A 215,462-nucleotide genomic window follows, 5' to 3' on the forward strand; every position below is an offset into this window, starting at 1 on the left:
CGCCCCCCTCTCCCGCCGGCGGGAGAACGGTTGGAGGAGAGGGCAAGCACATCACGCCGGCACATCCCTTCCGGCCTCACGCTCAAGCCCCCTTCTGCTGTCCCTTGACGATCTGCAGCGCGGAAGCAATCATGCCGCTCATCTCGCCAAGGTTGCCCGGCACGATCAGCGTGTTGCCCTGCTTGGCCAGGTTGCCGAAGGCACCCACGTATTCCTCCGCCACCTTGAGGTTGACCGCCTCCATGCCGCCTTCGGCGCGGATAGCCCGCCCGATTTTCTCAATGGCTTGCGCGTTGGCCTCGGCCACCGCCAGGATCGCCGCGGCTTCGCCCTGCGCCTTGTTGATGGCCGCCTGCCGCTCGCCTTCGGATTTCTGGATGGCGGCCTCGCGCGCGCCGGAGGCCAGGTTGATCTGCTCCTGGCGCTTGCCCTCGGAAGCCGCGATCAGCGCGCGCTTCTCGCGCTCGGCGGTAATCTGCGCCTGCATCGCATGCAGGATCTCCTTGGGCGGCGTGAGATCCTTGATCTCGTAGCGCAGCACCTTCACCCCCCAGCTGGCGGCAGCCTCGTCCAGCGCATTGACCACGCTGTGGTTGATGTAGTCGCGCTCCTCGAAGGTCTTGTCCAGTTCCAGCTTGCCGATCACCGAGCGCAGCGTGGTCTGCGAGAGCTGGGTGATCGCCACCACGAAATTGCTGGAGCCATAGGACGCCTTCATCGGATCGGTGACCTGGAAGTACAGCACGCCGTCCACCTGCAACTGCGTATTGTCCCTGGTGATGCAGACCTGGCTGGGCACATCGAGCGGGATTTCCTTCAAGACATGCTTGTAGGCCACCCGATCGACGAAGGGCAGCACCACGGTCAGCCCCGGCGTCAGCGTGGCGTGGTACTTGCCGAGGCGCTCCAGCACCCAGGCATGCTGCTGCGGCACGATCTTGAAACTCTTCGCCACCAGGACGATGACCGCGATGAGAATCAACAGGGGCAGCAGGCTGCCGAAGAATTCGAACATGGGACCTCCGTGACGGGTTGGAAAAAAGCGTGCTGCGGGAAAGCCTGAAACCTGGAAACCGGAAACCGGACCGCCCCGATGGCGGTGTTGCGGCAGCCCTGGCAGCGCCAGGGCGAACCGCGCGAAGCAGGCCTAGCGTGGGCAGACGAAGAGCGTGTTGCCGCGTACCTCGACGATGCGGAAGCGCCCGGGCGCAGCTGGGCCCTGGGCCTGGAGTTCGACGTCCCAATCCGCGCCCCGATAGCGCACCCGGGCCCTTCCGCCGGTGCCCCAGGCCGGCACCTCGAGTTCCTGCCCGATATCGGGGTTGACGTTGGGGTCGCGCTCGGCCTGGTCGCGCCGGGTGCGGCCATAGCGGGAGCGCCGCAGCGCGACGAAGCCGGCCAGCGCCACCAGCGCAGCCAGTATGGTCTGGCTGGCGGCGCCAAGGCCGGCCAGCGCACCCATGCCGCCCATGGCGGCACCCAGCGCCACCATCAGCAGATACAAGGTGCCGAAACCCAGTTCCACGATCACCAGCACCGCGGCCAGCGCAAACCAGATGTAATACGGCGCCATTGCCTCCCCCCTTGCCTGCCGTTGTCGTGGCCTGGCGTCGCCCGCACAAGCCCAGACCACGGTCAAAACAAAAAACCCCCGCAACGCCAGGGCGCCTGCGGGGGTTCGGAACACCTGGCGCAGGGCCGGTGTAACGCTATTGTGACTTCAAATGCCTCAGGAAGCCAGTTGCTTCCAGGTGTCGACCACCGAATCGGGATTCAGCGAGATCGACTTGATGCCTTCCTTGGCCAGCCACGCGGCGAAATCCGGGTGGTCCGAAGGGCCCTGGCCGCAGATGCCGACGTACTTGTTCAGGCGCAGCGCGGTGGAAATGGCGCGCGACAGCATGAACTTGACCGCCGGGTCGCGTTCGTCGAAGTCCTTGGCCAGCAGCTCCATGCCGGAGTCGCGGTCCAGGCCCAGCGTGAGCTGGGTCAGGTCGTTCGAGCCGATCGAAAAGCCGTCGAAATACTGCAGGAACTCCTCGGCCAGGATGGCGTTGGACGGCACTTCGCACATCATGATGACGCGCAGGCCGTTCTCGCCGCGCTTCAGGCCGTGCTTGGCCAGCAGTTCGATGACCTTCTCGGCCTGCCCCAGGGTCCGCACGAACGGCACCATGATTTCGACGTTGGTCAGCCCCATGTCGTCACGCACGCGCTTCATGGCCTTGCACTCCATCTCGAAGGCTTCGGCGAAGTCTTCGGAGATGTAGCGCGAGGCGCCGCGGAAGCCCAGCATCGGGTTTTCCTCGTCCGGCTCATAGCGCGAGCCGCCGATCAGCTTCTTGTACTCGTTGGACTTGAAGTCCGACAGGCGCACGATAACGGGCTTCGGGTAGAACGCCGCGCCGATGGTGGCGATGCCCTCGGCCAGCTTGTCCACGTAGAAGGCGCGCGGGCTGGCGTGGCCGCGGGCCACGCTTTCCACAGCCTTCTTCAGGTCGGCGTCGACTTGCGGGTAGTCGAGGATGGCCTTGGGGTGGACACCGATATTGTTGTTGATGATGAACTCGAGGCGCGCCAGGCCGACACCCTGGTTCGGGATCTGGCAGAAATCGAAGGCCAGCTGCGGGTTGCCGACGTTCATCATGATCTTGACGTCGATTTCCGGCATTTCGCCGCGCTGCACCTCGGTGACCTCGGTCTCGAGCAGGCCGTCGTAGATGCGGCCTTCGTCGCCCTCGGCGCACGACACCGTCACCAGCGTGCCGTCCTTGAGCAGGTCGGTGGCGTCGCCGCAGCCGACCACGGCGGGAACGCCCAGCTCGCGCGCGATGATGGCCGCGTGGCAGGTACGGCCACCGCGGTTGGTCACGATGGCGGCGGCGCGCTTCATCACCGGCTCCCAGTTGGGATCGGTCATGTCGGCAACCAGCACGTCGCCCGGCTGCACGCGCTCCATCTCGGACGGGTCATTGATGACGCGCACGCGGCCGGTGCCGATCTTCTGGCCAATGGCGCGGCCGCTGGTCAGCACAGGGGCGGTGCCCTTGAGCTTGAAGCGCTGCTCGGCCTTGCCGGCGGACTGGCTCTTCACGGTTTCGGGGCGGGCCTGCAGGATGTAGATCTTGCCGTCGCGGCCGTCCTTGCCCCACTCGATGTCCATCGGACGAGCGTAGTGCTTCTCGATGATGACCGCGTACTTGGCCAGCTCCGCCACGTCGGCGTCGGTGATCGAGTAGCGGTTGCGCAGTTCGATGGGGACGTCGACGGTCTTGACGCGGCCGGCTTCGCCAGGCGCGGTGAATTCCATCTTGATCAGCTTGGAGCCGATCGAGCGGCGGATGATGGGGTACTTGCCCGCTTGCAGCGTGGGCTTGAAGACGTAGAACTCGTCCGGGTTGACCGCACCCTGCACCACCGTCTCGCCCAGGCCGTAGCTGGAGGTGATGAAGACCACTTCCTGGAAGCCCGACTCGGTGTCGATGGTGAACATCACGCCCGAGGCGCCCACGTCCGAGCGCACCATGCGCTGCACGCCGGCGGACAGCGCCACCACGTCGTGGGCGAAGCCCTTGTGCACGCGGTAGGAAATGGCGCGGTCGTTGTACAGCGAGGCAAACACGTGGCGGATCTTGTCCAGCACGTCGTCGATCCCGCTGACGTTGAGGTAGGACTCCTGCTGGCCGGCGAACGATGCGTCGGGCAGGTCTTCGGCGGTGGCCGACGAACGCACGGCGAACGAGGCCTCGGCGCCTTCGCGCGCTTCGGCACGGGCGTAGAACTCGCGGATTTCCTGCTCCAGGCGGGGCTGGAACGGCGCCTGGACGACCCAGTCGCGGATCTCGGCGCCAGCTTCGGCCAGGGCCTTCACGTCGTCGACGTCGAGGGCCTTGAGGCGGTCGGAAATACGCTGGGTCAGGTTGTTGTGGACGAGGAAGTCGCGGAAAGCCAGCGCGGTGGTGGCAAAGCCGCCGGGCACCCGTACGCCGGCCTCGGCCAGCTGGGAGATCATCTCGCCTAGCGACGAGTTCTTGCCCCCCACGGTTTCCACATCTTCCTTGCGCAACTGTTCGAACGGCAGCACATACGCGCTGTCGATTGCCGGGTTGTTCATAAAAGCCTCAAAAACAAAGTAAGAAACCTGTTGCTGACGCCCGGAATATTGTTGGAGTTCTGCTACCGGACGGATCGCTTGGCTAAACAGTCCCTGGGCGGTCCCAATGCGGCCCCGACCGGATTCGATCGGGTGCGATCGTGATTGCTGCAGCGCACATTGTTGACAATTCGTGGCCGAATCGTTGTGCCAACAGCGCTGGCGGAATTGCTTAGCGAAAAGATCGCCGCTATTCTACCGTGCCGCACCGCACTTTCGCGGCGCGCGGTTTCAAAAATAATTGTACAGACATGTCCCAGCCCGCCGCTCCCGCCGCGCCCATCGAGCCGCAGCACCCCCAGGAACCGCGTCATGAGGAGCGCCCGGCCATCCGCACGGTCTTCATCGTCTCCGACGGCACCGGCATTACCGCCGAGACCTTCAGCCACTCCATCCTGGCCCAGTTCGAGATGCGTTTCCGCAAGGTACGCATGCCGTTCGTCGATACGCCCGAAAAGGCGCATATCGCGGTAGCCAAGATCAACGAAGCCTTCTATGCGGAAGGCGTGCAGCCCATCGTCTTCACCACCCTGGTCAACCAGGAGTCGAACAAGGCGATCCGGCGCGCCAAGGCCATGATCCTGGACATGTTCCAGACCTTCATCGAGCCGCTCGAAAAGGAGCTGGGCCTCAAGTCCACCCATGCGATCGGCCGTTTCCACCAGAATGCGGATACCGAGGCCTACCAGAACCGCATCGAGGCGATCAATTTTTCGCTCGCTCACGACGATGGCCAGTCGCACAAGAACCTGGCCGAGGCGGACATCATCCTGGTCGGCGTGTCGCGCAGCGGCAAGACCCCGACCAGCCTTTACCTGGCCATGCAATACGGCCTGAAGGCGGCCAACTACCCGCTGATCCCCGACGACTTCGAGCGCGGCAAGCTGCCGAGTGCGCTCTACGCCTTCAAGCCTAAGATCTTCGGCCTCTCCATCAACCCGCAACGCCTGGCCGAGATCCGCAACGAGCGGCGCCCGGGCAGCAAGTACGCGGCGCCGGAGAACTGCCGCTACGAGGTCAACGAGGCCGAGGCCATGATGCGCCGCGAAGGCATCAAATGGCTGTCGTCCACCCACAAGTCGATCGAAGAGATCGCCACCACGATCCTGCAGGAGATCAAGGTGGACCGGGACAACAATTACTGAAGAAACCCGAAGCCCCAAACGAAGCCGAACCGTGCGCCAAAGCCGTTTGAAATGACGCTGGCTGTGACTCCCTCTCCCCTCAGGGGGAAGAGGGGTGGCCTGGCTAGGGGCCACTGGAAGCGGAGCCAATGGTTTGCTCCAGTGCAGCGGCATCGCGAGCGCCCGCCCTCTCCCCCGGCCCCTACCCGGGAACCTCTTCTAAGCCGTTGAATTTATTGGAGGCAATGTCAAGGCCTTGCCGCAGAGATAGTGCCCCGAAGGCACCTTGCTTTTCTGGGGTGCAAGTCGGCGCGGCCTGCGCTCTTGAGACTCTCCCGCAAGCGGGAGAGCTGGAAGCAAACCGCTTGCACGAGCTCAGCCTCAGCCCGGCCGCCGCTGCCGCACCGCCTCGAACAGGCAGATCGCAGTCGCCGCCGCCACATTCAGCGACTCCAGCCCGCCCGGCTGGGGAATGCCCACCGTGCGGCTGACCTTGGCCATCCACTCCGGGCTCACGCCCGCGCCTTCGTTGCCCACCACCCAGCCCACCGGGCCGCGCAGGTCAGTGTCGAACACCGCCGCCTGCGCATGGGAGGACGTGGCCAGCAGCGGCACCGCGAGCCGCGGCGCCAGCATGTCGAAGCTGCAGTGCTCGACGATATTCAGATGGAAATTGGCGCCCATGGCGGCGCGCAGGGTCTTGGTGGACCAGGCGAAGGCACTGCCGGTGACCAGGAACGCATGCGGAATGCCGGCCGCGGCGGCGCTGCGCAGGATCGAGCCGACGTTGCCGGCATCCTGCACACCGTCGAGGATGATGCAATCGGTATCGATATGCGACGGCAAGTGGCCGGAAGGCGTATCGATCACCAGCATCAGGTCGACGCCGTTGACCACGCCGGCAATCAGGTCGAACAAGGCATCCGCCAGCACCACCACGCGCTCTGGCGCGATCTGCTTCAGCAGTTGCATCACCTCGGCGTGATCGTAATGCCGCTCCGAGACCACGCACTGCACCGGCTGGCCCAGCGCATCCAGGTAAGCCTGGGCAAGATGCACGCCATCCAGCACCGACTGCCCCGCCTTGCGGCGCGCGTGCGTGGAGCCGGTCAGCGCCTTGAGGTGCTTGAACAGCGCGTTGTCGCGCGAAGTGACGTGCTTCACGATAGCAGCTCCGGGGATGCCGGGCGGGACGCGCCGGCGGCGGGTGCAATGCGACCCAGCGCGATGGCGTTGCGCACCGGCGCGAACGAACGCCGGTGGTGCGGCGTGGCGCCGAACTCGGTCAGCGCGGCCAGGTGCTGGGGCGTGCCATAGCCCGCGTGGGCATCGAAGCCGTATTGCGGGTACGCGGCATGCAACTCCAGCAGTTCGCGGTCGCGCGCCACCTTGGCCAGGATCGATGCCGCCGAGATGGCCTGCACCTTGGCGTCTCCCTTGACGATGGCCTCGACGGGAAAGCGGACCTGCGGACAACGGTTGCCGTCCACCTGCACCAGGTCGGGCGCGAGGCCGGCATCGGCCAGGCCATGCACCGCACGCTGCATGGCCAGCATGGTAGCGTGCAGGATGTTGATGGTATCGATTTCTTCCACCGAAGCCTGGGCGATATGCCAGCCCAGTGCCCGCTCGCGGATCTGGTCGAACAGCACCTCGCGCCGGCGTGCGGTCAGGATCTTCGAATCCGCCAGGCCTTCGATCGGCCGGGCCGGATCGAGCACCACCGCCGCGGCATAGACAGGCCCCGCCAGCGGGCCCCTGCCCGCCTCGTCCACGCCGCACAGGTAGCGAACCTGCGCGGTCGCGGCCGCCAGCTCGAAGCCGAGCTGGGGAGATTCGGCGTTCACGGTCGGACGGCGCGCCATTACACCCCCCTCCGTTCGCGAATCAGGCTGGCGACCACCTCGGAAGCCAGCTCGGCGGTATTGCGTTTGAGCGTCTCGTGCATCTGGGTGAAATGTTCGCGCAGGAAGGCGGTATTACCCTCGTCGTTCAATTGCAGCAGGGTCTCGCGCGCCAGCGCTTCGGGCGTGGCGTCGTCCTGCAGCAACTCAGGCACCACGAAGCGTTTGGAGAGAACGTTGGGCAGACCCACATAAGGCAGGTACCCCTGGCGCTTCATGATCTGCGCGGTCAGCCAGGGCACCTTGTAGGAAATCACCATCGGCTTCTTGTATAGCGCTGCCTCGAGCGTCGCGGTACCGCTGGCGAGCAGAATGACGTCCGCGGCTTCCATCGCCTGGTGCGACTGCCCGTCGATAACGGTCAGCGGCAATTGCGGATACTGCAGGTGCAGGTTCTCGACCACGGCACGCAGCGATGCACTGGCCGCAGGCAGCACGAAGACGAGATTGTTGTCCATCTCATGCATGCGCGCCATCGCACCGAAGAAAGTCGGCCCCAGGTTGCGCACTTCTGACTGGCGGCTGCCGGGCAGCACCGCGACCACGCGATGGCCTGCGGCCAGGCCGAGGCGCTCGCGGGCGCCTTGCGTATCCGGCACCATCGGGATGACATCGGCCAGCGGGTGCCCCACGTAAGTGGCGGCTATGCCGGCGCGGGCGTAGATCTCCGGCTCGAACGGGAACAGGCAGAGAATGTGATCGACCGCGCGCGCGATGGTACGAATGCGCCCGCCGCGCCAGGCCCAGATCGAAGGACTGACGAAGTGCACGACCGGTATCCCGGCGCGCCGCAGCGGCGTTTCGAGTCCGAAGTTGAAATCAGGCGCGTCCACGCCGATAAAGCAGAGCGGCGGCTCGGCCAGCAGCTTTTCCTTGATGGCGCGGCGTGTCGCCAGGATCTCGCGCAGCGAGCCCAGCACCTCCACATAGCCATTGACCGACAGGGTTTCCATCGGCCACTGCGACTCGAAACCCTGCGCAATCATGCGCGCCCCGCCGATGCCCGAATAGCGCACGGTGTCGCGCATGCGGGCCTTGAGCCCGCTCAGCAACAGCGAAGCGAGCAGATCGCCGGAATTCTCGCCGGCGACCATCGCGATGGTCCCGAGCTTGCCCCCGGCCGCTACGGCTGCATCGACCATGGCGTTGACCGGCTTCAGCGCACAATGCCGCGCTGCGTGGCGGCAATGAAGTCGAGAAAGCCCTGCAGCGGCACCTTGGCGCTGCCTTCGGCCTGCGCGATCAGCTGTGCGATCTCGTTGCGGGCGGTTTCGAAGCTCAGGTCGGACTTGTACAGCACCTTGTAGGCCTGGCGCAGCGCGGCAATCTGCGCGGCGTCGAAGCCGCGGCGGCGCATGCCTTCCACATTGATGCCGTGCGGCGTGGCCTTGTTGCCGCCCTTGTCGCCGGCGGCGATCACGAACGGCGGCACATCCTGCACCAGCGCCGAGGCGCCGCCAAGCATGGCATGGTCGCCGATGCGCACGAACTGGTGCACCCCGCTCATGCCGCCGAGGATGGCCCAGTCGCCTACCTGGACGTGCCCGGCGATCTGCGCGTTGCTGGAAAACACCGTGTGGTTCCCCACCCGGCAATCGTGGGCGATATGCACATAGGCCATGATCCAGTTATCGTTGCCGATGCTGGTCACGCCCTGATCCTGCACCGTGCCGGTGTGGATGGTGGTGAACTCGCGAATGGTGTTGCGGTCGCCGATCACCAGCCGGGTCGGCTCGTTGCGGTACTTCATGTCCTGCGGCGTGCCACCCACCGAAGCATAGGGCCCGATGCGGTTATCCGCGCCGATGGTGGTATGCCCCTCGATGGTGGTATGCGCGCCAACCTGGGTGCCGCTCCCAAGCCGCACATTCGGACCCACGATGGAAAACGGCCCGACGGTCACGTCGGCTGCAAGCTCGGCCTTCGGGTCGACGAGTGCGCTGGGATGGATCTGCGTCATGCGTCCTGTCCTATGGTCTGAGATGGAAAGATCGAACGGTCGAAACAACGACCGGCCACACTAAACTAGGCTTTGAAGCGTAGCGAGCGGCCACCAGGTGGCGCCGCCCGCAGCGCAGGAACCGGAACGTACATTGGTACGTGAGGATTCCGGGCAGCGGACGGTGCCGCCTGGCGGCCGCGCAGTAGCTTCAACGTCAAGTTTCAGGCGTCGGCTTGTTTGACGGTGCACATCAGCTCAGCTTCGCAAGCCACCTTGCCCTCGACGGTGGCAAATGCCTTGAACTTCCAGATGCCGCGGATATAGCGTTCCACCGATACGTTCATATGCAACTGGTCGCCCGGATACACCACCTGCTTGAAGCGGGCGCCATCAATGCCGACGAAGTAGTACAGCGCGTCTTCCTTGCGCTCCATCTCCGCGCCGAAGGTCAGCAGGCCGGCTGACTGCGCCAGCGCTTCCAGGATCATCACGCCGGGCATCACCGGGTGGCCCGGGAAATGCCCCTGGAAGAACGGTTCGTTCATGGTGACGTTCTTCAGCGTTTTGATGCGTTTTTGCGGCTCCAGTTCAAGCACGCGGTCTACCAGCAGCATTGGATAGCGATGCGGCAGCAGCTTGAGGATCTTGCGGATGTCGATATCGGCTGCGGTCATGATGATTTCTCTTCGGTATGCTGGATAGAGTTGCCGGCGCCCTGCCCTTGCAGGCGCTTCTCTAGCTGGATCACGCGTTCGCGCAGCTTGCTGAGCCCGCGCAGGGTGGCCGCGGTACGTTCCCACTCACCATGCGGCTGGACGGGGAACACGCTGGTGAAATGGCCGCCGGGCTTGGTAATGGATTTGGTAATCGAAGTGCCGCCGGACACCGTGGTCCGATCGGCGATATTCAGGTGGCCGGCGAAGTTGGCCGAACCGCCGATCACGCAGAAACGGCCAATCTTGGTACTGCCGGCAACCGCTGCGCAGCCCGCGATCACAGTATGCGCGCCGACACGTACGTTATGCGCAATCTGCACCTGGTTGTCGAGCTTGCAGCCGTCCTCGACGACGGTATCGGCCATGGCGCCGCGATCGATGGCCGTATTGGCCCCGACTTCGACGTCATTGCCAAGCACGGCGCGGCCAGTCTGCGGAATCTTGACGTATTCCACGCCAGCCGGGCCGATGTCGGGGGCAAAGCCAAAGCCGTCGGCCCCAAGCACCACGCCGCTGTGCAGTATGCATCGCATACCCACCACGCACTGGTGGTAGACCGAGACATTGGCATAGATCAGCGTATCGTCGCCGATCTGCGCCCCGGTGCCGACAAAACCGTTGGCGAGGATGCGCACCCGCTCACCGAGCCGCGCCCCGCTCTCGATCACCACATTGGGGCCGATAAAGCAGGATGCCGGCACCACCGCGTCGGGCGCCACGCTGGCACGCGGGTCGATGCCGGTACGGTGATCGGTATTGGCACGGCGCTCGAAGCCCTGTGCGATACGTGCAAAGCACACGTAGGGATTGCGCGCAACCAGCCAGTTGCGGCCATCGGCATGCCCCTCGGCGCGGATGCGTTCGAGGTCGGCCGCCGACACGATCACGGCGCCGGCGCCGGACGCCAGCGCCTGCGGCAGGTACAGCGGGTTGGAAAGAAACGAGAGCTGGTCGGGGCCGGCCTGGTCGAGCGGCGCGAGGCCGCGCACGGCAAGGTCGGGATCACCCACAACCTGCGCGCCGGTATCGGTGGCGAGCTGACCCAGTGTGGGTGTCTGCATGGCGGTACTTCCTTGGACTGCGAAAACTGGCAGCTTACTTGCTGCCGGCGTTCAGCGACTTCATCACGTCGTCGGTGATGTCGATGCGCGGGTTCACATAGACAGCTTCCTGCACGATCAGGTCGTACTTGCGCTGCTCGGCCAGCTGGCGGATCACGCGGTTGGCACGCTCGAGCACCTGGGCCAGTTCCTCGTTGCGGCGCTGGTTCAGGTCTTCCCGGAACTCGCGCTGCTTGCGCTGGAACTCGCGATCCAGATCGGCCACTTCGCGCTGACGGCGCTGACGGTCGGCGTCGGCCAGCACGGCGGTGTCCTTGTCGAGCTTGTCGGCCATGCCCTTGATCTTCTGGGCCATGTCCTGCAGTTCGCGGTCGCGCTTGGAGAACTCCTGCTCCAGCTTGACCTGCGCCGCCTTGGCCGGCTGCGAGTCACGCAGGATGCGCTCGGAGTTGACCGCGGCAATGCGGGCTTCCTGCGCCATGGCCGGCGCGGCGGCCAACAGTGCGCCCGCGCTCAGCGCGGCGACCGTCAGGCCTTTAATCAGTGGAAACGTTGTTTTCATGAATCCCTTCCTCAATCTTCTCTTCTCTATGCTCTATATCAGAACGCAGTACCGATCTGGAACTGGAAGCGCTGCGTCTTGTCGTCGGTCGCCTTCTTCAGCGGGAAGCCCACGCTGATCTTCAGCGGACCGATCGGCGAGAGCCAGGACATGCCCAGGCCGGTCGAATACTTGAGCTGGCTGAACAGGATCGGCGCGCCTTCCTCATACACATTACCAAAGTCGAAGAAGGTGAACAGGCGCAGGGTCCGGTCCACGCCCGAGCCCGGCAGCGGGAAGATGAATTCCACGTTGCCGATCAGCTTCGAGGCGCCGCCGACCGGGTTGCCGTTCTGGTCCTTCTTGCCCAGCGTGCTGGTCTGGTAGCCGCGAACCGAGCCGATACCACCTGCGTAGAAGTTCTTGAACACCGGGAACGGGGTGTTGCCATAGCCGTGACCGTAGGCCACTTCACCGTTGAAGGCCAGCGTAAAGGCCTTCGACACCGGGTAGAAGTATTGCTGCTGAACACTGGCGCGATAGTACTGCGTATCGCCGCCGGGCACGCCCACTTCCAGGTTGGCCTGCGTGTAGGGCCCCTTGGTCGGGACCAGCGCGCTGTCGCGGCGGTCGCGGGCCCAGCCGATCGTGAACGGGATGTTATTGATCGGGTCGCCACTCGCCTTGCCGATCTTGCTCAGCCACTGGCCGTACTGCTGCGGCGTGTTCACCGAGGTATAGACCTGGGTGCGCTCGTAGCCGATGCCGAAGAAGACGGTATCGGTTTCGGTGAACGGCACGCCAAACTTGACGTTACCGCCCTCGGAAACGATCTTGTAGTTCTGGTCGCCGGTGTAATACAGCGGCCGCGACGTACGATAGTAAATATCGGTCGAGCGGCTGATGCCGTCCACCGTGAAGTACGGATCGTATTGCGTCAGCGAGATGGTGCGGAAGGACTTCGCGGTGTTGACGTCCAGGCCCAGGCTGGTGCCCGAACCAAACACGTTGTCCTGGCGCAGGCCAGCCTGCAGCACCAGCTTGTCGGTGGACGAGAAGCCCAGGCCCAGGCTGATCTGCCCGGTCGGCTTTTCGGTCACGTTGACATTCACATCGACCTGGTCGGGTGCGCCGGGCACATCCTCGGTGGTGATGTTGGTGTCGGTGAAGTAACCGGTACGGTTGATACGCGCTTGCGATTGCGTCAGCTTTTCACTGTCGAACCACGAGCTTTCCATCTGGCGCATTTCGCGCCGCACGACTTCGTCGCGGGTCTTGCTGTTGCCCACCACGTTGACGCGGCGGACATACACGCGGCGGCCCGGGTCGACCATCAGGGTCAGCGCGACTTCGCGCTTTTCCTTGTCGATCTGCGGCTGCGGATTGATCGCCGTGAACGCGTAGCCATAGGTGCCCAGCAGGTCGGTGATGGCCTTGGTGCTCTGGGTCAGCTTCTCGGACGAGAAGACCTCGCCCTTCTGCAGCTTGAGCAGCTTTTCCATCTCGGCCTGCTTGCCGAGCAGCTCGCCGGCCAGGCGGATATCGGAGACCTTGTACTGATCGCCTTCCTTGATGTTCAGCGTCAGGTAGATATCCTTCTTGTCCGGCGTGATCGACACCTGGGTCGATTCGATGGCGAACTCGAGGTATCCGCGATTCAGGTAGAACGAGCGCAGCGCTTCCAGGTCGGCGGTGAGCTTCTGCTTGGAATACAGGTCGTTCTTGGTGTACCAGGACAGCCAGTTCGGCGTCGACAGCTGCATTTCATCGCGCAGCGTGCTTTCCTTGAACGTCTTGTTGCCGACGATATTGATCTGGCGGATCTTGGCCACCGGGCCTTCGTCGACATTGAACACCACCGACACGCGGTTGCGGTCGACCGGCGTGATCGTGGTCTGGACGTCGGCGGCATAGTAGCCACGCGCCACGTACTGGCGCTTGAGTTCCTGCTCTGCCTTGTCGATCAGCGCCTTGTCGTAGTACCGGGCTTCGGCCACGCCTACCGCGCGCAGCGAACGGCGCAGGGTGTCCTTGTCGAATTCCTTGATACCGACGAATTCGAGCTGGGAAATGGCAGGCCGCTCTTCGACCTGGACCACCAGCACGCCATCCTCGGAACGGATCTGGACATCCTTGAAGAAGCCGGTGTTATACAGGGCACGAATGGCGTCGGCCCCCTTGTCGTCGCTGAAGGTCTCGCCGACCTTGACCGGCAGGTAGCCGAACACCGTACCCGGTTCGACACGCTGCAGGCCTTCGACACGAATGTCCTTGACGACGAATGGCTCCGCGGCCCAACTCACTGGGGTCCAGGCCGCGATGATGGCACTCGCCAGCACGCCCAGCGAGATGCGCTTATGTCTGATCAATCTTGATCCCCTCTTTGATTCCATGCAGGATTGGGCTCCGATGCTTCACGGGGCTGCGCCTTGGCCCGGCATCCGGCGCGAGGTGTCGGTGACACCATCCCGCCGCAGCCGACAACATTTCTCTAGCGTCTAGCCGCGCGGAAGGAACAGCCGGCTGACGTCGTTGAACAAGGCGAGCGAAGTCAGGAGCAAGACGCAGGCGATGCCGACCTTCTGCAGCACAGCCTGCCAGTGGTCTGGTACGGGCCTGCCAGTCAAAAATTCAACGCAATAATACAGCAAATGCCCCCCATCCAATACCGGAATAGGTAACAAATTCAACACACCAAGGCTGACACTGACCAGCGCCAGGAAGCCGATGAAGGGCTGCCAGCCCAGGTGCGCGGCGCGCCCCGCGTAGTCCGCCACCGTCAGCGGACCGCTCAGGTTCTGCAGCGACGCCTGCCCCACCAGCATCTTGCCGAGCAGCTTGAGGGAGAGCGCGCTGGTGCTCCAGACCTGCCCGAGCGAGCGCGTCAGCGCCTCGACCGGCTGGTAGCGCACCGTCTCCATCTCGACCGCCTGGCTTAGCGCGGCACCCAGCTTGCCGGTGCCGGCTGCCGGCGCGCTGGCGCCCTCCGCGGCGGGCACGGCATCGAGCTTGACCGGCACATCCAGGCGCCGGCCGTCACGTTCGATGCCAAGCATGACCTCGGCGCCGGGCTGCGCCCTGACCGCCCGGATCAGCTCCCCGGCCTGCGTCAGCGGGCGCCCCTGCCAGCTCACCACGCGGTCCCCCGGGCGCAGGCCGGCATGCTGTGCCGCCGACTCCGGCAACACTTCGGTAATGGTGACCGGACCGCCCTTGAGGGCCAGCCCCAGCAGCGCAAGCGGATCCTGCTCGGGATTGCCGCCCGTGTTGGGCAGGTGCGGCAGCCGCACGTCGCGTTCGGCGCCATCGGTGCCGCGCACGCGCAATACCGCGCTGGCGTCGCCGAAACCCTGGGCAAAAATGGCCATGCGCAGATCGCTCCATGAGCGCACCGGCTCGGTTTCGCCATTGGCCTGGAGTTCGAGAACGCGATCGCCTTCGCGCAAGCCGGCCTGGGCCGCCACGGTGTCCGCGGCTGGCGCCGCCACGATCGGTGCCGCCTCGCGCATGCCACCGGCAAACAACACGAAATACAGCACCACCGCCAGCACGAAGTTGGCCACCGGGCCTGCGGCCACGATCACGAAACGCTTGCCCACCGGCTGCCGGTTGAAGGCGCGCGGCAAGTCCGCGGGATCGATCGGCGCGTCATGCGCCGGGTCGCTTTCGCGCTCGTCCAGCATCTTGACGTAGCCGCCGAGCGGAATCGCGGCAATGGTCCACTCGGTGCGGTCGCGCCCCTTGGATACCCAGCGCAGCAGCGGCCGGCCGAAGCCGATCGAAAAACGCAACACCTTGACCCCGCACAGGCGCGCGGCCAGATAGTGACCCATCTCATGGAAATAGATCAGGATGCACAGGGCAGCGACGAAAGCGATTACGGTTTGCATGGCTGGAGCTTGTCGTCAGGGGCTTGTCGCCCGATGGCACAAAGGACACGCCGGGTATCGGATCCCGGCAACCGGCGGCCCGGCAGATGCCGGCACGCCGCTATTGTCGCCGATCCCGGCCGCGCCCCCGCCGGCTTCAGCACGAAGCCGCGCTATCCAGCAAGGCGCCGGCACGGCGGCGCGCGTCCCGGTCGGCGGCCAGCACGCCGTCCAGCGTATCGGCGCTGCCTTCCGAGGCCTGCTCCAGCACGCCCGCCACGATGCGCGCGATGTCGGTAAAACGGACCCGGCCTTGCAGGAACGCGTCGACCGCGACCTCGTTGGCGGCGTTCAGGATAGCCGGAGCCACCCCGCCCGCCCGCAAGGCATCGAAGGCAAGGCCCAGGCAGGGAAAGCGTTCCAGGTCCGGCGTCTCGAAGGTAAGCGCGCCGGCGCGCGCCAGGTCCAGCGGCGAGACACCGGCATGGGTACGCTCGGGATACGCCAGCCCGTAGGCAATCGGCGTGCGCATATCGGGATTGCCGAGTTGGGCCAGCACAGAACCGTCGGCATACGCCACCATCGAATGCACGATGCTCTGCGGATGGATCAGCACCTCGATGCGGTCTGCCGGCGCGGCGAACAGCCAGTGCGCCTCGATCACCTCCAGCCCCTTGTTCATCATGGTGGCGGAGTCGACCGAAATCTTCCGGCCCATCACCCAGTTGGGGTGGGCGCAGGCCTCATCGGGCGAAATATCGTGCAGGGTGGCCGGGTCGCGGGTCCTGAACGGGCCGCCGGAGGCCGTCAGCACGATCTTGGCCACGCCGGCGCGGTAACGCGGATCCTCGGGCGGCAGGCACTGGAAGATGGCATTGTGCTCGCTGTCGATCGGCAGCAGCGTGGCGCCGTGCTCGCGCACGGCATCCATGAAGATGCGGCCCGACATCACCAGCGCTTCCTTGTTGGCCAGCAGCACGCGCTTGCCCGCGCGCGCCGCGGCGAGCGTGGGCCGCAGCCCGGCGGCGCCGACGATCGCGGCCATCACCGAATCGGCAGCGGGATCGACCGCCACCGCTTCCAGTGCGGCCTCCCCGTAGCCGATCTCGGTCTTGACGCCAGCGGCCTTCAGCAAGGCTTCCAGCTCGCCCGCCGCCTCGGCGGTGCCTACCACGGCATGGGCCGGCCGGAACTCGCGGCACAGCGCCGCCAGCTTGTCGACCTGCCGGTGCGCCGTCAGCGCATGGACGGCGTAGCGCCCGGGGTGGCGCTTGACCACATCGAGCGTACTTTCCCCAATCGAGCCGGTGGCACCCAGGACGGTAATACGACGCATATCAGATCAACTCAAAGATAGATGGCCAGCAAGGCAGCCAGCGGAAATACCGGCAGCAACGCATCGATACGATCGAGTACGCCGCCATGGCCGGGCAACAGCCGGCTGCTGTCCTTCATGCCGACCTGCCGCTTGAGCAGCGACTCGAACAGGTCGCCCACCACGCTGGCGATCACCAGCGCGGTGGCCAGCACCGCCACGACCGCCAGGCCATTGTGGTCGCCCATGCGGGAGAACCAGGTCGGGGAAAAGGCACGGCTGGCGGCCAGCCCGAGGGCGATCAGCAGGACCAGCAGCCAGCCGCCGATGGCACCTTCCCAGGACTTGCCCGGGCTGATGGCGGGGGCAAGCTTGCGCCGCCCGATGGCCTTGCCGACGAAGTAGGCGCCGATATCGGCCGCCCAGACCAGCACCGCCACCGACAACAGTACACCAATGCCCAGTTCGCGCAGGATCAGGGTGGCGTGACCGAAGGCCGGCAGCATGAACAAGCCGAGAATGGCGCCCAGCAGCGTGAACGCCGGCGTGGCGCGGCGCACGCCCCGCGCCAGCAGCACCAGCGCGACGCCCCAGCAGGCCGCGCCGACCTGCATCAGCAACGTCAGCGCGTGCTGCTGCGGTACCGCATGCCAGGCGATCAGGGCGGCCAGGCAGGCCAGCGCATAGACATATGGCCAGGGCCCGCGCAGCCCGATCAACCGGCCGAACTCCCAGCCGGCCAGGACGACGATGACCGCTACCAGTCCCGCCAGCGCCGACGGCGGCGCCAGGAACAGGATCGGCAGGATCAGCAGCAACAGGCATACGGCGGTAATGACACGGGTAAGAAGCATGCGCTGCGGGGATCCCGGTGAGAAGTGGAAGACGGCTTCAGGCAGTGCCGGAGAGCCCGGACGGCGCCACCACCTGCGCGCTGGTACGGCCAAAACGGCGCTCGCGCTGCCGATAGGAAGCAAACGCCTTGTCGAGTTCGGCGGCGTTGAAATCCGGCCAGAACACCTCGGTGAAATAAAGCTCGGAGTACGCGAGCTGCCACAGCAGGAAATTGCTGATGCGCTGCTCGCCGCCGGTACGGATGAACAGGTCCGGCTCGGGCGCATAGGCCATGGCCAGGTGCGGGGCGAGCACGGATTCGTCGACCGCTTCGGGGTCGAGCATGGGCGAGCGCGCCAGCATCTTGCGCATGGCCTGCAGCAGGTCCCAGCGGCCGCCGTAGTTGGCTGCGATGGTCACGGTCAGGCCAGTATTGCCGGCGGTGCGGGCCTCGGCATCGGTGATCAGCTGCTGGATGCGCGGACTGAAGCGCGCCAGGTCGCCAACCACCCTGACCCGGATGTTGTTGGCATGCATCTTGACCACCTCGCGGCGCAAGGCGGTCATGAACAGCCGCATCAGGAAGGAAACCTCATCGGCCGGGCGGCGCCAGTTCTCGGAACTGAAGGCGAACAGGGTCAGGTACTGGACACCCCGCGCCGCGCAGGCCTCCACCACCGCCCGGACTGCGTCCAGGCCACGGCTGTGGCCGGCAACGCGCGGCAGGTGCCGCTGGGTCGCCCAGCGGCCGTTGCCATCCATGATGATGGCAACGTGACGGGGCACGTAGGTGGATTCGGGTACGCCGAGCGTGGAACTGATGTGATGCATGATGGGAAACGGTACCGGACACTGCGGCGACTGGCAAGCCGCCGCTCTTTGCGTCACACCGTCATGATCTCCTTGTCCTTCTCAGCAACCATCCTGTCGATCTCGGCAACGAACTTGTCGGTCAGCTTCTGGACGTCGTCCTGGCCGCGGCGCTCGTCATCCTCGGAAATCGCCTTGTCCTTGACCAGCTTCTTGAACTGTTCGTTGGCATCGCGGCGCAGGTTGCGCACGGCGATCTTGGCGCCTTCGGCCTCGCCCTTGACAACCTTTGCCAGCTCCTTGCGGCGCTCCTCGGTCAGCATCGGCATCGGCACGCGGATGATTTCGCCCATGGTCGACGGATTCAGGCCCAGATCCGCATCGCGGATGGCCTTTTCGACCGCGCTGACCATCTTCTTTTCCCACGGCTGCACAGTAATGGTGCGCGCATCGGCCAGGCCGATGTTGGCCACCTGGCTGACCGGTACCGGCGAGCCGTAGTAATCTACCTGGACATGATCGAGCAGACCCGTATGGGCGCGACCAGTGCGAATCTTGGCCAGATCGGCCTTGAACGCTTCAATGGTCTTTTGCATCTTCTGCTCGACGCTCTTCTTGGTGTCGGCGACGCTCATCTTTACCTCCGGAAAACGGGTAATCATGATCCCGGACGCCGGGATCGAAAATGAATCATTCTACTCTTTGCCGGCCCGCCTGCCACCCTTGCGGGCCGCGTCCCGGCTCCTGGCTCCCGCCCTGGCGAGCCTCGGACCCGCCAGGGCGAACCGGCGCGCGCGCCGGCCTGGCCAGTTACACGTGCACCAGCGTACCTTCGTCCTCGCCCAGGATCACGCGCTTCAGCGCGCTCGGCTTGACGATCGAGAACACCTTGATCGGCAGCTTCTGGTCGCGGCACAGGGCAAACGCGGTGGCATCCATCACCTGCAGGTTGCGCGAGATGGCCTCATCGAAGGAGATGGTGGTGTAACGCGTCGCGCTCGGATCCTTCTTGGGATCGGCGGTATAGACGCCGTCGACCTTGGTCGCCTTGAGCACGATCTCCGCGCCGATTTCCGCGCCGCGCAGGGCGGCTGCGGTGTCGGTGGTGAAGAAAGGATTGCCGGTGCCGGCGGCGAAGATCACCACCTTGCCCTCCTCCAGCTGGCGAATGGCGCGCGGGCGGATGTACGGCTCGACCACCTGGTCCATGCGCAGGGCGGACTGCACCCGGCCTTCGATATTGGCGTGGCGCATCGCATCCTGCAGCGCCAGCGCGTTCATCATGGTGGCCAGCATGCCCATGTAGTCAGCCGTGGCGCGGTCCATGCCCGCTGCCCCGCCGGCCACGCCGCGGAAAATGTTGCCGCCACCGATCACCACCGCGACCTGGACGCCGAGCTTCACGATCTCGGCAATGTCGTTGACCATGCCCTCGATGGTGGAGCGGTTGATGCCGAAGGCATCATCGCCCATCAGGGCTTCACCGGACAATTTCAGTAGGACGCGCTTATAAGCTGGCATATTGATCCCCGGGGCTGATTCGAGTTGCTCGTTGGAGCCGGTATTTGGATGCAAGCGGCACGGATCGGCGTGCCGCCGCTGGAAAAGCCGGTTTTCGCTGTGGCCTGTCCCGCACGATGAGGCGCACGGCAGGTCGGACGACTGCGGAAACGGGCTATGATGACCGTGCGGCGCGGGTAAGCGCGGCGCGGTCATTCATTTGTGCCGAGGGGCACCTCCCGGTGCCCCTCGGCATTATACGGCGGCCGGTGTGGCACCCTGCCGGGTGCCCCCTGGTCCGCCCGGACTTCAGGCCTTCTGGGCGGCTGCCACCTGGGCGGCCACTTCGGCGGCGAAGTCGTCCTGCTTCTTCTCGATGCCTTCGCCGACCACGTACAGGGTGAAACCCTTGACCGTGGTGTTGACGGCCTTGAGCATCTGCTCGACGGTCTGCTTGTCGTTCTTCACGAAGCTCTGGTTGAACAGCGATACTTCCTTCAGGTACTTCTGCACCGAACCGTCCACCATCTTGGCGACGATTTCGGCCGGCTTGCCCGATTCGGCAGCCTTTTGCTCGGCGATGCTGCGCTCCTTGGCGATCAGCTCGGCGGGCACGTCGGCAGCCGACAGCGACACCGGCTTCATCGCGGCAACGTGCATGGCCACGTCCTTGGCGGCGGTTTCGTCGCCGTCGAACTCGACCATCACGCCGATGCGGGTGCCGTGCAGGTAGGCAGCCAGCTTGCCGCCGTTCGCGTAGCGCACGAAGCGGCGGATCGCCAGGTTCTCGCCGATCTTGCCGATCAGGGCGGTACGGGTGGCTTCGACGGACACGCCGTCGATTTCCAGCGCCGACAGAGCGGCCACGTCGGCCGGGTTCTGCTTGGCGACCAGTTCGGCGACCTTGGCCGAGAACGCCAGGAAGTCGTCGTTCTTCGACACGAAGTCGGTTTCACAGTTCAGTTCCACCAGCGCGCCGGTGGTGCCGTCGATGTAGGACACCACCACGCCTTCAGCCGTCACGCGCGAAGCGGCCTTGCTGGCCTTGTTGCCCAGCTTGACGCGCAGCAGCTCTTCAGCCTTTTCCAGGTCGCCATCGGCCTCGGTCAGGGCTTTCTTGCACTCCATCATCGGCGCGTCGGTCTTCGCGCGCAGTTCTGCCACCATGCTTGCGGTAATTGCCGCCATTTGTCACTCCTTGAATGGTTCGCACCGGCCTGCCCGCGTGGGTGTGGCGGGCCTGGGGCCGGAGGTATGCTCAACTTCACCCGCGACAGATCATGCCTGCGGCGGATGACAACAATTCAAAAAAAGGGGGCGTAAGATTCGCCCCCTTGTTTGCCGGAACGCCCCGGCTGCGCGCAGTGCCCCGGCCCTGGGGGCCGGTTGGCTAGCGGAAATTTGTCAGCTTGCGATGCGCGCGGTGCGGGGTCCTTTCGGCAACAAGCCTTTAGGCTTCTTCGACTTCGACGAAATCGTCGCCGCCGCGAGCGGCTTCAACCACGTCCTGCACGGCGTTTGCACGGCCTTCCAGGATCGCGTCGGCCACGCCGCGCACGTACAGGGCAACCGCCTTGCTCGAGTCGTCGTTGCCGGGGATCACGTAATCGATGCCTTCCGGCGAGTGGTTGGTATCGACCACGCCGATCACGGGCACGCCCAGCTTGTTGGCTTCGGTCACGGCAATCTTGTGGTAGCCGACGTCGACCACGAAGATGGCGTCAGGCACGCCGCCCATGTCCTTGATGCCGCCGATGGACTTTTGCAGCTTGTCCATTTCGCGCTCGAACATCAGGGCTTCCTTCTTGCTCATGGTTTCCAGCGCGCCGGCTTCCTTGGCGGCTTCCATGTCCTTCAGGCGCTTGATCGAGATCTTCACGGTCTTGAAGTTGGTCAGCATGCCGCCGAGCCAGCGGGCGTCGACGTAAGGCATGCCGGCACGGCCTGCTTCTTCAGCCAGGATCTCGCGCGATTGGCGCTTGGTGCCCACGAACAGCACGGTGCCGCGGTTTGCTGCCAGTTGACGCACGTACTTCAGCGCGTCCTGGAACATCGGCAACGTCTTTTCGAGGTTGATAATATGGATCTTGTTGCGATGGCCGAAGATGAACGGAGCCATCTTGGGGTTCCAGAAGCGGGTTTGGTGACCGAAGTGGCAACCGGCTTCCAGCATTTCGCGCATGGTAACGGACATGGAATTCTCCAAAAGGGTTAGGTCTGAAGTCCGCCCCGACATTCCTTAAAAGGAACACCCCGGATGGACGGACTCGCGATTTCAAGAATGCGGCCAAACGCACAAGCGCTTGTCCGGTAAAAACCTGACCCGCCCGGCGCCGACAAGGCAGCCAAGAGAAGGCCAGCCCACGATTGTAGCAACAAAACACGCATCCGCTCAAGAGGCTGACTATCATGGGAAGGACAGGCGCCATCATGCCCGTGCCGGCGGAGGCGGCGCACACCGCACCACATGACCTTGACACCCGCATGGACGCGACGCAACCCGGTTTTGACTGCGGCTGAGGCCCGATGGTGCGATAATCCCGCTTTCAGATTCGAATAGAGGCGCAGCCAGTGGCTTCGCCGCCACTTTTTGCGAGCAGCATGAGCATCCATATCAAGAACGCCGACGACATCGCCCAAATGCGGGTAGCTTGCCGGCTGGCCTCCCAGGTTCTCGACTACATCACGCCCTTCGTCAAGCCGGGCATCACTACCGGCGAGCTCGACCGCCTGTGCCACGCCTATATGCGTGACGTGCAAGGCACGGTGCCGGCACCGCTGAATTACGCGCCCCCGGGCTACCCGCCCTTCCCCGGCGCGATCTGCACCTCGGTCAACGATGTGATCTGCCACGGCATCCCGGGCGAGCGCGTGCTCAAGTCCGGCGACGCAGTCAATCTCGACATCACCGTGATCACCAAGGAAGGTTATTACGGCGACACCAGCCGCATGTTCATCGTCGGCGAGGGTTCGATCCTGGCCAAGCGCCTGGCGCAGATCACCTTCGAATGCATGTGGAAGGGCATCGCCCAGGTGCGCCCAGGTGCCCGCCTCGGCGATATCGGCCACGTGATCCAGGTGCACGCGGAAGCCGCCGGCTACAGCGTGGTGCGCGAGTACTGCGGCCATGGCATCGGCAAGAACTTCCACGAAGATCCGCAGATCCTGCATTACGGCCGCCCCGGCACCGGCACGGAGATCCAGGCCGGCATGATCTTCACGATCGAGCCGATGATCAACGCCGGCAAGCGCGACATCCGCACCATGCCCGACCACTGGACGGTCAAGACGCGCGACCGCAGCCTGTCGGCGCAATGGGAGCACACCATCCTGGTCACCGAGACCGGCTACGACGTCCTCACCGTCTCGGAGGGCACGCAGGCGCCCCCGTCCTTCATCACCGATTCTGTCGCAGCCTGACGCTACGGGCGCCATAGTTGGCGCCCTTCTTATTTCAGCCGTCCCATCGATGTCCCACGCCCAAGCCATGGACGCCACGCCGGAAATCATCCTCGCCACCCGAGTACGTGACCAGCTGAAAGCGGACAAGCAATCCCTGTTCGCAGAGTTCAGCGCCCACGGCCATGTCGGCCACCTGCTTACGCGCCTGCGGCGCGCGGTGGATGCCGCGCTGGTCGACGCATGGCGCGGCCTGGGCCTGCCGGCGGCGTGCGCACTGGTGGCCGTGGGCGGCTACGGACGCGGGGAACTGTTCCCGTTTTCCGATGTGGACGTGCTGCTCCTGCTGCCGACGGAGCCCGACCAGGACACCACCGGGCGGCTGGAGAAGTTCATCGGCCTGTGCTGGGACCTTGGGCTTGAAATCGGCTCCGCAGTGCGCACGGTCGACGACTGCATCCGCGAATCGCGCCAGGACGTCACCATCCAGACCTCCCTGCTCGAAGCGCGCCTGCTGACCGGCAACCGCAAGCTGTTTGCCGAACTGCAGACCCGCTACCAGGCCGACCTGGACCCGCGCGCCTTCTTCCAGGCCAAGCTTCTGGAGATGCGCCAGCGCCACGCCAAGTACCAGGACACGCCCTACTCGCTCGAACCGAACAGCAAGGAAAGCCCTGGCGGCCTGCGCGACCTGCAGGTGATCCTGTGGATGACCAAGGCGGCAGGCCTGGGGGACAGCTGGAAGGAACTGTTCGAACGCGGCCTGCTGAGCGAGCGTGAAGCGCAGGAGCTGGCGCGCAACGAGCGCCTGCTCAAGACCATCCGCGCACGCCTGCATCTGGTGGCCGGACGCCGCCAGGACGTGCTGGTGTTCGACCTGCAAACCGCGCTGGCCGAAGCCTTCGGCTATCGCCAGAACAACAACAAGCGCGCCAGCGAGCAGCTGATGCGCCGCTACTACTGGGCGGCCAAGGCGGTCACGCAGCTCAATATCGTGCTGCTGCTCAATATCGAGGCCATGCTGTTCCCCAGCGAATCCAAGGTGACGCGCGTCATCAACGAGCGCTTCGTGGAACGCCAGGGCATGCTCGAGATCACCAGCGACGATCTCTACGAACGCGAGCCGCACGCCATCCTGGAAACCTTCCTGGTGTACGAGCGCACCCCCGGCGTCAAGGGCCTGTCGCCACGCACGCTGCGCGGCCTGTACAACGCCCGCACGATGATGGACGCCCGCTGGCGCAGCGACCCGGAGAACCGCCGCCTGTTCCTCGCCATCGTGCAGGAGCCGCAAGGCATCACGCACGCGCTGCGGCTGATGAACCAGACCAGCGTGCTGGGCCGCTACCTGATCAATTTCCGCCGCATCGTCGGGCAGATGCAGCACGACCTGTTCCACGTCTACACGGTGGACCAGCATATCCTGATGGTGGTGCGCAATATGCGCCGCTTCGCCATCGTCGAGCACACCCACGAGTTCCCCTTCTGCAGCCAGCTGATGGCCACCTTCGACCGCCCCTGGGTGCTGTGGGTGGCGGCGCTGTTCCATGACATCGCCAAGGGCCGCGGCGGCGACCACTCCAAGCTCGGCACCGCCGATGCGCGCCGCTTCTGCAAGCAGCACGGCATTGCCCGCGAGGATACCGACCTGATCGCCTGGCTGGTCGAGCACCACCTGACCATGAGCCATGTGGCGCAGAAGCAGGACCTGACCGATGCGGATGTGGTCCATGCCTTTGCCCGCGTGGTCGGCAGCGAGCGCTACCTGACCGCGCTCTACCTGCTGACCGTGGCCGACATCCGCGGCACCAGCCCCAAGGTCTGGAACGCCTGGAAGGGCAAGCTGCTGGAGGACCTCTACCGCATCACGCTGCGCGTGCTGGGCGGCGCCCGCGTTGATCCGCATTCGCTGTGGGCGCAGCGCAAGGACGACACCATCGCCCAGCTGCGGCTCAAGGCATTCGACCCGGAACTGGGCAAGCCGCTGTGGGCCCAGCTCGACGTCGCCTTCTTCCTGCGCCACGATGCGCGCGATATCGCCTGGCTGACGCGCCATCTGTACAACAGGGTGGACAGTCCCACGCCGGTGGTCAAGGCGCGCCTGTCGCCCGCCGGCGAAGGCCTGCAGGTGGCGGTCTACGTCAAGGACCAGTCCGACGTGTTCGCCCGCATCTGCGGCTATTTCGAACGCAAGAGCTTCTCCATCCAGGAAGCCAAGATCCACACCACCCGGCACGGTTACGCGCTCGATACCTTCCAGGTCACCGACCCGAGGATCGGCAGCGATGCCAGCGGCAACTACCGCGACATCATTGCGCTGGTCGAGCACGAACTGGCGGAGCGCCTGCAGCAGCAGGCCGCGCTGCCGGAACCCGCCCAGGGCCGGCTGTCGCGCCAGTCGCGCAGCTTCCCCATCAAACCGCGGGTCGACCTGCGCGCCGACGAGCGCGGGCAGTACTACCTGCTGTCGCTCTCGGCCAACGACCGCACCGGCCTGCTGTACGCGATTTCCCGCGTACTGGCCAAACATCGCATCTCGGTGCATACCGCCCGCATCAATACGCTCGGCGAACGGGTGGAAGACGTTTTCCTGGTCGATGGCAGCCGCCTCGCCTCGGATAACAAACTGCAGTTACAGCTTGAACAGGACCTGCTGGCGGCGCTGGCCATCTGAGCCGGACGCCCCACATAGAAGATATGACCGATAGCAATTCGCCCAAGCGCAAGACGCTGGGCATCAAGGCCACGCCCGAGGGCAATGCCCGCAAACCCGCCGCCACCCGGCCGGTGCGGGTATCCGACCTGAACCGCGGCCGCGTGCGCGCCGTGGTCGACGGCATCAAGCAGGCACAGGAACGCGCCGGTGGCGGCGAACGCTCGCGCAAGAAGGCAGATGACGGCGGCCAGCGCCCGCCACGCGGCCCGCGCACCGAAGGCCAGGATCGCCCGCGCCGTTTCGGCCCGGGCGAAGGTCAGGACCGTCCACGCCGCTTTGCCGGCGAAGGCGATGACCGCCCTCGCCGTTTCAACCCTGGCGAAGGCCAGGATCGTCCGCGCCGCTTCAACCCGGGCGAAGGTCAGGACCGCCCACGCCGCTTTGCCGGCGAAGGCGACGAGCGCCCTCGCCGTTTCAACCCTGGCGAAGGCCAGGATCGTCCGCGCCGCTTTGCCGGCGAGGGCAACGACCGCCCGCGCCGCTTCAACCCGGGCGAAGGTCAGGACCGCCCACGCCGCTTTGCCGGCGACGGCGATGACCGCCCGCGCAGTTTCAACCCGGGCGAAGGTCAGGACCGCCCCCGCCGTTTTGCCAGCGACGGCGATAACCGCCCTCGCCGCTTCGCCCCCGGTGAGGGTCAGGACCGCCCCCGCCGCTTTGCCGGCGAAGGCGACGACCGCCCTCGCCGCTTTGCCCCCGGCGAAGGCCAGGATCGTCCGCGCCGCTTTGCCGGCGAGGGCGACGACCGCCCGCGCCGTTTCAACCCGGGCGAAGGTCAGGATCGTCCGCGCCGCTTCGCCCCCGGCGAAGGTCAGGATCGTCCGCGCCGCTTTGCCCCCGGCGAAGGTCAGGATCGTCCGCGCCGCTTTGCCGGCGAAGGCAACGACCGCCCGCGCCGTTTCAACCCTGGCGAAGGCCAGGATCGTCCGCGCCGCTTTGCCGGCGAAGGCAACGACCGCCCGCGCCGCGCCGGCCCCGGCGAAGGCCAGGACCGTCCCCGCCGATCGGGCGAGGGAGGCCAGCGCGATTTCCAGGGCGCACGCCTCGAGCGCGCCGCTCCCGCCCGGCAGCAGGCGCCCCAACCCAGCTCCGACGGCCTGGTACGCTTGTCCAAGCGCATGTCGGAACTGGGACTGTGCTCGCGCCGCGAAGCCGATGAATGGATTCCGCGCGGCTGGGTGCTGGTGGATGGCCAGCCCGTGACCGAGCTCGGCTCCCGCATCAGCCCGGAGGCGAACATCGAGATTCACCAGGCCGCCCGCTCCGAGCAGGGCGAACGCGTGACCGTGCTGCTGCACAAGCCGGTTGGCTATGTATCGGGCCAGGCCGAGGACGGCTACGAGCCGGCCGCGGTCCTGTTCGCACCGGAGAACCAGTGGGAGCAGGACCCCACCCACAAGCGTTTTGCGCCGTGGCAGCGCAAGAGCCTGGCCCCCGCCGGCCGGCTCGATATCGATTCCACCGGCCTGCTGGTGCTGACCCAGGACGGCCGTGTCGCACGCCACCTGATCGGCGAAGACTCCACCGTGGAGAAGGAATACCTGGTGCGGGTGAGCTGGGAATCGCCGGAAGGCCTGGTCGAGCGTGACATCTCGAACGTATTCCCGGTGGAACTGATCGAGAAGCTGCGTCATGGCCTGTCGCTGGACGGCGAGGCGCTCAAGCCCGCCAAGGTCAGCTGGCAGAACGAGGAGCAGCTGCGCTTCGTCCTGCGCGAGGGCAAGAAGCGCCAGATCCGCCGGATGTGCGAACAGGTCGGACTCAAGGTCGTGGGCCTGAAACGCGTGCGCATGGGCCGTATCGTGCTGGGCGACCTGCCGGTAGGCCAGTGGCGCTTCCTCGGGCCGTTCGAGAAGTTCTGAGCATCATGTCCTGACGCTGGCGGCCCCCTTGGCCGCCAGCGCGCACACCCTTCGATACGCCCCGGCCTCGGCGTTCAACCACTACCGCTGGTTCAATGGCCGGAGCCAGCGTCCCGCATGACTGGCTCCAGAAAAGCCATCGCCCGCAATCCGCTCTACCGCTCTACCGTTCTACCCTACCTGCCTTTTACAGTTGCGGCGCGCGACAGGCAGCTCCATCCGCATTGGCCGTCTCCGGCAGGCCGAATACCGCCCTGGCGCCGCATTGCGAGCCAAACATCCGTTCCTGGCTATGCCCGACCCCGGCCACCTCAAACGCGCGGTGATGGATCGGCGGGCGCTGCCTGCCAAGCCGGCCGGCAAGATGGCGTTCGTAGCGCAGGTAGCCGCGCGCGCGCTCCAGCCGGGTCGGCCCCTCGGCTTCGGCACCGCAGGACTTGTCGAGCACGCGATGATTGGGATCGTTGTCGTCCGAGCCCACCAGGTAAGTCACCTGGCGCTGGAGGTAGCGGCGGAACAGGACATCCCCCGTCATGCCTCGCGCATAGGGAACCATGTCGCCCATGCCGTAGCGGTATTTGTCGTAATCGGCACAAAGCGCCGTGTCATAGGGTGCGAAGCCCTTGCCGCGCGGACGCTCCGGCGTGAAGTACAGATAGGACGAAGGATTCGCCACCGCATAGCGCAGGTCGATGCCGCGCGCACGGATGCGCTCGTCGGCATTGTTCAGTACCGCGTAGCGATGCACGAGCTGTGCGCCGCCCGAATGGCCCGCCAGCGTCACCCGGGTTACGGCGGGAAAGCGGGCCTTGTCGGTCACCATACCGACCAGATCGTCGAGCACCTGGAGCGAGCTCACCGAGTACGGCGCATTAACCGCATTCTCCCCACCCATCCAGCCTTGCACGGTCCACATCGGCATATTGCCGAAGCCCTTGCCCTGGTCCGGCGTACCGGGAAAATTCGGCGCCAGCAGCAGTACCTCGTCGGGATTGCGCCTGGATTGCCTGAGCAAGGCGGCGCCGGCCGCATAGTAATCGTCGCCGTTGCGCCGCAGCCCGTGCTGGACGAAGATCACCTCGCGAATGCCGCGCAGGTCGCCATCCAGCGGGTGGTTGGCATAGACCGGGAAATCGTAGGCCTGCGCACCGCTGCCAAGATGCACGCGCTGCCAGTGCACGGCCGCGGCGGCGACGGGCTGGCCCGCTGCCCCGCCACTCCCCGCGCTGCCATCCGCGCCGGGCGCCGCGCAGCCGAACTGGGCGGCCATGGCCAGCGCGACTCCCGCGCAAAGCGCGAGGCGAAATATCTGCATGTTCTGTCTCCCTTCACGCTGCGCGTGGGCGCAAGGCGCCAGCCGTCGTCAATCGTCGCTGTTGGGCGGCAGCTCGGGAAACAGTACCTCGGTGAAGCCGAAGCGCGTAAAGTCGCGTACCCGCATGGGGTAGAGAATCCCCTGCAGGTGATCGCACTCATGCTGCACCACGCGCGCATGAAAATCCTCGGCCACGCGTTCGATGCGCGATCCCATCATGTCGAAGCCGGTGTACTTCAGGCGCGTGTAGCGCGGCACCACGCCGCGCAGCCCCGGCACCGACAGGCAGCCTTCCCAGCCTTCTTCCTGGTCTTCGGACAGCGGCGTCAGTTCCGGGTTGATCAGCACGGTCTTGGGTACGGTGGGCGCGTCCGGATAGCGCGGGTTGCGATCGAAGCCGAAGATCACCACCTGCAGGTCCACGCCGATCTGCGGCGCGGCCAGGCCGGCGCCGTTGGCATGATCCATGGTGTCGAACATATCGTCGATCAGGATGCGCAGCTCGGGCGTGTTGAAACGCGTGACGGGACGCGCCACCTGCAGCAGGCGCGGGTCGCCCATCTTGAGAATATCGCGGATCATGATTGATCTCCGGTTTGAGCCTCGGCCAGCAAAGCCAGCATGGCGGCCTCGTCGATGACGGGCACGCCGAGCGCCTCCGCCTTGTCCAGTTTGCTGCCGGCTTCCGCGCCAGCCACCACATAATCGGTCTTCTTCGATACCGAGCCGGCCACCTTTGCCCCCGCTGCTTCCAGCCGCTCCTTGGCGTCCTCGCGCGAGAGCGTGGGCAGCGTGCCGGTCAGCACGAAGGTCTTGCCGGCCAGCGGCGCCGGCGCGGCGCGCGCCGCTGGCTCGCTCTCCTGCCAGTGCACACCGGCGGCCCGCAACTGCTCGATGACTTCCACATTGTGCGGCTCTGCGAGGAAGTTGGCGATCGATTGCGCCACCACCGGCCCGACATCGTTGACTTCGAGCAAGGCGGCCTCGTCGGCAGCCATCAGCCCATCGAGCTTGCCGAAATGCCGGGCAAGGTCCTTCGCGGTCGCCTCGCCAACATGGCGGATGCCGAGCGCGAAGACAAAGCGGTTGAGCGTGGTCGCGCGCGAGGCTTCGATGGCCGCCACCAGGTTGGTGGCCGACTTGTCGGCCATCCGCTCCAGCGCCGCCAGCTTGGCGATGCCGAGCTTGTAGAGATCGGCCGGCGTGTGCACGATGCCCTGGTCGACCAGTTGCTCGACCACCTTGTCGCCCAGGCCTTCGATATCCATGGCGCGGCGCTGCGCGAAATGCAGCAGCGCCTGTTTGCGCTGGGCCGCGCAGATCAGGCCGCCGGTGCAGCGCGCGATCACCTCGCCCTCGAGCTTCTCGATATGCGAACCGCACACCGGGCACGCCGTGGGCATGACAAAGGCGCGCGCATCGGCCGGCCGGCGCTCCAGCACCACCGCCACCACTTCCGGGATCACATCGCCGGCGCGCCGCACGATCACGGTATCGCCGATATGCACGTCCTTGCGGCGGACCTCGTCCTCGTTGTGCAGCGTGGCGTTGGTCACGGTGACGCCGCCCACGAACACCGGCGCCAGCCGCGCCACCGGCGTGATGGCGCCGGTACGGCCGACCTGCACCTCGATATCCTCCACCACGGTGGTCATTTCCTGGGCCGGGAACTTGTGCGCCAGGGCGAAGCGCGGCGCGCGCGAGACAAAGCCAAGCCGCTCCTGCTCGGCCAGCGCGTTGACCTTGTACACCACGCCATCGATGTCGTACGGCAATGCGGCGCGACGCTCGCCGACCGCACGGTAGAAATCCAGCAGGCCCTGGGCGCCGCGCACCACTTCGCGCTCGGCGCAGACCGGCATGCCCAGCCCGGCAAACCAGTCGAGCATGGCGCTGTGCGTCCCGGGGCGCGCCGCGCCCTGGAGTTCGCCCAGCCCGTAGGCGAAGAACGACAGGGGACGCTTCGCGGTGATGCGCGGATCCAGCTGGCGCAGGCTGCCGGCGGCCGCGTTGCGCGGATTGACGAAGGTCTTCTCCTCGGCCTCGGCCTGCCGGGCGTTGAGCTTGTCGAAATCGCGGCGGTACATGAAGACTTCGCCGCGCACTTCCAGCACCGCGGGCAAGGCTGCCGCATCGCCGCGCAGGCGCAGCGGAATGGCCTTGATGGTGCGCACGTTGGCGGTCACGTCCTCGCCGGTTTCGCCGTCGCCGCGGGTCGCTGCCTGCACCAGCCGTCCACCCTCGTAGCGCAAGGACATGGCAAGGCCGTCGAACTTCAGTTCGCAGGCATATTCCACCGCCTCGGCGGCGCTGAACAGGTCGGCCGTGCCCTCCGCCGCCGGCGCGGCGCGGCCCAGGCCCTGGGCACAGCGGCGGTCAAAGGACAGCACGTCGTCGTCTTCGAAGCCATTGTTGAGCGACAGCATCGGCATGGCGTGGCGCACCGTGTCGAAGGCCGACAGCGGCTGCCCGCCCACGCGCTGGGTGGGCGACTCCGGGGTCAGCAAGTCGGGATGGGCCGCCTCGATATCCTGCAACTCGCGGAACAGCGCGTCGTATTCCGCATCGGGAACCGAAGGCGCGTCGAGCACGTAATACTGATAATTATGGCGTTCCAGCTCGGCACGCAGCCAGTCGGCGCGCGCGGCGGGAGAATCGCCGGCAGGTGCGGGGGCTTGCGCCGCCGCACCGTCTTGTTTGAGACTCATGCTGAATTTCCGAATCGAATCCGAATACCGATTGCCGATTGCCGATCAGAGACTGAACAAGCGTAGCGCCACCGTCGAGCCGGCAGGCATGCCGCGCGCCTCGAGCTTGTCGTAGAGTGTTTGCAGCTGGCCGAAGATAGCGACAAAGGACGCCTCGCTCAGCGGCCGCATATTGTCGTCGACCAGTTGAGCGCCCATGCGCTGCGCGAGGCTGTAGCCATACTCGCACACGGTCTTGAACGGTTTGGTCACCTGCGCCGCCGACGGCACATCGAGCAACAGCGTGATCTGGCGGCCTGCCTTGGCGGTGAGGTCGTCGCGCAGGAAGTTGGTATCGCCGAACTGCAGCGTGAACAAGGCCCGCTGCACGCCCTCGGCACTGGCCTGGTAACGGGTGAAGCGGGTGCCGTCGCGCGACAGGACCAGCCCGTCCTGGGTCGCGACCGTCTGCACGTAGGCCGCCGACCACGGGGCGCCGTCGGAGATCACATTGACGCCGAGCTGGACGTCGCAACCGGCGGCAAACGCATCCAGCTCGCGGCCGTTGGCGACCGTCTCGCTCATGTCCGGCAACTCGGCCGACGCATCCAGCGCCTCGGCCAGCGCTTCCACCGCGTTGACGAACTCGGAGAATTCCAGCGCATTGAGCGCGCCGCCCCGGTTGGCGAGTTGCACTGCCACCTGCAGGTCTTCGTACTGGTGCCCGGCGGTGACCGCTTCCCAGGCGTTGGCCTCGATGCGCAAGCCTTCGATATGCACCTGCTTGGTACCCGCGCGGCGCAGGCGGCCGGTGAGTGGCAGGATGCGGTCGCCCGAGGTCTTGCGCTCCAGGTGCAGCGGCACGATGCTGTCGATCAGCGGATCGATCAGCGCCGGCGTGGGCTGGCCATCGGGTACCGGCGGCTCGACGTAGGCTTCCTTGCGCGGCGCGGCCTCCCGGGGCGACGTTGCGCCGGCTTCGCTCCCATCGTGCGCATTGGGCTGCGCACCTTCCGCGTGCTCGTCCTGCTCAGCGTGTTCCGATGCCGCCGCGTGGCTGGCCGGGGCATCGGCACCCTGGGCGTCTTCATGCTTGCGCACGGCGGCATGGCCAGACGCGGGCGCCGCGGCGATCGCCATCTCGTCGGCAACGGCTTCGTCGGCATCCGCCGAGCTGGCAGCCATGCCCGCCGCCACGGCAGCGGCGTCGAGCGGCGAGGCCGACAGCGTGGGCTCGCGCCGCTCGGGATGATGCTCCGGCGCGGGCTCATGCAGCTTGGCGCTGACCTCCGGCGCCACCACCGGGCTTACCACCGGCTCGCGCATCGGCGGCAGATCGTCCTCCGGCTGCAGCGCGCGCGGGCGGCGGGACTTGCGGATCTGCCATTGGTTATAGGCCACGATCATCAGCAGCAGGACGATGCCTGCAACAATCAGGGCAGTCTGGAGCGTCATGCTGCCTCCGCCATCGAGATCGCCGCGTCCATATCCACCGCGACGATGCGCGATACCCCTTGTTCCTGCATCGTCACGCCAATCAACTGGTGTGCCATTTCCATTGCGATTTTATTGTGGGAAATGAAGACGAACTGAGTCTTGTCCGACATGCGCGCCACCATATTGGCGTAGCGCTCCGTGTTGGCATCGTCCAGCGGCGCGTCCACCTCGTCCAGCAGGCAGAACGGTGCCGGGTTGAGCTGGAACATGGCGAACACCAGCGCGATCGCGGTCAGGGCCTTCTCGCCGCCCGACAGCAGGTGGATGGTCGAGTTCTTCTTGCCCGGCGGCTGCGCCATCACCTGTACGCCGGCGTCGAGGATTTCGTCGCCGGTCATGATGAGCTTGGCCTGCCCGCCACCGAACAGCGACGGGAACAGCTCGCCGAAATGATGGTTGACCTGGTCGAAGGTCCCCTGCAGCATCGCCCGGGTTTCCTGGTCGATCTTGTGGATGGCGTCTTCCAGCGTGGTGATGGCGTCCAGCAGGTCGGCCGACTGCGCGTCGAGGAAGGTCTTGCGTTCGCGCGCCGCCGCCAGTTCGTCCAGCGCCGCCATGTTCACCGGCCCGAGGGCGTTGATGGCGTTGTTAAGGCGGGTGACTTCGCCCTGCAGGTAGGACGGCTTCAGGTCCGGCGTCAGCTTTTCGGCCAGCGCGGCCTCGTCCACCTCGGCGGTGGTCAGTTGCTCGCTGAACTGCTCCTGGTTCAAGCGTGCGGCCTGTTCCTTGAGCTGGAGCTCGGTGATGCGGTCGCGCAGCGGCTGCAGGCTGCGTTCGGCGGCCAGGCGCTGGTCGTCGTACTGGCGCAGCTGCGCCGACAGCGCGTCGAGTTCGGTGCGGGCGAGCTGGAGCTTTTCTTCCTTCTCGGCGCGCCGTTCCAGCGCGTCCTGCAGGCCGGTGTGGGCGGTCTGCTCGTTGATGGTTTCCAGCTCGGCGCGGGCGTCTTCCAGCGACTGGGCAAGACGCTCGGCCTGGTCGCCGGCGGTCTGGATATTGCGGCGCAGTTCTTCGATGCGGTTGGCCAGGTTGCGCTCGGCAAACAAGGCTTCCTGCGCCGCGCGCTCGAAATCGCGCAACTGGTGCCGCGCCGACGACAGCTTGCTGTCCAGCGCCTCGAAGGCCATCTGGTGGTCTTCGTGCGTGGCCTGCATCTCGGCAAGCGCCGCGTCGTGCTGCTCGAAGCTGGCTTCGGATTCGGCGCGGATGGCGCGCTGCTCTTCGATCTGCGCGCCGATTTCCGCCAGCTCCTCGCGGATCTGGCCGCTGCGTGCGGCGTAGCGCTCCATCGCCTGCGACAGCTTGAGCACGTCCATCTGCAGCGCATGCACGCGGCGGGTGGCCTGTTCGCTGCGCCCGCGGGCTTCGGCAAGCGCGGCGCTGGCCTGGGTGTAGGCGCTTTCCGCGCGCACCGCCTGGGTCTTGGCCTCGTCGGACAGCAGCAACTGCGCGCGCGCCTGCTTGTGCAGGTTCTCGATCTCCTGTTCGCGGGCCAGCATGCCGGCCTGCTCGGAATCGGCGGCGTAGAGCTGGACCGAGCTGCGTCCCACCATGTGGCCCTCGGCCACGACGAACGACGCGCCTTCCGGCAGGGTGGCGCGCGCGGCGAGCGCCGAGGCCATGTCGGTGGCGGTATAGATATCGGCCAGCCAGTCCTGCATCACGGCCCGGATGCCGGGCTCGGTGATCTGCACCAGCGCCATCAGCGGGCGCAGGCCGGCAGGCGCTTCCAGCGGGCGCGCGGCCGGCGGCGGCGAATAGAAGGCCAGCTTGGCGGGCGGCGCATCGGACAGGAAGGACTTGATCCAGTCCAGGTTGGAGACTTCGAGCGCGGCGAGCTTTTCGCGCAGCACGGATTCCAGCGCGCTTTCCCAGCCCGGCTCGATGTGCAGCTTCTTCCACAGGCGCGGCAGTTCGGCCAGGCCGTGCCTGGCCAGCCAGGGCTGAACCTTGCCTTCGGTCTGCACGTTTTCCTGCAGCTGCTTCAGCGCGGACAGGCGGGCCTCCAGCGAGGCGATCGCGGCGGCTTCGCTCTGCACGCGCTCCTGCGCGCTGCGGCGCTCGCCGTCCAGGCGCGGCACGTTGTCGGTGGAATCGGCCAGGATGGCCTGTGCTTCCTCCAGCACGGCTTCCTGCTCGGCCAGTTCGGCGCGCAATTCTTCCAGGCGGACTTCGTCGGGACGGTCGAGCCCTTTTTCCTCGCCCGACAGGCGCTCGCGGCGCTGCTCGAGCTGCTGCAGCATCTGGTCGGCGCTGCGCTGCTGCGCGGCTTCCAGCTTGAGCGCCTGCTCAGCCTGCATGATGCTGGCGCGCTGCTCATTGGAAAGCGCCTGGGCATCGCGCCACTGGGCTTCCAGCGTGGGGAGCTCATCGGTCTTCTGGGCGACCGCTTCCTGCGCCTCGATGGTGCGCCCTTCGGCCACGGCCAGCTCTTCCTCGGCCTGGGCGAGGCCGTCGGTGGCCTGTTCGGCCTTGCCCTGCCACTGCTCGCGCTGCGCGGTCAGCGCGGCGATCTGGGCCTGCACGCGGTTTCGCGATTCCACCACATAGCGGATCTCGGCTTCGAGCTTGCTGACCTCGCCATTGGCTTCGTACAGCGCGCCCTGCGCCGTATGCATATTGTCGGAGGCTGCATAATGCGCGGCCCGCATGGTCTCCAGCTCGGCCTCGACGTGGCGCAGTTGCGCGGTCTGGGCTTCCAGCTCGATCTGCGCCTGTTCGATGGCGCGCTGGTGGCGTTCCTGCTCGGCCTGCGCCTCGCGCTTCCTGAGCAGCCACAGCAGGTGCTGCTTTTCCTCGCCGTCGGACTGCAAGGTCTTGAAACGCTGGGCCACCTCGGCCTGGCCCTCCAGCTTTTCGAGGTTGCTGCCGAGCTCGCGCAGGATGTCCTCGACGCGGGTCAGGTTCTCGCGCGTGTCGGAGAGCCGGTTTTCGGTCTCGCGGCGGCGTTCCTTGTACTTGGACACGCCGGCGGCTTCCTCCAGGAAGATCCGCATGTCGTCGGGCTTGGCCTCGATGATGCGCGAGATCATGCCCTGCCCGATGATGGCGTAGGCGCGCGGCCCCAGGCCGGTGCCCAGGAAGATGTCCTGGATGTCGCGGCGGCGCACCGCCTGGTTATTGATGTAGTACGAGGAAGTGCCGTCGCGCGTCAGCACGCGCTTGACAGCGATCTCGGCATACTGGCTCCACTGCCCGGCCGCGCGCCCTTCGGGGTTGTCGAACACCAGTTCGACGCTGGCCCGGCCGGCCTGCTTGCGGGCGGTCGAGCCGTTGAAGATGACGTCCTGCATGGACTCGCCGCGCAGCTCCGAGGCGCGTGACTCGCCCAGCACCCAGCGCACCGCATCGATGATGTTCGATTTGCCGCAGCCGTTGGGACCTACGATGCCGACCAGCTGGCCGGGCACTTGAAAATTGGTGGGATCGACGAAGGACTTGAAGCCCGCCAGCTTGATCGAGGACAGTCGCACGGTTGGTCGTGGGGTATCTTGCGTAATACAGCGTTCAGGAAAGCCGGGCGCCAGCGCAAGGGGCCAGGGGGAACGGCGCGTGCCGATTGCGCCCCCTGCCGGCCGTTAGTGCCCGATAGTTGGCGCTAATCATACCATCGCGCCTTCCGCGCCCGGGCGCTTTCCGGGGTCATCCAAGGGCATTTCCGCAGGCGCATTGCGCCGTTTCCCAGGCATCTTGCCCGGTCTCCACCCTACACTCGGGACACCGTGGTGCCCGTCACAGCGCACCCCGCGGCGGCAGGGAGAAGCGCACCGGGAGCCCCTCGCTGAAGTTGGCGGGAAACTTCCAAGGGTTAGTGCTAGTCTCTAAATTGTCGGCGTGATCCCTGATGCCCATTGCCCAGGCCGTTCCAACGGACAGCGCATGTGGCGTCTCCGGCCCAAAACGTGAACCCTGCGGTTCGCGCCACCTCTGGGAGTGCTTAGCATGACCGCCTTGATTCCGGCGAGATTGGGCGAAAGCCTGAGCGGCGATACCGCCGAAAATGCGCACCAAACACCACCCTGGTCCATCGACGAGATCGATTTCCAGGCGATCGACGTCTCCCAGGTGCGTCCTGACCGGGAGTTGTTCTATCTGCTCGTTTCGGCGTCCTTCGTCGAAAGCGGCTCCGACACCTATGCCGGCAACCTTGCCGGCTACTATGCGGCCTATGCCGATGCCTCCAGCTGGCTGTCCGAGCACTGGGAAGCCGAGGAACTGCAGCACGGCCTGGCGCTGCGGCGCTATGTGGAACATGTCTGGCCGGAATTCGACTGGGAGCGGGGCTATGCACGCTTTTTCGACGAATACCGGCACACCTGCTCGGTAGACAACTTCGAGCCGTCCGAGGCTCTCGAAATGGCCGCGCGCTGCGTGGTGGAAACCGGCACCGCGGCGCTCTACCGCTCGCTGGAACAGGCCAGCACCGAGCCGGTGCTGCGCGGACTGACCCGCCGCATCGCCAACGACGAAGTCCGCCACTACAAGCACTTCTACCGTTACTTCAAGACGTTCAACGATGCAGAGCGGCTTGGTCGCCTGCGCGTGCTCGGCGCCCTGGTGCGGCGCCTGCTGGAAATCAAGAACGAGGATGCCGAGATTGCACTGCGCAATGTACTGCGCATCGAGCGCGGCACCGAGCATATTCCGCAGAAGGACGTGCGCAGGCTGAATTCCAGGGTCAGCGCGGTCATTCGCCGCAACCTGCCGATCGAGATGACGGTCAAGATGCTGCTGCGCCCACTGCACCTGCACGCCGGCGTGGAAAAGGCCATCCGCAAGCCCCTGGTGGCGGTGGTTTCGCGGGCCATGCTCTACTGAGCCGGCCGCGGCCCGCGCCGGCTATTGCGGCTGCAGCGCGGGGTCTGCGCCCCCGCCGTCCTCGCCGGCACGTCCTGCCCGGGCGCGGTGCACCAGCCCGGACAAGGCGCCGGCCGCCACGATGCACAACCCGCCGGCGGCCTCCTTCCAGCTCAGCGTCTCGGTCGCCAGCCACCACGACGACACCGCCGCGATCACGATCTCGAACAGCATCAACAGGGAAACCCGGTTGGCCGGCAGGCGCTGCAGCCCGTACTGGACCACCGAATTGCTGAGCACCAGCGTCGCGGCCAGGCCCAGCATCAGCGCCAGCCCGCCCCAGCCGATCGCGGGCGCCAGCGCCACCCCGCCCGGCTCCAGCCATAGCGCGCAAGGCAGGCCGACGGCGGTGCAGCCCACGTAGACCATCACGGTGCGCAGGCGCGCGTCCATCTCCGGGTAAAGCTGCCCGGCCCGGCGCGACAGCACATTGTTGACCGCAAAGCCCATGCCGCCGATCAGGCCTGACCACTCGGCGGCGTGCGTCGGCAGCGGCAGCCCCACTTCCGGCGTCCACAGCATCAGGCCGGCGCCGAACAACGCCAGCGCCACCAGCAGCAGGCCCGCGGCCGACAGCTTCTCGCCCAGGAAGACGCGGGCGAACAGCGCGGTCCACACCGGCGTCAGGTAGAACAGCAGCAGGACGCGCATCACGTGCCCGTTGACGCTGCCCCACACAAAGCCGGCATTGGTCACGCCAGCCGCCAGCCCGATGGCCACGAACAGCCATGACCAGCGCAGGCCGCCCAGGTGGCGGGCAAAGGCAGCCAGCGCGATCAGCGCGGCCATGGCGCTCACCAGCGCCGCCGCCGTCATGCCGCCCAGGCCCCAGCCGGCCAGCACACGATAGGGAAACCAGGCGATGCCCCAGACCGAGGCGCCCAGCAGGATGGACAGGGTGGATTTGACGGCATGCGCATCATGCGCATGGGCGGCGGAAGATCTGGCGGAAGCAGGCAATGTGCTCATGAAAAGCGTAAAAGACTGCCAGCTAGGCAGCCCCCCGTTGGTATTTGTCTTTGTCAGGTATCGCTTAGGGGCATCCGGCACGCGCCGATGCGTCCCATGGCCGTCCGGCGCGCCGGCAAGCCCCTGCGGGCGCACGGGAAAACGCGGCGATCCTCTATAATGGGCGGCTTTGAGCTTGGCCCCACCGGCCCGAACCTGACCGTGAATCCCCGCCTAGACCTGCTCCAGCCCTATCCGTTCGAGAAACTGCGCGTGCTGCTGGCTGACGTCAAACCGAACGGCGCATTGCCCGCGATCAGCTTCGGCATCGGCGAACCCAAGCACCCCACGCCCGAATTCATCAAGACGGCGCTGTCGGACGCACTGGCGGGGCTGGCGAATTATCCCACAACGGCCGGTTCGGATGCACTACGACAGTGCATAGCCGCGTGGCTCCAGCGCCGCTACAGCCTGCCGGCCGTGAATGCCGCCACCCAGGTACTGCCGGTGACCGGCTCGCGCGAGGCGCTGTTCGCCTTCGCCCAGACCGTGGTCGACGCCAGCCGCCCCGGCGCGCTGGTGCTGTGCCCGAACCCGTTCTACCAGATCTACGAAGGCGCGGCGCTGCTGGCCGGCGCCACCCCGGTGTTCGCCAACAGCGACCCGGCGCGCAATTTCGCCCCGGCCTTCGACCGCATCCCGGCCGACACCTGGGCCAGGGTGCAACTGGTCTACGTGTGCTCCCCCGGCAACCCGACCGGCGCCGTGCTGTCGCTGGAGGACTGGCGCGAACTGTTCGCGCTGTCCGACCGCCATGGCTTCGTGATCGCTTCGGACGAGTGCTACTCCGAGATCTACTTCAAGGAAGGCGAGCCGCCGCTGGGCGCGCTGGAGGCCGCCCACAGGCTGGGCCGCGCCGATGACCCCCATCCCTTCGAGCGGTTGGTGATGTTCTCCAGCCTGTCCAAGCGCTCCAATGTGCCTGGCCTGCGTTCGGGCTTCGTGGCGGGCGACGCCGCCCTGCTGAAGAAATTCCTGCTATACCGTACCTATCACGGCGGCGCCATGAACCCGGCGGTGCAGAGCGCCAGCGTGGCGGCCTGGAACGACGAGGCCCATGTGCGCGACAACCGCGCGGCCTACGTACGCAAGTTCGCCGAGGTCACCCCGCTGCTGGCCGAAGTGCTGGACGTGGCCCTGCCCGATGCCGGCTTCTACCTGTGGGCGGATGTCTCGCGCACCGGCCTGTCGGATACGGAGTTTGCCGCGCGCCTGCTGGCCGAGCAGAACGTCACCGTACTGCCCGGCAGCTACCTCGCGCGCGAGGCTGACGGCATCAACCCGGGCGCCAACCGCGTGCGCATGGCGCTGGTGGCCACGCCAGGGGAATGCCTGGAAGGCGCGCGCCGCATTGTGGCCTTCTGCAAGGCGCTGGGCTGAAGCCGGGCGCCTTGCACCGCACATGCTGAAACAAGTGCGAAACACATACTGAATTTTGCCGCAGACAACGATCAACCACTGAAAACACGCATATGACGCAAGCACTGCAAGCCCTGATCGACCAGGCATGGGAAGACCGCGCAAGCCTCTCGCCCAAGTCCGCCCCCAACGACATCCGCGAAGCCGTGGCCACCGTGATCGGCCAGCTCGACACCGGCGCGCTGCGCGTGGCGGAGAAGCAAGGCAAGGAATGGATCGTCAACCAGTGGATCAAGAAGGCCGTGCTGCTGTCGTTCCGCCTGGAAGACAACGCGCCGATGTCCGCCGGCGGCTTTGCCCAGTTCTACGACAAGGTGCCGACCAAGTTTGCCAACTGGACCGCTGACGACTTCGCCAAGGGCGGCTTCCGCGTGGTGCCCCCGGCCGTGGCCCGCCGCGGCTCGTTCATCGCCAGGAACGCCGTGCTGATGCCGTCGTATGTCAACATCGGCGCCTACGTCGACGAGGGCACCATGGTCGACACCTGGGCCACCGTCGGCTCCTGCGCCCAGATCGGCAAGAACGTCCACCTGTCCGGCGGCGTCGGCATTGGCGGCGTGCTCGAGCCGCTGCAGGCCAATCCGGTCATCATCGAAGACAACTGCTTCATCGGCGCGCGCTCGGAAGTGGTCGAAGGCGTGATCGTGGAAGAAAACTCGGTGATCTCGATGGGCGTGTATCTCGGCCAGTCGACCAAGATCTATGACCGCGAAACCGGCGAGGTCCACTACGGCCGCGTGCCGGCGGGCTCGGTGGTGGTGGCGGGCAACCTGCCGTCCAAGGACGGCAAGTACAGCCTGTACTGCGCCGTGATCGTCAAGAAGGTGGACGCGCAAACCCGCGCCAAGACCAGCCTGAACGACCTGCTGCGCGGCGACTGATCTCGTCCGCGGCGACAAGGGGAGCGTTTTTCGCCCGGAACCGCGCAAGCGCGCGGCCGGTCTGACCGGCATGCCGGAACAGAACGCTAGCGCTAACGCTCCCCCATCCCCGCTCTCCAACGGTTCCCGCTCAGTGGATACCTCCGCCGGCCGCAGCTGGCCCGCCCTTCGCAAGCGACTCATGGCCCTGGACCCGACCACTGTCACCACCGTTCTCTCGCTGCTGCCCAGCATCCTCGAACAGGCCAACAAGACCATCGAGAAGATCAAGAAAGGCCGGCGCAAGGATGGCGGCACCGACACGCCCGGCCCGGACGCGCGCGACCCGGCTGCGCGCATCGCCGAGCTGGAGAACGCCGCCATGCAGCAGGCCGAGGCCGTCAAGCTGCTGGCCGAGCAACACGCCATCACCATCGAGGCCCTGCGCCGCGAGGCCGCGCGGCTGGACCGCCGGCTGCGCCTGATGACGGCGGTGGCCATGGCCGGATTCGCGCTTGGCCTTGCCGGCCTGGTGGTCGCCCTCAACCTTTTGCTGCGCTAGCCGCCCGGCTGGCCCGATTTCGCCATGACTGTCCTGCTCTACGGCATCCCCAACTGCGATACCGTCAAGAAAGCCCGTACCTGGCTCGAAGCCAACGGCGTGGACTACACCTTCCATGACTTCAAGAAACAAGGCGTGGATGAAGCCCTGTTGCGCGGCTGGCTGGCGCATGTGCCGCTGACCACCCTGATCAACCGCAAGGGCACCACCTGGCGCGCGCTGTCCGACGCCGACAAGGCGAGCGCCGAGCAGGAAGCCGGCGCCATTGCCCTGATGCAGCAAAGCCCGTCGCTGATCAAGCGGCCGGTGCTGGCCCACAAGGGCAGTGTCAGCGTGGGTTTTTCGCCGGATAATTACGCCAGTCTGTTTTAAGGCTTTGCGGTTCCTACCGTTCGCCGGGACACCAGCGGCTTGCTCCCTCTCCCCATGAGGGGAGTGACAGCCCTCGGGCACCGCAAGCGGCGCTGGCGCATCCTGTCGGCGTCGGTCGGCGCCCGAGGCATTCCGGAGCCAGCCCGAAACCGGCCGAAATCGCCCATACCCGAGTCCCCCTGGACCCATTGATTCCTCTCATGACCGCCACCCTCGCCCTCACCGAAGACCTGATCCGCCGCCGCTCCGTCACGCCCGCCGACGAAGGCTGCCAGGCCGTGCTGGAAACCCGCCTGAAAGCCCTCGGCTTTGCCTGCGAAGCCATCGTCAGCGGCCCGGACGACTTTCGCGTGACCAACCTGTGGGCCGTCAAGCGCGGCACGCGCGGCCAGGACGGCAAGCTGCTGGCCTTCGCCGGCCATACCGACGTAGTGCCGACCGGCCCGCTGGAGCAATGGGGCTCCGACCCCTTCCTGCCCTCCCACCGCGACGGCAAGCTCTACGGCCGCGGCGCCGCCGACATGAAGACCTCGATCGCCGGCTTCGTGGTGGCGGTGGAAGAATTCGTGAAAACCCACCCGGACCATGCCGGCTCGATCGCCTTCCTGATCACCAGCGACGAGGAAGGCCCCGCGCATGACGGCACCGTCAAGGTCGTGGAGGCGCTCAAGGCGCGCGGCGAACGGCTCGACTACTGCGTGGTGGGCGAGCCCACCTCGGTCGACACGCTAGGCGACATGGTCAAGAACGGCCGCCGTGGCTCGCTGTCCGGCAAGCTCACCGTGAAGGGCGTGCAAGGCCATATCGCCTACCCGCACCTGGCGAAGAACCCCATCCACCTGACCGCCCCTGCGCTGACCGAGCTGGTGAACGAGCGCTGGGACGAGGGCAACGAATACTTCCCGCCCACCACCTGGCAGATGTCGAACATCCATGCCGGCACCGGCGCCACCAACGTGATCCCGGGCCACGTCACCATCGACTTCAACTTCCGTTTTTCCACCGCCAGCACGCCAGAAGGCCTGAAGGCGCGCGTGCATGCCATCCTGGATCAGCACAAGCTCGACTACGACCTGGCCTGGACACTTGGCGGCGAGCCCTTCCTGACCGCGCGCGGCGATCTCTCCGATGCGCTGGCCGGTGCGATTGCGGCGGAAACGGGTGTCAAGACCGAGCTGTCCACCACCGGCGGCACCTCGGATGGCCGCTTTATCGCCAAGATCTGCCCGCAGGTGATCGAGTTCGGGCCGCCCAATGCGAGCATCCACAAGATCGACGAGCACGTGGAAGTGCGCTTTATCGAACCCCTGAAGAATATCTACCGCGGCGTGCTGGAACGCCTGATTGCCTGAGCCTGACCACGCAATCGTCTTAACCGCCCCGCAAAACAGATACAAGAAGGACCCTATGGCTACCCCCTCCCCCCTGCGCACCGTGCGCGACCTGCTGCGCCTGGCCGTGTCGCGCTTCACCGAAGCCAAGCTGTCCTTCGGCCACGGCAGCGCCAACGCCTACGACGAAGCGGCCTACCTGGTCCTGCATACGCTGCACCTGCCGCTGGACACGCTCGACCCCTTCCTCGACGCGCGTCTGTTGCCCGAGGAAGTCGACGCCGTGCTGAAGGTCATCGAGCGCCGCGTCACCGAGCGCGTTCCCGCCGCCTACATCACCAGGGAAGCCTTCATGCACGGACTGCGCTTCTACGTGGACTCGCGCGTGATCGTGCCGCGCAGCTTCATTGGCGAACTGCTGCAGGAAGGACTGGAGCCGTGGGTGGGCGACAGCGCCGAAATCGGCCCGGTGCTGGAACTGTGCACCGGCTCCGGCTGCCTGCCCATCATCGCCGCGCACGTCTGGCCGAAGGCCCGCATCGATGCCGTCGACATCTCGCCCGACGCGCTGGCGGTGGCCCGCCGCAACGTGGCGGACTACAAGATGGAAGGCCGCATCAGCCTGTACGAGGGCGACCTGTACGCACCGCTACCGGCCGGCGCCACCTATGACGTGATCCTGACCAACCCGCCCTACGTCAACGAGACCTCGATGCAGGCGCTACCGGCAGAGTACCAGGCCGAGCCGCGCATCGCGCTGGCCGGCGGCGACGACGGCATGGACGTGGTCCGCCGCATCATCGCCGGCGCCAAGGCCCGCTTGAATCCGGGCGGCGCGCTGGTGGTGGAGATCGGCAACGAGCATGCCAACGTGGAAGCGGCATTTCCCGACCTGGAGATCGTCTGGCTGCCGGTCAGCGCAGGCGAGGAGCAGGTGTTCCTGCTGACTTACGAGGCGTTGCCGGGCTGAGCCAGGCCGGACGCCGGGGCGTTCGGATACATGGTGCCTGCTTGCCCGCTCTCCCCGTAAGCGGAGAGCGAGCGACAGCCGTCGTCATTGCCGATGATTTTGGCGCATCCTGGCAGCTTCGTTTCGTGCCCCCGGGTTTGCTCGCCTCTTTCACGCTCGATGCCGCGAGCAACGGACCGGCCGCGCCAGTCCTACCAGCCCGACAGCGCTTTCACCGCCGCCTCCCGCACCTGCTCCACCACGCCTTCGCGCCAGTCGTCGGCGTCGCCATAGAACGCATGCCACATGGCCTGCCGGATCAGGTTGCGCTGGCCTTCGTCGGCCTCGGGATGCAGGTGCAGCCAGTGGTCGCCGCGCAGCGCCTCCAGGACTTCGGTGACCGGCAAGGTGCCGAATTCCACCGCGATGCCGGCATAGTCCAGGGTGGGCACGGTCTCCGGCACCGCCAGCCAGGCCATGCCGCTGAGGTTGGCCGAGGTCGAGGAGCCGTCATAGATCGAGGTCACATGGCTGCCCCAGATGGCTCGCGCCCTGCCGATCTGCTCCGCATTGTCGGGACCCATGTAGATCGGCTCGCCGTAGCCCCACGGCCCCAGGCCGGTATGGATGTCGAGCCAGCGCAGCGCCTCGCGGCCTGCGCCATAGCGCGCCAGGATGCGGCGCAGCGTGTAATTGCTCCACGAGGCCTTGCTGCCGCCGAAGAACAGCCCGTCCGGAAACTGGTACTGCCCGGCGCTGACGGCCGCCTGGTACCAGGGCAGCCCCTTCTCCGCCACCGTCTTCATCAGCGAGGCCTGGTCCGCCCCGGATGGCGGCCACTGTTCGGGCAGCAGCAGCGGCGCCACCTCGGCATAGGGCGCGTTCTGCGGCAGCGGCGCGCTGAAATCCATGAAATTGCGGTTCAGGTCGACGTTGTCCTCGTTGACGCGCCGCATATGCGAGAAGCCGTAGGGATTGACCGCGTGCACCAGCAACAGCGCCACGCCGGCATCGGCGTAGTCCTGCAGCAACGCCGCGTCGCCCAGCATGGCGACCTGCGCGCCGGAGCCGCAATAGCCCTCCACGCCGTGCATGGCGGAGGTCACCAGCACGAAGCGCGTGGCCTCGGCATCGCCCACCCAGGCCACGTCCATGGCGAGTTCCTCGTCGGCGCAGCCGCGCTTGGTGGGATGGGGGAATTCAGTCAGGGTAGCGCCGGCAGCCTGGGCGGCATCGCGGAATTTTTGCCTGGCTTCGGCATAGCTGCGGGAAAAGCTGGCGTGCAGGGACATGACAGCAGATTTCGCGCTTGGCGAGGAGTGGAAGTGCCGCTATTAGACGCCAACTTGCCGGGTATTGCCATCCGAAGCCACCCGAAGCCAGGCGGCTAGCCCTTGGCGGCCTTGGTGCCCTTGGCATCCGCCGGCGGAGCCTCGCGCAGCAACAGGGAGCGGAACGCATGCGGATGCATCTGGATGCCTGCCGCGGCGATCTGTGCCGCGGACAGCACCAGGTGCCGCGCCAGCCAGTCATGGATGCTGCGCAGGAACCTGCGCTGCTCCAGCCGGTTGGACTCCTGGATCAGGCGCTCCAGCTTGACGTGGGCGGTGTAGACATCGAGCAGGTTGATGCTCTTGAGCTTGGGCGGCGTGGTCGCGCTGCGCTCGATGGCGAGGATGCGCTTGACCTGGGCATCCGGCAGTTCACCGCTTTGCAGATAGGCCTGATAGACCTCTTCCAGCGCGGGAAACCGCACGGTCGGCTGCACGCGCGGCACGCCGGCCACCTTTTCCATGCGCAAGACCAGATAGCGGATGGCGGCCGCGCGCCGCAGTACGGCATCGCCGGCCTTGCTGCCGCGTCCGCCGCCGGCGGCGGCTCGCGCGCGTATCGCCGCAGGGGTAGGCGCCTCAAACTCGTCGTTGTCCGCTGCGGTGGGCTCGGGCACCGGCTGGCCCGCATCGCGCTCCGTATAGTCGGGTACCAGGTCGAGCAAACCCGGCTCGGCCAGCACGGCGCGCGCGCACGCTTCGCCGAAGGGGTGCTCGTGGCCCAGCGCATCGCGCAGGATATAGGCCTGGCCGTTGCCAAAGCCGTGATGCCGGCCACGGCCGACATGCTGCCGGCAGCGCGTGCCGGGTTCGACGAAATCCTTGCGTACGGGGGTCCAGCTTTCGCCGTTTGCTTGCGTCATGAATAAGAGAGAACTGATGGGCGCAGTGAGCGACGAACAGCCGCCCACACCACTTGGCTATTGTCCCATGCCGCGTCGACCGCCATCCGAGTCCTTTTCGAAGAGCCTTCGGGTGTTGGCGACCCATCATCCGAGCCGCCCTGCCCCACACCTCCCGACGTCCAGTTAGTAGTGTGGTGCCCCCTCACCAAGCCCCTCAAGAGCCGCACATCCCGAAGGACCCACTCGCATCGAATGTCCCGCCGCCAGGATCGCACTCAACTGCGACCCGGAAACTTTGAGATTTTTCTCAGCCCCATATTTGAAGACACCTGCCATTATGGAGTGGCCGCATACTCCATTGCGGCCATTCGTTCCTTATCAACCACTTGTAGGAGGTTTTATGAAGAAGATCACTCTCGAAACGGCGAAAATGGCAAACTGGACGCAAATTGCCGCACCGAAGAAGAAGTAAATAGCAACCAGGCGCTCGCCGGCGGGCGCCTGACTCAAATTACCAGCATGAAAGCCCATTTCAATCCGAATATATTCCTGATCATAAAAGACAGTGGCATTATCGTTTGGGATTTTGAGAAACACAACCAATATCTCCTTGCGTCCGACTACGCGCACCGTCTTCTGAAGATAGCCTACACCCAATCCTTCGATCCACGCGGCGATTCCATTGATATGGAACTACAAAATGAGAATCTGGTATCGAACAAGCCGTTTGTTGAACCCCCATGGGGATGGGACATCCTATCCAGAATATTCCACCTTGGCACGAAGGATATCCCCCAAGATGTAAACCCGAAGGATGGCGTTGAATGGGCAACCAACTATATAAGAACGTGCCATGAAACGCTGCAACATAAAATCCCAGTCTTTAGGCAGAGAGAATTTCCAGTTGTTATCCCCCTGGAAAAACCCAGCACTTCGATTCTGGAAAACTGCACGCTCTGGCAGGCTTTATCGAGTAGGCGTACTTGCCGACAATTCCGCAAAGAAACAGTGAGCAAAGAAAAATTTGGCTCGATACTATATGCATCCTTCGGTTTTATGAAGGATCGCGAACAAGAAATCAACGAGTTCGTTCCTGATGAATTACGCCAGAGACGGAGCAGCCCATCAGGTGGTGGTTTGAACTCCTCCGAAATCTATATATGGTGCCATCAGGTGGAATCATTGGATCCCGGAATATATCATTACAATCCGGAGAACCATAGCCTTGCTCTAGTCAGAACTCTCAAGAATATGGAATCGCTGTCCTCCTTGCTAGCCGGCCAATATTTTTCCGAGAATCTTGCCTTTGGTGCGTTCATTGCCAGCCGTTTTGACAGAATGTGGTGGAAGTACGGTCATTCCAGGGCATATCGCGTTTCCCTGCTTGATATCGGACACCTATCTCAAACCTTTCAACTCGCGAGTTCTGCCGTAGGTTTGAATACATGGTTATCCGCGGCCTTCAAGGACAGCGAAATCGAAAAGATACTTGGTATTGACACGCTCGATGAGCAAGTACTTCTTTTTGTCGGATCTGGATACAGTAATGGAGGCGATATGGATCCAATAAGCCAGACACTACTGGGCAAACAACAATGATTACTTATATGAAAATCTCCAGTCATCCTACCGACAAAAAGGCGACGTTCCGCGAAGAAAATAAGCATCAGAGCTGCTTTCCGCATTGGGATGAATCGTCTGCCGTACGCTCGAAACCGTACAACTATGACTGCAGCCATGTCAATAGCGAATCCGGCGAGCCTTTATCAGGAAATTGGTTTTTCCCAGCCGCGCTCTCGTTCCTAAAGCACCCCTTGCTTGCAGACCTCACGTCACAGCAGGTACAGGGACTTCTCGCAAGGAATCTGATCTCCTTTCTCGAATACACCACATTGCTCGAGCACAGAATAGTGAATAGATCCGCCGAATCCATCGCACACAACTACCTGCCCGTTACTATCCCTCACGATCTCCGTATGGACGCGCTTCGCCTCTACACTGATGAAGCCTATCACGCGGTCATATCAGCCGATGTCTCGAATCAGGTCGCAGAAATCTATGGAATAGACCTGGGCGGGCGAAAATTTCAAAGAATCGCCAGACTGGAGGAACTCATTGAGAATTCTCAGCATCCGGAACTAGGATGGTTTTTGATCGGATTTGTCTCCGAAACGGTTATCACAAAAGAATTCCTTAAAATCGGAAAAACTGCAATTGCAGCACCGGTTTATACAATGCTAATGGATCATCTTGAGGACGAACGAAAGCACAGCCAGTACTTCATAAAAATGTTTTCCTACATCTGGAATCGCCTTGCACAAGAGGAGCGTGATTTTTGCGCACTGCAGCTACCAACCATAATACAAGAGTGTTTTCGCTTGGACAGCAACATCCTGATAAATGACCTTACCGATGTCGGCGTGCGGAAAGAGATAGCAAAAACACTCTCGATGGAGAGAAACACGAAAATTGAAAATCAAAAAAGAGCCAGGGCGGGATCCGTTGCCACACTGCACGCACTTAGGAAATGCAACTTCTTCAGCGACCCTAGATATGCCGTCGAGTTCGCCAGAAGTGGGCTACTTGATCAAGACGCCACTTTATTTCGCGGATGATGACCGGCCCTGCATCCGCGCGAGCGCGCTTGATTATCCTGCTTAATCTCCTGATCCTGCTCAGCGCAATACCTCTCGATGTCATGCTGCCGTCGTTTCCTGATTTGGCTGGCCATTTCAGAACCGGCACGACCGATATAGCATTATCCATTAGCGTTTTTGCAGTAGGTTTCTCCGTAGCTCAACTATTTGTCGGGCCACTCTCCGATCGCTACGGACGAAGGCGGCTGCTATTGATTGGATTGCTGCTTGCACTCGCCGGTGCGCTTGGCTGTATATTTTCGACCCGCTACAGTAGCTTTATTGCCTGTCGCATCTTGCAGTCGATTGGCTGCGCTTGTTTTCTGCTTGCCCAGGCCATCGTGCAGGATGTCTTCAAAGGGAGCGAAGGCATCAACATACGAATCCTCACAACAACGCTCAGCGGCATATATATTGCCTGCTCCCCTTTGCTAGGTTCCGTGCTGCAATCCTCTTCTGGATGGCGCGGGAGTTTCATCCTTTTTTCGGCAATCGCGGCATTCCTGTTGCTGTACACGCAGACCCGATTCGAGGAGACGGCAGAGAAGCGTCACGGAGGATTTCTATTCTACGGCGGCGAGTATCTGAGAATATTCATGGATAAGCCCTTCATTCTTTACTCGCTTATCGGAGCTCTATCATTTTCATGCCACCTTGCCTTCATTATAATCTCACCAGCCATTTTTCTAGACCAGTTGGGACTGGGAAACTATGAATACTCCCTAGTATTATTGGCGTACGGATGCGCCTATATACTCGGCGGCTTGGCGGCAACACGCGTGGCGAAAAAAATATCAACGCATGGTCAAATAGCACTTGGATTGTTTTTTATGACAATATCAGGCGGGATAATGTGGCTCATGCTCCGGTGGGATACCTCCATTTTCGCAACGGCCCTCTTTCCGATGCTGATCTGTACGGCAGGAACTGTGCTTGTCCGGCCTGCAACGGCTAGCGAAGCAATGTCTTTATTCGATGAAATCGCCGGGACGGCGGCGGCGGCCGGTAGCACGATCCGGTTTGCCACTGCCGGAGTCATGAGCGGTATTGTGAGCAAGATCAGCGCCGATATCCCACTTAATCTTTCATGGATCATCATCTTTGCGAGTGCGGCGAGCCTGCTTCTCTTTCACCAACTCAGCGGAATGAAAACCACGAGGGACTCGCAAGCGCGAGCCGCGGGCAATGATTGAGCTTCACGCATTCACCGAGAAGGAGTTCATTCCCTTCTCCCTACGTTCCGTCAGGGAGTACGCCACGAACATGACGAGAAGTGGAGACTGGGATGCTGCCGCTGCACTCTCCGATGCAACCGACTTATTCCAACGGCTCTTGCCGGCCGGACTACATACCCCGGGCCACCACTTCTTTGCGATTCGCAACCAGGCCACCAGCGAGTTTCTGGGGGATGCTTGGATTCTTATGGATAGACTACAGAAATCTGCATTCATATATGACCTCCACATCCTCCCTCATCGTCGAAATCAAGGGCATGCATCGCACGCCCTGCATGCGATAGAGACCTTCGCGCGGGCACAAGGCCTTTCCGTGATTCAACTTCACGTCTTCGGCCACAATCAGGCAGCTCAAAAGCTCTACGGCAAGTTGGGCTTCACCGCGAGCCGCATCACGATGGTCAAGAACCTATAAGCGCGCGAACTTGGCTTGCCGCTGCCAGAATTTCCTGTGCACTCCGGGTGGAAATGCTGAGCCTTGGCATTGGCTATACCTACTTCAGCATGAACGACATCACCGACAGACAGTTCAGCATGCGTACCGCCGCCTGCACCGAGGCGGCGTCGAACGCCAGCGTGACGCCGTCCATCCGCTCCAGCGTGGGCCACTGGCAGAACAGATCCGCGAATGCCGGGCTCTGGGTCTGCAGGCGGCAACGGATCGGGCCTTCCATCTTCAGCGGGCGTCCGTCCGCATTGCGCACCGCCAGTTCGGCGGCGGCGGCAATGGCCTCGCGCGAGGCGCCGGGCGACAGCGTGGTGCCGCTGCCCTGCCCGCTGGCTTCCTTGGTCTGCACATAGCGCACCCAGGGCAATAGCGGACGGGTCTCCTTCACGAACACGTCGTCGCCGCTGGCCATCAGCACCGGCACGCCGAATTCGCCCGCCAGCGCGCCATACAAACCCGCCTCGCCCAGTTCCTGCCCGTTCAGCCAGAGGCGGGCAAAGGCGCCGCTGTTGATGGTGTGGGCCAGGATGCCGCAGCTTTGCGCGCGGCCGTGGTAGCCGACCATGAAGACGCCGTCGCAGCCCTGCACCCCGGCCATCATGCCGAGGTAGCGCGGCTTGCCCAGCACCAGGCTGGCGCGCGCGTCGAGCAGGTCGGGCAGCAGGTTGCGGAAGCCGCCATGCGAGTCGTTGACCAGCACTTCGGTGGCGCCGCCGGCAAAGGCGCCCTGCACCGCGGCATTGGCCTCAAGCGTCATCCAGGCGCGGGCGCGTTCATATTCGCCGTTGCCGGGGCGCGTCTGCTCGGGATGGAACACGCCGGCCACGCCTTCGATATCGGTGGAAATCAGGATCTTCATGGCTTGCGGGATTCAGTTGGTCGGTGCCGGCGCTTGGCGTTGCAGCCATTGCGGCAGTTCGGGCATCAGCGCGCGCAGCGCGACCCGTTGGTTGCCATCGCGGCCATGCACGGTGTCGGCCTGCCACAGCGCATGCAGGATGGCCTGCTCGACGCTGTCGGCAGCGGCGTGGAACAGCGCATCGAGCCGGGTTTCGTGCAGCATGGCCAGCGCCGGCATGGGCGCATCGGCTTGCTGGGGAACGGTGTAGGCGGTGGAGAAAGCGAGCGCGATATCGCCCGAACCGTGGCCGAACACCGAACCGGTGCGGGCCAGACCCGCGCCGGCGCGCAGGGAGAGACGGCGCAATTGCCGGGCATCGAGCGGCGCATCGGTGGCCAGGATCATGATGATCGAGCCCTTTTCCGGGCCGGCCTCCACTTGCGCCTGGGCATATGCCTGGAGCCGCTCGGCCAGCAGGCCGCCAATGCGCGTGCCGGCCACGGTGAAGGCGGGCATGGTGCCGAAGTTGGCCAGCACCAGCGCGCCCACGTGGTACTCCCCCTCCTGGCGCGAAGCGGAACCGATGCCGCCCTTCAGCCCGAACGACGACATGCCCCGTCCCGCCCCGACCGCACCCTGCGCGAAATCGACGCCGGCCGCCGCGCAAGCCTGCATATAGTGCGCTTCCTGGACGGCCATCGCCTGGATGTCGTTGAGATAGCCGTCGTTGCACTCGAACACCAGCGCATTGACCGTGGGCCAGGCCCGGCCGATCTCCGGGTTGGCGGCGATGGCCTGGCGGATCTGCGCTTGCGCAAGCGCGCCCACGGCAAAGGTGTTGCTCAGCGCGATCGGGGTTTCCACCACGCCGAGCTCTTCCACCTGCACCAGGCCCACGCTCTTGCCAAAGCCGTTGAGCACGGTGGCAGCGGCCGGCACCTTGTCGGTAAAGAGGTTGCCGCCGTGCGGCCGCACCACCGTCACGCCGGTCTGGCAGGCGCCCTCGGCCAGCGTACGGTGACCCACGGTGACGCCAGGCACGTCGGCGATGCTGTTGCGGGCACCGGCCGGGAGCGCGCCGATATGCGGCAATGCCAAAGTCATGCCGGCTCCCGTCTCAGCGCCGGTCGATCTTGGGATCGAGCGCGTCGCGCAGGCCGTCGCCCAGCAGGTTGAAGGCCAGCACGGTCAGGAAGATGGCCAGGCTGGGGAAGATCGCCACGTGCGGCGCGGTCACCATGTCGGCCCGCGCCTCGTTGAGCATGGCGCCCCATTCCGGGGTTGGCGGCTGCGCGCCCAGGCCCAGGAAGGACAAGCTGGCCGCGGTGATGATCGAGGTGCCGATACGCATCGAGAAATACACCACGATGGACGAGATCGTACCCGGCAGGATGTGCCGCATCAGGATGGTGAAGTCGGACGCGCCGATGCTGCGCGCGGCTTCCACATAGGTCAGCCGCTTGAGCATCAGCGTATTGCCGCGCACCAGGCGGGCAAAGGCGGGGATGCTGAACACCGCCACCGCGAAGATCACGTTGGTCATGCCGTTGCCAAGGATGGCGACGATGCCGATCGCCAGCAGGATGCCGGGAAAAGCGAACAGCACGTCGGACACGCGCGTCACGATGCGGTCCCACCAGCCCTCGTAGTAGCCCGCCAGCAAGCCGAGCACGGTGCCCACCACGGCACCGATGATGACCGAGAAGAAACCCGCCGCCAGCGAGATGCGGGTACCCGCAAGAATGCGGCTGAAGATATCGCGCCCGAGCGAATCGACGCCGAACCAGTGGGCCGCCGAGGGACCGGCGTTGAGGGCGTCGTAGTCGAAGAAATTCTCGGGATCGTAAGGCACCAGGTGCGGGGCGAAGATCGCCACCGCCACCAGCAGCAGCACGAACGCGCCGGCGCCCAGCGCCAGGTGCTGCTTGCGGAATTTGCGCCAGAACTCGGTCCAGGGTGTGCGTACGGCTTCTTGCGTGGCCGCTGCCGGGGCGGCGTTGCCGCCGTCGGCGGGCGTGGATAGCTGGGTCATGCCGGCCTCCCTTACTTGTAACGAATGGCGGGGTTGATGACGGTGTACAGCACGTCGACCACCAGGTTGATCAGGATGAATTCGAGCGAGAACAGCAGCACCTCGGCCTGGATGACCGGATAGTCGCGCATCTCGACGGCATCCACCAGCAGGCGCCCGAGGCCCGGCCAGTTGAAGACTTTCTCGACCACGATCGAGCCGCCCAGCAGGAAGCCGAACTGCAGCCCCATCATGGTCACCACGGGAATCATGGCGTTGCGCAGGCAATGCTTGGCCACCACCAGGAACTCGCCTACGCCCTTGGCGCGCGCGGTGCGCACGAAATCCTCGTTCAGCACTTCGACGAAGGACGCGCGGGTGAAGCGGGCCATCACGGCGGCCACCGCGGCGCCCAGCGTGATCGACGGCAATACGTAGTGCCGCCAGGAATCGGCGCCGATCGAGGGCAGCCAGCCCAGCTGCACCGAGAACACCTCCATCAGCAGCATGCCGAGGGCGAAGGCCGGAAAGGAGATGCCGGACACCGCCAGCGTCATGCCCAGGCGGTCCGGCCAGCGATTGCGCCATACCGCCGAGCTGATCCCGATCACCATGCCGAAGATCACTGCCCACACCATCGAGGCCAGCGTCAGGTACAGCGTCGGCATGAAGCGCTCGCCGATTTCCTCGCTGACCGGACGCTTGGTGCGCAGCGAATTGCCGAACTCCCAGCGCACCGCGTTCGAGAAGAAATGCACGAATTGCTCGGGCAGCGGCTTGTCCAGGCCGAGATCCCGGCGCACCAGGTCCACCGTGGCCTGGTCGGCCTCCTGGCCGGCCGCGAGCCGGGCGGGGTCGCCCGGCAACAGGTGAACGAACAGGAACACCAGCACTGCCACGATCAGCAATGTGGGGATCACGCCCAGGAATCGTTTTAGAAAGTAATTCAGCATGATGCACCGGAAGATTGAAGACCGTGAAGACCGCAGGCCGCCCGCCCTGCCCCCGCAGCCATGGGTGGGCGGCCTTGCACGGCTTGCTGCGCTGTACTGCCCTGACCGTTGCGCATTTCGCGCGACGTCGCGGGCGGTGCGGCCCATACGCAAGGCATGCACCGCGCGAAGCGCCATTGCGCCGTTGTGCCTATTGCCTGATGTCGATCTCGTCGAAGCTGAACGAACCGTCAGGCATCACGTAGGCACCGGTCAGGCGCTTGGCGCGCGCGAACAGCACCTTCTCGGTCACCAGGAATGCCCAGGGCGCGTCCTTCCAGATATGCTCCTGCGCGTCCTTGTACAGGCGAGCCTTCTCGGCGCGGTCGGTGGTGCGCAGGGCCCCGGCGATATCCGCGTCGACCTGGTCATTCTTGTAGTAGGCGGTATTCAGCTGCTTGGGCGGCATCGACTCCGAAGCCAGCAGCGGACGCAGTGCCCAGTCGGATTCGCCGGTCGACGACGACCAGCCCGTGTAATACATGCGCACGCCGGCATCCTCGGGCTTCTGCACGCTCTCCACCTTCTCCACGCGCTGGCCGGCCTCGAGCGCCTGCACTTGCGCCTTGATGCCCACCTGCTGCAATTGCTGCTGCACGAACTGGATCAGCTTCTGCGCGGTGGTGTGGTTATAGGCGGACCACAGCGTGGTCTCGAAGCCGTTCGGGTAGCCGGCCTCCTTCAGCAGCGCGCGCGCCTTGGCCGGGTCATAGGGCCAGGGGCCCAGCTTCTCGGCATAGTCCACGCCGGCCGGCACCACGCCGTCGGAAGGCGTCGCGTAGCCGGCAAAGGCGACCTTGGCCAGCGCCTCCTTGTTGATGGCGTAGTTGATGGCCTGGCGCACCCTGGGATCGTTGAACGGCTTCACCATGGTGTTCATGGTCAGGTAGCGCTGGATGATCGAGGGCGAGGCGATCAGGTCCACCTTGGGGCTGCCCTTGAGCACGGCAGCCTGTTCGAACGGGATGCTGAAGGCGAAATCCGCCTCGCCGGTCTGCATGATGGCGGCACGGGTATTGTTGTCCACCACCGGCTTCCAGGTGATGGTGTCGATCTTCGGGTAGCCGTGCTTCCAGTAGCCCGCGAACTTCTTGCCCTTGAGGTAATCGGTCTGCTTCCACTCGACGAACTCGAAGGGACCGGTGCCGACCGGGTGGAAGGCGATGTCCTTGCCGTACTTCTGCAGCGCGGCCGGCGAGATCATCACGGCGGACGGGTGGGCCAGCACGTTGATGAACGGCGAGAACGGCTCCTTCAGCGTGATCTTGACGGTGCCGGCGTCCACCACCTCGGTCTTGGCCACGCGGTTGAACAGTGTGTAGCGCTTGAGCTTGTTGGCGGGATTGGTGACGCGGTCCAGGTTGGCCTTGACGGCGGCGGCATCGAAGGCGGTGCCGTCGTGGAATTTCACGCCCTTCTTCAGCTTGATGGTGTAGGTCAGGCCGTCCTTGCTGGCTTCATAGCTTTCGGCCAGCACGTTGACCAGCTTCATGTCCTTGTCGAAGCCGAACAGGCCCTGGTAGAAGGATTTGCTGGCGGCCTGCGTCAGCGTGTCGTTGGCGTCGTATGGATCGAGCGTGGTAAAGGTGGAATACACCGCCATCACGGCGTCCTTGGCGGCAAAGGCCGGGCCTGCGCCGAGCGCGGCCAGGGCCAGGCCACCCGCGATGAGCCTGGAAGGGGCGAAACGGATCATGATCGATTCTCCTTGGGGTTGCGTCGGTTCAGTAGGCGCCGCCGATGGCGTGCCGGGCTACAAAATGATGGGAAGCCGGGTTGCCGCCGACCGCTACCAGCGGCTGCACCAGCGGCTCGTCGCCGAGCGCGCGGATCGGGCTGGGCATCTCGTCCGAGAGCGGCTCGCGCTTGAGGTGGCGGCGGGCCGGATCGGCGATCGGCACCGCCGCCATCAGCTTCCTGGTGTACGGGTGCTGCGGGTTCTCGAAGATGGCGCGGCGCGGGCCGATCTCGACGATCTGCCCCAGGAACATCACCGCCACGCGATGGCTCACGCGCTCCACCACCGCCATGTCGTGCGAGATGAAGAGGAAGGCGATGCCCATCTCGCGCTGCAGGTCGAGCATCAGGTTGACGATCTGCGCCTGGATGGAAACGTCCAGCGCGGATACCGATTCGTCGGCCACCACCACCTTCGGGTTCAGTGCCAGCGCGCGTGCGATACAGATGCGCTGGCGCTGGCCGCCGGAGAATTCGTGCGGATAGCGCGAAGCATGCGCGGCGGTCAGGCCCACCTTCTCCAGCAGCCAGGCCACACGCTGCTGGGCCTCCTTGCCGCTGGCCACCTTGTGCACCAGCAGCGGCTCCATGATGGAATAGCCCACCGGCACGCGCGGGTCGAGCGAGGCGAACGGGTCCTGGAAGATGAACTGGATATTGCGGCGCAGGGTTTGCAGGGCGCTGCCATGCATCTTGCTGATGTCCTGTCCGTTGAATTCGATGCTGCCGCTCTGGCTATCGACCAGGCGCAGCAGCGAGCGGCCGGTGGTGGATTTGCCGCAGCCGGATTCCCCCACCAGCGCCAGCGTCTCGCCCGGGTAGAGATCGAAGCTGACGCGCTCCACCGCGTGCACGCGGCGCGTCACGCGGCCCAGCAGGCCGCCGGGCACGTCGAAGCGGGTCACCAGGTCGCGCACGCGCAGGATGGGCGTGGCATCCGCCGGCACCGTGTCCTGGGGCACCGGCGCCACCGGCTCGCCCTGGTCCAGTTGCACCAACGGGAACTTGGCAGGCCAATCGGTGCCGCGCATGGCGCCCAGCTTGGGCACCGCGGACAGCAACGCGCGCGTGTACGGATGCGCGGGCTTGGCGAAGACCTGTTCCGAAGTGCCCTCTTCCACCTTCTCGCCCCGGTACATCACCAGCACGCGGTCGGCCACCTCGGCCACCACGCCCATGTCGTGGGTGATGAAGACCACGCCCATGTCCATCTCGGCCTGCAGGTTGCGGATCAGTTGCAGGATCTCGGCCTGGATGGTCACGTCCAGTGCGGTGGTGGGCTCGTCGGCAACCAGCAGCGCCGGCTTGCACGACAGCGCCATGGCAATCATCACGCGCTGACGCATGCCGCCGGAGAGCTGGTGCGGGTAGCGGTCCAGCACGCGGCGCGCCTCCGGGATACGCACGATCTCCAGCATGCGCAGCGCTTCGGCGCGTGCCTCGGCGCGGTTCTTGCCCTGGTGCAGGCGGATCGACTCGGCAATCTGCTCGCCCACCGGGAACACCGGGTTGAGCGAAGTCATCGGCTCCTGGAAGATCATCGCCACGTCGCTGCCGCGCACGCCGCGCATGGTTGCGCCGTCGGCACGGGCCAGGTCGATCACCTGGCCGTTGCGCCGGCGCAAGGCCATGCTGCCGCTGGCGATCTTGCCGCCGCCATGCTCCACCAGGCGCATCAGCGCCAGCGAGGTCACCGACTTGCCCGAGCCGGACTCGCCCACCACGGCCAGCGTTTCACCACGGTCGACGTGGAAGGACAGGTTGCGCACCGCTTCCACCGTGCGCTCCGAGGTGGAGAAACGCACGCTGAGATCGTTGACGGAGACCACGCGTTGCGGTGGCAGGACGATGGTCGACTTGGAAGAGGATGCAGCCACTGGGCCCCCTTGGTGCCTAGGTTGATGCTTTGCTTCGATGCTTGCCTGATGCGGTACCGGTGCCTCGCTCGCGCGCTCAGCCGTAGATCCACACATTGGCCGCTTCGCCCACCCGGGCGAAACCGCGGTACATGCCTTCCGTATTGAAGGGCAGCGTGACGTTGCCCTCGCGGTCCACGGCGATCAGGCCGCCGCGGCCATGGATGGCGGGCAGTTTCTCCATCACCACGCGGCGCGCGGCCTCTTCAAGCGGGAGGCCGGCATAGCGCATCTGCGCCGCCACGTCATACGCGGCCACGGTGCGGATGAACATTTCGCCGGTGCCGGTAGTGGAAACCGCAGCCACGTCGTCGGCAAAGCAACCGGCGCCGACAATGGGCGTATCGCCCACGCGCCCCACCTGCTTGTTGGTAACACCGCCCGTGGACGTCGCCGCAGCCAGGCGCCCCTGGGCATCGAAAGCCACCGCCCCTACCGTGCCGAACTTGCTGTCCGGATCGATGGGCTCGGCGGCCAGCGTGGCGGCATCGTGGTCCAGCAGGGTCATGCCGCTGGCGGCGCGGGCGCGCTGCCACTGCTCGGTGCGCGCCTGCGTGAAGTAGTAGTCGGGCGTCACCAGTGCCAGGCCCTGCGCCTGGGCAAAGGCCTCCGCACCCTCGCCGGCGAACAGCACGTGTTCGCTCTTCTCCATCACCGCGCGCGCAGCCAGCACCGGATTGCGCAGCCGCTTGACGCAGGCCACCGCACCGGCGCCCAGCGTGGCGCCATCCATGATGGCGGCATCCAGCTCGTAGGTGCCGGCGTGGGTCAGCACCGCGCCGCGGCCGGCATTGAACAGCGGGCAGTCCTCGAGCAGGCGCACCGCCTCGGTGACGGCGTCGAGCGCGCTGCCGCCCTCGGCCAGCACGCGCTGGCCGGCTTCAAGCACGGCGCCGAGCGCGGCGGTGTATTCGGCTTCCCTGGCGGGGTCCATGGCGGCACGGGTGATGGTGCCGGCGCCACCGTGGATGGCAATCACTGGCGTATTCATTCGGATTCGATTCACGATGCGTTCGGGGAAGTCGTCTTGCGGCGTGCCGGGGCACTCTTCTTGCGGCCCTCGGCCGCCTCGTCCTGGCGCTGCTCGCGGGCGTCGCGCTCCTGTCCGGGCGGCACGCCATGCAGCCATGGCAGCAGGAATTCCGTCATCTCGGCGGCCGCCTTGACGGCATGCGCGGCGCGATACGCCACCGCGCCACACAGCGCTTCGATAAAGGCCAGCACCGCCGTGTCCGAGTTGGCGGACAGCTGGCGCCCGGAATGCGCATAGAGCGCGATATCCGCCAGCGCCGCCAACGGCGAGGTGGGCCCGTCGGTCAGGGCCATGATGCGCGCGCCGCGCGAGCGGGCGCGCCGGGCAATGGTCACGGTGTCATATACATAGCGCGGGAAGCCGATCACGATCAGCAGGTCGCTGGGCTGCAGCTTGTACAGCTGGCGCGCTGCGGTCGACGCGCCGCCCGCTCCCGACACCGAAATCACGGTACGGCAGGACATATCCAGCCCATGCTGCAACAGCCCGGCCAGGAAGCCGCTGGCGCCGAAGCCCACCACGAAGATGCGCTCGGCCGCCCGGATGGCCTCCACCGCGCGTTCGCATGCATCGGCATCGAGCGCGCGCCGCGTGGCTTCGAGATTGCGCACGTCCTCTTCCAGCGAGGCGGCAAACACCTCGGCCACCGTGGCCGGACGCGCCAATTCGGTGCGAAGTTTCTCAACCGGTGCAAGCGTGGCCTCGAAACCGCGCACCAGTTCGGCGCGGAACTGCGGGTAGCCCTCGAATCCGAGCGCGCGCGAGAAGCGATTGGCGGTGGCGACCGATACCTCGACCGCATCGGCGAATTCGTCGATGCGCATGGTGGCGGCGCGGAACGGGTTGCCCAGTACATATTCCGCCATGCGCTGGTGCGCCGGCGTCAGCGTCGGCAGGGCACGGGCAATACGCTCGGTGACCGAGGGACCGCTGGTGTCGCTGCTGTTGCTGCTGCCGGTATTGCCGTTTGAACCGTTGATGTCTTTGGACATGGCACGTGCAGTGGGTTGGTCGGCGATGCGCGCCGCCGGAAACAAAACATGGATCCGGTGCGCATCCATGTAAATAAATTTACACGCAAAGCCTATGCCATGAAAATAGAGTTTTACCAGCCCAAGGGTTTCCACCTAGGGCCTGGCGCTGCCAATACCGTCCCGCGCCGCCCCCGCTGCACTTGCCAGCCCTGTCCGCGCGCCGCGCGCCGGCCATTCGGGGGTGCCGCCATGCGAAGCGGCTACAATGCCGGGTTGCCCCGGGACATGCCGGGGCCGGATTGACCGAACGCCCAGACCCGCTCTTCTCCAGCCTTTCCCCTCCCGTGATCCGAATCGACCAGCTAGTCCTCCAGCGCGGCACCAAGGTGCTGTTCGACCACACCAGCGTGACGCTGAACCCCGGCGAGCGCGTCGGCCTTGTCGGTGCCAACGGCAGCGGCAAGTCGACCCTGTTCGCCATGCTGCGCGGCGAACTGCAGGCGGACGGCGGCGACGTAGCCATCCCGCCGCAGTGGCGCACCGCCCACGTGGCGCAGGAAACCCCGGCGGTCATGCGCAGCGCGGTGGAATACGTGATCGACGGCGATACCCGCCTGCGCGACATCGAAGCGCGCATCGCCGCGGCCCAGGCCAGTGGCGACGGCAGCGCCGAGGGTGACGCCCACGCTGCCTTCGCCGATGCCGATGGCTATACCGCGCCGGCGCGCGCCGAGGCCCTGTTGCTCGGGCTGGGCTTCACGCTGCCGCAGGTGTCGCAGCCGGTGGCCTCGTTCTCGGGCGGCTGGCGCATGCGGCTGAACCTGGCCCAGGCGCTGATGTGCCCGTCCGACCTGCTGCTGCTCGACGAACCCACCAATCACCTGGATCTGGACGCCATCGTCTGGCTGGAAGACTGGCTGGCACGCTATCCCGGCACGCTGGTGATGATTTCTCACGATCGCGAATTCCTCGACGCGATCTGCAATGTCACGGTGCATATCGAGAACCAGCAATTGCGCCGCTACGGCGGCAACTACAGCCAGTTCGAGACCCTGCGCCTGCAGCAGATGGCCTTGCAGCAGTCAGCCTACTCGCGCCAGCAGAAGGAGATCGCCCATCTCGAGTCCTTCATCACCCGCTTCAAGGCCAAGGCCAGCAAGGCGCGTCAGGCGCAGAGCCGGGTCAAGGCGCTGGAGAAGATGGAGCGGCTGGCGCCGGTGCATATCGCCGCGGGCTTTGCCTTCGAGTTCCGCGAACCCGATTCGGCGCCCAACCCGATGATGGTGCTGGAAGCCGTGGACTGCGGCTATCCCGCCCCCGCGCCGCACGCGCCGCCGGTGACCATCCTGCACAATCTCACGCTGTCGATCCAGACCGGCCAGCGCATCGGCCTCCTGGGCGCCAACGGCCAGGGCAAGTCGACGCTGGTGAAGACGCTGGCCGGCTCGCAGGAAGCACTGGCCGGCACGCTGCGCCTGGGCAAGGGCCTGCAGATCGGCTACTTTGCCCAGCACCAGCTGGAAACGCTGCGCGACCACGAATCGCCGCTGCAGCACCTGGCCCGGCTGGCGCCGGACACCCGCGAGCAGGAACTGCGCGACTTCCTCGGCAGCTTCAACTTTCGCGGCGACATGGCGACCGCCTCGATCGAGCCGTTCTCCGGCGGCGAAAAGGCCCGCCTGGCGCTGTCGCTGATCGTCTGGCAGAAGCCCAACCTGCTGCTGCTCGACGAACCGACCAACCACCTGGACCTCGACACCCGCGAGGCGCTCACCATGGCGCTGGCGCAATTCGAAGGCACGCTGATCGTGGTCTCGCACGATCGCCATCTGCTGCGGGCCACCACCGACCAGTTCATCCTGGTGGCGGACGGCACCATCCAGCCCTTCGACGGCGACCTGGACGATTACCGCGACTGGCTGCTCAAGCAGGCCGCGGCCAAGCGCAATGCGGCCAGCGCCGCCCACTCGCAGGCGGATGGAGAAGCCGCGGCAACCTCGAACGCCAATCGCCGCGACCAGCGCCGCGCCGAGGCCGACGAACGCCAGCGCCTGACGCAGTTGCGCAAGCCGCTGACCAAGGAGCTGGAAAAAGTGGAGAAGCGCATGGCCGTGCTGCAGCAGGCCAAGGCCGAGATCGACGCCTTCATGGCCGACGAGACCAGCTACGCCGAAGCCAACAAGACCAGGCTGATGGAGATGCTCAGGCGCCAGGGCGAAGTCGGCGGCGAGCTGGATACGCTGGAAGAACGCTGGCTGGAGCTGCAGGAGCAGATCGAGCAGATCGTGTGAGGGATGCCGGGGGCGCCAGCCCCCGGATACGCGCGCCGGCGGCAGCCGGCGGCAGCCGGCGGCAGCCGGCGGCGCCAGGAATCTCAGCGGTAGTTCTTCTCGCGCCGGATCATGCCGACCGCCAGCGTGGCGGTCAGGATAAACAGCCAGATCAGCGACCACGCCGGAAGCGACAGGCCCAGGATCGGCGGCAGCGGCGTGGTGCACATGCCGTCCGAGAAGAACACCTGCGGCAGGATCTTGGCGGTAGGCAGCTGGTTGACCCAGTTTTCCAGCGGATCGATGCCGCAGCTGGCCTTGGGGTTGAGCAGCAGCGATACGTGATAGGCCGCCACCGCGATGCCCGCCACGCCGGAAAGCATGCCCAGGCCCTGCCACAAGCTGCGCGTGTTCTGCGCGATGGCAGCAAGCAGCGAGAACAGGCCGATGCCGACGAAGGCAAAACGCTGCATCACGCACAGCGGGCAAGGTTGATAGCCCTCGACATGCTGCAGGTAGAGGGCATAGCCGACCAGTCCGAACGAAACCACGGCGATCAGCAAGAAGAAACTGCGGGAATTGGCTTGCATGGCTCACTAGCAAAAAGGGCCGTACGGCGCCCGCCGGAGCGAAAGGCAGGCAGCGCAAGGACGTCCATCGGTGCGCGCGTCCGGCCAACCGCCGGGCACGCGCAATACGAGGCACATTATTACCGATTTTGGGATACGGCCCCGCAGGAACCCCCTGCGACCGGCACCGCGCCGCTTGCGGCGGATTGACGCAGACCGCCATCGCCCCCCGCCGCTGCCCTCCTCAAGCACCCGCGCCTAGCGTGCGCAGCGTGGCGGGCACGATGCGCCGGTGCAGCGGCGCGACGAACAGCATATAGACGCGCCCCAGCGCATTGCGGTTGTGCACCACCGTGGACACCGCCACCGCGGGCTGCCCGCCGGCGGCCGGCTCCGGCGGCTCCAGCTTGCACACCGAGATCTTCACCTCGAGGTGCTTGTCCGCGTCGCCCAGCACCACCTCGCGCTCCGACAGCGCGAGCAGCGAAAAGATGCCGACGCGATCGCCCACGCGGTAGGCGCTGGCCGGCTTGCCGGCATCGATATCGCCAAGGTGGCCAAGGTCCTTCAGCCCGAACAGCACCACCACGCGGTTGCGCAGGGACATCAGGCGAGTCACCCAGGCCGGCGTGCGCGACACGATCCCCAGGTAGATTTCCAGCGCGGATTGCCTCGCATCGGGCACGGCCACCCGGTAGGCGTCGAAGAAATCGGCGCTGGCGAGGCTGGGTGCGAGCAGGCTGGAGGCGGGTACGTCGATGACAGTGACAGGCTGGCGCATGGCTCGCGTGTGGTGGGTGGATGACCGGCACAGTATAGCGGCCAGCCTCCCGCGTGCGTCCCCTTCAGGGTGTCCCACCGTCGCCGTACAGCCCGCGCCAGCGCTCCGAAGACAAGCGGTACAGCCAATGCAAACGCAGCGGACTATCCTGCGCGACCGCGGGGTGCTCGAAGGTCCCGTCCGCCACCATGCCGAGCCGCTCCATCAAGGCCCGCGAAGGTGCATTGGGCAGCGCGGTGAACGAGACGATTTCCGCCAGCGCCAGCCGCTCGAAGCCAAAACGCAGGGCGGCCAGCGCCGCCTCCATGGCATAGCCCTGCCCCCAGTACGCCGGGGCCAGGCGCCAGCCGATTTCCACGCAGGGAGAGAACGGCAGTGTCCATGCAGGTTCGTGCAGACCGACCATGCCGACAAAGACGCCATCCGGCTTGCGCTCGACGGCCCAGAAACCCCAGCCGCGCCCCGCGATCAGCGACTGGCAGCGCAGCGCCATGGCATCGCTGGCGGCGCGGTCCAGCGGCGCGGGGAAGTGCGCCATGGCCAGCGGGTCGGCATTGAGCGCGGCAAAGGGCGCGAAATCTGCCTTGCGCCACTGCCGCAGGCGCAGGCGGGCGGTCTCCAGCGCGAGCGGTTCATTGCCGGCCGCGCCAGCCAAGCAAGCCTGTTGATCGGGCATGGTGTCGATGTCTCCGTTGCTCAGTGCGCAGCCGCGCCCTGCCCGGCTGCGCTCGCAGGCCTTCACTCCAGATGCCGTACCCGGTCGATGGCTTGCTCCAGCCGCTCGACCGCCACCACCTCCAGGCCCTCGATCTTCTGCTTGGGCGCATTGGCCTTCGGGATCACGGCCATCGAGAAGCCCAGCTTGGCGGCCTCGCGCAAACGCTCCTGCCCGCGCGGGCTGGGCCGGATCTCGCCGGCCAGGCCGATTTCGCCGAAGACCACCAGCCCGCGCGGCAGCGGCTTGTTGCGCATCGAGGAATGGATGGCCAGCAGCACCGCCAGGTCGGCCGCCGGCTCGGTGATCTTGACCCCGCCCACGGCGTTGAGGAACACGTCCTGGTCGAAGCAGGCAATGCCGGCATGGCGGTGCAGCACCGCCAGCAGCATGGCCAGCCGGTTCTGCTCCAGCCCCACGGCCAGGCGCCGCGGGTTCGGCACATTCGCGGTATCCACCAGCGCCTGCACCTCCACCAGCAGCGGCCGCGTGCCCTCCTGCGTCACCAGCACGCAGGAGCCGGGCACCACCTGCTCGTGCTGCGACAGGAACAGCGCGGAAGGATTGCTGACGCCGCGCAGGCCGCGCTCGGTCATGGCGAACACGCCCAGCTCGTTGACGGCGCCAAAGCGGTTCTTGAAGGCGCGGATCAGGCGGTGCGAGGAATGCGTGTCGCCCTCGAAGTACAGCACGGTATCGACGATGTGCTCGAGCACGCGCGGACCCGCCAGGCTGCCGTCCTTGGTCACATGGCCGACCAGGATGATGGTGACGCCCGTGCTCTTGGCGATGCGGGTCAACTGGGCCGCACACTCGCGCACCTGGGCCACCGAGCCCGGCGCCGAGGTCAGCGCCTCCGAGAACAGCGTCTGGATCGAGTCGATCACCGCCACCTCGGGCTTTTCCGACTCCAGCGCGGCCTGGATCTTCTCCAGCTGGATCTCGGCCAGCAGCGCCATGTGCGGGCTGTCGACACCGAGGCGCTGCGCCCGCAAGGCGATCTGCGCGCCGGATTCCTCGCCGCTCACGTATAGCACGCGCCGCTCCGAGGCCAGGTTGGCCAGGGCCTGCAACAGCAGCGTGGACTTGCCGATGCCGGGATCGCCGCCGATCAGCACCACCCCGCCCGACACCAGGCCGCCGCCCAGCACGCGGTCGAACTCATCGATGCCGCTGGAGAAGCGCGGCACGTCGGCGGCGTCGATTTCCGACAGGCGCCGCACCGTGGCGGACGCGGCCAGCGGCTGGAAACGCTTGGCCGAGGCGGTTTCCGCCACGCTCTCCACCAGCGTGTTCCATTGCTGGCAATGCGGGCACTGGCCTTGCCAGCGCGGCGAAGTGCCGCCGCATTCGGTACAGGTGTAGACGTTCTTGGGCTTGGCCAACTTGGGGAGTCCTCGGGAATGCGGATATGGATGCGGATGTGCCGATGTATCGGCACTTGCTGCCCTGATGCGCAGGCGATGAGCGCGCCGGGCACGCCCTGGAAGTTTCGTGCGGCGCAAGCGCCATACCGGGACGGCTGCCCATACCGGTGCGTCATGCCGGGACGGAGCCGTCGTGTTCCGGGCAACCACCCAGGCATTCAGGCGTTCACGCCAGCGCCTGCTGCTCCGGCGCGGTCAGGGTCGCCACCGTGACCGGCACCCGCGGCGCCAGCGCGCACATCAGCTCGTAGCCCACGGTGCCGCTGGCCTCGGCGACATCGTCGATCGGCAGGCCCTGGCCCCAAAGGGTCACGGCGCTGCCCACCCTGGCCTTCGGGCAGGGCGTCAGGTCGACGCAGATCATGTCCATCGACACGCGGCCCACCAGACGGGTGCGCACGCCATCGACCAGCACCGGCGCCGGCTTGTCGCCCCAGCCCGCGGCATGGCGCGGATAGCCGTCGGCATAGCCGCAGGCCACCACGCCGATGCGCATCGGCCGCTCGGCCTTGAACAGCGAGCCATAGCCCACGGTATCGCCCGGCTGCAGGTCCTGCACCGAAATCAGTTCGCTGTGCAGCGACATCGCCGGCTGCAGGCCAAAACTGGCAACATCGGCCGCATGGCCCGTGGGCGAGCCGCCATACAGCACCACCCCCGGCCGGACCCACGCACGATGGGCCTGGGGATGCCACAGCGTGGCCGCCGAATTGGACAGGCTGGCTTCGCCGGGCAGGTTGGCGGTGGTGGCGTCGAACACGGCCAGCTGGTGCGCGATACCGCGCGCGCTATCGGCATCGGAAAAGTGTGTCATGTGCACGATGCTGCCCACGCAGGACAGCGTCCGCGCGCGCTCCCAGGCGGCCCGGTACTGGTCCGGGCGGAAGCCCAGGCGGTTCATGCCGGTATTGAGCTTGAGCTGGATCGCCAGCGGCCCCTTGGGCCTGGCCACCTCCAGCATGCGCAGCTGCTCCTCGCAATGCACCGATGTGGTGAGGCGGTACTGCTCGAGCAAGGGTACGTCCTGCGGCTGGAAGAAACCTTCCAGCAACAGGATCGGGCCTTGCCAGCCCAGCTCGCGCATCAGCACAGCTTCATTCAGGTCGAGCAGGCCGAAACCATCGGCGGCGCGCAAGCCGGCGAAGGCACGGCGGATGCCGTGGCCATAGGCATTGGCCTTGACCACGGCCCAGGCGCGCGACTGCGGCGCGCAACGGCGTACTACGTCCAGGTTGTTGGCAAGGGCCGGTTGATGGATGACAGCGTGAATGGGTCTTGGCATGGGATCGCTTCTGCTTCTGGAGGCCTGCGGCGCGGGAGCCCGGCGGGGTGTCCCGGCCGGCTGGCCGGACCGCTCCCGCGGCCTCTATGCACCATATCCGGGAAGACCCGGTACGCGCGGCGCGCCGCACAGCCGTTATTTGAACACATTCGAGCAAACATTTAGGGAATCGAAACGCGCTTGCGCTGTCCAACCGGCGGGCCGGAGAAGCTCGGAATCGACTTATTTTCGTGTTATAAAGCCGGACGTTCTTCCGGCCATGTTTTCAAAGTGATGCAATATGTCTAACAGGGTCAGGCAAGCTGCTCGGCACTCGCAAAGCCAGCGTGAACATCACTTTGACAACGCGGCGGGCCCAGGTTCCCCAGAGGCAATGACAGCGCCAGGCGGCGCGCTGCTGCCTGTCCTGTACGGTAATAGCGATGGAGATAGAGTCCAAAGTATGAAGAAGGGTTTTTATACCATCATGGCCGCGCAGTTCTTCTCTTCGCTGGCCGACAACGCGCTCCTCATCGCCGCCATCGCCCTTCTCACCGAATTGCATTCCCCGCAGTGGATGACCCCGCTGCTCAAGTTGTTCTTCGTGCTCTCCTACGTCGTGCTGGCGGCCTTCGTGGGCGCCTTTGCCGACTCGATGCCGAAGGGCAAGGTGATGTTCATCACGAACACCATCAAGATCGCCGGTTGCGCCATCATGATGTTCGGGCTGCACCCGCTGCTGGCCTATGGCATCGTCGGCTTCGGCGCCGCAGCGTACTCGCCGGCCAAGTACGGCATCCTGACGGAGCTGCTGCCGCCCGAGAAGCTCGTCGCCGCCAATGGCTGGATCGAAGGCCTCACGGTGAGCTCGATCATCCTCGGCACCGTGGTGGGCGGCGCGCTGATTTCCGTGCACGTCTCGAAGCTGCTGCTGGGCATCGACGTCCCCTACATCGACACCGGCATCCGCACGCCGGCCGAGGCGGCGATGGTGGTGATCATGCTGTTCTACGTGATCGCGGCCGTCTTCAACCTCTTCATCCCGGAAACCGGGGCCCGCTATCCCCAGCAGGAAAAGAACCCGATCAGGCTGATCGCCGAATTTGGCGATTGCTTTGTCGCGCTGTGGCGCGACAAGCTCGGCCAGATCTCGCTGGCAGTGACCACGCTGTTCTGGGGCGTCGGCGCCACGCTCCAATTCATCGTCCTCAAATGGGCCGAGAAATCGCTCGGACTCAACCTCTCCCAAAGCGCCCTGCTGCAAGCAGTCGTAGCGGTAGGGGTCGCGGTGGGCGCCATCCTTGCGGCAGCGCGTATTCCGCTGCGCCGATCGCTCTCCGTACTGCCGTTCGGCGTCGCCATGGGCGGGGTCGTCATGCTGATGGCCTTCTACACCAAGGATACGATGCCGGCTGTCATGCTTGACCTGTTCGGCCTGCATATGCCGCTCTACATGGCGATCGCCTACGTGTTCCTGATGGTCGTGGGCGGCATGTCGGGCTACTTTGTCGTACCGATGAATGCCTTGCTGCAGCACCGGGGCCACGTACTCTTGTCGGCCGGCCATTCGATTGCCGTGCAGAATTTCAACGAGAACGTTTCGGTACTGTTGATGCTGTGCCTCTACGCCCTGCTGATCAAACTGAATGCGCCAATAGGCCTGGTGATCGTAGCCCTTGGCCTGTTTATCTGCATCACGATGCTGCTGGTCATGCGCCTGCACCGCTACAACGTGCGGACCTTCAATTCGCTCGCCATGATCGGCGAGGATAAACACCACTGACGGGACCGGCGGGGCCGGCTCAGCCGGCCTGCCTGGCGATGCGCTCGCGCGCGCGCTCCTCCCACCCTGGCGGCACCACAAAACCGCGCGTGCGTTCCCGCCACATGCCCGGCTGCCCGGCCGGCTCCACTTCGCACAGCATCACCGGCGCCTCGCGGCGCCAGTTCTTGTCGTGGTGCGTCTCGGCAAAGCGTAGCGCAAGCGCCTCATGGACCGCCTCCGCGGTCTCGGTATGGGCCTGCGCCACCCTGGCCGGCGCCATCCATGCCGAACGCGGCAGCCGGTACCAGCGCGAGCCGTCGCGCGCGCGGGCCCAGTCCGACCAGTCCTGCAAGCTGGACCACCAGCCGTGCAGGTGATCCGGCGCAATGCCCAGCCGGGCGATGTCCGCAGGCACCACGCCGTCCCGGTAGAACAGCCACCCCAGCAGGTACACCTCGCTGCGGTCGACCGGCCGCCCCAGCAGCGCGAGGGCCTCAGGGGTGTGCGATAGCGGCAGCTGGCGGCGCACGATATGCTCGAGCTTGTCGCCGAGCCGATCCACCAGGTTGGGGCCGACGAAACAACGCCGCTCCAGGACGGCGTTGCCGCGTCCATCCCCGCTGCCATCCCCGCTTCCCGGCATGCCGCCCGCAGCCGGCACAGGCTCGACCAGCAGGTAAAACTTGGCCGCCATCTCCCAATGCACGGTGGCGCCGCTGGCCACGTCGCGCCAGACGAAATCCAGTTCGCCCAGCGTCTGCACGCCGTGCGAACCCACGCGGCGCACCGGCAGGTTGGCGGCCAGCAGTTCCAGGCCTTCGGCGTGTTCCAGCGTGAACTGGAGGAGGCGTTCGGCGTGGCGGCCCAGCCTCAGGCTGGGCGCGGGTGCCGTATCCGGCGCGCGCGGCTGCTGCAGGCCGGCCGCAAGCTCCGCAATGGTGGGGGGAAGCAAGGCCGGGTCGGCTCCGGCCAGCCAGCGCTGCCAGGCCGCCAGGGCCCCTTCCGGCCAGCGCGCCAGGGCGGTCTCGGGGACAGGGGAAGTCCCGTTCAGCAAAGGCCCGGCCGCGTCGTCCGCGGGCAGGAATGCCAGCAAGGGGGGCGACAACGAGCACCAGGCCAGCTCGCGCAAGCGCTGCGAGGCGGCATGGCGCCACAGCGGCGCCAGGTCGATGGCGCCGCCGGGGCTCAGCGCGAACTCAGGCCTTGGCTCCCGCACGGGCGTGTACCTCGCGGGCCAGGCACAAGTCTTCCCAGGCGCGAGCCTTGTCGGACAGCGTGCGCAACAGGTAGGCCGGATGGTAGGTCACCACCACCGGAATGCCTTCATAGCTGTGCACGCTGCCGCGCAGCTTGCCGATCGGCGTGGTGGTGCGCAGCAGGGACTGGGCCGCGAAGCGGCCCAGCACCACGATCAGCTTGGGCTGGATCAGCGCGATCTGGCGGCGCAGGTAAGGCTCGCACTGCGCGATTTCCTCCGGCTCGGGATTGCGGTTGCCCGGAGGGCGGCACTTCATCACGTTGGCGATAAACACATTGCGTCCCCGCGCCAGTCCCACGGCGGACAGCATATTGTCGAGCAGCTTGCCGGCCTGGCCGACGAAGGGCTCGCCCTGCTTGTCCTCGTTTTCACCGGGGGCCTCGCCCACCAGCATCCATTCGGCCTGGCGGTCGCCCACCCCAAACACAGTCTGGGTGCGGCCATGGCACAACTGGCAATCCATGCAGCCGGAAACGCGCTGCTCCAGCGGCGCCCAGTCCAGCGCGGCGATGCTGGCGGCGCGCGCCGCCAGCGGCTCGCCGGCTGGCGCGGGCGCAAGTCCGGATGCCGGCTCGGCTTCCCGCTCGAACCCGGCGTCGTCATCCGGGAGTGCAACCGGTTCCGGCGCAAGGCGAACAGGAACAGGCACCGGATCAGGAAGCGGGGCCTGCGCCTGTGCCATCCCGGCCGCCGCCTCGCTGTCCTCTGCCCACGCGGATGGCGCGGCCTGCGCTGGCGGTTCGTCCAGGCCGGCATCGGCTGGCATCCCGGCAACGGCCTCGCCTGCCGGCACGGCGTGCACCGCTTCCCGTGGTGCCTTGCCGGCGCCGTCGAACGCGATCTGATCGGCAGGGGCGGCCTGCGCGAGCGCCATGTCAGCGGATGGCACTTCCATCGCCGGCGGCGCCGGTTCGCGGCGCAATACCCACTCGTCAGCGATGCCGAGGACTTCGAGGAACCTGGCGCGACGGCTCATGGCATGGCCTCCAGAGGCGCCCAGGCCCGGCGCAGCACCAGGGCGTCCTCGCGTACCTGCCCGGCGGCCGGGTAGTAGCCCTTGCGCCGTCCTATTTCGGCAAAACCCGCCTGCCGGTACAACGCAATCGCGCCGCCGTTGGAGGGCCGCACTTCCAGCAGCATGGTGTACAGGCGATGCGCGTGCGAAGTCGCCAGGGCCACCGCCAGCAGCAGCCGGCCAAGCCCGCTGCGCTGGCGCGCCGGATCCACCGTGATATTGAGCAGATGCATCTCGTCGACCACCGGCATCAGCACCGCGTAGGCGGCCAGCACGCCGCCGGGGTCCCGCAGGGTCAGGCCGATATGGCCGGACTTGACGGAATTCTCGAAATTGCCGCGCGTCCACGGATGGCTATAAGCCCTCGCCTCGATCTCCGCCACCGCTTGCACGTCCAGTGCGCTCATGCGGCCGATGGCCCAGCCCGAAGGCGCCTGCGGCATCACCGGCACCTCGGGCCATGCGCCAGCGGCGTGGGGCGCCTGGCCGGCGCCGGCTTCGGGCGGCAAGGTCCGGCGCGCGCTCATGGCCGCTCTCCCGCCGCGGCGAGCGATGCGCGCTGCTCCGCCACGGCCTGGCGCTCGGCGATGGTCTGGGCGACCTTGTCGCGCAGGTAGATCGGCATGGCATCTTCCGGCGCGACGGTTTCATTGCGCGCCAGCGCGCGCAGGGCAATCGACACCAGGGCGGGCGCGGCAGGCAAGGCATCGGGCACGCTGTGCAGCGCCAGGGCCGTGGCCTTCAGGCGCTCGCCGAAAACGGCCGCGGCATTGCCCGCCAGCCAGAACGGAGCGGACGGCTGGCTGACCGCCTCCGGCGCGCAAACCTGCATGGCCGTCGCCGCCTGCCACTCGCCCGCCGCGGCATCCCAGCGGAAGGCCCCGGCATAGGCTTCGTCCATGCGGGCGTCCAGGGCGACCAGCACCGACACCCCGGGCGGCAGCGCGGGAATGCCCTCCCCGCCCAGGCGCACGCGTTCGGCGCAAGCCATCAGGGAATTGACGGGAACCACCGGCAGGCCGGCCCCGAAGGCCAGGCCCTGGGCCACGCCACAGGCGGTACGCAGGCCCGTGAAGGAGCCGGGACCGGCGCCAAAGGCGATGGCGGCACAATCCGACAAGGCAATGCCGGCCTCGGCCAGCAACTCGCCGGCGGCCGGCAGCACGCGGGCGGAAGAACGCGGGCCGGTGTGTTCATGACGAACCAGGCACTCTAGGGCGCCGCCATTGGCGATGCGCCCGAGCGCGACGGAACACCACTCGGTGGAGGTTTCAACTGCAAGAATCCAGGACATGGCGAGATTGTATCCGGAGCGGCCTGAAAAGCTGAACTGGCACGCGTCGGGGCCACCGCGGGCGCCACACCCAGCGCGAGCGCCGCGCCGCGGACTGAAGCCTTCTTCGGTTTCTTTCGCCTCAAACGCACGGTGGCGGGCGCTATCATCCGTGCAGCCAGGCATTTTTGATCCCACCGCATCACGAAGGCTCCCCCAGCTTTCCCTCTTTCATCCAGGAGAATCCCATGAGCGACCTGCAGGCACGCTTCGCCCAAGCCCAGCTCGACGTCAAGCAACTGACCGAGCGCCCCAGCAATATGACCCTGCTGCGCCTCTACGCGCTGTTCAAGCAAGGCAGCGAGGGCGACGCCCATGGCAGCAAGCCGGGCATGACCGATTTCGTCGGCCGCTACAAGTTCGAAGCCTGGGAAACCCTGAAGGGCACCAGCCAGGAAGACGCGATGGACAAGTACGTCGCCCTGGTCGAGGAACTGCGCAGCGGCGTCACCGCCTGAAGCACGCCCCGGGGCATGTGCCCCGCACGCCGCCTAGGCCGCGTCCGCCGGCAGCGCCCGTGGCCGGATCCGCCAGGCCGCCAGGATGGCGGTGGCGATGACCAGTCCCACCGCCAGGAAGGTCTCGTCGAAGGCGCGGATGCGGGCGGCGGCATCGCCCTGCGGGCCGAGCACGGCGCCCTGCGCCGCCAGCCGCCATTGCAGGCCCACGCCGGCCAGGCTCACGCCGATGGCACCCCCCAGTTGCCGCAGGAAATTGATGCAGCTGGAGCCCTGCGCGATCAGCGAATAATCCACGCCGCGCATCGCCCCCAGGGTCAGCGAAGGCAGGATACAGCCCAGCCCGATACGGCCCAGGATGGCAAACGCCACCAGCAGCAGGTACGGCGTGGCCTGCGATCCCATTGCCATCAGCAGGAAGGAAGCCGCCAGCAGCGCCAGGCCGAACGACACCTGCCGGTGCGGCGCGATGCGATTGGTCAGGCGCCCCGCCGCGGCAATGGTAAAGGCCAGCGCCAGCCCGGCCGGCAGCAGCACCAGGCCGGCGCGCGACGGCGTATAGGCCAGCGCCATCTGCATATAGACCGGCAGCAGGTAGGTGGACCCGAACAGCCCCGCGCCATAGATAAAGGCCACCACCGCCCCGGCGGCGAACTGCCGATAGCTGTACAGGCGCATGTTCATCAGCGGATTCGCCGCGCGCAATTGCCATAGCACGAACACCACCAGCATCAGCACCCCGAAGCCCGCCAGCGCCAGCCCGGCCGGCACGCTCTCGCGCAGCTGCACCAGGCCGTTGAGCAGGCTGACGGTGGCGATGCCGGCCAGCCCCAGGCCCTGCCAGTCCAGCGGCTTGCGCTCGCCCATCATGGCCGAATCGACCGCCATGAAGCGCCGCGCCATCCACAGGCCGATCAGCGTCAGCGGCACCACCACGAAGAAGATCGAGCGCCAGCCGAAGGCTTCCACCAGGAAGCCGCCCAGGCTCGGGCCCAGCGCCGGCGCCAGCACCACGCCGAAGCCGAACAGGCTGATCGCCTTGCCCTGCTCGCGCTCCTCGAACACCCGCAGGATCAGGATGTTCGGCAGCGGCTGCAGGATCCCCGCGGCTATGCCCTCGGCCGCCCGCATGGCGATCATGACGCCATAGGTCGGCGAGAATCCGCCAACCAGCCCGCCCGCGCCCAGCAGCAGCAGGCTGCCCATGAAGGTGCGGCGCAGGCCATAGCGGTTGAGCAGCCAGGGCGTCAGCAGCATCGACAGCGTCATGGCGATCATGAAGCTGGCCGCCACCCACTGCGCACGCTCCTGTCCCAGCACGAAATGCCGGCTCAGGTCCGGAATGGCCACATTGACGATGGTCGACGACACGATGGACGAAACCGTGCCGAGCATCAGCGTCAGCAGCACCAGCCAGCGCAGCCGGCTGCCATAGCGCGCCCGCAGCGATGCCCGCGTAGGCGCGCCCGACAGCCTGCCGGCGGCAGGCGGCGAGGGCTGCGCGCTCACCCCAGACGCCCGAGGGCTGCCAGTTCGCGGATCTTGCGCACGGTGTCGAGGTCGGCCTCGTGATAGGCCGACTTGACGATCTCGGCGTAGCGGTCGTCGCCGCTGTCGTCGATCGCCGGCATGGTGGTCTCGTAGGTGAAACGCAGCAACAGCGCGCCAGGCCCCGGCGTCTCGATCGCCATGGTCAGCGTGCCGCCCGCGTGATCGGTGGTGGCTGCGGTTTCGTAGCGCACCACGCGGCGTGCCTCGAAGACGACGCGGTCGCGGATCGTTGCCTTGCCGAAATGCAGCTCGCGCTCGACCCAGTCGTCGCCCCGCTCCAGCACTTCCGCGCGGTCCAGGCCCATGACGAACAGCTCGGGCTCGGCACTGCGCAGCACCAGTCCCTGCCACAGTTGCTCCGGCGTCAGCGTGTCCAACTGGATATTGCGTGGATCGTTGATCTCCACAAGGTGCTCGAAACGCAACTTTTTCTCCCTATCTATCGTTAGCCGATATTATGAAGGTTTCTGCGACAAGGTTCTCGGCAAAACGTTCTGTGCCGCCAGTCCTCGCCCTCCCTTGCCGCGGCCCCCTGCCCACGCGTTCCCGGAGCCCGCCCATGAGCGATCTGCCGCCGCTCGCTGTCCCTCCCGCCGCCCTTCCCGCCACCGACCCGCTGCAGGTGCTGGTCTACGCCGACTCGCTGTCCTGGGGCATCGTCCCGGGAACGCGGCAGCGCCTGCCTTGGCCGATTCGCTGGCCCGGCCGGCTGGAGCTGGCCCTCAACGCGGGCACGGTCCAGCGCCCGGTGCGCATACTGGAAGACTGCCTCAACGGCCGGCGCACAGTCTGGGACGACCCGTTCAAACCCGGCCGCAACGGCATCCAGGGGCTGGCGCAGCGCATGGAAATGCACTCGCCGCTGGCACTGGTGATCCTGATGCTGGGCAGCAACGATTTCCAGTCCATGCACCCGCACAATGCCTGGCACGCCGCGCAGGGCATCGGCGCCCTGCTGGACACCATCCGCGCCGCGCCCATCGAACCCGGCATGCCGTCGCCGCCGGTGCTGGTGCTGGTGCCACCGCCGATCACCACGCCGCGCGGGCCGCTGGCGCCGAAGTTCGCGGGCGGCGAGCACAAATGCGCGGGGCTGGCGCAGGCCTTCGGGGAAGTCTGCCATGCGCGTGGCTGCGCGCTGTTCGATACCGGCACGGTGATCCGCAGCAGCGAGGTGGACGGCGTGCACCTGGACGCCGATGCCCATATCGCGCTCGGCGATGCGCTGGTGCCGGTGGTGGGTTCGATGCTGGCCGCGATGCGCGGCTGATCCGGTCTCTGCCTCCTGGCGTGCGGGCGCCGGCTGCAACACTCCTGACAGCATTTGTCAGGAGCCCCGGCGCACAATCCCGCCCTCACCGGGGCGGTCACCGTCCCCCCAAACAGGAGGCTGCCATGCAATTGCTGATCAATATCGATGTCGACGACCTTGCTCGCGGTATCGGCTTCTACCAGCACGGCCTAGGGCTGCGGCTTGCGCGACGGCTGTTCGGCGGCTCCGTGGCGGAGATGCTCGGCGGCAACGCACCGATCTATCTGCTGGCCAAGGCGCACGGCAGTTCGCCCAGCAAGCGCGCCGACGGACGGCGCGACTATCGCCGGCACTGGACGCCGGTGCATCTTGATTTTGTGGTGGAGGACCTGGAAAGCGCGATCGAGCGGGCGCTGGATGCCGGTGCCGAGCTGGAGGACTGGCCGCAGGATTTCGAGTGGGGCCGGCAAGCCATGCTGTCGGACCCGTTCGGACACGGACTTTGCTTTATCGAGTGGAAGGGCGAGGGGTATACGGGCGCGGCGCTTTGACGGAAAAGCGCATCACCGGATAAACGGCAATGCGTTCCCATCTCCCACAGGCGGGGAAGAAGCGCCCATAAAAAATGGATATGCAAGCGCGCTTTGCTTCGTTGGTAGCGCGGCCGGCTTGTCTTATCGTGTCCCCAGTGCTGCAACGAGAACACAACGCGGCGCCTGCCAGGGACATTGCCGGCCTACGGGCCGCACCCGCCCCTCAGGCGCGCCAGGCCCAACCAGCATGGACCGGCGAACCGTCGCCGGGCCACTTCGCCAGAGATCGCATGCCTTCCTTCGGCCCGGATCCGACCGATCCCTTCGTCGCCCGCGCAGTGGTGCTGCGCGAGGCCTTCCATACCGATGCCGTCGCCCGCGACAAGGCCGGCGGCCGTCCCATCAAACAGATTCGCCTGCTGAAGGAAAGCGGCCTGCTGTCGGCGGGGATTCCCGCCGCCTACGGCGGCGGTGGCGCTTCATGGCTCTCGCTGCTGCGCGTGGTGCGGGAATTCGCACGTACCGACGGCTCGCTGGCGCACCTGTTTGGCTACCACCATCTGCCGATACATAGCGTGCTGGCACGTGGCACGCCGGAACAGAAGGAACGCCTGTTTTCCACCGCAGCCGAACGGCAGTGGCTGTGGAGCAATTCGGGCAACGTGTTGTCGAAGACCTCCAGCGCGCGGCGCTCGCCGGGCAACGACGGCTGGGTGCTCGCGGGATTCCGGCCCTTCTCCAGCGGCACCCATGTGGCCGACACGATCCAGGTCGCCTGGGAAAACGAACTCGGCCAGCGGCTGACGGGCGTGATCCCGGCCGAGCGGGCAGGCATCGTGATCGAGGACGACTGGGACGGCATCGGCCAGCGCCAGACCGGCAGCGGCACCGTGACGTTCAACGGCGTGCTGGTACGCGACGATGAACTCCTGGGCCGGCCCGACGATCCGCTGACGCCCTTTGCCTCGCTGGTCACGCTGCTGCAGCAGAGCGTGCTGCTCAATGTGTTCGTCGGCACTGCGCAGGGCGCGCTCGACGAAGGCCGCGCCTATACCGCCACGCTGTCGCGCCCGTGGATCCATGCCGGCGTGGCGCGCCATGTCGACGATCCATGGGTCCAGCGCAAGTACGGCGAACTCGCCATCCGCACGCTGGCGGCCGCCGAACTGGCCGACCAGGCGGCGCGCAGCCTGGACGCGATCTACCGCCATGGCCCGGCGCTGACGCCGGAGCAGCGCGGGCGCGCAGCGATCGACATCGCCACGGCAAACCTGTACGCGGGCGAGACCGGCCTGGCCGTGTCGAGCGAAATCTTCGAGGTGATGGGCGCGCGCTCGGCCACCACCGCCAACGGCTTCGACCGCTTCTGGCGCAACGTGCGCACTCACACCCTGCACAACCCGGCGGAGTACAAGAAACGCACGGTGGGCACGTGGCTGCTCACAGGAGAGTTCCCCTCGCCTGCCGTCTACCGCTAACGCTAGCACTAGCGCTACCGATCCAACTCCATCACCGTCACCATCACCGTCAATCCTCATGAGCCGCGACCGACTGTTCCTGCTGCAACCCGGATTCATCGACCCCAAGCATCCCGAAGACCGTTTTGTCTGCCCGCATGGCCTGCCCATAGAAGGCTTGCTGGCTTCGGCGCCCGAACTGGCCGCACGCCTGGACATTACGCGTGTGCCCTTCGAGCGCCCTCGCCGGGACGTGATCGCGGTACTCGGTGAAGCGCACCAGGACCTGCCCGCGCTGGTCCTGGGCGACCATGCGCCGGCGCCCGCCGACGTGCAGGCGGCGGGCGAGGTGCGCTTTGTCACCGACAGCCGCCGCATCCTGGAACTGCTGGCCGGGCGCCACGGTTTTGCCAAGGTGCATTGAGGCTCTCCAATCCACGCCACGCCATGACCGCCAACGCCGCTTATCTCCAGGCACAGGCCGATACCGCGCCCGCGCTGTTCGAGCCTGACACCAGCAACCCCTTCATCGCCCGCGCCGTGGCGCTGCGCGAGCGCTTCGCCGAGGATGCCGTCGCGCGCGACCAGGCCGGCGGCAGGCCGGTGGAACAGATCCGCCTGCTCAAGGAAAACGGCCTGCTCACGCTACTGCTGCCGCGCGAGCATGGCGGGCAGGGCGAGACCTGGTCGACCGTGCTGCGCATCGTGCGCCTGTTCGCGCAGGTGGACGGCTCGCTTGGCCACCTGTTCGGCTATCACTACAGCAGCCTGCTGAGCCCGCGCCTGCGCAAGGCGCCGGAGCAGACGGCGAGCCTGTGGCGGCGCTCCGCCGAGGGAAACTGGTTCTGGGGCAATACGTCGAACAGTTTCTCCAAAAGCCTGTTTGGCCGGCGCGATGGCGAGTGGTTCGTGCTGGACGGCTTCCGGCCCTTCACATCCGGCTCGCACGTTGCCGACTTCCTGGCGATTGCCTGGGAGGACGCGGACAGCGGCGAGCGGCGCTTTGCCGCGATTCCCGCCAACCGCGAAGGCATCGCGATCGAGGACGACTGGGACGGCATCGGCCAGCGCCAGACCGGCAGCGGCCGCGTCAGCTATCGCGGCGTGCGCGTGCACCAGAGCGAAGTGCTGGGCCAGCCGGTGCCGCTCAATCCCGCCGGCGCGCCAGCCGAGCCCTACCGCTCGGTCACGCCGCTGCAGCAGCAGAGCGTGCTGCTCAATGTGTTTATCGGCACGGCGCAGGGCGCCCTGCGCGCGGGCCGCGAATACACCGTGCACCAGTCGCGCCCGTGGGTCCACTCTGGCGTGGAGCGGCACACGGACGACCCGTGGGTGCGCCGCCAGTATGGCGAACTGTGGGTCCGCACTCAGGCGGCAACGGCGCTGGCGGACCGGGCGCTGGCCGCGCTGGACAAGGTCGCGGCGCGCGGGGAAGCGCTGAGCGCCGAGGAACGCGGCGAGGCGGCGGTAGCGATCGCGGCCGCCAATGTGCTGGCCGGCGAAGCCGCGCTGCAGGTCTCCAGCGAAATCTTCGAGCTCACGGGCGCACGCTCCGCCGTGCGCAAGCTCGGGCTGGACCGCTTCTGGCGCAATGCCCGCATCCACACGCTGCACAACCCCGCCGAGTACAAGACCCGCACTGTCGGCCGCTGGGTGCTCGGCGAAGGCCATCCGGAGCCGGGGACATTCCAATGAGTACATCCAGCAGTGCATCCAGGCCGCCGCGCCAGCTTCACCTCAATGTCAACATCCTGCATTCGGGCTTCGTACCGTCGGCCTGGCGGCTGGCACAGAGCGACCCCTCCGCCTTTGCCGATGTGCGCCACTACATCCGCGTGGCGCAGATCGCCGAGGCGGGCAAGCTCGATGCGGTGTTCCTGGCGGACAATGCCGCCATCGTCGACCAGATCCACTTCCGTCCGATCACCGCGCTGGAGCCGACCGTGCTGCTGGCCAGCATCGCGGCGGCGACCACGCATATCGGCCTGATCGGCACCGCCTCCACCAGCTACAACGAGCCCTATAACATTGCACGGCGGTTTGCCACGCTGGACCATGTGAGCGCCGGGCGCGCCGGCTGGAACGTGGTGACCACCGCCGACCTGCCATCGGCGCGCAACTTCGGGCGCGAAACCGTGCCGGATCACGCGCAGCGCTATGCGCGCGCGTCCGAGTTCACCGCCGTGGTCAAGGCGCTGTGGGACAGCTGGGAGGACGATGCTTTTCTCGGCGACAAGGCCGGGGGGCGCTTTGTCGATCCTGCCAAGGTGCAGCCGATCTCGCACCATGGCGAGCACTTCCATGTGCAAGGGCCGCTCAACCTGCCGCGCTCGCCGCAAGGCCACCCGGTGGTGGTGCAGGCCGGCGGCTCCGCCGATGGGCGCGAACTTGCCGCGCGCCACGCGGAGGCCGTGTTCTCGGCTTCGCAGTCGTTCGATGAATCGCTGGCTTACGGGCGCGAGCTGAAATCCCGCGCGCAGGCCCTGGGGCGCGGCCCCGACGCCGTGCAGGTGCTGGCCGGCCTGACCACCATCATCGGCGCCACCGAAGCGCAGGCGCGCAAGCGCCGCGACGAACTGGTCGACCTGATCCCGTGGGACTACAGCCTGGCGCGGCTCGCCGGCATCCTCGGCATCACGCCCGAGCGCCTGGCGCTGGACGAGCGGCTGCCGGAAAACCTCGCCCTGCCCGCCAATGGCAATGGCAACCACACCTTCTTCAACGCCACGCTCGCGCTGGCGCGGCGCCACGGCTACACCGTGCGCGCACTCATCCGCGAACTGGCGGGCGGCGGCGGGCACCGCGTGATCGTCGGCACGCCCGAGCAGATCGCCGACGATATCGAGCACTGGTTCCGCCACGGCGCCGCCGACGGCTTCAACCTGATGCCGGACGCGCTGCCCGACGGGTTGCAGGATTTCGTCGACGGCGTGGTGCCGATCCTGCAGCGGCGCGGCATTTTCCGCACCGGGTACGAAGGCCGCACCTTGCGCGAGCACCTTGGACTGGCACGGCCGCAAGGCCGGCTGGGCCCGCGCAAAGCCGCCTGACATCCCGGTGGCGCCACAAGCAACCGTCAACAGGCACGCAACATAGCGAGACACGCAACCATGGCACAACGCAATGGCTTCCTCAGCCTGGGAGCCTTCCTCTACCCCAGCGGCCACCACATCGCCGCCTGGCGCCATCCCGACGCCAAGGCCGACGCGGGCATCGACTTCAAGCACTACGTAGCACTGGCGCAGGCCGCCGAGGCGGCGAAATTCGACCTGATCTTCCTGGCCGACGGCGTGGGCACGCGCGGCGGCGATGTCGAATTCCTGAGCCGCACCGCGCACAGCTACCAGGCGCAGTTCGAACCGATCACCCTGCTGTCTGCGCTGGCCGCGGTGACCGATCGCATCGGCCTGGTCGGCACCGCGTCCACCAGCTTCAACGAGCCCTACCACGTGGCGCGCAAGTTCGCCTCGCTCGACCATATCTCGGGCGGCCGCGCCGGCTGGAACCTGGTCACCTCGTCCAACGAGCATGAAGCGCGCAACTTCAACCGCGACCACCATTTCGCGCATGCCCAGCGCTACGAACGCGCCGCCGAATTCGCCGACGTGGTCACCGGCCTGTGGAACAGCTGGGAGGACGATGCCTTCCTGCGCGACAAGGCCAGCGGACGCTATTACGATCCCGCCCGGCGCCACGTGCTGCGCCACAAGGGCAAGCACTTCTCGGTGCAGGGGCCGCTCAACGTTTCGCGCACGCCGCAGGGCCATCCCGTGGTGGTACAGGCCGGCTCGTCCGAAGCCGGCAAGGAACTCGCCGCGCGCACCGGCGAAGCCGTGTTCACCGCCCAGCAGACCGTGGAAGACGCGGTGGCGTTCTACGCCGACGTCAAGGGCCGCCTTGCCAGGTACGGACGCGATGCCGATGACCTGAAGATCCTGCCCGGCGTGTTTCCCGTGGTGGCGCAAAGCGAGGGCGAAGCCAGGGAGAAGTTCGAGCAGCTGCAAGCGCTGATCGACCCGGTGGTCGGCCTTGCGCTGGTGTCGGGACTGAGCGGCGGCTTCGACCTGTCCGGCTACCCGCTCGATGGCCCGATTCCCGAGCTGCCCGAAACCAACGCCAGCAAGAGCCGCCAGCGCCTGGTGATCGACCTGGCGCGGCGCGAGAACCTGACCATCCGCCAGCTTTACCAGCGCGTCGCCGGGGCGCGCGGCCACTGGCAACTGGTCGGCACGCCCGTGCAGATTGCGGACCAGCTCGAAGAACGCTTCCGGAAATATGGCGCGGATGGCTACAACGTCATGTCGCCGTTGCTGCCGGGCGGGCTGACCGATTTCATCGAGCTGGTGCTGCCGGAATTGCGGCGCCGGGGCCTGTTCCGCACCGAGTACTCGGGCAGCACGCTGCGCGAGCACCTTGGCCTCAAGCGCCCCGCGCATCCGGCCCGGAGCGCGGACACCGCTGCCGCCAAACCCGTCGCACCAACCATTGCCGCCACCGCATGACCACTACGTCCACCCTTGCCCACGCCACTCCCGCGTCCGATCCCGATTTCCTCGCGCGTGAAACCCTGCGCCTGCTCGGCCCCGCGCCCGACAACTGGGTGCCCGACCACCCCGGCATCGATCACAACGTAGCCATTGTCGGCGGCGGCCAGAGCGGCAGTGCCTATGCCTTCGCGCTGCGCCGCGCGGGCATAGGCCGCGTCACCGTGCTGGATGCCGCGCCCGACGGCTCGCAAGCCGGCGTGTGGCGCACCCGCGCCCGCATGCAGAAGCTGCGCACGCCCAAGAACCTGATCGGGCCTGAACTCGGCCTACCGGCACTGGGCTTCCAGGCCTGGTACGAAGCGCGGCACGGCGCCGCGGCCTACGCCGCGATCGACCGCATTCCCCGCCTCGCCTGGGCCGATTACCTGGACTGGTACCGCGGCTTCCTCGGCGTCCAGGTGCGCTACGGCACGCGGGTCCTGCGCATAGAGCCCGTCACCGGCGGCGTGGTGCCGCACTTCCGCCTGCATGTGGAAGCCAACGGGGAGGCGCGCGTCGAAACCGCGCGCAAGATCATCCTGGCCAATGGCGTGGCGGGCAACGGGGCCCCGTTCGTGCCAGCCGTCCTGTCGCAGGCCGTGGCCGCCGGGCTGGCAGCCCATACCGCCGATGCCATCGACTTCGACGCACTGCGCGGCAAGACGGTCGCAGTGCTGGGCGCCGCCGCCTCGGCCTTCGACGCCGCCGCCGTGGCGCTGGAGTCCGGCGCCGCGGCCGTGCACCTGTTCGCGCGCCGCGGCCATATCGCCGCCACGCCGGTCTCGCGGGTGCGCGCCTATCCCGGCCTCTACGACAACTACCATGCCCTGCCCGACGCCACGCGCTGGGAGCAGGCCATCCGCTACCGCCGCGCCGGCTCCACGCCGCCGGCGGATTCGGTTGAGCGGGTGCTCAGGTTCCCGCAGTTCCATCTGCACCTGGGCACGGCGCTGTGCGCCGCCGAAGTGGAGGCTGGCCGCATCGTCACCGAGGTACAGGGCGAGACGCTGCGCTTCGACTTTGCGATTGCAGGCACCGGCTACCTGGTCGATCCGTCGGCACGGCCCGAGCTGGCAGACATAGCGCCGCACATCCTGCGCTGGCGCGAGCGCTACCAGCCGCCGGCGGATGCGCGCGACGACGAGCTGGCGGCCTCGCCCTATCTCGGCGCCGGCCTCGAATACCTGGAGAAGACGCCCGGCGCCGCGCCGTGGCTGCGCGACATCCACGTGCACAACCCGGCCGGCTTCGCCAGCGTCGGCGTGCCGCTGGGCGACGTGCCGAGCATGCGCCGCGATATTCCCGGCACGGTAGCGCGCATCAGCCGCGACCTGCTGCTGGCCGACCTGCCGCTGCACCAGCAGCGCATCCGCGGTGACGTGCCGGCCGATTTCGGCCCCGAGTTCTATGCGGGCGCGCTGTGGACGCCCGCTCGGGCAAGGCGCGCCGCCGCCTGAGCCGGGCGCGGGATGGCATGCCGGCCGCATCCCGCATTGCACCATGCGGCGCGGCGCCACGCCCGCCCGGCGGGCGGCGCTGTCACCGGCGCCTGGCGCCGCTCCCCTTCCTGACGGGTATGCAGTTTGCTTCCCCGGGTGTCCTATACTGGACAGCAGTTCCCCCGAAATTGTCGCCATGCCGAGGAGGTATCCCCATGGTCACGATGAACCGCCGTCAGTTTCTCAAGATTACCGGAGTGTCCCTCGCGGGCTCCAGTCTTGCGCTGATGGGATTCTCCCCCGGCCCGGCGCTGGCCGAGGTGCGCGCCTACAAGCTGGCCCGCGCCACCGAAACCCGCAATACCTGCCCGTACTGCTCGGTCGCCTGCGGCATCCTGATGTACAGCCTGGGCGACGGCGCGAAGAACGCCAAGGCCAGCATCATCCACATCGAGGGCGATGCCGACCATCCGGTCAACCGCGGCACGCTCTGCCCCAAGGGCGCGGCCCTGATCGACTTCATCCACAGCCCCAGCCGGCTGAAGTACCCCGAGTATCGCGCCCCCGGATCGGACCGGTGGCAGCGCCTGTCGTGGGATGACGCGCTCGACCGCATCGCGAAGCGCATGAAGGAAGACCGCGACGCCAACTTCGTCGAGAAGACCGCCGACGGCAAGACCGTCAATCGATGGCTGACCACCGGCATGCTGGCGGCCTCCGCCAGCAGCAACGAGGTTGGCTACCTGACCCACAAGACGATCCGCAGCATGGGGATGCTGGCGTTCGACAACCAGGCGCGTGTCTGACACGGTCCGACGGTGGCAGGTCTTGCCCCGACGTTTGGCCGCGGTGCGATGACGAATCACTGGGTCGACATCAAGAACGCGGATGTCATCCTGATCATGGGCGGCAATGCGGCCGAGGCGCACCCGTGCGGATTCAAGTGGGTCACGGAGGCCAAGGCGCACAACAAGGCCCGCCTGATCGTGGTCGATCCGCGCTTTACGCGCTCGGCATCGGTGGCGGACCTGTATGTGCCGATCCGCACCGGCAGCGACATCGTATTCCTGGGCGGGGTGATCCACTACCTGCTGAGCCAGGACAAGATCCAGCACGAGTACGTGAAGAACTACACCGACTTCACCTTTATCGTGCGCGAGGACTTCACCTTCGACCAGGGCATCTTCTCCGGCTACGACGCCGCCGCGCGCAAGTACGACAAGTCCACCTGGGACTACGAAAAAGGGGACGACGGCTTCGTCAAGACCGATCCCACGCTGACCCATCCGCGCTGCGTCTACAACCTGCTCAAGCAGCATTACGCGCGCTATACGCCCGAGATGGTGGAACGGGTGTGCGGCTCGCCCAGGGACAAGTTCCAGGCCGTGTGCGAGATGCTGGCCTCGACCGCCACGCCGACGCGCGCCATGACCATCATGTACGCGCTTGGCTGGACACAGCACTCGATCGGCTCGCAGATCATCCGCACCGGGGCCATGGTGCAATTGCTGCTGGGCAACATCGGCATCGCGGGCGGCGGCATGAATGCGCTGCGCGGACATTCCAACATCCAGGGCCTGACCGATCTGGGGCTGCTGTCGAACCTGCTGCCCGGCTACCTGACCCTGCCGAACGAGGCCGAACAGGATTACGGCAAATATATCGCCGATCGCGCGCCCAAGCCGCTGCGGCCCAACCAGCTCAGCTACTGGCAGAACTACGGCAAATTCCATGTCAGCCTGATGAAGGCATGGTGGGGCAACGCCGCCACCGCCGACAACCAGTGGGCATACGACTACCTGCCCAAGCTCGACAAACCGTACGACCTGCTGCAGGTGATCGAGCTGATGAGCCAGGGCAAGATGAATGGCTATATCGCCCAGGGTTTCAACCCGCTGGTGGCCGCGCCGAACAAGGCCAAGCTCAGCGCCGGCCTGGCCAGGCTCAAGTTCCTGGTGATCATGGACCCGCTGGCGACCGAGACTTCCGAGTTCTGGCGCCATGTCGACGAGATCAACAACGTCGATCCGGCCAAGATCCAGACCGAGGTGTTCCGCCTGCCGACCACCTGCTTCGCCGAGGAAGATGGCGCGCTGATCAACTCCGGGCGCTGGCTCCAATGGCACTGGAAAGGCGCCGAGCCGCCGGGCGAGGCGCGCAGCGACCTGGAGATCATGTCGGGCCTGTTCCTGCGCCTGCGCAAGCTGTACCAGGACGGCGGCGGCAAGTATCCCGATCCCATCGTCAACCTGTCGTGGCCCTACGCCAATCCGGCCAGCCCGACGCCCGAGGAACTGGCCAAGGAATATTCCGGCCGCGCGCTGACCGAGCTGAAGGACCCCAAGGACGCCACCAAGGTGACGCGGCGCGCCGGCGAACAGCTTTCCGGCTTCGCCGAACTGCGCGACGACGGCAGCACCGCCAGCGGCTGCTGGCTGTTCTGCGGCGCCTGGACCACGGCGGGCAACCAGATGGCGCGGCGCGACAACGCGGACCCGACCGGCATCGGCCAGACCCTGAACTGGGCCTGGGCGTGGCCGGCCAATCGCCGCGTGATGTACAACCGCGCCTCGTGCGATGTGAGCGGCAAGCCGTTCAACCCGGCGCGCAAGCTGATCGCCTGGAACGGCACCAACTGGAGCGGCGCCGACGTACCGGATTTCAAGGCCGACGAGGATCCGGCCAACGGCATGGGACCCTTCATCATGAACCCGGAAGGCGTGGCACGCTTCTTTGCCCGCGGCGGCATGGCCGAGGGCCCCTTCCCCGAGCACTATGAACCCTTCGAAACGCCGCTCGGCTATAACCCGCTCAATGCCAAGCAGCCGCAGGCCACCAACAACCCGGCCGCGCGCATCTTCAAGGACGACCAGGCCGCGCTGGGCAAGGTCGAGCAGTTCCCGCACATCGCCACGTCCTACCGGCTGACCGAGCATTTCCACGGCTGGACCAAGCACGCCCGCATCAACGCCATCCTGCAGCCGGAACAGTTCGTCGAAATCGGCGAGGCGCTGGCCAAGGAGATCGGCGTGGTCGCGGGGGACCGCGTGAAGGTGTCCTCCAACCGGGGCTTCATCAAGGCGGTGGCGGTGGTCACCAAGCGCATCAAACCGCTCCAGGTGGACGGCAAGACGCTGCACACGGTCGGCATCCCGATTCACTGGGGATTCACCGGACTGGCCAAGCCGGGGTACGTGACCAACACCCTGACCCCGGTGGTGGGCGACGGCAACTCGCAGACCCCCGAATTCAAGTCGTTCCTGGTGAAGGTCGAAAAGGCATAGGTGAACGCCATGGCACTGCAATCTCTCGACATCCGCCGCCGCTCGGCCACCACCACGCCCCCGACCCAGGTGCGCACGCCGGTGACGGGCTCCGTCGCCAAGCTGATCGATACCACCAAATGCATCGGCTGCAAGGCCTGCCAGGCAGCCTGCATGGAGTGGAACGACCTGCGCGACGAGGTCGGCCACAACGCCGGTGTCTACGATAACCCCGCCGATCTCAGCGACCAGTCGTGGACGGTGATGCGTTTCAGCGAGTACGAGAACCCCAAGGGCGACCTGGAATGGCTGATCCGCAAGGACGGCTGCATGCACTGCGACGACCCCGGCTGCCTGAAGGCCTGCCCCTCGCCCGGGGCCATTGTGCAGTACACCAATGGCATCGTCGATTTCAATGAGGAGAATTGCATCGGCTGCGGCTATTGCGTGACCGGCTGCCCGTTCAATATCCCGCGCATCTCCAAGGTCGACCGCAAGGCGTACAAATGCACCCTGTGCTCGGACCGCGTCGGGGTGGGACAGGAGCCCGCCTGCGTGAAGACCTGCCCGACCGGCGCCATCGTCTTCGGCACCAAGGAAGACATGAAGCAGCACGCCGCCGAACGCATCGAGGACCTGAAGTCGCGCGGCTTCGACAAGGCGGGCCTGTATGACCCCGCCGGCGTGGGCGGCACCCACGTGATGTATGTGCTGCACCACGCGGACAATCCATCGCTCTATCACGGCCTGCCGAACGACCCGCATATCAGCCCGCTGGTCGGCCTGTGGAAGGGTCTCGCCAAGCCGCTGGCGGTGGCCGGCATCGCGCTGACCGCGCTGGCCGGATTCTTCCACTACATCCGGGTCGGCCCGAACGAGACCGGCCCCGAGGACGAGGAAGCCGCCGAAGCCGAACTGGCGCGCGAACGCGGCACCCGTCCGCCGGGCCCGCTGGGTGAGGAGGAACACCATGAAATCCGCTGACAAGCCGGGCCTGATCCAACGCTATACGGCCGCCGAGCGCACCAACCACTGGATCGTCGCCATCACCTTCGTGCTGCTGGCGCTGTCCGGCCTGGCGCTGTTCCATCCGTCGATGTTCTGGTTGAGCAACCTGTTCGGCGGCGGCACCTGGACGCGCATCCTGCATCCCTTCCTGGGTATCGTGATGTTCGTCGCCTTCACGGTGCTGGCGCTGGGCTTCTGGCGCGACAACCTGCTTGACCGCAACGACCGCGCCTGGCTGTCGAAGCTCGGCGACGTGCTGAACAACCGGGAAGAGGCGCTGCCGGAAGTCGGGCGCTACAACGCCGGCCAGAAACTGCTGTTCTTCGTGATGGTGGCCTGCGTCCTATTGCTGCTGGTGACGGGCATCGTGATCTGGCGGGTCTACTTCTCCGGCTATTATTCCATCGGCGTGCTGCGCGCCGCTTCGGTGCTGCATGCCATTTGCGCCTTCGTGCTGATTTGCGGCATCATTGTCCACATCTATGCGGCGCTGTGGATCAAGGGCTCGATCCGGGCCATGACGCGCGGCACGGTCACCCACGGATGGGCCTGGAAGCACCACCGCGCCTGGTTCAGGCAGGTCTTCAGGCAAGGCAACAAGTAGCGCCGTACGGCGGCTGCCGCCCGCACCGTGCGGCGCCCACCCGTGACCGGGGACAAGGGCGTCGGGACCAGCCATGGTGCAGCGGATTCTTCAACCCCACGAAATCGAGTCGCTCGATCACGTCGCGCTGGCGCGCCTGCGCCTGCCGCTGCGCACCGAGACCTTTCTCGCGCGCGCCCAGCGCCTGAGGCAACTGGCGGGCGGCCATCCGATCGGCGCCTATCTCGAGCTGATGGCCACCCTGGCCGAGACCCAGCACGACATTGCCCAGTCCCTCGCGGTGCCCCCTCCCGACCAGGATGCCATCCGCCTGGCGCAGGCCCACCGCATGCCGCCCCTGGCTGCCGCTGGTGGCCAGGGCCAGCCCGCCTGGCGCGCGGCGCTGGCGGCGCTGCTGAACCGGCTCGAGCGCCAGGACGGCCTGCCGGAGGCCGTGGCCGCCACCCTGGCGCGGCTGGCGGCGCTGCCCCCGCAGACGCTGGATGCGCAGGCGCAGGCGCTGCTCGCCGGACGCGCCGCCGAGGCGGACTGCGCCATCGCGCCGTTCCTGATGGCCGCGCTGCAGGTCAGCTGGACCAGCCAGGCCAGCCAGCTTGCCGAGCGGGATGTGCCGGACCTGGATGTACCAGGCGTGTGCCCGGTATGCGGCACGCTGCCGGTGGCCAGCATCGTGCGCATCGGTGGCCGCTACCAGGGCCTGCGCTACCTGCATTGCGCGCTTTGCGCCAGCGAATGGCATATGGTGCGCGTCAAATGCACCCACTGCGAATCCACCGAAGGCATTGGCTACCACATCGTCGAAGGGGTGGAAGGCGCCGGGGCGAACCAGCAGGACGCCAGCAATAGCGCGGTCAAGGCGGAATCCTGCGATCACTGCCATACCTACCGCAAGATCTGCTACATGGAGAAAGACCCGCTGGTGGAGCCTGTCGCCGACGATCTCGCCAGCCTGGCGCTCGACCTGCTGATGGGCGAGGCGGGCTATGCGCGCAGCAGTGGCAACCCCATGCTGTGGCAGGGGATGGAGGACGCGGAGCATACGGAAAACACGGAGGACTGACCCATGGCCGAGAGCGCAAGCGTCCCCGCCGGCGCGGCGGACATCCCTTCGGTCGACCGCCTGCTTAGTCTCCCCGAACTGCAGCCCCTGCTGGCCCTGCACGGGCGCACCCAGGTGACGGCGGCGCTGCGCAGGCAACTGGACCAATACCGCGCCGCCGCAATCGCTGGCAAGCTGCCGGCGCACGCGCTGGGCGGCCGCGCCCTGGCCGATGCGCTGGGCACGGCGCTGGCCACCGCCAGCCAGCCGCGCCTGCGCGCCGTATTCAACCTGACCGGCACGGTGCTGCATACCAATCTCGGCCGGGCCTTGCTGCCCGACAGCGCGGTGCGGGAAGTCGTGCAGGCGCTGACCACGCCCGCCAACCTGGAATTCGACCTGGCGACCGGCGAGCGCGGCGAGCGCGACGACCTGGTCGAAGACCTGCTGTGCGAGCTGACCGGCGCCGCAGCCGCGACCGTTGTCAACAATAATGCGGCGGCGGTGCTGCTGATGCTGAATACCCTGGCCCAGCGGCGCGAAGTGGTGGTCTCGCGCGGGGAGCTGGTGGAGATCGGCGGCGCCTTCCGCATACCCGATATCATGCAGCGGGCCGGCGCCAGGCTGGTCGAGATCGGCACCACCAACCGCACCCATCCGCGCGACTACGCCGACGCCATCGGCCCGCGCACCGCGCTGCTGATGAAGGTGCATTGCAGCAACTACCAGATCACGGGCTTTACCTGCAGCGTCGGCGTGGACGAAGTGGCAGCGCTGGCGCGCCCGCATGGCCTGCCCGTGGCGGTCGACCTTGGCAGCGGCACCCTGCTCGACCTGACCCGCTGGCAGTTGCCGAGCGAAACCACGGTACGCGAGACCATCGCGGCCGGCGCCGACCTGGTGACCTTCAGCGGCGACAAACTGCTCGGCGGCCCGCAGGCGGGCCTGATCGTCGGGCGCGCCGACCTGATCCGCCGGATCAGGAAGAACCCGCTGAAGCGGGCGCTGCGCGTCGGCAAGCTGACGCTGGCCGCGCTCGAACCGGTATTGCGGCTCTACCGGTCGCCGGAGCTGCTGGCCGACAGCCTGCCCACCTTGCGCCTGCTGACCCGCCCGGCGCACAAGCTGGAAGCGCAGGCGCTGCGCCTGTGCCCGCTGCTGCAGCCTGCCCTGGGGGATGCCTACCTGGTAGCGGCCGCGCCGATGCTCAGCCAGATCGGCAGCGGTGCGCTGCCTGGCAGCCAGCTGCCGAGCCATGGCCTGACCATCGCGGTGGCCGAGGGCGGACGCAGCGCCGGCGCCGGGCGGCGGCTGCAACGGCTCGAGGCCGCCCTGCGCGCGCTGCCGCGCCCGGTCATCGGCCGGGTCGGCGAACAAGCGCTATGGCTGGACCTGCGCTGCCTGGAAGAGACGGACGAAGCCGCCTTCACCGCGCAATGGCAAGCGCTGCGCCTATGATCATCGGCACCGCCGGGCATATCGATCACGGCAAGACCACCCTGGTGCGCGCGCTGACCGGCGTGGACACCGACCGGCTCAAGGAAGAGAAAGCGCGCGGGATCTCCATCGAGCTGGGTTACGCCTACACGCCGCTCGCCAACGGCGACGTGCTGGGCTATATCGACGTGCCCGGTCACGAGCGCCTGATCCACACCATGGCGGCCGGCGCCAGCGGCATCGATCTCGCCCTGCTGGTGATCGCGGCGGACGATGGCGTGATGCCGCAAACGCGCGAGCATGTGGCGATCGTCGAGCAACTGGGCATCGCGCGCGCCGTGGTGGCCCTGACCAAGGCCGACCGCGTGGATGAAGCCCGCATCCGCCAGGTGCGCCGCGAGATCGAGGGTCTGCTGTCGGCCACGCCGTTTGCCGGCGCACCGGTGTTCGCGCTCGATGCGACCAGGCCGGACGATGCGGGCGTGGCGGCGCTGCACCGGCATCTGCATGACGTGGCGCAACAACTGCCGCCGCGCGACGCCGCCGGCCTGTTCCGGCTCGCGGTGGACCGCGTATTCACCTTGCCGGGCCACGGTACCGTCGTCACCGGCACAGTGTTCGGCGGGCAGGTCCATGCCGGCGATGTCATGCGCCTGGCGCCCTCGGGCAAGCCGGTGCGCGTGCGCAGCCTCCACGCGCAGCAGCGCCCTGCCCCCGCCGGCTCGGCGGGACAGCGGTGTGCCCTCAATCTGGCGGGCATCGACAAGGAAGCCGTCAGCCGCGGCGACTGGGTGGTCGACCCAGCGCTGGCCGTCCCGGTGAGCCGCCTCGACGTCTCGATCGCCTTGCTGTCCGACGCGGATCTTCGGCTGGCGCACTGGTCCCCCCTGCACGTCCACCTCGGGACCACGCACCGGCTGGCCAATATCGTGCTGCTCACCGCCGAGACGCTGGGGCCCGGCGGCACGGCCCTGGCGCAACTGGTATTCGGCGCGCCACTGCATGCCGTACCCGGCGATCGCTTCATCGTGCGCAATGCGCAGGCGACCCGGACGGTGGGCGGCGGCTGCGTGCTCGATCCCTTCGCGCCCGAGCGCAGGCGCCGTACGGCCGCGCGCCTGGCCTACCTGCAAGCGCTCCGGCAGATGACCGAGGGCGCCGGCCTGGCACCGCTGCTGGCGCAGGCGGCCCACGGCATCGCCGTCTCCCGCCTGGCCTGCCTGACCGGCGTCGGGCCGGATGGCTGGCGCCTGCCGGCCGATGCCATGACCCTTCCGGCGCAAGGGCATGGCGATGCCTGCGTCATCCTGGCCAGTCACTGGCAGGCGCTGCAGCGCGCGCTGCTGGATGCGCTCGCGGCATTTCATGCGCGCCTGCCGGACGAGCCCGGCCCCGATGCCGGCAGCTTGCGGCGCATCGCCTTTGCCGGCGCGCCATCCCTGCCGGAGGCCGCCTGGGCGGCGCTGGTCGACACGCTGGCGGCGCATGGCGAGATCCGCCGCAATGGCGCCTGGCTGCAGTTGCCCTCGCATGCGATCACCCTCTCCGAGAACGACCTCGCGCTGGCGCAAGGCATCCTGCCGTTGCTGGCGGCGAGCGGATACGATCCGCCTTGGGTACGCGACCTGGCCGCCGCGCTGCACGTGCCGGAGGAAAGGATGCGCCTGCTGTTGCGCAAGCTGGCGCGCCAGGGCGCGCTTTACCAGGTGGTGCGCGACCTGTTCTACGACGGCGCGCGGGTGCGGGAGCTGGCCGGCCGGGTCGCCGCGCTGGTGGCACGGCACGGCAGTGTCGACGCCATCCAGTTTCGCGACGCCACCGGACTGGGGCGCAAGCGTGCCATCCAGATTTTGGAGTTCTTCGACCGCGTCGGCTACACTCGACGCGTCGGCAATGCGCGGGTATTGCGTCCCGACAGTGAATGGCAGGCAGTTCATACCACCGCCATCCAGCGTAGTACGCAGTGAGGAAGGCATGCGTATCCGGTGATGCGGCCGGGCTTCAAATCCGGTTGGGGGCGTTAGCCGTTCCCAGGTAGGTTCGACTCCTACTGCTTTCCGCCATCGTTTCGGTGGTCCGGCACTGGCGGCAGCCATCGCGGCGGACGCCTCGCCGGGCCGGCAGGGGGATCCATGCGGCCTGACATCCAGCCTGACATCCAGACAGAGCACTCCGGCGCCCAGCAGCGGCCCGTGGTGCGGCATCGGGGACAGGCACCGGCCATGGACGCCGACCGCGTGTCCGAGGAATTCCCGGTCGCGCTCGTGTTCAACGGCATCTCCCACGCGGTGATGATGGCGACGCCCTGCGATCTCGAGGAATTTGCCATCGGCTTCGCCCTGACCGAGGGGATCGTCGGCAGCGTCCACGACATCTTCGATATCGAGGCGACCATGCACGCCGCCAGCGCCGAAGTCCACCTGACCATCGGGCAGCAGGCCTTCCTGGCGCTGAAGGACAAGCGGCGCGCGCTGGCGGGCCGCACCGGTTGCGGCGTGTGCGGCATCGAAAGCCTGCAGATGCTGGACCTGACGCCGGCCCCCGTCGCCCAGCCAACCCCGCCGCTTGCGCTCGGTGCCGTGATCGCGCGCGCCGTGCGCGAGCTGCCCGGGCACCAGACCTTGATGGCCGCCACCGGCGGTGTGCATGCGGCCGCGTGGTGCGGCCTCGATGGCGCCATTGTCAAAGTCTTCGAAGACGTTGGCCGGCACAATGCCCTCGACAAGCTGGTGGGCTATCTTGCGCGCCAGCGGATCGACATGACGCGCGGCTTTGTCTTCCTGTCGAGCCGCGCCAGCTACGAACTGGCGCGCAAGGCGGCACGGATGAACATCCCCCTGCTGGCGACCATCTCCGCGCCGACCTCGCTCGCCATCGACATCGCGCAGCAGGCAGGCATGATGCTGGTGAGCTTTTGCAGGCAGGATGGCTTCGTCGAATATACCGGCCTGCCTTCGCCGGCTGGCGATAGCACCGGCGCTGCCACCGGCACGGCGCCATAGCGGCCCGGCTGCCGCAGCCTCGCCCGGCGCGCATGCGCTCGAACGCCGCGGTGCAGCATCCTTGCCGCCGTCTTATTGCCGGCAGGAAGCGCGGGCGCATCCTACTATGCAATTTGAATTCTGCAATCGGCCCGCCGGCCAACCGTGGGGAGGAATCAGCATGGACCGTCGTTCATTTCTACGCCTGGGAGCCGCCGCCCCGGTATGCCTCGGTGCTTCCGGCGCCGCGGTACTGGCGCGCGCGCAGACGCAAAGCGAAGATGCCCTGCTGGCGGCGCAGGGCTGGCGCGTCTACGAGGTCACCACGGAACTCTCGTTGCCGCCGGCGGCCGCTCCGGCCAGCGCCTGGCTGCCGATGACCGCCGCGCGGCTTGGCGACTACCAGCGCACGCTGTCGAGCCGCTGGGAGGCAGCCGACGCGCAGGCGCGCACCGCGCTCGCGCCGGGCTATGACACGCGCATGCTGGCGCTTAGCTGGCCCGGCCCCGCCGCAGCGCAAAGCGCGGAACTGAAAGCCAAGCTGGTGGAAATGGTGGCGCTGCGCGATCGCAAGACCGATCTGGGCCTGGCGCCATCCGCACAGGCCCCGCGCGAGCCGGCCGCGACCTTGCGCGAGTACCTGGCGCCGACGCGGTTGCTGCCGACCGGCGGCATCGTCAAGACGACCGCGCAGCAGATCACGGCCGGCGCATCCGACGACATGAGCAAGGCCCGCGCGCTCTACGAATGGGTGATCGACCACACCTGCCGCGAAGCCAGCGTGCGCGGCTGCGGCGTCGGCGACGTCGCGCGCATGCTGCGCACCGGCGGCGTGATGAACGGCAAGTGCGTGGATATCAACGGCCTGTTCGTGGCGCTGGCGCGGGCATCCGGCATACCCGCCCGCGATGCCTTCGGCGTGCGCGTCGATACCTCGCTGTACGGGTTCAAGGCGCTGGGCAAGAGCGACGACATCTCGAAGGCGCAGCATTGCCGGGCCGAGTTCTATGCGGCAGGCTACGGCTGGATCCCGGTGGACCCGGCCGATGTGCGCAAGGTCGCGCTGGAGGAAGCCCCTGGCGGCCTGCCGATGAGCGACTGGAAGGTACGTTCGGCGCGCGCCATGTTGTTCGGCGCATGGGAGATGAACTGGGTTGCCTACAACCATGGCCACGATGTCGCCCTGCCCGGCAGCGCATCGCCGCCGGTACCGTTCCTGATGTACCCGAACGGCGAGACCGTCGCCGGCACGCTCGACAGCGTCGACCCGGCAGCCTTCGGCTACCGGATCACATCGCGCCGGATGGCCTAGGCGCGCGTCGCGCCCATACGCGATCCGGTTCCATTCCAGGAACCGGATCGCACGCCTTCGCCAGGCCACGGATCCGGACGCGCGAACGCGCGAACACTAGCCTCCCGTGGCGTCGCCCGTGGCGAATGCCCGCAACTGCCCGATATCCAGGATCTCGATCGAACCTCGTGTGCGGTGCAACAGGCCCTGCGTTTCAAATTCCTTGAGAATCTGATTCACCGTCTGCCGGGATAGCGAAAGCATCAAGCCGAGTTGTTCCTGCTGCACGTGAATAACGCGTCGGGTACGGCCATTCCATTCCCCGTAGCCCTCGGCTATGGCCAACAGCCGGCGAGCCAGCCTGACCGGCGCCGGCAGCGATGCCGACGCCCCGATCGCATGGAACGTCAGCCTCAGCTTTTGCGCAAGCAAAAGCCCGAACGCCCGCCAGTGCGACGGGTTCTGCCCAAGAAACGCAAGCAGGTCATGCTGGTCCACATGCAATAGGAGGACGTCGGTTTCCGCCCAGGCATCATGGGTGCGCGGCAAGCCGTCGAACAGGGAGATCTCCCCGAACCACTGCGGCGGCTCGACAAGGGCAAGCAGGGCCTCTTTGCCATCCGCGGAAAAACTTGTCATCCGGACCGCGCCATGCACCATGAAGTAGAGGCCGTCAGGCGCATCCCCACGTCCGAAAAGCCGCGAGCCAGTGGCCAGGGTCCTGGCCTTTGCATGCTCCGCGATCCACGCTTGCAATCCGGGGGTAAGGCCTGCAAACCAGGCACTGGAGTGCAACGCGGCCCGGCGCTCGTCGGAGGAGAATAGCTTTGGCACGGCGTCGATCGTAGCCTTATGTCGGGAAGCTGACATTGTATTCGGCCATTCCCGGCAAGAATCGCATCTTGAAGGCGTCACACATAGATGAAAACCCTCGAAGAGAACAGGCCTGGCCGCAGCCTGACCGCCACCGGCAGCCGTTTCCAGCGGATCTGCCCCCGGCCATCCTGACAACCACCTCACCAACAGGAACGAGGCAATGGCTACCGAGAATTCCCCCGCGCTCTACAGGCGTGATCTTCCCACCGCATTCCGTGCCATCCGCAAGCTGCTCGCCAACGGCGACGACACCACGCAAGTGTTCCTGATCATGCGCGCCCTCAACGGCTCGGCCGCGTCGAAGAATTTCGCGCGGCTCATGAAGATCCCGGGCGGGCCCAGGCAGATCTATCGGCGTGTCGAACTCGCGGAGCGCTTCTCCGATCCGGCCTTCATCGCAAGTTTCGCGCCCGGCACGCTTGGCGCGGCCTACCGCGCGTTCCTCGAGGCAACCGGATACAGCGCTGCCGGCCTGGCCGAAGTCTCCAACCTCGATCGCGAGCCGCTGGTCGAGCATCCCTATGCCTGGTTCGGCAGGCGTACGCGCGACATTCACGACGTCTGGCATGTACTGACCGGCTACCGGGCGGACGAAACCCTGGGCGAAGCCGCGCTGGTGGCCTTCAGCTACGCGCAGACCGGAGGCCTCGGCTGGGCATTCATCGCGGTGGCTGCCTCGTTGAAGAACCTGCGCGCCACGCGCAACACCGCCTTTGCCCGCGCCGTGATCGAGGGCTATCGCAACGGACGCAAGGCGAAGTGGCTGCTGGGCGAGGATTACGAAACGCTGATGCACGAGCCGCTCGAAGCCGCCCGCGCCCGGCTCGGCATCGCCGAACCCATCGCCTACCACGCGGCATGCGCCACCAGCGAATGGCATGAACCGGCCAAGGCAGGCTTCGACGCGCGCTCCGGCTCCGGCAGCGCAAGCGCCGCTCGGCACGGGGAGGATTTCACGTAGATCCAGCAGGGAACTCCGCCATCCTGGCTTGGCGAGCGAGCCGCCTTGGACGCCTGCGCGGCATGCGTGGTCAGATCACGGCGCCGCCGTTGGGACTGATCACCTGGCCCACCAGGTAATGATCGCCGGCCAGGTAGGTCACCATCGACGCGTATTCCTCCATCGTGCCCAGGCGCCCGGCCGGGCATATCTGCCAGAACCGGTTGCGCTTTTCCTCGCCTGCGGCCTCGAGATATCTCGTGAACTCGGGCGTTGCCACACCGCCTGGCGCCATGGCGTTGACAAAGATATTGGCGCCAGCCACCTCGGCCGCAACCGACTTGGTGAAGGCAACGACCGCTCCCTTGGTGGCGCTGTAATGCGGGCTATGCGCGCTCATCGCCGACATGCCGGCAATCGACGCGATATTGACGATCTTGCCGTCGCGCTGCGGCTCCATCAGCTTGAGCGCTTCGCGCGTGCAATAGAACAGGCCGTGCACATTGACGTCCCAGTAGCGATGCCATTCTTCGTCGCTCATCTGGCTGGTGAAACCCAGCGACTGGCGCGGCACCGGCGTGGTGAGATAGGCGTAGTGCCTGTTGCGGCGCCCGGTGTCGACCGGCCGGTTCGGCACCAGCGCCGCATTGTTGACGAGGATATGCAGCGCGCCGAAGCGTTCGACGGTGGCAGCGAACATCGCGGCGACCTCACCGCTCGACGATACGTCGCAACGCAGCGCCAGGCACTGTGCGCCGGCCGCTTCCACCGCCTGGCGCGTTTGCTCCAGCGCAGGCATGTCGATGTCACAGATCACCACGTGTGCGCCCGCCTTGCCGAGGTCGATCGCGATGGCGCCACCCATGCCGCGGCCGGCGCCGGTGACCAGGGCAATACGCCCTTCCAGTTTTTGTCTTTGGTACTGCGTCATGATGGATTACCTTGATTACCTTGTCGTTTGCACGGGTTGCATGCCGATGGCCGGCCGTGCGCAGGCGGCTCGCGCGGCCAGCGCGAAGAACAGTGCCGAAGCCATCGCCAGCGCATCCGTGGTCAGCAAAACCCGCGTCAGCGGCGCAGTGGTGCCATTGGCAATCAAGTAGTCGGTCGCAGCGCCCACGGCCACCGTGCCGATGGCGATCGCGAACACATTGATGCACAGCATGGTGAAGCCAGAGACCGTCGAGCGCATCTTCTGCGGCGTCATGCCCGTAATGGCCGCGTTGGCAGGGCCGTATAGCGCCAGCGGCAGGAAGAAGCCCACGCACATGCCGATGTAGAACAGGGGGGATCCGGCAGGCGCTAGACGATAGGCGATGACAAAAGGTGCGCAGATGACGACGAGGAGCGCCATGAACGTGGCACGCCCGCCAGGCAGTTTGCGCGCTGCGCGATCGCTCAGGACGCCGCCCGCCAACGCGCCGAGCGTGCCAAATAGCAGTTGCAGCGCGCCGATGCGGGTGGCGATGCCGGCGGCATCCATGCCGCGCTCATTCACCAGCCACAGTGGCGTGAACGAGAGGCCCGCGAACGCGATGTGCGTCAGCACAAAGCCGGTAATGGTGAAGCGAAGCGCACGATGCCCCCTGACCAGGCGCAGCACCGCGAGCACTTGTTGCAGTGCCGGCGCGCCCCGTTCCTGCGGCGCGAGCTGGCCGCGCTCTTCCTTCAGCAGCGCCAGCGGCAGCGCGATCGCGACGCCGGTCACGCCCAGGGCATAGAAGGTCGTGCGCCAACCGTACGTGGCGCCGAAGGTGCCGGCCAGCAGGAAGCTGCAGCCGATGCCCAGCGGGATGCCCATAAAGAACAGGCCCATCGCCGTGCCGCGCCGCTTCTCGGAGAACAGCTCGGACAGCAGGCCGACCGCGGCAGGCACAAGGGCCGCTTCACCGCTGGCGACAAAGAAGCGCGCGATCGCCATCTGCTCGAAGCTCTGCGCATGGCCGGACGCCCAGGTACAGGCGCTCCAGATCAGCACGCCGGCCGCGATGATCCGCGTCCGGCTGAAGCGATCCGCGAGCGTGCCCATGAGCATCGCCATGACACCGAAGCTAAGCACCCAGACCGCACCGACCAGGAAGCCATACTGCGCATTGTTGATCGCCAGCGCCTTGATGATCTGCGGCGAGAATCCCAGCAGCATGTTGCGGTCGATATGCGCCAGCAGGTGGATCGTCAGCAAGGTTGCCAGAACGGCAGAGGGGCTTTTCTTCCAGAACATCATTTGTCTCCAGGCCGCGGGATCGTTGAGCGCGGGGGGGGGGGGGGCGGCATACGGTACGCCGCCGTATTCCGTCCGGGTCTCGCCAGCCTACGCTACCTTGCGTACCGGCGCGCCGCGCTGCACCGGGGCACGGTTGGGCACCATGCCCAGTTGCTGCAGTGTCTCGCCGGCGGATTTCCACTGGGTGCCGATCTGGTAGATGCGGTGCGCGTCTTCGCCGGTGGCGACTTCGCGGTTGAGTTCGCGGGCAATGCGCACCATCTTCTCGATCTGTTGCACCGAGGTGGCGCGCTCGCCATCCGGTCCGAACAGCGTGTCCTCGATGCCGACACGCACGTGCAGGCCCAGCGCGATGGCCATGGTATTCATCGGGACCACGTTGCGGTTCAGCGTTTCGACCGTGAGCACGGCGCCATCCGGCGTGCGGCGCGCGAACTCGATCATGTCGGCCGGATGCAGGCCGGCCGCGCCGCCGCCGATGGCCACGTAGTTAAGGATCAGCGGGCCCGTGTAGACGCCGCGGCGGATCAGGCGCTCGACCGTTTCCAGCCCGGTCAGGTTGCCCAGCATGAAGTGCGGCTGGATGCCATGGGCGACCAGGCGCCTGATGTGCTCCACGTGCCAGGACGGATTGGACGGCACGATCATGTCGCGGTAGGCGGCCTGCAGCGCCGGGTTGGCGAGCGAGGTGCCGGCGATGTCGGCCTCGGTCATCAGCTCCATCACGTTCATCTGGCTGGTGTTGATCGCCACGGTGACCTGGTCGGGGCGCGGATCCAGTTCGGCCAGCATGTGGCGCGTGTCGTCGTTCAGCCACTTGGCTACCTCGCCTTCGTTCTCCGGTGCGAACGAAATCGAGCCGCCGACCTGGATGACCATCTTGGGCACCGCCTCACGCAGCCGGGCGAGCATCTCGTTGAACTTGGACAGGCGCTTGCTGCCCTTGCCGTCTTCCTCGCGCACATGCATGTGCAGGACCGTGGCGCCGGCGTTGTAGCAATCAACGGCCTTCTGAATCTGTTCGTCCATCGTGACCGGGATATCGTCCGAATCGCCGGCGGCCCATTGGGGGCCATAGGGCGCGACCTGGATCACGAGTTTTTCCTGGTTCTCAGGCAGCAGGGAATCGTCGAGGAAATGCATGGCTGGTTATCCTTGATGGTGTGGTCGGATCGGCTAATGGGCTCTCAGGCGCTCTCAGGCAGCCTTGACGCTGGCCGCCCTGGCCTGCTCGATGGCCGCCAGCTCCTCCAGGAGAATCGGCGCCCCGAGGCTGCTGGTATGGATGCCAAGCACACTCACCGCCTGCAGCACGGCAGCGATCTCCTCCCTGGTGGCGCCCAGTTCGAGCGCGCGGCGGATATGACGGCGCGTGCCCGGCGCGTACATGTGGGTGCAGGAGGCATCCACCGCGATGGCGAGAAACTCCAGCACCTTCGGCTCAAGCACGCCCGACATCACCGGGTGCATGCCCATCACCATGAATTTCTCGGCCCATGCCGGGTCGAGTGCCGCAAAGGCGTCCCACGCGGGATTCCAGTTGCCGGTGGCGCGCAATTGGTCGCAGACCGGCGTGGCGGTGCGGTTGGTGTCGTTGCTCATGCGTTGTCTCCTTGATGCCAGGGAATCGGTAGCGCTTTTCGGTAGCGCTGCCGTGGAGGCAAGTATCGGAGATCGGCAAATTCAGGTTTGACAAAAGGCGACATTGAATTTACATTTCACGACAGCTAGGGAGATCACCATGGCCTACCTGTTACGCAGCGCCAGCCTGACCAACTACGTCGATGTGGCGCGCTCGGTCGGCCTGGATCCCTATCGGCACTTGCGTGCCGCGGGCATCGACCGGTCAGTGCTGCTGGATCCGGATATGCGGATTCCGGCCGAAGCAGTCGGGCGCCTGCTGGAGGCATCGGCACAAGCCGCCGGCGTCGAGGACTTTGGCCTGCGCATGGCCGAGACGCGCCATCTCTCCAATCTGGGGCCGCTCGGATTCGCGGTGCAGGAGGGGCCGACGCTGCGCAAGGCGCTCGACGCGATGTCGTACTACCTGCGGCTCCAGAACGAGGCGCTCTACATGCGCATGGAGGAAACCGAGGACGTCGTGGTCATCCGGCAGGACATGATCGGCGGCCATCCCGGTTCAATGCGGCAGGGGACGCAACTGGCACTGGGCGTGCTGTTCCGGATGCTGAACCTGTTCCTTGGCGCCACATGGAAGCCGCGCAGCGTCTGCTTCATGCACAATGCGCCGGCAAGTCTCGCGGTCTATCAGCGTGTATTTGGCGCAGCCATTGCGTTCAACCAGGATTTCGACGGCATTGTGTGCCTGGCATCGGATCTTGACGCCGAGATTCCGTCCTACGATCCGGTCATGGCCCGACAGGCCCGTCAATACCTCGACGCGATGCTGGCGCAGTCCAATGCCACCATGACCGACAAGGTCAGGAAGCTGGTGTTCGCGCTGCTGCCGACAGGGGGGTGTTCGGTGGAGCGGGTGGCGCAACACCTTGGCGTGGAAGCCAGGACCGTGCAACGCCGCCTCGCGGATCACGGCGAGAGCTATTCGTCGATTCTCGATACCGTGCGCGTGGACCTGGCAACGCGGTATGTGGACAGCCTTGACCGCCGGCTGTCCGAGGTCGCGACGCTGCTGGGTTTCTCATCCCTGAGTGCGTTCTCGCGGTGGTTTGGCGGGCGTTTCGGCTGTAGCGTTTCGAAGTGGCGCGGCGGCAGGCCAGACGCTCCCGTGCCCAATCGGCAGGGAGCGGGCTCCCGAGGCCATTGAGGCTTCGAAGCGCGCAGAGGTGCGCCATACGCGCTGACCGCTCCGGACCACCGATACCGACGGCTACGACTCGGTTCAGTAGCGCGCATCCTTCGGTTTCTTGCCGCTCGGCCAGTCCTTCTCCTTACCCGGAAAATCCGGGCGTGGCATATGTGTGAAGTACTCGGCGACGTCCACTGCATCCTGATCGGACAGCACGTTACCCTCGCCCCAGCCACCATGCGTGTTGACGCCCATCGGCATATTGTTGCGGATAAAAGCGGCCGCCTTGTAGGTGCGTGCCAGTCCCGCCCCGATATTGAAGGATTCGTCACCCCACAACGGCGGGAACACGATATTGCCCGCTCGATCCTTCCTGCCCTCGCCATTGAGGCCGTGGCAGGAAGCGCATTGAGCAGCGTACAGGTTCTTGCCGCGCACCGGATCGCCAACCAGCTTGGTATCGATGGGCCAGGCGTTTTCGATCTGGACCCTGGCGCCATGCGGCACCGCCTGGGCCAGCCATTTCATGTAGGCAATGATCGCTTTCATCTCGGATGAGGTCTTGTTCAAGGGCTTGCCGTTCATCGAACGCATGAAGCAACCGTTGATGCGGTCCTCCAGTGTCACTACGCGATCGGCACGCGCGCTGAACTGGGGAAAAGAATTGACGGTATTGATATACGGCGCGCCCAGCGGCTTCTTGCCCTGTTGCACATGACAGCTGTTGCAATTCATATTTGCGCCCGTGTATTGCGGCAGCAGGCGCCGCGTCTCGTTCAGCAGGCGCTTGCCATGGTTGATCTCGTCCGCATTGGGCTCCCTGGCGATCAAGGTATCCGACGGAATCGTATAGTTCGGCAGACGATTGCCATCCTTGTCCAGCACCGGGAAGGTCTTGACGTTGTCTGCAACCGGGATGTCAGGCGCTGCCGTGGCGGCCATCGTGCTTCCAGTTGCCATCAAAACAGCCAGGACTGCTGCGATCTTGAATTTTCTACTCATGCTTACCTCCCGCCTCGATGTTCGGCTTCTTTTTCGCCAGAAAGGCACGGGTGCGCGCGACGTCGCCCTCTCCTATGGGAGGTGCCCGATTGACCCAGGCAGTGCGGATGAAATTGATCACGTCGGTGATGTCCTGATTGCTCAGGTGATTAAAACCGGGCATCGCGAAAGCCATGGCGTCATGACTGTTGGATGGCATCTTGCCGCCTTCCAGGGTGATCTGGATGATGGACTGGGGGTGTTGCGCGAACACCGCGGAATTGTTCGCCAACGCCGGAAACAAACGCGGTACGCCCCGGCCATCGGCGCGGTGGCAGGTCACGCACTGCTCCATGTAGATCACCGCCCCACGCGAATCGTAGCGGCCGTCGAGTAGCGCGGCAGTGGTGGTGTCCGTTCTCGGCGGGAACGTGTCTAGCTTGCCTTTCACGGCAGGTAGCTGCTTCACATAGGCCGCGATGCTCGCGATATCCTCATCCGTGAAATGACGCGTGCTGTGCTCGACCACATCAGCCATGGCGCCAAATGCCGCCACCTTGTCCGTACGGCCCGTCTTCAAGAACATCGCGATATCTGCTGCGCTCCAGGATTGCAGGCCCTGGGCTTCGCCGCGCAGGCTCTTCGCTCGCCAGCCATCGATCACCGCGCCGGACAGGAAGGCATCGCCATCCGCCAAGGACAGCGCCTTTTCCTGGTAGGCCAGGCCACGCGGCGTATGGCAGGCCCCGCAATGGCCGGGGCCCTCTACCAGGTAGGCACCCCGCACAAGCTTCTCGCTGGCGCCGGCGGGAGCGACGAACTCCCGCCTGGACGTGAATACCAGCTGCCACCACGCCATCGGCCAGCGCATGTTCAGCGGCCAGGGAATGGTCGAGTCGGCACTGGGCTTGCCATGTGGCTCCACATCGGACATGAAGTAGGCATATAGCGCCTGGATATCGGCGTCGGGCATGATCGCGTAGGACGGATAGGGCATCGCCGGATAAAGCGGCGTGCCATCCTTGCGTATGCCGTGCTGCACCGCATTCTTGAAATCGGCATAGCTATAGTTGCCGATGCCCGCCTGCTTGTCGGGCGTGATGTTCGACGAATAGATCGTGCCCACGGGCGTCTGCATCGCCAGGCCGCCCGCAAAGGGCTTGCCGTTGGGCACGGTGTGGCACGCCACGCAATCGGCGGTACGCGCAATATATGCGCCGGCTTTGGCCAGGCGCGAGTCATTGATATCGACAGATGCCGCCACATCAACCTGGCGGCTGGCGGTGAGTACCCGCGCACCGCCGATGGCCAGGACGGCAAGCACTCCCATCCCTGCCGCTATTTTGATCCCGAACTTCCTCATACAGGCTCTCCTCAATCACTGGCAAGTTTGCATGCCGGGGATTCATGCAACTTATCCAGCACATGAGGTCAGCTTATCGATATCCGGCAATAATCAATATAAGCAAATAACCAAAAATCATATCAATCGATGGCTTTTTGATCAGGCGCAAACAGCCTGCGGCGCAGCCGGGCGCATGCGCCACGGTGATTCCGCGCGCGATATGGCTCGAAGGGTTCTGTTGCGGCAAGCACCCGATGGAATCTGGCGATATGAACTCTAATGCGGCGAGACCGGCTCCACGTCGACCCAGCGTTGCTGGCCTTATCTTCCCGTGCCACCTGGGACGGCATAGACGCAGGCCACATCCCCTCCCCCGGAGCATCGTCATCGGATCCGCAGAGACACCCCGAGCATTTCCAGAACAGCATGCACCTTCGGCAGCAACTGGCGGCTGCGGGGCCAGACCAGGTGCAATGGCAGCCCATCGGTGGCCAGGTGCGGCAGGACTTCGACCAGCGCGCCGCTGCGCAACTCGTCCTGGACCAGCCACGTGGCCAGTTGCGCGATGCCCCAGCCGGCTGCGACCGCACTGACCTGCGCCTCGCCGCTACCCACGACGAGACGGCCTTGCACCGTTCGCCGTTCAGGCTGCCCGGCCTCATTGGCGAACAGCCAGGGGGCGGTGCTGCCGTCGGCTTTGCCGTAAACGACGCAGGCATGCTGCGTAAAGTCCCCGGATTGCGGCATGCCCGCGCGCTCAAGATAGGCTGGCGACGCGCAAAAGATCAGGCGCTCGGTACCCAGGTGGCGATGCCCCAGCGCAGCAGGCCAGGCATCGGGGCCGCCGATGCGTACGGCCACGTCGATGCCTTCGTCCACCAGATCGACAAAGCGATCCGTGAAGGAAATATGTGGCCGCAACCCCGGATGCTGCTCGGCGAACCGCAGCAGAAGCGGCAGTACCTGGAGGCGCCCGAAGGAAGCCGGCAGATCGACCCGTAACCGGCCGGCCGGCTCCGCATTCTGTGCCGCCAGCACTGTCTCCGCCTCTTCCAGGTCGGCAAGCACCCGGATGCAGGTGCGATAGAACGCTGCACCGGCCTCGGTCAGTACCACGCTGCGCGTGGTGCGTTCGAACAGCCGGCTGCCCAGGCGCGCCTCCAGTCGGGCCACGCTCTTGCTGATGGCGGAGACCGTCAGGTTGAGCCGTTCGGCGGCAACGGTGAAGCTGCCTGCGTCGGCGGTGTAGACGAACGTGTCGATGCCCTTGAGCCGCTCGGAGGGAGTCATTTCTCTCTGATTATTGACTTGAATTCAATATTTCATTGAAATAATACCAAAACAAGGAATTTCAGTCTCAAATAGCATACGGACTCCCGCCTTTACGGAATCCGACATGCCGCCTCTCGAAACCGCGCCCGCCCACATCACCCTGCCCGCCTCGGCTGCCGCCGGCAACGGCCTGCCGAGCGTCATCCTGGCGCTAGCGGCCTTTGTCATCGTCACCACGGAATTCCTGATTGTCGGCCTGCTGCCGGTGCTGGCACGAGACCTCGGCATCCCGGTCCCGGCCGCGGGGCAACTGATCACGCTGTTCGCCTTTACCGTGATGCTGTTCGGGCCGGTACTGACCGCGTTGCTGTCGCACGTCGAGCGCAAGCGCCTGTTCATTGCGATCATGCTGATCTTCGCCGCTTCGAATGCGCTGGCTGCGCTGTCGCCGAATATCTGGGTACTTGCCCTTGCCCGCTTCATCCCTGCGCTGGCGCTGCCGGTGTTCTGGGGCACCGCGAGTGAAACGGCGGCGCAACTGGCTGGCCCCGCGCGCGCCGGGCGTGCCGTGTCGCAGGTCTACTTCGGCATTTCCGCCGCCATGTTGTTCGGCATTCCACTGGGAACGCTGGCCTCGGGTGTCGTCGGCTGGCGCGGTGCGTTCTGGGGGCTTGCGGCGCTATCGCTGCTGATGGCGCTGCTGCAGTGGGTCTTCATGCCCGCGCTCGCGGGTTCGGAGCGGGTCAGGCTGGCCGCCCAGACCCGCATCCTCAAGGATTTCCGCTTCGTCGCCAATGTGGCGCTGTCCGTGGCGGTGTTTACGGCCATGTTCACTGCCTATACCTATCTGGCGGACACGCTGGAACGCATCGCCGGCATCCCTGCGCCGCAGGTGGGCTGGTGGTTGATGGGATTCGGGGCCATCGGGCTGTTCGGCAACTGGCTGGGCGGACACTTCGTGGATCGCAGTCCGCTGGGCGCGACGGTCGCCGGCACCGTGCTGCTGGGTATCGGCATGGCGGCCAGCGTACCGGCATCGGGATCCCACGGCCTGCTGGCGATCGTCCTCCTGGTCTGGGGCATTGCCTACACCGCCCTGTTCCCGGTCTGCCAGGTGCGGGTCATGCAGGCCGCGCCGCAAGCACAGGCGCTGGCCGGCACGCTCAACGTCTGCGCGGCGAACGCCGGCATCGGGCTGGGTGCCATGATCGGCGGCCTGGGCATCGGGCATTGGGGCCTGGGCTATGTCTGATATATCGCGGCGGGCATGGCGGCGCTGGCCGTCCTGCTGGCCCTGGCAATGGCGAGCCTCGCGGAGATGTCCCGGCGGGGCCGTGCACATCGCCGAACAGACATGGAGTGAGTCTTGCCGGACGGCGGCGCAGCACCAGCATCTGCGGCAGGAAGGACCATCGATTTCCTGGGTTCAGGGCGCCGTGGCTCTGACCTCGGCCAGGCAGCATCATGGAGATTCCCGGGATCCTGGGGAAACTCACTGTGGCGGACCTCAGCGCAGACCGGCAAACCTTGGTGCCGGAGCCAGCGGCAATAAAAAACCCGCAGCACAAACCAGGCTGCGGGTCTTTGTCTTTCAATACCGAGGCAAAGCCTCAGCCAGGCAACCGCCTGCTCAGATTTCCTCGTACAGCGGCAGCGTCAGGAATTCCGCGAAGTCTTCCGACGTGGACATCTGTTCGAAGATCTCGCCGGCGCGGTCGTAGGTCTTGGTGTCGCCACCGACGAACTCCTTGACCTTGGCCAGTTCTTCCGGGATCAGCGCGCGCACCATCTCGGCGGTCACCTTGCGGCCGTCTTCCAGCTTGCCCTTGGGCGAACGGATCCACTGCCACACCTGCGAGCGCGAGATTTCAGCGGTGGCGGCGTCTTCCATCAGGTTGTGGATGGGCACGCAGCCATTGCCGGCCAGCCAGGAACCGAGGTAGTGGATGCCGACGTTGATGTTCATGCGCAGGCCGGCTTCGGTGATCGGGGTTTCCGGCTGGAAGTCCAGCAGGTCCTTGGCCGTCACGCTGACATCGTCACGCTGCTTGCCGAACTGGTTGGGCGCGTCGCCCAGCACCGCCACGAATTCCTTCATGGCCGGCTCGACCAGGCCCGGGTGGGCCACCCAGCCGCCGTCGTAGCCGTCGGTGGCATCGCGCTTCTTGTCGTTGATGATGCCCTGCATGGCGATGGCGTTCTTCTCCGGATCGTTCTTGATCGGGATCAGTGCGCTCATGCCGCCGATGGCGGGCGCGCCGCGCTTGTGGCAGGTCTTGAGCAGCAGCAGCGCGTACGAGCGCATGAACGGCGAGGTCATGGTGACCTTGGCGCGATCGGCCAGGCAGAAGTTCTTGTCGACCTTGAACTTCTTGATGCACGAGAAGATGTAGTCCCAGCGGCCGGCGTTCAGGCCGGCGCTGTGCTCGCGCAGTTCATACAGGATTTCCTCCATCTCGAAGGCGGCCAGGATCGTCTCGATCAGTACGGTTGCCTTGACGGTGCCTTGCGGCAGGCCGATTTCGTTCTGGGCCATGACGAAGACATCGTTCCACAGACGGGCTTCGAGGTGGCTTTCCATCTTCGGCAGGTAGAAGAAGGGGCCGGCGCCGCGCGCGATCTGTTCCTTGGCGTTATGGAACAGGAACAGCGCGAAGTCGAAGATGCCGCCGGAGACGCGCTGGCCGTCGATGGTGACGTGCTTCTCGTCCAGGTGCCAGCCGCGCGGGCGCACCTGCAGCGTGGCGATCTTGTCGTTCAGCTTGTAGTGCTTGCCGTTGGAATCCAGCGTGAGCGTGCGGCGCACGGCGGCCTTGAGGTTGACCTGGCCCTGCAACTGGTTGTGCCAGTTGGGGGTGTTGGAGTCCTCGAAGTCGGTCATGTAGCTGTCGGCGCCCGAGTTGAACGCGTTGATGACCATCTTGGCTTCGACCGGGCCGGTGATTTCCACGCGGCGGCAATGCAGTGCCGGCGGCACCGGCGCGACCTTCCAGTCGCCTTCGCGCACGCTCTTGGTTTGCGGCAGGAAATCGGGCAGTTCGCCGGCGTCCAGGCGCTTGGTGCGCTCGACGCGGGCAGCCAGCAGTTCCTGGCGACGCGGCTCGAAGGCGCGGTGCAGTTTGTCCACCAGGGCCAGGGCCGCCGGCGTGAGGATATCTTCGTAGGCCGGCAGGATTTCGCCGGTAATCTTCATGCCCGCAGGCAGCGTGATGGCCATCAGTGTTCTCCTGTGATCGATGGTTTGATAAAGGTGCCCGCCGTCACACCGCCGCACCGCGGGTGCGGGCGAATTCGAGCAGGTCGTTCATGTCGTGCCCGGTGCCGGAAGGACTCACATCGAGCCGCTCCGCCGGATGACCGGCACGATTGATCCAGAACGTGGTGTAGCCGTACCAGGTGGCCCCGCAAGCGTCCCAGCCATTGGACGAGACGAAGAGGATTTCCCCGGCCGCCACCCCGAAAGCCTTTGGGCCCAGCGCATACGCGTCGGGTGCGGTCTTGTACATGCGCACCGCGTCCACGGACAGCACATGGTCGAACAGCCCGTGCATGCCGGCGCTCTTGACCGAGATATCCAGCATCTCCGGGTTGCCGTTCGACAGGATGCCCAGCGGCAGACCGGCAGCGTGCAGACGCTTGAGCGCCCCGAGGTTCTCCGGGAAGGCCGACAGGCAAGCGTATTCCTTGAGCAGCTGCGCCTCCGCGGCGGGGTCCAGCACCAGTTGCAGGCGTTCCGCGGCATAGCGCAGCGCATCCACCGTGATCGCCCAGAACGGCTTGTAGTATGCGCCGTCAGGGGCAGCCAGGGAGCGGATGCGGGTGTAGTCGATCTGCCGCTCGCGCCACAGCAGGGCCAGCGGCTCGCCCTTGCCCGGGAACAATTGTTCCGCGCGCGCGGTGACCGAATACACGTCGAACAGCGTGCCGTAGGCATCGAAGACGACTGCGCGGATCTTGTTCATGAGCTAGACGCTTTCCCCTGGCCAACCTGGCAGTCCCGTGCCCTGCGTGGGCCTGTACACCAATGAATGCATAGCATTGTAGGGAGACGTTGCAGTGCGGCAAAGTCGGTCAGGGTCACTTGATCTTTTACTTTTACCCCACTAATCTTTGCTAACGCCGTAAAGAATAGGCACCAAATCCACCCCATTACCGTGTTCGCCCTGTTATTTGGGTTGCATGCGGCATAAAACCGGCCTGCTTCGTGGATCATTTCAAACAATTGGAGACGTTCGTCTCCGTGGCCGCGCGCGGCAGCCTTTCGGCTGCCGCGGCGGCGGAAGGCGTGGCGCCCGCCATCATCGGCCGGCGCATCGATGCGCTGGAAGAGCGCCTGGGCGTCAAGCTGCTGCTGCGCACCACCCGCAAGATCAGCCTGACCTTCGAAGGCTCGGCCTTCCTGGAAGACTGCCAGCGCATCCTCAACGACCTGCACAACGCCGAGGCCAGCGTCTCGGCCGGCGGCGTCAAGGCCAGCGGCCACCTGCGCGTGACCGCGCCGGCCGGCTACGGGCGCAAGCACGTGGCGCCGCTGGTGCCCCTGTTCATCGAGTCGCACCCGGATGTGACGATCACGCTGGACCTGTCGGACCGCGTGGTTGACCTGGTCAACGAAGGGTTCGACTGCGCCATCCGCCTGGGCGACCTGCCCGATTCAAGCCTGGTCTCGATCCGCCTGGCCGAGAACCGGCGCGTGGTGGTCGCCTCACCCGATTACCTGGCGCGCCACGGCGTGCCCGCCCTGCCCGAGGACCTGAGCCGCCACAATTGCCTGGCCTTCGGCGCCAGCGCCAACGTGCAGCGCGGCTGGGCCTTCCAGCAGGAGGGGCGCGCCGTGACGGTCAAGGTGGGCGGTACCATGGAATGCACCGATGGCGCGGTGCTGCATGCCTGGTGCCTGCACGGCCACGGGCTGGCCTGGCGTTCGTGGTGGGAAGTCGGGCAAGAGATCGCCAGCGGACGCCTGGTCACGGTGCTCGACGAATTCCAGGCGCCGCCGATCGGCATCCACGCGGTCTTTCCGCAGCGCAAGCACCTGCCGCTGCGGGTGCGGCTGTTTATCGACCACCTGAAGAACACCTACGGCAATCCGGCTTACTGGCGGCGGGCGGAACAGGTTTCTGCCGCCAGCAGGCCACAGATGGCGGCTGGCTAGGAATTTGATCCAGGGCAATGCCGTATGCGCCACCTCTACCTACAATAAAGGCTGACAGGTGCCGTGCGGCCTGCCACCCGGCCATCCGCCTCTACGTTCATACGTCCAATACGCCCCAAAGGAGTCCAGCATGTTCAAGCACATCCTGCTACCTACCGACGGTTCGGAACTGTCCAAGAAGGCCATCGACGGCGCGCTGGAACTCGCCAGGACAATCAATGCGCGTGTTACCGCCTATGTCTGCCTGGAGGAATACCCCTACACGCCCTTCAGCGAGATCGTGGTGGAGGCGCCCCAGGCCTTCAAGGACCGCATCGAAAGCCAGGCCAAGCTGTACCTGAAGGAAGTGGAGACCGCCGCTACGGCCCAGGGCATCAGTTTCGACGCCGATATGACCACCTTCGCGGTGCCCTACCTGGGTATCATCGACGCGGCCGAGCGCCATGGCTGCGACGTGATCTTCATGGCTTCGCATGGCCGGCGCGGTCTGTCCGGCCTGTTGCTGGGCAGCGAGACGCAGAAGGTGCTGACACACACCGATATCCCGGTGATCGTGTATCGCTGAGCAACCGGCGCGGGCCGGCAAAGACGAAAAAAGGCTGGCTGCCCGATTGGGGCAGCCAGCCTTTTCGCTTTTCGTCCAACCGGCTACGCCGGTCGGGATCAGCTTCCCTTCTTGATGCGGTCTTCGATATGATTGGCGCGGTCTTCCGAGCCCGGGTGCGACGAGAACATGCTCGACTTGCCGCCATCCAGCTTGGCCAGCTTCTGGAACGCCGTGACCAGGCCGCGGGTATTGGCCTTGTTCTTGGTCAACACGTCGAACGAGTAGTCGTCGGCGGCGCTTTCCTGCGTTTGCGAGAATTGCGCGTTGATCAGCTTCTCGCCCATTTCGCCCAGTTGCGAGGACGACAAGGCAGCCACGGCGCCATTGCCGCTGGCGGCCAGCGCGCCGCGTGCCGCCATGGCGGCGTACGCCACCTGCATCTTGTTCTTGGTGTGGCCCAGTGCCACGTGGCCCAGTTCGTGGCCAACCACGCCGCGCACTTCGTCGTCGGTCATCATGTCCATCAGGCCGCTGTAGACGCGCACGCAGCCGTTAGCCATGGCCCAGGCGTTGACGTCCTTGGTCAGGTAGACCTTGGCGTTGATGTTGGACACGTCGGTCGACTGCAGGCCGGACATGATCTTGGTCAGGCGCTTGCCGTAGGTGCTGTTGGCCGCCGCGATCTTGTTGGACTTGTCGAGCTCCGCGCAAGACTGGTCGGACATGGCCTTGACATCGCCGTCGCTCAGCGAGGCCGCCTTGAGCATCGACGTGCCGGCGCCCAGCATGCCGTCGACATTGGTGCCGGCGCAGCCAGCCACAACGGCGGAAAGAGCAGCGATGGCCGCCAGGGAGAGTTTGTGCTTCATGATTGATTTCTTCTTGGGATGTGCACCGGCCAGGTTGCCGGCCAGTGACTTTTACGGACATGTGCCGGTGGCAGACCGGCGACCCCCTGCGTGCCTCTTCTGGCACACGGCCGAATCATATCGCTGAAATCCACCCAAGTGAACCAGAAATATCTGAATCTACACGGACACTTTTTTTGACATTTTTTCACGCATCGGCCCCGGCTCGCCATTTCCGGGCCACAGCGGGCGGGCGCCCAAAAACAAAAAACCGCGCCGCCCCTGAGAGAGACACGGCGCGGCGCCTAATTGGCGGGCGCGATGGTCGCGCGCCCGCCAAGCTGACCAGCTGTCGAAGCTGGCGATCTAATAATCCAATACTCAGGCCACCTTCTTGTCGAAGAACTGTTCGTCCTCGGTCGAACCCTTCAGTGCGGTCGTCGACGACTGGCCGCCTTCGATGGTCTGGGTCACGGCGTCGAAGTAGCCGGTACCGACTTCGCGCTGGTGCTTGACGGCGGTGAAGCCCTTCTCGGCAGCGGCGAACTCGTTTTCCTGCAGTTCGACGAAAGCGCTCATCTGGTTGCGGGCATAGCCGTAGGCCAGGTTGAACATCGAGTAGTTCAGCGAGTGGAAGCCGGCCAGCGTGATGAACTGGAACTTGTAGCCCATCGCGCCCAGTTCCTTCTGGAACCTGGCGATGGTGGCATCGTCCAGGTTCTTCTTCCAGTTGAACGACGGCGAGCAGTTGTAGGCCAGCAGCTTGCCCGGGAACTTGGCGTGCACGGCTTCGGCAAATTTCTTGGCGAACTCCAGGTCCGGCTTGCCGGTTTCGCACCACACCAGGTCGGCCACTTCAGCGTAGGCCAGGGCACGGGCGATCGACTGCTCGATGCCGGGCTTGGTGCGGTAGAAACCTTCCACCGTGCGCTCGCCGGTGCAGAACGGGCGATCGCGCTCGTCCACGTCGGAGGTCAGCAGGTCGGCGGCTTCGGCGTCGGTACGGGCGATCACCAGGGTCGGCACGCCGGACACATCGGCAGCCAGGCGCGCGGCGGTCAGCTTGGCGACGGCTTCACGCGTCGGCACCAGCACCTTGCCACCCATGTGGCCGCACTTCTTGACCGAAGCCAGCTGGTCTTCGAAGTGCACGCCGGCGGCGCCCGCTTCGATCATGGACTTCATCAGTTCGAAAGCGTTCAGCACGCCGCCGAAACCGGCTTCGGCGTCAGCCACGATCGGCGCGAAGAAGTCGGTGTCGCCCTTGCCTTCGCTCCACTGGATCTGGTCGGCGCGCTGGAAGGTGTTGTTGATGCGCCTGACCACCATCGGCACCGAGTTGGCCGGGTACAGCGACTGGTCGGGGTACATTTCGCCGGCCAGGTTGGCGTCGCCGGCGACTTGCCAGCCCGACAGGTAGATAGCCTTCAGGCCGGCCTTGACCTGCTGCATGGCCTGGTTGCCGGTCAGCGCGCCCAGCGTGTTGACGAAGGGCTCGGTGTTCAGCAGGTGCCACAGCTTTTCCGCACCGCGGCGGGCCAGGGTGTGCTCGATCTGCACGGAGCCGCGCAGGCGGACGACGTCATCGGCAGTGTAGTGACGCGCGATGCCCTTCCAGCGTGGATTGGTTTCCCATTCTTTTTGCAGTTTCTGAGCTTCGAGTTCGCGGGACATTGCACTCTCCTGGTGATTGAGACGGGTATGGCATAGGAAACTTGCGACGGGCTTGCCGGACTGCATTGCCGGCTTGCCGACCGGTGCACTTTCGGGGACGGTCCGGAGGCTGCATCCTGCTTGCCTCGCCACCCCTGTTTTTCGCGCCTCAGGTCATGTGTCTTATATAAGAGTGTAGGGAAACGTCCCGCGTCGCAACAGCCCGAAATGCAGTCATTGCTTTGTTTTTTTATTCTTTATAATCATATGCTTGCAAAGCATATTTCACGATACGGCAAGTGATCTTCCATCATGAGAAATGGCCGTTGTGCTGCGCATCTACATTTTTTTGCCGCACAAAACTGCTTTCCGCATTATGAAAATCAGGGATTGCGCCAGCGCGCCGGCTCACGCCTGCCGCACAGTCCCGCCTTCCCCTCCGCCTTGCCCATCCGGCATGCGCGCCTGCCGCAAAGCCAGCGGCTCCGGGCCGCCCTCGATATACCCCGCAAGATCTTTCACCATGTTAGCCATCCCGGCAGGATCCGCCAGCGGCAACCAGTGCCGCGCCCGCACCTCGCGGCGCCACCAGCGTCCGACCCAGCGCGACAGATCCTCGGACAGTGCCGGCCCGACATAGCGGTCCAGCAGCGGCACGATCACCTGTACCGGCACATGCGCGTGGCGTTCGCGCGGCGAGAACAGCCTCGGCAGCATATTGGCGCGGTAAAGGGCCAGGCCATGGCGGCCGTCCGCGGCCTGGGTGGGGTTGGGGTCCGCGTCGATGCGCTCGGAGCGCTTCAGGTACGCCGGCCACGCGCGCCCCATCCACAAGCGCCAACCCAGCTCCGGCAGCCATGGCAAATGGAAGAGATAGATGTACCAGGACGACACCATCTGACGCAGCGAGCGGGACAGCGCCGCGAGCGAGAGGCGGCGGTTTCCGCGCATCCAGTAGCCGACGTGGTCCAGGCAAGGCCCGGAGCAGGACGTGAACGACGCGATGCGGCCATGCAGGCGCGCTTCGGTGACAAATTCCCAGCACTGGATCGAACCCCAGTCATGGCCGACCAGATGCACCGGCGCGTCGGGCGAGACGGCGTCGATCACCGCGCTGAAGTCTTCCGTCAGCCTGGCCAGACGGTACGCCGGCACGCCTTTGGGCGCCGAGGAGCCGCCCGCGCCGCGCACATCATAGGCCACGACGTAGTAGTCATTGGCAAGCAGCCGCGCCACGCCGTGCCAGACCGTGCTGTTGTCCGGATAGCCGTGCACCAGCACGATCGCGCGGCGTGCCGGATCGCCCCAGGTCTTGACAAGCAGCCGCACCGCGCCCGAGTGGACGAAGCGCAGCGCGGGACCGGGGGCGGGAGCATGCGTGCCCAGGTCGGTACGCACGGCATTCGGCAGGCTGGTATCGGGAGCGGGCATGGTCAACCATGACATTGAACAATGGAATGGTTGACCATGCTACGCCAGGACCCGCTGCCCCGCGAGCCGGCGCCATGGCGTTTGAAACGGATGCAAACCGCCACCGCGCGCCGGCTTGCAGCGGGCAGCAGCGGCATCAGCCCTGGGCGGAGCGGCCGTCCGCGCGCGCGCGCCGGTAAGCCACCCAGTCCCCGGAAGCGATGCGCGGCAAGCCCGCTACAGCATCCTCGCCCACGGGATACAGCAGGCAGTGCACGGATCGGCCGCCCGCCACCACCGGCCGCTCTTCACGGATGAAGAGCGAGGCCTGACCGGGGTAGACCTCTTCGATTTCATCGAGTATGGGCACCAGGGCGGCGTCGACCTCGTAGAGGTCGCCCGCCACGCCGGGAGCGGCATCGTCGAGCACCAGGCCGGGATAGTTGCCGAAGTCATAGAGCCGGCCCGGCACGGTTGCGCCGCCCAGCAGCCTCGGCGCGGCAATGCCGTGCCGGCGCGCGGCCGCGTTGAGATCGTTGACTTCGCCGGCGCGCAGCGTGCCGTAGACGAAAACCACCGGCATGCTCAGCCCTCCAGCTTGCTGTCCGCCACCAGCACGCCGTCGGCGTCCGCATAGATCCAGTTGCCCGGCCGCACCACCGCGCCCGGCATCAGCACCGCGACCTCGCGCTCGCCGATATTGCGTTTCTGGCTTTTCTGCGGATGCAGGGCCAGGGCGCGCACGCCGATATCGCAAACCGCCAGCTCCGCGCTGTCGCGCACGCTGCCGTTGACGATGATGCCGGCCCACCCGTTCTTCTCGGCCAGCACGCCAAGATTGCCGCCCACCAGCGCGCAGCGCAGCGAGCCGCCCCCGTCCACCACCAGCACGCGGCCATTGCCGGGCGACTCGACCGCTTCGCGCACCAGCGAATTGTCTTCGAACACCTTCAGCGTGGCTGCCGGGCCGGAGAAGGCCGTGCGTTTGCCGAAATGGCGGAACACCGGCGCCAGCACGCGCAGCGAGCCGTCGGCCAGGCGTGTCTCGTTGGCATCGCACAGATCGGTGGTAGCAAGGCTCATGGAGGACTCCTAAGTCAGGTTGGTCAGGTAGCTAGGTTGGAAAAGGAAGGCCAAAAACAAGGCAATCGACAAGAACGCCGCACGACGGCGCCGTCCCGCCTCAGGACCCGCCCCGCGCTGCCAGCGCCTGGGCGCGGATGGCCTGCAGCGTGGTGCGCGGCGTAATCTGTTCGGGGTCGATGCGGATCTCGATCAGGCTGGCGACCGGCGCGGCCAGCGCCTCGCGCAGGGCCGGCTCGAATTCTTCGTTGCGGGTGACGACGGCGCCGCGCGCGCCATAGGCCCGCGCCAGCGCCGCGAAATCGGGATTGTGCAACTCCGTGCCGCTTACGTGGCCGGGATACTCCCGCTCCTGGTGCATGCGGATGGTGCCGTACATGCCGTTGTTGACGACGATGACAATGATTGCCGCGCCATACTGCATGGCCGTGGCCAGTTCCTGGCCATTCATCAGGAAGCAGCCGTCGCCCGCCAGCGCCACCACGGTGCGCCCGGGGAAGGCGATCTTGGCGCCTACCGCCGCCGGCACGCCGTAGCCCATGGCGCCGCTGGTCGGCGCAAGCTGGCCGCGGCCACCGCCCGCAAAAGGCCGGTAGCGGAAATAGCGATGCAGCCAGCTGGCGTAGTTGCCGGCGCCGTTGGTCACCACGGCGTCGGCCGGCAGTACGGCATCCAGCGTGCGCACCATGGCGGCCAGGTCCACACCCGGCCCGGCATAAGGGCGCGGCTCGACATAAGCTTCATAGTCCGCGTGCGCGGCGGCGGTCCATGCCTGCCAGCGCGGCGCGGCCGGCGCATCGAGCCGCGCGAGCCGTGCCGCAATGGCCGGCATCGAGGCCTGCACCATCAGGTCGGCCTGGTAGACGCTGCCCAGCTCCTCGGCGCCCGCATGCACGTGGATCAAGGTCTGCGCGGGCCGGGGTGCGGCCAGCAGCGTATACCCGCCGGTGGTCATCTCGCCCAGGCGCGGGCCGATGGCCAGCACCAGGTCGGCCGCGCGGATGCGCTCCGCCAGGGCCGGGTTGATGCCAATGCCGACATCGCCCGCATAGCTGGCGTGGCGGCTGTCGAACAGGTCCTGGAAGCGGAAGGCGCAACCCACCGGCAACCGGAATCGTTCGGCAAAGCGCTGCAGGTCCTGGCAGGCCTGCGGCGTCCAGCCGCTGCCGCCGGCAATCACAAAGGGACGCTCGGCGGCCGCCAGCATGCCGGCCAGCCGGGCCAGGTCCGCCTCCCCCGGCCAGCTCATGACGCGCTGGTAATGCGCCAGCTGCGGCACGGCGGCCTGCTGGGAGAGCATATCCTCCGGCAGCGCCAGCACCACCGGGCCGGGCCTGCCGGAGGTAGCGGTCTGGTAGGCCCGCGCGATGTACTCGGGAATCCGCTCCGCGCGGTCGATCTGCGCCACCCACTTGGCCATCTGGCCGAACATGCGGCGGTAGTCGATCTCCTGGAACGCCTCGCGATCGGCAAAATCGCCGCCGACCTGGCCGATGAAGAGAATCATCGGCGTGGAGTCCTGGTATGCCGTATGCACGCCGATGCTGGCATTGGTGGCGCCGGGGCCGCGCGTGCAGAACGCCAGGCCGGGCTGCCCGGTCAGCTTGCCGTAGGCTTCGGCCATGACCGCCGCCCCGCCCTCCTGCCGGCAGATCACGAAGCGCAGGCGATCGCGCCGCGCGTGGAATCCGTCGAGCACGGCAAGATAGCTCTCGCCAGGCACCCCGAACGCGAGCTCGGCGCCGTGGGCCAGCAGTGCATCGACCAGGACATGGCCGCCCGGCTGGGGCGGGGCCCCGGCGGCGTCATGGGAAGCGCTAACAGCGGAATTGGAATTGGCCATGGGCAATCGACAGTCGCGGTTGAAGGTTCCGTGCGGAACCGTGGATTCCTGGGGTGGCCCGCTCACGCCCTCGCGCATTCCGGGCCGGGCCTGGCGTCAGCCGGCGGCCGCCCGCTTGCCTGCCATCTCGCGCCGCGAACGGTTGCCATTGCCCACCGTGACGGCAGTGAAGATCGCCAGCATCTGGAAAGCGCCGATCATGAAGAAGACCCAGCTGGGCCAGCGCGCGTCCATCAGCGCGCCAAAGAACAGCGGCCCGCTGGCCAGCCCGATATCCAGGCCGGAGTAGACCACGCCATAGACCCGCCCGGTGGCCCCGGCCGGCGCCGCGGCGCGCACCAGCAAATCCCGCGAAGGCCCGGCGGTACCCGCGCCGAAGCCGATCACGCCCATCAGCACCGGCACCAGCGCGGCCGGCAACGCGCCCAGCCCCACCACGATGGCGACCAGGCCCGACAACGTGAAACTCATGGCGATCAGGCGGTCGTGGTTGCTGGTGCGTCCGGCGGCGAAGCCGCCCACGATCATGCCGCCCGCGCTGCACAGCATATAGGCGGTGTAGCAAGCCGTGGCGAGCGTCAGCGGCATGCCATAGAGCTGGGTCAGCGCGGTCGGCGCGAAGCTCTGGATACCGGAGAACGAGAACGTCGTGATCAGGAAGAAGGCCCAGCAGATCCACACCTGGGGCAGCTTGAGGAACGCCAGCATGCCGCCACCGGCCTTGGCCGCCGTTGCTGGCCTGGGGGCGGCGCCATGGGTGCTGCGGGGATCGAGCACATGCCGCAACGCAAGCAATACCGCCAGCACGCCAAAGGCCACCACCGAGGCGCAGCCAAGGGCGGTGCGCCAGCTGCCGAATTCGGCGATGGTCACCAGGAAAACCGGCGCCGCGGCCCAGCCCAGGTTGCCCGAGATGCCATGCACCGAGAACGCGTGGCCCAGCCGCGGCTGCGACACATGCTTGTTGAGCAAGGTGAAATCGGCGGGATGGAAGACGCCGTTGCCGATGCCGGCCACGCCGGCGCCGAGCAGCAGCATGGCATAGCTGGGGCTGACCGACAGCAGCAGGGCGGCGGCGCCCAGCAGCCCAAGCCCCCCGAACAGCACCGGCGAGGCGCCGAAGCGGTCGACCACGAAGCCCGAAGCCGTCTGCACCACCGCCGAGACGGCAAAGAACACCGTCATCAGCAAACCCAGCTCGGCGTAGCTCAGCCCGAACTCGGCCTTGATCCAGGGAAACAGGGGCGCCAGCAGCAGATGGTAGAAGTGCGAAACGCCGTGGGCCAGCCCGACCAGGCCGATCACCTGGGCATCGTGGCGCAGCGGATTGCGAACGGGGTCAAAGGTGGCGGTGGTCATCGGGCGGCTGTGTGCTGGACTGAGGCATGGCGCGCCGGCCGCTGCTGCCTGGCCCGTTGAGCGCGCTGCGAATACCGCATCATAGAGGAAAACCGCCCCCGGCAGGAGTGCCCTGCCCGCTACATCTGCTTGAACAGGTAAGCGTACTGGCGCGCGACCGGCAGGGTTTCGGAGCGGTTGCGCAGCTTGAGCGCGAGCCGCCCGAGCGACTGGTTCACCGCGCTGGCCACGCAATCGATATTCACCACGGTGCCGCGGTGGATCTGCCAGAAGCGCTCGGGATCGAGCTGCTGCGAGAGCTCGCGCAGGCTGGTGCGGATCAGCGCCTCGCCACCGACGGACACGACGTTGACGTATTTGTCCGTCGCCTCCAGATAGATCACTTCATCGACCGGGATAATGCGGATCTCCTGCCCCACCAGCGCCTTGATAAAGCGCAGGTAGCCATGCTGGGGCGCGCCCGCCGGCGCCTGCTGGCCCGGCATGCCACCCGGCTCCAGCGTCTCCAGCCGCGCCAGCAACTGCGCCAGGCGCTCGGTGTCGATCACGCCGCCGCCCTCCTCGCTGGCCTGCGCGTGCGCTGCCAGCCGAGCCTTGAGGCGGTGCACCGTCGCCTCCAGCCGGTCCGGCTGCACCGGCTTGAGCACGTAATCGACCGCCTCGCGCTCGAAGGCTTCGAGCGCGAACTGGTCGTATGCCGTGACGAAGACGACCAGCGGCGGATGATCGAATTCCATCAGTTCGCGGGCCACGTCCATGCCGCTCATGCCAGGCATGCGGATATCGAGGAAGGCCACCTGCGGCGCGTGTTGGCGGGCCGCCTCCAGCGCGGATACGCCGTCGTGCACCACGGCGACGATTTGCGCCTCGGGCCAGAGGCTGGATAATTCGGCATGCAGGACGCGCGCGAGCAGCGGCTCGTCGTCGGCGATCAACAAGGTCGGAGACATGGGGGCAATAGTAAGCGGTTGGATCAGCCGGGGCAGCCGGGACGGGTGAAGCGGTCAGTCGCCTCAGGAATGGGAAACGCGCTGCGCGGCCCGCGCGACGGGGGCCATCCCGATGCCGGCGGCGACATTGGCCGACGCCGCCGGTGCCGGCGCCGGCACCGCTGCCGGCACCGGGGTGCGCACGACCGGCAAGGTCAGCCGGACAATCACGCCGCGCGGGGTGTTCTCTTCCATCTGCATGCTGGCGGCGGCCCCGAAGATACGGGCCAGCCGCTCGCGCACATGGGTCAGGCCCAGGCCGGAGCCCTTGGTCATGGCATGCCCGAAACCAACCCCGGTATCGGCGATCACCACCTGCACCGCGGCGTCGCCCTGGGCGCGCGCCGACAGCACGATCCTGCCGCCACGCATGCACGGCTCGATGCCATGGCTGACCGCGTTCTCCACCAGCGGCTGGATCAGCATGGGCGGGATCTCCACCTCCGCGAGCTCAGGGGGCAATTCGATGTCGTAGCTCAAGCGCGTGCCGAAGCGCAGCGCCTGTATGTCGAGATAGCTGCGCAGCAACTCGAACTCCTGGCGCAGCGTGCATTGCTCGGCACGCGTGTGCGCCAGCGACATGCGCAGGAAGCCGATCAGCCGTTGCAGCAGCCGCCGCGCGGCCTGCTGGTCTGTTGCGATCAGGCAATCCAGGTTGGCCAGGGAGTTGAACAGGAAATGCGGCTCGATCTGTGCCTGCAGCGCCATCAGCTGCGCACGTACCAGTTGCTTCTCCGCTTCCTCGCGCTGCAGGGCGTCGAGCGCGGCCTGCCGCTCCAGATGGGCGAGCTTCTCCCGCGACCAGTAGAAGTAGATCATGCTGGCCGAAGCGAGCATGCCCACCACCAGGCACATGCGCAGCATGTCCGTGGCTTCCTCCAAGGACTTCGCCGGCTCGTTGAGGACGATGCGCGTGGCCCAGCTGCCCAGGATCACCCCCAGCGGCACGGCAACGGCGGTCAGGCACAGGAAAGGCCAGCGCCGGGGGCGCTCGTTCCACCAGATCACCACGCGCGCGATGTCGATCAACAGCCAGATCGACACGCCGATGAACTGGCTGTAGACGAAGTTGTGCCAGAGCGAACCCCCGGTGCGAAAACCGTAGTTCAGGCACACGGCGATCACGGTGTTGATGCACACCACGAACACCAGGTCGCGGCCAAGGATAGAGATGCGGGAGGGTATGGCGGCGGGGCAGCGATCCATCGATTTCATTTGCGCGTGGCCTCCACGCCCTGGCGGGCGAACGGCGGGAATACAAACCCGGCGGGCCAGGCCCGCAGACAAATCAGTGACAGCACATTGTAGCGGGCGCTCATACGCTTGGGCGCCCATGGCCCGGTTCGCGCGTGTGCCGTGCCGCCTTGCCCGGCTCCGGGCCGTCCACGGCATCCACGGCCGCCTTGCCCTGCAAGGCGGCCCACCATTGTCCCGTCAGCACATAGCGCGGGAAGGTGATCCACTGTTCGGCCAGGATGCGCTGCGCCACGTCGAGCGGGCCGGCAAACGGCTCGGGCCGGACCGCCTCGAACCGGTGACCGCGCCCCTGGAGCATCATCGACAGGGCCATGCACAGCACGCCCAGGCCCAACGCGGGAACGGACAACGACAGCAGGCCATAGAAGAACAGCACATTGCCCGCCAGGAACATCGGCACGGCGACGATGTGCAGCAACAGGCTGCGCGGATGCGTGTGATTGCGGGCGTAGCCGTGCCATTGCCAGCGCAGCAGCCCTTCCGGGTGCCGGCTCATTGCCCGGTGCCGCGCTGGTTGACGCGGCGCCAGACCAGACGGCGCACCAGCAGCAGCACGCCCACGGCCACCAGCAGCAGCGGCCATCCCTCGCGGGCGACGTATTCCGGCAGGACACCGGTGTTCTGTGCCAGGAAGATCCCGCCCAGCAGGATCAGGATCACGGGGGCAATCAGCCCCTTGCCGCCACGGCCTTGTTTCATCTCGCTCTCCTCGCGCTTCGCTGCTCTCTCGGGCGCACCGTCATTGTTGCGGTGCATCAATCCGATGTGACGCCTTCAATGTATTCCGCCACGAACTGTAGCGACTGTACGCCGGGCACGCGCTTGGCGGAAGTAGTGTGCGACGAATGGAGAATCGGGGGCGCGAAAGGCGAGGATGCGGTGCCAGCGGCACCGGGTTGGCAAAGAGGAACGCCCGTCATGGCGCCTGCCGGGAGGCGCCGGCGGCGCCCCTTCCCCACCGGCGCGCCTTTCCGCGCTTGCCGCCGGTCAGGCTTCCACCACCTGCCCGCCGGCGGGTTCCGACAGCGCGCTGGTGACCGTATCGCGCGACAGGTGGGGCGCGAACATATTGATGAAGGCATGCGCGTAGCCGCGCAGGTAGGCGCCCCGCCGCACTGCCACGCTGGTGGTATTGGACTCGAACAGGTGATCGGCCGAGATCCGCACCAGCCCGGCATCCTTGCGCTCGTCGTAGGCCATCGAGGCGATGATGCCCACGCCCAGGTCCAGCTCCGCATAGGTCTTGATCACATCGGCGTCCATGGCGGTCAGCACGATCTCCGGCTGCAGGCCGGCCGCGGCAAAGGCCCCGTCGATCTTGCGGCGGCCGGTGAAGCCGGCGTCGTAGGTGATGATCGGGAAACCGGCGATATCCTCCAGCGTCGGCTCCGGCAGGTGCGTCAGCGGATGCTCCGGCGACACCACCAGCACGTGCTGCCAGGTGTAGGCCTCGAACGACGTCAGGCCCGCTTCGCTGGCCACCGCCTCGGTAGCGATCCCGATATCCGCCTGCCCGGTCAGCAGCAGTTCCACGATATGCGCCGGCGAGGCTTCCTGCAGCGCCAGCGTCACGTGCGGATAGGCGCGGCGGAAGCTCTGCACCACCTTGGGCAGGGCATAGCGTGCCTGGGTGTGGGTGGTGGCCACCGTCAGGCGGCCGGTATGGCGGCCGGCGAATTCGTCGCCGGCCTGGCGCAGGTTCTCGGCCTCGAGCAGCAGGCGCTCGACGATGCGCACGATCTCGCGGCCGGGCTCGGTCAGGCCAGTCAGGCGCTTGCCGTAGCGCTCGAAGATCTCGACGCCAAGCTCCTCCTCCAGCTCGCGGATCTGGCGGGATACGCCAGGCTGCGAAGTGTAGAGGGCATTGGCGACCTCGGTCAGGTTGAACTGGCGGCGTACCGCCTCGCGGATCGAACGCAGTTGCTGGAAATTCATGATGCGGCTCCCGCCGGGGCAACATTGGCCCGGGCTTGTGATTGTGATTGTGATCTGGCTTTGTCGTGGGACTGCGGCTGGGCGAAGACACGCAACTGGCGCGGCCTTACCGCCAGCAGTTCGCCTTCGCGGAAGCCCTGGTGGCGGAAGCGCTCGAGCGGCAGCGCCACTTCGATCACCTCCTGGGTATCTTCGCGTTCCAGTTCGAGCTGGGCCACGGGGCCCAGCGTGAGCGCGCGGCGCAGCGTCACCGCGATGCCGTCGGCGCCGGGCGCATAGCGTTCGAGATCGAGATCGTGCGGACGGACATAGGCCACGGCGTCGCCAGCCGCTTCGTGCCCGCTGCCGGTGACAGGCAGGATCGCGTCGCCGGTATGCAGCAGGCCGCCCCGCTCCCCGACTTCAAGCCGGCCGTGGAACAGGTTGACGTTGCCGAGGAAGCCGAACACGAAGGGCGTGGCCGGATGGTTGTAGACGGCTTCCGGCGTGCCCGCCTGCTCCACGTGGCCGCGGTTCATCAGCACCACCTGGTCGGCCACTTCAAGCGCTTCTTCCTGGTCGTGGGTGACGAACACGCTGGTCACGTGCAGCTCGTCGTGCAGGCGGCGCAGCCAGCGGCGCAGTTCCTTGCGGACCTTGGCGTCGAGCGCGCCGAACGGCTCGTCGAGCAGCAGCACGCGCGGCTCCACCGCCAGCGCGCGGGCCAGCGCAATGCGCTGGCGCTGCCCGCCGGACAACTGCGGCGGATAGCGGTCGGCCAGCCAGTCGAGCTGCACCAGTTCCAGCAGCGAGCGGACCTTGTCGCGGATCTGCGCTTCGCCCGGGCGCTCGGCGCGCGGCTTCACGCGCAGGCCGAAGGCCACGTTCTCGAACACTGTCATGTGCTTGAACAGGGCGTAATGCTGGAAGACAAAGCCGACCTGGCGCTGGCGCACATGCTGGTGCGAGGCATCGCGCCCTTCCAGCAGGATCTGGCCATCGTCCGCCCGCTCCAGGCCGGCGATGATGCGCAGCAGGGTGGTCTTGCCGCAGCCGGATGGCCCCAGCAGCGCCGTCAGCTGGCCTTCGTCGAAATCGAGCGTGACGTCGTCGAGCGCGACGAAATTGCCGAAGCGCTTCTGCACATTCTTGACCTGGATGCTCATGATGCCTGTCCTTGCAATTTGCCGGCGGCCGGGTTTTCCGGCGCGAAGTTCCCGTCTTCCGCGTGTTCGCCGCGCGCCCGGTATTCCACCAGCGTCTTGATGCCCAGCGTGACCAGGGCCAGCAGCGTCAGCAGCGATGCCACCGCGAAGGCGGCCGCGAAGTTGTACTCGTTGTAGAGGATCTCCACGTGCAGCGGCATGGTGTTGGTGAGCCCGCGGATATGGCCCGATACCACCGAGACCGCGCCGAACTCGCCCATGGCCCGCGCATTGCACAGGATCACGCCGTACAGCAGGCCCCAGCGGATATTGGGCAGGGTGATACGGCGGAAGGTCTGCCAGCCCGAGGCGCCCAGCACGATGGCGGCCTCTTCTTCCTCGCTGCCTTGCGCCTGCATCAGCGGAATCAGCTCCCGCGCGACAAAGGGAAAGGTGACGAAGATGGTGGCCAGCACGATGCCCGGCACCGCGAACATGATCTTGATGTCGTGCGCCTGCAGCCACGGCCCCAGCCAGCCCTGCGCGCCGAACAGCAACACATAGACCAGGCCCGAGATCACCGGCGACACCGAGAACGGCAGGTCGATCAGCGTGATCAGCAGATTCTTGCCGCGGAAATCGAACTTGGCGATGGCCCACGCCGCGGACACGCCGAACACCACGTTGAGCGGGACCGCAAAGGCGGCCACCAGCAGCGTGAGCTGGATCGCGGCCACGGCATCTGGCTCGACCAGCGCATCGAAATACGTCTGCACCCCCTTGCGCAGCGCTTCATAGAACACCGAAGCCAGCGGGATGAACAGGAACAGTGCGAGGAACACCACCGCGATCGTGATCAGGGTGTAGCGCACCCACGGCGCCTCGCCCGTGGCATCCCGAAAACGTGCGGCGGGGGCGGAACGGCCGCCCAGGCCCTTGGTAACGACGCCGGCCATGTCAGTGCTCCGTATCCAGCGCCACGGAGGCGCGCACTGCCTGGTGGTGGCGGCGTGTCCACGCCTGCAGCAGGTTGACCAGCAGCAGCAGGGCGAAGGAGATCACCAGCATCACCACCGCCACCGCGGTGGCGCCCGCGTAGTCGTATTGCTCCAGCTTGGAATAAATCATCAGCGGCGCGATCTCGGAGACCATCGGCATATTGCCGGAGATAAACACCACCGAGCCGTACTCGCCAGTGGCCCGGGCGAAAGACAGCGCGAACCCGGTCAGCAGCGCCGGCAGGATGGTCGGCAGGATCACGCGGACAAAGGTCTGCAGGCGGGTGGCGCCCAGGCTGGCGGCGGCCTCCTCCAGTTCCTGCTCCGCATCCTCCAGCACCGGCTGCACGGTGCGCACCACGAAGGGCAGCCCGATGAAGGTCAGCGCCACCACCACGCCCAGCGGCGTGAAGGCCACCTTGATGCCGAGCGGCTCCAGGTAGCGGCCGAGCCAGCCGTTGCCGGCGTACAGCGCGGTCAGTGCGATACCGGCCACCGCGGTGGGCAAGGCAAACGGCAGGTCCACCAGCGCATCGACCAGGCGCTTGCCGGGAAAGCGGTAGCGCACCAGCACCCAGGCCACCACCAGCCCGAACACGGTGTTCACGATGGCGGCGATCAGCGAAGCGCCGAAGCTGAGTTGCAGGGAAGCCACCACCCGGGGGGCACTCACCGCACTCCAGAAACCTTCCCAGCTCATGGTGAAGGTCTTGAGAAAGGTCGCCGACAGCGGGATCAGGACGATCAGCGTCAGATAGAACAGCGTGAAGCCCAACGACAGGCCAAAGCCCGGGAGCACGGTAAAGCGCTGCTTGCCCGGTTTGACGGGCGTGCGCCTGCGCGCCTGCGGGGTATCCGGCCTCGCCGGGGGCGGATTGTCCGCCAGGGAAATCGAGGGTGGCATGTCGTCTCGTCTGTGCCGTCGGTGTCGTATCCGCCGCCCGACAAAGGATTTCGGCAAGGTTTCTGGCCAGAAATCCAGGAAGCGGGGACGGTTTCTTTATGACGCCGGCGCATAAGGCACCGGCCTACGAGACAAATTCTGCAGATACCGCCTTATAAACAGAACGAATCTTTACGTATGTTCTTAGGCGTTTTAGATATAAGGAAACGTGGACGACACTTCCACGCCCGCTTCCCAAGGCCCGGCGCGGTCCCCGGACAGACCGGCGCTGCCCTCCGCCTCGATCCGCTGGATCAGGGTATCCAGCAGCGCGAGCCCTTCAGGCCACTGGTCCAGCCCGGAATCCGCATTGATGTGGCCCAGCATGCCTGCGTCGTGCAGCTCGCTGCCCCACAGCGTGCCCCAGCTGAAGGCCGTGCGCTGCAGCATCCATGGATCGTTGCGGCTGGCCACCAGGATGGTGGGAAACGCCAGGCGGTGTGCCGGCAGCAGCCCGGCCACGCCGAATTTGTCCGGATCGGCCGGCGCCACCAGCAATGCGCCCGCGATGCCTTCGGGATCCAGCGCTGCCTGGCGCAGCGCCGCCAGGCAGCCGAAGCTGTGCGCCACCAGGATGGCCCCGCGCTGCGCCACCCGCTGCGCCCGCATCACGCTCTCGGAGACGCGCTCGGCCCACAGCGGCAGGCTCGGGCGCGACCAGTCGTGCTGCTCCACCCGCTGCCAGTCCGGGAAACGCTGCTCCCAGCGGCTTTGCCAGTGGCCCGGGCCGCTGCCGTGCAGGCCGGGTACCGTCAGGATCTGCAGACCCTTGGGTACCTTCAGCCGCACCTCGGCGGCCCGTCCGCCACTGCCCGCCTGCCCGCCGCGCGGCTCCATCGCGGCCGGCCTCTTCGTCTGCGTCATATCGGCTCCTTGCTCAACTCCATCTGGGCACGGCCGGACCGGGTCCGGGCCGCCCCACCCTCGGTTTCGTCATTGCCGGCACCGCCGCGCTCCCCTCGCACATCGCGCAGGTTGCGCGCGCTGACCGCCGCGCCGGTGTAGCTGCCCTGCCCCAGCGCGATGCCGGCCGCCTGCAGCCGCTCGGCATGCTCGGCGTTCTCCAGGCGGCGCCCGATCAGGGTCACGCCGGCGCTGTCCGCGCTGGCCTGCAGCCCGGCCAGCTGGCGGTCGGTCCAGTTGCGGCGCATGTCGAGCTTGAGCCAGTCAGGCAAGGCGTGCGCCATCAACGCGCCCGCCTCCGCCGGGTCCGATGCCTGCAGGCTGACGGCAAAGCCATTGCGGCGGTAGTTGCCCACCACATGCAGCAACAGCGGCAGATCGTCGTTGGCGCTGGCCGGCACCTGGATCACGAACCGTTCGAGCGGCAGGCCGAGCGATTGCAGCGCGCGCCGGAACGCGGAGCCATGATCGTCGGCCACCGCCGCCAGCAGCCGGTTATGGACATTGAGCACCAGCTTGCGGTCGCCGTCCGCGGCGAAGTAATTGATGGCATGCACCAGCCGCGAGAGCCGGTCCAGCGAGACCAGCGAGGCATCGTCCGCCGCCATGGCGAACAGCTTCCACGCGGCCAGTCCCACGCCGTCGCCGGCATAGGTGCGCAGCGTGCCCTCGTGCGCCACCACGTCGCGGCTGGACAAGGTGATGAGCGGCTCGAAGGCGCTGGTCAGCGAACAGTTGTAGAACTGGCCCTGCACCTGGCCACGCTCGTCGCGCCACAACTGGCGATCGTTCTCGGGCCGCCGCGGCAACCCTTCCAGGTAGTGGGTGAGTGCCGCCAGCCCCACGCCTGCTTCGTTCGCGCTTGCCATTGCGATTTCCTTATGCGTTGCGCCTGCGCCTCGGGCGAGACGTCAAAGCTTGGCCAGCGAGACCTCGGTGGCCTTCACCAGGGCAACCACTTCGCTGCCGATGGCGAGGCCGAGGTCCTTGACCGAGCGGGTGGTGATGACCGAGGTGACGATGCCGGCCGGCGTCTCGACGTCGACCTCCGAGACCACCGGGCCTTCGATGATGGCGGCAACCTTGCCGCGGAACTGGTTACGTACGTTGATGGCCTGAATGCTCATGATAGAAGTTCCTTTGCGTCAGTGAGAATGAAGAATGCGTGAAACCTGTTGAGTGAATTGCGATGAGTGACGTTGCCCGCTCACGCGCGCCCTGGTCGCTCGCCGGTTGCGCCGGCTCCGCCCGACCCGCCGGCATATGACGGTGCTTGTCTCGCCTGCCACCTTGCATGCAGCCTTGCATGCAAGCTTGTCTGCCGCATGGTTTGCCACCTTGCCGGCGCTTGCCGCGTTTGCGCGCCTAGATCGCCCAGCGCACCGAGTCGGCCGTGCGCGCGACCGGCCAGTCCGCCGCGCGGCCCGCATGGTGCCCAGGCACACCGGCATCGTGCGGCGCTGCCCCGTCGCGTTGCATCACCCGGCGCAGGACCGCGTCCTCCAGCTGCGCGAACGCGGCGGAGCCCCGCTGGCGCGGCCGCGGCAGCGCCACACGCTGGTCCAGCGCAATGCGGCCATCCTCGATCAGCACCACACGGTCGGCCAGCGCGACCGCCTCCGAGACATCGTGGGTGACCAGCAGCGCGGTAAAACCCAGGCGCTGCCACAGCGCCTCGATCAGGCCCTGCATTTCGATGCGCGTCAGCGCATCGAGCGCGCCCAGCGGCTCGTCCAGCAGCAGCAGGCGCGGGTGGTGGACCAGTGCACGCGCCAGCGCCACGCGCTGGCGCTGGCCGCCCGACAGGCGTGCCGGCCATTCGCCCGCGCGCTCGGCCAGGCCAACCTGGCCCAGCACCCTGGCGGCCTCGGCCAGCCGCGCGCGCGGCAGCCCCAGCGCCACGTTGTCCAGCACGGTCTTCCATGGCAGCAGGCGCGCGTCCTGGAACATCACCCGCACCGCCTCCCGTTGCCTGCGGCCGGGTGCGTCGTCCAGCGTCACGGCGCCGCCGTCGCTGTCCTCCAGGCCAGCCACCAGCCGCAGCAAGGTGCTCTTGCCGCAGCCGCTGCGGCCCACGATGGCGAGGAACTCGCCGGGCGCGGCCTGCAGGTCGATACCGTGCAGCACCTCGCGCCCGCCGTACCGTTTCACTACCTGCTGCACGCGCAGCGCCAGGCCCTGGCCGGATTCGCTGGCCGGCACCTCGGCCAGCGCGGCCTGTTCGATCGGGTTGCTTTGCATTTCGTGTTCTCCTTGGAGCGCCGGCGTCAATGCGCCTGGTAGCCCGGGTGCCAGCGCAGCCAGAAGCGCTCCAGGCCGCGCGACAGCAAGTCAGCCAGCTTGCCCAGCAACGCATAGAGCAGGATGCCGACCAGCACCACGTCGGTCTGCAGGAACTCGCGCGCGTTCATCGTCATGTAGCCGATGCCCGATTGCGCCGAGATGGTCTCGGCCACGATCAGGATCACCCACATCAGGCCGAGCGAGAAACGTACCCCGACCAGGATGTTGGGCAGGGCGCCCGGCAGGATCACCTCGCGATAAAGGCGCCAGCCTGACAAGCCGTAGCTTTTCGCCATTTCGATCAGGCCGGGATCGACCGCGCGGATGCCGTGGTAGGTGTTCAGGTAGATCGGAAAGAACACGCCCAGCGAAACCAGGAACAGCTTGGCGGTCTCGTCGATGCCGAACCACAGGATCACCAGCGGAATCAGCGCCAGCGGCGGAATATTGCGCACCATCTGCAAGGTGCTGTCGAGCAGGGTCGCGGCCGGGCGGAAGGTGCCGGTGAGCAGCCCCAGCGCGAGCCCGAAGCCGCCGCCGATGGTGAAGCCCAGCACGGCGCGCCAGGTACTGACCCAGACGTGGCGCCACAGTTCGCCCGTCACAGCCAGGCTCCACGCGGCCTTCACCACGTCGAGCGGCGCCGGCAGGATGCGGCTCGACAGCCAGCCGAGCTGCGAAGCCAGCTGCCACGCCACCACCAGCAGCACGGGGACCACCCACGGGGCGGCCGGGCCAAGCGCCTGCCGGAGCCACTCGGCGCGGCGCGGCGCAAGCGTCAAGGGAGCGGACATGATGATCTCCTTCAGCCGTGCGCCGCGCGCGGCACGATGCCGGTCGCCATGACTTCCCCGAAGGGGCCTGACAGCGCCTTGCCCTGCAGCTTGTCGCGCAGCGGGCGCGGCAACAGCGGGAACACCAGTTCGGCGAAGCGGTAGGCTTCCTCCAGGTGCGGGTAGCCGGACAGCACGAAGGTATCGATGCCCAGTTCGGCGTATTCTTCCATGCGCGCCGCCACGGTCCGCGGGTCCCCCACCAGCGCGGTGCCCGCGCCGCTGCGCACCAGGCCCACGCCGGCCCACAGGTTGGGGCTGATCTCCAGCTCCGCGCGGCTGCGCCCGCCGCCGCCGGCATGCAGCGCCGCCATGCGGCGCTGGCCTTCGGAATCCATCTTGCCGATCACCGCCTGCGCGCGCGCCACGGTGGCATCGTCGAGCTTGCTGATCAGCTGGCCGGCGGCCGCCCAGGCTTCATCGTCGGTGTCGCGCACGACCACGTGCAGGCGGATGCCGAACCTGACGATGCGCCCGTGGCGCGCCGCGCGCTGGCGCACGTCGGCGATTTTCTTCGCCACCTCGGCCGGGGGCTCGCCCCAGCTCAGGTAGGTGTCGACCTGCTCGGCCGCCAGTTCATGCGCGTCGGCCGACGAGCCACCGAAGTACACCGGCGGATGGGGGCGCTGCAGCGGCGGATAAAGGACCTTGGCGCCCTTGACCCTGAGATGCCTGCCTGCGTAGTCGAGTTCGGCGCCTTCATGGCTGGCGGCCAGCACCTCGCGCCAGATGCGGATGAACTCGGCCGAGGCCTCATAGCGGGCGGCATGGTCGAGGAACAGGCCGTCGCCTTCCAGTTCCGACACATCGCCGCCGGTCACGAGGTTGACCAGCAGGCGTCCGCCCGACAGGCGGTCGAAGGTGGCCGCCATGCGCGCGGCCAGCGTGGGCGCCATCAGCCCGGGACGCACCGCCACCAGGAAGCGCAGGCGGCTCGTCACCGCGGCCAGGGTGGAAGCCACCACCCACGGATCTTCGCAGGAGCGGCCGGTAGGGATCAGCACGCCTTCGTAGCCGAGCGTATCGGCCGCGGTGGCGATCTGCTTCAGGTAGTCGAGATTGACCTCGCGCGCCCCTTCGGACGTACCAAGGTAGCGGCTGTCGCCGTGCGTGGGGATGAACCAGAAAACTTGCATGTCTTTGCCTCTTCAGCTTGGCTTGTTGATGTCGGCCGTTCGAGATGACAGCCTTGCCGGATCCTGCGCGGGCACGACGCCGGCGATCATTGCCCGGCCTGCCTCTGGCGCCGCCGCCGCCCGGCCATCGCCTGCCGTGCCCAGGCCCGCCGCCAGCAAGGCGGCGCCCAGGCTGCCGGTCACGAGGGCCACGATCAGCACGTGGCGCAAAGGCGCGCGACGCATTGGGCGGCCCTCAGCGCCGGGCCTGCCAGGCGGCATCCGCCACCTTGACGGGCTTGGGAATCAGCTTGAGCGCGTAGAACACGTCGGCAATGCGTTGCTGCTCGCCCAGCACGGCGGGGGTCACGGGCCTGGCGCCGTAAGCGAAGCGCGACACCGCGAGCGCCACCACGGCGGGGTCCAGCCCGAGCTGGGGAACCAGCACGGCGACCGCTTCGCGCGGGTTGTTCTCCGCCCAGGCGCCCAGTGCGGCCAGCTCATCCAGGATGGCCTTCACCACGTCCGGCCGGGCTTGCGCGTAGGCGCGCGAAGCCAGGTAGAACTGGTGATTGCTGACCACATCCCTGCCATCGGCCAGCACGCGCGCATTCAACTGCTTCTCGGCGGCAGCCAGGAAGGGATCCCAGATCACCCAGGCGTCCACCGCGCCGCGCTCGAAGGCCGCGCGGGCATCGGCCGGCGCCAGGTAGACCGGCTGGATCTCGCTGTAGGGCACGCCCGCCTTCTCCAGCAGGCGCACCAGCAGGTAATGCACGTTGGAGCCCTTGTTCAGCGCCACGCGCTTGCCGCGCAGGTCAGCCACCGATTTCAGCGCCGAGCCCTGCGGCACCACGATGGCCTCCGCGCCGGGCGCCGGCGGCTCGTTGCCGATATAGGCCAGCTGCGCGCCGGCCGCCTGCGCGAAGATCGGCGGGGCCTCGCCCACGGTGCCGAAGTCGATCGCACCGACGTTCAGGCCTTCGAGCAGTTGGGGCCCGGCCGGGAACTCGGTCCACCTGACCGCAATGCCTTGCGGCGCGAGACGCTTCTCCAGCGTCCCGCGGGCTTTCAGCAGCGTCAGCGTGCCGTACTTCTGATAGCCGATGCGCAGCACCCTGGCGCTCAGGTCCTCGGCCTGCGCGCGGCCAGGCAGCAGCGCGTAGGCCAGGCCGGTGGCGGCAACCAGCGCGGCCAGCACCAGGCGGCGCTTCAGCGTGGCCGTGGCCTCGACGCGCGGGCGTTGCGCGCCGGCCGGGGTTGTTTCATGTCGGGGACTATCGAGGTGCGCGAAGACTGGCGAATTCATGTCGAGGTTCCTGTGCAAGGTTCAAACGCGATCAGCGGGTGGCGTACAGGCCGCGCTGGCGTTCGCAGGCGCAAGGCCGCACGCCCCCCTGCCGGCCCCCCGAGAGGCGGCATTGCAAGCGCGGATACCGCCGGCTTTTGCGGGACGGCTGGTTCGCCCCCCTTCAACTCTTGAGCAGGCCGGGGTGGCGAGCATGCCCCCCCCCGGCCGCTGCGCTGGATTGCGTCTTACCTCTTGCCCGGTTGATAGACCTGGTCGAACGAGCCGCCGTCGGCGAAGTGCGCCTTCTGCGCTTTCTGCCAGCCGCCGAAGACCTCATCGATGGTGAACAGCTTGACTTTGGGGAAGTTCGCCGCGTACTTGGCGGCAATCTTCTCCGAGATCGGACGGTAGTAATTCTTGGCCGCGATCTCCTGGCCCTCGTCGGTGTACAGGAACTGCAGGTAGGCCTCGGCCACCTTGCGCGTGCCCTTCTTGTCCACCACCTTGTCGACCACGGCCACGGGCGGTTCGGCCAGGATCGAGACCGACGGCGCGATGATGTCGAACTTGTCCGGACCCAGCTCCTTGACCGCCAGGATCGCCTCGTTCTCCCACGCGATCAGCACATCGCCCAGGCCACGCTCGACAAAGGTCGTGGTGGCGCCCCGGGCGCCGGAATCCAGCACCGGCACGTTCTTCAGCAATTGGCCGACGAACTCCCTGGCCTTCTGCTCGTTACCGCCCGGCTGGCGCAGCGCATAGCCCCACGCCGCCAGATAATTCCAGCGTGCACCGCCCGAGGTTTTCGGGTTGGGCGTGATCACCTGCACGCCCGGCTTGACCAGGTCGTTCCAGTCCTTGATGCCCTTGGGATTGCCCTTGCGCACCAGGAACACGATGGTCGAGGTATAGGGCGAAGCATTGTGCGGCAGGCGCTTCTGCCAGTCCGGCTTGAGCAAGCCCTTCTCGGCGATGGCGTCGATGTCGTATCCCAGCGCCAGCGTGACCACATCCGCATCCAGCCCGTCGATCACCGAACGCGCCTGCTTGCCCGAGCCGCCGTGCGACTGGCGGATGGTCAGCGCGTCGCCGCCCTTGGCCTTCCAGGCCTTGGCAAAGGCGGCATTCACGTCCACATACAGTTCGCGCGTGGGGTCGTAGGAAACGTTCAGCAGGTTGGTATTGGCCCAGGCGGTCTGGGTGGAACCGATCACGGCCAGTGCCGCGAATCCGATGGCCAGCTTGCGAATCATCTGTCTTGCTCCCGTCTTGTCGTCGTGAAATGGCGACTTTGCGCCTCGTTTCAGCGCCCTCCTTGTGTGGGAAGGCTGGTGTCAGGGAAGAAGACTACCGAGCGGCCTATGTGAAAGGAACGAATGGTTTCGCCGATCCTTGCACGTTTTCCGCATAAGATTTTGCGGAAATATGGGCATGCCGGGGAAGCTGAGCTGAAGTGGTTTGCTCTCTTCCGCGCAGCGGCGTCTTGGTGTCGGCATGCCACAGCAGCGCAAGAGGCTGGCCCCGGAAGCGCAAATGCGTATACTTCGCATTTGCAAATACAACTTGATGAGAAGGCCGCCGTCTCTGACTGCGCGGCAGCCAACGCGTTTCCGTAGGACGAATTGTGCGTGGATGGATGCTGAGGCTGTCATCCACGCGGCGCTCGTATAGGACCCCTGGCCGATGGCAGGCCCGCTCCATCGGCGACAGGCCGCTCACGGAGAGACATCGCCTTCAAAGGCTCGAACATCGCGGCCTTCACTTCAAGCTGATGTGCTGTTCGCCTTCGGCACCACATGTTTACATTCCTGGACTCAAAAAACACATTACCCAGATGCCAAGCACTTCCAATATGAGAAAATTCATAACCTGCCTGATATTGCTGCCTACCTTTTCCATGCCCCAATCAATCGCCGGCACGGATACCATCCAAAGTGGCCGCGACAAGGAAAAACTGGCGCACGCCAGGAATTTCTCCCTTGGCATGGTTGGATTTTATGGCCATACCAGTGAAAATGAAAAAATTTACAGGAAGATACTAAAAAGCAGGAATGCAGCGGAACATTTCACGCAAATAATCAGATCCGAGGAATCCACGAATGAAGCGAAGCTCTACGCCGCCTGCGGGCTTCGTACGCTATCCCTCACTTTATTCAGAAATGAAATACAAAATATTCTCAAAAATGGCGGCACCGCGAGTGTTTTGCGGGCAGACACGCTCAACAAGGAAGAAATGACCAGCCTGATTGAGTCAATTGATAAATTTGGCTGCAATCAAACAACGAAATAATTCCTAAAAAATATAATCTACCGGGATTTTTTCCTTCTCGGCTCGCTCTGCAGCTTCGCTGCTCATGTCCATCCTGATGGCGTTGATGAAGACGCCGGATTTTCGGCGGAACTTGGCTGCCGAATCGGCCATTCCCGACTAATGTCCTGCGTCAGAAATTCGTAGAAAAAATCGCCTGATTGACAGTGTCGCCCATCCTGCTGGAGGTGTTGCCCGGGTGCTGGGGCAGTGCAGCTCGGTGACCTATCAGTCCAGTTGCGAGGATGGCCCTTGAAGGGTCCTTCTGCGGCGCAGGCGTACTCCGGCGCATACCGAGTTCAGATCAAAGACTGCCGAACTGCCGCCGTCAGTCTTCGTGTGCGCGTCGTGGCAGCACCCACAGCATCGCACTCACAGCCTCCGCCTGGTTTCGAGAATGCGTCTTCTCGTAAATGGCCCGCAGTTGCGTACGGATGGTGGCAAGTGAAACGCCGATGCTCGCCGCACATTCGTCAGGTGTCCTGCCGCTGACGAGCGCCTCCGCCACCGCAGCTTCCGCTTTTGACAAGCCGAACGCTTGCCGTAACTGTTGGGCGACAACCAGCGCGCCTGCGCTTCGCCGCCGGACGGTCACCATGACGGTTGCCTCGCCAAAGGCCGAGCGCATGGCCAGTGCGGGAAGGTACGTGATGTTGAGAAAAAGCGCATGTGTTGCGCTCATTGCGCCTTGCAGGGCCAGGCTCTCACCCTTCCTGCTCTTGGCGACGCGTGCGATGGCCGCTTGCAGCGCGTCGTTCTCGGCGGCAACCGCGGCCGTCAGGCGCCCATGCAGCAGCTTCAGGCAGGCGCTCGCGTGCAGCATCGATTCGGCAACCTGATTGGCAAAGACGACGCGGGAGCGCACGTCCAAAGCCAAGACGGCAAGATCCAGCTCTTCCATCAGTTCGGAACCGACCGCGGCATCGCGATGCAGAATCTGCGCGTCCTGCCATAGATTGATGGCGCGTTGCAGATGCCCGGTCATGCTGGCCGCAGTGGCGCGCTCTTCGGGCGAATAGGGCGTTCTGCCATATGAACGGAGCATGCCCAGCAGAATGTCGCTGCCGCCGGGGCGCGCCAGGCGTACGCCCATCAGGTAACGCACGCCCATCGGAATCTGGTAGTCCTGAAAGAACTCGCTGCGCGCGACGTCTTCGTCGGAGAGAAAGTCCTGACAGGAAATCAACTCCCCAACGCCAGCGTTCCCGACCACGCTGCGGCGTGGATCGAGCGCACCGTAATACTGGTCGTATAGCGCAATCTGGCTATCCGGCAACCCCGGCGAATAGGTCGAAAGGTGTGGCGCATTGCGTGCAGCATCCCAACTGAACATGTGGAAGTAATTGGCGCCGAACGTTGTGATGGCTTGCTGGAACACATCCAGGAAGCTGTCGTGGCGCAGCGCGGCCTCGTAGAGGTCCCCGATAAGCTGGTCTCTCGGCAATTGCTTTCCTCCCAAAAAGCACTGCAATTCAATTGTGGCGTATTCGGCCCAAAGCTTCGCAGGCCAGGCCAGAACCATCTCTTTTTTGTCAATCTATCACAGCTTTTCTGCAGGAGGGACCGCGACAATCCCTGAATTTCATTCATCTGAATGATGACGGGCGAGATGGGCTTCCGGAAAATCCGAGCCACTAACTAGAACGGGTCAGGGAGAAAAAAATGAAGCTCAAACCTATTGCGATCAGCTTTGCGGCGCTTTCGTTGGCCGCCTGCGGAGGCGGCGGAGGCAGCGGGGATTCCGCCTCCACATCAGGCGGAACGGCCACGCAAACGCCGGCGGCGCAGACCGTCGGCGGTGTAGTCGCCACCGGTCTGCCTTTGTCCGGTGCCGCGGTCAATATGACCTGCGCATCAGGTTCCGGAGCGGCAACGACGGCCACGGACGGCAGCTATTCGGTCACGATCAAGGGTGGAAGCCTGCCCTGCGTGCTGACCGCCACCAGCAGCGACAGCAAGGTCGTCTTGCACTCCCTGGTGCCAGGTTCCGGGTCGGGCAGCAGCAATGCAACCGCGCATATCACGCCGCTGACCGAACTGCTGGTCGCCCAGCTGAGCGGGCAAGATCCGGTCCAATTTGCGTCAGCCTTTGGTCCGACCACGGCAGTGAGCGCTACAGCGGTCAGCAGCGCCCAATCGGCCCTGGTTTCGGTACTCAAGAACGCCGGGGTCGATCCTTCAAGCGTCGGCGACTTTATCGGCGGCACGATCACCGCAGGCAGCCATCAGGGCTATGACGCCATCCTGGACACCCTGCAATCGACGATCACGAGTGCCGGTACGAGTTTGGGCGAACTGAGCACTGCTGTTGCCAACAGCACCGGCAGCACCACCGCCGCTGCGTCGACCCTCGCCACCATTCTGGCGCCGGCAAACCCGGATTGCACGGCGCTGAAGAGCGGCGATCACCGCCTGATCAAGCTGTCCGATGGGTCCGCGAAACTGGTGACGGTGGATGCGACGAAGTTGACCGTCGCCATGAGCGGCACGACCTATCAGCTCACCAAAGGCGCGACGAGCTGCGATTTCACTTTGAACGATACGGGCTCGACACGCTTGCTCGTTGCCAAATCCGGGCTTGCGGCCTGGACCAACGGGACCGGCACGACGGGTACGGTTTCGCTCTCGATGCCGGCGCAGACCCTGGACCCGAGCGTCATCAATGGGGCCTACAACTACGCCATCTTCAATGGCCCATCTCAAAATCAGTTTGGTACCCATCATTATTCAAATGGAGTCACTTCGGCGGCCACCAACTGCACTGGCTACAGTAGCTGCGCAGTCGATACCGCCACACCCTATGGGCATCTGGTCGCCACTTCCGATGGCGGCGCGAATTGGGTGGATGACGGGAGCCAGCACAGCAACGGATTTCACGCATTCGGGTTCAGAAATGCACAGGGGAAAGTCCTTTGGATAGCGACCGTGCTGGACGCGGGGGGAGGCGTGGGCGTCTTTGTTCCGCAGACGACACTGCCCCTGCCCGCGGTTGGTACGACAAGCGCCTTCTGGCAAAGCTATGTCTACAACAGCACTGGCCTGAGCGCGGTCACCGAAGATAGTCACACCATTACCGCGCAGAATGGGACCACCGTCACGCGCACTTTTGCCGACCAGCATACGGACGTACTGAGCTTCAACGATCCGTTCGACGGGATGCGTCACCGTGCCGCCAATGCCTGCACGACGACAGCCGGTGCGGCAACGACCTGCAAGTCAGTGCTGCAGTTGCCACTGGGCGGCATGACGCTGGCGTGGTTTGGTTCCGCAAGCACGTATGCCGTTTCGATTTCGGTGAACAAACCAGGCAGCATGTAAGCACCCTGCGCCCCATGTCCGGGACAGTTGGCACCGGCTCACCACAAGCCGGTGCCAACTCATATCGATCTTGTGTAACTACTGCAGGGCGTGAGTTGACACCGTAGCATTGCTGAAGTTGAAGAAGCTGAGGGCTGTCATCATCAAGGCTCGCTAGCCCTTGCCATCAGTCTGCCTCGATGCCGGGCACGACCAGCGCGTCTTTCGGCCCGGTAAATGGCTTCGGCTTCCCGTCCTCTCGCATCCGGGCCGACACAGGCACAGCTTGTCGCCGGCGGTGGCTGGATTGGCGCGATCCATACCAGAGCGGGCAAAACTTCAGGATGTCGTCGGTTACGAATGGTGGCACCGAGTCACGTAACAGGCTTCCGCCGTACAGCATCGCTCACTGTCTCGAGCAAAGCTCCACGACCTCCGCTCCCGTTGCACTTTCGCGTTCAAGGGTTCGCCGGTTCATCCACTCGAAACGGCCCGACTCGATCGCCTGTTTGCCGACGACCACGCGTTGCCGACACGCGATCAGCTCAGCGTCGGCAAGCTTTTTCCCCGCGTGCGTCGAGCGGTCGTCCACCAGCACGCTCACCCCCCTCGCCTGCAGTTCGCGCCGCAGCGCCTCAGCGGCCTCCTGACGCTCCTGGCGGTCCCACTCGATGACCGTCAGAGCGACATCGAAGGTATTGAACGCCTTGCTGCCCCAAAATCCTCGATCATCGCGCTGGCGACTGAGCAGGAGCATCGCGAGGCGCGAGATGCCGACTCCGTAGCAGCCCATTCTGACGAATTCGCCTTTGGCGTTCACCAGCCCCATGGCCTTCGAGTAACGATCACCCAGATCGAAAATGTGCGCGCACTCGAGCGATTTCTGGTCGTCGGTCTCGTCCTCGCCCAGTTCGCTGAGTACATGGAACTCCTCCGAGCTTTGCCCGCCGATCTCCCCGTTGTCGCTGGACTTCACGATCACGTCCAGCCCCAGCCGCCTGAAGATGCGCAGATACGCTTCGCGAACGGACTCATAGGCTGCGCGCGAGCCGGCTTCCGTAGCATTGAACGAGTACGCGTCTTTCATGATGAATTCTCTGGCCCGGGTCAATCCGCCGCGAGTCCTTAGCTCGTCGCGATATTTGTTGCCGAACTGATACAGGCCAAGACTCATGTCCGTCTTGTTGTAGTGCGTCTTGACCATGTTGGTGGTCAATTCCTCGCACGTCGCCCCCAGGCAGAACAGCCGCCCGGAGCGGCTCTTCAGCCGCATCAGTTCGTCACCGTAGATATCTAGCCGCCCGCTTTGCTGCCACAGGTCGGCATCCTGCAGCAGGCTCATCTGGATTTCACAGAAGCCGGCGCGGTCCATCTCCTCGCGCACGATGTTCTCGATGCCCCGCTGTGCCCTCAGGCCCAGCGACATCCACGAATAAAGCCCTGCGGCGTCCTGGTGGATGAAACACGCCTTGCGGGCGAGGTCGGTCAGTTCCAGCCTGGAGTTGTCCTGTTCAAAGAAGCCGTTTGAGTAAAATTGCTGCGAGAATTTCATGATCCGCTCCGGATTTCGAGTTCAGCGAAAAAAACAAGGCCTGAAATGAAAAACGCCCGCAAGGGGCGTCCGGATCGTCGATTCTCATGCAACGCGCTAGCAATCAGCCTTTTTCGCGCGCATCTTGAGGACTCGGGCAGACTCCGGCCGCCATTGCGGGCATCGGAGGTCGTTGCGGGAGGGTCCTCAGAAACTTCATGACTTGCTTCTCGTTTCGTATCCATTCAAACAAGGAGGAACGCCGCGCTTGAGCGCTCGCCGCCGAATCCACATCGTGGCGCCTCCGTGAGCACCAGTGTGTCCGAAGTACGGCTCGATTGCAACCCGGCGCTACACCCGGCTCGCGTTCGCGGATTGAGACGGAATGATGCGGTTCCTCGTCTCTGCGACTACCCCATCCGGCGAAATGCGGTCGCCGGCGTTCCGGTAGGTGCGCATCGGCTCGGGTGCCGCCGGCGGCGGCGCGACGACGGCAAAGCAACCGGCTGCCTGGCGGTCGGTTATCACTGATCTGCTACGCCGCTAGCTCGACCAGGTTCGCCGAGTACGCGATGAAGAAGATGCGAACACAACGCGCGACTGCGACGACATGGCGCCTGCGCGCGTTCAACGTCCCTGGAAGCTCGGCCTGCGCTTCTCGGCGAAAGCGCGCCGCCCCTCGATCCGATCTTCCGAGTCGCGCAGGTTACCGAAGCTCTGCTGCTCCAGTTCGAGCCCGGCCGCCAGCGGCAGTTCGCGACCGGCCTGGGCGAGCTTCTTGGCCGCCACCACGGCCAGCGGAGCATTCGTCGCGATGCGCTGCGCGATCGCGCGCGCCGCCGCCGCGAGTTCCTGCGGCGCCACCACCCGGCTCACCAGGCCGATACGCAGCGCCTCCTGCGCATCGATGCGCTCGCCGGTCAGCAGCATCAGCATCGCGTCCGACTGGCCGACCGCACGCACGATGCGCTGCGTTCCGCCGCCGCCCGGGATGCTGCCGATGCACACCTCCGGCAGGCCGAACACCGCCGTGCTCACGGCGATGCGGATGTCGCAGAGCATCGCCAGCTCGAGCCCGCCGCCCAGCGCGAAGCCGTTGATCGCCGCGATCATCGGTTTCTGGGTCTGCAGGGTCGAGACCGGCGGGACGCCGGCCCGAGAGCCGAAATGCAGTTCGGCGAAGCTTTCCACGGGCGGCATGGTCTTCTTCAGATCGGCGCCGGTGCAAAAGGCGCGCTCGCCGGCTCCGGTGAGGATGCCGACCCGCACGTCCTTGCGGGTCGATATCTCGTTCCAGGCCTCGTGCAGCTGCGCGGCGGACTCCGGGTCGATGGCATTCATCGCCTCCGGGCGGTTCAAGGTCACGGTAGCGATGAAATCTCTCACCTCCATGGTCACCGGCATGGGTTCTCTCCTTTCTGGGTGGGGTCGACGGCAGTGCAGTCGGTTGATCGTTCGAGACAAGCGTTGGGCTCCACCATTTGCGCCGAGAGGTTCGGCAGGCTGGGCACGGGATGGTCTATGAGGTGCTGGCTGCGAAGTGCGCGGCAATCGGATCTTTCACCACTTCGGGCAGCGGGCTTTCGTCGAACTTCGGGGTTTCGGTGAGACGTGGGTGCCAAGCCTGTGCCCGGGAGATCCAGGCCTCGCATGTCGGCGAGAAGATCGCCGGGGCATCCAGGCTTGCGGCATTGGCCTTTGTCATCGTTCACCTCCGGTGTCTTTGGATTTCGCCTGGCTGGAGGATCGACCGCTACTTGTGTGGCCCAACCAACTGTACGCCTGCTTCCAGCAACACCTCGCGGGTGTGTTCGCCCACCAGCGGGGCGGGACGCCGGGTGCGCGGCACTTCTCCGACCGCGCGCAGGGGCGTGCGGGGCAAGGTCAGGTCGCCCGCGACCGGATGACGGACCATCTCAGCCAGGTCCGCGCCGGTAAAGGCCGGCGAGGCAACCGCCTCCGCATAGTCGTTGATCGGCGCGCAGATGATGTCCACCGCCTCGAAGCGCTGCAGCCACTCGCTTCGCGGGCGAAGCGTCATGCGCTCTTCCAGCAGCGCTACCAGTTCCTTGCGATGCGCGATGCGCCCGGGCAGATCGAGAAAGCGTGGGTCGGACAGCAGCTCGCGGCATGCGAGCACTTCGCACAGTGCCTCCCAGCGGGAAGGATGGTAGGCGGCCAGCATGATCCACCCGTCCGCGCAGCGCACCGCCTCGTTGGGTGCCGCATAGGGTGCGGCGCTGCCGATGCGCTCGGGTGCCACGCCGTCCGCGAAAAAACTGGCGAAGCTCGACTCCTGCAGCGCGACGGCGGATGCGAACATGCCGATGTCCAGCCATTGCCCGGCGCCGTCGCGCGCGCGCCGGGCGAGCGCGCCCAGAACGCCGATCGCCGCCATGTAGCCCGTCACCATGTCGACGATCGGGACCTGCACCTTGCAGGGGGGCGCATCCGGCAGCCCGGTCACGCTCATCAGACCCGAGGCGGCCTGCAGCACCCCGTCGACGCCGGGCTTGTGCCGCCACGCGCTCTGCTGCCCGTAGGCAGAGACGGAACAATAGATCACGTCCGGATTGCGCTGCCTGACGTCCTCGTAGCCCAGCCCGAGGCGCTGCATCACGCCGGGGCGGAAACTCTCCACCACCACGTCCGCGCCGGCGGCCAGCTGGAGCGCCGCCTCACGCTGGGGCGGATCTTTCAGGTCGAGCGCCACGCTGCGCTTGTTGCCGTTGAGGGCGAGGAAGGCCAGGCTCTGGCCCTCGACGAAGGGAGCCAGCGCGCGGCCCAGTTCTCCCTGAGGGGCCTCGACCTTGATAACGTCCGCGCCGAGGTCGGCGAGCGTATGCGTGCACACGGGCCCGGCCGCGACCTGGGTGAAGTCCACGACGCGCACGCCTGAAAGTGAATCGCCAAGCATCTCAGTTCCTTTCCCGTTCAGCCGCCACGCAGGTTGTTCTCACGGATCACCTTCGTCCACCTGGCGGTATCCTCCTTGAGCGCCCTCTCCGCCTCGGCAGGCGACAGCAGCATCGGCTCGAAACCGCTCTTGAGCAGCGACTCCGTCAGCGCGGGCGTGCGCAGCGTCTTGTCGATCGCCTCGCGCAACTGGCCAATGACCGGCTGCGGCGTTCCCGTGGGGACGGTCACGTGCCACCAATAACCCGCGCTGAAACCCGGCACGCCACCCTCGCTGATGGTCGGGATATCGGGCGCCAACGCGGAGCGCTGCGCGCTCGCCACGCCGAGTATCTTCAGCTTGCCCTGGCGCATGAACGGCAGCGCGGAAGGCAACCCCAGCATCGCCAGCGGGACATGGCCGCCGATCACGTCGCTGATCGCCTGCGCGCTTCCCTTGTATGGGACATGCTCCAGCGCAATCCCCGCCATCTGCGCCAGATAGATGCCCGCCAGGTGGTGCGGCGATGCGGTGCCGGGCGACGCGTAGCCCAGCGGCTGCGCACCCTTGGCCCTGGCGACGCTCAGCAGTTCGCGCATGGTCTTCGCCGGCAGGCCCGGGCCGGCCACGAGCACGATCGGCACCGTCGCCAGCGTGGCCACGAACGACAGGTCGGCCACCGGGTTGAACGGAAGCTTGCCGTACAGCAGCGGCAGCAGCGGGTCGCTGCTGCCGCCGACGCCGACCGTGTAGCCGTCGGGATGCGAGCGTGCCAGTTCGGCCAGACCGATCGTCGTGCCCGCGCCCGCCTTGTTCTCCACGACAAATGGCTGCCCCAGGAGCGCGGCGACGTGCGCGAACACGGTGCGGGCCACCGTGTCGGTGCCTCCGCCGGGCGGATACGGGACGATCAGGCGCACAGCGCGCGACGGATAGCTGTCGGCCCGCGCGGACAACGCCGGCGCGAGCAGCGCCGCGGCAGCGGCAAGCGTGAACTCTCTTCTTTTCATGACTGTCTCCTTGGGGCCGGGGTCAGACCGATGCGCTGCTCAGGCTGCGGCCGCCGCACACATACAGCACCTGCCCGGTCACGTAGCCCGAGGCGGGCGATGCGAAGAACCGCACCGCGTTGGCGACATCTTCGGCCTGCCCGATGCGCTGCATCGGCACCGTGCGCTGCAGGTCCTGCCGGACTTCGGGCGCGAGCGTGCCGAACAGGGGCGTCTCGACGATGCCGGGCGCAATGGCGTTGGCGGTGATGCCGCTGCGCGCGAACTCCAGCGCCAGGCTGCGGGTGAAGCTGACAACGCCGCCCTTGGAGGCCGAGTAGCTGGCCTGGCCGCGGTTGCCCAGCCAGGCGCGCGACGACAGGTTGACGATGCGGCCGAACTTCTGTTCGAGCATCGCGGGAAGCACCGCCTTGCAGCAGATGAACTGCGAGGTCAGATTGGTCTGGATGACGCGCTGCCAGAAGTCCAGCGCCATCTTGGTCACGAGCTTGTCGCCGCCGATGCCGGCGTTGTTGACCAGCACGTCGATGCGGCCGTTGCGCGCCAGGAACTCCGCGGCGGCCGCCTGCACCTCCTCCATCGAGGTCACGCTGACACGCCGCGCCGAGACATCGGCACCGCCGGCGCGCAGTTCCTCGGCCGCGGCCTCGAGCGCATCGCCGTCGATGTCCCACAGTGCAAGGCGGCAGCCGGCCTCGGCCAGGCTGCGCGCGATGCCCAGGCCGATGCCCTTTGCACCGCCGGTCACGATCGCGCTCAGGCCGGCGAGGCCGGCGGGAGTGGCTTGGTCCGTCATGGTCGCTCCTTCCTCAAGCGGCGAGGATGTGAATGGAACAGGCGGCGTGGTCCACGCCCCAGATGCCCCCGCCCGTCACCTGGCTCAGCCCGATGCGCGCACCGCCGACCTGGCGCCGGCCGGCGCGCCCCTGCAGCTGCTCGCACAGCTCGACGATCTGCGCGACGCCCGTGGCGCCGGGCGGATGGCCCTTGGCGAGCAAGCCGCCGCTCACGTTCACCGGGATGCGGCCACCGAGCGCGGTGGCGCCGCTGGCCAGCAGCCGCGGCGCCTCGCCGCGCTCGCACAGGCCCAGCGCCTCGTAGTACAGCAGCTCCGAGATGGTGAAGGCATCGTGCAGTTCGATCAGGCTGAGGTCGCGCGGACCGACACCGGCCTGCTCGTAGGCCAGCCTCGCTGCGCGCCGCGTGATCTCCGCCTCGGTCATGTCGACCTGGTGGATCTCGAACAGGCCTGACTGCACCACCGAAGCCAGCACGCGCACCGGCTTGCCCACGCCTTGCGCGGGCCGCGTGCTCAGCACCAGCGCGGCGGCACCGTCCACCACGCCCGGGCAGCACTGCAGCAGCGTCAGCGGGTCGGCCACCATGCGCGAGGACAACACCTCTTCGCGCGTGACCTCGCGGCAGAACGTCGCGATGGGGTTGTGCACGCCATGGCGCCGGTTCTTCACCGACACATCGGCCAGTGCCTCGGCGGACATGCCGTACTCGTGCATGTAGCGCTTGGCGCGCATCGCATACAGCGCGGGCATGATCAAGCCGCGCCGGTTGTTCCAGTCGCGCCCGTTCAGCGGCAACGCACCTCCGCCCAGGCCGCTCAGGTGGTCCATGCCGAACACCAGCACCGTCTCGTACTGGCCGGCCCGCAATGCCTGCAGTGCCAGGTGGAAGGCGGTGGCGCCGCTGGAGCAGGCGTTGTCGATGTTGTAGACTGCCTCGCCGCCGGTGCCCAGCTCGCGCAGCGCGCGCTGCCCGGGCAGATGCCCACCCAGGGCATTGCCGCAATAGAACGCCTGCACATCGCGCAGGCCCAGGCCGGCGTCCTTCAGCGCGGCCAGGATGGCCGCCTGGGCCAGCGCTTCTTCGGTGAGATCGGGAAAGCGGCCGAAGTCGGAAATGCCGACGCCCGTGATCAGAGGTGCGCTCATGATGCGGTGCCCTTCAGCGGCTCGAAGGCATAGTCGGGCGTGCCGTCCGGCAGCGTGAACGCAACGGTGCGCACGGCGTCGCCGATGGCCGGCACAGCGTCGCCTTGCCACAGCAGTCGGCCGAAGACCCTCAGGCCGTTCTCGAAATCCACCATGCCCAGGGCGTACGCGGGCGCCTTGCCCGGGTGGACCGTGGTGAAGGTGTACAGGCGGCCGCCCGTGCCCATGGCGACGGGCTCCGCCGCTTCGCCGGCCTGAAGGAACTCAGGCGGCGGAAAACGCAGCCCGCCGGTGCCGCGGTAACGTGCGGCCAGCAGGGTCATGCCCTGCGCGTCATTCCGGAAGTGCGTTTCTGGATATTTCGTGATTTCCATGAATTGCCTTATCGTTTTAGATTTACTAGAGTTCAGTGCCGGCAGCTGATATCCTGGATTAACTAGAAGCCAGTGTAGCCAGCTGATATCGGTGTGAACAAGGCAGTTTTTTCTTCGTTATTTTTTAGAAAAACTAAATTAAATGAACCGTATCCGCCTCCCCTTGCTTGGGCTGCGGGCCTTCGAGGCCACCGCGCGCCATCAGAGCGTCTCCAACGCTGCGGCAGAGTTGTGCGTCACGCCCGGCGCGGTCAGCCAGCAGGTGAAGCTGCTCGAGGAACTGGTTGGCGTACCGCTGCTGCGGCGCAAGGGCCGGTCGATCGAGCTGACGGATGCGGGTCAGGTGCTGCGCCCGGCGCTCACGCAGGCGTTCCAGACCATCGAGCTGACGCTCAACGCCATCGCGCGCGGGCCGCGCCACGACACGCTGAAACTGTGCCTGATGCCCACGCTGGCGGAGAAGTGGCTGGTGCCGCGCCTGTCGCGCTTCCACGGCGCGCATCCGGAACTCGACATCCAGCTCATGACCAGCTTCCGCGAAATCCGCTTCGAGGCGGAGGACGTCGACATGGCGTCCTTCGTCGGCAAGACCCTGCCCGCGGGTCTGGAGGGCCTGCGGCTGTTCGATGACGCCTTTCAGCCGGTCTGCAATCCGTCGTTCCTGCGCGGCCCGCAGCGCCTGAGCACCCCCGCCGACCTGTCGAAGGTGACGCTGCTCCACTCCGTGCGCCGCATGGACGACTGGCAGCGCTGGCTCGGCCTTGCCGGGTTGTCTGGGCTGAAGCCGCAGCGCAGCCTCTCGTTCGAGAACTCCTCGCTGGCCATCCAGGCGGCTATCGACGGACTCGGCGTTGCGATGGTGCAGCGCGAGTACGTTGGGGAACTGCTGAAGGTCGGCGTGCTTGTCGCGCCCTTCGACTTCGTGGGGCGCAGCGACACCGGTTACTACCTGGTCTGGTCGGCCGCGCGCGCAACGACGCCTGCCTTCCGGTCTTTCCTCGAATGGGTAAAGCAGGAGGCGGGCCGGGGAACGGCCTGAGGTCGATTGCGGCGCAAGAAGGCGCTGGCGATGCCCGTCAGGCATCGCCAGCGGCAGCGCTACTTCGCGGTGGCCGCGCGGGCGAGAGCCGCATCCTGCTCGGGCATGCCACCCGACGCCCCCAGCCCGCCGATCAACACGCCATCGTCGTCGAGCAGGGGCACACCGCCCCCCACGAGCAGCAGGCCGCCGCTGTGGATGTGGTCGAAACGCAGAACCGGTTTGCCCAGCTCCAGCGGCGCGTTCAGGGCGTCGGTGGGCGCCTGGAACATCACCGACGTGCGTGCCTTCGCAATGGCCAGTTCGTTCGACGCCAGCCAGGCGCCATCCATCCGGGCGAAAGCCACCAGGTTCGCGCCCTTGTCAAGGACCGCGAAGACCGCCTTCATGCCGGCCGCTTCGGCGGCGGCACGGCCCTTGGCCACGAGGCGCTGCGCGTCTTCGAGGGTGATGTCAGGCATTCTGGGTCCACTCCGTTTCCTGCCACTGCCTGGCGACGGCGATCGTGCCGACGGGGCGCATCGTGCGATAGAGATGCGCCTCGGCCGGAATGATCTCGACCATCGCGTCGATCATGTCCTGCGGATCGGACTGATCCGCGAGGGCGCCTCCGAAGTCGGGCATGGGAACGACGGCGCGGTCGGCGTCGTACCACTGCACATGGCTTTCCGCACCGGTGTCGTTGAAGCCGGTGCCGAACACGCCGGGGTTCACGGTCGCGACCTTGACGCCGTACGGTGCCAACTCGGCCTTCATGGCCCCGGCGATGCCTTCGATGGCGTGCTTCGTCGCGCAGTACACGCCCACGAACGGAATCACGAGGATGCCGCCCATCGACGAGGTCCACACCACCTTGCCGGACTTGCGCGCCACCATCTTCGGGACGATGCCCTGCGCCAGCTTCATGTGACCGAAGACGTTGATCTCGAACGATTCGCGCACCCGCTCCATCGGGATATCGATGATGGACCCGCTCTCCATCGCGCCGGCATTGAGCACGAGCACATCGGGGTCGTAACCCGTGGCGTGCGCGATATCGATGCCGTCGAGGAGGTTGAGCTTGATGACTTCGAGCTTGACGCCAGCGCTTGCGGCGTCCGCGCGCAGGCTCCGTACCTGAGGCCAGGTTTCGGCCGCCGCGACGACTTCGTGCCCGCGGCGGGCGAGTTCAATCGCCGCGCCACGACCGAAGCCGGAGCTGGCGCCGGTGATCAGGATTTTCTTTGACATGGGTTCCCCTTCTTTCTCACTGTCTGATGCCGATGCGGCCCCCATACGGGGGTCGTTTGCAGAACCAGATTTCCAGCCCCGCGTCCTTTAATGTAGCTATCCGCCTGCTCAGCAACAAGGCAGCTTTGTTGCTGAAATCTTTTAGTCAGCCTAAATCAACGGGCCGTGCCCGCGGTCCGCTTCCAAGCCTGCGGACCTTTGCCACGCAGGTCTTCCGGAGTACACCGCGAGCCAGGTTTAAGGCCTACTGCGGCGCAAGGGTCGCCGCGATGGCCGCGCGCATGGCCTCGCGATGCGGGTCGAGCAGGCGATCGTGGTTGGCGTTGTAGTTCCGCAGTGCCAGTGCGAGCAGCATGGGCGCATCGGCCGCGGGGATGCCGCGGTCGTGCAGATCGGTGCGCCACCCCTGCGCCTGGAAGTCACGCGCCACGTGCGCGGCGACACGCTCGGCCAGTTCGGCATCGGCGCTCCCATCCGGCAGCGCCATGCCGAGCGCTTCGCCCAGCGCGCGCGTCACGTCCGGAACGCAGGCGCCGAGCGCGCGGATCATGGCCGGCGCGAACGCGGCGTAGCCGCGCGGCTGCGTTACCCCGTCGTAGTGGTTGAAGACGGCGACGGCCGAGGCGTAGGCGGCGCGCGCCAGCAGATGGCAGGACCATGGGCGACCGCCGTCTTCCTCGTCGCGGTTTTGCAGCAGCCCGGCAGCACACAGGTCGATCAGCGCGGCGGCGCCGCCCTCCGGGCCCAGCCTCGGGTAGGACTGCCGGGCGAGGTGCCACGCATGGCGTCGGCTGGCCTGGGCCAGCGGATTGGTCGTCTCGAGGGCCCCCATGCACATGAGGCCCCACCAGTAGATCTCGAAGCTGGTGGATCGGGCCAGCGTCAACGGCGCTGTCGCAAGCGCGCGGGAATCCCAGAACACCGCCCGCGGGCGCGTCTTCGGATCGAAGAATTCGAGGTGGTGCGCATCGCCGCGGTAGCGCACGGCCGAACCGCCGCGGTTCTGCGCCGACGTGGGCGAGGTCAGCACATTGAAGATAGGCATCTTCGGCGACGCCAGGCGCTGACTGACGGCTGGCGCGTTCTCACGGTGAACGGTTGCCATCTCCAGCAAGGGGCGGTTCTCGCCAAGCAGCATGGCCACCACCCTTGCGCCCTTGATCACGCTGCCCGCCCCCACCGCGATCAGCGCATCTGCATCGAGCTCACGCGCCTTGGCCGCGGCTTCTTCGATGGACTCCGCCGGCGCGCCTTCGGAGATCCCGGAGAAGATGCCTGCGACACGGCCGCCGGCCAGCGTCTCGATCCGCTGCGTCAGGTCGGTGCGCTCATGCACACTGCGCCCGCACAGGATCAGCGCGCGCGATGCGCCAATGCGTTGCAGTTCCCGGGGCAGCGCGGCCAGCGCGTTGTCTCCCGCATGGACCTTCAGCGGATAGTTGCGCGCGTGGAAGTTGTGGGTGATGGATTCGTCCTGGTGCATGTCGAGGCGATGGGCAAGTGAAGTAGTGCAACCAAGCGTAGAGACAAGCGCGCCGGACCACAATGCATTTTCCGCCCCGCTTTCGTTGAGCTGGCCTATAGCGTCGGCTGCCGCCGGGCATCGCTGGCGGCCAGCAGCACACCTGCGGCGCAGCCGCCCGCGCGCAGCGTGGCCCGCACGGCCACATACGCCAGCACGCCGATCACCGCCTCGCCGGCGAAGCTGCCGTGGGATTGAACGTCCTGGTCGGCATCAATGGTCAACTGTCGCTGGGGCACGGCGTCTTCTACGCGCTAGGCGCCTACACCGTGGCCATCCTCATGGATCGCTACGGCATGCCCTATGGATGGTCGCTGCCGGCCAACATCTGCTCGCGTTGCTTCGAGCCAAAAATCGCTGTGCAGGGGCCCGTCAGAAGGCAAGGCGCGCAATGCCCGTGCATGAGCACCACCACCTGCGCGAAGTGGCCAGCGCCGCCTGAACGCCATTCCCCAAAACACAGGAACCGCAGCCATGCAAAACGACCGCACTTTCGGCAGGACCGTGCTGCTGCTCGCGTTCCGGGCCTACGTGCTCATCCCGCTGGGCGCGGGCATCCGGTCGCCCCCCGGCAAGGCCATGACGCGGTTCAGCTGAGCGCCCGCGCCGGCCGTCCGCTGCATCCCGGTCCGTCAATGCAGCGGCCGCCGGCGCAGCCCATGGAGCTGGTTCCGGATCGTCGATGCAGCGGGCTCCATCCATGACTGTGATCCCGCGCCATAGCGCTATCTGTATTTGCTTTGCGGCGCCTGGCAAGCGCGTCTTCCGGCTCTGCAAACTGAGCTTTAGCGGTTCCGCAAGAACTGTATCCTTCGCGGGCAGGCTGCAGTCCCTACGCTTGTCCGTAGTGTCGCGCGACACGCCGTCGTGCCGGCGGCAACCCCACGGAGAGCACATCGATGCACGGACTCACAGCGCTGGAACTCGCTCGAATCCAGTTCGGATTCACGGTTTCCTTTCACATCTTATTTCCCGCCATCACGATCGGGCTGGCATGTTTCCTGGCGTTCCTGGAAGCACGCTGGCTCTACACCCAGGACGCCGTGTACAAGACCCTGTACCAGTTCTGGATCAAGATCTTCGCATTGAACTTCGGCATGGGGGTCGTTTCCGGCCTGGTCATGGCCTATGAGTTCGGTACCAACTGGTCGGGCTTCTCGCAGTTTGCGGGGGGCGTCACCGGACCGCTGCTGACCTACGAGGTGCTGACCGCCTTCTTCCTGGAAGCGGGCTTCCTTGGCGTGATGCTGTTCGGCTGGAACCGCGTCGGGCCGGGGCTGCATTTCTTCTCGACGGTGATGGTGGCGCTCGGCACCATGATTTCCTCCACCTGGATCCTGGCGTCCAACAGCTGGATGCATACGCCTGCCGGCTACGTCATCGTTGCCGGCAAGGTGGTGCCGACCGACTGGCTCGAGGTGATCTTCAACCCGTCGTTCCCCTACCGCCTTACGCACATGGTCATCGCCGCGCTGCTGTCCACTGCACTATTCGTGGCGGCATCGTCGGCCTGGCAATTGCTGCATGACCGTGCCGTGCCCGCCGCCCGCAAGATGCTGTCGATGGCCCTGTGGATGGTGCTGATCGCGGCGCCCGTTCAGGCGGTGGTGGGTGACGCCCACGGCCTGAACACGCTGGAGCACCAGCCCGCCAAGATCGCGGCGATGGAAGGGCACTGGAACACCGCCGCCAGGAATGACAAGGGCGGCTTCCCGCTGATCGTCATCGGCATTCCGGACATGGAGCGCGAGGAAACCCGCTACGCTATCGAGATCCCGCGCCTGGGCAGCCTGATCCTGACGCACAGCCTTGACGGCCAGATCCGTGGCCTGAAGGACTTCCCCAGGGAAGACCGCCCCAATGCCACGGTGCTGTTCTTCACCTTCCGCGCCATGGTTGGCCTGGGCGTGGCGATGATCCTGTTCGGCCTGCTGGGATGCGTACTGCGCCGCAACGGCGCCCTGTACCGGTCCAGGGCATTCCTGCGCCTCGCGGTGCTGATGGGCCCCGCCGGCCTGATCGCGCTGCTGGCCGGCTGGATGACCACCGAGATCGGCCGCCAGCCGTGGGTGGTCTATGGGCTGCTGCGTACCCATGATGCCGTTTCCGCGCATGCGGCTGGCCCGGTGGCGCTGTCGCTGGCGCTGTTCGTGGCGGTCTACTTCGTCTGCTTCGGCGTGGGCATCCGCTACATGCTCAAGCTGGCCAGCGCCGGCCCCGCCCCTGGCACGCATCCGCACGACGAGCCGTCCTACGGCCCGGGCAGCGTCGTTCCCGCGGCCATCGCCGCGGCTTGCGCACCCAACGCGATGGCCCGGCACGGCCGCCGCGAAATCTGAACTGGTGATCGACATGGGTATCAACCTTCCCGTTATCTGGGCCGCCCTGATCTTCTTCGGCGTGATGATGTACGTCATCATGGACGGATTCGATCTTGGCATCGGCATTCTCTTCCCCTTCGTCGGCGACCGCTATGACCGCGACGTCATGATGAACACGGTGGCGCCGGTCTGGGACGGCAACGAAACCTGGCTGGTGCTGGGCGGCGCGGCGCTGCTGTGCGCCTTCCCGCTGGCCTACTCGGTGCTGCTCACTGCCTTCTACCTGCCGCTGATGTTCATGCTGATGGGGCTGATCTTCCGCGGCGTGGCCTTCGAGTTCCGCTTCAAGGCGAGCGACCGCAGCCGCCCCTACTGGGACGCCGCCTTCACGTGGGGCTCAGTCACTGCGGCCTTCTTCCAGGGCGTGACGCTGGGCGCCTATATCGACGGCATTGCCATGGAAGGCACCACCTTCACCGGCGGCGCGCTCGACTGGCTGGCGCCGTTCCCGGTTTTCTGCGGCGTGGGCGTGGTGATTACCTACGCCTTCCTCGGCGTCACCTGGCTCATCATGAAGACCGAGGGCCGGCTGCAATGGACCATGCTGCGCGTGACCAACGTGCTGACCGGCGTGATGCTGGCGATGATCGCCGCGGTCAGCGTGTGGACGCCGCTGACCCATCCGGAGATCGCGCAGCGCTGGTTCGCGCTGCCTGACCTGTTCTTCTTCCTGCCGGTGCCGCTGCTGGTGCTGGCCTCGGCCGCCGGCATCTATCGCGCCCTGCGTGGCAAGCCCAACGTGGCGCCGTTCCTGTACGCGCTGCTGATGATCTTCATGGGCTATACCGGGCTGGCCATCAGCATCTGGCCCAACATCATCCCGCCATCGATCACGATCTTCGATGCGTCGTCGCCCCCGCAAAGCCAGGGCTTCGCGCTGGTCGGCACCCTGTTCATCGTGCCGATCATCCTGGCCTACACCGCATGGTCGTATTACGTGTTCCGCGGCAAGGTCAAGCGCGGGGAGGGCTACCACTGATGGCCGGCATCGTGCGCTCACGGCTGGCGGCCCGTCTTGGCTGGCTGCTGGTCCTCTGGCTGGCGGGAGTCGGCACGGTCTTCGTCTGCGCCAGCCTGATGCGGCTGCTGATGCGTGCGGCCGGGCTTGCCAGCTGAAGTCATGCCGTCCTCCAGCCTGCTTTCCCGCGCGGCGCCGTTCACGCTCGGCGCGCTGGCAACGATACGAGGCGAATATCCAGAGCTTCGGCCGTGGATCCATTCCCTCAAGGTATTCGGTGCCGCGATGCTGGCGCTTTACGCGGCGCTGGCGCTTGGCCTGCCGCGTCCCTACTGGGCCATGGCCACCGTCTACCTGGTGTCCAGCCCGCAGGCCGGCGCCACCTATGCCAAGGGCACCTTCCGCGTTGCCGGTACGCTGCTGGGCGCCATCTGCGCAGTGGCGCTGGTCCCCTGGCTGGTCGACGAGCCCGTGCGGCTGATGGCGGCGATCGCGTGCTGGACCGGCACCCTGCTCTACCTGTCCCTGCTGGAACCGGCGCCGCGTAACTACATCTGCCTGCTGGCTGCCTATACGCTGCCGATCGTGGCGCTGCCGACGGTGGCCGCGCCGGCCACCGTCTTCGATGTGGCGCTCGCCCGGATCGAGGAAATCGTGATCGGCATCGTCTGCGCCAGCGTGGTCAGCGCCGTGGTCTTTCCCGTGAGGACAAGGCCGGCGCTGGCCGCGCGCGCATCTGCCTGGCTGGCCCACGCCTCGCGCTGGATCAGCGGCATGCTGGCCACTGGTGCCAGTCCGGCGCGTCGCCATGACAGCTTCAGCCTGCTTGCCGCCGATATCCTGGCGATGCAAACACAGATTGCCCAGCTGACCTATGAATCCGACGGCACGCAGACACTGCGCAGTGCCCGCGCCCTGCATCAGCGGATGGCAGCCATGCTGCCGCTGGTGCTGGCACTTGCCGATGCCGCCGGCGCCTTGCGCCGGCACCCTGCGGGCCTGCCCGACGCCGTCGCGCAACGGATGCGCGCCGCGCTGGCATGGATCGCCGGCGAAGAAGGCGCGCGCCGGCCGGTGCCATCCTGGTTCCCGCCAGGCGCGGCGCAGGCCGCACCGGCGGACTGGCATGCACGGCTGGTCGCAACGACCTGTACCTACCTCGACGAACTGGCCGACCTGTGGCACGACTGCCGTCTGCTGCAGGCGAACCTGCGCCAGGGCGGGCGCGAGCCCGCCGCGCTGCGCTATCGCGTGGAAGCCGCCGGGCAGGCACGGCACCATGATCACGCCCAGCTGTTGTTCCGCGCAGCCACGGCCGGCTCGGCCGCGTTCGTGGCGGGCGTGCTGTGGATGCTGTCAGGCTGGGTGGACGGCGCCGTTCCGGTCGGCCTGGCCGCCCTTGCCAGCTGCTTCATCGCCACCACCGAGGAGCCGCGGCTGGTGGCCGGGCGGGTGATCGCATGGAGCGTGGCTTGTGCGCTGCTGTCCTGGTACTACCAGTTCGTGGTGCTGGTGCTAGCCCATGACTTTGGCTCGCTTGCCGCCTTGCTGTTTGGTCCCTGCCTGGTCATCGGCGCGATGACGACGCAGCCGCGCTTCGCGCTGTTCGGGGTGTTGCTGGCAGTCACGGCGGCGGCATTCCCAGGCCCGCAACACCTCAATGCCGCCAGTTTTGCCTGCATCTTCAACAGCAGCCTGGCGAGCATGGGTGCGCTGGCCTTCGCCGCCTTGTGGGCGGTGCTGATGCAGCCCTTCGGCCAGCAACTGGTGGCCTACCGGCTGGCCCGGGCAAACTGGGAAGAGATCGCGCTGGCGGCGCACCCGCGCGCGCCGGTCAATAGCGCCCGGCTGCGCGGCCGCATGCTGGACCGGCTGCTGCGCCAGTGGCCGCCATTGATGCGGCGCAATAGTGCAAATGCCGGGCAGGCCGGCAGCGCCGTTGCCGACTTCCTCGTCGAATCCGCCGCGCTCGGTTTGCGACGCGCCTGCACGGGCCTGCCGGCGCCACGCCGCCGTGCCGTGGAACGCATGCTGGCAGAGGTCGCGCGCCACTACCGCCAGTGCTCGCGTGCCGGACATGCCCGCACGCCGCCACCGGAACTGGCCGTGCAGATCGACGAGGCCTTCGTAGCGCTGTCCGCAACGGCGCATGGCAGCCTGCGCCCCGCGCTAGCTGCGCTCGCCACCATCCGGCTGGCCCTGTTCCCGCATCATGCACCGATCGACGGAGGCCCCAATGCATGCCACTGAGTTCGACCTGTACGGCGTCTTCGTGCCGGCCACCGTGGCATGGATGCTGGCCGCGTTCGCCGTCACCGCCGGCGTGCGCACCGTGCTCGACCGGATCGGCTTCTATCGCATTGTGTGGCACCGGTCCCTGTTCAATTTCGCCCTCTATATCCTCGTACTGCGCGCAATCGTCGCGCTCGTCTGGCACGCTCCATCATGAATCGCAAGCTTTCTCTGATCGGCCCCGTTGTGGTGACCGTGGTGGCCGTGGGCGCCGCGGCGCTGGCCGCCTGGCATCTGTGGCAGTACTACACCGAAGCGCCATGGACGCGCGACGGCCATGTGCGTGCGGACGTGGTTCAGGTGGCCCCGGACGTCTCGGGCCTGGTCACGGCCGTGCTCATCGGCGGCAACGCCCGGGTACATCGCGGCCAGGTCCTGTTCGTGGTCGACCAGGACCGCTTCAGCCTGGCCCTGAGACAGGGGCAGGCCGAGGCCGCGTCGGCACGCGCGGCGCTGGTCCAGGCCCGGCGCAGCCCGGCGGGCACCGAGGCCGAGGCTGCCGCGCTGGCGCGGGTGGAAGACGCCGATGCCGCGGTGGATGTGGCCAGGCTGAACCTGGCCCGCTGCCGCGTGGCCAGCCCGGTGGACGGCTACGTCAGCGACCGCCTGCCGCGGGCTGGCGACTTTGCCACCCGCGGCAAGCCCGCCTTGTCGGTGGTGGCCAGTGGCTCGCAGTACGTGGAGGGCTATTTCGAGGAGACCAAGCTGCCCGCGATCCGCGTCGGCAGCCTTGCCGAAGTCCGCATCATGGGCCTGCGCACGCCCTTGCGCGGGCATGTCCAGAGCATTGCGCCCGGCATCGAGGACCAGGACCGCGGCAGCGGGCCGAACCTGCTTCCCAGCGTCAACCCGACTTTCAACTGGGTACGGCTGGCGCAGCGCATACCGGTGCGCATCTCGCTGGACCAGGTGCCGCCAGAGGTACATCTGATCGCCGGCCAGACCGCCACGGTCAGCATCCAGGGGCCGCGCGAATGAAGCGCGCGCGGGCGCGCCCGGCAAACTGTTCTGGTGCCGGTTCCGGCGATTTGTGCGCCTGCCCGGCAGCCATCCGTCCCTACCATGGACTGCATGGCGCGGGTACTTGACTGCCGCGCCGCGCCCCACACCATCGCTCCAGGGAGATTTGCCATGCAAGCTGCGCTTGTGCAGGAAGTGCCCGCCGCCGCCAGCCTTGACCTTCAGGCGCTTGTTGCGGATCCGGCCACGGCGGACCCGGCATCGGCCGTCTGCCGGGACCAGCTTGGCCGCCCACTGCGGGACCTGCGGCTCTCCGTGATCGACCGGTGCAACTTCCGCTGCACCTATTGCATGCCCAAGGAGCGCTTCGGGCGCGACTATCCGTTCCTGTCCCCCGAGCAACGCCTGTCCGATGCGGAGTTGCTCCGGATCGTGCGGGCCTTTGTCAGCCTTGGCGTGGAAAAGGTGCGCCTGACCGGCGGCGAGCCGCTGCTGCGCAAGGGTATCGAGTCGTTGGTCGAAGCCATTGCCGCCATGCGCACCCTCGACGGCGGCCAGGTGGAAGTGGCCATGACCACCAATGGCAGCCTGCTGGCCCGCAAGGCCCGTTCGCTGCGTGACGCTGGCCTTGGCCGCGTCACGGTCAGCCTGGACAGCCTGGACGACCCGGTCTTCCGCGCCATGAACGACGTCGATTTCCCGGTCGGCCGCGTGCTGGAGGGGATCGAGGCGGCATGCGCCGTGGGCCTGGCGCCGGTCAAGGTCAATTGCGTGGTCGAGTGCGGCACCAATGACGCCCAGGTGCTGCCGCTGGTCGAACACTTTCGCGGCAGCGACGTCACGCTGCGCTTTATCGAATACATGGATGTGGAAGGCCCCAGCGCGTGGTCACAGTCACGCGTGGTCCCCTCCGGCGAGATCCGCGGCATGGTCGAGCGTGCGCATGCGCTGCTGCCGGTTGCCAGGCGGGACGGCGAGACCGCCAGCAACTATATGCTCGCGGACGGCAGCCTGAAGCTGGGTTTTATTTCCAGCGTGTCGCACCCGTTTTGCGGGGATTGCACCCGCGCGCGCGTTTCGGTCGACGGCCGTTTGCACCTGTGCCTGTTCGCCACGAGTTCGGTCGACCTGCGCCCGCACCTGGGTGCCGACCGCCCGGCCGAAGCCGCAGCGCAGGCAGTCCGCCAGGCATGGCAGGCGCGCGGCGACCGCTATTCCGAGCTGCGCGCGGCCCGGCTGGCCAGCGGCAAGCGGCAGTACCCGACGGTGCGCATGTCACTGGTGGGCGGCTGAGCCACGGCTGAGCCACTGGAAGGCAGGCCTCAGGCGATATCCGGGAAAGCCTGCGCGGCAAGCTCCGCGCCGGCTGGCGTCAGGCTCGCGTGCCCGCGGCCGTCCGCGTCGATTGCGGCGTCGGCCAGCCCGGCGGAGTGGAGTTGCGTCAGCACGCGCCGCAGCACGCTCATCGGCAGTTGCACCCGCTTGGCGATTTTGGCGAGCGACCAGGGGCTGGCGCCGCCCTCGCTCCCGGCCTGGTACAGGACCTGGAGCACGGTCAGGATGGCGGGATCGATATCAGCGTCTTGCATGGTCGTGGTCATCCTCTGCCGGCTCGCGGCTGCGCGCAAGCAGGTGCTGCGCGATCTTGCCCAGCGTCTGCACGGCCGACTCGATGCCGGGCGTCCATTCCGAACTGTAGTTCAGCCGGATGCAGTTGCCGTACGTGGCGCCGGGCGCGAACATATGCCCCGGCGCCACGGTGATGCGGTGCTCCAGCGCGGCGTGGTACATCTCCATGGCATCAATGCCCTCCGGCAATTGCACCCACAGCACATAGCCCCCCGCTGGCCGCGAGGTGGTAGTGCCTTCGGGGAAGAACCTGCGCACGGCGGCGGCCATGATGTTGGCCTGCTGTGCATAGGCCTTGCGCACCCGCCGCAGGTGGAAGTCGTAGCCGTCGTTCTTCAGGAACTCGGCGATCGCCAGTTGCGGAATGGCAGGCGTGGTCAGCGTATTGAGGAACTTGAGCCGTTCCACCGCTTCGCGGTAGCGGCCCGGCAGCGCCCACCCGATCCGGTAGGCATTGGTCAGCGTCTTGGAGAAGGATGAGCAATGCAGGACGATACCGACCTTGTCATAGGCCTTCAGCGAACTCGGATGGGCCTCGCCATAGTAGAGCTCGCCGTAGACGTCGTTCTCGATGACCGGGATATTCTTCTCGGTCAGCATGGCCACCAGGCTGCGCTTCTTGTCATCGGGCATCTGGAAGCCTAGCGGGTTCTGGAAGTTGGGCATCACCATGCAGGCGGCCACGCCCTTCTCGTCGATCAGCCGCGCCAGCGCGCCGATATCGATGCCGTCCACCGGATCGGTCGTCACCTCGATGGCGCGCATGCCCAGACGTTCGATGGCATGGAGCATCGCGTAGTAGGTCGGGGACTCCACCGCGACGGTATCGCCGGGCCTGGCCACCGCCTGCAGGCAAAGGTTGATGGCCTCGGTGGCGCCGATGGTGACGATCACCTCGTTGGGGTCGATGGCATAGCCGTTCTCGAGATAGCGGCGCGAGATCTGCCGGATCAGCTCGGGGCTGCCGGGCGGCAGGTCGTCCAGCATGGTCCACTTGGCATAGCGGCGCGCGATATTGTTGGCGTACTGGTTGATGCGTTGCCACGGAAACAACGACGGGTCCGGATAGGGCGAGCCGAGCGGCACGGCGTCATCGGAACGGATTGAACGCAGCGTGGAAAGCACCAGGGCGCTGACATCCACCGCCGAAGGCTTGGCACTCGGCCTGGACGGCCGCAGCTCGAACGCGGGCTCGCCCGGCCGCGCGCGCACGAAGTAGCCGGACTGTGGCCGGCTTTCGATAATGCCGCGGCTCTCCAGCATGACATAGGCCCGGATCACCGTGGTGATGCTCATGCGGTGGTGCTGGCTGGTCTGCCGCACAGAGGGAATCCGCTCTCCTGGCAGCAGTACGCCTTGCTGCACCAATGCCTCGATATCCGCAGCCAGCTTTTCATATAGTTTCACGCTGCGCTCCCCTTGCTTGCCGTTTCACTTCCGCCCGGTTGGTGACTGAGTCTACCCTTCATCGGGTTGCCGTCAGCTGAGCCAACGATGGAAATCATAGTACGGCAGGGGCACATTCCGGAGTTGCCCGGCGAATTGCGGATCCACCCGCACAAAGCCGCTGGCCTGGCCGAGCGCCGACACGGAGGCCGCGCCCTGCTGTGCGCTGACCTGCACGAAACCCTCGCGGCCGCCCAGATTGCCGACTTCGCCCACGCGCCAGAAGACATCGCCACGGTGCGGGCGTGCGCCCGCCAGCGACGCCCGCACCCGGCCCACCGGCGGGAACAACTCTGCCCGGCCTTGCAGGCGGCGCAGCAGCGGTGTCACCAGCAGGGCGAAGGTGGCATAGGCCGCCGCCGGATTGCCCGGCAGGCACACCACTGGCTTGCCGCACAAGCGCCCTACCGTTACCGGCTTGCCGGGCTTCATGTTGACCCCACGGCAAAGCAGCTCGCCTCCGGCCGAGACCAGCGCCGCGGCTACCAGGTCGCGCTGGCCGACCGAAGCCCCGCCGGCGACCAGCACCAGGTCGGTGTCAGCCGCCAGTTCCCGCAGCATGTCATGCAGGGCGCGCTCGTCGTCCTGCACATGGCGGTGGCAACTGACCACGGCGCCCATGGACTGCACCAGCGACTCGAGCATCGGGCCGTTGACGTCATGCACCTGGTACACGTCGCGCGGCTCATCATGCGCCGCCACCTCATCGCCCGAGGTCAGGATGGCCACCTCCACCAGCCGGCAGACCGGCGCCTCCGTCAGTCCCTGGGAGGCCAGTGCAGCAATATGCCCGGCCTGCAGCAGCGTGCCGGCCGGCAGCAGCAGGTCGCCACGGCGTGCATCCTCGCCTTTGCGCCGGATGTGCTGGCCCGCCACGGGCGCACGGGCGCAGGTGACGCCCCGATAGCTCTCCGCGGCATCCTCCTGCGCAACGACGGCATCGGCGCCACGCGGGATCACCCCGCCCGTGTAGAGGCGGATGGCGTGGCCGGGCAGCAGCGGCTGCGGCCGTGTGCCGGCGTAGACCACCTGCTGCAGCGGCAGCCAGGCGCCTTCGCCACAGTCTTCGCAGCGCACCGCATAGCCATCCATGGCGCTGCGGTCCGCCGCGGGCGTGTCGATGACCGCGACCAGATCGCGCGCCAGCACCCGGCCGGTCAGCAGCCCCAGCCACACGGTCTCGGTTTCCCGCACCGGCTCCGCGCACATCGCGAAGACGGCCTGCGCTTCGTCAAAGCTCAGCATGCGCGCCTCCCTGCGTAGCGCCCATGGCCGGCGCATTGTTGCCGGCGCCCAATGCGGTGCCGGTATAGTCGACATAGCCGTCCTGCCGGCAGAAGCTGAGCAGGTGCAAACCCGCCTGCTCGGCGATCCGGATTGCCAGCGAGGTCGGCGCCGAGATCGTGGCCAGCAGCTGGATGTTCATGCGCGCCACCTTGCGCACCAGTTCATAGCTGGCGCGGCTGGACAGCAACACGAAGCCGTCATCCATCGCCACGCGCCGCATTGCCAGGTGGCCGATCAGCTTGTCCAGGCCGTTGTGCCGGCCGACATCCTCGAAGACATGCAGGATCTCGCCGTCCTCATTGCACCAGGCCGCGGCGTGGACGCCACCCGTGGCCCGCATCAGCCGCTGGTGCGACGGCAGCGCCGCGACGGCGCGCTCGATCATCTCGCGCGACGGCGTCAGCCGCCTGGCCGGCTCCGGCATGCGCGCGGGCTCCAGGTCGAGCAGGTCGATGCTCTCGATGCCGCAGACTCCGCAGCCGGTGCGGCCCGCCAACGCACGCCGGCGGGCCCGCATGGTGGCGAAGCCGCGCTCGCTGATCTCCATCCGCACTTCGGCGCCGTGCCGGTGCACGCGCACTTCGAGGTCGTGGATCTCCGCGTTGTGGCCGACGATGCCCTCGGTCAGCGAAAAGCCGACCGCGAACGCCTCCAGGTCCAGCGGCGTCGCCATCATCACGGCGTGCGAGATGCCGTTGTACACCAGGGCCACCGGGAGCTCCTCCGCCACGTTGTCGGTGGCCTGCTGCGCCGCGTGGTCCTTGTGCCGCACGATGCTGCGCGCTTCATAGCCTGAGTGTTCAACCAGTTCGGTGCAATCCATGGAAGCCTCGCCAGTCATGGTGCCGCGCCGGCATGAGGCGGGCGCTGGCCGGGAGTTGTGGGGTAGTGTCGGGAATGATGGTAGGCATGGGCGCCAGCGCGCGGGGCGTACAGTTGCGCCGATCCGCGGCACTTACAGATGCCTGCGCGCGGCGGGCTTCACCCGCCCATCACCCGCCTGTCATTCGCCGGCGCCGGATTGCCGGTCGTCGTTGCTGGGAAAGCGGTACTGCCCGTAGCGCAGGATCAGCACGCCGCAGGCCAGCATGACCACGCCCGCGCACAAGGCCAGCATGTGGAACTCGGTGGACTCGTTAAAGCGCAGGATCAGGTCTCGTGCCAGCGACACCATCGCGATGTACAGGGGGAAGCGCACCGGCAGCTGCCCGAGCTTGAGGTAGCGCACCACCATTGCCAGCACCTCCAGGTACAGGAACATCAGCAACAGGTCGGTAATCGAGAACACGCCCAAGGCGGTGAACTTCCACGCTTCCCGTGCCATGGCGAACGTCGTGGCCAGGCCGATCACGACCAGGCCCGCCAGTTCCACCATGCCCAGGAAGGACTCCAGCCGGGCGCGCAGCCGGCCCTGGGGTAGCCGGGCGCCGGGTATTCCGTCCATGCGCATGGCTCTGCTCGCCCGGTTATGCCGCCACGGCGGGCTGACGGCGGGATGGACTCAGCAATACCGGCACCGACTTCGACGTGGGCGTGCCACAGCCATCGCCGGTGCTTTCCAGCGGCACCAGCGGATTGGTCTCCGGGTAGTACGCGCCCAGGCAGCCCTGCGGAATGTCGTACTCGACCAGCACGAAGTCCTCGACATGGCGTTGCACGCCGTCGTCCCAGACACTGGTGATGTCCACGTGCTGCCCCGCCTTCAGGCCAAGCCGCGCCAGGTCGGCGGCATTGATGAAGACCACCCGGCGCAGGCCGAACACGCCGCGATAGCGGTCGTCCGGGCCATAGATCGTGGTGTTGTACTGGTCATGCGAGCGCGTCGTCATCATCACCATCAGCTTGTCGCCATACTGCTCGCGGGCACGGTTGATGGGGGTGTCCTTGTCGATGTGGTTGACCAGGAACTGGGCCTTGCCCGACGGCGTTTGCCAGACGCGGTTGCGCGACGCAGGTGTCAGGTGGAAGCCGCCCGGCACTGCGACGCGCTCGTTGTAGTTCTCGAAGCCATCGAGGACCTGCGCAATGGCATCGCGGATGCGGGCATAGTCCTGCGCATACCAGAGCCAGTCGATCTTGTCCGAGCCGAGCGTGGCGGCCGCCATGCGCGCGACAATGGCAATCTCCGACAGCAGGTGCGGCGACGCCGGCGCGTTCATGCCAAAGGAGATATGGACCATGCAGACCGAGTCCTCGACGGTCACGCCCTGCGGCACGCCCTCCTGCTGGTCGATTTCGGTTCGGCCGAGCGTAGGCAGGATCAGCGACGCCTTGCCATGCACCAGATGGCTGCGGTTGAGCTTGGTGGCAATGTTCACGGTCAGGTCGCACTGGCGCAGTGCCTCGAAGGTGCGCGGCGTGTCGGGCGTGGCGGTGGAGAAATTACCTCCCAGGCCCACGAAGACCTTGACCTTGCCCTCGAGCATCGCCGAAATGGTGTTGACCACGTCATAGCCGTGCTTGCGCGGCGGCTCGAAGCCGAATGCAGCCTGCAGCCGGTCCAGGAACGCATCTTCAGGTTTTTCCTCGATGCCCACCGTGCGGTCGCCCTGCACGTTCGAGTGCCCGCGCACCGGCAGCAGCCCGGCGCCCTCTCGCCCGATATTCCCGCGCATCATCATCAGATTGGACAGGATCTGCACCGTCGGCACGGAATGCTTGTGCTGCGTCAGCCCCATGCCCCAGCATGCAATCACGCGCTTGCCCCTGGCGTAGACCTGGGTCAGCGCATCGATATCCTCCTGCGATACGCCCGACTCCGAGATGATGTCCGCCCAGCTTTCCGCGCGCAGGTCGTCGACGAAGTCGCCGAAGCCGATGGTGTGCTCGCGCACGAAGTCCACATCGATCAGCCGCGCGCGGCCATGCCTGATGGTCTCGTCGTCCATTTCGACCAGACGCTTGGCCATGCCCTTGATCAGCGCAAAATCGCCGCCCAGCCTGGGCTGTACGAACATCGAGGCAATCCTGGTGCTGGAGCCGGTCAGCATCTCCACCGGGTGCTGCGGGCTGGTAAAGCGTTCCACTCCGCGTTCGCGCAGCGGATTGATCGAAACGATGGTGGCGCCGCGCCGCGCGCACTCGCGCAGCTCGCCCAGCATGCGCGGATGGTTGGTCGCCGCGTTGTGGCCGAACAGCAGGATGGTGTCGGCATGCTCGAAGTCATCCAGCACCACGGTGGCCTTGCCAACGCCAATCGTCAGCGGCAAGCCACGGCTGGTGGCTTCATGGCACATGTTCGAGCAGTCGGGGAAGTTGTTGGTGCCATAGGCACGCACGAACAACTGATAGAGGAACGCAGCCTCGTTGCTGGCCCGGCCAGATGTATAGAATGCGGCCTGGTTCGGATCCGGCCGCTCCCGCAGGTGGCGCCCGATCAGCGCAAAGGCCTCGTCCCATGCGATCGCACGATACTTGTCGGTCTGTGGGTCGTAGACCATGGGATGCGTCAGCCGCCCGTGCTGTTCCAGCTCGAAATCCGTCTGCGCCATCAGCGACGTGACCGTGTGCTGCGCGAAGAATTCCGGCGTGACACGCATGCTGGTAGACTCCGCGGCCACGGCCTTGACGCCGTTCTCGCAGAACTCAAAGGTGGAGGCGTGCTGCCGGTCCGGCCACGCACAGCCGGGGCAGTCGAAGCCATCCGCCTGGTTCTGCTTGAACAGCATCTTGTACTTGCCACCGGCAACCTTCTCCTTGATCAGGTTGATGGCAACGTACTTCAACGCACCCCAGCCGGCGGCGGGGTGGGTGTAGGGGGCGATGTAGCCTTTCTCAGGGGGCGGGGAGCTCATTGGCGTGGTGTCCTGTAACGACTGGAGCGGCGTCCGGCCTGCCCGTGCTGCGCATGGGCATGGTCCGGATCGTTGCGGTGTCACCAGATTAGATTTCCCGGACGTGCCCAGGTACGTACAAACGGGCGCTTGCCCGGGGAGCACAGTTTTGCGGTTGCTCGCAGGGGGCCGCCGGCAGCCGCCTTACGCGCCCCAGAGGTTACTGCTCTATCGGCGGCGCCCGTCATTCCCGGTTCGGAAATATCCAGCCTTCTTTCGGACCAGTCTGATTTTCCTGCCTGTCTCCTTCCGATAGCTTGAAATGCTTCCCGAGGTTAGATACCTCGCGGCGCCGTCTTGATGCGATAGCCGGCGCGTTAGCCGGCTCAGCTACGCCGTCCAAACCGGGACAGTGAACATTGGAGGACCGGCTAAGTCACGCAACATGTGCGGCATCCCCGGGATTCCCGGGATTCCGTTTAGCCGCCACCCCATTCCACCGACCCGCCAGCGGCGCGTCCAGCCCGAACAGATCCAGGACCCTGCCGAGGGAATAGTCGACCATTTCCTCCAGGCTGGCGGGTCTTGCGTAGAACGCTGGAACAGGCGGATAGACGATAGCTCCGATGTCGGTCACGGTGGCCATGCTGCGCAGGTGCCCGGCGTGCAACGGGGTTTCCCGTACCATCAGTACAAGCCGGCGGCGCTCTTTCAGCATCACGTCCGCAGCGCGCGACATCAGGGAACTGGTGACGCCGCTCGCGATCTCGGAGAGCGTCCTGATCGAGCATGGCGCGATGACCATGCCGTCGGCAGGGAATGAGCCGCTGGCGATGGCGGCGCCGATGTCGCCGTTGGCGTGAACTACGTCTGCCAAGGCATGGATGTCCGCGGGGCGCAGGTCTGTCTCGCAGTTAAGCGTGAGATGGGCCGAGCGGCTCATCACCAGGTGGGATTCCACATCCAGACCCCGCAGCAGGCGCAATAGCCGGATACCGTAGATGGCGCCGGAGGCGCCGGTGATGCCGACCACAATGCGGCGGCGCGCCTGACGATTGGGAGCATCCATCGTTATGGCCTCCGCTCGGAGCGGCCGGCGTCGAGTCGACCGTCCGCGTGCAGTCTGGCCCTTACGCGTTCCATGACCTCGGCCGGCGGGACGGCGCGATGCCAGTCCTGGCGATCGCTCGCCTTGCGGGTCGCGTCCACTCCCATCTTGGTGGCCACGCCGTCCTGCTTGATCGGCTCGGAGCGGTCGGTCCGCGCACCCGGGGCAATCAGCAAGTCGCGGTCGGGCCGCATCCGTGTGGCAACGGCCCATTCCACCTGGGCGGAATCCCAGGGGTCGATGTCGTCATCGACGACGGTCACGTTCTTGACAAGGTTCACGTTGCCCCAGATCGCGAACATCACCTTCCTGGCCTCGCCTGCGCGATGGGCTGCGATGCTCACGACGGCGTTCAGGCGGCCGCAGCCGCCATGCCCGACGGCGACCTCCCGCACCGGTATGGCGGCAGCGCGCAGCATGCGTGCCAGGCCTGCAGCAATCGCGACGCCGCCGATCAAGGTGTGCTCGGGATAGTAGCCGGGCTGAATCACCTGGAAAAAGGCATCGTCGCGCCGCGTCATGCAGTGAAACTCGGCGACCGGCCCGTCGCCGTATGGCTCGTACATGCCGTGGTACTCGGACACAAGCTGTTCGTCATGCCGGCTGCCCACGTCAAGCACGCCTTCCAGCACGATCTCGCATTGCGCCGGTACGTCGAGGTCGATGGTGCGGCAGGCCACGGTCTGCACCGGCTCGCCCAGCAGCGCGCCCGCCACCTCAAGTTCGTCGTCGCCCAGGCGCAGGTAGAGCGCCGCGGCGATGAGGACGGCGGGATGATTTCCGATCGCGACCGCGATCTCGAGTTTCTCGCCACGCTTTCTGGCGGCCTCGGCCATGACCGCCAAATGGTGATTGGGCGCGATGCCGATCATGCCGCGATTGCCGTCCAGCAGCTTGACCCGGGCAAACGAGACATTGCCGCGGCCACTGGCGCGGTCACGCGCGAAGATCACGCCCGCCGTGATGTAGGCGCCGGTTTCCCTCGGAAAAAACAGCGGCGCAGGAAGCTCGCGCTGAAGGTCCGGCCTGTCGATGACGGTCTGCTGGCAGGGCGCGTTGGCGACGCGCACCGGTGCAAGGCCACTCCCGATCGCGTCGACGATGCGCTGCTGCAGGGTCTGGGGCATTGCGCCGATGCCGCGGGCAATGCGCGGCAATGAATTGAGAAGGTTGCCGACGGCAGGCAGCGCATGGCCGGAGATGGTCTCGAAGCGCAGCGCGGGACCGTCAGGCAGTTGCGCCAGATAGGCTGAGATCTCGTACTGGGTGCTTACCGGGCCGCAAACACGCATCAGTTCGCCGCTCTCGTCAAGGGACTGGACAAAGCCGCGCAGCGACTGGCGTTGCAGGCTGGGATTTCCCGTTGTCTGCCGGGGCTCCTTGATACGCATGGTTATTCCTTTCTATTGCTGGGTTGTCGAGGCATCCGGCGACCACTCTTGCCGGCCGGTTGCGACGGCCGTCGGAAGACGACGGTGTATGCGAGGCTGCCGGTGCAGCGAGCCCGGCGCTTTCGCGAGAGTCTAGGCCAATCAGTGGCAAAACATCGTATGCTTATATATTCGACTTAATTAACATGATGTTATGAAGCTGAATCTGCGCCAGATTGAGGTGTTTAGGGCCATCATGCTGAGCGGCTCCATCAGTGGGGCATCGAAGCTGTTGTATGTCTCGCAGCCGGCCGTGAGCCGGCTGATTTCATATACGGAACAGCGCTTGGGATTGCTCCTCTTTCAGCGCATCAAAGGGCGGCTCTATCCGACGCCGGAGGCACGCCGCTTGTTCGAGGAGGTCGGCGCCGTCTACCAGAGCGTGCAGCGGGTCAACGAGGTAGCCGAGAATCTGGCCGAGAATCGTATAGGGCAGCTGCGGATTGCGTGCAGCCCCAATATCGGCCAGTCGCTGATGCCGCGGGCGGTAGCGATCTTTTGCCAGCGCTACCCGGACGTGAGGATTGTGCTGCACACGCTGATCCCGGGTGCCCTGCTGCAGGGCCTGCTGACGCACCAGGTCGAGTTGGGGATCACGTTCATGCCAATCGGCCACCCCAGCCTCCAGGTGCTTCCGCTCTACAGGAATCGCATCGTTGCGGTGTTGCCCAAGGATCACCGTCTGGCGGCACGCGAATGCATTGACCCCAGCGACCTGATCGATGAGCCGTTTGTCGGCTATAGCAGCGACATCCCGTTTGGCCAGCTGGTGCAGCAGGTCTTCGGCAGCGAGGACCGCCAGCCGGTGCCGCGCATCGAAGTGCAGCAGGCCCATGTCGCTTGTTCCATGGTGCAGGCGGGCGTGGGCGTGGCGCTCGTGGATGAAATCACGATGAAGGGGCCAATCTGGTCCGGCGTGGTGGCCAGGCCGATCACGCCCGACGTGCATGCGCCAATCAACGTGTTCCGCCTGGAGCTGCAACCGCTCTCCCGCCTCGCACAGGAATTTATTGTCGTCCTCAAGTCACTGGGAGCCTGACGGGCTGGCTCCCTCGACGCGCCGCAGATGCCGGCGCAGGTTTTCCTGTGGTGTTCTGCGGCCCGGCCGGTTGTATTTGTGGGCACGCATTGTTTGCAATGCATCTGCATTTTCCAGATGCCGTCTGACGCAGTTCGAGCAACGCCAGTGCGTGGCCGCGTCAACAAGCGGCACAATCGCCCTGCCATAACAAGCCGTTATGCAATGGCAACAAAAAGGAAAGCGACATTATCTGGTGAGCTCCCTAATATCCCGTCGATCAAGACTGCAACAACGCAGGGCGCAGCCGTCCATGTTGCAGTCGCCTGAACAGACAACCCCCAGCGATCACGGTTCCGGTCGCGTGAAGAAGAACTTGTCACCCAGGTATTCCGACAGTCCGCGGCCTAGCGAGACGATTAATCCACATGGCGAACATTAGGAGCATTGGCATGAAAGATGTAGTTCTCAATCCGGAGAGCAGACCAGCAGACGACTCGATGGGGCGGAATGACCATGAGGCTCGCAGCGCCAGCGCGGGGCGCCGCGCCGTCATCGCCGCCTCGGCGGGCAATGCGCTGGAATGGTATGACTTTACGGTCTACGCACTGTTCGCCGTCTACATCGGCCAGAATTTCTTCCAGAACGACAATCCGACCGTGCAACTGATGGGCTCGTTCATGGCATTCGGCCTGGGATATGTGGCGCGCCCGCTGGGCGCCTTGCTGCTTGGTTCCTATGGCGACCGCGCGGGCCGCAAGGCCGCGCTGACCATGACCATCATGCTGATGGCGCTTGGCACGCTGCTGATTGCGGCGGCGCCGCCCTATGCCGCCATCGGCGTTGGCGCGCCGCTGCTGATCGTATGCGGCCGCGTGCTGCAAGGCTTCTCGGCCGGGGGCGAAGTCGGCGGCGCAACGGCTTTCCTGGTCGAGCATGCACCGGCGCACAAGAAGGGGCAGTACGCCTCGTGGCTGCAGGCCAGCATGGGTATCTGCAATATCCTGGGCGCTCTGGTGGCCACCCTGGTGACTACCCTCTATTCGCCGGACGAGATCACGGAATGGGCGTGGCGGATTCCGTTCATTGTCGGACTGGCGATCGCCCCGGTTGGCCTGTGGATGCGCAAGACGCTGGACGAGACGCCGCACTTCAAGCAGGAGGAGGCCCGCATGAAGCAACTGGGCATCACGAAGAAGGCGCCACTGCTGCAGGTCGTGCGCGAATACCCCAAGCAACTGCTGTCCGGCTTCGGCCTTTCGGTGCTATGGGCAGCGGGCCCGTATTCACTGATCATCTTCATGCCGATCTATGTGCAGAAATCGATGGGCTTCACCGGATCGCAAGCCTTCCTGGCTGCCTTCATCGGCAACATCTTCCTTACCGCGGGCTGCGTATTCGCCGGGACCTTGTCCGACCGCTTCGGCCGGCACCGCATCCTTCGCATCGGTGCGGCCGCGCTGCTGGTCTGCGTCTATCCGCTGATGATGTGGCTGCAGTCCTCGCACACGACATTGACGCTGGTGATCGTCCAATCGGCGTTCTGTACGCTGATCTCGCTATTCGTCGGCGTGGCGCCGGCAGCCTTGTCCGAGATATTCCCGACCGCGGTGCGCTCCTCCGGCATGTCGCTGTCCTATAACACGGCCGTCACACTGTTGGGCGGCTTTGCTCCCGCGATCCTGACCTGGATCACCTACACGACCGGCGTGGCATTCGCGCCGGCGCTGTACGTCATGGGCGCCGCTGTCGTCGCCCTTGTCGCCATTTCCCTGCTGCCCAAGGCACGCGAGGACTGATACGCAGGACGGGCCATGCCGATTCCGGCGGCCCGTCAAACAGTCAGTCCGCAAAAGACCACACCACAAGAAGGAGAGGAAACCATGAAGATCCGGAAAACAAACCGGAGGATCGCCCCTGCGCGCTCGTCACGCCTGCCCGGGATATTCGGCCTGCTTGCGCTTTCGGCGGCCAGCTGCGCCTATGCCGATTCGAGTGTCCAGATCACCGGCGTCGTCGACACCTACGCCGGATCGCTCAAGCGCAGCGGGGAAGCCGGCAGGACAGGCGTGGTCAACAGTAGCGGGATGACGACTTCCTGGTGGGGCCTCAAGGGCGTCGAGGATCTGGGCGGTGGCCTCAAGGCGCAGTTCAACCTGACGAGTTTCTTCCGTCCCGACACCGGCGGCGCGGGGCGCTACGATGCCGACACGCTCTTCTCGCGGGACGCCAACGTCGGACTGGGGGGCGCGTTCGGCCGCGTATCGCTGGGCCGCGACCTGGCGCCCAACTTTATTCCGTCGGTTTCGCTCAATCCGTTTGGGGGTTCGTTTGCCTTCGCGCCGCTGCTGGTGCAGACGCAGGCGTCGAGCGGCTACACGCGAGGACAGAAATGGGCCGCCACCGAAGCCGGTGACACCGGCTGGAGCAACGAGATCATGTATGTGACGCCCAATCTCGGCGGCCTGGTGGCGAGCGCGTTCTATCAGTTCGGCGAACAGGCTGGCAATGCGGGCAAGAACAATATTGGCGTCAATGCGATGTACAGCAATGGCCCGGCGACCTTAGGCACCTACTATCAGCGCGTCAAGGTCAACAATCCCGTCGACAATGCCGCAGGCGATTCCGGCGTCTTTTCCTTTACGCCCTATAACAGCCAGACCGGTGCAATCTACAAGCTGACACCGGCCAGGGAGCAGGGAACGTGGTTCGTCGGCGGTGCCTACGATCTGCGCGTGGCCAGGTTGTTCGCAACCTATCAGCATGCGTCCAACGCGCTGCCCGATGGCTTTGACAGCGCACATTTCAAGCTTCAGTCCAGCACGCTGCAGCTTGGCGCGAGCGCGCCGCTCATGCAGGGAACCGCCATGTTGTCCTGGGCCAGGACGACTGTAAAGGCTGACGGAGACTATCGCGCCAGCCTGGGCAGCGACGGATGGCAGTCCACAGTCAGGCGTGACACGGTGTCGCTCGGCTACGACTACCTGCTGTCCAGGCGGACCGACCTGTACGCGGTGGCAATGTACGACAAGATCACGGACCAGGCCGGTGGCACCAGCTTCGCAGTCGGCGCAAGGCACAAGTTCTAGCGGTCTGCCAGCTTGCCGGAAGGGAAGCTGGCGTGCCGGCATCGACAGGATGCCGGCACGCATCGGGCCCGCTGTCAGGCGCGAGTGAGTACCGTGTCCAGCTCCAGCACGGACTGATACAGCACGCGTGTGCCATCGAGCAACTGCGAGGGGTCGATCCATTCTTCCGCGCAATGGCTGCGGCCATTCAGGCAAGGAATGAAGATCATGCCGATCGGGCCCGTGGGCGCCATGTACACCGCGTCGTGGCCCGCGCCGCTTGGCAAGCGCATCGAGGCATAGCCGAGCCGGCTGGCGGCAGCTTCCACCGCATCCATGACCAGTGGCGCGCAATCGGTGGGCCGCGCCCGGCTGACCGGCGACATGTCCACGGTGAGCCGCAGCGCGGCGATATCGGGGGCCACGGCGGCCATGAGCGCCTCGGGGAAGCTGCTCAGCACCGGCTCGCTGTCGCTGCGAAGCTCCAGCATCAGTTCCACGTGGCCCGGCACCGCGTTGGGCACATTCGGCGTCATTGCAATGCGGCCGATAGTGGCGACGACGTAGTGCGGATTTCCGCTGAGCGCACTGGCGTGGCGATAAGCGGCATCGATGACGCGCGCGGCACCAACCAGCGCATCGCGCCGAATGTCCATCGGCGTGGTGCCGGCATGGTCAGGCTGGCCTTTGACGGTGATCAGCGCACGGCGAATGCCCACGATATTGGTCACCACGCCGATCGGCAGCTTGCGGGTTTCCAGCACCGGCCCTTGCTCGATGTGCAGTTCCACGAACGCCGCGGTGCCGCCGGCGCCGCGCAGGGGCGCGCCCAGCGCCGCCGGGTCGCCACCGATGCGGCGTATGCCTTCGGCGAGCGTTTCGCCTTTCGCATTGGTGGCCGACAGCATATCCGCATGGAGCTGGCCCGACAGCGCCCGGCTGCCCACGCAGGAGATGCCGTAATCGCTGGGTTCTTCCGACAGGAAGTCGATTACCTCGAATGGATGCGCCAGCGTGACGCCATGCTCGTGCATCGCATGCGCGACCTCGATGCCAGCCAGCACACCGATGATGCCATCGAAGCGCCCGCCGCCGACCACCGTGTCGCAGTGCGACCCCGTGACAATCGGCTTGCGCTCCGGATCGTGCCCGGCGCGCCGGCCCACCAGGTTGCCGCCGGCGTCCTGATGCACCGCCAGGCCAGCGGACTCGAACTCCTGGCGCAGCCAGGCGCGCGCTTCCGCGAACATCGGCGAAAAGGCCCGGCGTGTCCAGGGAACCTCGGGCTGGGTCATGCGCGACAGCGTTTCGACCCGTGCCCACAGGCGCTCGGCATTCAAGGGAGGGAGAGTATTCGACATGGATTTCAATGTGAGTAGTGACAGACTATGCGGACTCAAGCCACGCGGGGGCGCAGGAAACGGCCATCGCCCTTGTTGTTGACGATGCGCTTGCCGTCGTAGACCTGCTGGCCGCGGCACCAGGTGCCGGCCACGCGCACGCTGAACTCACGGCCTTCGAAGGCACTCCATTGCACTGCCGACAGGCTGCCGGAGGGATCGAAGGCATGGCGCTCAGGGGCAAGGATCACGATATCGGCATCGTGGCCGACCGCCAGCGAGCCCTTCCGGTCGTCCAGCAGGAAGTGGCGCGCAGGGTTCCGGCAGAGCTGCCTGACCACCATGGCCGGCGTGATGCCGTGCTCCTCGCAGCCGGTCCAGAAGGCGGGCAGCAACGTCTCCAGCCCCGGCCCGCCGGACGCGTTCTTGAACACATTGGGATCCTGCTTGCGCTCCAGCCCCCAGCTGACGTGGTCCGAAGAAACAAAGGTGCACTCGTCTCGCGCAATGTGCGTCCACAACAAATCCACCTCGGCCTTGGGCCGAATCGGCGGATAGTGCTTGGTCCTGGCGCCGAAGCGGCGCGTATGCTCCTCGTGGTTCAGCATGAGGTACTGCACGCACGTTTCGATGCTGGCGCGGTGGCCCGCGCGGCGATACATATTGCACAGTTCGAAGCCGCGCGACGTGGACACATGGACGGCATGCGCGCGCGCGCCGGTTTGCGCGCCGATTTCATAGATGATGCCGGTTGCCAGGTTCTCGATCAAAGGCGTGTGGGCACGCAGGAAGGCATCCCAGCCGGTGTCGCCCGCTTCGGTCATGCGGGCGATATTCTTGCGCGTCAGCTCCTGCATCTGATTGTGGACGCCGCAGGCCAACCCCGTCGGGGCGATCAGGCGGAAGGCCTCATAGAGCTCGTCTTCCGCGACGCGGGGGAAGCGCCCGGGCGTGGCTTCGAAGGTCGAGAACTTGAAGGCGCAGACACCGCCCTCGATCAGGCCGGCGGCGGCCTGCAGGCCGTGGGTGGCATTCAACGTGCCAAACAGGGCCACGTCCACATGGCAGTCGCGCTCGGCCTGTGCGATCTTGGCATCCAGCTGCGCGCGCGCCGCGACCGGCTCAGGGTCATCGTAGGGCATATCGACCATCACCGTCACGCCGCCGGCGGCTGCCGCACGAGATGCCCAGCCCAGACCTTCCTGGTTGCGCTGGCTACCGGAGTGGACCTGTCCATCAATCACCCCGGGCATGACCCATCGACCGCGCGCATCCACGGTATCGCGCGCGGCCGGCGCCGCACCGGTGCCGCGTGCTGCAACCCTCCCCTCGCGTACCGCCAGCCAGCCGTCTTCGACCACGCCGTGCGCTTCCACAAGGTTGCCTCGTACCACCAAATCAAAATCGCCCATGACACTCCTGTCTCGTTCGTGCTGTTGAGATTCCGGTAGTGTAGTAAGCGATGTGCCAACACGTCCTATGCCAATATGTGTGAAGGCGTTGAGCAAATGTTATGCCTTTGCGGGACTTGTCGCCCGCGCGGCGACAGGGTTGCCCGCGGAGCGCGAAATCCAGGTATCGGGCCGCTCCTGGCGAGCGCAGCAGCCCTGGCACAAGGACGACGGGCAGGATGGGGATATATGAGCGTGTCCCATTCGCGCCAGGTATTCGCTTGTTCGGATACTGACTAAGCGCAATGTTGCCCGGATTTGCTGGCTTGGCAGCAGTCACCCAGCAGCCAACTGCTGCCGGGCCAGCAACGGCTGCCGACCCAAGGCCGATACTCTCCATTCCTCTCTACCTTGGCGCCTGTGGCATGGGTTGTGCTCTGTATCCGGTACGCAGGAGCTCACAAGCGCTCCCGCATTCATCATCGACAGCCCCAAATAATTCAACCCATGAACTCCGAAAGTCAGCCCAGCCATCTGCCGCTTTCGCGCGGCACGGATTACGAGCAACTGGCCGCCCGCTTCCGCCCCATCTTTCATCGCATCGCCGAAGGCGCCGTCGAGCGCGAGCGCGGTCGCACGCTGCCGTACGAGCAGGTGACCTGGCTGAAGGAGGCCGGCTTCGGCGCAGTGCGCGTGCCGATCGAGCACGGCGGTGCCGGCGCCTCGCTGCCGCAGCTGATCCAGTTGCTGATCGAATTGGCGGAGGCGGACTCCGCCCTGCCGCAGGCCTTGCGCGGGCATTTCGCCTTCGTGGAGGACAGGATCAATGCAGCACCTGGCGCGGCGCGCGACAAGTGGCTGGCGCGCTTCGTCGCGGGCGACATCGTCGGCAACGCGTGGACCGAAGTCGGCACTGTCAAACTGGGCGAGGTCATCACGCGCGTGTCGTTCCAGGACCAGCGCTGGGTGGTCAACGGCACCAAGTACTACAGCACGGGCAGCATCTTCGCGGACTGGATCGACGTCTACGCCCGGCGCGACGACAACGGCGCAGACGTGATCGCCGCCATCAGCACGCGCCAGCCCGGCGTGCGCCAAAGCGACGACTGGGACGGATTCGGCCAGCGCACCACCGGCAGCGGCACCTCGGTGTTCGACAACGCACGAGTCGAGGAGGAGAACCTCATCGGCTTCTCCACCCGTTTCAAATACCAGACCGCCTTCTACCAGCTCGTGCTGCTCGCCGTTCTGGCGGGAACCGGCCGTGCGGCGCTGCGAGACGTCTCGCACGAGGTCCGCAGGCGCACGCGCGTGTACAGCCACGGCAATGCCGGCCGCGTCAGCGAGGATGCGCAGGTGCTGCAGGTGGTGGGCAAGATCTCCGCACGCATCTACGCGGCCGAAGCGGCTGCGGTGCGCGCGGCCCACCCTTCGCAACGCGCCTACGAGGCGCGTTTCGGCGGCGATGCCAAGGCCGAGAACGACGCCAACGTCGCCGCTGAGATCGAATCTGCACAGGCGCAGATTGTGGTGGCGGACCTGGTGTTGCAGGCTACCACCGAGTTGTTCAATGCGCTCGGCGCATCCGGCGTCAGCGAGAGCAAGCTGCTCGACCGCCACTGGCGCAACGCGCGCACGGCTGCGTCGCACAATCCACTGATCTACAAGGAGCGCATCGTGGGCGACTGGGAAATCAACGGCACCGAGCCGCCCTATGTCTGGCAGATCGGCAATGGTGTTGCCACCGCCTGATCCGGCGCCCAAAGCGAAACCGGCCACCCTCGCGGTCGCCGGCTTCACAGTATGCGCCAGCGCTACTTCTGCGCCGAGATCTGCTTGGCGCGGATCAGCCGCGCACGCAGCACGTTGCGGCTGATGCCGAGCAGCCTCGCCGCCTGGATCTGGTTGCGGTAGCAGAAGTCGAACGCCACCCGCATCACCGCATCCTCGATCTGCTCGAACAGCTTGTCTTCTCCCTTGCCGAAGAGGTTGCGCAACGCCACCTCCAACCCCTCGAACGAGGTCGACTGCGCGGGCTCGCTGGCCACGCGCTGTACCGATTGCCGGCCGAACGACGAGATCTGCAGATCGCCTTCACCCAGCGCGTCGCTGCGGCACACCAGCAGGCCATAGTGAATCACGTTCTCTAGCTCACGGATATTTCCTGGCCAGCTGTGTTCCAGCAGCTTGCGCTCGGCGCGTGGCTCGATGACCACCGCCCCGTAGCCGAGCCGGTCGCGGTATTCCTCGATGAAGTACCTGGCCAGCGGCAGGATGTCGCCGGGACGGTCGCGCAGCGCCGGCACGGCTAGATGGACCACGTTCAAACGATAGAACAGGTCTTCGCGGAAATGACCCGCCGCTACGGCGTCCTGCAAATGCACGTTGGTGGCCGCCAGCACCCGCACGTCGATGGGAATGCTCTTGCGCGTGCCCAACCGCACGATCTCGCGCTCCTGCAGTACGCGCAGCAGTTTCACCTGCATCGACAGCGGCAGGTCGCCGATCTCGTCCAGGAACAGCGTGCCGCCGTTGGCGGCTTCGAACCAGCCGGGCTTGGCGGAGAACGCGCCGGTAAACGCGCCCTTCTCATGGCCGAACAGCTCGCTCTCCACCAGCGTCTCGGAGAAGGCCCCGCAGTTGACAGCCACGAAGGGCCCGCCGGCACGCCTGCTGAGGTTGTGGACGTGGCGCGCCACCAGCTCCTTGCCCGTCCCGGTTTCGCCGATCACCAGCACATTGGCGTCACTCGGCGCAACCATGCGGATACGTTCGAGCAAGGCCAGAGAATGGGGATCGGCGAACACCTGGGCGCTGGCGCGGATGGAGGTGGCCAGCGCGCGCTTGCCGGGTAGCGTCAGCAGCGGCGGAGCCTCGGCCGGCACTGATTCCACGCGCTCTGGAAAGGAACGCTGTAGCGAAGAGTTCATGAGTAGAAGCCCGGCGTGGGATAGCGTTGCTTGAGCACCCAGTCGCCAAGCTCCCTGAGCTTGTAGGCAAGCGGGTCGTGGAGGGTATGGGTGCGCAGGTTGCGCCAGTGGCGGTCGAGCCGCAGCGCGCCATGCGTGGCGCGCGCGCCGGCCACATCGAACATGCGCGTACAGATGCCCAGCCCGGTTTCCGTGGCGCAAACCTTGGCGGTAGCCACGGCCAGCGCAACCTCACCGCGCTGCGCCTCGGTGAGCGCCGCGCCGCGCTGCCACGCGGCATCCAGCCGGTCCGCCGCGCGATCGGCCAGCACGCGCGCGGATTCCAGGCCGACCCAGAACTCGCCGTACTGGCCGAGAATGTAGGGGTCGTCGTCGGTGCGCTCCACCTTGGCCGCGTGCCAGGGACGGGACTCGTGCAGCGTGTAGTGGCGCGCATCGTCAAAGGCGCCCTCGGAGATGCCCAGGTAGATATTGGTCAGGATCAACTGCGCCAGCAGCGGACGCAGGCAGGCGAACGGCGTCGACAATGGACCGGGATCGGCAAGGATCTCATGGTGTTCCACACGCACCTTCTTGAAGGTGACCGTGCCGCTATCGGTCTGGCGCTGGCCGATGTTGTCCCAGTCCTCTGCCACCGAGATGCCCGAGCGCCCAGTGGGGATCGCGGCTATCAGCAGCGTGCCGCTGTCGGCGTCGCGCGCGGAGGCAATCAGCATCTCCGAGTCGAGCGCGCCGGAGCAGAAGCTCTTCTGCCCGTTGAACTCGCGCCAGTCGCCATGCTCGCGGCTGACCGCGCGTTCGTCCAGCGGGTTCAGCGCATTGCCCCAGAACCACTGGTGGCGCGCGGTCTGCTCGAACCATGCCTCCCACTGCACCGGCGCGCCGAACAGGCGCACCGTAGCCAGCATCAGGTGATGGAATCCGAACACGTGGCCCAGCGAACCGTCGGCCCGGCCGACTGTGCGTACCGCGTCCAGCGTCTCGCGCCAGCTGGCGCCGTGGCCGCCGTACCGCAGGGGAATGCTCAAGGCCAACAGGCCGCTGGCACGCAAGGCATCGCGCTCGGCCTTGGGCGTGCCGCCGCGCGCATCGCGCTCGGCCGCAGTGACGGCAAAGGCTTGCGCCAACTGCTGCGCAAGCTGCCGCGGCGTGCCGTCGGCCGCAGTGGCGGCTGGCGGGGACAGAGGGGATGCCGGCGCTCCCGGCGGAACCTGGATGGCATGCATAGGGGCAATGATTTTCTGCGCCTGGCGCGCAAGACCGGCGGTAGTGGTAGCACGACCGCGCGTTGATATGAATGTGGCAGGCCTGCTGCCTGACGAACACATTCTGACCATCTGGGCCCGGATTTGAAGGATTTTGTTCGAATAACGAAAGTTGAACTGCTTCTTTGACAGCAACGTTGCACCGGCAGCAGCTTCCCGGCCAGCACGCTGCTGCATGACTGCTTCTCACGCAGCAGCCACGGCACCGGCGCGAACGCCGCGATAGGCGCCGAAGACGCGCTGGGCAGGGCCTGGCGGGCAGATGCATGCCATGGGCACGCAATCTGCAGAAGGAGTACTCCGTCGACCTTCAACCGCACTCCCTATGCAACTATTCTGGTTCCTTCCCACCCACGGCGACAGTCGCCACCTTGGCACCACGCACGGCGCGCGCAGCGTCAACCATCACTACCTGCGGCAGATCGCGCAGGCCGCCGACGAACTCGGCTACGAGGGCGTGCTGATTCCCACCGGCCGCTCCTGCGAGGACGCGTGGATCGCGGCGGCCTCGCTGATGCCGTTCACCGAGCGCCTGAAGTTCCTGGTCGCGATCCGCCCGGGCATCATCTCCCCCACCGTGTCCGCCCGCCAGGCCGCCACGCTCGACCGTTTCTCCAACGGCCGCCTGCTGATCAATGTGGTAACCGGCGGCGACCCCGACGAGCAGCATGGCGACGGCAGCTTCCTCTCGCACGCCGAACGCTATGAGCTGACCGACGAATTCCTGCGCATCTGGCGCGGCGTGGCCGCCGGCGAAACGGTCAACCACACCGGCAAGCATCTGCGCGTGGAAAACGCCAGGACGCTCTACCGACCCGTGCAGACGCCTTATCCGCCGCTTTGGTTCGGCGGCTCTTCCGACCCCGCCATCGAACTGGCCGGCCAACAGGTCGATGTGTACCTGACCTGGGGCGAGCCGCCCGCCGATGTCGCCGACAAGATCGCCCGTGCCCGCTCCGCCGCGGCCAGGCACGGGCGCACGCTGCGCTTTGGCATGCGCCTGCACGTGATCGTGCGCGAGACCAGCGAGCAGGCCTGGCAGGCAGCCGAGGAACTGATCTCCTACGTCACCGACGACACCATCGCAGCCGCGCAGAAGGCCTTCTCCCGCTTCGATTCCGTCGGCCAGCAGCGCATGGCCGCGCTGCACGGCGGACGGCGCGACCAACTGGAGGTATCGCCCAACCTGTGGGCTGGCGTGGGCCTGGTGCGAGGCGGCGCCGGCACCGCGCTGGTCGGCAATCCGCAGGAGGTTGCCGCGCGCATCAAGGAGTATTCGGAGCTTGGCATAGAGACCTTCATCTTCTCGGGCTACCCGCACCTGGAGGAAGCCTACCGCGTGGCCGAGCTGCTGTTTCCGCTGCTGCCGCTGGAGCAGACGCGAGCCCCCGCGCAGATCAACCTGACCGGCCCCTTCGGCGAAATGATCGCCAATGACATCGTGCCACCGACGCGCTTGCGGCAGTCCGAGGACGCCAGGGAGGCACAGGTATGACGCGCATAGCGGTGGATACGGGCGATGACGTCGCGCCGTGGCTGGGGACCGTCGAGGAGGTAGCCACGGCGCTGGCAAGAACGGCCGTCGAGCGCGACCAGCGCGGCGGCACGGCAACGGCGGAGCGCCAGTTGCTGCGCGAGAGCGGCCTGCTGGCGCTGAGCGTGCCGACCGGACAGGGCGGCCTGGGCGCCGACTGGCAAGCCGTGCTGGGCGTGGTACGGCGTTTCGCGCGGGTGGACAGCTCGGTGGCGCACCTGTTTGCCTTCCACCACTTGCTGCTGGCGACCACGCGCCTGTTCGGGCACGACGGCCAATGGCAGCCGTGGCTAAAGGAGAGCGTGCAGCGGCGCTGGTTCTGGGGCAATGCGCTAAACCCGCTTGACAAGGGTGCGCTCGCCTCCCCCTCGTCCAACGGCGGCTACACCTTTTCCGGACGCAAGAGCTTCTGTTCCGGCGCGGCCGACTCGGACATGCTGGTGGTGTCCGCCTTCGAGAACAACAGTCGACTATTGATCGGCGTGGTGCCCACCGCACGCAAAGGCATCACGGTGCTCAACGACTGGGACAACATGGGCCAGCGCCAGACCGACAGCGGCACGGTGATCCTCGACCGACTCTCCGTGGCGCCAGCCGACCTGCTGACCGACCCTGGACCGCTGTCGACGCCCTTCGCTTGCCTACGCCCGATGCTCGCGCAGTTGATCCTGGCCAATATCTACCTGGGCCTGGGCGAAGGCGCATTGGCCGAAGCGCGCAGTTTCACATTGCAGAGCGCGCGCCCGTGGATCGCGTCGCCCGCGGCCAGCGCCAGCGAAGACCTCTATGTGCTCGGGCACTACGGAGATTTCTGGCTCGCGCTGGAAGGCGCTCGCGCCCTTGCCGACAAGGCCTCCGCTGCCTTCGACGACGCCTGGCAACGCGGCACGGCGCTCACGGAACGGCAGCGCGGCAAGGTAGCTGTTGCCGTGGCGGCGGCCAAGGTCGCCACCACCCGCGCCGGCCTGGAAGTGGCCAACCGCATGTTCGAGGTGACCGGTGCGCGTGCCACCACGGCAGCGCTGCGGCTGGACCGATTCTGGCGCAACCTGCGCGTGCACACGCTCCACGACCCGCTCGACTACAAGGTACGCGAACTCGGCGACTGGGCACTGAACGAGCGCTTGCCGGTGCCGAGCTTCTACTCATGAAGGCGCCGACATGCGAATGGACGGCTGCGGCACTGCTTTCCCGGCAGCAGCAGCGCCGCAGCCCTGCTGCGCCAGCTTCATGCCGGCACTGAATAACGTCATGCGGACCCCCTGATTGCGCGGCAATCCCGCCGCTGCTGCAGGAAAACACGCCGCGCCCACCTCGCCCCGCGCAGTGGCACGGTTCTCGCTATTACCCCTGTATTGCTGTCCTGCGGTTGCTTTCCGCACTCCCTCGAAGGAAGTCGAAACATGAGCAAGAGACTTAACGTAGTCGCCATCTCCGGTGGCTTGCAGCGCCCCTCGCGCACGCTGGTGCTGGTGGAGCAGATACTGGCATCGCTTGGCAATGCGCTGGCGATCGACACACGCCTGATCGAGCTTGGCGAGATCGGCCCGCGCCTGGCCGGCGCATTGCATCGCAGCCAGTTGCCCGCCGAGGTCGAGGCACAGATCCAGGCCATCGAATCGGCCGACCTGCTGGTGGTGGCCAGCCCCGTGTATCGCGCGTCGTTCACCGGCCTGTTCAAGCACCTGTTCGACCTGGTCCACCACGAGGCGCTGATCGAGGTGCCCGTGCTGCTGGCCGCCACCGGCGGCAGCGACCGCCACGCACTGGTGATCGATCACCAGTTGCGCCCGCTGTTCAGCTTCTTCCAGGCTCGCACGCTGCCGATCGGCGTCTACGCGTCGGAAGCCGATTTCCGCGGCTACGAAATCGCCAATCCGGCGCTGCAGGCTCGCATCGCACTGGCCATCGAACGCGCCGTTCCCTGGGTGCATGGCGGGCGCTCCAGCGCGCCCTTCCAGCAGGCCACGGCGCTGGCTGCCTAGCCCCACCGGTCCCATTCCAAGTGAATCCAGTCTATCAAACCAATCTCGGAGTACAACCATGAGCCAGCATTCTTCGCACGACGACGACGTCAAGTTCGCTTACTGGGTCCCCAACGTCAGCGGCGGCCTGGTGGTCAGCACCATCGAGCAGCGTACCGACTGGAGCCTTGAATACAACCAGAAGCTGGCCCGAACCGCAGAGGACGCAGGCTTCGAATACGCGCTGAGCCAGATCCGCTTCACTGCCGGCTACGGCGCCGAGCATCAGCACGAATCGGTGTCGTTCAGCCAAGCCCTGCTGCACGCAACCACCAAGCTCAAGGTGCTGGCCGCCATCCTTCCCGGCCCCTGGCATCCGGCCGTGGTGGCCAAGCAGCTGGCCACCATCGACCATATCTCCAACGGTCGCATCGCCATCAATGTGGTCAGCGGCTGGTTCAAGGGCGAGTTCACCGCGCTGGGCGAACCGTGGCTGGAGCATGACGAGCGCTACCGCCGCTCCAACGAGTTCATCCAGGCGCTCAAGGGCATCTGGACCCAAGACAATTTCACGTTCAAGGGCGACTTTTACCGCTTCAACGACTACACCCTGAGCCCCAAGCCGATCCAGAAGCCGCACCCCGAGATCTTCCAGGGCGGCAGTTCGCGCGCCGCGCGCGACAACGCCGCCAGTGTGTCCGACTGGTACTTCACCAACGGCAACACGCCCGAGGGCCTCAAGGCGCAGATCGACGACATCCAGGCCAAGGCGGCCAAGAACAAGCACAAGGTCCGCATTGGCGTAAACGCCTTCGTGATTGCCCGCGACACCGAGGAAGAAGCGAAGGCCGTGCTTGCAGACATCATCAAGCATGCTCACGTAGAAGCCGTGCATGCCTTCGGCGACGCGGTGAAGCAGGCCGGCAAGGCAGCGCCGGAAGGCGAAGGCAACTGGGCCAAGTCGAGCTTCGAAGACCTGGTGCAGTACAACGACGGCTTCCGCACCAACCTGATCGGCACGCCGCAGCAGATCGCCGAGCGCATCGTCGAGCTGAAATCGGTAGGCGTGGACCTGGTGCTGACCGGCTTCCTGCATTTCATCGAGGAGGTGGAATACTTCGGCAAGCGGGTGCTGCCGCTGGTACGCGAGCTCGAGCGCAGGCAACAGGCAAAGGCAGCCTGACCATGGCCATCGGCGAACCGCAAACGCTGCCCGACTGCCTGCGCCAGCAAGCGCGGCAGCGCCCGCACGCACCCGCGCTGCGCGACAAGCGGCTGGGCCGCTGGCAGGTGCTGACCTGGCAGCAGGTTGTCGAGCAGACCGAGCAGCTTGCCGCCGGCCTGACGCAGTTGGGCTTCGCGCCCGGCGACACGCTGGCGCTGGTCAGCCATCCGCGCACGGAGGCACTGCTGCTGTCGCTGGCGGCCCAGTGGGCGGGCGGCGTGGCTGTGCCGCTAGACCCGCACTTGGGCGATGCGGCGCTCGACGACATCGTGCGGCACCTGGCGCCGCGCTTCGCCTTCGCCGAGGACGACCGGCAGCTCGACCGCCTGCTGACGCGCGTGCCGCGCGTGATCGATGCCAATCCGCGCGGCCTGCCCGGGCATCCTCATGCCTGCGTGACCGACTATGGCGCATTGCATGCGCCCTCGCCTGCGGGCTTTTCACCCGCCGCGCAGCCGCATGGCGAGGCCTTCACCTTCCTGCGCGCCGAGGCGCCGGGCGAGCTTGCCGAGCAGCGCTTCACGCATGCCGCGCTGGTGCGCGAAGCACGGCATGTGGCTGCCACGGAGCGGCTGCACGCCGGCGATGAGGCTTTCGCTGCGCGAGCCTTTGCGGCGGCGGCGCAGGCGCGCTACCTGATCGCGCCTTGGCTGCTCGCCGGCTTCCGGCTGAACTTCCCCGAATCGCTCGCCACCCGCGACAACGACCGCCGCGAGCTGGCGCCCACGCTAGTGGCCGGCACGCGGGAAACCTACGCGCGGCTGGCCCAGCTGGTCGACGACCGCCTGCCCGGCCCACACACTTGGCGCCGCAAGCTGCTGGCAAGCTCGCAAAGCCGGCGAAGCGGCCCGCTGACGCGCGCCATCGCCTGGTGGCTGGTGGCCCGTCCGCTGCGCGAGGTGATCGGCTTCTCGCGCACGCATGCGGCGCTGGTGACGGGGCCCGCGCTGAACGACAGCACCGCTGCGCTGTTCGCCGCGCTGCGCGTCGACGTGCACGCGTGGCCCGAGACCGGCGGGTGGCAGCGGGTTGCCTCCCGCGCCGATGCCCTGCCCCTCCGGAACCACCCGCAAGCGGCCCAGCCGGCCTATTGAACCAGGATCCTTCCGCCTCATGTCATTTCCATCCTCCACATTGCTATCGCTGGAGCACGTCTCGCTGTCGTTCAACGGCGTGAAGGCCGTCACCGACATCAGCTTCGCCGTCGGCACCGGCGAGATATGCGCACTGATCGGCCCCAACGGCGCGGGCAAGAGCTCGCTGCTCAACGTGATCAACGGCGTCTACCGCCCGCAGGAAGGCTGCATCCATTTCGACGGCCGCGCCCACCGGCGCATGGACCCGTACCGCGCGGCGCACAGTGGCATTGCCCGCACCTTCCAGAACATCGCATTGTTCCACCGCATGAGCGTGCTGGATAACGTGCTGACCGGCCGCAACCTGCATCGCCGCAGCACATGGCTGGAGCAGACGCTGCGCATCGGCCGCGCGCGCGCCGACGACGCCGCGCAACTGCGCTACAGCGAGATCGTCATCGAGGCGCTCGACCTGCAGGAGCACCGCCACAGCATCGTCGGTACGCTGCCCTACGGCGTGCGCAAGCGCGTGGAACTGGCCCGCGCGCTGGCCGCCGAGCCGCGCCTGCTGCTGCTGGACGAACCCATGGCCGGCATGAATGCCGAGGAAAAGCAAGCCATGGCCGGCTACGTGCTAGTAGCCAATGCCCAGCTCGGCGCCACCGTCGTGCTGATCGAGCACGACATCGGCATGGTGATGGACCTCTCCGACCACGTGGTAGTGCTGGACTACGGCAGGAAGATTGCCGATGGCCTGCCCGCCGACGTGCGCGCTGATCCTGACGTACTCGCCGCTTATCTCGGCACCCGTCACTGAGACACAACATGGGCTTTTTCCTGGAGGTACTCGCCGGCGGCTTGCTGGCGGGCGTGATGTATTCGCTCGTGGCGATCGGCTTCGTGCTGATCTACAAGGCCTCGGGCGTGTTCAACTTTGCGCAAGGTTCGCTGGTGCTGTTCGGCGCGCTGACCTTCGTCAGCCTGGCCGAGCGGCAGGTCAATCCGTGGCTGGCCTTCGGCCTGACGCTGGCGGTGCTGGTGCTGATCGCGTTGGCCATCGGCCGGCTGGTGCTGCGCCCGCTGGTGAACCGACCGCCCATCGTGCTGTTCATGGCCACCCTGGGCCTGAGCTTCATCCTCGAAGGGGCCGCGCAGTTGTTCTGGGGCGCGCAGGTACACGGCCTGGACCTCGGCATCGACGACAAGCCGCTCGAGCTGGCCGGCGTGATGGTCAGCCAGTTCGATCTGTTCGCGGCCGCGACCGCCGCCGTGCTGGTGACCGGCCTGTGGCTGCTGACCAACCGCACGCGCCTGGGACTGTCGCTGCGCGCCGTCGCCGACGACCCGCTTGCCGCCCTAGCCGTGGGCATTCGGCTGCCCCGCATCTGGGCCATCGTGTGGGCGCTGGCCGGCTTCACCAGCCTGATTGCAGGGCTGCTTTGGGGTGCCCGTCTGGGCGTGCAGTTTTCGCTGTCGCTGGTGGTGTTGAAGGCCCTGCCGGTGCTGATTATCGGCGGCTTCTCCTCGATCGGCGGCACCATTGCCGGCGGGCTGCTGATCGGGGCGTCGGAGAAGCTGGCCGAGGTCTATCTCGGCGCGCTGCTCGGCGGTGGCATCGAGAACTGGTTCCCCTATCTGCTCGCGATGCTGTTCCTGCTCGCGCGCCCCGCCGGCCTGTTCGGCGAACCCGCCGTCGAACGCGTATGAGATTCGCCATGTCATCGACCCGGTTTGCAGCCCCCCTCACCCTGCCGTCTGCCGGTGGCCGGCGCCGGCTCCAGCTCGGAATCGGCCTATCGCTTCTTGCCGCCATCGCCTTTGTCGCCGTCCCCATATTCGGCAACGACTACTGGCTCAACGCCATCCTGATTCCCTTCCTGGTGCTGTCGCTGGCAGGCCTCGGCCTGAATCTGCTGACCGGCTACGCGGGCCAGTTGTCGCTCGGCTCTGCCGCCTTCATGTCAGTGGGAGCTTATGCGTCCTACAACCTCGTGGTACGCGTGCCGGGGCTTCCGCTGCTGGCCGGCCTGCTGCTCGGCGGCCTGATCACCAGCGTCGTCAGCGTGCTTTTCGGCCTGTCCAGCCTGCGTATCAAGGGCTTCTACCTGATCGTCTCCACGCTGGCCGCGCAGTTCTTCGTCGAATGGATCTTCACGCGCGTGAGCTGGTTCTCCAACGACGACAGCTCGGGCGTGCTCAGCGCGCCCAGGATGGCCGTACTCGGCTGGGAGATCAACACGCCGGCCGCGCGTTACCTGCTGGTTCTCGGCGTGGTCACGGCCCTTTTCCTGTTTGCCGCCAGCCTGGTGAAAAGCGAACTGGGCCGACGCTGGACGGCCGTGCGCGACATGGATACCGCCGCCCGCGTGATCGGCATCCCCATCGCGCGCACCAAGCTGCTGGCCTTCGCGCTAAGTGGATTCGTGCTGGGCATTGCCGGCGCGCTGTGGGCCTTTGCCTACCTGGGCACGGTGGAGCCGCACGGCTTCGATTTGAATCTGTCGTTCCAGGTGCTGTTCATCATCATCCTTGGCGGCATGGGCAGCATCGGCGGCAACTTCCTGGGGGCGGCCTTCATCGTACTGCTGCCCATCGTGCTGTCGCACGCGGCGGGCGCGCTTGCCGCCATCGGCATCGACGCCGCGCAATTGCAGAACCTGCAGAAGATCTTGTTCGGCACGCTGATCATCGTGTTCCTGATCAAGGAGCCAGACGGCCTGGCCCGGTTAGTGCAAGTGGCGCGGCAGCGCCAGCGCGACTGGCCGCTACGCGCCTGACCCCGTTTTTCAATCCCCTTCCTCCAACCCCACGGTCTCGTTCCCTGCACACAACCCATGAACGCCAAATATCCCCATCGTCCTTCCCGCAGCCGCATTCCCGCGCTGAACCGCGTTGCCGCACTTGCCAGCCTGACGCTGGCGTTCGCCACTGGCCTGGCGCCGCAAGCGCACGCCGCGGGCGAAGAGTATTTTCCATTGCAAAGCTATCGCGTCGGTCCCTACGCGGCTGGCGGAACCGGCTTCTTCGGTGGCTTCATCGACTACTTGCGCCTGGTCAACACGCGCGACGGCGGCGTCAACGGCGTCAAGCTGACCTGGAGCGAGTGCGAGACCGAGTATGTGGTCGAGAAAGGCGTGGAGTGCTATGAGCGGCTCAAGCGCGGCCTGAACGGCGCGCCTGCCGCAGCCACCAATCCGCTGTCGGTGGGTATCGCCTACGCTACCATCGACCGCTCCACCGCCGACAAGCTGCCGCTGATCACCATCAACCACGGCCGCACCGATTCCACCGACGGCTCTGTGTTCCCCTACGTGTTCCCGCTTCAACTGAACCCCTACAGCGAGGTCTCCGCCATCGTCAACTACATAGCCCAGCAATCTGGCGGCGCGGCCAAGCTCAAGGGCAAGAAGATTGTGGTGCTCTACCACGGCTCGCCCTATGGCCGCGAGACCATTCCGGTACTGAAGACGCTGGCCAGGCAATACGGCTTCGAGCTGACCCAGATCGAGGTGCCCCATCCCGGCAACGAACAGGGCTCGCAATGGCTGAACGTCCGCCGTATCAAGCCGGACTGGGTGATCCTGCGCGGCTGGGGCGTGATGAACCCGGTGGCGCTGAAGTCCGCGCAGAAGGTGGGCTTCCCGCCCGACCACATCATCGGCAACATCTGGAGCAATTCGGAGGAAGACGCGCAACCCGCCGGCGATGCGGCCAAGGGCTTCATCTCCATCACCACCCATCCGTCCGGCACTGACTTCCCCGTGCTGCAGGCCATCAACCAGTACGTCGTCAAGCCCGGGCACGGCGACCTTAAGGATCCCGCGCGCTTCGGCACCGTGTACTACAACCTGGGCGTGGTCAACGGTATCCTGAACGTGGAAGCCCTGCGCGTGGCGCAGGCCAAGTACGGCAACAAGCCGCTGAGCGGAGAGCAGGTGCGCTGGGGCTTCGAACACCTGCACCTCGACGACGCGCGCCTGAAGCAGTTGGGCGCGTTCGGCCTGGTGCAGCCGCTCAAGCTCTCCTGCGCCGACCACGAAGGCGGCGGTGCGGTGCGCTTCCAGCAGTGGGACGGCGGCAAGTGGAAGGTGGTCAGCGACTGGGTACAGGCCGACCGCGCGCTGCTGCGCCCGATCATCGAGCAATCGGCCAAGGCCTATGCCAAGGAGAAAGGCATCACGCCGCGCGATTGCAGCAAGGAAAGCTGAGCATGAGCGCCGACGTGATCCTGCAGGTCGAAGACATCGCCGTCACCTACAGCCAGATCATCCCGGCCTTGCGCGGCGTCTCGCTGGCGGTGCCGGCCGGCGCCATCGTCGCCCTGTTGGGCGGCAACGGCGCCGGCAAGACCACCACGCTCAAGACCATCTCGAGCCTGATCCGAGCCGAACGCGGCGAGCTGACCGCCGGCAGCATCACCTATCGCGGCCAGGGCATTACCGAAGCCGACCCGTGGTCGCTGGCCGAGCACGGACTGGTGCAGGTGCTGGAGGGCCGGCGCTGCTTCGTGCATCTGTCGGTGGAGGACAACCTGCGCATCGGGGCCTTCCTGCGCCAGCCTTCTGCCCGCGACCTTGCCGCCGATCTCGAACGCATCTACGGCATCTTTCCGCGGCTTCGAGACCGGCGCAAGACACTGGCGGGCTATACCTCCGGCGGCGAGCAGCAAATGGTGGCGATTGGCCGCGCGCTAATGGCCCGGCCCTCCCTGGTGCTGCTGGACGAACCCTCGATGGGCCTGGCACCGCAGATCGTGGAGGAGATCTTCGAGATCATCGCGGCGCTCAACCGCGACGGGGGCGTCAGCTTCCTGCTGGCGGAGCAGAATGCCAGCGTAGCGCTGCGCCATGCGCAGTTTGGCTACGTACTGGAAGGCGGCCGTGTGGTGGCGCACGGAACGTCGTGGGAACTCCAGCAGCTTGACACGCTGCGCGACGCCTACCTGGGCGGAGCCGGCCAGCCCAACGGCGGAGCACGGCGCAATGCGCGTGGGTCACGCTACATCCGGACCGGCCTGACGCCCTGATTCTCCTAGCGTTCCTCTCAAGCAAAATGCCGTTGCCTCCTGGAGCCTGACCACTGCGCGGCATCGCCAATTTCCTGTCCGACCCGGAATGTCTCTTCGAAGTGACGCTGCGCGCACCGTGCAGGCTGCCGGATCCTGGCCGGCTCGCGCGGCCTAGCCTCGGTCATGCGGATCCTGTGCCAGACGGCAATCGAGCGAACCGGCCCGGCAGGCGCGCGTGATCCGCTCAGGCGAGTCCGGAAGCTGTCATCGCACGACGCCCTTTGCCTCTTGCTCCAATCGCCTGCAGACAGAGTCCTCAGAATATATGCCGCAGCCCCACTCTCACCAGGACCTGCCGCTTCCCATCAGCCGCACCCGGCAATCCGGGAATCCACGCCTGCGCGCTCGCTCCGCCGCCGACACCCTGATAGACCGCACCCAGGTAGGTGTCCGTCCGTTTCGAGAACTCATAGTCCAGCGTCAGGCCGAACTGGTGCGCGAAGTTTTTCTCCAGGATGGCATTGCCGCGCTGGTATTGGTAATCGAACAGGACCGTCGTGTTCGGCAGCACAACCTTGGTAACGCCGGCCTGCAACACCTGGACGCCGCCACCGGTGAAGGTGTTTCTCGTATTGGTATAGAGCGCATTGAAAATGGCGTCGCCTACCGCGTAGCGCCCACCCAGGCCCCAGGTCCGAATGCCATCCTTGCCATCGTTGATGCCTGCATACCTCACCTCCGTGATCGCGGCGCCAATACCAAAGGGGCCGCTGCCATAGCTGATCCCCGCGCTGTAGGCGCGGTTGCGAGAAGCCTGCCCCGCCGTCTCCCCGAAGCCATACAGGCCGCCGAAACTCAAACCGCCGTAGTTCGCGCTGGAGAACTTGATGGAGTTCGCTATGCGCTCAGCACCGCCGACGCGGTCGAAATCCAGCGCGCCGCCTGGCATCGTGGGAATGCCAAGACCACCGAACGGCCCTTGCCGGAGATTGTGCAAGCTCACATATTTGAACGATGAGCCATAGCGCTGCGGTGCCAGCACGTCGAAGCTGAAATCGTAGTGCTTGCCCAGCGTGAGCGTGCCCCACGAAGATGACAGCCCGACGAAGGACTGGCGGCCGAACAAGCCGCCAATGCTGGCGCCATTGTCCAGCGCGTATTGGCCCTCGATCGTGAATACCGCCTTGGTGTCGCCTCCCAGCGACTCCGCGCCGCGCACGCCGAACAGGTTGGGCGACATCATCCCGGTATCCATCAACCAGTTCTGCTTACCTCCCTGGTTGCTCACGTAAGTCACACCCGCGTCCATGATGCCGTACATCGTCACGCTGGATTGTGCATTTGCCATCGCGCTAACCAGGACAGCGCACAAAGGCAGCCATTGCCGACAGTTCATTTCCTCTCTCCTTTCCGTGGATATCCATGCGTGAAACCGCGTCCACGCCATGGCTTGCGGCAGTCTCCGGCCCGTCCGGCCCGGCACCGCCCTCATCGTTCTTGTTCGTCGTAATCGTCGTAATCGTCGTAATCGTCGATAGAGCCGCTGGCCAGGCTGCCCGCACCGCTTTCCGGCCTCGGCCAGCCCGCCGCCCCGCAGCGATGCCTAGCCCACGTTTGCGTGCGGCATGGACTTGCCGCCAAGGCGGATCGAGGCGATGCGCAAAACGGGATACAGGAACAGGGAAACCGTAATCGAGACGAAAAACTCGATCGGTACCCAGGCGGTGAACACGTAATGCGCGAGCACAAAGGCAAGCACGCAGGTTGTGAGGCCAGGCCAATTCAAGTCCGACAAGGCGTGTGCCCTGGTCTGCTCCGAAGAGATATAGCGCCTCACCAGGAAATAGTCGGCAACGATGATGCCGGCGAAGCTGGTAGTAAGAATGCCGAGGATGGTGATGAAGGAATTGAACCATTCGAGAATCGAACCGGCGAGCATCAGCAGGGCAAGCACATTCGCCAGCGCCACAAACACCAGCCGGCCCGGGCGCCACGAGAACGCCGCGTCAAACAAGTTGGTCAACGATAGCGAGGCGCTGTACACATTGAGGACCTGCGCCTTCGACTGCGCCAGAACCATCAGGATGGTGCCGGCCACGCCGCCGAACACGATGAACGCGGCGGCTACGCTATCTGGGCTTTGCAGCGCCACCTGCCGGGCCGTGTCCCGGGTCATGCCGGTGTTCACGTAGTAGTCCACCAGCGCGCCCATGCCGGCATACATCACGACGCCGCCCACGGCCAGCATCACGACATCCATGAACAGGTTGCCCAGCAATGCCGCGAACCCGATGTCCCTGGACGACTTCGCATAGCGGCCAAGATCGGCATCGATCATCGCCAGGGCGCCCGCCGACCCGATCATCACGTTCACGCAGAACACGAACTTCCCGGAATCGGTGTCGGCGCCAAGCGCCTTGAGCGCATCCGGCGGCAATTGCGCCCCGAACGACATCACCGACGACCAGGATTGTCCCGATGATGCGATCACGTCGAACACCATGTAGACCAGTACGCCGAGAAAAGCCACAAGGGTCAGGGAAGAGACGCGCGACACCAGTTCGAAGCCGAATGCGGTGATCAGGATCCACGCCACCGTCAACAAGCCGTAGACGACAAGACGGCTCGTCATCGTGTCCGCGATATTCAGGTAGAACAGGAATCCCTTGTAGAGCAGGGCGTTCTCCAGCGCGAGAAAGCCGATGATCATGAAGCCGAACACGGCTGCGGTCAGGATCGAGCCTTTCTGCCCGAATCCGTAATAGCGCGACAACACCGTGCTGGACAAGCCCGTTCGGTAAGCAACGTGGCCCACGCCCCACCCCAACGCGGCACCGATCACAGTCACCATCAAGCCTGCGAGAATGCCGATCTTGATGCCCGCGACAAAGGTTGTCAGCGCGCCCACGAAGAGCTGGACCAGTGTGGTAACAATACCGACGGTGCTCCATGAAAGCTGTAGCCAACCCTTGCGGCTGGCGTCCGGCACGGCGTCGAGGGCATGATCCTCGATGCTGGCGGCAAGGTTATCGGGATTGCTCATTCCATTCCTCCATAAAGATGTCATCGCCTGTCGTTGATGCAAGCTGCCGCGGCGGCGAACCTCCCGGTCCACTGCCGCTCGAGCGGCGCAACAGGTGTGTAATCCAGCGAAAACGGCCAGCCGTGGCAGATCCGTTGCATGCCCTCGTGGATTGGGGCACCGGCGCGATACGTCTTTTGCGATCGTCGACCGATGAACAAGCCTACGCCGATGGGTCAATGAACTTCATCCGTTCCAATATCTATGCGCATAAGCAAAAACACGTAGAGATGCAGGCCCGTGGTGCCGCGAACGCCGGGCGTGCTTGCACCAGGAAGAGGAATTGACTACGCTGACGCATGCGTTTTCTTTTCACGACACGCCCGTTTCCGGAGCCATCGACTTGCACCTGCCAACCAACTATCAAGAGGTCTTCGAGTACGCGAACGACATCATGGTGATCCACGACAAGGACACTGGCGAGATATTGCAGGCCAACCGCAAGGCCTGCGAAATGTACGGATGCAGCGTGGAAGAACTGAGGGGAATGACGATTGGCGAACTCACCCGAAATCTGTTCCCGTACAACACCAGCGAAGGACTGCGCAAGATCCATGAGGCCGCGCGATCGCGCGACGGCCTGCTGTTCGAGTGGGTGATACGCAACCGCAAGGGCAGCGAAACCTCGGTCGAGGTGAGCCTCAAGACCATCACGCTCGACGGTGTCGTGCGCGTGATCGCCATCGCCCGGGACATCACCGAGCGCAAGCACGCGGAGAAAGCGCTGCGCCAGAAGGAACGCTACTACCGCCGTCTGATCGAACGCTCCTCGGACGGTATCGCCATCCTTTCCGAGACCGGCACGATCCGCTTCGTCGGCCCTTCCATCCTGCCGCTGCTCGGTGTGCCGTCGCGCTTTGTCATCGGGCGCCCGGTGTTCGACTTCCTTGACGAGGACAATGGCCAAGAACTGCGCGCCTTGCTGGCCGCGCTGCAGCCGGAAGCGGACAGCACCCTGACCTTCCGCATCCTGCATCGCAATGGCAACTGGCGCATCTTTGAGGCGAGTTGCCGCAATCTCGTCGCCGATCCGGCGGTATGCGGCATACTCGTCAACTTCCGCGATGTCACGCAACGGACGCAGGATGAGGAGCACTTTCGCGCGAGGGAGCGGCAATTCGGGCACATTGCGCGGCTCTCAACCACCGGCGAAATGGCCGCCGCGCTCGCGCACGAGCTGAACCAGCCATTCTTCGCCATCGTCAACTTCGTTGCCGGCTGCCGCCGCCAGATACAGAGCGGACGCTACTCCGAGGAGAGCATTCTGGCCGCGCTGCGACTGGCGCAGAACGAGGCGGAGCGCGCGGGAAAGATCGTCAACACAGTACGGAACTTCACCTGCAACGGGGACTATCGGCGCCAGACCGCGGATTTGCGCAACGTGGTCAACAACTTGGCAGACCTGATCGAGGTTCGCGCCAAGCACGCGCATGTGGCGGTGGCTTACGATCTGGACGCCAGGCCATGCTGGGCCGAGTGCGACGATGTACTGATCCAGCAAGTGGTGGTGAATCTCGCCGTCAACGGCATCGAATCGATCGAACAAGCCGGGTCGGCGCTCAAGCAGTTGCGCATCTCCGTGCATCGGATGGCGGACGAGCGTGTCAAGATCATGATTTCCGACACCGGGCACGGATTGCCGCGCATCAGCCCGGACAAGATGTTCGGCGCGTTCTTCTCGACCAAGCGGGAAGGCCTCGGCATCGGGCTCTCCCTGTGCCGCTCCATCGTGGAATCGCACGGCGGCCACCTCTGGATGACCGAAACCGATGCCCACGAGACGCGCTTTCACGTGCTGCTTCCGCGCGCCGCCGCTCAGGCGGCCTGACATCGGCGAAATTGGCCCGGCGAATGACGCTGGGACGGCTGACGAAAATGGCGGGCGGCGCGGCGGCGGATCGCCTTGCCGAGTGCTAACGCGAAAGCGGCGACCAATTCTCGCCATGGCGATGCACCAGCCTGAGGTCGAGGACGACATGCCTGAATCGCCAGGCCTCGCCGGACCAGCACAATACGCTGTCGTACCAGCCGCCGATCCAGTGCGAAGCCGGCTGCCCGCCCTCTCCAGCGAATTGCGCCAATTCCCAAAGATACCAGCGGCACCGCGCCCGCGTAAGATTCTCCTCGAGCGTGACGAGGGGCGTCACCATATAGTGGAGGCTCCAGACGATCTGTTCAGCGCCGATCCTTGTGAGATGGGCGATGATGGCATCCCGCCCTTCGCAACGCCCAAACCCCTCGGCCTCCCACACGGCATCATCGAGAAACAGCGGCCCCATGATTTCGGGATCGTTGCGCCTGTCGGCGCCCCGCGCATACTGCCCCACGACCTGCCCGATCGCCTCGATCGCCTCCAGGCGGCGAATGCGCTCGCCGAGTGTCTTGTGCTTCATGCCTTGTCCCCGGCTCCCGGGGGCGAACCCGGGAGTCTTTTTTGCGTTAGAAGGCGGTTTCGCCATGTTCGGCGGCAAACCGGTCTTCGGCGAAGCTGAATGGAACCCCCGGGTTGCCGTTATACAATTCGATGTGCGGCGCCACCTCGGCCAGCGACAGCGACAACGCGAACAGGCGCGCGGTGGCCGCGGGCAACTCGCCTAGCGGATAACCATCCAGATGCGAAAGAATGGCCGGCAGCTTCGGCAGCATGTTGTCGTAGAAGTAGCGCAACTCGCCCCGCGACGATGCCTTGCGCCGCTCCTGCCTGGCGTTCTGCGTCGGTAGCGACCAATCGGCCACCAGGGGCTCAAGCATTTCAAAGCCTTTCGGCAGACTGTTGTCCATATCTGATCCCATCCTCACTTTGCGCTCATGTATCGCTCCAGCACCTTGTAGCCGTGCCGCAGCAGTATTTCCTCGTCCTGCAGGACCATATGGCTCTTGGCACCGGACTCCAGCGCCGCATGCGTGTCCTCCATGGTGGCGGTGTCCTCCAGCCACGCGTTGCGCTGCAGGACTTGCGCGAACTCCACGGCCCACCGCTCGCTGTTGGTCTTGGGCTCCGGCACGTAGTACTTGCCCTCCCACAAGGTCTTGTTGTGCGCGACCGGCCAGAATTGATGCGTAAACCAGATTCCTTCCGAGATGTGGATCAGGATGTTCGGGAACACCACGCTCAGCTCGAACGAAAAGTCCTCGCGGCGACCGGGATTCACCGATGGCGGGAGCATCGAGGTGCCACGCTTGGCTACCAGCGAAGCCCCCGTGATGTCATTGGCGATGCGCGCGGCCGGCGTCGGCTCCGCGTTCAGCGTCAGGCAAATGCCCGTGGTGCGATGGTCGCCAAACAGCTCCACGTCCGCCAGGCCGGTCGAGAACACATTGGGAAACGAGCCGGCGTGAATGGTCGAGACATGGTATGCCTCGGAGAACGCATCCAGCGCGATCTTCCAGTTGCAGTCCAACGTGGTGTGATAGCTGAAGCAACGCTTCATGGCGTTGTAGGGATAGGCGGCCAGATGCGTGCCGATGCCACCGAGATAGTCGCTCAGGCTCTGTGCCGGCGTCTTGGCCAGGTTGATGAAGACGAACCCCTCCCATACGTCGGTATGCACGGGCGTCAGGCCGCTGGATTCTTTTTCCCAGCACGGCGAGAACCGGTCCTCCTCGGGCACGTGAGCCAGCTGACCCTGCGCATCGTAGACCCAGCCGTGAAAGCGGCAGGTCACCACGGCCGCCTTGCTACGGCCGAAGGTTTCTTCGCCCTGCTCGACAATGACCTTGTTGCCGCGATGCGAGCAAGTATTGTGAAAGCCGCGGATCTTGCCGTCCTTGCCATGAATCAGAATGACGGATGTCTTGGCGAAATGGATCTTCTTGACCTTGTAGTCGCCGGGGTTCGCAATCTCCTCGATCCGGGCCACTTTCAGCCAGGTCTTCATGAAAACCTGCTCCTTTTCGCGCTCAAAGTACTCAGGCGAAATGCAAGGCTCCACGGGGATGGGCTCCATGCCCAGTTCCGGATACTTCGCGGCCCACCGCAAGCGCTCGTTTGGTGCGTTCATCGCTGCTCCTCTTTACTTCGTTGACATCGTTTATTGCTGCGCGCCGGCATCGTCCAGCCCGTACTGCCGGCGGGCCAGGTGGCCGATGCCCAGGCGGTCCAGCACCGGCATCGGGCACAGGAATGTCACCCGCGCCACGCCGGGCAGCCTGCTGATCTCGATCGAGCCGGCAATGGTGGCTCGGTTGAGAATCTCGTCATAGGGCAGGCCGGTCACCTTGGCGGCGCGGTCCAGGCCATTCCTGGTCGCATCGTTCAGCGTTCGCCCGGAACCCAGGAACGTCAGCGGTGCGTTGCTTTCGATCTCACCTTGCCCATAGCGGGCTGCCAGGGCACGGACATGCGCGCGCTGCGCGGCGTTCATCGGTCGCGCCATCGTCGGCAGATCGTCCGGGCGCTGCAGCAGGATCGGACCATCCAGCGCCAGACCCTTGATCACCTCCACCTGCAACTCCACTTCGCCGGCCACATCGGTCGCGTGCCCGGCGATTTCTCCGTTGCCTTGCTGCGCATGCATGTCGCCCATGTAGATGCCCGCGCCGGGCACCTTGACGGGACAAATGAGGATGGCCCCTTCACGCACGCTGTTGGTATCCATATGGCCGTCCGTCTTGTGCTGGTCCAGCGCTTCCTGGCTCAGCGAGAACTGGTGCGGCGCGTCGACCAGGAATGCGCCGAAATCCCCCGCGTTGTGCGAGTCCGGCATATCGATCGACGGCATGGTGCCGATATTCCCGAGAAACGGCTGCATATGCGCGGCAATACCGGGCATGTCGGCGCGGGCGAGCGCAAGAATGGAGTGCTGCTCCGAGTTCTCCGGAAGCAAGGCAAGCCCGGCGGGCGCGCCGGCAATCTTCCTGGCGGCGGCGGCGTCCACGGTGAGCGAAACCAGGTTCTCCCGATCCAGCACGATCACATAGCCGTTGCTGAAGCGAAAAGCACTGACCTCCGCGCCGCAGACGTCGCAGCGGATGGCGTCCTCGCCAATTCCTTCCACCCGGCTGGGCGGGCTGGGCGTGCCACATGCCGAGCACAGCTTCGCCACAAACGGGTCGCCAAGATAGCGGCCTTCGACAAACTCCATCACCCCTGAAGAGGTAGCCTGCGACGTGACCTCGCAGCGCAGAATCTTCAGTGCGACCGCATCGCCGGGCTGTGCGCCTTCCACCGCAACCGGTTGCGTCACCTCGTGACCGCCCTGGAAGATGGGCGTGATCATCGGCCCCCAGCAACCGGGCGGCGTCCCGGTGGCGATGCGGCCGCCGTTCTTGACCGGGCCGAGCATCTCCAGTCCCGGGCCGATCACGCCGCGGGTGTAGGTGCTGACATGTACAACGTCCTGAGCGGTATTTGCTGGCATGCTGTGTTCCTTTGAACTGACTTTGAACTAACGTTGAACTCACCGTGTGTAGAGCAAAGCTTATGGCGCTCACGCGCGCGGCGGAATCCGTACGGCCATCTAACGGGCTAGGGAAAAACACGTAGCGCGCAAGGACCAGCGCAGCGCCGCCCGGCGTACCGGCACCTCAGGACTTGAAGCGGCGTTTTAGTATGACCACGGCGATCGCCTGCGCGAGCACCGCCGCGTTGGCCAGCACCATCGGACGCGAGCCGATCGCGACGCCGTAACCCAGCCAGAGCACCACGCCGAGGATAAACACCAGGTACATGCCGTAGGAAATATCGCTCGCGGAACGCGAGCGCCAGATCTTGACCAGTTGTGGCACAAAGGCCACCGTCGTACAGCAGCCGGCCAGCAGGCCAACCATGTCTTCGATCGTCATTGCGCGGGCCTGCCTCAGAAGTAACGATCGAAATGCACCTGCCGGGCGGGCACGGCGTGCGCGCCCAGCAGCATGTTCTGCACGGCCTCGATCATGGGTGGCGGCCCGGCGAGATAGAACTCGTATTGCGCCAGCGCCTTGTCAAGTATTTGCTCCACCAGTTCATGCACAAACCCGGTGTGGCCGCGCCACATCCCCGTCTGGCCGGCTTCCCTTAAGGACACTGTCGCGTGAAAGACAATGCGCTCGCCGAAGCCCGGCAGTTCGCGCAGCATGCTCTCCCCGCAGATGTCGCGCGGTGTTCTGCCGCCGTAGAAGAAGTGCAGCCTGGCGGACGACATCGCCGTATTCCCCGCCATGCCACGCGCGATCGATAGCATGGGAGCCAGCCCCGAGCCGCCCGCGATGCAGACGATGTCGCGTTGCGCTTCGGGCCGCAAGTAGGCGAGTCCGTACGGGCCATCGATCACGATGGCATCGCCCGGCTTCATATGCTCGAACAGCGCGGTCGTTCCCGCGCCTTGCGGCACGCGGCGGATCTGGAAGCGCCACTCGCCGGCTGCATTCGCCAGGTTCGCCATCGAATAGGCGCGCGCGCCATCCACGCCTGGCAGTTGCAGCAGCGCGTACTGCCCAGGCAGGAATACCGCGGGACGCGGCCCGACGAAGCAGAACTCCTGGATATCGTGCGTGACGGCGCTGACCTCCCGCAAGACTGCCGGCATCGCCTCGGGCCGCGAGGCTGGCCGGCAGGCGTCGTCGAGCCGCAGCTTGACCGTGCAGCCGCTCCTTGGCCTGGCCTGGCAAGCCAGCATCCGTCCCTTCGCCCTGTCACGCGCCGACAGGCCGGGCGCATCGCCACGCACGGTCTCGACCTCGCCAGCGAGCAGCTCGAACTTGCACGTGCCGCACGCACCCACGTTGCATTCATAGGGCAGGCCAAGCCCGGCACGCAAGCCGGCGCGCAGGAGGATATCGCCATCCTGGCAGTCGAACGTTTCGCCGGTGCCGGCGATTGCAATGGAAAAGGTCATTGCGGCCTCACCTTCCGGAGCGAATGCAAACGCCATCGCCCTCCATGATGACGTCGTAGGTCTTCAGCGGCAGGCTGCAAGGCGCGCCGGCCGGCTTTCCCGTCCTGATATCGAACGCGCCCTGGTGAAACGGGCACTCGACCAGCACGCCATCGATCTCGCCTTCGCACAACGAGGCTTCACCATGGGTGCATTTGTCATCGGTGACGTAATACGCCCCGCTCAAATTGAAGACGGCGAGTGGCGGATGATCTGCAATCAACACTCGCTTCGCCTCGTTGTCCGGGACCTCGTCCTTGCGGCACAAGAAATGGATTACGTGTTCTGTCGTAGTCATAATGTCGGTCCTGGCCGCACCGCAAACCCCGCGGGTGCGGCCGTTTATCCCTGGTGATCCGCGCTTTGGCGCGCGCTCACGCCATCAAGGCCGCGATCGGCGCTGCGCCCTGCTCCGGGCCCATGGCGCCGTAGCCGCCGTCCACCGGCAGATTGGCGCCGGTAATGAACGAGGCCTGATCGGAGCAGAGAAACACCACGGCGGCAGCCACTTCCGCCGGCTCGCCCACCCGCCCCAGCATATGGAACGGTGCGGCAACGCGATTGGCCTTGTCCTTGTCGCCGCCCGAGACCTGGTCGAGTACGCCAGACCAGGTCCAGCCGGGCGAGACACTGTTGACACGGATATTGTCCTTGGCCAGGTCCATCGCCTGGCTGCGCGTCAGCTGCACCACCGCCGCTTTCGATGCGGGATATAGCCAGCGACCCGCCTGCGCCACCTGCGCGCTGGTCGAGCCGAAGTTCACGATGGCGCCACCGCCGCGCTGGACCATGTGCGGATACGCCGCGCGCAGCAACATGACGCCGCCCACCAGGTTCACGCCGAGCGCCTGGCTCCATTGCTGGCGGTCCGAGGCAAGCCCCTCATCGACATAGCTGCATGCCACGTTGACGATAAAGTCGATGCCGCCGTACGCGGCCACCGCCGCATCGACGCATCGCTGGAGCTGCTCGTCCTGCGTCAGATCGGTTTGCACAAAGCGCACACCATCCGCAAACTCCCGCTGCAGCGCCTCGCCGTTCTTGCCATCGATGTCGGCAACCACGACGCGCGTGCCGTTGCGATGGAACTGGCGCACGATCTCCGCGCCGATCAGCGTCGCGCCACCCGTCACGATGGCGACCTTGTCTTGTAAGCCTTTCATTGTCGTTCCCCGAGAAAACAGGGTTAAAGAGCGGCCAGCGCTTCCTGGTTCAGCGAACTGAGGATGCCCTTGCAGAACATCAGCGGCGCCGCCTTGCGCGACCGGTACCGCACGATCTGGCCCATCAGGATCAGGTGATCGCCGCCGGGGTAGATGGCGGCGGTCCGGCACTCGAGGTGCGCTACCGCACCGTCGATCAAGGGAACGCCATCAAGGCCGGCCGAGGTATCGACACCCGCGAACTTGTCCGCCGCCGGCGTGGCGAACTGCCGGCAGATGCCGGCCTGGTCTGCCGCCAGGATATTGATGGCGAAGCGCTGGCATTGCTCGAACGCCGGCAGGCTGGGCGATTTGCATGCCAGGTTCCACAACACCAGCGGCGGGCGCATCGACACCGAGGTGAAGGAGTTCGCAGTGACGCCGATCCAGCGGCCATCGGCGGCGGCGGTGGTGACCACCGTCACACCGGTCGGAAAACAGCTCAGTGTGCTGCGCAGCCCTGCATCCTCGAAGGGTGCATCGGCCACCACGTGGCCATCAGCGGGTGAATGGCTAGGCTGCATTTGCCATCCTGTCGGAAACGAAGCGCCGGGCCGCGCCAACATCGGCGATCCACGGCCAAAAGTGGCTGGGCGTCTCGAAACAACCCACGAATTCGTCGGCGATCACGCGGTTCTGCGATGCCGCGCCCAACACATGCATGACTGCTTCGCCCGGCGGTTCGAGCAGCAGGTTGGTGAATGCGGTGGTATAGCTGGCAGACGTCTGCCAGAACGCATCGAAGGTGGATTGCATCCACCCGGCGTCGAAGGCCTCGCCTTGCGCCTCGCCGATGGCGCGCAGCAGGTGGTCAGCCAGACGCGACGCATTGTTCGCACCTTGCCCCGCGATCGGATCGTTCAGGCACACGGTATCGCCGATCCCCATGACCACGCGGCCCGATGGCAGCACGCCAACCGGCTTGCGCACGGTGGGCGTAAAGGCGCCCTTGAGCCAGGCATTCGCGTCGGTCAGCCGGGCGTCATCGAGGTAGGCCGCGTCATCGGGGGCGAATTCGCGCACCACCTGCCGGGCGACATTCAGCAGCTCCTGGCCGTCCGCGGCATCGTTGAAGCGGTCCATGGGGCCACCGGGGCGCGCCTCGAACAGGAAGCTGCGGCACTCTCCTGCGGTATGCGTATAGAACGGCAACGAAAAGAATTCCCCCACACCCATCACGAAATTGAACCGAAGCGGCCGGAAGTCCGCCTTCGGCCACGGCCGCTCGCCCAGCAGCTTGGAACCACGCAGCAGCAAGGCGGCGAGCTGTCGCGGCGGGCTCTGGTGGTGGCTGCGCGCATCGTCCCGCGCAAACAATGTATTGATCGGCCCTTTGCCGGCCGCGACGAAAGTCAGGGCGTTGTCCGCGGCGATCTGCTCGAGATCGTCCAGCGTCACCGTCTTGATCACCAGGTTGCCGCCGCGCAGCTGGAACTCCTGCATCCAGCGCGCGAACTTGGTGCGTTGATCCAGCGCCTGGCCCGATTTCTCTTGGAGGCGGCCGGCGACGGTGAGCACGCTTTTGCCGGTCGGCTCCCGGAAATCCACCAACATGCCCTCGCCCAGCGGCACTTCGGTTTCCCAGAAATTCAAGCCAAGCCGGCGCTCCATATCCAGGGTCTGGTTGAACAGGAAGGCAGTGCTCTGGATTCGGCTGCCAAGCAGTTGCTCGGGCGTTCGGTCGCTGTAAAGCGTCACTTCATAGCCGCGGTCAAGCAGGCCGAATGCCACGTGCAGGCCGCACTGCCCGCCCCCGATGACAGCGATTTTTCTTCTCATGCGTATCTCCTCGATCCACAACACTGGTGTCAGGCTCAAGATTAGAGGGGCGCGCAGCGGGGGTAAATTCGTTCCTCCACCTAAAACGATAGGTGGGATTACTTATCGGGAATTGGTTGGACTCAGGCGTGGTTCGCGGAAGCGCCGGCCATGGCGAGCCTGACCAGCTCCGCGAGCGATGTCGCGCCAAGCTTCTCGCGGATATGCGCGCGATGGACTTCGACAGTCTTGTAGCTGATATCGAGTTCGGACGCGATCACCTTCGAAGCCTTGCCTTCGACCAGCTTGTCAAACACCTCGCGCTCGCGCGCCGACAATTGATCCAGCAGATGCCTGGTGCGATCGCGCGCCTGCTCGCTCGCGCGCCGGCGCTCGGCCAGCTGGAGCGCTGCCTGCACCTTGTCGATCAAGGCCTGGTCGTTGAAGGGCTTCTCGAGGAAATCGTAGGCCCCGCCCTTCATCGCCCGCACCGTCATGGGGATATCGCCGTGGGCGGTCAGGAAGATCACGGGAAGCAGGAAGCCCCTGGACGCCAGCGCTTCCTGGAGTTCGAAGCCGCCGATATAGGGCATGCGGACATCAAGCAACATACAGCCAGGCTGCTTGGGGTCGGCCGCGTCCAGAAACTCCCGCCCGTTGGTGTAGGCGCAAACCGTGAGGCCGACGGATTCGAGCAGGAACTTGAGCGATACGCGGACACCGCCGTCGTCGTCAACGATGTACACGACAGGTTTAACAGGGCCGTGCCTGGGAGCGGCGGCCACTTCTTGCAATGCTTTCATCGGCGTTCATGGGGGCAAACCGTGGGGGGCGGGTCCGCTTGCGGACCCGCACACATTGCATTTGCCTCGCGCTCTTGTCAATGCGTGAGGACCCGCCCCGCGCCCGGATGGCATGCCGCGCGCAGCCGATGCGCGCGCGCCGGTAAAAGGGTCGCGAGCGCTGGCGCCGCACGGCCCTGCAGCGATGTCAGGCCGCCTTTGTATAGCGCCCGCCCGGCACTTCCTCTGCCGCTGCCTGCGCATCCTGAAGCACGAAGTCGAACTTCGCACGCGTGAAGGGCGCGGTGACGCCCAGGGAGGCGTAAGCCGACACATCGTCGACCTTATCGAGAGACACGATCAACCCCCCACGCGTGGCGAAGGCGAAATCGTCGTCGATAAAGGTATCGCCGGGAATATTGATCTGAGTCGTCAGCGCGCGCTTGCCGGCCGCCGAGACCATAAAATGGATGTGGGCCGGGCGGTTGCCGTGGCGGCCCAGCAACGCGAAGAGCTCGGAGACCGGGCTGTCCGGCGGGATGGCGTAGCCCGGCGGCAAGAAACTGCGGAAGCGATAGTTGCCCTCGGCATCGGTTTCGATACGGCGGCGGAGATTGTATTCCGGCTGCGACGGATCGAAATGCGAATACCGGCCCAGTTCATTGCAGTGCCAGACATCGACCAGCGCGTCGGGCACCGGCTGGCCATCCAGGCCAAGCACACGGCCTTCCATCACAAACGTCTCTCCCTTACCTTCGTTGCCTTCATCCAGCCGCACCTCCCTTTGATACAACGGTGCTCCGGCGATATACAACGGCCCCTCGATGGCACGCGGGGTGCCAAGCGCGCGGCTTGCAGCCAGATCGGCTTCGTCTTCGCGAATATCCAGCAGGCGGTCAAAGCCGAGGCCGGCGGTAATCAGTCCGACCATGCCGGCTTCACCCAACTGCGACAACCATTTTGCCGCGGCCCAGAATTCATCTGGCTTGACGTCGAAATCGTCGATCGTGTGGAATAGATCGCCCACGATCCGCGCAGTAATGGCTCGCACCCGTTCGTTGCCAGGGGAAATCTGCCTGGATTTGACATGGTCCAGTAATTTTTGCGTAGTGAACTCTGACATTCTTTATCTCCTCGTGTGTTGAAATTCGGCAAGACTTCTGTTGCCCTGGCATCCTTCCATCGCTTCCCGCCAGCATTGCTGGCATTGGACGCTGCCGGTAGCGCGCGATCGCCGCCACCAGCGTGCCTTCGCTCAACACCGCTTTGGCTTTCCAGAGATTCTTCCTTATCGAGTCGAATTCCCAGGGTGGCCAGTGGCACGCTCGCTCCCTGAGTCAAGGTTAGAGGGACGCGCGATGGGGGTAAATTCGTCCTGCCACTTAAAGCGATACGTAGGATTACCTATAGGGAATACACTACTCCCCGTTGATCCTTGATGGCCAGTTCGCCTGACTGATCGACGCCGGCTGCCTGGCCCCCAAGCCGCTCTCGCCTGCACGCGGCGCGCTACCGCTGGCTGCTGAGCGTGCTGTACCTTGGGGCTTGCGCGCGGCCGAGGTGGCCAGCACGCGCATGGGTGCGTTCTTCTGCCGGCGTGACGACCATGGCCTGTGGCCTACGATGTGGAAAAACGTCCGCCTATTTGCCAGCATCCAGAAGGCCGCGCCGGCCGGCTCCAGAATCCAGCCGCCCTGCCCGTCCCGAACCCGGTTCCACCCGTTACCTGAGTATCTCGCTTTCCACGCGATCTTCCTTCTGTGGCAAAACGCAGGCCAGGCGTCAGCAGCCTGCCCTGCTCACCCGGGCCGGCCACTGCCCGTCGGCGATCAGCGCGCGAACCGTTTCCATCAGCAGGTCCAGCACGGCCGAGACCGCGATCGACGGCGGCATGGTGGCGGAGCGGCACAGGAAGACCGGGCGCGACATGCCCGGATGGGTGATGCGCGCCGCGGACAGCAAGCCATCGTGCAGTTCCGCGCAGACCGATGCATAGGAAAGGATCGTGCACCCCACGCCTGCCGCGGCAAGATTGATGAGCTGCGGGATGGCGTTGACCTCCGCCAGCACCGGGAGTTCGACCTGATGGGCGCGCAGATAGCCATCGATCAAGGTCCGCAGGCCATGCTCGCCCGCAGGCAGGATCATGGGGAAGCGGTGAAGGTCCTTGAGCCGGACTGTCTTCGTCAGGCCGGCTCCGGGCTTGCGCGCATCGGCAAACTGCCCCGGGGGCGCCAGCAGGACCAGATCCTCGTCGACCACATGCTCGAACAGCAGGCCGGAGCCGGCATCCGCGCGGAAGGTCAGGCCGATATCGATGCGCCCGCTCAGCAGATGATCCGGGATATACCCGGTGCTGAGCTCCACCACCTGCAACCGGACCTTTGGCCAGCGCCGGATGGCTTCGCGCACCAGCGGAACGGTCAGGATCTTCGCCATGGATTGCGGCAGGCCGATTGCGACCCGGCCGGAGGGATCGGTCACGAGGTCGCGCACGTCCTCGCAGGCGACGTCGAGCCGCTTGAGGATATCCCTGGCGTGGCTCTCGAACCTCAGCCCCGCCGCGGTGGGGACGACGCCCTTGTGGCTGCGCATGAAGAGGGCCACGCCCAGTTCCTGCTCGATGTGCTTGATCTGCAGGCTCAGCGCCGGTTGCGCCAGATGCATGTTCTCCGCGGCCCGGGAAATCGATCCCGCCGACACCACCGCCAGAAAACACCTGAGTCCACGTACATCGATCGACATGAGCAAGTCTCCGCAAGATCCGGCCGGGTATATCACAAAAATATACTGAGTATCAAAATACTATCTTGGACATATAGGGTACCGAAGCCCATAGTAAGGCCAGCTTCCGCGCAATGCACGCGGATGCCACGCCAAATAATCCACGGAGACGCAATGGGACTCAGCCGCCGTACTTTCCTGACGGGCGCAGCCGCATCCTTGCTCACCCGGCCGCTCCACGCAGATCAATGGCCGTCGCGGCCGATCCGGCTGGTCGTCCCGTTCGCGGCGGGTGGCCCCGGAGACTTCGTGGCACGCCTGATTGCCATACCGCTGGGCAATCGGCTCGGCCAGCCGGTGATCGTCGAGAACAAGCCCGGCGCCGGCGGCAATCTCGGCACGCAGAGCGTACTCGATGCCAAACCCGACGGTTATACGCTGCTGCTCAACACGGTCGGCATGCACGCCGTCAATCCGCTGCTGTTCCCCGACCTGCGGTTTCGCCCGCAACGCGACCTGGTGGCCATCGGCGTGGTCGCGACGGTGCCGAACGTGCTTGTGGTGCATCCGGCCAAGCTGGGCGTCAACACCCTGGCGGACCTGGTCCGCATCGGCAGGCAGCGGCCGGACAATCTCACCTACGCTACCTTCGGCGCCGGCAGCTCCCCGCATATCTATGGCGCGCTGCTCCAGAAGGCCGCGGACTTCTCCGCGGTTGCCGTGCCCTACAAGGGCAGCGCGCCGGCAAGCACCGATGTCATGGCCGGTAATGTGGATTTCCTCTTCGACAGCATGACCACCTCCATCGGCCAGATACACGGCGGCAAGCTGAAAGCGCTGGCGATCACCTCCGCTGCGCGTTCGCCCCTGCTACCGGATGTGCCGACGCTCCAGGAGGCCGGCTATCCGGCGCTGGACCTGAAGTTCTGGCTGTCCTTGCAGGCATCCGCGAAGACGCCGCCCGCCGTTGTCGAGACCCTGCGCCAGGCCGTGGCGCAAAGCGCAAGCGATCCGGCCTATGGCAGCGCGCTGATTGCACGGGGGGCCGAGCCGTTTCACATCGCGCCCGCCGATCTGCAAGCCTATGTGAATCGCGACGCCGCGCGCTGGACGGCCCTGGCCCGCTCCATCGACATCAAGCCCGAATAGCCACCCGGCTTGCCATTGCAACGACACCACGCCGGACCTGCGCCCCCGATCCCGGGCGGAGTCCGCCGCCGACCTGTTCCGGAGACACATTCATGATTGCATTGCAGGGCATTCGCGTCCTCGATTTGAGCAAGGTGCTTGCCGGCCCCTTGTGCGGGCAGTACCTGGGCGAACTTGGCGCCGAAGTCATCAAGGTCGAACCGGTCGGCAGCGGCGACGATACGCGCACCTGGCTGCCGCAGGATCGCGGGCAGTCCGCGACCTTTCTCGCCGTCAACCACAACAAGCGCAGCCTCGCCGTCGACCTCAAGACCGGCGAGGGCAGGCAGATCGTGCAGACGCTGGCGGCCAAGGCGGATGTCGTGCTGCAAGGCTTCGGCGGTGGCGCCGCCGCCAGGCTCGGCGTGGACTACGACACGCTGTCCGCGCTGAACCCGGCCCTGATCTACTGCGAGATCTCCGGCTACGGACGCACGGGGCCCCTGGGCCAGGAGCCCGGCTACGACGTCATGCTGCAGGCATTCAGCGGCATGATCAGCACCATGGGCCAGGCCGGCGGCCAACATGCGCGCGCCAGTTTTTCGCCGGTGGACCTGGGCACCGGCATGCATGCATTCAGCGGCATCCTGGCCGCGCTGATCGAGCGGCAGAAGACCGGCCGCGGCATGCACCTGGAGGTGTCCCTGCTGGATACGGCCATGGGCTTCATGGGATATCTGGCCCAGAACTACTGGCTCAGCGGCAAGGTGCCGCGGCCAATGGGAACCGCGCATCCGGCCATGGCGCCCTACCAGGTGTTCGACGCGGCCGACGGGCCGGTGATGATCGGCGTCGGCAACGACGCGCAGTGGCGGCGCTTCTGCCCGGTCGCCGGGCTGCAGGATATGGCCGACACACCGCGCTTCGCCACCAACGCGGCCCGTGTCGAGCACTTCGCCGAAACGGTCGAGATGGTCCAGGCGCGTATCCGGACCCAGCCGGTTGCCTACTGGCTGGACGCGCTGCGCAAGGCTGGCGTGGCCTGCTCGCCGATTCACACGCTGGACCAGGCGCTGGACCACCCGCAGGTGGCCGAACGCGCGCTGATCGCCGAGTCCGAGCATCCGGTGCTGGGCAAGGTCAGGAATATGGGCTTGCCGGTTCGCTTTCGCGGCGGCAGCCGGCAGGTGCACCGCGCGCCGCCTTTGCTCGGCCAGCACACGGACGAGATCCTGTTGCAGGCGGGCTATCCCCTCGAGTCCATCGAACGGTTCAAGGCGCACGGCGTGGTTGCCTGCGCCGATACCGGCAACGCCGGCCGCCCCTCCAAGGCCGCATCACGTCAGGAGTAGCCATGCCATCGGTCAACTATGAAGTACGCGACGGGGTCGCGGAAATCCTCCTCGATAGCGCACCGGTCAATGCCTTGAACGAGGCCATGATCGATGACATGCTGCGCGCGCTGCGGCGCGCGGCCCAGGACGATTCGGTCAGGGCCGTCATCCTGGGCAGCGCCCTGCCCCGGCGCTTCTGCGCCGGGCTGCGGCTGGATGCGCTGCATGGGGCACCGCCGGCACGCATCTATGGCCTGGTCGACAAGCTGTACAACGAACTGTGCGACGCGCAGTTCAACCTCGGCAAGCCGTCCATCGCCGCGGTAAACGGCACCGCCCGCGGCGGCGGCATGACGCTCGCGATCTCCTGCGACATGATCGTTGCCGCCGAGACGGCTACCTTCGGCTACCCGGAAATCGACGTCGGGCTGACGCCCGCCATCCACTACACGCACCTGCCGCGCGTGATCGGCCGTCACCGGGCATTCGACCTGCTCTTCACCGGACGCGCGTTCGATGCCGCCGAGGCCATGTCCCTCGGACTGGTCAGCCGCGTGGTGCCCGAGCAGGACGTCATGCGCGAGGCCCGGGCGCTCGCCCAGACCTTGTGCGCGAAATCCCCGGTCGTCATGAAGCTGGGACGCAAGGCCTTCATGCGCGCCAATGACAACGACTACCGGCGCGGCGTCGCTACCGCGGTGGAGAGCTTCGGCAATGTGGTGGCGACAGACGACGCGAAGGAAGGTATCGCCGCATTCGTGGAGAAGCGCAAGCCGTCCTGGCAAGTCCGATAGCCGATAGCCGATAGCCCGTACTCGCCGCGGACCGCGGCGGTGGAGTCATCAACAATGCGTTATCCGCCCATGCCACATGCATCCGACAGTGAACCTCTCCTTGCCTTGCGCGAGAGCGTCCGCAGCTTCCTGCGCGACGCGGTGCCGGCGGACATCCGCGCCGCCACGCAGGCCCATTGCCTTGTCACCAAGGAGCAAGCAGCACGCTGGCAGCGCATCTTGCATGCGCGCGGGTGGGCGGCCCCAGGCTGGCCACCCGAGCACGGCGGCCCGGGCTGGTCGCTGGTGGAGCAGGCGGTCTTTCGCGAGGAGCTCGCCGCCAGCGACGCGCCGTATGTCGAAAACCTTGGCATCGACACCATCGGCCCCACGCTGATCCGCCATGGAACACCGGAGCAATGCCGGCGCTTCCTGCCCGGCATGCTCAGCTTCGATGACTTCTGGGCGCAGGGTTATTCCGAACCCGAGGCCGGTTCCGATCTCGCCTCGCTACGTACCACGGCGCGGCGCGACGGCGAGCAATGGGTGGTCAATGGCAGCAAGATCTGGCAAAGCCTGGGGCACTGGGCCAATTGGGCGCTCGTACTGGTGCGTACCGATCCGGCGGCGCTACGCAAGCAGAATGGTATCTCCGTGCTGCTGATCGATCTGCACTCCCCCGGCGTGACGATTCGCCCGATCCGCTACATCAATGGTTCCAACCTCCACGTGCAGATGTTCTTCGACGATGTGCGCGTGCCCGCCGCCAACCTGGTTGGCACCGAGCATGGCGGGTGGGCCATTGCGAAGGGGCTGCTGGTGATCGAGCGCCTGTTCGTCGCCCGCGTGGCCGAATGCAAGGCCGAGCTGGCCAGCGCCGCGGCACTGGTTGCCGATCAAGGCGAAGAACCGTCCACGGCGGTGGAGCGGGCCTTGCTTGCGCGCCGCCATGCCGTGCTGGACATCAGAATGCGCGCCCTCGAGGCCGCCTGGTGGCCTGCCGTCCGGCTGGCCGGGCAAGGCGCGAGCCCGGAACTGGAAGCCTCGCTGCTGAAGCTCGATGGCATTCAACTGCTGCAGGATCTGCATTTGTTCAAGATGGATGCGCTAGGCACCGCCACCTTGCCGTTCGACCCCGGTGCGATCGACGGCAAGCCCAGCCCAACGCCGTACTCCGCCATGCATGCCGGCAATCTCACCCTGCATATGTGGCGGTACCGGGGCAGTTCGCTTGCCGGCGGATCGTCCGAGATTCAGCGCCAGATCATCGCCAGGTCGATCTTCGGCGGCACGACGGAAATCGACCGTCCGCCCACCGGCCACCTGAGCGAACAGCAGGCCATGATGAGCGATGCCGTGCGCCGGTGGCTGGAAAAGCACTATGGCTTCGCGCACCGGCAGCGGATCGTGGCCGCGCACGGCGGCTGCGACGAAGCGGCATGGGCTGGCCTTGCCGGGCTCGGCCTCGCCGGCCTGCTGATTCCCGAGCGCGATGGCGGCCTGGGAGGCACCATCGCCGACCTTCTGCCCCTGCTGGAGATCCTGGGCGAATCCCTGGTCGTCGAACCGGTCCTCTGGAGCGCGGTACTTGCCACGCAAGCCGTGCTTGCCCTGCCGTCCGGCGATGGCCGTGACCGCCTGCTGGCCGTGCTCGCCAGCGGTGAAGGGCGCTGTGCGCTTGCCTGCGACGCTGACAGGTCGCGTTCTCCGATCGTTGCCCATCGCGACGGCGGGAAATGGCGGCTGGATGGCGCGAACGGCATGGTGATGGGAGGAAGCCAGGCGCAACACCTCGTTGTCGCGGCGCGCCTTGGCGACGGCGGCCTCGGGTTATTCCACATACCGGCCCACGCCAGCGGTGTCGCCATGCGTGCCTATCAACTCCACGACGGACGCAGCGCATCCGACATGCGTCTGGATGGTGTCGCGCTGGCACCATCCGCAAGGCTCGCGGACACCGGACAAGCCACCGCGGCCCTCGACGAGGCGTTGGCCCTGACCACGATTGCCTTGTGCGCGGAGAGCCTTGGCGCCATGCGGCGCGCGCTTGCCCTTACGGTCGAGTACATGCGCACGCGCAAACAGTTCGGCCAGACGCTGTCGGAACAGCAAGCGCTTGCGCACCGCGTGGTCGACCACTATCGCGCCTGGAATCGCGCGCGCCATCTGGCGCAGGAGGCGATGGCTGGCTGGACCACGGCAGCGCCGGCAGAACGCAAGCGCCGGACCGCCGCCGCCAAGTACATGACCGGCACGGCTGCCCGCGCCATTGCCTTCGACGTCCTGCAACTGCACGGGGCAATCGGGCTGCAAGACGAAACGCCGATCAGTCATTACAGCAAGCGGCTGGTGGCGAACGACCTGCTACTGGGCAATGCGGCAACGCACCTCGGCCGCTTCGTGGCTGCCGGCGCGCAACGCGAAGTGTGAAGTCATCCGGTGATTGAAGATAAAAAAGGAGACAAGGGACATGCAAGGATTCTGCCCGGCAAGACGCCTGACGCTTGCCTGCCTGCTGGCCGCCACGACGCATCCGGCTGCCGGCGCGCAGCCGGATGCGGCCTGGCCCGCGCGAGCGGTCACCATCATCGTGCCTGGCGCTGCCGGCGGCACCATCGACATCCCGATCCGCCTGCTGGCACAGAAACTGGGGGCGCGCCTTGACAAGGCCATCATCGTCGACAACCGGCCTGGCAGCGGCGGCATCATTGGCACGCAGGCCGCGCTACGCGCCGCTGCCGATGGCTACACCTTGCTGAGCGGGAATGTCGGGCCGCAGGCAATCAACTACAGTGCCTACAAGCAATTGCCGTACAAGCCGGCAGACCTGATTCCGATCACCGACGTCATTGCCTTTCCCAATGTGCTGGTCGTGAATGCGCAGTCCCCGGTCAGGAGCGTATCCGAGCTGACGCAGCAACTGAAGCAGCAGCCTGGCAGATTCTCCTTCGGCTCCGCCGGGATCGGCCAGACCAGCCATCTGGTCGGGGAGCTTTTCAAGTTGCGCACCGGCACCGATGCCATCCACGTGCCATATCGCGGTTCCACGCCGGCCACCACCGCGCTGCTGGCCGGCGAAACGAGCTTCCAGTTCGATAATCTGACCCAGGCCTTGCCCTATATACGGGCTGGCAAGCTCCGCGCGCTCGCGGTGACCAGCGCGCAACGCGTGCCCAGCCTGCCAGATGTGCCAACCATGGCGCAGCTCGGTTTCGACAACTTCCTGTCGACGGCCTGGGTCGGCATCTTTGTCGCGGCGAAGACGCCGCCCGCGATCGTCGCCCAATTGGAGATGCGGCTTGCCGCCGTCATGCACGACCCGGACATGACCGCGCAGATCAGGAACATGGGCGGCATTCCAGGCGGCCAGCCGCGTGCCGACTTCACGGCATTTGTCGCAGCCGAGCACGAGCGTTGGGGCGAAGTCATCCGGACATCCCATCTGAGCCTGGACTAGGCGGTGTCGCGGCCCGCGCCGCTGGTACGGCCGGAGCGTGACGGCGGTCTTGCGCCAGCAAGCGCAAACCATGCAAAAACGAACCTGCCGCTTGCCGCGATGCACGGTATTCATCGGAAGGGGACATGGCATGCCCGCTTACCCGCCTCTGCGCGACCTGCCTTGCTGGGGAGTCTTGCTGCTGTCCTGTGCCATCGGCTGGGCCTCGAAGCGGACCAATGCAATGCAATCCCTGAATCTCCCGCGCCTGGGCGCGCCCATGCTGCTCGCGCTATTCGCGGCGCAGCCAATTGTCGCAAGCGCGACGGACGCATGGCCATCCCAGCCGGTAAGGCTTGTGGTGCCGTACGGGCGCACCTGCGGGGAAGTCGAGCGCACCCTTGAGTCGGAACCTGAAGTTGGGCGCGGCAACGCGGAGACTCGGATACACCCTCCCGCTGATCGGCCAACAAATCGAGTAGGGTGAGGGGTCACCCCCTCAGCCCTCTCACACCACCGTACGTGCGGTTCCGCATACGGCGGTTCACAAGCGAGACTGCAGGCGCTGCTGGGTATCAAGCAGCGAGACCAGCCCCATGGCGTCGAAGTAGCGCTTATGGAACGCGGTGTTCATATGACTAGCCCCCGCATTCCACCATGGCCCATGACCATTGCGGGCCGAATGCCACGCGCGATCCTTCGTTAATCCCTGCCGACGCAGCATCACAGTGCGGGTAGCACGTCTCTTGGCCTGCCTCCATAGCAAGCAGCGCAGCCGTCGTCGCACCCACCCGTCCAGCGTCTCCAACACCCCTTTCGCTTCCGTGTATTGGAAGTACCCGATCCACCCGCGCAGCACCGGATTCAGCACTGCAATCGTATGGGCCAGGCTCCCCCCTCGCCCCGGACGCACCAACTCCCGTACCCGGGCCGTTAGCCTGCTTAGGCTTTCCGCCGCGATACGAAGCCGCGGCTGACGCTGCCCTGTCAGGCTGTAACCCAGGAACTTGCGCGCCCAAGGTCGTGCACACGCGCTCTTGCCCTCATTGACCCGCAGCTTCAGCCGCTCCTCCAGGAATGCTGTCATGCCGGCCAACAACTGCTGCCCTGCCGTCTCGCTGCGCACATAGACATTGCAGTCGTCCGCGTAACGACAGAACGCGAGGCCCCGCTTCTCCAGCTCACGGTCCCAATCCGTCAGCAGGATATTCGACAGCAACGGCGACAGCGGCCCGCCTTGCGGCGTGCCTTGCCTCCTTGCCTCGACCATCCCACCACGCATCAGCCCCGCTTCCAGATACCGCCGGATCAGCTTGAGCACCCGGACCTCCTTCACTTGCCGCGCCACCCGCGACATCAGGATGTCGTGGTTGACCCGGTCGAAGAACTTCTCCAGGTCGATGTCCACCACCCAGCGCCGGCCTTCCCGCACATACCGCTGTGCCTGCAAGACCGCCTGCTGAGCGCTGCGCCCCGGCCTGAAGCCGTAGCTCGACTCGGAGAATCCCGGCTCAAAGATCGGTTGGAGAACTTGCAGCAGCGCCTGCTGGATCAGCCGGTCCACCACCGTCGGGATGCCCAGTGTCCTCACCCCGCCCGCAGGCTTGGGGATCTCCACCGCGCGCACCGCCTGCGGGATGTATTGGCCGGTCAACAGCGCCACCTTGACGCTCGGCCAGTGCACCTTCAGCCAGTCGCGCAACGCCGTCACCGCCAGGGCATCCACCCCGGCCGCGCCGCCGTTGCTGACCACCTTCCGGTACGCCAGCCACATGTTGCCCTTCTCGACCACCGCCTCCATCAGCGATGGCGCCCGCGCTTTCGTTTGCCCGACAGCCGCCGTGCCAGCCTCCGCACCCCCATCGGCCCCAGGCAGGTTCCGCCTGCCGTCCTCCGCTGTGGGCTGCACTCGTTCGTGCATTTGGGCTTCGTCGGTAAGCATCGAGGTCTGTCGTCCTAATCGCGCTCGTTCATGTTCGGCCCTTCAGCGCCAACCGCTCGCCTACTATGGCCTCTGCTGACTTCTGCACCGCCATCCCGACGCCTCTCGACGTCGGTAGCACCATGGCAGCGGTGCAGATCTCCCCGGGTATGACGCACTCACCTTCATGCTTATGCCTGTCGGATTTACGCCGCATCGTTCCGTGCAAGTATTGGGCTTCAGCAATTACGGCTACCTCACCCCAATACGGCGCCTCGTATCCGCTTCCTGTTCGTCAGGCCAGCGCTTTGCCTCGGGCTTCCTTCAGACCCCCAGTCGCCCGGGGAACCCTTGCCTCTGGCTAACACTTCCCCTTGCCGGGTGTGTAAGGGACTTGCACCCTCAAGTGAGTGCGCCCTGCCG

Annotated in this window: 191 protein-coding genes, 1 tRNA gene and 1 pseudogene; 71 read left to right on the plus strand and 122 right to left on the minus strand. The window is 66.0% G+C overall.

What is annotated here, in order from left to right; all coding sequences use genetic code 11:
- Positions 1-82: 82 nt before the first annotated feature.
- The 3 genes from AC3FOF_RS07465 to ppsA form a co-directional block, all read right to left on the minus strand.
- A complete protein-coding gene (locus AC3FOF_RS07465; RefSeq protein WP_017223951.1) occupies positions 83-1,015 on the minus strand; it encodes an SPFH domain-containing protein in 933 nt (310 codons plus the stop codon).
- Positions 1,016-1,147: 132 nt separating this feature from the next.
- Complete coding sequence (locus tag AC3FOF_RS07470) at positions 1,148-1,573, minus strand: NfeD family protein (RefSeq protein WP_017223952.1); 426 nt, start codon at positions 1,571-1,573, stop codon at positions 1,148-1,150.
- Between the two features lie 156 nt (positions 1,574-1,729).
- The gene (ppsA, locus tag AC3FOF_RS07475) at positions 1,730-4,114 is read right to left on the minus strand and encodes a phosphoenolpyruvate synthase (protein WP_276266950.1); all 2,385 of its coding nucleotides are present in this window, start codon (positions 4,112-4,114) and stop codon (positions 1,730-1,732) included.
- A 290-nt stretch (positions 4,115-4,404) separates the two neighbouring features.
- Between ppsA and ppsR the strand changes: the two genes are divergently transcribed.
- Complete coding sequence (gene ppsR, locus AC3FOF_RS07480) at positions 4,405-5,298, plus strand: posphoenolpyruvate synthetase regulatory kinase/phosphorylase PpsR (protein ID WP_017223954.1); 894 nt, start codon at positions 4,405-4,407, stop codon at positions 5,296-5,298.
- Positions 5,299-5,658: 360 nt separating this feature from the next.
- Here the strand turns inward: ppsR and AC3FOF_RS07485 are convergent, their stop codons facing one another.
- The 16 genes from AC3FOF_RS07485 to rpsB form a co-directional block, all read right to left on the minus strand.
- Entirely contained in the window at positions 5,659-6,441 is a 783-nt protein-coding gene (locus AC3FOF_RS07485; protein ID WP_017223955.1) for a TrmH family RNA methyltransferase, read from the minus strand.
- Positions 6,438-7,142 carry a ribonuclease HII gene (gene rnhB / locus AC3FOF_RS07490; protein ID WP_488726202.1) on the minus strand — a complete coding sequence of 235 codons (705 nt, stop codon included), beginning with the start codon at positions 7,140-7,142 and terminating at the stop codon, positions 6,438-6,440. The genes AC3FOF_RS07485 and rnhB overlap by 4 nt, the downstream gene beginning before the upstream one ends.
- Positions 7,142-8,323: a lipid-A-disaccharide synthase gene (gene lpxB, locus AC3FOF_RS07495; protein WP_017223957.1), complete on the minus strand. Its 1,182-nt coding sequence runs from the start codon at positions 8,321-8,323 to the stop codon at positions 7,142-7,144. Before lpxB ends, rnhB begins: the two co-directional genes overlap by 1 nt.
- Before the next feature lie 14 nt (positions 8,324-8,337).
- On the minus strand, positions 8,338-9,141 hold the full coding sequence (gene lpxA / locus AC3FOF_RS07500) for an acyl-ACP--UDP-N-acetylglucosamine O-acyltransferase (protein ID WP_017223958.1): 804 nt from the start codon (positions 9,139-9,141) through the stop codon (positions 8,338-8,340).
- A gap of 203 nt (positions 9,142-9,344) precedes the next feature.
- On the minus strand, positions 9,345-9,797 hold the full coding sequence (gene fabZ / locus AC3FOF_RS07505; RefSeq protein ID WP_017223959.1) for a 3-hydroxyacyl-ACP dehydratase FabZ: 453 nt from the start codon (positions 9,795-9,797) through the stop codon (positions 9,345-9,347).
- Positions 9,794-10,900: a UDP-3-O-(3-hydroxymyristoyl)glucosamine N-acyltransferase gene (lpxD, locus tag AC3FOF_RS07510; RefSeq protein WP_017223960.1), complete on the minus strand. Its 1,107-nt coding sequence runs from the start codon at positions 10,898-10,900 to the stop codon at positions 9,794-9,796. Before lpxD ends, fabZ begins: the two co-directional genes overlap by 4 nt.
- Positions 10,901-10,934: 34 nt before the next feature.
- A complete protein-coding gene (locus AC3FOF_RS07515; RefSeq protein ID WP_017223961.1) occupies positions 10,935-11,462 on the minus strand; it encodes an OmpH/Skp family outer membrane protein in 528 nt (175 codons plus the stop codon).
- Positions 11,463-11,500: 38 nt separating this feature from the next.
- The gene (gene bamA, locus AC3FOF_RS07520; RefSeq protein ID WP_488726203.1) at positions 11,501-13,834 is read right to left on the minus strand and encodes an outer membrane protein assembly factor BamA; all 2,334 of its coding nucleotides are present in this window, start codon (positions 13,832-13,834) and stop codon (positions 11,501-11,503) included.
- 105 nt (positions 13,835-13,939) lie between these two features.
- A complete protein-coding gene (gene rseP, locus AC3FOF_RS07525; protein WP_488726204.1) occupies positions 13,940-15,331 on the minus strand; it encodes an RIP metalloprotease RseP in 1,392 nt (463 codons plus the stop codon).
- A gap of 136 nt (positions 15,332-15,467) precedes the next feature.
- Complete coding sequence (gene ispC / locus AC3FOF_RS07530; RefSeq protein WP_488726205.1) at positions 15,468-16,646, minus strand: 1-deoxy-D-xylulose-5-phosphate reductoisomerase; 1,179 nt, start codon at positions 16,644-16,646, stop codon at positions 15,468-15,470.
- Between the two features lie 11 nt (positions 16,647-16,657).
- Positions 16,658-17,479 carry a phosphatidate cytidylyltransferase gene (locus AC3FOF_RS07535; protein WP_276266942.1) on the minus strand — a complete coding sequence of 274 codons (822 nt, stop codon included), beginning with the start codon at positions 17,477-17,479 and terminating at the stop codon, positions 16,658-16,660.
- 37 nt (positions 17,480-17,516) lie between these two features.
- A complete protein-coding gene (gene uppS, locus AC3FOF_RS07540; RefSeq protein ID WP_488726299.1) occupies positions 17,517-18,290 on the minus strand; it encodes an undecaprenyl pyrophosphate synthase in 774 nt (257 codons plus the stop codon).
- A gap of 53 nt (positions 18,291-18,343) precedes the next feature.
- Positions 18,344-18,904, minus strand: a complete 561-nt coding sequence (gene frr / locus AC3FOF_RS07545; protein ID WP_488726206.1) for a ribosome recycling factor — start codon at positions 18,902-18,904, stop codon at positions 18,344-18,346.
- A gap of 175 nt (positions 18,905-19,079) precedes the next feature.
- Positions 19,080-19,790, minus strand: a complete 711-nt coding sequence (pyrH, locus tag AC3FOF_RS07550; protein ID WP_035814253.1) for a UMP kinase — start codon at positions 19,788-19,790, stop codon at positions 19,080-19,082.
- Positions 19,791-20,078: 288 nt separating this feature from the next.
- On the minus strand, positions 20,079-20,957 hold the full coding sequence (gene tsf, locus AC3FOF_RS07555; protein ID WP_017228766.1) for a translation elongation factor Ts: 879 nt from the start codon (positions 20,955-20,957) through the stop codon (positions 20,079-20,081).
- A gap of 262 nt (positions 20,958-21,219) precedes the next feature.
- Positions 21,220-21,963: a 30S ribosomal protein S2 gene (gene rpsB / locus AC3FOF_RS07560; RefSeq protein WP_017228767.1), complete on the minus strand. Its 744-nt coding sequence runs from the start codon at positions 21,961-21,963 to the stop codon at positions 21,220-21,222.
- Between the two features lie 407 nt (positions 21,964-22,370).
- Here rpsB and map point away from each other — a divergent pair, with 407 nt between their 5' ends.
- From map to AC3FOF_RS07575, 3 genes are all read left to right on the plus strand, one after another.
- Positions 22,371-23,189 carry a type I methionyl aminopeptidase gene (gene map / locus AC3FOF_RS07565; RefSeq protein WP_017228768.1) on the plus strand — a complete coding sequence of 273 codons (819 nt, stop codon included), beginning with the start codon at positions 22,371-22,373 and terminating at the stop codon, positions 23,187-23,189.
- Positions 23,190-23,256: 67 nt separating this feature from the next.
- On the plus strand, positions 23,257-25,842 hold the full coding sequence (locus AC3FOF_RS07570) for a [protein-PII] uridylyltransferase (protein ID WP_488726300.1): 2,586 nt from the start codon (positions 23,257-23,259) through the stop codon (positions 25,840-25,842).
- Between the two features lie 23 nt (positions 25,843-25,865).
- Positions 25,866-27,746 carry a pseudouridine synthase gene (locus AC3FOF_RS07575; RefSeq protein WP_488726207.1) on the plus strand — a complete coding sequence of 627 codons (1,881 nt, stop codon included), beginning with the start codon at positions 25,866-25,868 and terminating at the stop codon, positions 27,744-27,746.
- A 187-nt stretch (positions 27,747-27,933) separates the two neighbouring features.
- Here AC3FOF_RS07575 and AC3FOF_RS07580 read toward each other — a convergent pair whose 3' ends face one another.
- The 5 genes from AC3FOF_RS07580 to smc are packed head-to-tail and all read right to left on the minus strand — an operon-like array spanning position 27,934 to position 36,715.
- Positions 27,934-29,061: a hypothetical protein gene (locus tag AC3FOF_RS07580; protein ID WP_488726208.1), complete on the minus strand. Its 1,128-nt coding sequence runs from the start codon at positions 29,059-29,061 to the stop codon at positions 27,934-27,936.
- A 48-nt stretch (positions 29,062-29,109) separates the two neighbouring features.
- Entirely contained in the window at positions 29,110-29,643 is a 534-nt protein-coding gene (gene def / locus AC3FOF_RS07585; protein ID WP_017225445.1) for a peptide deformylase, read from the minus strand.
- The gene (ligA, locus tag AC3FOF_RS07590) at positions 29,640-31,769 is read right to left on the minus strand and encodes an NAD-dependent DNA ligase LigA (RefSeq protein ID WP_017225444.1); all 2,130 of its coding nucleotides are present in this window, start codon (positions 31,767-31,769) and stop codon (positions 29,640-29,642) included. The genes def and ligA overlap by 4 nt, the downstream gene beginning before the upstream one ends.
- A 45-nt stretch (positions 31,770-31,814) precedes the next feature.
- Positions 31,815-33,203, minus strand: a complete 1,389-nt coding sequence (locus AC3FOF_RS07595) for a cell division protein ZipA C-terminal FtsZ-binding domain-containing protein (RefSeq protein ID WP_488726209.1) — start codon at positions 33,201-33,203, stop codon at positions 31,815-31,817.
- Complete coding sequence (gene smc, locus AC3FOF_RS07600; RefSeq protein WP_017224591.1) at positions 33,200-36,715, minus strand: chromosome segregation protein SMC; 3,516 nt, start codon at positions 36,713-36,715, stop codon at positions 33,200-33,202. The genes AC3FOF_RS07595 and smc overlap by 4 nt, the downstream gene beginning before the upstream one ends.
- A 469-nt stretch (positions 36,716-37,184) precedes the next feature.
- Between smc and AC3FOF_RS07605 the strand changes: the two genes are divergently transcribed.
- Entirely contained in the window at positions 37,185-38,060 is an 876-nt protein-coding gene (locus AC3FOF_RS07605) for a ferritin-like domain-containing protein (RefSeq protein ID WP_346430283.1), read from the plus strand.
- Between the two features lie 21 nt (positions 38,061-38,081).
- Here the strand turns inward: AC3FOF_RS07605 and AC3FOF_RS07610 are convergent, their stop codons facing one another.
- Positions 38,082-39,068 (minus strand): DMT family transporter, encoded by a 987-nt coding sequence (locus tag AC3FOF_RS07610; protein WP_488726210.1) that lies wholly within the window; start codon positions 39,066-39,068, stop codon positions 38,082-38,084.
- A gap of 201 nt (positions 39,069-39,269) precedes the next feature.
- Between AC3FOF_RS07610 and dapC the strand changes: the two genes are divergently transcribed.
- From dapC to prmB, 6 genes are all read left to right on the plus strand, one after another.
- A complete protein-coding gene (gene dapC / locus AC3FOF_RS07615; protein WP_488726211.1) occupies positions 39,270-40,487 on the plus strand; it encodes a succinyldiaminopimelate transaminase in 1,218 nt (405 codons plus the stop codon).
- Positions 40,488-40,579: 92 nt separating this feature from the next.
- Positions 40,580-41,407, plus strand: coding sequence for a 2,3,4,5-tetrahydropyridine-2,6-dicarboxylate N-succinyltransferase (gene dapD / locus AC3FOF_RS07620; protein WP_017229136.1), 828 nt, complete (start codon positions 40,580-40,582; stop codon positions 41,405-41,407).
- Positions 41,408-41,588: 181 nt separating this feature from the next.
- Positions 41,589-41,948, plus strand: coding sequence for a hypothetical protein (locus AC3FOF_RS07625; RefSeq protein WP_017229137.1), 360 nt, complete (start codon positions 41,589-41,591; stop codon positions 41,946-41,948).
- A 24-nt stretch (positions 41,949-41,972) separates the two neighbouring features.
- Positions 41,973-42,320 carry an ArsC family reductase gene (locus tag AC3FOF_RS07630; RefSeq protein WP_017229138.1) on the plus strand — a complete coding sequence of 116 codons (348 nt, stop codon included), beginning with the start codon at positions 41,973-41,975 and terminating at the stop codon, positions 42,318-42,320.
- Between the two features lie 200 nt (positions 42,321-42,520).
- Positions 42,521-43,672, plus strand: coding sequence for a succinyl-diaminopimelate desuccinylase (gene dapE, locus AC3FOF_RS07635; protein WP_276266461.1), 1,152 nt, complete (start codon positions 42,521-42,523; stop codon positions 43,670-43,672).
- Positions 43,673-43,727: 55 nt separating this feature from the next.
- Positions 43,728-44,621 carry a 50S ribosomal protein L3 N(5)-glutamine methyltransferase gene (gene prmB, locus AC3FOF_RS07640; RefSeq protein WP_488726212.1) on the plus strand — a complete coding sequence of 298 codons (894 nt, stop codon included), beginning with the start codon at positions 43,728-43,730 and terminating at the stop codon, positions 44,619-44,621.
- Between the two features lie 191 nt (positions 44,622-44,812).
- On the opposite strand, the gene AC3FOF_RS07645 is transcribed toward prmB, so the two are convergent.
- Positions 44,813-45,892 carry a M14 family metallopeptidase gene (locus AC3FOF_RS07645; RefSeq protein WP_017229141.1) on the minus strand — a complete coding sequence of 360 codons (1,080 nt, stop codon included), beginning with the start codon at positions 45,890-45,892 and terminating at the stop codon, positions 44,813-44,815.
- A 95-nt stretch (positions 45,893-45,987) separates the two neighbouring features.
- The gene (locus AC3FOF_RS07650; RefSeq protein ID WP_276266464.1) at positions 45,988-46,794 is read right to left on the minus strand and encodes a hypothetical protein; all 807 of its coding nucleotides are present in this window, start codon (positions 46,792-46,794) and stop codon (positions 45,988-45,990) included.
- Between the two features lie 234 nt (positions 46,795-47,028).
- On the opposite strand from AC3FOF_RS07650, the gene AC3FOF_RS07655 reads away from it, so the two are divergent.
- The 4 genes from AC3FOF_RS07655 to AC3FOF_RS07670 are packed head-to-tail and all read left to right on the plus strand — an operon-like array spanning position 47,029 to position 51,062.
- Positions 47,029-48,375, plus strand: a complete 1,347-nt coding sequence (locus AC3FOF_RS07655) for a SagB/ThcOx family dehydrogenase (protein WP_488726213.1) — start codon at positions 47,029-47,031, stop codon at positions 48,373-48,375.
- 8 nt (positions 48,376-48,383) lie between these two features.
- The gene (locus AC3FOF_RS07660; protein WP_488726214.1) at positions 48,384-49,391 is read left to right on the plus strand and encodes a diiron oxygenase; all 1,008 of its coding nucleotides are present in this window, start codon (positions 48,384-48,386) and stop codon (positions 49,389-49,391) included.
- A gap of 29 nt (positions 49,392-49,420) precedes the next feature.
- The gene (locus tag AC3FOF_RS07665; RefSeq protein ID WP_488726215.1) at positions 49,421-50,605 is read left to right on the plus strand and encodes an MFS transporter; all 1,185 of its coding nucleotides are present in this window, start codon (positions 49,421-49,423) and stop codon (positions 50,603-50,605) included.
- Positions 50,598-51,062, plus strand: a complete 465-nt coding sequence (locus AC3FOF_RS07670; RefSeq protein ID WP_276266468.1) for a GNAT family N-acetyltransferase — start codon at positions 50,598-50,600, stop codon at positions 51,060-51,062. The genes AC3FOF_RS07665 and AC3FOF_RS07670 overlap by 8 nt, the downstream gene beginning before the upstream one ends.
- A gap of 79 nt (positions 51,063-51,141) precedes the next feature.
- On the opposite strand, the gene AC3FOF_RS07675 is transcribed toward AC3FOF_RS07670, so the two are convergent.
- The 8 genes from AC3FOF_RS07675 to AC3FOF_RS07710 all read right to left on the minus strand — a co-directional run bounded on the left by AC3FOF_RS07675 (position 51,142) and on the right by AC3FOF_RS07710 (position 60,617).
- Positions 51,142-51,954: a M55 family metallopeptidase gene (locus AC3FOF_RS07675; protein WP_488726216.1), complete on the minus strand. Its 813-nt coding sequence runs from the start codon at positions 51,952-51,954 to the stop codon at positions 51,142-51,144.
- 12 nt (positions 51,955-51,966) lie between these two features.
- Positions 51,967-53,040 (minus strand): DmpA family aminopeptidase, encoded by a 1,074-nt coding sequence (locus tag AC3FOF_RS07680; RefSeq protein WP_488726217.1) that lies wholly within the window; start codon positions 53,038-53,040, stop codon positions 51,967-51,969.
- Between the two features lie 13 nt (positions 53,041-53,053).
- Positions 53,054-53,968 carry a glutathione ABC transporter permease GsiD gene (gene gsiD / locus AC3FOF_RS07685; RefSeq protein WP_017229145.1) on the minus strand — a complete coding sequence of 305 codons (915 nt, stop codon included), beginning with the start codon at positions 53,966-53,968 and terminating at the stop codon, positions 53,054-53,056.
- Between the two features lie 11 nt (positions 53,969-53,979).
- Positions 53,980-54,900, minus strand: coding sequence for a glutathione ABC transporter permease GsiC (gene gsiC, locus AC3FOF_RS07690; RefSeq protein WP_276266470.1), 921 nt, complete (start codon positions 54,898-54,900; stop codon positions 53,980-53,982).
- Between the two features lie 190 nt (positions 54,901-55,090).
- Positions 55,091-56,635 (minus strand): glutathione ABC transporter substrate-binding protein GsiB, encoded by a 1,545-nt coding sequence (gsiB, locus tag AC3FOF_RS07695; RefSeq protein ID WP_017229147.1) that lies wholly within the window; start codon positions 56,633-56,635, stop codon positions 55,091-55,093.
- A 28-nt stretch (positions 56,636-56,663) separates the two neighbouring features.
- Positions 56,664-58,553, minus strand: a complete 1,890-nt coding sequence (locus AC3FOF_RS07700; RefSeq protein ID WP_488726218.1) for a dipeptide ABC transporter ATP-binding protein — start codon at positions 58,551-58,553, stop codon at positions 56,664-56,666.
- A 76-nt stretch (positions 58,554-58,629) separates the two neighbouring features.
- On the minus strand, positions 58,630-59,583 hold the full coding sequence (locus tag AC3FOF_RS07705) for an isoaspartyl peptidase/L-asparaginase family protein (RefSeq protein ID WP_017229149.1): 954 nt from the start codon (positions 59,581-59,583) through the stop codon (positions 58,630-58,632).
- Positions 59,584-59,594: 11 nt separating this feature from the next.
- Positions 59,595-60,617 (minus strand): MurR/RpiR family transcriptional regulator, encoded by a 1,023-nt coding sequence (locus AC3FOF_RS07710; RefSeq protein ID WP_051078554.1) that lies wholly within the window; start codon positions 60,615-60,617, stop codon positions 59,595-59,597.
- A 326-nt stretch (positions 60,618-60,943) separates the two neighbouring features.
- Here AC3FOF_RS07710 and AC3FOF_RS07715 point away from each other — a divergent pair, with 326 nt between their 5' ends.
- On the plus strand, positions 60,944-62,890 hold the full coding sequence (locus AC3FOF_RS07715; protein ID WP_488726301.1) for an ATP-binding cassette domain-containing protein: 1,947 nt from the start codon (positions 60,944-60,946) through the stop codon (positions 62,888-62,890).
- Between the two features lie 83 nt (positions 62,891-62,973).
- On the opposite strand, the gene AC3FOF_RS07720 is transcribed toward AC3FOF_RS07715, so the two are convergent.
- From AC3FOF_RS07720 to alr, 5 genes are all read right to left on the minus strand, one after another.
- The gene (locus tag AC3FOF_RS07720; protein ID WP_017229152.1) at positions 62,974-63,459 is read right to left on the minus strand and encodes a disulfide bond formation protein B; all 486 of its coding nucleotides are present in this window, start codon (positions 63,457-63,459) and stop codon (positions 62,974-62,976) included.
- Between the two features lie 223 nt (positions 63,460-63,682).
- Positions 63,683-64,219: a DUF2867 domain-containing protein gene (locus AC3FOF_RS07725; RefSeq protein WP_276266472.1), complete on the minus strand. Its 537-nt coding sequence runs from the start codon at positions 64,217-64,219 to the stop codon at positions 63,683-63,685.
- A 64-nt stretch (positions 64,220-64,283) separates the two neighbouring features.
- Entirely contained in the window at positions 64,284-64,895 is a 612-nt protein-coding gene (locus tag AC3FOF_RS07730) for a GNAT family N-acetyltransferase (RefSeq protein WP_051078555.1), read from the minus strand.
- A gap of 62 nt (positions 64,896-64,957) precedes the next feature.
- On the minus strand, positions 64,958-66,319 hold the full coding sequence (radA, locus tag AC3FOF_RS07735) for a DNA repair protein RadA (protein ID WP_017229155.1): 1,362 nt from the start codon (positions 66,317-66,319) through the stop codon (positions 64,958-64,960).
- A 208-nt stretch (positions 66,320-66,527) separates the two neighbouring features.
- The gene (alr, locus tag AC3FOF_RS07740; RefSeq protein WP_276266473.1) at positions 66,528-67,643 is read right to left on the minus strand and encodes an alanine racemase; all 1,116 of its coding nucleotides are present in this window, start codon (positions 67,641-67,643) and stop codon (positions 66,528-66,530) included.
- Between the two features lie 442 nt (positions 67,644-68,085).
- On the opposite strand from alr, the gene lplT reads away from it, so the two are divergent.
- Complete coding sequence (gene lplT / locus AC3FOF_RS07745; RefSeq protein ID WP_017229157.1) at positions 68,086-69,405, plus strand: lysophospholipid transporter LplT; 1,320 nt, start codon at positions 68,086-68,088, stop codon at positions 69,403-69,405.
- 19 nt (positions 69,406-69,424) lie between these two features.
- Here the strand turns inward: lplT and AC3FOF_RS07750 are convergent, their stop codons facing one another.
- The 4 genes from AC3FOF_RS07750 to tsaB form a co-directional block, all read right to left on the minus strand.
- Positions 69,425-70,603, minus strand: coding sequence for a DUF1853 family protein (locus AC3FOF_RS07750; RefSeq protein ID WP_488726219.1), 1,179 nt, complete (start codon positions 70,601-70,603; stop codon positions 69,425-69,427).
- The gene (locus tag AC3FOF_RS07755) at positions 70,584-71,621 is read right to left on the minus strand and encodes a uracil-DNA glycosylase (protein ID WP_488726220.1); all 1,038 of its coding nucleotides are present in this window, start codon (positions 71,619-71,621) and stop codon (positions 70,584-70,586) included. The genes AC3FOF_RS07750 and AC3FOF_RS07755 overlap by 20 nt, the downstream gene beginning before the upstream one ends.
- Positions 71,618-72,103, minus strand: coding sequence for a ribosomal protein S18-alanine N-acetyltransferase (gene rimI, locus AC3FOF_RS07760; RefSeq protein ID WP_488726302.1), 486 nt, complete (start codon positions 72,101-72,103; stop codon positions 71,618-71,620). Before rimI ends, AC3FOF_RS07755 begins: the two co-directional genes overlap by 4 nt.
- 80 nt (positions 72,104-72,183) lie before the next feature.
- The gene (gene tsaB / locus AC3FOF_RS07765) at positions 72,184-72,954 is read right to left on the minus strand and encodes a tRNA (adenosine(37)-N6)-threonylcarbamoyltransferase complex dimerization subunit type 1 TsaB (RefSeq protein WP_276269387.1); all 771 of its coding nucleotides are present in this window, start codon (positions 72,952-72,954) and stop codon (positions 72,184-72,186) included.
- Between the two features lie 227 nt (positions 72,955-73,181).
- On the opposite strand from tsaB, the gene AC3FOF_RS07770 reads away from it, so the two are divergent.
- Complete coding sequence (locus tag AC3FOF_RS07770; protein WP_488726221.1) at positions 73,182-73,451, plus strand: acyl-CoA-binding protein; 270 nt, start codon at positions 73,182-73,184, stop codon at positions 73,449-73,451.
- 33 nt (positions 73,452-73,484) lie between these two features.
- Here AC3FOF_RS07770 and AC3FOF_RS07775 read toward each other — a convergent pair whose 3' ends face one another.
- Positions 73,485-74,960, minus strand: coding sequence for a DHA2 family efflux MFS transporter permease subunit (locus AC3FOF_RS07775; RefSeq protein ID WP_488726222.1), 1,476 nt, complete (start codon positions 74,958-74,960; stop codon positions 73,485-73,487).
- Positions 74,957-75,427 (minus strand): SRPBCC family protein, encoded by a 471-nt coding sequence (locus AC3FOF_RS07780; RefSeq protein WP_017229229.1) that lies wholly within the window; start codon positions 75,425-75,427, stop codon positions 74,957-74,959. Before AC3FOF_RS07780 ends, AC3FOF_RS07775 begins: the two co-directional genes overlap by 4 nt.
- Before the next feature lie 134 nt (positions 75,428-75,561).
- Between AC3FOF_RS07780 and AC3FOF_RS07785 the strand changes: the two genes are divergently transcribed.
- The 17 genes from AC3FOF_RS07785 (at position 75,562) to AC3FOF_RS07865 (ending at position 95,853) form a co-directional block, all read left to right on the plus strand.
- Positions 75,562-76,272 (plus strand): SGNH/GDSL hydrolase family protein, encoded by a 711-nt coding sequence (locus AC3FOF_RS07785; protein ID WP_488726223.1) that lies wholly within the window; start codon positions 75,562-75,564, stop codon positions 76,270-76,272.
- Between the two features lie 125 nt (positions 76,273-76,397).
- Positions 76,398-76,805, plus strand: a complete 408-nt coding sequence (locus AC3FOF_RS07790) for a VOC family protein (RefSeq protein ID WP_488726224.1) — start codon at positions 76,398-76,400, stop codon at positions 76,803-76,805.
- A 272-nt stretch (positions 76,806-77,077) separates the two neighbouring features.
- On the plus strand, positions 77,078-78,265 hold the full coding sequence (locus tag AC3FOF_RS07795) for an acyl-CoA dehydrogenase family protein (protein ID WP_488726225.1): 1,188 nt from the start codon (positions 77,078-77,080) through the stop codon (positions 78,263-78,265).
- A gap of 58 nt (positions 78,266-78,323) precedes the next feature.
- A complete protein-coding gene (locus AC3FOF_RS07800) occupies positions 78,324-78,668 on the plus strand; it encodes a DUF3088 domain-containing protein (protein ID WP_488726226.1) in 345 nt (114 codons plus the stop codon).
- 23 nt (positions 78,669-78,691) lie between these two features.
- Positions 78,692-79,939 carry an acyl-CoA dehydrogenase family protein gene (locus AC3FOF_RS07805; RefSeq protein WP_488726227.1) on the plus strand — a complete coding sequence of 416 codons (1,248 nt, stop codon included), beginning with the start codon at positions 78,692-78,694 and terminating at the stop codon, positions 79,937-79,939.
- Positions 79,936-81,294, plus strand: coding sequence for an LLM class flavin-dependent oxidoreductase (locus AC3FOF_RS07810; RefSeq protein WP_488726228.1), 1,359 nt, complete (start codon positions 79,936-79,938; stop codon positions 81,292-81,294). The genes AC3FOF_RS07805 and AC3FOF_RS07810 overlap by 4 nt, the downstream gene beginning before the upstream one ends.
- A 60-nt stretch (positions 81,295-81,354) precedes the next feature.
- On the plus strand, positions 81,355-82,746 hold the full coding sequence (locus AC3FOF_RS07815) for an LLM class flavin-dependent oxidoreductase (RefSeq protein WP_017226849.1): 1,392 nt from the start codon (positions 81,355-81,357) through the stop codon (positions 82,744-82,746).
- Positions 82,743-84,227: a SidA/IucD/PvdA family monooxygenase gene (locus tag AC3FOF_RS07820; protein WP_488726229.1), complete on the plus strand. Its 1,485-nt coding sequence runs from the start codon at positions 82,743-82,745 to the stop codon at positions 84,225-84,227. The genes AC3FOF_RS07815 and AC3FOF_RS07820 overlap by 4 nt, the downstream gene beginning before the upstream one ends.
- A gap of 197 nt (positions 84,228-84,424) precedes the next feature.
- On the plus strand, positions 84,425-87,493 hold the full coding sequence (gene fdnG / locus AC3FOF_RS07825; protein ID WP_488726230.1) for a formate dehydrogenase-N subunit alpha: 3,069 nt from the start codon (positions 84,425-84,427) through the stop codon (positions 87,491-87,493).
- A gap of 9 nt (positions 87,494-87,502) precedes the next feature.
- Positions 87,503-88,456, plus strand: a complete 954-nt coding sequence (gene fdxH, locus AC3FOF_RS07830; RefSeq protein WP_051078629.1) for a formate dehydrogenase subunit beta — start codon at positions 87,503-87,505, stop codon at positions 88,454-88,456.
- A complete protein-coding gene (locus AC3FOF_RS07835) occupies positions 88,443-89,084 on the plus strand; it encodes a formate dehydrogenase subunit gamma (RefSeq protein ID WP_017230721.1) in 642 nt (213 codons plus the stop codon). The genes fdxH and AC3FOF_RS07835 overlap by 14 nt, the downstream gene beginning before the upstream one ends.
- A 73-nt stretch (positions 89,085-89,157) precedes the next feature.
- Positions 89,158-90,144, plus strand: a complete 987-nt coding sequence (gene fdhE / locus AC3FOF_RS07840; RefSeq protein WP_488726231.1) for a formate dehydrogenase accessory protein FdhE — start codon at positions 89,158-89,160, stop codon at positions 90,142-90,144.
- 3 nt (positions 90,145-90,147) lie between these two features.
- Positions 90,148-91,581, plus strand: a complete 1,434-nt coding sequence (selA, locus tag AC3FOF_RS07845; RefSeq protein ID WP_488726232.1) for an L-seryl-tRNA(Sec) selenium transferase — start codon at positions 90,148-90,150, stop codon at positions 91,579-91,581.
- A complete protein-coding gene (selB, locus tag AC3FOF_RS07850) occupies positions 91,578-93,527 on the plus strand; it encodes a selenocysteine-specific translation elongation factor (protein WP_488726233.1) in 1,950 nt (649 codons plus the stop codon). Before selA ends, selB begins: the two co-directional genes overlap by 4 nt.
- Positions 93,528-93,623 (plus strand) — tRNA-Sec (locus AC3FOF_RS07855).
- A gap of 69 nt (positions 93,624-93,692) precedes the next feature.
- On the plus strand, positions 93,693-94,562 hold the full coding sequence (fdhD, locus tag AC3FOF_RS07860) for a formate dehydrogenase accessory sulfurtransferase FdhD (RefSeq protein ID WP_488726234.1): 870 nt from the start codon (positions 93,693-93,695) through the stop codon (positions 94,560-94,562).
- Positions 94,563-94,722: 160 nt separating this feature from the next.
- The gene (locus AC3FOF_RS07865) at positions 94,723-95,853 is read left to right on the plus strand and encodes a transglutaminase-like domain-containing protein (RefSeq protein WP_488726235.1); all 1,131 of its coding nucleotides are present in this window, start codon (positions 94,723-94,725) and stop codon (positions 95,851-95,853) included.
- 96 nt (positions 95,854-95,949) lie between these two features.
- Here the strand turns inward: AC3FOF_RS07865 and AC3FOF_RS07870 are convergent, their stop codons facing one another.
- Entirely contained in the window at positions 95,950-96,666 is a 717-nt protein-coding gene (locus tag AC3FOF_RS07870; protein ID WP_488726236.1) for a Crp/Fnr family transcriptional regulator, read from the minus strand.
- A gap of 202 nt (positions 96,667-96,868) precedes the next feature.
- Here AC3FOF_RS07870 and AC3FOF_RS07875 point away from each other — a divergent pair, with 202 nt between their 5' ends.
- Positions 96,869-97,669 (plus strand): Coq4 family protein, encoded by an 801-nt coding sequence (locus AC3FOF_RS07875; protein WP_276268588.1) that lies wholly within the window; start codon positions 96,869-96,871, stop codon positions 97,667-97,669.
- A 70-nt stretch (positions 97,670-97,739) separates the two neighbouring features.
- Here the strand turns inward: AC3FOF_RS07875 and AC3FOF_RS07880 are convergent, their stop codons facing one another.
- The 4 genes from AC3FOF_RS07880 to AC3FOF_RS07895 form a co-directional block, all read right to left on the minus strand.
- A complete protein-coding gene (locus tag AC3FOF_RS07880) occupies positions 97,740-98,579 on the minus strand; it encodes an SDR family NAD(P)-dependent oxidoreductase (protein ID WP_488726237.1) in 840 nt (279 codons plus the stop codon).
- 15 nt (positions 98,580-98,594) lie between these two features.
- Positions 98,595-99,872, minus strand: coding sequence for an MFS transporter (locus AC3FOF_RS07885; RefSeq protein WP_488726238.1), 1,278 nt, complete (start codon positions 99,870-99,872; stop codon positions 98,595-98,597).
- An 87-nt stretch (positions 99,873-99,959) separates the two neighbouring features.
- Positions 99,960-101,015: a beta-keto acid cleavage family enzyme gene (locus tag AC3FOF_RS07890; protein ID WP_488726239.1), complete on the minus strand. Its 1,056-nt coding sequence runs from the start codon at positions 101,013-101,015 to the stop codon at positions 99,960-99,962.
- A gap of 54 nt (positions 101,016-101,069) precedes the next feature.
- Entirely contained in the window at positions 101,070-101,474 is a 405-nt protein-coding gene (locus AC3FOF_RS07895; RefSeq protein WP_017223877.1) for a carboxymuconolactone decarboxylase family protein, read from the minus strand.
- A gap of 139 nt (positions 101,475-101,613) precedes the next feature.
- Here AC3FOF_RS07895 and AC3FOF_RS07900 point away from each other — a divergent pair, with 139 nt between their 5' ends.
- A complete protein-coding gene (locus tag AC3FOF_RS07900; protein ID WP_017223878.1) occupies positions 101,614-102,657 on the plus strand; it encodes an AraC family transcriptional regulator in 1,044 nt (347 codons plus the stop codon).
- Between the two features lie 75 nt (positions 102,658-102,732).
- On the opposite strand, the gene AC3FOF_RS07905 is transcribed toward AC3FOF_RS07900, so the two are convergent.
- The 3 genes from AC3FOF_RS07905 to AC3FOF_RS07915 form a co-directional block, all read right to left on the minus strand.
- The gene (locus AC3FOF_RS07905; protein ID WP_488726303.1) at positions 102,733-103,641 is read right to left on the minus strand and encodes a c-type cytochrome; all 909 of its coding nucleotides are present in this window, start codon (positions 103,639-103,641) and stop codon (positions 102,733-102,735) included.
- A complete protein-coding gene (locus AC3FOF_RS07910) occupies positions 103,634-104,983 on the minus strand; it encodes a c-type cytochrome (protein ID WP_488726240.1) in 1,350 nt (449 codons plus the stop codon). Before AC3FOF_RS07910 ends, AC3FOF_RS07905 begins: the two co-directional genes overlap by 8 nt.
- Before the next feature lie 366 nt (positions 104,984-105,349).
- Entirely contained in the window at positions 105,350-106,255 is a 906-nt protein-coding gene (locus AC3FOF_RS07915; protein WP_488726241.1) for a LysR family transcriptional regulator, read from the minus strand.
- 106 nt (positions 106,256-106,361) lie between these two features.
- Between AC3FOF_RS07915 and AC3FOF_RS07920 the strand changes: the two genes are divergently transcribed.
- Positions 106,362-107,489 (plus strand): MFS transporter, encoded by a 1,128-nt coding sequence (locus AC3FOF_RS07920; protein WP_488726242.1) that lies wholly within the window; start codon positions 106,362-106,364, stop codon positions 107,487-107,489.
- Positions 107,490-107,867: 378 nt separating this feature from the next.
- Here the strand turns inward: AC3FOF_RS07920 and aceB are convergent, their stop codons facing one another.
- Together aceB and AC3FOF_RS07930 are read right to left on the minus strand one after the other, a co-directional pair.
- On the minus strand, positions 107,868-109,454 hold the full coding sequence (aceB, locus tag AC3FOF_RS07925) for a malate synthase A (RefSeq protein WP_276268593.1): 1,587 nt from the start codon (positions 109,452-109,454) through the stop codon (positions 107,868-107,870).
- Between the two features lie 43 nt (positions 109,455-109,497).
- Positions 109,498-110,199: a haloacid dehalogenase type II gene (locus AC3FOF_RS07930; RefSeq protein WP_488726243.1), complete on the minus strand. Its 702-nt coding sequence runs from the start codon at positions 110,197-110,199 to the stop codon at positions 109,498-109,500.
- A gap of 242 nt (positions 110,200-110,441) precedes the next feature.
- Here AC3FOF_RS07930 and AC3FOF_RS07935 point away from each other — a divergent pair, with 242 nt between their 5' ends.
- A complete protein-coding gene (locus AC3FOF_RS07935; protein ID WP_035805002.1) occupies positions 110,442-111,392 on the plus strand; it encodes a LysR family transcriptional regulator in 951 nt (316 codons plus the stop codon).
- A gap of 130 nt (positions 111,393-111,522) precedes the next feature.
- Positions 111,523-111,957 (plus strand): universal stress protein, encoded by a 435-nt coding sequence (locus AC3FOF_RS07940; protein WP_017223886.1) that lies wholly within the window; start codon positions 111,523-111,525, stop codon positions 111,955-111,957.
- Between the two features lie 98 nt (positions 111,958-112,055).
- Here the strand turns inward: AC3FOF_RS07940 and loiP are convergent, their stop codons facing one another.
- From loiP to AC3FOF_RS08060, 24 genes and pseudogenes are all read right to left on the minus strand, one after another.
- Positions 112,056-112,808, minus strand: coding sequence for a metalloprotease LoiP (gene loiP, locus AC3FOF_RS07945; RefSeq protein WP_017223887.1), 753 nt, complete (start codon positions 112,806-112,808; stop codon positions 112,056-112,058).
- 360 nt (positions 112,809-113,168) lie between these two features.
- Positions 113,169-114,461, minus strand: a complete 1,293-nt coding sequence (gene aceA / locus AC3FOF_RS07950; RefSeq protein ID WP_017223888.1) for an isocitrate lyase — start codon at positions 114,459-114,461, stop codon at positions 113,169-113,171.
- Positions 114,462-114,884: 423 nt separating this feature from the next.
- Positions 114,885-115,871 (minus strand): annotated as a pseudogene (locus tag AC3FOF_RS07955) (alpha/beta fold hydrolase); the annotation flags it as partial.
- A 136-nt stretch (positions 115,872-116,007) separates the two neighbouring features.
- Entirely contained in the window at positions 116,008-116,433 is a 426-nt protein-coding gene (locus tag AC3FOF_RS07960; RefSeq protein ID WP_017223890.1) for a gamma-glutamylcyclotransferase family protein, read from the minus strand.
- Between the two features lie 2 nt (positions 116,434-116,435).
- Complete coding sequence (gene rraA / locus AC3FOF_RS07965) at positions 116,436-116,933, minus strand: ribonuclease E activity regulator RraA (RefSeq protein WP_488726244.1); 498 nt, start codon at positions 116,931-116,933, stop codon at positions 116,436-116,438.
- Positions 116,934-117,033: 100 nt separating this feature from the next.
- Complete coding sequence (locus tag AC3FOF_RS07970) at positions 117,034-118,776, minus strand: thiamine pyrophosphate-binding protein (RefSeq protein ID WP_488726245.1); 1,743 nt, start codon at positions 118,774-118,776, stop codon at positions 117,034-117,036.
- Positions 118,777-118,872: 96 nt separating this feature from the next.
- The gene (locus tag AC3FOF_RS07975) at positions 118,873-120,135 is read right to left on the minus strand and encodes an MFS transporter (protein WP_488726246.1); all 1,263 of its coding nucleotides are present in this window, start codon (positions 120,133-120,135) and stop codon (positions 118,873-118,875) included.
- Between the two features lie 119 nt (positions 120,136-120,254).
- On the minus strand, positions 120,255-121,085 hold the full coding sequence (locus AC3FOF_RS07980) for a LytR/AlgR family response regulator transcription factor (protein WP_276263813.1): 831 nt from the start codon (positions 121,083-121,085) through the stop codon (positions 120,255-120,257).
- Between the two features lie 63 nt (positions 121,086-121,148).
- Entirely contained in the window at positions 121,149-122,339 is a 1,191-nt protein-coding gene (locus tag AC3FOF_RS07985; protein WP_488726247.1) for a sensor histidine kinase, read from the minus strand.
- 100 nt (positions 122,340-122,439) lie between these two features.
- Complete coding sequence (locus tag AC3FOF_RS07990) at positions 122,440-122,877, minus strand: terminase (RefSeq protein WP_488726248.1); 438 nt, start codon at positions 122,875-122,877, stop codon at positions 122,440-122,442.
- Positions 122,874-123,080 carry a LiaI-LiaF-like domain-containing protein gene (locus AC3FOF_RS07995; RefSeq protein ID WP_017230773.1) on the minus strand — a complete coding sequence of 69 codons (207 nt, stop codon included), beginning with the start codon at positions 123,078-123,080 and terminating at the stop codon, positions 122,874-122,876. Before AC3FOF_RS07995 ends, AC3FOF_RS07990 begins: the two co-directional genes overlap by 4 nt.
- Before the next feature lie 288 nt (positions 123,081-123,368).
- A complete protein-coding gene (locus AC3FOF_RS08000; RefSeq protein ID WP_276264458.1) occupies positions 123,369-124,316 on the minus strand; it encodes a CysB family HTH-type transcriptional regulator in 948 nt (315 codons plus the stop codon).
- Complete coding sequence (locus tag AC3FOF_RS08005) at positions 124,313-125,461, minus strand: sulfate ABC transporter ATP-binding protein (RefSeq protein WP_017230771.1); 1,149 nt, start codon at positions 125,459-125,461, stop codon at positions 124,313-124,315. The genes AC3FOF_RS08000 and AC3FOF_RS08005 overlap by 4 nt, the downstream gene beginning before the upstream one ends.
- Positions 125,458-126,396, minus strand: coding sequence for a sulfate ABC transporter permease subunit CysW (gene cysW, locus AC3FOF_RS08010; protein ID WP_488726249.1), 939 nt, complete (start codon positions 126,394-126,396; stop codon positions 125,458-125,460). Before cysW ends, AC3FOF_RS08005 begins: the two co-directional genes overlap by 4 nt.
- Before the next feature lies 1 nt (position 126,397).
- Positions 126,398-127,342: a sulfate ABC transporter permease subunit CysT gene (cysT, locus tag AC3FOF_RS08015; protein ID WP_488726250.1), complete on the minus strand. Its 945-nt coding sequence runs from the start codon at positions 127,340-127,342 to the stop codon at positions 126,398-126,400.
- A 192-nt stretch (positions 127,343-127,534) separates the two neighbouring features.
- A complete protein-coding gene (locus tag AC3FOF_RS08020; protein WP_488726304.1) occupies positions 127,535-128,218 on the minus strand; it encodes an RBBP9/YdeN family alpha/beta hydrolase in 684 nt (227 codons plus the stop codon).
- A gap of 23 nt (positions 128,219-128,241) precedes the next feature.
- Complete coding sequence (locus AC3FOF_RS08025; RefSeq protein ID WP_276264461.1) at positions 128,242-129,153, minus strand: EAL domain-containing protein; 912 nt, start codon at positions 129,151-129,153, stop codon at positions 128,242-128,244.
- 42 nt (positions 129,154-129,195) lie between these two features.
- Complete coding sequence (locus tag AC3FOF_RS08030) at positions 129,196-129,411, minus strand: TOBE domain-containing protein (protein ID WP_017224957.1); 216 nt, start codon at positions 129,409-129,411, stop codon at positions 129,196-129,198.
- Between the two features lie 238 nt (positions 129,412-129,649).
- Complete coding sequence (locus tag AC3FOF_RS08035; protein ID WP_488726251.1) at positions 129,650-130,525, minus strand: ATP-binding cassette domain-containing protein; 876 nt, start codon at positions 130,523-130,525, stop codon at positions 129,650-129,652.
- Between the two features lie 26 nt (positions 130,526-130,551).
- Positions 130,552-131,361, minus strand: coding sequence for an aliphatic sulfonate ABC transporter permease SsuC (ssuC, locus tag AC3FOF_RS08040; protein ID WP_488726252.1), 810 nt, complete (start codon positions 131,359-131,361; stop codon positions 130,552-130,554).
- Positions 131,362-131,372: 11 nt separating this feature from the next.
- Positions 131,373-132,536 carry an FMNH2-dependent alkanesulfonate monooxygenase gene (ssuD, locus tag AC3FOF_RS08045; RefSeq protein WP_488726253.1) on the minus strand — a complete coding sequence of 388 codons (1,164 nt, stop codon included), beginning with the start codon at positions 132,534-132,536 and terminating at the stop codon, positions 131,373-131,375.
- Positions 132,537-132,548: 12 nt separating this feature from the next.
- Entirely contained in the window at positions 132,549-132,761 is a 213-nt protein-coding gene (locus tag AC3FOF_RS08050; protein ID WP_276267339.1) for a hypothetical protein, read from the minus strand.
- A gap of 10 nt (positions 132,762-132,771) precedes the next feature.
- Entirely contained in the window at positions 132,772-133,824 is a 1,053-nt protein-coding gene (locus AC3FOF_RS08055) for a sulfonate ABC transporter substrate-binding protein (RefSeq protein ID WP_276267340.1), read from the minus strand.
- Positions 133,825-134,051: 227 nt separating this feature from the next.
- Positions 134,052-135,059: a sulfate ABC transporter substrate-binding protein gene (locus AC3FOF_RS08060; RefSeq protein ID WP_276267341.1), complete on the minus strand. Its 1,008-nt coding sequence runs from the start codon at positions 135,057-135,059 to the stop codon at positions 134,052-134,054.
- A 599-nt stretch (positions 135,060-135,658) separates the two neighbouring features.
- Between AC3FOF_RS08060 and mchS3 the strand changes: the two genes are divergently transcribed.
- A complete protein-coding gene (gene mchS3 / locus AC3FOF_RS08065) occupies positions 135,659-136,096 on the plus strand; it encodes an MchS3 family protein (RefSeq protein WP_488726254.1) in 438 nt (145 codons plus the stop codon).
- A gap of 3 nt (positions 136,097-136,099) precedes the next feature.
- Here the strand turns inward: mchS3 and AC3FOF_RS08070 are convergent, their stop codons facing one another.
- Both AC3FOF_RS08070 and AC3FOF_RS08075 read right to left on the minus strand, forming a co-directional pair.
- Positions 136,100-136,228, minus strand: coding sequence for a hypothetical protein (locus AC3FOF_RS08070; RefSeq protein ID WP_488726255.1), 129 nt, complete (start codon positions 136,226-136,228; stop codon positions 136,100-136,102).
- A 214-nt stretch (positions 136,229-136,442) separates the two neighbouring features.
- On the minus strand, positions 136,443-137,558 hold the full coding sequence (locus AC3FOF_RS08075) for a helix-turn-helix transcriptional regulator (RefSeq protein ID WP_488726305.1): 1,116 nt from the start codon (positions 137,556-137,558) through the stop codon (positions 136,443-136,445).
- 218 nt (positions 137,559-137,776) lie between these two features.
- Here AC3FOF_RS08075 and AC3FOF_RS08080 point away from each other — a divergent pair, with 218 nt between their 5' ends.
- Positions 137,777-139,432, plus strand: coding sequence for a hypothetical protein (locus AC3FOF_RS08080; RefSeq protein WP_488726256.1), 1,656 nt, complete (start codon positions 137,777-137,779; stop codon positions 139,430-139,432).
- A gap of 385 nt (positions 139,433-139,817) precedes the next feature.
- On the opposite strand, the gene AC3FOF_RS08085 is transcribed toward AC3FOF_RS08080, so the two are convergent.
- The 8 genes from AC3FOF_RS08085 to AC3FOF_RS08120 form a co-directional block, all read right to left on the minus strand.
- A complete protein-coding gene (locus AC3FOF_RS08085; RefSeq protein ID WP_488726257.1) occupies positions 139,818-140,963 on the minus strand; it encodes an aminoacyl--tRNA ligase-related protein in 1,146 nt (381 codons plus the stop codon).
- A gap of 606 nt (positions 140,964-141,569) precedes the next feature.
- Positions 141,570-142,346, minus strand: a complete 777-nt coding sequence (locus AC3FOF_RS08090) for an enoyl-CoA hydratase/isomerase family protein (protein ID WP_276267347.1) — start codon at positions 142,344-142,346, stop codon at positions 141,570-141,572.
- Positions 142,347-142,461: 115 nt separating this feature from the next.
- A complete protein-coding gene (locus AC3FOF_RS08095; RefSeq protein ID WP_488726258.1) occupies positions 142,462-142,647 on the minus strand; it encodes a hypothetical protein in 186 nt (61 codons plus the stop codon).
- Between the two features lie 48 nt (positions 142,648-142,695).
- Positions 142,696-143,859, minus strand: coding sequence for a CaiB/BaiF CoA transferase family protein (locus tag AC3FOF_RS08100; RefSeq protein WP_488726259.1), 1,164 nt, complete (start codon positions 143,857-143,859; stop codon positions 142,696-142,698).
- A 17-nt stretch (positions 143,860-143,876) separates the two neighbouring features.
- A complete protein-coding gene (locus tag AC3FOF_RS08105) occupies positions 143,877-144,848 on the minus strand; it encodes a tripartite tricarboxylate transporter substrate binding protein (protein WP_017229671.1) in 972 nt (323 codons plus the stop codon).
- A 22-nt stretch (positions 144,849-144,870) separates the two neighbouring features.
- Complete coding sequence (locus tag AC3FOF_RS08110; protein WP_276268815.1) at positions 144,871-145,644, minus strand: SDR family NAD(P)-dependent oxidoreductase; 774 nt, start codon at positions 145,642-145,644, stop codon at positions 144,871-144,873.
- A 13-nt stretch (positions 145,645-145,657) separates the two neighbouring features.
- Complete coding sequence (locus AC3FOF_RS08115; RefSeq protein ID WP_488726260.1) at positions 145,658-146,794, minus strand: thiolase family protein; 1,137 nt, start codon at positions 146,792-146,794, stop codon at positions 145,658-145,660.
- Positions 146,791-147,168, minus strand: a complete 378-nt coding sequence (locus AC3FOF_RS08120) for a Zn-ribbon domain-containing OB-fold protein (RefSeq protein WP_488726261.1) — start codon at positions 147,166-147,168, stop codon at positions 146,791-146,793. Before AC3FOF_RS08120 ends, AC3FOF_RS08115 begins: the two co-directional genes overlap by 4 nt.
- A 142-nt stretch (positions 147,169-147,310) precedes the next feature.
- Here AC3FOF_RS08120 and AC3FOF_RS08125 point away from each other — a divergent pair, with 142 nt between their 5' ends.
- The gene (locus tag AC3FOF_RS08125; protein WP_035809178.1) at positions 147,311-148,207 is read left to right on the plus strand and encodes a LysR substrate-binding domain-containing protein; all 897 of its coding nucleotides are present in this window, start codon (positions 147,311-147,313) and stop codon (positions 148,205-148,207) included.
- A 59-nt stretch (positions 148,208-148,266) separates the two neighbouring features.
- On the opposite strand, the gene AC3FOF_RS08130 is transcribed toward AC3FOF_RS08125, so the two are convergent.
- From AC3FOF_RS08130 to AC3FOF_RS08145, 4 genes are all read right to left on the minus strand, one after another.
- Entirely contained in the window at positions 148,267-148,668 is a 402-nt protein-coding gene (locus AC3FOF_RS08130) for a GlcG/HbpS family heme-binding protein (protein WP_488726262.1), read from the minus strand.
- Entirely contained in the window at positions 148,661-149,482 is an 822-nt protein-coding gene (locus AC3FOF_RS08135; RefSeq protein WP_488726263.1) for an SDR family oxidoreductase, read from the minus strand. The genes AC3FOF_RS08130 and AC3FOF_RS08135 overlap by 8 nt, the downstream gene beginning before the upstream one ends.
- 199 nt (positions 149,483-149,681) lie before the next feature.
- Positions 149,682-150,920 (minus strand): iron-containing alcohol dehydrogenase, encoded by a 1,239-nt coding sequence (locus tag AC3FOF_RS08140; RefSeq protein ID WP_488726264.1) that lies wholly within the window; start codon positions 150,918-150,920, stop codon positions 149,682-149,684.
- Positions 150,921-151,015: 95 nt separating this feature from the next.
- Positions 151,016-151,198 (minus strand): hypothetical protein, encoded by a 183-nt coding sequence (locus AC3FOF_RS08145; RefSeq protein WP_276268819.1) that lies wholly within the window; start codon positions 151,196-151,198, stop codon positions 151,016-151,018.
- A 235-nt stretch (positions 151,199-151,433) separates the two neighbouring features.
- On the opposite strand from AC3FOF_RS08145, the gene AC3FOF_RS08150 reads away from it, so the two are divergent.
- The 8 genes from AC3FOF_RS08150 (at position 151,434) to moaA (ending at position 158,843) form a co-directional block, all read left to right on the plus strand.
- Positions 151,434-151,556, plus strand: coding sequence for a hypothetical protein (locus tag AC3FOF_RS08150; protein WP_488726307.1), 123 nt, complete (start codon positions 151,434-151,436; stop codon positions 151,554-151,556).
- A gap of 302 nt (positions 151,557-151,858) precedes the next feature.
- Entirely contained in the window at positions 151,859-153,298 is a 1,440-nt protein-coding gene (locus AC3FOF_RS08155; RefSeq protein WP_017224754.1) for a cytochrome ubiquinol oxidase subunit I, read from the plus strand.
- Positions 153,299-153,311: 13 nt separating this feature from the next.
- Entirely contained in the window at positions 153,312-154,319 is a 1,008-nt protein-coding gene (gene cydB / locus AC3FOF_RS08160) for a cytochrome d ubiquinol oxidase subunit II (protein WP_488726265.1), read from the plus strand.
- Positions 154,319-154,456, plus strand: a complete 138-nt coding sequence (locus AC3FOF_RS08165; RefSeq protein WP_276268807.1) for a DUF2474 family protein — start codon at positions 154,319-154,321, stop codon at positions 154,454-154,456. The genes cydB and AC3FOF_RS08165 overlap by 1 nt, the downstream gene beginning before the upstream one ends.
- A gap of 4 nt (positions 154,457-154,460) precedes the next feature.
- Positions 154,461-156,548 carry an FUSC family protein gene (locus AC3FOF_RS08170; protein WP_488726266.1) on the plus strand — a complete coding sequence of 696 codons (2,088 nt, stop codon included), beginning with the start codon at positions 154,461-154,463 and terminating at the stop codon, positions 156,546-156,548.
- On the plus strand, positions 156,535-156,747 hold the full coding sequence (locus tag AC3FOF_RS08175; protein ID WP_276268805.1) for a DUF1656 domain-containing protein: 213 nt from the start codon (positions 156,535-156,537) through the stop codon (positions 156,745-156,747). Before AC3FOF_RS08170 ends, AC3FOF_RS08175 begins: the two co-directional genes overlap by 14 nt.
- Positions 156,744-157,568 (plus strand): HlyD family secretion protein, encoded by an 825-nt coding sequence (locus AC3FOF_RS08180; RefSeq protein ID WP_276268804.1) that lies wholly within the window; start codon positions 156,744-156,746, stop codon positions 157,566-157,568. Before AC3FOF_RS08175 ends, AC3FOF_RS08180 begins: the two co-directional genes overlap by 4 nt.
- Positions 157,569-157,721: 153 nt before the next feature.
- The gene (gene moaA / locus AC3FOF_RS08185) at positions 157,722-158,843 is read left to right on the plus strand and encodes a GTP 3',8-cyclase MoaA (RefSeq protein ID WP_488726267.1); all 1,122 of its coding nucleotides are present in this window, start codon (positions 157,722-157,724) and stop codon (positions 158,841-158,843) included.
- Positions 158,844-158,872: 29 nt separating this feature from the next.
- Here the strand turns inward: moaA and AC3FOF_RS08190 are convergent, their stop codons facing one another.
- The 8 genes from AC3FOF_RS08190 to AC3FOF_RS08225 form a co-directional block, all read right to left on the minus strand.
- Positions 158,873-159,139: a helix-turn-helix domain-containing protein gene (locus AC3FOF_RS08190; protein WP_276268802.1), complete on the minus strand. Its 267-nt coding sequence runs from the start codon at positions 159,137-159,139 to the stop codon at positions 158,873-158,875.
- Positions 159,126-160,586 carry an aminotransferase-like domain-containing protein gene (locus AC3FOF_RS08195; RefSeq protein ID WP_017227424.1) on the minus strand — a complete coding sequence of 487 codons (1,461 nt, stop codon included), beginning with the start codon at positions 160,584-160,586 and terminating at the stop codon, positions 159,126-159,128. The genes AC3FOF_RS08190 and AC3FOF_RS08195 overlap by 14 nt, the downstream gene beginning before the upstream one ends.
- A 72-nt stretch (positions 160,587-160,658) precedes the next feature.
- Positions 160,659-161,870 carry a molybdopterin molybdotransferase MoeA gene (locus tag AC3FOF_RS08200; protein WP_488726268.1) on the minus strand — a complete coding sequence of 404 codons (1,212 nt, stop codon included), beginning with the start codon at positions 161,868-161,870 and terminating at the stop codon, positions 160,659-160,661.
- Positions 161,857-162,735, minus strand: coding sequence for a formate dehydrogenase accessory sulfurtransferase FdhD (gene fdhD, locus AC3FOF_RS08205; protein ID WP_488726269.1), 879 nt, complete (start codon positions 162,733-162,735; stop codon positions 161,857-161,859). The genes AC3FOF_RS08200 and fdhD (AC3FOF_RS08205) overlap by 14 nt, the downstream gene beginning before the upstream one ends.
- A gap of 180 nt (positions 162,736-162,915) precedes the next feature.
- Positions 162,916-163,362 (minus strand): phosphate-starvation-inducible protein PsiE, encoded by a 447-nt coding sequence (locus AC3FOF_RS08210; protein WP_017227189.1) that lies wholly within the window; start codon positions 163,360-163,362, stop codon positions 162,916-162,918.
- Between the two features lie 16 nt (positions 163,363-163,378).
- On the minus strand, positions 163,379-165,706 hold the full coding sequence (locus tag AC3FOF_RS08215) for an FdhF/YdeP family oxidoreductase (RefSeq protein ID WP_488726270.1): 2,328 nt from the start codon (positions 165,704-165,706) through the stop codon (positions 163,379-163,381).
- Between the two features lie 415 nt (positions 165,707-166,121).
- Positions 166,122-166,754, minus strand: a complete 633-nt coding sequence (locus AC3FOF_RS08220; protein WP_017227187.1) for a UbiX family flavin prenyltransferase — start codon at positions 166,752-166,754, stop codon at positions 166,122-166,124.
- 2 nt (positions 166,755-166,756) lie between these two features.
- Positions 166,757-168,184 carry a UbiD family decarboxylase gene (locus AC3FOF_RS08225; protein WP_488726271.1) on the minus strand — a complete coding sequence of 476 codons (1,428 nt, stop codon included), beginning with the start codon at positions 168,182-168,184 and terminating at the stop codon, positions 166,757-166,759.
- Between the two features lie 193 nt (positions 168,185-168,377).
- Between AC3FOF_RS08225 and AC3FOF_RS08230 the strand changes: the two genes are divergently transcribed.
- From AC3FOF_RS08230 to AC3FOF_RS08240, 3 genes are all read left to right on the plus strand, one after another.
- Entirely contained in the window at positions 168,378-169,262 is an 885-nt protein-coding gene (locus AC3FOF_RS08230) for a LysR family transcriptional regulator (protein WP_017227185.1), read from the plus strand.
- A 479-nt stretch (positions 169,263-169,741) separates the two neighbouring features.
- Entirely contained in the window at positions 169,742-171,040 is a 1,299-nt protein-coding gene (locus AC3FOF_RS08235; RefSeq protein ID WP_488726306.1) for an MFS transporter, read from the plus strand.
- 84 nt (positions 171,041-171,124) lie between these two features.
- A complete protein-coding gene (locus AC3FOF_RS08240; protein ID WP_488726272.1) occupies positions 171,125-172,330 on the plus strand; it encodes a porin in 1,206 nt (401 codons plus the stop codon).
- 74 nt (positions 172,331-172,404) lie between these two features.
- Here the strand turns inward: AC3FOF_RS08240 and ertE are convergent, their stop codons facing one another.
- A complete protein-coding gene (gene ertE, locus AC3FOF_RS08245) occupies positions 172,405-173,670 on the minus strand; it encodes an N-carbamyl-l-glutamate amidohydrolase ErtE (protein ID WP_488726273.1) in 1,266 nt (421 codons plus the stop codon).
- Between the two features lie 35 nt (positions 173,671-173,705).
- Positions 173,706-175,061 carry a hydantoin-5-propionate amidohydrolase gene (gene ertD / locus AC3FOF_RS08250; RefSeq protein ID WP_017227181.1) on the minus strand — a complete coding sequence of 452 codons (1,356 nt, stop codon included), beginning with the start codon at positions 175,059-175,061 and terminating at the stop codon, positions 173,706-173,708.
- A 486-nt stretch (positions 175,062-175,547) separates the two neighbouring features.
- Between ertD and AC3FOF_RS08255 the strand changes: the two genes are divergently transcribed.
- On the plus strand, positions 175,548-176,792 hold the full coding sequence (locus tag AC3FOF_RS08255) for an acyl-CoA dehydrogenase family protein (protein WP_017227180.1): 1,245 nt from the start codon (positions 175,548-175,550) through the stop codon (positions 176,790-176,792).
- 62 nt (positions 176,793-176,854) lie between these two features.
- Here the strand turns inward: AC3FOF_RS08255 and AC3FOF_RS08260 are convergent, their stop codons facing one another.
- On the minus strand, positions 176,855-177,970 hold the full coding sequence (locus AC3FOF_RS08260) for a sigma-54 interaction domain-containing protein (protein WP_276264716.1): 1,116 nt from the start codon (positions 177,968-177,970) through the stop codon (positions 176,855-176,857).
- Positions 177,967-179,196 carry an acyl-CoA dehydrogenase family protein gene (locus tag AC3FOF_RS08265; RefSeq protein ID WP_276264715.1) on the minus strand — a complete coding sequence of 410 codons (1,230 nt, stop codon included), beginning with the start codon at positions 179,194-179,196 and terminating at the stop codon, positions 177,967-177,969. Before AC3FOF_RS08265 ends, AC3FOF_RS08260 begins: the two co-directional genes overlap by 4 nt.
- 364 nt (positions 179,197-179,560) lie before the next feature.
- On the opposite strand from AC3FOF_RS08265, the gene ssuD (AC3FOF_RS08270) reads away from it, so the two are divergent.
- From ssuD (AC3FOF_RS08270) to AC3FOF_RS08315, 10 genes are all read left to right on the plus strand, one after another.
- On the plus strand, positions 179,561-180,730 hold the full coding sequence (gene ssuD, locus AC3FOF_RS08270) for an FMNH2-dependent alkanesulfonate monooxygenase (RefSeq protein WP_276264714.1): 1,170 nt from the start codon (positions 179,561-179,563) through the stop codon (positions 180,728-180,730).
- The gene (locus AC3FOF_RS08275; RefSeq protein WP_276264713.1) at positions 180,727-181,920 is read left to right on the plus strand and encodes an acyl-CoA dehydrogenase family protein; all 1,194 of its coding nucleotides are present in this window, start codon (positions 180,727-180,729) and stop codon (positions 181,918-181,920) included. The genes ssuD (AC3FOF_RS08270) and AC3FOF_RS08275 overlap by 4 nt, the downstream gene beginning before the upstream one ends.
- A 252-nt stretch (positions 181,921-182,172) precedes the next feature.
- Positions 182,173-182,754 carry an FMN reductase gene (msuE, locus tag AC3FOF_RS08280; RefSeq protein WP_017227175.1) on the plus strand — a complete coding sequence of 194 codons (582 nt, stop codon included), beginning with the start codon at positions 182,173-182,175 and terminating at the stop codon, positions 182,752-182,754.
- A 58-nt stretch (positions 182,755-182,812) separates the two neighbouring features.
- Positions 182,813-183,916, plus strand: a complete 1,104-nt coding sequence (gene sfnG, locus AC3FOF_RS08285; protein WP_017227174.1) for a dimethylsulfone monooxygenase SfnG — start codon at positions 182,813-182,815, stop codon at positions 183,914-183,916.
- Between the two features lie 2 nt (positions 183,917-183,918).
- A complete protein-coding gene (locus tag AC3FOF_RS08290) occupies positions 183,919-185,052 on the plus strand; it encodes an AMP-binding protein (protein ID WP_488726274.1) in 1,134 nt (377 codons plus the stop codon).
- Between the two features lie 19 nt (positions 185,053-185,071).
- Positions 185,072-185,851, plus strand: coding sequence for an ABC transporter ATP-binding protein (locus AC3FOF_RS08295; RefSeq protein WP_488726275.1), 780 nt, complete (start codon positions 185,072-185,074; stop codon positions 185,849-185,851).
- 8 nt (positions 185,852-185,859) lie between these two features.
- Entirely contained in the window at positions 185,860-186,741 is an 882-nt protein-coding gene (locus tag AC3FOF_RS08300) for a branched-chain amino acid ABC transporter permease (protein WP_276264710.1), read from the plus strand.
- Between the two features lie 8 nt (positions 186,742-186,749).
- Complete coding sequence (locus AC3FOF_RS08305; RefSeq protein ID WP_017224103.1) at positions 186,750-187,811, plus strand: branched-chain amino acid ABC transporter permease; 1,062 nt, start codon at positions 186,750-186,752, stop codon at positions 187,809-187,811.
- Between the two features lie 57 nt (positions 187,812-187,868).
- On the plus strand, positions 187,869-189,242 hold the full coding sequence (locus AC3FOF_RS08310) for an ABC transporter substrate-binding protein (RefSeq protein ID WP_488726276.1): 1,374 nt from the start codon (positions 187,869-187,871) through the stop codon (positions 189,240-189,242).
- A gap of 2 nt (positions 189,243-189,244) precedes the next feature.
- A complete protein-coding gene (locus tag AC3FOF_RS08315) occupies positions 189,245-190,060 on the plus strand; it encodes an ABC transporter ATP-binding protein (protein WP_017224105.1) in 816 nt (271 codons plus the stop codon).
- A 298-nt stretch (positions 190,061-190,358) separates the two neighbouring features.
- Here the strand turns inward: AC3FOF_RS08315 and AC3FOF_RS08320 are convergent, their stop codons facing one another.
- Together AC3FOF_RS08320 and AC3FOF_RS08325 are read right to left on the minus strand one after the other, a co-directional pair.
- Entirely contained in the window at positions 190,359-191,489 is a 1,131-nt protein-coding gene (locus AC3FOF_RS08320; RefSeq protein ID WP_488726277.1) for a porin, read from the minus strand.
- A gap of 156 nt (positions 191,490-191,645) precedes the next feature.
- Positions 191,646-193,085, minus strand: coding sequence for a cytosine permease (locus AC3FOF_RS08325; RefSeq protein ID WP_017224107.1), 1,440 nt, complete (start codon positions 193,083-193,085; stop codon positions 191,646-191,648).
- 382 nt (positions 193,086-193,467) lie between these two features.
- On the opposite strand from AC3FOF_RS08325, the gene AC3FOF_RS08330 reads away from it, so the two are divergent.
- On the plus strand, positions 193,468-194,952 hold the full coding sequence (locus AC3FOF_RS08330; protein ID WP_488726278.1) for a PAS domain S-box protein: 1,485 nt from the start codon (positions 193,468-193,470) through the stop codon (positions 194,950-194,952).
- Between the two features lie 85 nt (positions 194,953-195,037).
- Here AC3FOF_RS08330 and AC3FOF_RS08335 read toward each other — a convergent pair whose 3' ends face one another.
- From AC3FOF_RS08335 to AC3FOF_RS08395, 13 genes are all read right to left on the minus strand, one after another.
- Positions 195,038-195,517, minus strand: a complete 480-nt coding sequence (locus AC3FOF_RS08335; RefSeq protein ID WP_488726279.1) for a nuclear transport factor 2 family protein — start codon at positions 195,515-195,517, stop codon at positions 195,038-195,040.
- A gap of 46 nt (positions 195,518-195,563) precedes the next feature.
- Entirely contained in the window at positions 195,564-195,905 is a 342-nt protein-coding gene (locus AC3FOF_RS08340; protein ID WP_017224110.1) for a hypothetical protein, read from the minus strand.
- Between the two features lie 14 nt (positions 195,906-195,919).
- Complete coding sequence (locus AC3FOF_RS08345) at positions 195,920-197,125, minus strand: aromatic ring-hydroxylating oxygenase subunit alpha (RefSeq protein ID WP_488726280.1); 1,206 nt, start codon at positions 197,123-197,125, stop codon at positions 195,920-195,922.
- Between the two features lie 30 nt (positions 197,126-197,155).
- Complete coding sequence (locus tag AC3FOF_RS08350; protein WP_488726281.1) at positions 197,156-198,484, minus strand: acetamidase/formamidase family protein; 1,329 nt, start codon at positions 198,482-198,484, stop codon at positions 197,156-197,158.
- Positions 198,485-198,650: 166 nt separating this feature from the next.
- Positions 198,651-198,908 carry a SemiSWEET transporter gene (locus AC3FOF_RS08355; RefSeq protein WP_017224113.1) on the minus strand — a complete coding sequence of 86 codons (258 nt, stop codon included), beginning with the start codon at positions 198,906-198,908 and terminating at the stop codon, positions 198,651-198,653.
- Between the two features lie 14 nt (positions 198,909-198,922).
- On the minus strand, positions 198,923-199,942 hold the full coding sequence (locus tag AC3FOF_RS08360) for a 2Fe-2S iron-sulfur cluster-binding protein (protein ID WP_488726282.1): 1,020 nt from the start codon (positions 199,940-199,942) through the stop codon (positions 198,923-198,925).
- 7 nt (positions 199,943-199,949) lie between these two features.
- Positions 199,950-200,279 (minus strand): non-heme iron oxygenase ferredoxin subunit, encoded by a 330-nt coding sequence (locus AC3FOF_RS08365; protein ID WP_017224115.1) that lies wholly within the window; start codon positions 200,277-200,279, stop codon positions 199,950-199,952.
- A 76-nt stretch (positions 200,280-200,355) separates the two neighbouring features.
- Positions 200,356-201,144 (minus strand): SDR family oxidoreductase, encoded by a 789-nt coding sequence (locus AC3FOF_RS08370; RefSeq protein WP_017224116.1) that lies wholly within the window; start codon positions 201,142-201,144, stop codon positions 200,356-200,358.
- Positions 201,145-201,167: 23 nt separating this feature from the next.
- On the minus strand, positions 201,168-201,707 hold the full coding sequence (locus AC3FOF_RS08375; RefSeq protein ID WP_488726283.1) for a flavin reductase family protein: 540 nt from the start codon (positions 201,705-201,707) through the stop codon (positions 201,168-201,170).
- The gene (locus AC3FOF_RS08380; protein WP_488726284.1) at positions 201,697-202,962 is read right to left on the minus strand and encodes a styrene monooxygenase/indole monooxygenase family protein; all 1,266 of its coding nucleotides are present in this window, start codon (positions 202,960-202,962) and stop codon (positions 201,697-201,699) included. The genes AC3FOF_RS08375 and AC3FOF_RS08380 overlap by 11 nt, the downstream gene beginning before the upstream one ends.
- Before the next feature lie 122 nt (positions 202,963-203,084).
- Positions 203,085-203,744 (minus strand): response regulator transcription factor, encoded by a 660-nt coding sequence (locus tag AC3FOF_RS08385; protein ID WP_488726285.1) that lies wholly within the window; start codon positions 203,742-203,744, stop codon positions 203,085-203,087.
- A 187-nt stretch (positions 203,745-203,931) separates the two neighbouring features.
- Positions 203,932-204,846, minus strand: a complete 915-nt coding sequence (locus AC3FOF_RS08390) for a dioxygenase family protein (RefSeq protein ID WP_488726286.1) — start codon at positions 204,844-204,846, stop codon at positions 203,932-203,934.
- A 659-nt stretch (positions 204,847-205,505) separates the two neighbouring features.
- Positions 205,506-206,468: a LysR substrate-binding domain-containing protein gene (locus AC3FOF_RS08395; protein WP_017224121.1), complete on the minus strand. Its 963-nt coding sequence runs from the start codon at positions 206,466-206,468 to the stop codon at positions 205,506-205,508.
- 153 nt (positions 206,469-206,621) lie between these two features.
- On the opposite strand from AC3FOF_RS08395, the gene AC3FOF_RS08400 reads away from it, so the two are divergent.
- The 5 genes from AC3FOF_RS08400 (at position 206,622) to AC3FOF_RS08420 (ending at position 213,139) form a co-directional block, all read left to right on the plus strand.
- Entirely contained in the window at positions 206,622-207,596 is a 975-nt protein-coding gene (locus AC3FOF_RS08400) for a tripartite tricarboxylate transporter substrate binding protein (RefSeq protein WP_017224122.1), read from the plus strand.
- Between the two features lie 92 nt (positions 207,597-207,688).
- Positions 207,689-208,927: a CaiB/BaiF CoA transferase family protein gene (locus AC3FOF_RS08405; RefSeq protein ID WP_488726287.1), complete on the plus strand. Its 1,239-nt coding sequence runs from the start codon at positions 207,689-207,691 to the stop codon at positions 208,925-208,927.
- 2 nt (positions 208,928-208,929) lie between these two features.
- Positions 208,930-209,703 (plus strand): enoyl-CoA hydratase/isomerase family protein, encoded by a 774-nt coding sequence (locus tag AC3FOF_RS08410; protein ID WP_488726288.1) that lies wholly within the window; start codon positions 208,930-208,932, stop codon positions 209,701-209,703.
- Between the two features lie 69 nt (positions 209,704-209,772).
- Entirely contained in the window at positions 209,773-212,112 is a 2,340-nt protein-coding gene (locus AC3FOF_RS08415) for an acyl-CoA dehydrogenase family protein (protein ID WP_488726289.1), read from the plus strand.
- Between the two features lie 40 nt (positions 212,113-212,152).
- Entirely contained in the window at positions 212,153-213,139 is a 987-nt protein-coding gene (locus AC3FOF_RS08420; RefSeq protein WP_488726290.1) for a Bug family tripartite tricarboxylate transporter substrate binding protein, read from the plus strand.
- 523 nt (positions 213,140-213,662) lie between these two features.
- Here the strand turns inward: AC3FOF_RS08420 and ltrA are convergent.
- The gene (ltrA, locus tag AC3FOF_RS08425; RefSeq protein WP_276268756.1) at positions 213,663-215,060 is read right to left on the minus strand and encodes a group II intron reverse transcriptase/maturase; all 1,398 of its coding nucleotides are present in this window, start codon (positions 215,058-215,060) and stop codon (positions 213,663-213,665) included.
- Positions 215,061-215,462: the final 402 nt, after the last annotated feature.

The organism is Cupriavidus sp. 96C5-1, assembly GCF_057798855.1.

What these genes read in the sequence shown, in the direction of transcription:
- AC3FOF_RS07465 (WP_017223951.1), bottom strand. Translation starts at nt 1,015, where the DNA reads ATGTTCGAATTCTTCGGCAGCCTGCTGCCCCTGTTGATTCTCATCGCG.
- AC3FOF_RS07470 (WP_017223952.1), bottom strand. Translation starts at nt 1,573, where the DNA reads ATGGCGCCGTATTACATCTGGTTTGCGCTGGCCGCGGTGCTGGTGATC.
- ppsA (WP_276266950.1), bottom strand. Translation starts at nt 4,114, where the DNA reads ATGAACAACCCGGCAATCGACAGCGCGTATGTGCTGCCGTTCGAACAG.
- ppsR (WP_017223954.1), top strand. Translation starts at nt 4,405, where the DNA reads ATGTCCCAGCCCGCCGCTCCCGCCGCGCCCATCGAGCCGCAGCACCCC.
- rnhB (WP_488726202.1), bottom strand. Translation starts at nt 7,142, where the DNA reads ATGGCGCGCCGTCCGACCGTGAACGCCGAATCTCCCCAGCTCGGCTTC.
- lpxB (WP_017223957.1), bottom strand. Translation starts at nt 8,323, where the DNA reads ATGGTCGATGCAGCCGTAGCGGCCGGGGGCAAGCTCGGGACCATCGCG.
- lpxA (WP_017223958.1), bottom strand. Translation starts at nt 9,141, where the DNA reads ATGACGCAGATCCATCCCAGCGCACTCGTCGACCCGAAGGCCGAGCTT.
- fabZ (WP_017223959.1), bottom strand. Translation starts at nt 9,797, where the DNA reads ATGACCGCAGCCGATATCGACATCCGCAAGATCCTCAAGCTGCTGCCG.
- lpxD (WP_017223960.1), bottom strand. Translation starts at nt 10,900, where the DNA reads ATGCAGACACCCACACTGGGTCAGCTCGCCACCGATACCGGCGCGCAG.
- AC3FOF_RS07515 (WP_017223961.1), bottom strand. Translation starts at nt 11,462, where the DNA reads ATGAAAACAACGTTTCCACTGATTAAAGGCCTGACGGTCGCCGCGCTG.
- bamA (WP_488726203.1), bottom strand. Translation starts at nt 13,834, where the DNA reads ATGGAATCAAAGAGGGGATCAAGATTGATCAGACATAAGCGCATCTCG.
- rseP (WP_488726204.1), bottom strand. Translation starts at nt 15,331, where the DNA reads ATGCAAACCGTAATCGCTTTCGTCGCTGCCCTGTGCATCCTGATCTAT.
- ispC (WP_488726205.1), bottom strand. Translation starts at nt 16,646, where the DNA reads ATGCGTCGTATTACCGTCCTGGGTGCCACCGGCTCGATTGGGGAAAGT.
- AC3FOF_RS07535 (WP_276266942.1), bottom strand. Translation starts at nt 17,479, where the DNA reads ATGCTTCTTACCCGTGTCATTACCGCCGTATGCCTGTTGCTGCTGATC.
- uppS (WP_488726299.1), bottom strand. Translation starts at nt 18,290, where the DNA reads ATGCATCACATCAGTTCCACGCTCGGCGTACCCGAATCCACCTACGTG.
- frr (WP_488726206.1), bottom strand. Translation starts at nt 18,904, where the DNA reads ATGAGCGTCGCCGACACCAAGAAGAGCGTCGAGCAGAAGATGCAAAAG.
- pyrH (WP_035814253.1), bottom strand. Translation starts at nt 19,790, where the DNA reads ATGCCAGCTTATAAGCGCGTCCTACTGAAATTGTCCGGTGAAGCCCTG.
- tsf (WP_017228766.1), bottom strand. Translation starts at nt 20,957, where the DNA reads ATGGCGGCAATTACCGCAAGCATGGTGGCAGAACTGCGCGCGAAGACC.
- rpsB (WP_017228767.1), bottom strand. Translation starts at nt 21,963, where the DNA reads ATGTCCGTTACCATGCGCGAAATGCTGGAAGCCGGTTGCCACTTCGGT.
- map (WP_017228768.1), top strand. Translation starts at nt 22,371, where the DNA reads ATGAGCATCCATATCAAGAACGCCGACGACATCGCCCAAATGCGGGTA.
- AC3FOF_RS07570 (WP_488726300.1), top strand. Translation starts at nt 23,257, where the DNA reads ATGGACGCCACGCCGGAAATCATCCTCGCCACCCGAGTACGTGACCAG.
- AC3FOF_RS07575 (WP_488726207.1), top strand. Translation starts at nt 25,866, where the DNA reads ATGACCGATAGCAATTCGCCCAAGCGCAAGACGCTGGGCATCAAGGCC.
- AC3FOF_RS07580 (WP_488726208.1), bottom strand. Translation starts at nt 29,061, where the DNA reads ATGCAGATATTTCGCCTCGCGCTTTGCGCGGGAGTCGCGCTGGCCATG.
- def (WP_017225445.1), bottom strand. Translation starts at nt 29,643, where the DNA reads ATGATCCGCGATATTCTCAAGATGGGCGACCCGCGCCTGCTGCAGGTG.
- ligA (WP_017225444.1), bottom strand. Translation starts at nt 31,769, where the DNA reads ATGAGTCTCAAACAAGACGGTGCGGCGGCGCAAGCCCCCGCACCTGCC.
- AC3FOF_RS07595 (WP_488726209.1), bottom strand. Translation starts at nt 33,203, where the DNA reads ATGACGCTCCAGACTGCCCTGATTGTTGCAGGCATCGTCCTGCTGCTG.
- AC3FOF_RS07605 (WP_346430283.1), top strand. Translation starts at nt 37,185, where the DNA reads ATGACCGCCTTGATTCCGGCGAGATTGGGCGAAAGCCTGAGCGGCGAT.
- AC3FOF_RS07610 (WP_488726210.1), bottom strand. Translation starts at nt 39,068, where the DNA reads ATGAGCACATTGCCTGCTTCCGCCAGATCTTCCGCCGCCCATGCGCAT.
- dapD (WP_017229136.1), top strand. Translation starts at nt 40,580, where the DNA reads ATGACGCAAGCACTGCAAGCCCTGATCGACCAGGCATGGGAAGACCGC.
- AC3FOF_RS07625 (WP_017229137.1), top strand. Translation starts at nt 41,589, where the DNA reads ATGGCCCTGGACCCGACCACTGTCACCACCGTTCTCTCGCTGCTGCCC.
- AC3FOF_RS07630 (WP_017229138.1), top strand. Translation starts at nt 41,973, where the DNA reads ATGACTGTCCTGCTCTACGGCATCCCCAACTGCGATACCGTCAAGAAA.
- dapE (WP_276266461.1), top strand. Translation starts at nt 42,521, where the DNA reads ATGACCGCCACCCTCGCCCTCACCGAAGACCTGATCCGCCGCCGCTCC.
- prmB (WP_488726212.1), top strand. Translation starts at nt 43,728, where the DNA reads ATGGCTACCCCCTCCCCCCTGCGCACCGTGCGCGACCTGCTGCGCCTG.
- AC3FOF_RS07645 (WP_017229141.1), bottom strand. Translation starts at nt 45,892, where the DNA reads ATGTCCCTGCACGCCAGCTTTTCCCGCAGCTATGCCGAAGCCAGGCAA.
- AC3FOF_RS07650 (WP_276266464.1), bottom strand. Translation starts at nt 46,794, where the DNA reads ATGACGCAAGCAAACGGCGAAAGCTGGACCCCCGTACGCAAGGATTTC.
- AC3FOF_RS07655 (WP_488726213.1), top strand. Translation starts at nt 47,029, where the DNA reads ATGTCCCGCCGCCAGGATCGCACTCAACTGCGACCCGGAAACTTTGAG.
- AC3FOF_RS07660 (WP_488726214.1), top strand. Translation starts at nt 48,384, where the DNA reads ATGAAAATCTCCAGTCATCCTACCGACAAAAAGGCGACGTTCCGCGAA.
- AC3FOF_RS07670 (WP_276266468.1), top strand. Translation starts at nt 50,598, where the DNA reads ATGATTGAGCTTCACGCATTCACCGAGAAGGAGTTCATTCCCTTCTCC.
- AC3FOF_RS07675 (WP_488726216.1), bottom strand. Translation starts at nt 51,954, where the DNA reads ATGAAGATCCTGATTTCCACCGATATCGAAGGCGTGGCCGGCGTGTTC.
- AC3FOF_RS07680 (WP_488726217.1), bottom strand. Translation starts at nt 53,040, where the DNA reads ATGACTTTGGCATTGCCGCATATCGGCGCGCTCCCGGCCGGTGCCCGC.
- gsiD (WP_017229145.1), bottom strand. Translation starts at nt 53,968, where the DNA reads ATGACCCAGCTATCCACGCCCGCCGACGGCGGCAACGCCGCCCCGGCA.
- gsiC (WP_276266470.1), bottom strand. Translation starts at nt 54,900, where the DNA reads ATGCTGAATTACTTTCTAAAACGATTCCTGGGCGTGATCCCCACATTG.
- gsiB (WP_017229147.1), bottom strand. Translation starts at nt 56,635, where the DNA reads ATGATCCGTTTCGCCCCTTCCAGGCTCATCGCGGGTGGCCTGGCCCTG.
- AC3FOF_RS07705 (WP_017229149.1), bottom strand. Translation starts at nt 59,583, where the DNA reads ATGAATACGCCAGTGATTGCCATCCACGGTGGCGCCGGCACCATCACC.
- AC3FOF_RS07710 (WP_051078554.1), bottom strand. Translation starts at nt 60,617, where the DNA reads ATGTCCAAAGACATCAACGGTTCAAACGGCAATACCGGCAGCAGCAAC.
- AC3FOF_RS07720 (WP_017229152.1), bottom strand. Translation starts at nt 63,459, where the DNA reads ATGCAAGCCAATTCCCGCAGTTTCTTCTTGCTGATCGCCGTGGTTTCG.
- AC3FOF_RS07725 (WP_276266472.1), bottom strand. Translation starts at nt 64,219, where the DNA reads ATGCGCCAGCCTGTCACTGTCATCGACGTACCCGCCTCCAGCCTGCTC.
- AC3FOF_RS07730 (WP_051078555.1), bottom strand. Translation starts at nt 64,895, where the DNA reads ATGCCCGATCAACAGGCTTGCTTGGCTGGCGCGGCCGGCAATGAACCG.
- alr (WP_276266473.1), bottom strand. Translation starts at nt 67,643, where the DNA reads ATGCCAAGACCCATTCACGCTGTCATCCATCAACCGGCCCTTGCCAAC.
- lplT (WP_017229157.1), top strand. Translation starts at nt 68,086, where the DNA reads ATGAAGAAGGGTTTTTATACCATCATGGCCGCGCAGTTCTTCTCTTCG.
- AC3FOF_RS07755 (WP_488726220.1), bottom strand. Translation starts at nt 71,621, where the DNA reads ATGAGCCGTCGCGCCAGGTTCCTCGAAGTCCTCGGCATCGCTGACGAG.
- rimI (WP_488726302.1), bottom strand. Translation starts at nt 72,103, where the DNA reads ATGCCGCAGGCGCCTTCGGGCTGGGCCATCGGCCGCATGAGCGCACTG.
- tsaB (WP_276269387.1), bottom strand. Translation starts at nt 72,954, where the DNA reads ATGTCCTGGATTCTTGCAGTTGAAACCTCCACCGAGTGGTGTTCCGTC.
- AC3FOF_RS07770 (WP_488726221.1), top strand. Translation starts at nt 73,182, where the DNA reads ATGAGCGACCTGCAGGCACGCTTCGCCCAAGCCCAGCTCGACGTCAAG.
- AC3FOF_RS07785 (WP_488726223.1), top strand. Translation starts at nt 75,562, where the DNA reads ATGAGCGATCTGCCGCCGCTCGCTGTCCCTCCCGCCGCCCTTCCCGCC.
- AC3FOF_RS07790 (WP_488726224.1), top strand. Translation starts at nt 76,398, where the DNA reads ATGCAATTGCTGATCAATATCGATGTCGACGACCTTGCTCGCGGTATC.
- AC3FOF_RS07795 (WP_488726225.1), top strand. Translation starts at nt 77,078, where the DNA reads ATGCCTTCCTTCGGCCCGGATCCGACCGATCCCTTCGTCGCCCGCGCA.
- AC3FOF_RS07800 (WP_488726226.1), top strand. Translation starts at nt 78,324, where the DNA reads ATGAGCCGCGACCGACTGTTCCTGCTGCAACCCGGATTCATCGACCCC.
- AC3FOF_RS07805 (WP_488726227.1), top strand. Translation starts at nt 78,692, where the DNA reads ATGACCGCCAACGCCGCTTATCTCCAGGCACAGGCCGATACCGCGCCC.
- AC3FOF_RS07810 (WP_488726228.1), top strand. Translation starts at nt 79,936, where the DNA reads ATGAGTACATCCAGCAGTGCATCCAGGCCGCCGCGCCAGCTTCACCTC.
- AC3FOF_RS07815 (WP_017226849.1), top strand. Translation starts at nt 81,355, where the DNA reads ATGGCACAACGCAATGGCTTCCTCAGCCTGGGAGCCTTCCTCTACCCC.
- AC3FOF_RS07820 (WP_488726229.1), top strand. Translation starts at nt 82,743, where the DNA reads ATGACCACTACGTCCACCCTTGCCCACGCCACTCCCGCGTCCGATCCC.
- fdxH (WP_051078629.1), top strand. Translation starts at nt 87,503, where the DNA reads ATGGCACTGCAATCTCTCGACATCCGCCGCCGCTCGGCCACCACCACG.
- AC3FOF_RS07835 (WP_017230721.1), top strand. Translation starts at nt 88,443, where the DNA reads ATGAAATCCGCTGACAAGCCGGGCCTGATCCAACGCTATACGGCCGCC.
- fdhE (WP_488726231.1), top strand. Translation starts at nt 89,158, where the DNA reads ATGGTGCAGCGGATTCTTCAACCCCACGAAATCGAGTCGCTCGATCAC.
- selA (WP_488726232.1), top strand. Translation starts at nt 90,148, where the DNA reads ATGGCCGAGAGCGCAAGCGTCCCCGCCGGCGCGGCGGACATCCCTTCG.
- selB (WP_488726233.1), top strand. Translation starts at nt 91,578, where the DNA reads ATGATCATCGGCACCGCCGGGCATATCGATCACGGCAAGACCACCCTG.
- fdhD (WP_488726234.1), top strand. Translation starts at nt 93,693, where the DNA reads ATGCGGCCTGACATCCAGCCTGACATCCAGACAGAGCACTCCGGCGCC.
- AC3FOF_RS07865 (WP_488726235.1), top strand. Translation starts at nt 94,723, where the DNA reads ATGGACCGTCGTTCATTTCTACGCCTGGGAGCCGCCGCCCCGGTATGC.
- AC3FOF_RS07875 (WP_276268588.1), top strand. Translation starts at nt 96,869, where the DNA reads ATGGCTACCGAGAATTCCCCCGCGCTCTACAGGCGTGATCTTCCCACC.
- AC3FOF_RS07880 (WP_488726237.1), bottom strand. Translation starts at nt 98,579, where the DNA reads ATGACGCAGTACCAAAGACAAAAACTGGAAGGGCGTATTGCCCTGGTC.
- AC3FOF_RS07885 (WP_488726238.1), bottom strand. Translation starts at nt 99,872, where the DNA reads ATGATGTTCTGGAAGAAAAGCCCCTCTGCCGTTCTGGCAACCTTGCTG.
- AC3FOF_RS07890 (WP_488726239.1), bottom strand. Translation starts at nt 101,015, where the DNA reads ATGCATTTCCTCGACGATTCCCTGCTGCCTGAGAACCAGGAAAAACTC.
- AC3FOF_RS07895 (WP_017223877.1), bottom strand. Translation starts at nt 101,474, where the DNA reads ATGAGCAACGACACCAACCGCACCGCCACGCCGGTCTGCGACCAATTG.
- AC3FOF_RS07900 (WP_017223878.1), top strand. Translation starts at nt 101,614, where the DNA reads ATGGCCTACCTGTTACGCAGCGCCAGCCTGACCAACTACGTCGATGTG.
- AC3FOF_RS07905 (WP_488726303.1), bottom strand. Translation starts at nt 103,641, where the DNA reads ATGAGTAGAAAATTCAAGATCGCAGCAGTCCTGGCTGTTTTGATGGCA.
- AC3FOF_RS07910 (WP_488726240.1), bottom strand. Translation starts at nt 104,983, where the DNA reads ATGAGGAAGTTCGGGATCAAAATAGCGGCAGGGATGGGAGTGCTTGCC.
- AC3FOF_RS07915 (WP_488726241.1), bottom strand. Translation starts at nt 106,255, where the DNA reads ATGACTCCCTCCGAGCGGCTCAAGGGCATCGACACGTTCGTCTACACC.
- AC3FOF_RS07920 (WP_488726242.1), top strand. Translation starts at nt 106,362, where the DNA reads ATGCCGCCTCTCGAAACCGCGCCCGCCCACATCACCCTGCCCGCCTCG.
- aceB (WP_276268593.1), bottom strand. Translation starts at nt 109,454, where the DNA reads ATGGCCATCACGCTGCCTGCGGGCATGAAGATTACCGGCGAAATCCTG.
- AC3FOF_RS07930 (WP_488726243.1), bottom strand. Translation starts at nt 110,199, where the DNA reads ATGAACAAGATCCGCGCAGTCGTCTTCGATGCCTACGGCACGCTGTTC.
- AC3FOF_RS07940 (WP_017223886.1), top strand. Translation starts at nt 111,523, where the DNA reads ATGTTCAAGCACATCCTGCTACCTACCGACGGTTCGGAACTGTCCAAG.
- loiP (WP_017223887.1), bottom strand. Translation starts at nt 112,808, where the DNA reads ATGAAGCACAAACTCTCCCTGGCGGCCATCGCTGCTCTTTCCGCCGTT.
- aceA (WP_017223888.1), bottom strand. Translation starts at nt 114,461, where the DNA reads ATGTCCCGCGAACTCGAAGCTCAGAAACTGCAAAAAGAATGGGAAACC.
- AC3FOF_RS07960 (WP_017223890.1), bottom strand. Translation starts at nt 116,433, where the DNA reads ATGCCGGTGGTTTTCGTCTACGGCACGCTGCGCGCCGGCGAAGTCAAC.
- rraA (WP_488726244.1), bottom strand. Translation starts at nt 116,933, where the DNA reads ATGAGCCTTGCTACCACCGATCTGTGCGATGCCAACGAGACACGCCTG.
- AC3FOF_RS07970 (WP_488726245.1), bottom strand. Translation starts at nt 118,776, where the DNA reads ATGGCCAATTCCAATTCCGCTGTTAGCGCTTCCCATGACGCCGCCGGG.
- AC3FOF_RS07975 (WP_488726246.1), bottom strand. Translation starts at nt 120,135, where the DNA reads ATGACCACCGCCACCTTTGACCCCGTTCGCAATCCGCTGCGCCACGAT.
- AC3FOF_RS07980 (WP_276263813.1), bottom strand. Translation starts at nt 121,085, where the DNA reads ATGTCTCCGACCTTGTTGATCGCCGACGACGAGCCGCTGCTCGCGCGC.
- AC3FOF_RS07985 (WP_488726247.1), bottom strand. Translation starts at nt 122,339, where the DNA reads ATGAAATCGATGGATCGCTGCCCCGCCGCCATACCCTCCCGCATCTCT.
- AC3FOF_RS07990 (WP_488726248.1), bottom strand. Translation starts at nt 122,877, where the DNA reads ATGAGCCGGCACCCGGAAGGGCTGCTGCGCTGGCAATGGCACGGCTAC.
- AC3FOF_RS07995 (WP_017230773.1), bottom strand. Translation starts at nt 123,080, where the DNA reads ATGAAACAAGGCCGTGGCGGCAAGGGGCTGATTGCCCCCGTGATCCTG.
- AC3FOF_RS08000 (WP_276264458.1), bottom strand. Translation starts at nt 124,316, where the DNA reads ATGAATTTCCAGCAACTGCGTTCGATCCGCGAGGCGGTACGCCGCCAG.
- AC3FOF_RS08005 (WP_017230771.1), bottom strand. Translation starts at nt 125,461, where the DNA reads ATGAGCATCCAGGTCAAGAATGTGCAGAAGCGCTTCGGCAATTTCGTC.
- cysW (WP_488726249.1), bottom strand. Translation starts at nt 126,396, where the DNA reads ATGGCCGGCGTCGTTACCAAGGGCCTGGGCGGCCGTTCCGCCCCCGCC.
- cysT (WP_488726250.1), bottom strand. Translation starts at nt 127,342, where the DNA reads ATGCCACCCTCGATTTCCCTGGCGGACAATCCGCCCCCGGCGAGGCCG.
- AC3FOF_RS08020 (WP_488726304.1), bottom strand. Translation starts at nt 128,218, where the DNA reads ATGGAGCCGCGCGGCGGGCAGGCGGGCAGTGGCGGACGGGCCGCCGAG.
- AC3FOF_RS08025 (WP_276264461.1), bottom strand. Translation starts at nt 129,153, where the DNA reads ATGGCAAGCGCGAACGAAGCAGGCGTGGGGCTGGCGGCACTCACCCAC.
- AC3FOF_RS08030 (WP_017224957.1), bottom strand. Translation starts at nt 129,411, where the DNA reads ATGAGCATTCAGGCCATCAACGTACGTAACCAGTTCCGCGGCAAGGTT.
- AC3FOF_RS08035 (WP_488726251.1), bottom strand. Translation starts at nt 130,525, where the DNA reads ATGCAAAGCAACCCGATCGAACAGGCCGCGCTGGCCGAGGTGCCGGCC.
- ssuC (WP_488726252.1), bottom strand. Translation starts at nt 131,361, where the DNA reads ATGTCCGCTCCCTTGACGCTTGCGCCGCGCCGCGCCGAGTGGCTCCGG.
- ssuD (WP_488726253.1), bottom strand. Translation starts at nt 132,536, where the DNA reads ATGCAAGTTTTCTGGTTCATCCCCACGCACGGCGACAGCCGCTACCTT.
- AC3FOF_RS08050 (WP_276267339.1), bottom strand. Translation starts at nt 132,761, where the DNA reads ATGCGTCGCGCGCCTTTGCGCCACGTGCTGATCGTGGCCCTCGTGACC.
- AC3FOF_RS08055 (WP_276267340.1), bottom strand. Translation starts at nt 133,824, where the DNA reads ATGAATTCGCCAGTCTTCGCGCACCTCGATAGTCCCCGACATGAAACA.
- AC3FOF_RS08060 (WP_276267341.1), bottom strand. Translation starts at nt 135,059, where the DNA reads ATGATTCGCAAGCTGGCCATCGGATTCGCGGCACTGGCCGTGATCGGT.
- mchS3 (WP_488726254.1), top strand. Translation starts at nt 135,659, where the DNA reads ATGAGAAAATTCATAACCTGCCTGATATTGCTGCCTACCTTTTCCATG.
- AC3FOF_RS08070 (WP_488726255.1), bottom strand. Translation starts at nt 136,228, where the DNA reads ATGGCCGATTCGGCAGCCAAGTTCCGCCGAAAATCCGGCGTCTTCATC.
- AC3FOF_RS08080 (WP_488726256.1), top strand. Translation starts at nt 137,777, where the DNA reads ATGAAGCTCAAACCTATTGCGATCAGCTTTGCGGCGCTTTCGTTGGCC.
- AC3FOF_RS08085 (WP_488726257.1), bottom strand. Translation starts at nt 140,963, where the DNA reads ATGAAATTCTCGCAGCAATTTTACTCAAACGGCTTCTTTGAACAGGAC.
- AC3FOF_RS08090 (WP_276267347.1), bottom strand. Translation starts at nt 142,346, where the DNA reads ATGCCGGTGACCATGGAGGTGAGAGATTTCATCGCTACCGTGACCTTG.
- AC3FOF_RS08095 (WP_488726258.1), bottom strand. Translation starts at nt 142,647, where the DNA reads ATGACAAAGGCCAATGCCGCAAGCCTGGATGCCCCGGCGATCTTCTCG.
- AC3FOF_RS08100 (WP_488726259.1), bottom strand. Translation starts at nt 143,859, where the DNA reads ATGCTTGGCGATTCACTTTCAGGCGTGCGCGTCGTGGACTTCACCCAG.
- AC3FOF_RS08105 (WP_017229671.1), bottom strand. Translation starts at nt 144,848, where the DNA reads ATGAAAAGAAGAGAGTTCACGCTTGCCGCTGCCGCGGCGCTGCTCGCG.
- AC3FOF_RS08110 (WP_276268815.1), bottom strand. Translation starts at nt 145,644, where the DNA reads ATGACGGACCAAGCCACTCCCGCCGGCCTCGCCGGCCTGAGCGCGATC.
- AC3FOF_RS08115 (WP_488726260.1), bottom strand. Translation starts at nt 146,794, where the DNA reads ATGAGCGCACCTCTGATCACGGGCGTCGGCATTTCCGACTTCGGCCGC.
- AC3FOF_RS08120 (WP_488726261.1), bottom strand. Translation starts at nt 147,168, where the DNA reads ATGGAAATCACGAAATATCCAGAAACGCACTTCCGGAATGACGCGCAG.
- AC3FOF_RS08125 (WP_035809178.1), top strand. Translation starts at nt 147,311, where the DNA reads ATGAACCGTATCCGCCTCCCCTTGCTTGGGCTGCGGGCCTTCGAGGCC.
- AC3FOF_RS08130 (WP_488726262.1), bottom strand. Translation starts at nt 148,668, where the DNA reads ATGCCTGACATCACCCTCGAAGACGCGCAGCGCCTCGTGGCCAAGGGC.
- AC3FOF_RS08135 (WP_488726263.1), bottom strand. Translation starts at nt 149,482, where the DNA reads ATGGGGGCCGCATCGGCATCAGACAGTGAGAAAGAAGGGGAACCCATG.
- AC3FOF_RS08140 (WP_488726264.1), bottom strand. Translation starts at nt 150,920, where the DNA reads ATGCACCAGGACGAATCCATCACCCACAACTTCCACGCGCGCAACTAT.
- AC3FOF_RS08150 (WP_488726307.1), top strand. Translation starts at nt 151,434, where the DNA reads ATGCAAAACGACCGCACTTTCGGCAGGACCGTGCTGCTGCTCGCGTTC.
- AC3FOF_RS08155 (WP_017224754.1), top strand. Translation starts at nt 151,859, where the DNA reads ATGCACGGACTCACAGCGCTGGAACTCGCTCGAATCCAGTTCGGATTC.
- cydB (WP_488726265.1), top strand. Translation starts at nt 153,312, where the DNA reads ATGGGTATCAACCTTCCCGTTATCTGGGCCGCCCTGATCTTCTTCGGC.
- AC3FOF_RS08165 (WP_276268807.1), top strand. Translation starts at nt 154,319, where the DNA reads ATGGCCGGCATCGTGCGCTCACGGCTGGCGGCCCGTCTTGGCTGGCTG.
- AC3FOF_RS08170 (WP_488726266.1), top strand. Translation starts at nt 154,461, where the DNA reads ATGCCGTCCTCCAGCCTGCTTTCCCGCGCGGCGCCGTTCACGCTCGGC.
- AC3FOF_RS08175 (WP_276268805.1), top strand. Translation starts at nt 156,535, where the DNA reads ATGCATGCCACTGAGTTCGACCTGTACGGCGTCTTCGTGCCGGCCACC.
- AC3FOF_RS08180 (WP_276268804.1), top strand. Translation starts at nt 156,744, where the DNA reads ATGAATCGCAAGCTTTCTCTGATCGGCCCCGTTGTGGTGACCGTGGTG.
- moaA (WP_488726267.1), top strand. Translation starts at nt 157,722, where the DNA reads ATGCAAGCTGCGCTTGTGCAGGAAGTGCCCGCCGCCGCCAGCCTTGAC.
- AC3FOF_RS08190 (WP_276268802.1), bottom strand. Translation starts at nt 159,139, where the DNA reads ATGCAAGACGCTGATATCGATCCCGCCATCCTGACCGTGCTCCAGGTC.
- AC3FOF_RS08200 (WP_488726268.1), bottom strand. Translation starts at nt 161,870, where the DNA reads ATGCTGAGCTTTGACGAAGCGCAGGCCGTCTTCGCGATGTGCGCGGAG.
- fdhD (WP_488726269.1), bottom strand. Translation starts at nt 162,735, where the DNA reads ATGGATTGCACCGAACTGGTTGAACACTCAGGCTATGAAGCGCGCAGC.
- AC3FOF_RS08210 (WP_017227189.1), bottom strand. Translation starts at nt 163,362, where the DNA reads ATGCGCATGGACGGAATACCCGGCGCCCGGCTACCCCAGGGCCGGCTG.
- AC3FOF_RS08215 (WP_488726270.1), bottom strand. Translation starts at nt 165,706, where the DNA reads ATGAGCTCCCCGCCCCCTGAGAAAGGCTACATCGCCCCCTACACCCAC.
- AC3FOF_RS08220 (WP_017227187.1), bottom strand. Translation starts at nt 166,754, where the DNA reads ATGGATGCTCCCAATCGTCAGGCGCGCCGCCGCATTGTGGTCGGCATC.
- AC3FOF_RS08225 (WP_488726271.1), bottom strand. Translation starts at nt 168,184, where the DNA reads ATGCGTATCAAGGAGCCCCGGCAGACAACGGGAAATCCCAGCCTGCAA.
- AC3FOF_RS08230 (WP_017227185.1), top strand. Translation starts at nt 168,378, where the DNA reads ATGAAGCTGAATCTGCGCCAGATTGAGGTGTTTAGGGCCATCATGCTG.
- AC3FOF_RS08235 (WP_488726306.1), top strand. Translation starts at nt 169,742, where the DNA reads ATGGGGCGGAATGACCATGAGGCTCGCAGCGCCAGCGCGGGGCGCCGC.
- AC3FOF_RS08240 (WP_488726272.1), top strand. Translation starts at nt 171,125, where the DNA reads ATGAAGATCCGGAAAACAAACCGGAGGATCGCCCCTGCGCGCTCGTCA.
- ertE (WP_488726273.1), bottom strand. Translation starts at nt 173,670, where the DNA reads ATGTCGAATACTCTCCCTCCCTTGAATGCCGAGCGCCTGTGGGCACGG.
- ertD (WP_017227181.1), bottom strand. Translation starts at nt 175,061, where the DNA reads ATGGGCGATTTTGATTTGGTGGTACGAGGCAACCTTGTGGAAGCGCAC.
- AC3FOF_RS08255 (WP_017227180.1), top strand. Translation starts at nt 175,548, where the DNA reads ATGAACTCCGAAAGTCAGCCCAGCCATCTGCCGCTTTCGCGCGGCACG.
- AC3FOF_RS08260 (WP_276264716.1), bottom strand. Translation starts at nt 177,970, where the DNA reads ATGAACTCTTCGCTACAGCGTTCCTTTCCAGAGCGCGTGGAATCAGTG.
- AC3FOF_RS08265 (WP_276264715.1), bottom strand. Translation starts at nt 179,196, where the DNA reads ATGCATGCCATCCAGGTTCCGCCGGGAGCGCCGGCATCCCCTCTGTCC.
- ssuD (WP_276264714.1), top strand. Translation starts at nt 179,561, where the DNA reads ATGCAACTATTCTGGTTCCTTCCCACCCACGGCGACAGTCGCCACCTT.
- AC3FOF_RS08275 (WP_276264713.1), top strand. Translation starts at nt 180,727, where the DNA reads ATGACGCGCATAGCGGTGGATACGGGCGATGACGTCGCGCCGTGGCTG.
- msuE (WP_017227175.1), top strand. Translation starts at nt 182,173, where the DNA reads ATGAGCAAGAGACTTAACGTAGTCGCCATCTCCGGTGGCTTGCAGCGC.
- sfnG (WP_017227174.1), top strand. Translation starts at nt 182,813, where the DNA reads ATGAGCCAGCATTCTTCGCACGACGACGACGTCAAGTTCGCTTACTGG.
- AC3FOF_RS08290 (WP_488726274.1), top strand. Translation starts at nt 183,919, where the DNA reads ATGGCCATCGGCGAACCGCAAACGCTGCCCGACTGCCTGCGCCAGCAA.
- AC3FOF_RS08295 (WP_488726275.1), top strand. Translation starts at nt 185,072, where the DNA reads ATGTCATTTCCATCCTCCACATTGCTATCGCTGGAGCACGTCTCGCTG.
- AC3FOF_RS08300 (WP_276264710.1), top strand. Translation starts at nt 185,860, where the DNA reads ATGGGCTTTTTCCTGGAGGTACTCGCCGGCGGCTTGCTGGCGGGCGTG.
- AC3FOF_RS08305 (WP_017224103.1), top strand. Translation starts at nt 186,750, where the DNA reads ATGTCATCGACCCGGTTTGCAGCCCCCCTCACCCTGCCGTCTGCCGGT.
- AC3FOF_RS08310 (WP_488726276.1), top strand. Translation starts at nt 187,869, where the DNA reads ATGAACGCCAAATATCCCCATCGTCCTTCCCGCAGCCGCATTCCCGCG.
- AC3FOF_RS08315 (WP_017224105.1), top strand. Translation starts at nt 189,245, where the DNA reads ATGAGCGCCGACGTGATCCTGCAGGTCGAAGACATCGCCGTCACCTAC.
- AC3FOF_RS08320 (WP_488726277.1), bottom strand. Translation starts at nt 191,489, where the DNA reads ATGGCGTGGACGCGGTTTCACGCATGGATATCCACGGAAAGGAGAGAG.
- AC3FOF_RS08325 (WP_017224107.1), bottom strand. Translation starts at nt 193,085, where the DNA reads ATGAGCAATCCCGATAACCTTGCCGCCAGCATCGAGGATCATGCCCTC.
- AC3FOF_RS08335 (WP_488726279.1), bottom strand. Translation starts at nt 195,517, where the DNA reads ATGAAGCACAAGACACTCGGCGAGCGCATTCGCCGCCTGGAGGCGATC.
- AC3FOF_RS08340 (WP_017224110.1), bottom strand. Translation starts at nt 195,905, where the DNA reads ATGGACAACAGTCTGCCGAAAGGCTTTGAAATGCTTGAGCCCCTGGTG.
- AC3FOF_RS08345 (WP_488726280.1), bottom strand. Translation starts at nt 197,125, where the DNA reads ATGAACGCACCAAACGAGCGCTTGCGGTGGGCCGCGAAGTATCCGGAA.
- AC3FOF_RS08350 (WP_488726281.1), bottom strand. Translation starts at nt 198,484, where the DNA reads ATGCCAGCAAATACCGCTCAGGACGTTGTACATGTCAGCACCTACACC.
- AC3FOF_RS08355 (WP_017224113.1), bottom strand. Translation starts at nt 198,908, where the DNA reads ATGACGATCGAAGACATGGTTGGCCTGCTGGCCGGCTGCTGTACGACG.
- AC3FOF_RS08360 (WP_488726282.1), bottom strand. Translation starts at nt 199,942, where the DNA reads ATGACCTTTTCCATTGCAATCGCCGGCACCGGCGAAACGTTCGACTGC.
- AC3FOF_RS08365 (WP_017224115.1), bottom strand. Translation starts at nt 200,279, where the DNA reads ATGACTACGACAGAACACGTAATCCATTTCTTGTGCCGCAAGGACGAG.
- AC3FOF_RS08370 (WP_017224116.1), bottom strand. Translation starts at nt 201,144, where the DNA reads ATGAAAGGCTTACAAGACAAGGTCGCCATCGTGACGGGTGGCGCGACG.
- AC3FOF_RS08375 (WP_488726283.1), bottom strand. Translation starts at nt 201,707, where the DNA reads ATGCAGCCTAGCCATTCACCCGCTGATGGCCACGTGGTGGCCGATGCA.
- AC3FOF_RS08380 (WP_488726284.1), bottom strand. Translation starts at nt 202,962, where the DNA reads ATGAGAAGAAAAATCGCTGTCATCGGGGGCGGGCAGTGCGGCCTGCAC.
- AC3FOF_RS08385 (WP_488726285.1), bottom strand. Translation starts at nt 203,744, where the DNA reads ATGAAAGCATTGCAAGAAGTGGCCGCCGCTCCCAGGCACGGCCCTGTT.
- AC3FOF_RS08390 (WP_488726286.1), bottom strand. Translation starts at nt 204,846, where the DNA reads ATGTCAGAGTTCACTACGCAAAAATTACTGGACCATGTCAAATCCAGG.
- AC3FOF_RS08395 (WP_017224121.1), bottom strand. Translation starts at nt 206,468, where the DNA reads ATGTCGATCGATGTACGTGGACTCAGGTGTTTTCTGGCGGTGGTGTCG.
- AC3FOF_RS08400 (WP_017224122.1), top strand. Translation starts at nt 206,622, where the DNA reads ATGGGACTCAGCCGCCGTACTTTCCTGACGGGCGCAGCCGCATCCTTG.
- AC3FOF_RS08405 (WP_488726287.1), top strand. Translation starts at nt 207,689, where the DNA reads ATGATTGCATTGCAGGGCATTCGCGTCCTCGATTTGAGCAAGGTGCTT.
- AC3FOF_RS08410 (WP_488726288.1), top strand. Translation starts at nt 208,930, where the DNA reads ATGCCATCGGTCAACTATGAAGTACGCGACGGGGTCGCGGAAATCCTC.
- AC3FOF_RS08415 (WP_488726289.1), top strand. Translation starts at nt 209,773, where the DNA reads ATGCCACATGCATCCGACAGTGAACCTCTCCTTGCCTTGCGCGAGAGC.
- AC3FOF_RS08420 (WP_488726290.1), top strand. Translation starts at nt 212,153, where the DNA reads ATGCAAGGATTCTGCCCGGCAAGACGCCTGACGCTTGCCTGCCTGCTG.
- ltrA (WP_276268756.1), bottom strand. Translation starts at nt 215,060, where the DNA reads ATGCTTACCGACGAAGCCCAAATGCACGAACGAGTGCAGCCCACAGCG.